The sequence below is a fragment of the Bradyrhizobium sp. 170 genome (assembly GCF_023101085.1).
Lineage (GTDB): Bacteria > Pseudomonadota > Alphaproteobacteria > Rhizobiales > Xanthobacteraceae > Bradyrhizobium.
This window is the reverse complement of the sequence record NZ_CP064703.1, coordinates 3,135,164-3,365,104: the sequence shown is the minus strand read 5'-3', so window position 1 is coordinate 3,365,104 and position 229,941 is coordinate 3,135,164. Positions and strand designations below refer to the sequence as shown.

Annotated in this window: 203 protein-coding genes and 2 pseudogenes (2 of these 205 only partly in view); 85 read left to right on the top strand and 120 right to left on the bottom strand. The window is 63.3% G+C overall.

What is annotated here, in order from left to right:
* The 3 genes in view from IVB05_RS15615 to IVB05_RS15605 are tightly spaced (at most 1 nt apart) and all read right to left on the bottom strand, a layout consistent with a single transcriptional unit that may run on beyond the window.
* Positions 1 to 243, bottom strand: the 5' portion of a protein-coding gene (locus tag IVB05_RS15615; RefSeq protein WP_247785233.1) for a DUF6285 domain-containing protein. The gene continues 132 nt to the left of window position 1, outside the view; only the first 243 of its 375 coding nucleotides appear in the window; its start codon is at positions 241 to 243; the stop codon falls past the left edge of the window.
* Position 244: 1 nt separating this feature from the next.
* The gene (locus tag IVB05_RS15610; protein WP_247785232.1) at positions 245 to 1,231 is read right to left on the bottom strand and encodes a phosphotransferase family protein; all 987 of its coding nucleotides are present in this window, start codon (positions 1,229 to 1,231) and stop codon (positions 245 to 247) included.
* The gene (locus tag IVB05_RS15605; protein WP_247785231.1) at positions 1,228 to 2,019 is read right to left on the bottom strand and encodes an enoyl-CoA hydratase/isomerase; all 792 of its coding nucleotides are present in this window, start codon (positions 2,017 to 2,019) and stop codon (positions 1,228 to 1,230) included. Before IVB05_RS15605 ends, IVB05_RS15610 begins: the two co-directional genes overlap by 4 nt.
* 252 nt (positions 2,020 to 2,271) lie before the next feature.
* On the opposite strand from IVB05_RS15605, the gene IVB05_RS15600 reads away from it, so the two are divergent.
* The gene (locus IVB05_RS15600; protein WP_247785230.1) at positions 2,272 to 3,051 is read left to right on the top strand and encodes an SDR family oxidoreductase; all 780 of its coding nucleotides are present in this window, start codon (positions 2,272 to 2,274) and stop codon (positions 3,049 to 3,051) included.
* 180 nt (positions 3,052 to 3,231) lie between these two features.
* Here the strand turns inward: IVB05_RS15600 and htpX are convergent, their stop codons facing one another.
* Positions 3,232 to 4,173: a zinc metalloprotease HtpX gene (gene htpX / locus IVB05_RS15595; protein ID WP_247785229.1), complete on the bottom strand. Its 942-nt coding sequence runs from the start codon at positions 4,171 to 4,173 to the stop codon at positions 3,232 to 3,234.
* Positions 4,174 to 4,494: 321 nt separating this feature from the next.
* On the opposite strand from htpX, the gene IVB05_RS15590 reads away from it, so the two are divergent.
* From IVB05_RS15590 to IVB05_RS15575, 4 genes are all read left to right on the top strand, one after another.
* Positions 4,495 to 4,875 (top strand): VOC family protein, encoded by a 381-nt coding sequence (locus IVB05_RS15590; RefSeq protein WP_247785228.1) that lies wholly within the window; start codon positions 4,495 to 4,497, stop codon positions 4,873 to 4,875.
* 118 nt (positions 4,876 to 4,993) lie between these two features.
* On the top strand, positions 4,994 to 6,331 hold the full coding sequence (locus tag IVB05_RS15585) for an amidohydrolase (protein WP_247785227.1): 1,338 nt from the start codon (positions 4,994 to 4,996) through the stop codon (positions 6,329 to 6,331).
* 224 nt (positions 6,332 to 6,555) lie between these two features.
* On the top strand, positions 6,556 to 7,830 hold the full coding sequence (locus IVB05_RS15580; protein WP_247785226.1) for an acyl-CoA dehydrogenase family protein: 1,275 nt from the start codon (positions 6,556 to 6,558) through the stop codon (positions 7,828 to 7,830).
* Between the two features lie 115 nt (positions 7,831 to 7,945).
* Positions 7,946 to 8,563: a flavin reductase family protein gene (locus IVB05_RS15575; RefSeq protein ID WP_247785225.1), complete on the top strand. Its 618-nt coding sequence runs from the start codon at positions 7,946 to 7,948 to the stop codon at positions 8,561 to 8,563.
* A gap of 111 nt (positions 8,564 to 8,674) precedes the next feature.
* On the opposite strand, the gene IVB05_RS15570 is transcribed toward IVB05_RS15575, so the two are convergent.
* Both IVB05_RS15570 and yghU read right to left on the bottom strand, forming a co-directional pair.
* The gene (locus tag IVB05_RS15570; protein ID WP_247785224.1) at positions 8,675 to 9,433 is read right to left on the bottom strand and encodes an alpha/beta fold hydrolase; all 759 of its coding nucleotides are present in this window, start codon (positions 9,431 to 9,433) and stop codon (positions 8,675 to 8,677) included.
* A 24-nt stretch (positions 9,434 to 9,457) separates the two neighbouring features.
* Positions 9,458 to 10,351, bottom strand: a complete 894-nt coding sequence (gene yghU, locus IVB05_RS15565) for a glutathione-dependent disulfide-bond oxidoreductase (protein ID WP_247785223.1) — start codon at positions 10,349 to 10,351, stop codon at positions 9,458 to 9,460.
* Between the two features lie 257 nt (positions 10,352 to 10,608).
* Between yghU and IVB05_RS15560 the strand changes: the two genes are divergently transcribed.
* On the top strand, positions 10,609 to 11,763 hold the full coding sequence (locus IVB05_RS15560; protein ID WP_247785222.1) for an aminotransferase class V-fold PLP-dependent enzyme: 1,155 nt from the start codon (positions 10,609 to 10,611) through the stop codon (positions 11,761 to 11,763).
* Positions 11,764 to 11,858: 95 nt separating this feature from the next.
* Here the strand turns inward: IVB05_RS15560 and IVB05_RS15555 are convergent, their stop codons facing one another.
* A complete protein-coding gene (locus IVB05_RS15555; protein WP_247785221.1) occupies positions 11,859 to 13,517 on the bottom strand; it encodes an NAD(P)/FAD-dependent oxidoreductase in 1,659 nt (552 codons plus the stop codon).
* 236 nt (positions 13,518 to 13,753) lie between these two features.
* Here IVB05_RS15555 and IVB05_RS15550 point away from each other — a divergent pair, with 236 nt between their 5' ends.
* Both IVB05_RS15550 and IVB05_RS15545 read left to right on the top strand, forming a co-directional pair.
* Positions 13,754 to 14,887, top strand: a complete 1,134-nt coding sequence (locus tag IVB05_RS15550) for a nitronate monooxygenase (protein WP_247785220.1) — start codon at positions 13,754 to 13,756, stop codon at positions 14,885 to 14,887.
* Between the two features lie 134 nt (positions 14,888 to 15,021).
* Positions 15,022 to 16,536 (top strand): acetyl-CoA acetyltransferase, encoded by a 1,515-nt coding sequence (locus tag IVB05_RS15545; protein WP_247785219.1) that lies wholly within the window; start codon positions 15,022 to 15,024, stop codon positions 16,534 to 16,536.
* A 70-nt stretch (positions 16,537 to 16,606) separates the two neighbouring features.
* Here IVB05_RS15545 and IVB05_RS15540 read toward each other — a convergent pair whose 3' ends face one another.
* The 9 genes from IVB05_RS15540 to ltnD form a co-directional block, all read right to left on the bottom strand.
* Positions 16,607 to 18,358 (bottom strand): methyl-accepting chemotaxis protein, encoded by a 1,752-nt coding sequence (locus tag IVB05_RS15540; RefSeq protein ID WP_247785218.1) that lies wholly within the window; start codon positions 18,356 to 18,358, stop codon positions 16,607 to 16,609.
* 258 nt (positions 18,359 to 18,616) lie between these two features.
* On the bottom strand, positions 18,617 to 19,744 hold the full coding sequence (locus IVB05_RS15535; RefSeq protein ID WP_247785217.1) for a helix-turn-helix domain-containing protein: 1,128 nt from the start codon (positions 19,742 to 19,744) through the stop codon (positions 18,617 to 18,619).
* A 355-nt stretch (positions 19,745 to 20,099) separates the two neighbouring features.
* The gene (locus IVB05_RS15530; protein ID WP_247785216.1) at positions 20,100 to 21,800 is read right to left on the bottom strand and encodes a cache domain-containing protein; all 1,701 of its coding nucleotides are present in this window, start codon (positions 21,798 to 21,800) and stop codon (positions 20,100 to 20,102) included.
* Positions 21,801 to 21,938: 138 nt separating this feature from the next.
* Entirely contained in the window at positions 21,939 to 23,639 is a 1,701-nt protein-coding gene (locus IVB05_RS15525) for a HAMP domain-containing methyl-accepting chemotaxis protein (protein WP_247785215.1), read from the bottom strand.
* A 284-nt stretch (positions 23,640 to 23,923) separates the two neighbouring features.
* A complete protein-coding gene (locus IVB05_RS15520; RefSeq protein ID WP_247785214.1) occupies positions 23,924 to 25,954 on the bottom strand; it encodes a methyl-accepting chemotaxis protein in 2,031 nt (676 codons plus the stop codon).
* A gap of 246 nt (positions 25,955 to 26,200) precedes the next feature.
* Positions 26,201 to 27,892 carry a methyl-accepting chemotaxis protein gene (locus IVB05_RS15515; protein WP_247785213.1) on the bottom strand — a complete coding sequence of 564 codons (1,692 nt, stop codon included), beginning with the start codon at positions 27,890 to 27,892 and terminating at the stop codon, positions 26,201 to 26,203.
* Between the two features lie 179 nt (positions 27,893 to 28,071).
* The gene (gene otnK / locus IVB05_RS15510) at positions 28,072 to 29,349 is read right to left on the bottom strand and encodes a 3-oxo-tetronate kinase (protein WP_247785212.1); all 1,278 of its coding nucleotides are present in this window, start codon (positions 29,347 to 29,349) and stop codon (positions 28,072 to 28,074) included.
* On the bottom strand, positions 29,346 to 30,128 hold the full coding sequence (otnI, locus tag IVB05_RS15505; protein WP_247785211.1) for a 2-oxo-tetronate isomerase: 783 nt from the start codon (positions 30,126 to 30,128) through the stop codon (positions 29,346 to 29,348). Before otnI ends, otnK begins: the two co-directional genes overlap by 4 nt.
* A 26-nt stretch (positions 30,129 to 30,154) precedes the next feature.
* Positions 30,155 to 31,069, bottom strand: coding sequence for an L-threonate dehydrogenase (gene ltnD, locus IVB05_RS15500; RefSeq protein WP_247785210.1), 915 nt, complete (start codon positions 31,067 to 31,069; stop codon positions 30,155 to 30,157).
* 120 nt (positions 31,070 to 31,189) lie between these two features.
* Here ltnD and IVB05_RS15495 point away from each other — a divergent pair, with 120 nt between their 5' ends.
* Together IVB05_RS15495 and IVB05_RS15490 are read left to right on the top strand one after the other, a co-directional pair.
* Positions 31,190 to 31,852 (top strand): aldolase, encoded by a 663-nt coding sequence (locus IVB05_RS15495; RefSeq protein WP_247785209.1) that lies wholly within the window; start codon positions 31,190 to 31,192, stop codon positions 31,850 to 31,852.
* A gap of 100 nt (positions 31,853 to 31,952) precedes the next feature.
* Positions 31,953 to 32,462, top strand: a complete 510-nt coding sequence (locus IVB05_RS15490; RefSeq protein WP_247785208.1) for a hypothetical protein — start codon at positions 31,953 to 31,955, stop codon at positions 32,460 to 32,462.
* A 95-nt stretch (positions 32,463 to 32,557) separates the two neighbouring features.
* On the opposite strand, the gene IVB05_RS15485 is transcribed toward IVB05_RS15490, so the two are convergent.
* From IVB05_RS15485 to IVB05_RS15460, 6 genes are all read right to left on the bottom strand, one after another.
* Positions 32,558 to 33,262, bottom strand: a complete 705-nt coding sequence (locus IVB05_RS15485; RefSeq protein WP_247785207.1) for an ABC transporter ATP-binding protein — start codon at positions 33,260 to 33,262, stop codon at positions 32,558 to 32,560.
* Positions 33,246 to 33,983, bottom strand: coding sequence for an ABC transporter ATP-binding protein (locus tag IVB05_RS15480; protein ID WP_247785206.1), 738 nt, complete (start codon positions 33,981 to 33,983; stop codon positions 33,246 to 33,248). Before IVB05_RS15480 ends, IVB05_RS15485 begins: the two co-directional genes overlap by 17 nt.
* The gene (locus tag IVB05_RS15475) at positions 33,980 to 34,960 is read right to left on the bottom strand and encodes a branched-chain amino acid ABC transporter permease (protein ID WP_247785205.1); all 981 of its coding nucleotides are present in this window, start codon (positions 34,958 to 34,960) and stop codon (positions 33,980 to 33,982) included. Before IVB05_RS15475 ends, IVB05_RS15480 begins: the two co-directional genes overlap by 4 nt.
* Positions 34,960 to 35,838 (bottom strand): branched-chain amino acid ABC transporter permease, encoded by an 879-nt coding sequence (locus tag IVB05_RS15470; RefSeq protein WP_256473327.1) that lies wholly within the window; start codon positions 35,836 to 35,838, stop codon positions 34,960 to 34,962. Before IVB05_RS15470 ends, IVB05_RS15475 begins: the two co-directional genes overlap by 1 nt.
* A gap of 167 nt (positions 35,839 to 36,005) precedes the next feature.
* Positions 36,006 to 37,250 (bottom strand): ABC transporter substrate-binding protein, encoded by a 1,245-nt coding sequence (locus IVB05_RS15465; RefSeq protein WP_247785204.1) that lies wholly within the window; start codon positions 37,248 to 37,250, stop codon positions 36,006 to 36,008.
* 82 nt (positions 37,251 to 37,332) lie between these two features.
* Entirely contained in the window at positions 37,333 to 38,154 is an 822-nt protein-coding gene (locus IVB05_RS15460; protein ID WP_247785203.1) for a putative hydro-lyase, read from the bottom strand.
* A gap of 120 nt (positions 38,155 to 38,274) precedes the next feature.
* Between IVB05_RS15460 and IVB05_RS15455 the strand changes: the two genes are divergently transcribed.
* The 3 genes from IVB05_RS15455 to IVB05_RS15445 are packed head-to-tail and all read left to right on the top strand — an operon-like array spanning position 38,275 to position 41,436.
* Entirely contained in the window at positions 38,275 to 39,192 is a 918-nt protein-coding gene (locus IVB05_RS15455; RefSeq protein WP_247785202.1) for a LysR family transcriptional regulator, read from the top strand.
* Between the two features lie 41 nt (positions 39,193 to 39,233).
* Entirely contained in the window at positions 39,234 to 40,484 is a 1,251-nt protein-coding gene (locus tag IVB05_RS15450) for a Zn-dependent hydrolase (protein ID WP_247785201.1), read from the top strand.
* A 37-nt stretch (positions 40,485 to 40,521) separates the two neighbouring features.
* Positions 40,522 to 41,436, top strand: coding sequence for an NAD(P)-dependent oxidoreductase (locus IVB05_RS15445; protein ID WP_247785200.1), 915 nt, complete (start codon positions 40,522 to 40,524; stop codon positions 41,434 to 41,436).
* 197 nt (positions 41,437 to 41,633) lie between these two features.
* Here the strand turns inward: IVB05_RS15445 and IVB05_RS15440 are convergent, their stop codons facing one another.
* A complete protein-coding gene (locus IVB05_RS15440; protein ID WP_247785199.1) occupies positions 41,634 to 42,713 on the bottom strand; it encodes a tartrate dehydrogenase in 1,080 nt (359 codons plus the stop codon).
* A gap of 176 nt (positions 42,714 to 42,889) precedes the next feature.
* Here IVB05_RS15440 and IVB05_RS15435 point away from each other — a divergent pair, with 176 nt between their 5' ends.
* On the top strand, positions 42,890 to 43,666 hold the full coding sequence (locus tag IVB05_RS15435) for an SDR family oxidoreductase (protein ID WP_247785198.1): 777 nt from the start codon (positions 42,890 to 42,892) through the stop codon (positions 43,664 to 43,666).
* A 157-nt stretch (positions 43,667 to 43,823) separates the two neighbouring features.
* Here the strand turns inward: IVB05_RS15435 and IVB05_RS15430 are convergent, their stop codons facing one another.
* Positions 43,824 to 44,675: an alpha/beta hydrolase gene (locus IVB05_RS15430; protein ID WP_247785197.1), complete on the bottom strand. Its 852-nt coding sequence runs from the start codon at positions 44,673 to 44,675 to the stop codon at positions 43,824 to 43,826.
* Positions 44,676 to 44,780: 105 nt separating this feature from the next.
* On the opposite strand from IVB05_RS15430, the gene IVB05_RS15425 reads away from it, so the two are divergent.
* From IVB05_RS15425 to IVB05_RS15410, 4 genes are all read left to right on the top strand, one after another.
* Positions 44,781 to 46,202: an amidase family protein gene (locus tag IVB05_RS15425; protein ID WP_247785196.1), complete on the top strand. Its 1,422-nt coding sequence runs from the start codon at positions 44,781 to 44,783 to the stop codon at positions 46,200 to 46,202.
* Positions 46,203 to 46,360: 158 nt separating this feature from the next.
* Positions 46,361 to 47,683, top strand: coding sequence for an MFS transporter (locus tag IVB05_RS15420; protein ID WP_247785195.1), 1,323 nt, complete (start codon positions 46,361 to 46,363; stop codon positions 47,681 to 47,683).
* A gap of 11 nt (positions 47,684 to 47,694) precedes the next feature.
* Positions 47,695 to 48,360 carry a sulfite oxidase-like oxidoreductase gene (locus IVB05_RS15415; protein WP_247786703.1) on the top strand — a complete coding sequence of 222 codons (666 nt, stop codon included), beginning with the start codon at positions 47,695 to 47,697 and terminating at the stop codon, positions 48,358 to 48,360.
* A 29-nt stretch (positions 48,361 to 48,389) separates the two neighbouring features.
* The gene (locus tag IVB05_RS15410) at positions 48,390 to 49,613 is read left to right on the top strand and encodes a bifunctional alpha/beta hydrolase/OsmC family protein (RefSeq protein WP_247785194.1); all 1,224 of its coding nucleotides are present in this window, start codon (positions 48,390 to 48,392) and stop codon (positions 49,611 to 49,613) included.
* Here the strand turns inward: IVB05_RS15410 and IVB05_RS15405 are convergent.
* From IVB05_RS15405 to IVB05_RS15330, 16 genes are all read right to left on the bottom strand, one after another.
* Positions 49,610 to 50,668 carry a YeeE/YedE family protein gene (locus IVB05_RS15405; protein ID WP_247785193.1) on the bottom strand — a complete coding sequence of 353 codons (1,059 nt, stop codon included), beginning with the start codon at positions 50,666 to 50,668 and terminating at the stop codon, positions 49,610 to 49,612. The two genes, IVB05_RS15410 and IVB05_RS15405, sit on opposite strands and share 4 nt — an antisense overlap.
* 232 nt (positions 50,669 to 50,900) lie before the next feature.
* A complete protein-coding gene (locus tag IVB05_RS15400) occupies positions 50,901 to 51,920 on the bottom strand; it encodes a zinc-binding alcohol dehydrogenase family protein (protein ID WP_247785192.1) in 1,020 nt (339 codons plus the stop codon).
* 33 nt (positions 51,921 to 51,953) lie between these two features.
* Complete coding sequence (gene paaK, locus IVB05_RS15395) at positions 51,954 to 53,285, bottom strand: phenylacetate--CoA ligase PaaK (RefSeq protein ID WP_247785191.1); 1,332 nt, start codon at positions 53,283 to 53,285, stop codon at positions 51,954 to 51,956.
* 16 nt (positions 53,286 to 53,301) lie between these two features.
* Positions 53,302 to 53,760 carry a hydroxyphenylacetyl-CoA thioesterase PaaI gene (gene paaI / locus IVB05_RS15390; protein WP_247785190.1) on the bottom strand — a complete coding sequence of 153 codons (459 nt, stop codon included), beginning with the start codon at positions 53,758 to 53,760 and terminating at the stop codon, positions 53,302 to 53,304.
* Between the two features lie 135 nt (positions 53,761 to 53,895).
* The gene (gene paaE, locus IVB05_RS15385; protein ID WP_247785189.1) at positions 53,896 to 54,975 is read right to left on the bottom strand and encodes a 1,2-phenylacetyl-CoA epoxidase subunit PaaE; all 1,080 of its coding nucleotides are present in this window, start codon (positions 54,973 to 54,975) and stop codon (positions 53,896 to 53,898) included.
* Between the two features lie 136 nt (positions 54,976 to 55,111).
* Complete coding sequence (paaD, locus tag IVB05_RS15380) at positions 55,112 to 55,615, bottom strand: 1,2-phenylacetyl-CoA epoxidase subunit PaaD (protein WP_247785188.1); 504 nt, start codon at positions 55,613 to 55,615, stop codon at positions 55,112 to 55,114.
* On the bottom strand, positions 55,609 to 56,385 hold the full coding sequence (gene paaC, locus IVB05_RS15375; RefSeq protein WP_247785187.1) for a 1,2-phenylacetyl-CoA epoxidase subunit PaaC: 777 nt from the start codon (positions 56,383 to 56,385) through the stop codon (positions 55,609 to 55,611). Before paaC ends, paaD begins: the two co-directional genes overlap by 7 nt.
* A 130-nt stretch (positions 56,386 to 56,515) precedes the next feature.
* Positions 56,516 to 56,803, bottom strand: a complete 288-nt coding sequence (paaB, locus tag IVB05_RS15370; protein WP_027539035.1) for a 1,2-phenylacetyl-CoA epoxidase subunit PaaB — start codon at positions 56,801 to 56,803, stop codon at positions 56,516 to 56,518.
* Between the two features lie 11 nt (positions 56,804 to 56,814).
* A complete protein-coding gene (gene paaA / locus IVB05_RS15365; RefSeq protein WP_247785186.1) occupies positions 56,815 to 57,807 on the bottom strand; it encodes a 1,2-phenylacetyl-CoA epoxidase subunit PaaA in 993 nt (330 codons plus the stop codon).
* Positions 57,808 to 57,882: 75 nt separating this feature from the next.
* The gene (gene paaX, locus IVB05_RS15360) at positions 57,883 to 58,752 is read right to left on the bottom strand and encodes a phenylacetic acid degradation operon negative regulatory protein PaaX (RefSeq protein WP_247785185.1); all 870 of its coding nucleotides are present in this window, start codon (positions 58,750 to 58,752) and stop codon (positions 57,883 to 57,885) included.
* A 232-nt stretch (positions 58,753 to 58,984) separates the two neighbouring features.
* Positions 58,985 to 59,755: an alpha/beta hydrolase gene (locus tag IVB05_RS15355; RefSeq protein WP_247785184.1), complete on the bottom strand. Its 771-nt coding sequence runs from the start codon at positions 59,753 to 59,755 to the stop codon at positions 58,985 to 58,987.
* 184 nt (positions 59,756 to 59,939) lie between these two features.
* Positions 59,940 to 61,226 (bottom strand): DUF445 family protein, encoded by a 1,287-nt coding sequence (locus tag IVB05_RS15350; RefSeq protein ID WP_247785183.1) that lies wholly within the window; start codon positions 61,224 to 61,226, stop codon positions 59,940 to 59,942.
* 219 nt (positions 61,227 to 61,445) lie between these two features.
* A complete protein-coding gene (locus tag IVB05_RS15345; protein ID WP_247785182.1) occupies positions 61,446 to 61,922 on the bottom strand; it encodes a phasin in 477 nt (158 codons plus the stop codon).
* A 247-nt stretch (positions 61,923 to 62,169) separates the two neighbouring features.
* Positions 62,170 to 62,763, bottom strand: a complete 594-nt coding sequence (locus IVB05_RS15340) for a GNAT family N-acetyltransferase (protein WP_247785181.1) — start codon at positions 62,761 to 62,763, stop codon at positions 62,170 to 62,172.
* On the bottom strand, positions 62,760 to 63,842 hold the full coding sequence (locus IVB05_RS15335) for an alpha/beta fold hydrolase (RefSeq protein WP_247785180.1): 1,083 nt from the start codon (positions 63,840 to 63,842) through the stop codon (positions 62,760 to 62,762). Before IVB05_RS15335 ends, IVB05_RS15340 begins: the two co-directional genes overlap by 4 nt.
* Positions 63,839 to 64,219, bottom strand: a complete 381-nt coding sequence (locus tag IVB05_RS15330; protein ID WP_247785179.1) for a hypothetical protein — start codon at positions 64,217 to 64,219, stop codon at positions 63,839 to 63,841. The genes IVB05_RS15335 and IVB05_RS15330 overlap by 4 nt, the downstream gene beginning before the upstream one ends.
* 165 nt (positions 64,220 to 64,384) lie before the next feature.
* Here IVB05_RS15330 and IVB05_RS15325 point away from each other — a divergent pair, with 165 nt between their 5' ends.
* Positions 64,385 to 65,299, top strand: a complete 915-nt coding sequence (locus tag IVB05_RS15325; RefSeq protein ID WP_247785178.1) for an alpha/beta hydrolase — start codon at positions 64,385 to 64,387, stop codon at positions 65,297 to 65,299.
* 147 nt (positions 65,300 to 65,446) lie between these two features.
* Here the strand turns inward: IVB05_RS15325 and IVB05_RS15320 are convergent, their stop codons facing one another.
* From IVB05_RS15320 to IVB05_RS15290, 7 genes are all read right to left on the bottom strand, one after another.
* A complete protein-coding gene (locus IVB05_RS15320) occupies positions 65,447 to 66,121 on the bottom strand; it encodes a spermidine synthase (protein WP_247785177.1) in 675 nt (224 codons plus the stop codon).
* A gap of 141 nt (positions 66,122 to 66,262) precedes the next feature.
* The gene (locus IVB05_RS15315; RefSeq protein ID WP_247785176.1) at positions 66,263 to 69,499 is read right to left on the bottom strand and encodes a cytochrome P450; all 3,237 of its coding nucleotides are present in this window, start codon (positions 69,497 to 69,499) and stop codon (positions 66,263 to 66,265) included.
* Positions 69,500 to 69,662: 163 nt separating this feature from the next.
* Complete coding sequence (locus IVB05_RS15310) at positions 69,663 to 70,658, bottom strand: alpha/beta hydrolase (RefSeq protein ID WP_247785175.1); 996 nt, start codon at positions 70,656 to 70,658, stop codon at positions 69,663 to 69,665.
* Between the two features lie 9 nt (positions 70,659 to 70,667).
* On the bottom strand, positions 70,668 to 72,215 hold the full coding sequence (locus IVB05_RS15305; RefSeq protein ID WP_247785174.1) for a wax ester/triacylglycerol synthase family O-acyltransferase: 1,548 nt from the start codon (positions 72,213 to 72,215) through the stop codon (positions 70,668 to 70,670).
* A 155-nt stretch (positions 72,216 to 72,370) separates the two neighbouring features.
* A complete protein-coding gene (locus IVB05_RS15300; RefSeq protein WP_247786702.1) occupies positions 72,371 to 73,105 on the bottom strand; it encodes an alpha/beta hydrolase in 735 nt (244 codons plus the stop codon).
* A gap of 66 nt (positions 73,106 to 73,171) precedes the next feature.
* Positions 73,172 to 73,426: a DUF6489 family protein gene (locus IVB05_RS15295; RefSeq protein ID WP_247785173.1), complete on the bottom strand. Its 255-nt coding sequence runs from the start codon at positions 73,424 to 73,426 to the stop codon at positions 73,172 to 73,174.
* Between the two features lie 96 nt (positions 73,427 to 73,522).
* Entirely contained in the window at positions 73,523 to 74,776 is a 1,254-nt protein-coding gene (locus IVB05_RS15290) for an FAD-dependent oxidoreductase (RefSeq protein ID WP_247785172.1), read from the bottom strand.
* 197 nt (positions 74,777 to 74,973) lie between these two features.
* Between IVB05_RS15290 and IVB05_RS15285 the strand changes: the two genes are divergently transcribed.
* The 12 genes and pseudogenes from IVB05_RS15285 (at position 74,974) to IVB05_RS15230 (ending at position 88,965) form a co-directional block, all read left to right on the top strand.
* Complete coding sequence (locus IVB05_RS15285; protein ID WP_247785171.1) at positions 74,974 to 76,569, top strand: ABC transporter substrate-binding protein; 1,596 nt, start codon at positions 74,974 to 74,976, stop codon at positions 76,567 to 76,569.
* Between the two features lie 205 nt (positions 76,570 to 76,774).
* On the top strand, positions 76,775 to 77,755 hold the full coding sequence (locus IVB05_RS15280; protein WP_214485906.1) for an ABC transporter permease: 981 nt from the start codon (positions 76,775 to 76,777) through the stop codon (positions 77,753 to 77,755).
* 12 nt (positions 77,756 to 77,767) lie between these two features.
* Positions 77,768 to 78,739: an ABC transporter permease gene (locus tag IVB05_RS15275; protein WP_247785170.1), complete on the top strand. Its 972-nt coding sequence runs from the start codon at positions 77,768 to 77,770 to the stop codon at positions 78,737 to 78,739.
* On the top strand, positions 78,736 to 79,734 hold the full coding sequence (locus IVB05_RS15270) for an ABC transporter ATP-binding protein (RefSeq protein ID WP_247785169.1): 999 nt from the start codon (positions 78,736 to 78,738) through the stop codon (positions 79,732 to 79,734). The genes IVB05_RS15275 and IVB05_RS15270 overlap by 4 nt, the downstream gene beginning before the upstream one ends.
* Positions 79,731 to 80,729 (top strand): oligopeptide/dipeptide ABC transporter ATP-binding protein, encoded by a 999-nt coding sequence (locus IVB05_RS15265; protein ID WP_247785168.1) that lies wholly within the window; start codon positions 79,731 to 79,733, stop codon positions 80,727 to 80,729. Before IVB05_RS15270 ends, IVB05_RS15265 begins: the two co-directional genes overlap by 4 nt.
* A 103-nt stretch (positions 80,730 to 80,832) precedes the next feature.
* Positions 80,833 to 82,638 (top strand): gamma-glutamyltransferase family protein, encoded by a 1,806-nt coding sequence (locus IVB05_RS15260; protein ID WP_247785167.1) that lies wholly within the window; start codon positions 80,833 to 80,835, stop codon positions 82,636 to 82,638.
* A gap of 12 nt (positions 82,639 to 82,650) precedes the next feature.
* Positions 82,651 to 83,361, top strand: coding sequence for a DUF1028 domain-containing protein (locus IVB05_RS15255; protein WP_247785166.1), 711 nt, complete (start codon positions 82,651 to 82,653; stop codon positions 83,359 to 83,361).
* Positions 83,358 to 84,347: an ABC transporter ATP-binding protein gene (locus IVB05_RS15250; protein WP_247785165.1), complete on the top strand. Its 990-nt coding sequence runs from the start codon at positions 83,358 to 83,360 to the stop codon at positions 84,345 to 84,347. Before IVB05_RS15255 ends, IVB05_RS15250 begins: the two co-directional genes overlap by 4 nt.
* Positions 84,344 to 85,450, top strand: a complete 1,107-nt coding sequence (locus tag IVB05_RS15245; RefSeq protein ID WP_247785164.1) for a dipeptide ABC transporter ATP-binding protein — start codon at positions 84,344 to 84,346, stop codon at positions 85,448 to 85,450. Before IVB05_RS15250 ends, IVB05_RS15245 begins: the two co-directional genes overlap by 4 nt.
* 22 nt (positions 85,451 to 85,472) lie before the next feature.
* Positions 85,473 to 86,985: pseudogene (locus IVB05_RS15240) on the top strand (ABC transporter substrate-binding protein).
* Positions 86,986 to 87,132: 147 nt separating this feature from the next.
* Positions 87,133 to 88,074 carry an ABC transporter permease gene (locus tag IVB05_RS15235; protein ID WP_247785163.1) on the top strand — a complete coding sequence of 314 codons (942 nt, stop codon included), beginning with the start codon at positions 87,133 to 87,135 and terminating at the stop codon, positions 88,072 to 88,074.
* A 3-nt stretch (positions 88,075 to 88,077) separates the two neighbouring features.
* The gene (locus IVB05_RS15230) at positions 88,078 to 88,965 is read left to right on the top strand and encodes an ABC transporter permease (protein WP_247785162.1); all 888 of its coding nucleotides are present in this window, start codon (positions 88,078 to 88,080) and stop codon (positions 88,963 to 88,965) included.
* Between the two features lie 165 nt (positions 88,966 to 89,130).
* On the opposite strand, the gene IVB05_RS15225 is transcribed toward IVB05_RS15230, so the two are convergent.
* The 4 genes from IVB05_RS15225 to IVB05_RS15210 form a co-directional block, all read right to left on the bottom strand.
* Positions 89,131 to 89,874, bottom strand: a complete 744-nt coding sequence (locus IVB05_RS15225; protein WP_247786701.1) for a hypothetical protein — start codon at positions 89,872 to 89,874, stop codon at positions 89,131 to 89,133.
* 136 nt (positions 89,875 to 90,010) lie between these two features.
* Positions 90,011 to 93,106 (bottom strand): MexW/MexI family multidrug efflux RND transporter permease subunit, encoded by a 3,096-nt coding sequence (locus tag IVB05_RS15220; RefSeq protein WP_247785161.1) that lies wholly within the window; start codon positions 93,104 to 93,106, stop codon positions 90,011 to 90,013.
* A 115-nt stretch (positions 93,107 to 93,221) separates the two neighbouring features.
* Entirely contained in the window at positions 93,222 to 94,415 is a 1,194-nt protein-coding gene (locus IVB05_RS15215; protein WP_247785160.1) for an efflux RND transporter periplasmic adaptor subunit, read from the bottom strand.
* 1 nt (position 94,416) lies between these two features.
* The gene (locus IVB05_RS15210; protein WP_247785159.1) at positions 94,417 to 95,118 is read right to left on the bottom strand and encodes a TetR/AcrR family transcriptional regulator; all 702 of its coding nucleotides are present in this window, start codon (positions 95,116 to 95,118) and stop codon (positions 94,417 to 94,419) included.
* A gap of 306 nt (positions 95,119 to 95,424) precedes the next feature.
* Between IVB05_RS15210 and IVB05_RS15205 the strand changes: the two genes are divergently transcribed.
* The 3 genes from IVB05_RS15205 (at position 95,425) to IVB05_RS15195 (ending at position 99,093) form a co-directional block, all read left to right on the top strand.
* Positions 95,425 to 96,645: a cytochrome P450 gene (locus IVB05_RS15205; protein WP_247785158.1), complete on the top strand. Its 1,221-nt coding sequence runs from the start codon at positions 95,425 to 95,427 to the stop codon at positions 96,643 to 96,645.
* Positions 96,646 to 96,770: 125 nt separating this feature from the next.
* Positions 96,771 to 98,582 (top strand): Spy/CpxP family protein refolding chaperone, encoded by a 1,812-nt coding sequence (locus IVB05_RS15200; RefSeq protein WP_247785157.1) that lies wholly within the window; start codon positions 96,771 to 96,773, stop codon positions 98,580 to 98,582.
* Positions 98,583 to 98,625: 43 nt separating this feature from the next.
* The gene (locus tag IVB05_RS15195; protein WP_346771858.1) at positions 98,626 to 99,093 is read left to right on the top strand and encodes a c-type cytochrome; all 468 of its coding nucleotides are present in this window, start codon (positions 98,626 to 98,628) and stop codon (positions 99,091 to 99,093) included.
* 76 nt (positions 99,094 to 99,169) lie between these two features.
* Here the strand turns inward: IVB05_RS15195 and IVB05_RS15190 are convergent, their stop codons facing one another.
* The 12 genes from IVB05_RS15190 to IVB05_RS15135 all read right to left on the bottom strand — a co-directional run bounded on the left by IVB05_RS15190 (position 99,170) and on the right by IVB05_RS15135 (position 111,046).
* Positions 99,170 to 99,550, bottom strand: coding sequence for a hypothetical protein (locus tag IVB05_RS15190; protein WP_247785156.1), 381 nt, complete (start codon positions 99,548 to 99,550; stop codon positions 99,170 to 99,172).
* Positions 99,551 to 99,748: 198 nt separating this feature from the next.
* Positions 99,749 to 100,039 (bottom strand): hypothetical protein, encoded by a 291-nt coding sequence (locus IVB05_RS15185; RefSeq protein WP_247785155.1) that lies wholly within the window; start codon positions 100,037 to 100,039, stop codon positions 99,749 to 99,751.
* A 234-nt stretch (positions 100,040 to 100,273) separates the two neighbouring features.
* A complete protein-coding gene (locus IVB05_RS15180) occupies positions 100,274 to 101,137 on the bottom strand; it encodes a sugar phosphate isomerase/epimerase family protein (RefSeq protein WP_247785154.1) in 864 nt (287 codons plus the stop codon).
* Positions 101,137 to 102,330 (bottom strand): dihydrodipicolinate synthase family protein, encoded by a 1,194-nt coding sequence (locus IVB05_RS15175; RefSeq protein WP_247785153.1) that lies wholly within the window; start codon positions 102,328 to 102,330, stop codon positions 101,137 to 101,139. The genes IVB05_RS15180 and IVB05_RS15175 overlap by 1 nt, the downstream gene beginning before the upstream one ends.
* A gap of 12 nt (positions 102,331 to 102,342) precedes the next feature.
* On the bottom strand, positions 102,343 to 103,494 hold the full coding sequence (locus IVB05_RS15170; RefSeq protein ID WP_247785152.1) for a Gfo/Idh/MocA family oxidoreductase: 1,152 nt from the start codon (positions 103,492 to 103,494) through the stop codon (positions 102,343 to 102,345).
* The gene (locus IVB05_RS15165; RefSeq protein ID WP_247785151.1) at positions 103,491 to 104,894 is read right to left on the bottom strand and encodes a hypothetical protein; all 1,404 of its coding nucleotides are present in this window, start codon (positions 104,892 to 104,894) and stop codon (positions 103,491 to 103,493) included. The genes IVB05_RS15170 and IVB05_RS15165 overlap by 4 nt, the downstream gene beginning before the upstream one ends.
* Before the next feature lie 11 nt (positions 104,895 to 104,905).
* Entirely contained in the window at positions 104,906 to 105,754 is an 849-nt protein-coding gene (locus IVB05_RS15160) for an ABC transporter ATP-binding protein (protein WP_247785150.1), read from the bottom strand.
* A 175-nt stretch (positions 105,755 to 105,929) separates the two neighbouring features.
* Positions 105,930 to 106,928, bottom strand: a complete 999-nt coding sequence (locus tag IVB05_RS15155; protein WP_247785149.1) for an ABC transporter substrate-binding protein — start codon at positions 106,926 to 106,928, stop codon at positions 105,930 to 105,932.
* A 158-nt stretch (positions 106,929 to 107,086) separates the two neighbouring features.
* Positions 107,087 to 107,896 (bottom strand): ABC transporter permease, encoded by an 810-nt coding sequence (locus IVB05_RS15150; RefSeq protein WP_247785148.1) that lies wholly within the window; start codon positions 107,894 to 107,896, stop codon positions 107,087 to 107,089.
* A 236-nt stretch (positions 107,897 to 108,132) separates the two neighbouring features.
* Positions 108,133 to 108,840: a TetR/AcrR family transcriptional regulator gene (locus tag IVB05_RS15145; protein WP_247785147.1), complete on the bottom strand. Its 708-nt coding sequence runs from the start codon at positions 108,838 to 108,840 to the stop codon at positions 108,133 to 108,135.
* 107 nt (positions 108,841 to 108,947) lie between these two features.
* Complete coding sequence (locus tag IVB05_RS15140; RefSeq protein WP_247785146.1) at positions 108,948 to 109,790, bottom strand: VOC family protein; 843 nt, start codon at positions 109,788 to 109,790, stop codon at positions 108,948 to 108,950.
* Entirely contained in the window at positions 109,787 to 111,046 is a 1,260-nt protein-coding gene (locus tag IVB05_RS15135; RefSeq protein WP_247785145.1) for a Glu/Leu/Phe/Val dehydrogenase, read from the bottom strand. Before IVB05_RS15135 ends, IVB05_RS15140 begins: the two co-directional genes overlap by 4 nt.
* A 223-nt stretch (positions 111,047 to 111,269) precedes the next feature.
* Between IVB05_RS15135 and IVB05_RS15130 the strand changes: the two genes are divergently transcribed.
* Both IVB05_RS15130 and IVB05_RS15125 read left to right on the top strand, forming a co-directional pair.
* Positions 111,270 to 112,181 carry a sugar kinase gene (locus IVB05_RS15130; RefSeq protein ID WP_247785144.1) on the top strand — a complete coding sequence of 304 codons (912 nt, stop codon included), beginning with the start codon at positions 111,270 to 111,272 and terminating at the stop codon, positions 112,179 to 112,181.
* 2 nt (positions 112,182 to 112,183) lie between these two features.
* Positions 112,184 to 113,095: a ribokinase gene (locus tag IVB05_RS15125; protein ID WP_247785143.1), complete on the top strand. Its 912-nt coding sequence runs from the start codon at positions 112,184 to 112,186 to the stop codon at positions 113,093 to 113,095.
* Here the strand turns inward: IVB05_RS15125 and IVB05_RS15120 are convergent, their stop codons facing one another.
* Together IVB05_RS15120 and IVB05_RS15115 are read right to left on the bottom strand one after the other, a co-directional pair.
* Positions 113,096 to 114,082: a sialic acid TRAP transporter substrate-binding protein SiaP gene (locus IVB05_RS15120; RefSeq protein ID WP_247785142.1), complete on the bottom strand. Its 987-nt coding sequence runs from the start codon at positions 114,080 to 114,082 to the stop codon at positions 113,096 to 113,098.
* 120 nt (positions 114,083 to 114,202) lie between these two features.
* Positions 114,203 to 115,423, bottom strand: a complete 1,221-nt coding sequence (locus IVB05_RS15115) for an FAD-dependent oxidoreductase (protein WP_247785141.1) — start codon at positions 115,421 to 115,423, stop codon at positions 114,203 to 114,205.
* Between the two features lie 261 nt (positions 115,424 to 115,684).
* Between IVB05_RS15115 and IVB05_RS15110 the strand changes: the two genes are divergently transcribed.
* Positions 115,685 to 116,482: an enoyl-CoA hydratase-related protein gene (locus tag IVB05_RS15110; protein WP_247785140.1), complete on the top strand. Its 798-nt coding sequence runs from the start codon at positions 115,685 to 115,687 to the stop codon at positions 116,480 to 116,482.
* Entirely contained in the window at positions 116,479 to 117,060 is a 582-nt protein-coding gene (locus IVB05_RS15105; protein ID WP_247785139.1) for a histidine phosphatase family protein, read from the top strand. Before IVB05_RS15110 ends, IVB05_RS15105 begins: the two co-directional genes overlap by 4 nt.
* A gap of 153 nt (positions 117,061 to 117,213) precedes the next feature.
* On the opposite strand, the gene IVB05_RS15100 is transcribed toward IVB05_RS15105, so the two are convergent.
* The gene (locus IVB05_RS15100; protein WP_247785138.1) at positions 117,214 to 118,920 is read right to left on the bottom strand and encodes an IlvD/Edd family dehydratase; all 1,707 of its coding nucleotides are present in this window, start codon (positions 118,918 to 118,920) and stop codon (positions 117,214 to 117,216) included.
* A gap of 165 nt (positions 118,921 to 119,085) precedes the next feature.
* On the opposite strand from IVB05_RS15100, the gene IVB05_RS15095 reads away from it, so the two are divergent.
* Positions 119,086 to 120,090: a Gfo/Idh/MocA family oxidoreductase gene (locus IVB05_RS15095; RefSeq protein WP_247785137.1), complete on the top strand. Its 1,005-nt coding sequence runs from the start codon at positions 119,086 to 119,088 to the stop codon at positions 120,088 to 120,090.
* Positions 120,087 to 120,779: a GntR family transcriptional regulator gene (locus IVB05_RS15090; RefSeq protein ID WP_247785136.1), complete on the top strand. Its 693-nt coding sequence runs from the start codon at positions 120,087 to 120,089 to the stop codon at positions 120,777 to 120,779. The genes IVB05_RS15095 and IVB05_RS15090 overlap by 4 nt, the downstream gene beginning before the upstream one ends.
* Here IVB05_RS15090 and IVB05_RS15085 read toward each other — a convergent pair.
* Entirely contained in the window at positions 120,776 to 121,600 is an 825-nt protein-coding gene (locus IVB05_RS15085) for an NAD(P)-dependent oxidoreductase (RefSeq protein ID WP_247785135.1), read from the bottom strand. The genes IVB05_RS15090 and IVB05_RS15085 overlap by 4 nt on opposite strands.
* Before the next feature lie 94 nt (positions 121,601 to 121,694).
* Here IVB05_RS15085 and IVB05_RS15080 point away from each other — a divergent pair, with 94 nt between their 5' ends.
* Entirely contained in the window at positions 121,695 to 122,663 is a 969-nt protein-coding gene (locus IVB05_RS15080; RefSeq protein WP_247785134.1) for an SMP-30/gluconolactonase/LRE family protein, read from the top strand.
* Positions 122,664 to 122,695: 32 nt separating this feature from the next.
* On the opposite strand, the gene bla is transcribed toward IVB05_RS15080, so the two are convergent.
* The 3 genes from bla to IVB05_RS15065 all read right to left on the bottom strand — a co-directional run bounded on the left by bla (position 122,696) and on the right by IVB05_RS15065 (position 127,845).
* On the bottom strand, positions 122,696 to 123,586 hold the full coding sequence (bla, locus tag IVB05_RS15075) for a subclass B3 metallo-beta-lactamase (RefSeq protein WP_247785133.1): 891 nt from the start codon (positions 123,584 to 123,586) through the stop codon (positions 122,696 to 122,698).
* A gap of 148 nt (positions 123,587 to 123,734) precedes the next feature.
* The gene (locus IVB05_RS15070; protein ID WP_247785132.1) at positions 123,735 to 125,165 is read right to left on the bottom strand and encodes an aldehyde dehydrogenase family protein; all 1,431 of its coding nucleotides are present in this window, start codon (positions 125,163 to 125,165) and stop codon (positions 123,735 to 123,737) included.
* 313 nt (positions 125,166 to 125,478) lie between these two features.
* Positions 125,479 to 127,845: a transketolase gene (locus tag IVB05_RS15065; protein WP_247785131.1), complete on the bottom strand. Its 2,367-nt coding sequence runs from the start codon at positions 127,843 to 127,845 to the stop codon at positions 125,479 to 125,481.
* A gap of 137 nt (positions 127,846 to 127,982) precedes the next feature.
* Here IVB05_RS15065 and IVB05_RS15060 point away from each other — a divergent pair, with 137 nt between their 5' ends.
* Together IVB05_RS15060 and IVB05_RS15055 are read left to right on the top strand one after the other, a co-directional pair.
* Positions 127,983 to 128,444, top strand: a complete 462-nt coding sequence (locus IVB05_RS15060; protein ID WP_247785130.1) for an Lrp/AsnC family transcriptional regulator — start codon at positions 127,983 to 127,985, stop codon at positions 128,442 to 128,444.
* Positions 128,445 to 129,256: 812 nt separating this feature from the next.
* Positions 129,257 to 130,141, top strand: a complete 885-nt coding sequence (locus tag IVB05_RS15055; RefSeq protein WP_247785129.1) for a LysR family transcriptional regulator — start codon at positions 129,257 to 129,259, stop codon at positions 130,139 to 130,141.
* A 22-nt stretch (positions 130,142 to 130,163) separates the two neighbouring features.
* Here IVB05_RS15055 and IVB05_RS15050 read toward each other — a convergent pair whose 3' ends face one another.
* Positions 130,164 to 131,603 carry an FAD-binding protein gene (locus IVB05_RS15050; RefSeq protein ID WP_247785128.1) on the bottom strand — a complete coding sequence of 480 codons (1,440 nt, stop codon included), beginning with the start codon at positions 131,601 to 131,603 and terminating at the stop codon, positions 130,164 to 130,166.
* 303 nt (positions 131,604 to 131,906) lie between these two features.
* Here IVB05_RS15050 and IVB05_RS15045 point away from each other — a divergent pair, with 303 nt between their 5' ends.
* On the top strand, positions 131,907 to 133,058 hold the full coding sequence (locus tag IVB05_RS15045) for a DJ-1/PfpI family protein (RefSeq protein ID WP_247785127.1): 1,152 nt from the start codon (positions 131,907 to 131,909) through the stop codon (positions 133,056 to 133,058).
* Between the two features lie 105 nt (positions 133,059 to 133,163).
* Here IVB05_RS15045 and IVB05_RS15040 read toward each other — a convergent pair whose 3' ends face one another.
* The 5 genes from IVB05_RS15040 to IVB05_RS15020 all read right to left on the bottom strand — a co-directional run bounded on the left by IVB05_RS15040 (position 133,164) and on the right by IVB05_RS15020 (position 139,890).
* Positions 133,164 to 134,246 carry a zinc-binding dehydrogenase gene (locus IVB05_RS15040; RefSeq protein ID WP_247785126.1) on the bottom strand — a complete coding sequence of 361 codons (1,083 nt, stop codon included), beginning with the start codon at positions 134,244 to 134,246 and terminating at the stop codon, positions 133,164 to 133,166.
* Between the two features lie 43 nt (positions 134,247 to 134,289).
* The gene (locus IVB05_RS15035) at positions 134,290 to 137,028 is read right to left on the bottom strand and encodes an autotransporter domain-containing protein (RefSeq protein ID WP_247785125.1); all 2,739 of its coding nucleotides are present in this window, start codon (positions 137,026 to 137,028) and stop codon (positions 134,290 to 134,292) included.
* 254 nt (positions 137,029 to 137,282) lie between these two features.
* Entirely contained in the window at positions 137,283 to 138,272 is a 990-nt protein-coding gene (locus IVB05_RS15030) for a DMT family transporter (RefSeq protein WP_247785124.1), read from the bottom strand.
* A gap of 141 nt (positions 138,273 to 138,413) precedes the next feature.
* A complete protein-coding gene (locus IVB05_RS15025; protein ID WP_247785123.1) occupies positions 138,414 to 139,256 on the bottom strand; it encodes an aldo/keto reductase in 843 nt (280 codons plus the stop codon).
* A 7-nt stretch (positions 139,257 to 139,263) separates the two neighbouring features.
* Positions 139,264 to 139,890, bottom strand: a complete 627-nt coding sequence (locus IVB05_RS15020; RefSeq protein WP_247785122.1) for a LysR family transcriptional regulator — start codon at positions 139,888 to 139,890, stop codon at positions 139,264 to 139,266.
* A 69-nt stretch (positions 139,891 to 139,959) separates the two neighbouring features.
* Here IVB05_RS15020 and IVB05_RS15015 point away from each other — a divergent pair, with 69 nt between their 5' ends.
* Genes IVB05_RS15015 through IVB05_RS15005 form a run of 3 tightly spaced genes read left to right on the top strand, consistent with a single transcriptional unit; the run spans position 139,960 to position 141,996 of the window.
* The gene (locus tag IVB05_RS15015; RefSeq protein ID WP_346771857.1) at positions 139,960 to 140,886 is read left to right on the top strand and encodes a VOC family protein; all 927 of its coding nucleotides are present in this window, start codon (positions 139,960 to 139,962) and stop codon (positions 140,884 to 140,886) included.
* Positions 140,846 to 141,274 (top strand): RidA family protein, encoded by a 429-nt coding sequence (locus IVB05_RS15010; protein ID WP_247785120.1) that lies wholly within the window; start codon positions 140,846 to 140,848, stop codon positions 141,272 to 141,274. The genes IVB05_RS15015 and IVB05_RS15010 overlap by 41 nt, the downstream gene beginning before the upstream one ends.
* A gap of 26 nt (positions 141,275 to 141,300) precedes the next feature.
* The gene (locus tag IVB05_RS15005) at positions 141,301 to 141,996 is read left to right on the top strand and encodes an L-2-amino-thiazoline-4-carboxylic acid hydrolase (RefSeq protein WP_247785119.1); all 696 of its coding nucleotides are present in this window, start codon (positions 141,301 to 141,303) and stop codon (positions 141,994 to 141,996) included.
* Positions 141,997 to 142,021: 25 nt separating this feature from the next.
* Here IVB05_RS15005 and IVB05_RS15000 read toward each other — a convergent pair whose 3' ends face one another.
* The 8 genes from IVB05_RS15000 to IVB05_RS14965 form a co-directional block, all read right to left on the bottom strand.
* Positions 142,022 to 142,900 carry a hypothetical protein gene (locus IVB05_RS15000; protein WP_247785118.1) on the bottom strand — a complete coding sequence of 293 codons (879 nt, stop codon included), beginning with the start codon at positions 142,898 to 142,900 and terminating at the stop codon, positions 142,022 to 142,024.
* A 116-nt stretch (positions 142,901 to 143,016) separates the two neighbouring features.
* A complete protein-coding gene (locus IVB05_RS14995) occupies positions 143,017 to 145,719 on the bottom strand; it encodes a nitrate reductase (protein WP_247785117.1) in 2,703 nt (900 codons plus the stop codon).
* A gap of 13 nt (positions 145,720 to 145,732) precedes the next feature.
* Entirely contained in the window at positions 145,733 to 146,950 is a 1,218-nt protein-coding gene (locus IVB05_RS14990; RefSeq protein WP_247785116.1) for an FAD-dependent oxidoreductase, read from the bottom strand.
* Between the two features lie 9 nt (positions 146,951 to 146,959).
* Positions 146,960 to 147,385: a globin family protein gene (locus IVB05_RS14985; RefSeq protein WP_247785115.1), complete on the bottom strand. Its 426-nt coding sequence runs from the start codon at positions 147,383 to 147,385 to the stop codon at positions 146,960 to 146,962.
* Positions 147,386 to 147,437: 52 nt separating this feature from the next.
* Positions 147,438 to 148,232, bottom strand: a complete 795-nt coding sequence (locus IVB05_RS14980) for an ABC transporter ATP-binding protein (RefSeq protein ID WP_247785114.1) — start codon at positions 148,230 to 148,232, stop codon at positions 147,438 to 147,440.
* 12 nt (positions 148,233 to 148,244) lie between these two features.
* Entirely contained in the window at positions 148,245 to 149,153 is a 909-nt protein-coding gene (gene ntrB / locus IVB05_RS14975) for a nitrate ABC transporter permease (protein WP_247785113.1), read from the bottom strand.
* 63 nt (positions 149,154 to 149,216) lie between these two features.
* Entirely contained in the window at positions 149,217 to 150,536 is a 1,320-nt protein-coding gene (locus tag IVB05_RS14970; protein ID WP_247785112.1) for a CmpA/NrtA family ABC transporter substrate-binding protein, read from the bottom strand.
* Positions 150,537 to 150,874: 338 nt separating this feature from the next.
* The gene (locus tag IVB05_RS14965) at positions 150,875 to 151,789 is read right to left on the bottom strand and encodes an intradiol ring-cleavage dioxygenase (RefSeq protein WP_247785111.1); all 915 of its coding nucleotides are present in this window, start codon (positions 151,787 to 151,789) and stop codon (positions 150,875 to 150,877) included.
* Between the two features lie 134 nt (positions 151,790 to 151,923).
* Here IVB05_RS14965 and IVB05_RS14960 point away from each other — a divergent pair, with 134 nt between their 5' ends.
* Positions 151,924 to 153,198, top strand: coding sequence for a serine hydrolase domain-containing protein (locus IVB05_RS14960; RefSeq protein WP_247785110.1), 1,275 nt, complete (start codon positions 151,924 to 151,926; stop codon positions 153,196 to 153,198).
* Between the two features lie 160 nt (positions 153,199 to 153,358).
* Positions 153,359 to 154,867, top strand: coding sequence for an HWE histidine kinase domain-containing protein (locus IVB05_RS14955; RefSeq protein ID WP_247786698.1), 1,509 nt, complete (start codon positions 153,359 to 153,361; stop codon positions 154,865 to 154,867).
* Here IVB05_RS14955 and IVB05_RS14950 read toward each other — a convergent pair whose 3' ends face one another.
* The 3 genes from IVB05_RS14950 to IVB05_RS14940 all read right to left on the bottom strand — a co-directional run bounded on the left by IVB05_RS14950 (position 154,868) and on the right by IVB05_RS14940 (position 157,782).
* Complete coding sequence (locus tag IVB05_RS14950; RefSeq protein ID WP_247785109.1) at positions 154,868 to 156,187, bottom strand: TRAP transporter large permease; 1,320 nt, start codon at positions 156,185 to 156,187, stop codon at positions 154,868 to 154,870.
* On the bottom strand, positions 156,184 to 156,699 hold the full coding sequence (locus IVB05_RS14945) for a TRAP transporter small permease (protein ID WP_247785108.1): 516 nt from the start codon (positions 156,697 to 156,699) through the stop codon (positions 156,184 to 156,186). The genes IVB05_RS14950 and IVB05_RS14945 overlap by 4 nt, the downstream gene beginning before the upstream one ends.
* An 84-nt stretch (positions 156,700 to 156,783) precedes the next feature.
* Positions 156,784 to 157,782 (bottom strand): TRAP transporter substrate-binding protein, encoded by a 999-nt coding sequence (locus IVB05_RS14940; RefSeq protein WP_247785107.1) that lies wholly within the window; start codon positions 157,780 to 157,782, stop codon positions 156,784 to 156,786.
* 291 nt (positions 157,783 to 158,073) lie between these two features.
* Between IVB05_RS14940 and IVB05_RS14935 the strand changes: the two genes are divergently transcribed.
* From IVB05_RS14935 to IVB05_RS14920, 4 genes are all read left to right on the top strand, one after another.
* Positions 158,074 to 158,313, top strand: a complete 240-nt coding sequence (locus IVB05_RS14935) for a hypothetical protein (protein WP_247785106.1) — start codon at positions 158,074 to 158,076, stop codon at positions 158,311 to 158,313.
* A 390-nt stretch (positions 158,314 to 158,703) separates the two neighbouring features.
* Positions 158,704 to 159,099, top strand: a complete 396-nt coding sequence (locus tag IVB05_RS14930; RefSeq protein WP_212418902.1) for a helix-turn-helix transcriptional regulator — start codon at positions 158,704 to 158,706, stop codon at positions 159,097 to 159,099.
* A 411-nt stretch (positions 159,100 to 159,510) separates the two neighbouring features.
* Complete coding sequence (locus tag IVB05_RS14925) at positions 159,511 to 160,332, top strand: enoyl-CoA hydratase (protein ID WP_247785105.1); 822 nt, start codon at positions 159,511 to 159,513, stop codon at positions 160,330 to 160,332.
* A gap of 86 nt (positions 160,333 to 160,418) precedes the next feature.
* Positions 160,419 to 161,189 (top strand): carbon-nitrogen hydrolase family protein, encoded by a 771-nt coding sequence (locus IVB05_RS14920; RefSeq protein WP_247785104.1) that lies wholly within the window; start codon positions 160,419 to 160,421, stop codon positions 161,187 to 161,189.
* Positions 161,190 to 161,280: 91 nt separating this feature from the next.
* Here IVB05_RS14920 and IVB05_RS14915 read toward each other — a convergent pair whose 3' ends face one another.
* The 8 genes from IVB05_RS14915 to IVB05_RS14880 form a co-directional block, all read right to left on the bottom strand.
* Entirely contained in the window at positions 161,281 to 162,363 is a 1,083-nt protein-coding gene (locus IVB05_RS14915; protein ID WP_247785103.1) for an isocitrate/isopropylmalate dehydrogenase family protein, read from the bottom strand.
* A 166-nt stretch (positions 162,364 to 162,529) separates the two neighbouring features.
* Positions 162,530 to 163,600: an alcohol dehydrogenase gene (locus IVB05_RS14910; RefSeq protein WP_247785102.1), complete on the bottom strand. Its 1,071-nt coding sequence runs from the start codon at positions 163,598 to 163,600 to the stop codon at positions 162,530 to 162,532.
* A 106-nt stretch (positions 163,601 to 163,706) separates the two neighbouring features.
* Positions 163,707 to 164,684: an oligopeptide/dipeptide ABC transporter ATP-binding protein gene (locus tag IVB05_RS14905; RefSeq protein WP_247786697.1), complete on the bottom strand. Its 978-nt coding sequence runs from the start codon at positions 164,682 to 164,684 to the stop codon at positions 163,707 to 163,709.
* Positions 164,684 to 165,679: an ABC transporter ATP-binding protein gene (locus IVB05_RS14900; RefSeq protein ID WP_247785101.1), complete on the bottom strand. Its 996-nt coding sequence runs from the start codon at positions 165,677 to 165,679 to the stop codon at positions 164,684 to 164,686. Before IVB05_RS14900 ends, IVB05_RS14905 begins: the two co-directional genes overlap by 1 nt.
* Positions 165,676 to 166,548 carry an ABC transporter permease gene (locus IVB05_RS14895; RefSeq protein WP_247785100.1) on the bottom strand — a complete coding sequence of 291 codons (873 nt, stop codon included), beginning with the start codon at positions 166,546 to 166,548 and terminating at the stop codon, positions 165,676 to 165,678. Before IVB05_RS14895 ends, IVB05_RS14900 begins: the two co-directional genes overlap by 4 nt.
* Positions 166,535 to 167,485 carry an ABC transporter permease gene (locus IVB05_RS14890; protein ID WP_247785099.1) on the bottom strand — a complete coding sequence of 317 codons (951 nt, stop codon included), beginning with the start codon at positions 167,483 to 167,485 and terminating at the stop codon, positions 166,535 to 166,537. Before IVB05_RS14890 ends, IVB05_RS14895 begins: the two co-directional genes overlap by 14 nt.
* Before the next feature lie 6 nt (positions 167,486 to 167,491).
* Positions 167,492 to 169,033: an ABC transporter substrate-binding protein gene (locus IVB05_RS14885; RefSeq protein WP_247785098.1), complete on the bottom strand. Its 1,542-nt coding sequence runs from the start codon at positions 169,031 to 169,033 to the stop codon at positions 167,492 to 167,494.
* Positions 169,034 to 169,181: 148 nt separating this feature from the next.
* On the bottom strand, positions 169,182 to 170,387 hold the full coding sequence (locus IVB05_RS14880; RefSeq protein ID WP_247785097.1) for a CoA transferase: 1,206 nt from the start codon (positions 170,385 to 170,387) through the stop codon (positions 169,182 to 169,184).
* 186 nt (positions 170,388 to 170,573) lie between these two features.
* Between IVB05_RS14880 and glgA the strand changes: the two genes are divergently transcribed.
* Positions 170,574 to 172,001 (top strand): glycogen synthase GlgA, encoded by a 1,428-nt coding sequence (gene glgA, locus IVB05_RS14875; protein WP_247785096.1) that lies wholly within the window; start codon positions 170,574 to 170,576, stop codon positions 171,999 to 172,001.
* Positions 172,002 to 172,008: 7 nt separating this feature from the next.
* Here glgA and IVB05_RS14870 read toward each other — a convergent pair whose 3' ends face one another.
* Both IVB05_RS14870 and IVB05_RS14865 read right to left on the bottom strand, forming a co-directional pair.
* The gene (locus tag IVB05_RS14870; protein ID WP_247785095.1) at positions 172,009 to 173,172 is read right to left on the bottom strand and encodes a patatin-like phospholipase family protein; all 1,164 of its coding nucleotides are present in this window, start codon (positions 173,170 to 173,172) and stop codon (positions 172,009 to 172,011) included.
* A gap of 27 nt (positions 173,173 to 173,199) precedes the next feature.
* Positions 173,200 to 174,024: a 3-hydroxybutyrate dehydrogenase gene (locus tag IVB05_RS14865; protein ID WP_247785094.1), complete on the bottom strand. Its 825-nt coding sequence runs from the start codon at positions 174,022 to 174,024 to the stop codon at positions 173,200 to 173,202.
* A 185-nt stretch (positions 174,025 to 174,209) separates the two neighbouring features.
* Between IVB05_RS14865 and IVB05_RS14860 the strand changes: the two genes are divergently transcribed.
* Both IVB05_RS14860 and IVB05_RS14855 read left to right on the top strand, forming a co-directional pair.
* Positions 174,210 to 175,112, top strand: coding sequence for a LysR family transcriptional regulator (locus tag IVB05_RS14860; protein ID WP_247785093.1), 903 nt, complete (start codon positions 174,210 to 174,212; stop codon positions 175,110 to 175,112).
* 102 nt (positions 175,113 to 175,214) lie between these two features.
* Positions 175,215 to 175,934, top strand: a pseudogene (locus IVB05_RS14855) (DUF899 family protein).
* 39 nt (positions 175,935 to 175,973) lie between these two features.
* On the opposite strand, the gene IVB05_RS14850 reads toward IVB05_RS14855, so the two are convergent.
* Together IVB05_RS14850 and IVB05_RS14845 are read right to left on the bottom strand one after the other, a co-directional pair.
* Positions 175,974 to 176,693 carry a peroxiredoxin-like family protein gene (locus IVB05_RS14850; RefSeq protein ID WP_247785092.1) on the bottom strand — a complete coding sequence of 240 codons (720 nt, stop codon included), beginning with the start codon at positions 176,691 to 176,693 and terminating at the stop codon, positions 175,974 to 175,976.
* 81 nt (positions 176,694 to 176,774) lie between these two features.
* A complete protein-coding gene (locus tag IVB05_RS14845; RefSeq protein WP_247785091.1) occupies positions 176,775 to 177,059 on the bottom strand; it encodes a hypothetical protein in 285 nt (94 codons plus the stop codon).
* A 358-nt stretch (positions 177,060 to 177,417) separates the two neighbouring features.
* Between IVB05_RS14845 and IVB05_RS14840 the strand changes: the two genes are divergently transcribed.
* Positions 177,418 to 177,852, top strand: a complete 435-nt coding sequence (locus tag IVB05_RS14840; RefSeq protein WP_247786696.1) for a cupin domain-containing protein — start codon at positions 177,418 to 177,420, stop codon at positions 177,850 to 177,852.
* Positions 177,853 to 177,974: 122 nt separating this feature from the next.
* Entirely contained in the window at positions 177,975 to 179,201 is a 1,227-nt protein-coding gene (locus tag IVB05_RS14835) for an MFS transporter (protein WP_247785090.1), read from the top strand.
* Here the strand turns inward: IVB05_RS14835 and IVB05_RS14830 are convergent.
* From IVB05_RS14830 to IVB05_RS14815, 4 genes are all read right to left on the bottom strand, one after another.
* Positions 179,173 to 180,402: an MFS transporter gene (locus IVB05_RS14830; protein WP_247785089.1), complete on the bottom strand. Its 1,230-nt coding sequence runs from the start codon at positions 180,400 to 180,402 to the stop codon at positions 179,173 to 179,175. The two genes, IVB05_RS14835 and IVB05_RS14830, sit on opposite strands and share 29 nt — an antisense overlap.
* Before the next feature lie 147 nt (positions 180,403 to 180,549).
* On the bottom strand, positions 180,550 to 181,053 hold the full coding sequence (locus tag IVB05_RS14825; RefSeq protein WP_247785088.1) for a PRC-barrel domain-containing protein: 504 nt from the start codon (positions 181,051 to 181,053) through the stop codon (positions 180,550 to 180,552).
* A 38-nt stretch (positions 181,054 to 181,091) separates the two neighbouring features.
* Positions 181,092 to 183,290 carry an amylo-alpha-1,6-glucosidase gene (locus tag IVB05_RS14820; RefSeq protein ID WP_247785087.1) on the bottom strand — a complete coding sequence of 733 codons (2,199 nt, stop codon included), beginning with the start codon at positions 183,288 to 183,290 and terminating at the stop codon, positions 181,092 to 181,094.
* A gap of 66 nt (positions 183,291 to 183,356) precedes the next feature.
* Complete coding sequence (locus IVB05_RS14815) at positions 183,357 to 185,120, bottom strand: ABC transporter ATP-binding protein (RefSeq protein ID WP_247785086.1); 1,764 nt, start codon at positions 185,118 to 185,120, stop codon at positions 183,357 to 183,359.
* A gap of 303 nt (positions 185,121 to 185,423) precedes the next feature.
* On the opposite strand from IVB05_RS14815, the gene IVB05_RS14810 reads away from it, so the two are divergent.
* Positions 185,424 to 186,494, top strand: a complete 1,071-nt coding sequence (locus IVB05_RS14810) for a glycosyltransferase family 4 protein (protein ID WP_247785085.1) — start codon at positions 185,424 to 185,426, stop codon at positions 186,492 to 186,494.
* 96 nt (positions 186,495 to 186,590) lie between these two features.
* On the opposite strand, the gene IVB05_RS14805 is transcribed toward IVB05_RS14810, so the two are convergent.
* From IVB05_RS14805 to IVB05_RS14795, 3 genes are read right to left on the bottom strand one after another with little or no spacing between them, the layout of a single operon-like run.
* Entirely contained in the window at positions 186,591 to 188,537 is a 1,947-nt protein-coding gene (locus IVB05_RS14805; protein WP_247785084.1) for an alkyl sulfatase dimerization domain-containing protein, read from the bottom strand.
* Between the two features lie 40 nt (positions 188,538 to 188,577).
* Entirely contained in the window at positions 188,578 to 190,398 is a 1,821-nt protein-coding gene (locus IVB05_RS14800) for an NAD(P)/FAD-dependent oxidoreductase (protein ID WP_247785083.1), read from the bottom strand.
* Between the two features lie 47 nt (positions 190,399 to 190,445).
* On the bottom strand, positions 190,446 to 191,687 hold the full coding sequence (locus IVB05_RS14795; RefSeq protein WP_247785082.1) for an acyl-CoA dehydrogenase family protein: 1,242 nt from the start codon (positions 191,685 to 191,687) through the stop codon (positions 190,446 to 190,448).
* Between the two features lie 102 nt (positions 191,688 to 191,789).
* On the opposite strand from IVB05_RS14795, the gene IVB05_RS14790 reads away from it, so the two are divergent.
* Entirely contained in the window at positions 191,790 to 192,602 is an 813-nt protein-coding gene (locus IVB05_RS14790) for an IclR family transcriptional regulator (protein ID WP_247785081.1), read from the top strand.
* 64 nt (positions 192,603 to 192,666) lie between these two features.
* Positions 192,667 to 193,653 (top strand): tripartite tricarboxylate transporter substrate-binding protein, encoded by a 987-nt coding sequence (locus IVB05_RS14785; protein ID WP_247785080.1) that lies wholly within the window; start codon positions 192,667 to 192,669, stop codon positions 193,651 to 193,653.
* 31 nt (positions 193,654 to 193,684) lie between these two features.
* Here the strand turns inward: IVB05_RS14785 and IVB05_RS14780 are convergent, their stop codons facing one another.
* Positions 193,685 to 194,113, bottom strand: a complete 429-nt coding sequence (locus IVB05_RS14780; protein WP_247785079.1) for a DUF1772 domain-containing protein — start codon at positions 194,111 to 194,113, stop codon at positions 193,685 to 193,687.
* 149 nt (positions 194,114 to 194,262) lie between these two features.
* Entirely contained in the window at positions 194,263 to 195,267 is a 1,005-nt protein-coding gene (locus IVB05_RS14775; protein ID WP_247785078.1) for an ABC transporter substrate-binding protein, read from the bottom strand.
* Between the two features lie 99 nt (positions 195,268 to 195,366).
* Here IVB05_RS14775 and IVB05_RS14770 point away from each other — a divergent pair, with 99 nt between their 5' ends.
* From IVB05_RS14770 to IVB05_RS14745, 6 genes are all read left to right on the top strand, one after another.
* Positions 195,367 to 196,014, top strand: a complete 648-nt coding sequence (locus tag IVB05_RS14770; RefSeq protein ID WP_247785077.1) for a TetR/AcrR family transcriptional regulator — start codon at positions 195,367 to 195,369, stop codon at positions 196,012 to 196,014.
* A gap of 89 nt (positions 196,015 to 196,103) precedes the next feature.
* Entirely contained in the window at positions 196,104 to 196,874 is a 771-nt protein-coding gene (locus IVB05_RS14765; RefSeq protein ID WP_247785076.1) for an ABC transporter permease, read from the top strand.
* Between the two features lie 13 nt (positions 196,875 to 196,887).
* Positions 196,888 to 197,925, top strand: coding sequence for an NAD(P)-dependent oxidoreductase (locus IVB05_RS14760; protein WP_247785075.1), 1,038 nt, complete (start codon positions 196,888 to 196,890; stop codon positions 197,923 to 197,925).
* Positions 197,912 to 198,736, top strand: coding sequence for a GNAT family N-acetyltransferase (locus tag IVB05_RS14755; RefSeq protein ID WP_247785074.1), 825 nt, complete (start codon positions 197,912 to 197,914; stop codon positions 198,734 to 198,736). Before IVB05_RS14760 ends, IVB05_RS14755 begins: the two co-directional genes overlap by 14 nt.
* Before the next feature lie 11 nt (positions 198,737 to 198,747).
* Entirely contained in the window at positions 198,748 to 199,803 is a 1,056-nt protein-coding gene (locus IVB05_RS14750; protein ID WP_247785073.1) for a dihydrodipicolinate synthase family protein, read from the top strand.
* On the top strand, positions 199,791 to 200,579 hold the full coding sequence (locus IVB05_RS14745; protein WP_247785072.1) for an ABC transporter ATP-binding protein: 789 nt from the start codon (positions 199,791 to 199,793) through the stop codon (positions 200,577 to 200,579). The genes IVB05_RS14750 and IVB05_RS14745 overlap by 13 nt, the downstream gene beginning before the upstream one ends.
* A gap of 5 nt (positions 200,580 to 200,584) precedes the next feature.
* On the opposite strand, the gene IVB05_RS14740 is transcribed toward IVB05_RS14745, so the two are convergent.
* From IVB05_RS14740 to IVB05_RS14730, 3 genes are read right to left on the bottom strand one after another with little or no spacing between them, the layout of a single operon-like run.
* Positions 200,585 to 201,688: an ABC transporter ATP-binding protein gene (locus tag IVB05_RS14740; RefSeq protein WP_247785071.1), complete on the bottom strand. Its 1,104-nt coding sequence runs from the start codon at positions 201,686 to 201,688 to the stop codon at positions 200,585 to 200,587.
* 25 nt (positions 201,689 to 201,713) lie between these two features.
* Positions 201,714 to 202,748, bottom strand: a complete 1,035-nt coding sequence (locus tag IVB05_RS14735; protein ID WP_247785070.1) for an extracellular solute-binding protein — start codon at positions 202,746 to 202,748, stop codon at positions 201,714 to 201,716.
* A 23-nt stretch (positions 202,749 to 202,771) separates the two neighbouring features.
* Complete coding sequence (locus IVB05_RS14730; RefSeq protein WP_247785069.1) at positions 202,772 to 204,502, bottom strand: iron ABC transporter permease; 1,731 nt, start codon at positions 204,500 to 204,502, stop codon at positions 202,772 to 202,774.
* Positions 204,503 to 204,785: 283 nt separating this feature from the next.
* Between IVB05_RS14730 and IVB05_RS14725 the strand changes: the two genes are divergently transcribed.
* The 9 genes from IVB05_RS14725 (at position 204,786) to soxA (ending at position 212,661) form a co-directional block, all read left to right on the top strand.
* Positions 204,786 to 206,180, top strand: a complete 1,395-nt coding sequence (locus IVB05_RS14725; protein ID WP_247785068.1) for an MFS transporter — start codon at positions 204,786 to 204,788, stop codon at positions 206,178 to 206,180.
* Between the two features lie 153 nt (positions 206,181 to 206,333).
* A complete protein-coding gene (locus tag IVB05_RS14720) occupies positions 206,334 to 206,783 on the top strand; it encodes a (2Fe-2S)-binding protein (RefSeq protein ID WP_247785067.1) in 450 nt (149 codons plus the stop codon).
* A 10-nt stretch (positions 206,784 to 206,793) separates the two neighbouring features.
* Complete coding sequence (locus IVB05_RS14715) at positions 206,794 to 208,980, top strand: molybdopterin cofactor-binding domain-containing protein (protein ID WP_247785066.1); 2,187 nt, start codon at positions 206,794 to 206,796, stop codon at positions 208,978 to 208,980.
* 59 nt (positions 208,981 to 209,039) lie between these two features.
* On the top strand, positions 209,040 to 209,336 hold the full coding sequence (locus IVB05_RS14710; RefSeq protein ID WP_247785065.1) for a cytochrome C: 297 nt from the start codon (positions 209,040 to 209,042) through the stop codon (positions 209,334 to 209,336).
* Positions 209,337 to 209,350: 14 nt separating this feature from the next.
* Positions 209,351 to 210,631, top strand: coding sequence for an NAD(P)/FAD-dependent oxidoreductase (locus IVB05_RS14705; protein WP_247785064.1), 1,281 nt, complete (start codon positions 209,351 to 209,353; stop codon positions 210,629 to 210,631).
* A 13-nt stretch (positions 210,632 to 210,644) separates the two neighbouring features.
* Complete coding sequence (gene soxX, locus IVB05_RS14700) at positions 210,645 to 211,082, top strand: sulfur oxidation c-type cytochrome SoxX (protein ID WP_247785063.1); 438 nt, start codon at positions 210,645 to 210,647, stop codon at positions 211,080 to 211,082.
* A 9-nt stretch (positions 211,083 to 211,091) separates the two neighbouring features.
* On the top strand, positions 211,092 to 211,571 hold the full coding sequence (locus tag IVB05_RS14695) for a SoxY-related AACIE arm protein (RefSeq protein WP_247785062.1): 480 nt from the start codon (positions 211,092 to 211,094) through the stop codon (positions 211,569 to 211,571).
* Complete coding sequence (soxZ, locus tag IVB05_RS14690) at positions 211,571 to 211,891, top strand: thiosulfate oxidation carrier complex protein SoxZ (RefSeq protein WP_247785061.1); 321 nt, start codon at positions 211,571 to 211,573, stop codon at positions 211,889 to 211,891. Before IVB05_RS14695 ends, soxZ begins: the two co-directional genes overlap by 1 nt.
* Positions 211,888 to 212,661, top strand: coding sequence for a sulfur oxidation c-type cytochrome SoxA (gene soxA, locus IVB05_RS14685; RefSeq protein WP_247785060.1), 774 nt, complete (start codon positions 211,888 to 211,890; stop codon positions 212,659 to 212,661). The genes soxZ and soxA overlap by 4 nt, the downstream gene beginning before the upstream one ends.
* A gap of 11 nt (positions 212,662 to 212,672) precedes the next feature.
* Here soxA and IVB05_RS14680 read toward each other — a convergent pair whose 3' ends face one another.
* Positions 212,673 to 213,446 (bottom strand): ferredoxin--NADP reductase, encoded by a 774-nt coding sequence (locus tag IVB05_RS14680; RefSeq protein ID WP_247785059.1) that lies wholly within the window; start codon positions 213,444 to 213,446, stop codon positions 212,673 to 212,675.
* Positions 213,447 to 213,591: 145 nt separating this feature from the next.
* Between IVB05_RS14680 and IVB05_RS14675 the strand changes: the two genes are divergently transcribed.
* From IVB05_RS14675 to IVB05_RS14645, 7 genes are all read left to right on the top strand, one after another.
* Positions 213,592 to 214,791 carry an amidohydrolase family protein gene (locus tag IVB05_RS14675; RefSeq protein ID WP_247785058.1) on the top strand — a complete coding sequence of 400 codons (1,200 nt, stop codon included), beginning with the start codon at positions 213,592 to 213,594 and terminating at the stop codon, positions 214,789 to 214,791.
* Positions 214,792 to 214,934: 143 nt separating this feature from the next.
* Complete coding sequence (locus tag IVB05_RS14670) at positions 214,935 to 215,624, top strand: hypothetical protein (RefSeq protein WP_247785057.1); 690 nt, start codon at positions 214,935 to 214,937, stop codon at positions 215,622 to 215,624.
* Positions 215,625 to 215,968: 344 nt separating this feature from the next.
* Complete coding sequence (locus IVB05_RS14665; RefSeq protein WP_247785056.1) at positions 215,969 to 217,567, top strand: SUMF1/EgtB/PvdO family nonheme iron enzyme; 1,599 nt, start codon at positions 215,969 to 215,971, stop codon at positions 217,565 to 217,567.
* Between the two features lie 119 nt (positions 217,568 to 217,686).
* Positions 217,687 to 218,112 (top strand): DUF4399 domain-containing protein, encoded by a 426-nt coding sequence (locus IVB05_RS14660; protein WP_247785055.1) that lies wholly within the window; start codon positions 217,687 to 217,689, stop codon positions 218,110 to 218,112.
* 221 nt (positions 218,113 to 218,333) lie between these two features.
* On the top strand, positions 218,334 to 218,543 hold the full coding sequence (locus IVB05_RS14655; RefSeq protein ID WP_247785054.1) for a hypothetical protein: 210 nt from the start codon (positions 218,334 to 218,336) through the stop codon (positions 218,541 to 218,543).
* A 211-nt stretch (positions 218,544 to 218,754) separates the two neighbouring features.
* Positions 218,755 to 220,155 carry a selenium-binding family protein gene (locus tag IVB05_RS14650; RefSeq protein WP_247785053.1) on the top strand — a complete coding sequence of 467 codons (1,401 nt, stop codon included), beginning with the start codon at positions 218,755 to 218,757 and terminating at the stop codon, positions 220,153 to 220,155.
* A gap of 2 nt (positions 220,156 to 220,157) precedes the next feature.
* Positions 220,158 to 220,823 carry a hypothetical protein gene (locus IVB05_RS14645; RefSeq protein WP_247785052.1) on the top strand — a complete coding sequence of 222 codons (666 nt, stop codon included), beginning with the start codon at positions 220,158 to 220,160 and terminating at the stop codon, positions 220,821 to 220,823.
* Positions 220,824 to 220,844: 21 nt separating this feature from the next.
* On the opposite strand, the gene IVB05_RS14640 is transcribed toward IVB05_RS14645, so the two are convergent.
* The 8 genes from IVB05_RS14640 to IVB05_RS14605 form a co-directional block, all read right to left on the bottom strand.
* Positions 220,845 to 221,300, bottom strand: a complete 456-nt coding sequence (locus tag IVB05_RS14640) for a MarR family winged helix-turn-helix transcriptional regulator (protein ID WP_247785051.1) — start codon at positions 221,298 to 221,300, stop codon at positions 220,845 to 220,847.
* Between the two features lie 32 nt (positions 221,301 to 221,332).
* Positions 221,333 to 222,037: an ABC transporter ATP-binding protein gene (locus IVB05_RS14635; RefSeq protein WP_212418956.1), complete on the bottom strand. Its 705-nt coding sequence runs from the start codon at positions 222,035 to 222,037 to the stop codon at positions 221,333 to 221,335.
* Complete coding sequence (locus tag IVB05_RS14630; RefSeq protein ID WP_247785050.1) at positions 222,034 to 222,825, bottom strand: ABC transporter ATP-binding protein; 792 nt, start codon at positions 222,823 to 222,825, stop codon at positions 222,034 to 222,036. The genes IVB05_RS14635 and IVB05_RS14630 overlap by 4 nt, the downstream gene beginning before the upstream one ends.
* Positions 222,822 to 224,708, bottom strand: a complete 1,887-nt coding sequence (locus IVB05_RS14625; RefSeq protein ID WP_247785049.1) for an ABC transporter permease — start codon at positions 224,706 to 224,708, stop codon at positions 222,822 to 222,824. Before IVB05_RS14625 ends, IVB05_RS14630 begins: the two co-directional genes overlap by 4 nt.
* Positions 224,709 to 224,943: 235 nt before the next feature.
* On the bottom strand, positions 224,944 to 226,146 hold the full coding sequence (locus tag IVB05_RS14620; protein WP_247785048.1) for an ABC transporter substrate-binding protein: 1,203 nt from the start codon (positions 226,144 to 226,146) through the stop codon (positions 224,944 to 224,946).
* A gap of 24 nt (positions 226,147 to 226,170) precedes the next feature.
* The gene (locus IVB05_RS14615; RefSeq protein ID WP_247785047.1) at positions 226,171 to 226,755 is read right to left on the bottom strand and encodes an amino acid synthesis family protein; all 585 of its coding nucleotides are present in this window, start codon (positions 226,753 to 226,755) and stop codon (positions 226,171 to 226,173) included.
* A gap of 18 nt (positions 226,756 to 226,773) precedes the next feature.
* Positions 226,774 to 227,682, bottom strand: a complete 909-nt coding sequence (locus tag IVB05_RS14610) for a UPF0280 family protein (RefSeq protein WP_247785046.1) — start codon at positions 227,680 to 227,682, stop codon at positions 226,774 to 226,776.
* A complete protein-coding gene (locus IVB05_RS14605; protein ID WP_247785045.1) occupies positions 227,679 to 229,127 on the bottom strand; it encodes a 6-hydroxynicotinate reductase in 1,449 nt (482 codons plus the stop codon). Before IVB05_RS14605 ends, IVB05_RS14610 begins: the two co-directional genes overlap by 4 nt.
* 286 nt (positions 229,128 to 229,413) lie before the next feature.
* Here IVB05_RS14605 and IVB05_RS14600 point away from each other — a divergent pair, with 286 nt between their 5' ends.
* Both IVB05_RS14600 and IVB05_RS14595 read left to right on the top strand, forming a co-directional pair.
* Positions 229,414 to 229,896 (top strand): (2Fe-2S)-binding protein, encoded by a 483-nt coding sequence (locus IVB05_RS14600; protein WP_247785044.1) that lies wholly within the window; start codon positions 229,414 to 229,416, stop codon positions 229,894 to 229,896.
* On the top strand, positions 229,896 to 229,941 hold the beginning of the coding sequence (locus tag IVB05_RS14595) for a molybdopterin cofactor-binding domain-containing protein (protein ID WP_247785043.1). Its footprint extends 3,509 nt past the window's final position; the window shows 46 of its 3,555 coding nt (coding positions 1–46); its start codon is at positions 229,896 to 229,898; its stop codon lies beyond the right edge, outside the window. Before IVB05_RS14600 ends, IVB05_RS14595 begins: the two co-directional genes overlap by 1 nt.

The following is a 229,941-nucleotide window of genomic DNA, read 5'->3' as shown; positions in this document are numbered from 1 at the left end:
GTCCGACAGCGCGCGATTCAATTCGATCAACGAACCATCCGAGCCGAGCAACTGCTTCAGCCGCGCGGACTCCGCGGCATCGTTCCCCTGCTCCAACGCCAATTGTCGCGTGACAAGATCCAGCGCATTGATGCCGACGCGAAGCTTGAAGGCGTTGTGGCCCGTGATGACGGGCGCGATCTCGTTGCGGAGGAACTCCGCGACCGCCTTGATCAGTTCGGTGGGTGTCGGTTCGTCCTGCATCTTACCCTCCTCTCGGAGCAAGCAATCTCAGCAAATCGATTTCGGTCTCCGACGAGCGCCGCCCGATCATCGCACGCTCCATCGAATGATCCGGCCCGGAGCGGAAGCGCTGCATCATGCCGCAGCACATGATGCCCCAGCGCAGCGTGCCCATCACCTCCCAGAACATCACGCGGTCGGGGTCGACCTTGCGGCCGGCTTCTTCATAGCCGGCGAACAAATCTTCGCGGGAGCCGAAGCCGCCGACCGGCTTGTCGATCTCCCCGAACCGCCAGGAGTTGACGCAGATCCACCCGAGATCTTCCATCGGATCGCCCAAATGCGCCAGCTCCCAATCCAGCACCGCGCGCACGCCATCAGGCCCGATGATGAGGTTGCCGTGGCGGAAATCACCGTGCACCAGCGTCACCTCTTTCGACGGCCCGGGATCGTGCTCGCGCAGCCAGCGCAGCGCCAATTCGAACACCGGACGCGGCCAGTTGAAACTGCGGTATTCTCGTTCGAGATCGGCGATTTCCTTTGTCGCGCTCATCTCGCGCAGTTTTGGCAGCCTCAAAGCCGGCAGGCCGTGAATGCCGGCGATCACGCGGCCAAGCTGCCGCGCGAGAATCGGCCGCGCTTTTGCAAATTGCTCATCGCGAAGAATCTTGCGCGCGATGGTCTCGCCCTCGATACGCTGCATGATGAAGCCGGTGCCGAGTTCGTCCTCCGGCTTCAGCACATGCATCACCCGCGGCGATGGCAGGCCGGCGTCGTGCGCGAGCTGCATCAGCGTCGCCTCGGCATCGAGCCCGGCGGCCCGTCCTGGCGACGCGCCATAGCCCGGCGGCGCCCGGCGCAGGATCGCGCCGACATTGCCGTCCGCATGCACGATGTCGAACGTCCAGGTTTCCTGGCTGGCGCCGCCGGAAAGCTTGGCGGCCCCGGTAACGCCGGTCGCGCCCTCATACCAGGAGGCGACGCAGCGTCCGAGTTGCTGCTCGATCATTTGCCCCTGAACTTGGCGGGGCGCTTTTCGAGGAACGCGGTGACGCCTTCCTTGAAATCTTCCGCCGCGCCCGCGATGCGTTGCGATTCGAATTCGAGATTGAGCTGTTCCTCAAAGGAATTTTCCGGGCTGTCCCAATAGAGCTTTCGGATCAAGGACAGCGCGATCGTCGGTCCGTTGGCGAGGTCATGCGCGAGCTTCATCGCCTCTTCCATCAAGACAGCATCGTCATAGACGCGGTTGACGAGGCCCCATTCCAGCGCCTTCTCCGCCGGCAGCCGCTCGCCCATCAAGGACAATTCGACCGAGCGCGCCTTGCCGATCATGCGCGGCAACAGCCAGGTCGAGCCGCAATCCGGCACCAGGCCGATGCGGCGGAACGCCTGCAGGAAATAGGATGAGCGCGCGCACACGATCATGTCGCCCATCAATGCAAAGCTCATCCCGGCGCCGGCGGCGGGGCCATTGACCGCCGACACGATCGGGCAATGCAGCCGGCGCAGCCGCCGCAGGAACGGATGAAAGCCGATTTCCAGCGATTGCCCGGCATTGCTCTTGCCGGCCTTCTGGTTGTTGCGGCCCTGCAAATTGGCGCCGGTGCAGAATGCGCGTCCGGCACCGGTCAGCACGAGGCAGCGCACCTCATCCCGCTTGTCCTCGATCGCATCGAGCGCCTCGCCGAGACCGCCCAGCATGTCCATCGAGACCGCGTTCATGACCTCCTGATGGTCGAGCTTGAGAATGGCGACCGGGCCATCGAAATCGAGCGTGACGTGCTTGAACTGCATTGCTTCCTCATGACTTGTGTTTACGCGCTATTTCGCTGCGCGGAAGATCGGATGATGTCTCGCCCATATTTGATTTTCCGGACGCGCTTGTCCATGCTTGCAACAGAACATCTGCCCGCCACCGGGCGCAAACCTGTTATTGTTTGAGCATGATCTCCGCGCAAACCCGTTCCGGGTTTGTCGCGAGGGAAAACCGGTACCCACTTTTCCGGATCATGCTCTAGCTAGCCCCAAACAAAATGGAAACACCCAATGAGCATCTTTGACCTCACCGGCCGCACGGCGGTCATCACTGGTGGCAATGGCGGCATCGGCCTTGGCATCGCGCAGGCGTTGAACGCGCAAGGCTGCAACGTCTCGATCTGGGGACGCAACGCCGAGAAGAACAGGAGTGCGGCGGCAACCATGTCGGCCGGTCCCGGCAAGGTGCATACCCAAATCTGCGACGTCTCCGATCCCGCTTCTGTCAAGGCCGCGATGCAGGCAACCCTCGATACGTTCGGCCGGGTCGACGGCTGTTTTGCGAATGCCGGCATCGGCGGCGGCGGACGGCGGGCCTTCATCGACCGCACCGAGGAGGAATGGCGACGCATGTTTGCGACCAATCTCGACGGCGTCTTCCACGTGTTTCAGGTTGCCGCCCGCCACATGACCGAACGCGCCGAGGCCGGCGACAAGTTCGGCCGGCTGGTTGCAACCTCGAGCCTCGCGTCGCTGTTCGGCACCGCCCGCAACGAGCATTACGCCGGCACCAAAGCGGCGCTGAACGCGCTGTGCCGCGCGCTTGCGGTCGAACTGGCGCGCCACGGTGTCACCGCGAACGCGATCTTGCCTGGCTGGATCAAGAGCGACATGACCGTCGGCCTCATGGGCAACGACAAATTCGTCGCCAACGTGATGCCGCGCATCCCGGTGCGCCGCTTCGGCGAGCCTACGGATTTTGGCGGCATCGCCGTGTACATCATGAGCAAGGCGTCGTCGTATCATACGGCGGATTGTTTTGTGATCGATGGCGGGTACACGGCGTTTTGACGGTTCGTGGTTGGACGCAGAACGTCATCACGCAGAAGGTCGTCGTGCCTCGCGAAGGCAGGGCATCAAGTGCGCCGCAAGTGGAGACGTGGATTGCTTCGCTGTGCTCGCAATGACGTCAGGTGTAATGAATTCCGGGCCGAGCTTGCGCACGGCCCGGAATGACGACGGGCTTATTCTTTATCCCCACGGTCCGCGTGAGGCGGAAGTCCGGCCCCACGGGCCGCGGCGCGGATAGCTGCCGCGGGTGTTGACGGAAAGTGTTCCGCCGCTCGCGCCCATCTCCGCCGCGAGCTGCTGCAGCGCGGCGATGCGGTTCTCCGTGGACGGGTGCGTCGTGAACAGATTGTCCATGCCGTGACCCGATAGCGGGTTGATGATGAACATGTGCGCGGTCGCCGGATTGCGCTCGGCTTCCGGGTTCGGCACCACATGCGCGGCATTCGCGATCTTGGACAGCGCCGACGCCAGCCACATCGGCTGGCCGCAGATGCGCGCGCCGAGATCGTCGGCGGCGTATTCGCGGGTACGGCTGATCGCCATCTGCACCAGCATGGCGCCGAGCGGGGCCAGGATCATCATCGCGATCGAGCCGATGATGCCGGGTCCGTGATTGTTGTCGCGGTTGCCGCCGAAGAACATGCCGAACTGCGCAACCATCGAAATCGCACCGGCGATCGTCGCGGTGATGGTCATCAGCAGCGTGTCGTGGTTCTTGATATGCGCAAGCTCGTGCGCGATGACGCCGGCGAGCTCCTCGCGGCTTAGCGACTGCATCAGGCCCGTGGTCACGGCGACCGCGGCGTTCTGCGGATTGCGGCCGGTAGCAAATGCATTCGGCTGCGCCTCGTCCATCACGAACACGCGCGGCATCGGCAGGCCGGCGCGGCCGGCCAGCTCGGCCACGAGATTGAAGAGGTCGGGCGCGCTGTTCCGGTCGACCTCATGGGCGCCGTACATCGACAGCACCATGCGGTCCGAATTCCAGTAGGCGAACAGGTTGGTCGCAGCCGCGACCACGAGCGCGATCAGGGCACCGCCGGCGCCGCCGATCAGATAGCCGACACCCATGAAGAGGCCGGTGAGACCGGCCAGAAGAATGGCAGTCTTCAGATAGCTCATTGTCGTCTCCTTGCCGCCTGCGGCTGGACGCCGGGACTGGCATCCCAGAGGTAAGAATTCCCCCAGCCGCGCTTCAAGATGCCCGGGTGCGTCGAGGCGCCGCGTTTGCCGGTGGAAACCACCCTCTCGGACGGGATTACCGAACTGTAATCTGCCGCCAACGGGGGCTCCCGGACCTCCCGCCGGTAGCCCGCCTGCTTGTGCAACGCCGAGGGCGCCGTCTACATTGGCCGGCAACGGGCAGCACGCGGGGTTGTTCCTTGCGAAAGCGCAGCAGCAATTGCGGCTGTTCGTCAGAAAAACTGGGGAGGAATTGAAGAAATGTTTTCGCACGTAATGATCGGCACCAACGACCTCGAAAAGGCCAAGGCGTTCTACGACGCGTTGCTCGGCACGCTCGGGGTGCGGCCGGCCAAGGTCGATGGCCACCGTATTTTCTACTTCACCAAGACCGGTGTGTTCTCGGTGTCGAAGCCGATCAACGGCCAGGCGGCGACGCCGGCGAATGGCGGCACCATCGGCTTTGCGGCAGAATCTCCCGAGCAGGCCGATGCATGGCACGCGGCGGGCCTCGCCAATGGCGGCAAGACCTGCGAGAATCCGCCGGGCATTCGCGAAGGCTCTGCGGGCAAAATGTACCTCGCCTATTTGCGCGATCTCGACGGCAACAAGATCTGCGCGATGCATCGGATGCCGACGTAGTTCGTAGGATGGGTGGAGCGAAGCGATACCCATCAGCCGCGACCAGTGGCTGTAATGATGGGTTTCGCTTCGCTCTACCCATCCTACATACTGCGACACAATCAAAGGGAGCCGCGTCATGAATCCATGTGCCAGATCCCTGGCGGTATCAGCCGCATTGTTTGCAGCCAGCCTGCTGCCGGCCCACGCAGAGCTCGATGTTATCAATCTCAAGAAAGCGATCGAGACGTCGATCGCAAGCGATTACCCAAAGCTCGACGCGCTCTACAAAGAACTCCACGCCCATCCGGAGCTGGCCTTTCAGGAAGTGAAGACCGCAGCCAGGCTCGCAGCCGAGATGCGCGCGCTCGGCTTCGAGGTCACCGAGAATGTCGGCAAGACCGGGCTGGTTGCCATCTACAAGAACGGCGACGGGCCCACCATCATGGTGCGCACCGAACTCGACGGGCTGCCGATGGAAGAGAAGACCGGCCTCGATTATGCGAGCCGCGACAAGACCACCTGGAACGGGCGGGAGGTATTCGTCGCCCATAGCTGCGGCCACGACATCCACATGGCGAGCTGGGTCGGAACGGCGAAGACGCTGCTGGGCCTGAAGGACCAATGGCGCGGCACGCTGATGTTCATCGCCCAGCCGGCGGAGGAGATTGTGGCCGGCGCCCGTGCCATGATTGCGCATGGCCTGTTCACGCGCTTTCCCAAGCCCGACATCGCGCTTGCCCTGCATGACGGCCCATTCCCTCATGGCACGGTCTTCTATCGTACCGGGGTTGGCTCGTCCGCCGCCGACGGTCTCGAGGTGACATTCCATGGCCGCGGCGGTCACGGTTCGGCGCCGCACACGACCGTCGATCCCGTCGCGATTGCGGCGCGGTTCATCGTCGACGTACAAGGCGTGATCAGCCGCGAAAAGGATCCAACTGAATTCGGCGTCGTGACCATCGGCGCCATTCACGGAGGCACCGCTGGAAACATCATTCCCGACTCCGTGCAACTCTCCGGCACCATTCGCTCCTTCAAGCCCGAGGTTCGCGCCAAACTGCATGCCGGGATCGAACGAACGGCAAAGGCCGCTGCCGCCATGTCAGGCGCACCTGCGCCCGATATCCGGATCGCCGAGGGCGCCAAGCCCGTCATGAACGATCCCGATGTGGTCGCGGCCGTCGCCGATGTATTGAAGGCGGCACTCGGCGACAAGTTCAGGGTTTCGCCGCCGGGGACCGCCAGCGAGGATTTCTCCGAATTCGCCGGCGCAGGTGTGCCGTCGATGATGTTCAACATCGGCGTCTATGACCAGGAACGTATCGACGCAGCACGCAATGGCACTGGCCCGCCAATCCCGTCCAATCATTCGCCGCTGTTCGCGCCGGTGCCGAAGCCGACCATCGAAACCGGCATCACCGCGATGACGCTCGCCGTGCTCGGCGTCTTCGAGCAGAAGGCCCGGCGCAAATGAATTGTAGGATGGGTAGAGCGCAGCGAAACCCATCACGTCGCGCGAGAGAGGATCGAGGGGTATCGCTTCGCTCCACCCATCCTACGCACTTACCACGCGGCGGAAAATCGCGCCCATTCGCCCGCGCTTGTGCAAGCCCCTCCCCGCCGTCTACATTGCCGGCCAACGAGCCGAGTGCGCGCCCGCAAGATCAACGTTCTTGCGCAATTGGGAGGAAATAATCCATGAAACACGCCTATATCCCGCGAACGACGACCTACAACCTCAATCCGGGCGAAGAACTCAACGATCTGCGCATGTCGGACGAGGTCCGTCCGCTGTACGAGCACGTTAAGAAGTTCATTCGCGAAACCGTCGATCCGATGTCGGTCGAGTTCGTGCGGCTTGGCGAGGCCAAGAAGGACCGCTGGAGCTTTACGCCGGAGCAGCTCGCGGTGCTGCAGAAGGCCAAGGACAAGGCCAAGGAAGAGGGGCTGTGGAACTTCTTCCTGCCTGACGACGAGACCGGCCAGGGCCTGAAGAACCTCGATTACGCCTATATCGCGGTGGAGCTCGCGAAGAATCCGCTGGCCTCGGAAACCATGAACTGCTCGGCGCCCGACACCGGCAACATGGAGGTGCTTGAGCGCGTCGGCACCAAGGCGCAGAAGGAGAAGTGGCTGAAGCCGCTGCTCGCCGGCGAAATCCGTTCGGCCTACGCGATGACCGAACCGAACGTCGCCTCGTCGGACGCCAAGAACATCTCGACCACGGCAAAACTGGTCGGCGACGAATGGGTGATCAACGGCGAGAAATACTACATCTCCGGCGCCGGCGATCCGCGCTGCAAGATCATGATCGTGATGGTGAAGACCAATCCCGACGCGCCGCCGAGCAAGCAGCAGTCGCAGATCCTGGTGCCGATCGACACCCCCGGCGTCGAGATTTTGGGCCCGATGCACGTGTTCGGCCATGACCACGCGCCGCGCGGCCATATGCATTTGCGCTTCAACAATTGCCGGGTGCCGAAGGAAAACATGCTGCTTGGCGAAGGCCGCGGCTTTGAAATCTCGCAGGTCCGGCTCGGACCGGGCCGCATCCATCACTGCATGCGCACGATCGGAAAGGCCGAAAAGGCGCTCGACCTGATGGTGTCGCGCGGCCTGACCCGCGAAGCCTTCGGCAAGAAGATCGCCCATCTCGGCGGCAACCTGCAGATCATTGCCCAGGCGCGCTGCGAGATCGAGGCGATGCGGCTGATGGTGCTGAAGGCGGCCAAGGCGATGGACGTGCTCGGCAACAAGGAAGCGCGGATTTGGGTCAGCATGGTGAAGGCCATGGTGCCGGAGCGCACCTGCAAGATCATCGACCAGGCAATCCAGATGCACGGCGCCACCGGCATTTCGCAATGGAGCTCGCTCGGCGAAATGTACCAGGATGTGCGCCATCTGCGCTTCGCCGACGGTCCCGATGAAGTGCACTGGATGGTGGTCGGAAGGCATGAGCTAAGCATGCCGTAGGCTGCACTGCCGTAGGGTGGGCAAAGGCGCGCAAGCGCCGTGCCCACCACACCTTGCACCGGCGCTGAATGGTGGGCACGCTGCGCTTTGCCCACCCTACGCGGAGCCCTCTTGCATGCAATACGACCCCAGCGATCTCAAACCCCGCGAGCGCTACAAGGTGCTGACGTCGTTCGTGCTGCCGCGGCCGATCGCGTGGGTGACGTCGATCGGGCCTGCCGGCGTGGTCAACGCGGCGCCGTTCAGTTTCTTCAATGTGTTCTGCGAGGATCCGCCGCTCTGCATGTTCGCCGCCAATCTGCGTCCCGACGGCCGCGTCAAGGACACGGTGATCAACATCCGCGCAACGAACGAATTCGTGGTCAACATGACCGACGAGGCGCTGGCGCTCGCGATGCACGAGAGCAGCGGCGACTTTCCGCCCGAGATCGGCGAGCCGGATTACCTCAATCTCAAACTGGCGCCCTCGACCAAAATCGCCGTGCCGCGGCTGGCGGATGCACCGTTTGCGATGGAATGCAGGATCTGGAAGGAAATCGACGTCAACGGCGACCGGCTGCTGATCATGGGCGAAGGCATCCATTTCCACATCCGCGACGAATTGTGGGACCACGCCGCGATGCGCGTGCACATGGAGCGCTATCACCCGATCGGCCGCATGTTCGCGGATCGCTATTGCCGCACCGACGACCGCGTGGTGTTTCCGCCGGCCGAGGGGGCGAAGACGGGCTAGCCAGTTTCGTAGGGTGGGCAAAGGCGCACTTGCGCCGTGCCCACCATCTCCATCCGTGAACGTCGTTAGATGGTGGGCACGCTTCGCTTTGCCCACCCTACGCAGTCGCGGTTAACTCGCCACCGGCCGGTGCGCGCGCAGGAAAGAGCGGATCTGGCGCACCGCGAGCGGCACACGCTCCTTCGGCTCCTTCCACGGAAACAAACTCACTTCCGCGTTCGGCGCCAGCATCGCGCTTTCCATGGCGACCGCGTAAGGGTGCGCCGGGATGTCGTCGGGCAGGATCAAGACCGGCGTCTGGCATTGACGCACGAAATCACGCGTGACCGTGAAGACGAAATCCGGGTTGGTGCGGTACATCCGCGTCAGGAATTTTTTGGCCATCTCCATCGTGATGTCGGGCCGGCGTTTTGTCAGTTCCGGCGCCCAGCCCTTCATGTTGTTGTCGTAGAACCAGTCGCGCATCTCGGGGCGCGAACCCGAAGGCATCGCCAGCACGCCGGCGACGATGCGATCCGGTGCGCGCTTCAAGAGATTCCAGATCAGGGGACCGCCGATGCAAAAACCCAGCACCATGAATTTTTCGATGCCGAGATGATCCATCAGCGCGAGCTGGTCGTCGGTGTGGGAATCCCAGGGGCGATCGATCTCGAGCGGACCTGAGGACTGGCCGGGCGGGGCATTGCGCAGGTCGAAGGTGATGCAGCGGTACTCGTCGCCGAACTCCTTGATGGCGTTGAAGGGTGGATAGTCGCCGGTGATACCTGAGATGTTCGAATTCAATCCGCCGCCGGCGATCAGCAGCAGCGGGAAGCCGGAGCCGGCTTCCTCATAATGGATACGAACGGCGCCCTTTTCGAAAAAGCTCATGACGGTTTTCCCCTGCCCCGCACCTCACGTCTTGGCGGGCTCGCCGATCTTGTCCTGCGTTTTTGTGTCGAAATCGCTGGCTTCATGCCGCTCGTGCAACTGGCTCGCCGGATCGCCCGAGATACGGTTGACCATGCGCCCGCGCTTCACCGCGGGGCGCTTTGCAATCGCGTCGGTCCAGCGCTGCACGTTTTTGTATTCGTGCACCGACAGGAACTCGCCGGCGCCGTAGACCAGGCCCTTTGCCAGCGCGCCGTACCACGGCCAGGTGGCCATGTCGGCGATCGTGTACTCACTGCCTGCGAGATATTCGTTGTCGGCGAGGCGGCGGTCGAGCACGTCGAGCTGGCGCTTCACCTCCATGGCGTAGCGGTCGATGGCGTATTCGATCTTGGTCGGCGCGTAGGCGTAGAAATGTCCAAAGCCGCCGCCGAGAAACGGCGCGCTGCCCATCTGCCAGAACAGCCACGACAGGCATTCGGCCCGCGCCTCGCCGCCGGCCGGCAGAAACGCCCCGAACTTTTCGGCAAGATGCATCAGGATCGCGCCGGACTCGAACAGCCGGATCGGTGTTGGCCCGCTGCGGTCCATCAGCGCCGGAATTTTCGAGTTCGGATTAACAGCGACAAAGCCGCTGCCGAACTGGTTGCCGTCGATCCTGATCAGCCACGCATCGTATTCGGCGCCGCTGTGACCGGCGGCCAGCAGCTCCTCGAACATCACCGTAACCTTGACGCCGTTCGGCGTCGCCAGCGAATAGAGCTGGAACGGATGGCGGCCGACCGGCAACTCGGCCTCATGCGTCGGGCCTGCGACCGGGCGATTGATGCTGGCGAAGCGGCCGCCGCTCTCCTTGTTCCAGGTCCAGACCTTTGGAGGCTCGTAAGCGGTGGGATCGGTGACGGGGGCATCGGTCATTCGGGTTGGCTCCAGGCTTCTGCGGTCGTCTCGCGGTTACGTGATCAGTCGCGCGGCGGCCGGCGCAATCCATGTAAGGCTTCGTATCAGCACTGCAACCAGACACAAAGCGCGCAAAAATCAGGGGAGGAATGCGCCATGCTGCGACCCCTGCCGAGACCGCATGGAGTGGCAGGTGTACTCGGAGCAATGCTCCTGTAGCTGGCGTAGTCGAGATCGGCCATAATGGATGTGTCGCTACAAAAGAGACCGTCCAAATGCTCCCATCACAGCGCGCCCTGTTCGAGATACCGCGCCAGATTTGCTACCTGAATGCCGCCTCTTACAGCCCACTGCCGCTTCGAACGCTGGAGGCTGGCCGCGCCGCGGTTCTCCGCAAGGGCACGCCGTGGACGCTCGAGGCCTCCTTCGCCAACCAGCAGCATGAACGCGCGCGCCTTGCTGCCGCTCGCCTTATCAATGCCGAAGCCTCCGATGTCGCGCTGATTCCCTCGATCAGTTACGGCGTTGCGACCGCCGCGAAGATGCTGCCGATCGCCCGCGGCACACGCGTGATCGTGCTGGAGAACGATCATTCCTCGCCGGTGCTCGAATGGCGGACGCGGGCCGAGGCGGAAGGGTTCACCGTCGAGACGGTTCGCCAACCGGACGACGGCGACTGGACATCGGCGGTTCTCGAAAGCATCGAGCGATCCCGCGCCCAGCCGCTCAGCCTGGCCTCGATCTCATCGGTGCACTGGTCGGACGGCGGATCGATCGATCTCGACAAGGTCGGCGCGGCACTGAGACAGCGGGGTGCGGCTTTCCTGATCGACGCGACGCAAGGCGCCGGCGTGCTGGCGACGGACGTGAAGCGTCTCGACCCGGATTTCTTGATTTTCCCGACCTACAAATGGCTGCTCGGCCCTTACGGCCGCGCCTTTCTCTATGTTGCAAAACGCCATCAAGGCGGTGTCCCGCTCGAGCAGACCGCGTCCGGCCGCCGCAATGTGCGCGCCGAGAACGCGGTCTATTTCACAGATGTCAGTTACGTTCCCGATGCGCGGCGCTTCGACATGGGCGAGCGCGATCATTTCATCTCGATGGAGATGGCCTCGATCGGCATGGAGATGATGGCTGACTGGGGCTCACCGGCCATTGTGCAACGTCTCGCGATGCTGACGGAGCGGATCGCGGCGGGTGTGCGCGACATCGGCGTCCACGTTCCCGAACCTCGTCTGCGGGCGCCGCATATATTGAGCCTCGCCTTCAAGGGCGGAATGCCGGCGGGATTGGTCGAGGGACTGGCAAGCGAAGGCGTCTATGTCGCACCACGTTTGGGACGGATGCGTGTGTCGCCGCACGTCTATAATGACGAAGCTGATGTCGATCGGTTTGTTGAAGTTTTGACCCGGCGGCTGCGAGACATGTAGGGTGGGCAAAGGCGCACTTGCGCCGTGCCCACCATTCGAATGATCGCGTTCGATATGGTGGGCACGCTTCGCTTTGCCCACCCTACGGAAGCGGATTACGACGCCGCTACCTTCCGTGGCTGCTCCGCCTTCTCCATCACAAACCCCTCATACCCCTTGGCCGCGACGTCGTTGCAGATTTGCCGGTAGGGACCGACGCCGCCGATATAGGGCATGAAGATGCGCGGCTTGCCGGGGACGTTGGCGCCCATGTACCAGGAATTGGCCTGCGGATAGAGCGTGGTGTAGGCGACCTCGTTGACATGGGCGACCCATTTGTCTTCGGCATCGACAGCCGCTTCCATGGTGTCGAGGCCGCGGTCGCGCATACGGGCCATGCAGTCGGTGATCCAGTCGACATGCTGCTCGATCGAGACGATCATGTTCGACAGCACCGAGGGGCTGCCCGGACCGGTGATGACGAAGAGGTTGGGAAAACCTGCGCTCATCAGGCCGAGATAGGTGCGCGGGCCCGCCGACCATTTCTGGTTCAGCGTCTGGCCGTTGCGGCCGCGAATATCGATCTTGGCGACAGAGCCCGTCATGGCGTCGAAGCCGGTCGCCAGCACCAGCGCGCCGACTTCGTAGTCTTTGCCGGCCACGCGTACGGCATTCTCCGTGATCTCTTCGATCGGATTAGACTTGATGTCAACCAGCGTCACGTTGGGACGGTTGAAGGTCGCGAAGTAGTCGGTATCGATGCAGATGCGTTTTGAACCGATCGGATGATTGTTCGGCTGCAGCAGTTTTGCGGTGCCGGGATCGCTGACGATCTCGGCGATCTTCTCGCGGACGAAGTTGGCGGCGGTGTCGTTGGCCGCCTGATCCAGCCCGAGGTTGTTGTAGACCGACATGAAGGTGAGCCCGCCGCGATTCCAGCGTGCCTCGTATTTCGAGCGACGCTCGTTGTCGCCGTCATCGAGCGCGCCGCGATCGGGCATCTCGGTATAGATGCCGTTCTTCGCCACCTCGCGCGCAAAGCGCCTGATCTCGGGATAATTGTCGCGGAATTTTTGCCGCTCCTGCTCGCTGAGCGCGGCGTTGCGGGCGGGAATGGAGAAGTTTGCGGTGCGCTGGAACACCGTGAGCTGGCTCGCCTGTTCGGCAATGACCGGCACCGACTGGATCGCCGAAGATCCCGTGCCGATGACGCCGACGCGCAGGCCGGTGAAATCGACTTCTTCGTGCGGCCAGTGGCCGGTGTGGTAGACCTTGCCCTTGAACTTATCGAGACCCTTGATGTCGGGCATCCGCGCGTTCGACAGACAGCCGGTGGCGAGCACGACGAATTTAGCCGTCGCTGTATTGCCGTCGGATGTCGAGACCGACCACACGCCGGTCGCTTCGTCGAAGGCGGAGCTGTCGACGCGGGTGTTGAACTGGATGTCAGGGCGCAGGTTAAATCGATCGGCGACGTGGTTGGCGTACTTCAAAATCTCCGGCTGCGGCGCGTAGCGCTCGCTCCAGTCCCATTCCTGCTGCAGCTCTTCCGAGAACGAATAGGAATATTGCATGCTCTCGACGTCGCAGCGCGCGCCGGGATAGCGGTTCCAGTACCAGGTGCCGCCGGCGCCCGAGCCCTGCTCATAGACCCGCGCCGTCATCCCCTGCCCGCGCAACCGGTGCAGCATGTACATACCGGCGAAGCCCGCGCCGACCACGATGACATCGTAGGTCTCAGCGGATTTGGCGGCGGCAGATGGCATTGCGGACATGAATACGGGCTCCCTGATATTCTCTTTGATTTGGCAAGCAGCATTCCTTCCGTAGCGCCAAAGCGCAAGACGCAAATCCGCGGCATCGCCTTGCATATTTTGCGAGGTGGAATGCGTGCTCCTCGGGACGGCCGCCCCGCTTGGCACGCCTACCCCCGATGGGCTAGCGTTCAACACCGCAATCAAAACCAACAATGAGCGGCTGGCCCGCGGCCGCCACAGGGAGTGACACCGCCATGAAATCGCCGATCTGCGACATGCTGGGTATCGAGTTTCCGCTGCTCGCCTTCAGCCATTGCCGCGACGTGGTCGCGGCCGTCAGTCGCGCCGGCGGCTTTGGCGTGCTGGGCGCGACTGCGCACTCGCCGGAGACGATCGAGCAGGAACTGAAATGGATCGACGATCACACCGACGGCAAGCCCTACGGGCTCGACGTGCTGATCCCGGAAAACATCTCGACCGCGGGCGAAAAGGACGTCACCTGGAAAAGCCTGGAAGCGCGGATCTCGCCGCAGCATCGCGACTTCACCCGCAACCTCCTGAAGAAACACGGCGTCGAACTGACGACGACCAATGTCGCCGACAACCAGCCGCAGCCGTTCGACGCGCAGCGCGCGCTTGAGGTGCTCGATGTTTCGTTCCGCCATCCAATCAAGCTGATTGCGAACGCGCTCGGCGTGCCGCCGAAGGCGATGATCGACATGGGCAAGAAGCACAATGTCCCGGTCGCCGCGCTGGTTGGCGCCAAGGAACATGCGCTGCGACAGGTCGCAGCCGGCGTCGACATTCTGGTGGTGCAAGGCACCGAGGCCGGCGGCCATTGCGGCGAGGTCTCGACCATGGTGCTGGTGCCCGAGGTGATCAAGGCGATCAAGCCGATCCGCGACGTGCCGGTGCTGGCCGCGGGCGGCATCATGACCGGGCGGCAGATGGCGGCGTGCATGGCGATGGGCGCCGCCGGCGCCTGGACCGGCTCGGTGTGGCTCGCGACGGTGGAATCCGAGACGACCGAAATCTTCCGCGAAAAGATGATCGCGGCGTCCTCGCGCGACGCGGTGCGCTCCAGGGGCCGCACCGGAAAGCCGGCGCGGCAATTGCGTTCGGTGTGGACCGACGCATGGGACCGCGGGCCGGACAGCCCCGGCGCACTGCCGATGCCGCTGCAGAGCATCATCAGCCGCGATGCCTTCAACTCGATCGACCGCGCCGCCGCCGCCGGCAATGCGCAGGCGCGCGACCTCGTGACGTATTTTGTCGGCCAGGGTGTCGGCCTGATCGACAGCGTCAAGTCCGCCGGCGCGGTGGTGCAGGAATTCAAGGAGGATTTTGCCGATGCGGTGGAGCATATGAATGCGTTGATGGAGGAGTGACTGCGAGAATCTCGTAGGGTGGGCAAAGCGAAGCGTGCCCACCATTTTCGAGCAAGACGTTAGATGGTGGGCACGGCGCTGGCGCGCCTTTGCCCACCCTACGAGTCTGAATTTTCAGAAGAGAACAAGAAAAAATGTCGAACACCCCCCTCCCCGAAGACCGCATTCCCGTCATTGTCGGCGTCGGCGAGATCGTCGACCGGCCCAAGGACATCGCCGCCGGCCTCGAGCCGCTGGCGCTGCTCGAACAAGCCGTGCGGCGTGCGGAGGCTGACAGTGGGGCAAAACTGCTCGGCGAACTCGGCTCGCTCGACGTCGTCAATTTCCTGAGCTGGCGCTACCGCGATCCCGAGAAGCAGCTTGCGGCGCGGCTCGGTGCCGATCCGGCGCATTGCTATTACGGCCCTGTCGGCGGCGAGAGCCCGATCCGCTACATCCATGAAGCGGCAAAGCGCATCGCGCGCGGCGAATGCAGCGTGGCCGCCGTCTGCGGGGCAGAAGCGCAATCGACCGCAACCAAGGCCGAACGCGGCGGCATCTCGCTGCCGTGGACGCCATTCGCCCATGACGTCGAGGAGCCGAAGCGCGGCGCAGCGTTCCAGAAACCGATGGCGGTGAAGCTCGGTGTGTTCCGCCCGATCACCGTCTATCCGCTGTATGAATCCGCCACGTCAGCGCATTGGGGACAGACCCCGCGCGAGGCGCTGGCGGAATCCGGCGCGCTGTGGTCGACCTATTCGGAGGTCGCGTCCGAGAATCCGAATTCGTGGCTGAAGAAGCGTTTTGCGCCCGAGGAAATCACCACGCCGACACCTGAGAACCGGCTGATCGCCTGGCCCTATACAAAGCTGATGGTAGCCAATCCGACCGTGAACATGGGTGGCGCGGTGCTGCTGACGTCGCTCGCAAAAGCCCGCGCGGCCGGCGTGCCCGAAGATCGCCTGATCTATCCGATCGGCGGCGCGTCGGCGGAAGAGCCGCGCGACTATCTTGTTCGCGACCAGTTCTTTGAAAGCCACCCGCAGAACGCAGTTCTGAAGGCCGTGATGGATCTCGCGGAGGGCGACGGCAAAAAATTCGACGCCATCGAGTTGTATAGCTGCTTTCCCTGCGTGCCCAAGATGGCGCGGCGGACGCTTGGCCTCGGCCCCGACGTGCAGCCGACCGTAACCGGCGGCCTCACCTTCTTCGGCGCGCCGCTCAACACCTATATGACGCATGCAGCGGTCGCGATGGTACGAGCCTTGCGTGAACGCGGCAAGCTCGGCCTGCTCTACGGCCAGGGCGGCTTTGTCACCAAGCATCACGGGCTGGTGCTGTCGCGCGAGACGCCGAAGCAGGCGCTCGCGCAGGAAACCAGCGTGCAGGCCGAAGCCGACCGCAACCGCCGCAAGGTGCCGGACTTCGTCACCGAAGCTTCAGGCAAGGGCAAGGTCGAGAGTTTTACCGTGATCTACAAGGCCAAGGGCGAGGTCGAGCACGGCGTGGTGATGCTGCGCACCGAGGGCGACGCGCGGGCGCTCGCCCGCATCCCTGCCAATGACTCGGCAACGCTGAAGCATTTGCTGAACCTGGATCAGACGCCGGTGGGATCGGTCGGCGATATCGTTACGGTGGACGATGACGTACTGGAGTGGCGAGTGGGGTAGCGCCTTCCCTTCTCTCCTTGTGGGAGAGGGGAAGAGAATTCTGCTTCTTCTTCCTCGCCTCGACCGGCGCTCACGCCGCCCGCACCGTATCCAAAAACTTGCCGACCTCCAGCTTGAGGCGGTTGGAGTCGCTCGACAGCGACTGCGCCGCCGAAAGCACCTGTGCGGAGGCGGAGCCGGTTTCGCTGGCGCCGCGCTGCACGTCGGTGATGTTGGCGGAGACCTGCTGGGTGCCCTGGGCGGCCTGCTGCACGTTGCGGGAGATCTCCTGCGTCGCCGCGCCCTGCTCCTCCACCGCCGCCGCTATCGTCGATGAGATCTCCGACAGCCTTTCGATGGTCCCGCTGATTGCCTGGATCGCGTTCACCGACTCCTGGGTCGCGCCCTGGATACTGGTAATCTGCTGGCCGATCTCGCCGGTGGCCTTTGCGGTCTGCTCGGCGAGCGCCTTCACTTCGGAGGCCACGACGGCAAAACCGCGGCCGGCCTCGCCGGCGCGCGCGGCCTCGATGGTGGCATTGAGCGCCAGGAGATTGGTCTGGCCGGCGATGGTGTTGATGAGTTCGACCACGTCTCCGATGCGGGCAGCCGCCTTCGACAATTCGCTGACGCGGTCATTGGTGTGACGAGCCTGATCGACGGCCTCATTGGCCATCCGCGCCGATTCCTGCACCTGGCGGCTGATCTCGTTGACGGAAGAAGTCAGCTCTTCTGTCGCCGAAGCAACCGACTGCACGTTGGTGGAAGCCTCTTCCGAAGCCGCGGCCACCATGGTCGTCACTTCCTGCGCGCGCTCGGCGGTCGCCGTCAGCGTGCCGGCGGAAGCTTCGAGTTCGGTAGACGCCGACGACACGGTTTCGACGATCTCGCCGACAGCGGCCTCGAAGGAATCCGCCAGCCGGACCATATCGGCCTTGCGCTGCTGGGCTGCGATCTGGTCCTGCTTGATCTTGGCTTCCGCCTCGTCGCGGGACTTTTGCTCCGAAACGACCTTGAATTTCTCGACGGCGCCGGCGACCGCGCCGAGTTCGTCCCTGCGCCCGAGGCCGGGCAATACCACGCCGAAATTGCCGCCGGCGAGTTCGTCCATCGACACGCTCAACGCGCGCATCGGACGCGCGATCGAGAAGTAGGAGAATATGCTGGTTCCGATCAGCAACAGGATCGTGCCGATACCCAGCGCCATGGATTCCCATTCTGCCGTAGCCATCTCCCGGGCGGCCTGGGCGGCCTGCTCTTCCACGCCGCGCTTGGCGAACTCGGCGATCTGGTTGGCAAGCGGCTCAAGTTCGGCGGCGATCGGCAGTGTGACCTCGCGGGCGATGCGACCGGCGTCTTCGTTCAGTTTCGTAATCCGCGCTGCGGCGTCGGCGCCGCCGCCTGCCGCTGATATCGCTTCGGCGCGAACAGCCGCGATCTGCTGAGCCCCCTTCGAATAATCGCTCGCCTTCGCCTTCAGCTTCTCGATGCGTGCACGGTTTTCGGCGGACTTGGACAATCTCAACATCTCGTCTGCAAAATGGTTCACCGACTTCAGTCGGGCCGCGAGATAGTCGCTGGCCTTTTGCAGGTCTGCCGGATTGTTGACGAGACGAAGATCGCGGACGCCAATCTGCATGCCACGAATCGACGCTTTCGCGTCTACTGCGTCTCGCGCAATCGTTTGCTGCGCGGACTTACGCATATCCGCTTCGCGCAGCGCAGCGTTGGCACGGATCTGGACAGTCACCATGGTGGCGACGAGCAGAACGCCGAGGCCTGAGGCGATGCCGAGCTTGGCGCCGATGGATAGATTCAGAACGAAGCGGGTGATGCTCGACATGATGGGCGTCCTTGAAAGCAGTAGTGTCAGTGAAATCGCAGCGACGCCGTTGTTTCCCGCGCAGCGGGATCACGGTTGAAAAGCGTCGGGCCGGATAATCGGACGAGCCGGTTCGTTGCGAACGAAGGGCTCCTGCGGCGGCTTCGCCACAGAGCGACACTCATGCCGCCAAGGTTTCATACGTTGGTTAATCAGGGGCTAAGCGGAGATACCTGGGGAAATCGTAGAACTACGGTATCGCCGTTCGCTTCGCCGGTATCACGACTGACTGTCCGTATTCTTACGTGCCGCCGACAATGTCTGCTGCGGCGTTTCGCCAAACAACTCGCGATAGAGCGAGGTGAACTCGCCCATGTGCCAGAAACCGTTCACGAGTGCGACCGCCTTGATCGATTGCACCGACGCGCCCCGCAGCAGTTGCTGGCGCACGTTCCACAGCCGCCGCAGGCGCGTGTAGCGATGCACGCTCATGCCGCGAATCGCAACCACGGCGTTATGCAGCGTCCGTACCGAGACCCCAAGCTGTCGGGCCACGTCGGCGCTGTACAGCGTCTTGCCGACGTTGGCAGCAACAAACTCGTCGAACTTTCGGACGAGCGCCAGATAGTGGCTCAGGCTCAGGCGCTTGCCTTCGGACGCCGGCGATGCCGCAGCCATCGCCAGATCGACCGCCTGCAGGATCGATTCCTCAACACTCTCGATCACATCAGGCTGAGCGAGTGTATCGGGCGAATGCGACGCGAGCATCAGGACGTCGCGCAAGGTTACCCGAAGCGCTTCGAACTTGGCGGGTTCGGTCGCGATCAGCTGAGCGCGGTCGAGCTCGCCCGGCCAGCCGCGATCGTCGACGGAATCGAAATTCACCAGGGCGACCAGATTGGCCTGCTGCTCCACGATCTCACACTGCGCGCTGCCTTTGACCAGCAGGACCGCCGGCACGCGGGCCTCTATACCGTTCAGGATCAGCGAACCCGCATCGTCCATCATCAGACCGACGATCGCCCCGGTCGTGGAATACTGTATCTGGAGAATGCGCGGAAATGTCTGCTGCAGATAGACCGTGCAGGACTTCAGCTTCAGCGACGCGAACGATGCGGCGAAGTCCCGATGATCGAGCGGAATGCTGCTTGCCTCGCCCAAGCCTTCGATGCTCCGGAAATGATCGATATCCGGAGACCGGCTGATCTTCACGAAGTCAGATTCAACTAGTTCATCAAGCAACGACACGCGGCGGTCATCCGAGCCGTCGGTAGCGATCGTCGCGACAACGAAAGAAACGCTAGCCGGTAGTGAGAGGGATCGTATGCGCAACTTGACCGTGGCGGATGGGTGCGTCGGTGCGCCCTGCCATCGGATGAAGCGTCTTGAGTCCTGGCGCGTCTTCATTGACGCAGAACACATGGCATCAGATCCGGCATCCAACCTTCACGATGCCTTTGTACATTACCAGTTTTTCCCGATTTCGGAAATTCGTTGGACGCATTCGCCTTCAGTTTCACTCAGGGCGATTGGTCGATCCATGCCGCAATCGTAATTTTACGATCTAGGGATGTTTCCCGCTCCTCGTGCAGCCGAACAACAAGCTGCCTGAAGGCAGCTTGCGCTTCTGATTCGCAATCATCGGCGGTCACGAAGCCGGCATGAGGAGCCGGCTTCGGACCGAATAAGTCAGTACTAGATTCTTGTTTTGACGCGTTTTCTTCACGCGAACCGGCATCCACTTCGCTCGAAAACGCTATAATCAGGCCGCCCGCACCGAGTCGAGGAACCTGCCGACCTCGAGCTTGAGGCGGCTGGAGTCGCCCGACAGCGATTGCGCTGCCGCAAGCACCTGCGAGGACGCCGATCCGGTTTCGCTGGCGCCGCGCTGCACGTCGCCGATATTGGAGGACACCTGCTGGGTACCCGCCGACGCCTGCTGCACGTTGCGGGAGATTTCCTGCGTCGCGGCGCCCTGCTCTTCCACGGCGGCTGCGATGGTCGACGAAATCTCCGACAGTTTTTCAATCGTGCCGCTGATGGCCTGGATCGCGTTCACTGACTCCTGCGTTGCCGCCTGGATGCCGGTAATCTGTTGCCCGATCTCGCCGGTTGCCTTCGCGGTCTGCTCCGCCAGCGCCTTCACTTCGGAAGCCACGACCGCAAAACCGCGGCCTGCTTCGCCGGCGCGCGCCGCCTCGATGGTGGCGTTGAGCGCAAGCAGGTTGGTCTGGCCCGCGATGGTATTGATCAGTTCGACGACGTCGCCGATGCGGGTTGCCGCCTTCGACAATTCGCTGACGCGGTCATTGGTGACACGCGCCTGATCGACGGCGTCATTGGCCATCCGCGCCGATTCCTGCACCTGGCGGCTGATCTCGGTGACGGACGAGGCCATCTCCTCGGTGGCGGAGGCCACCGATTGTACGTTGGTGGAAGCTTCCTCGGAGGCTGCCGCGACAGCGGTCGTGAGTTCCTGCGCGCGCTCCGCGGTCGCGGTCAGCGTGCCCGCGGATACTTCGAGCTGGCTCGATGCCGACGATACCGCTTCGACAATCTGGCCGACGGCGGCTTCGAAATCGTTGGCCATCTTGTGCATGTCCGCCTTGCGGCCGCTCGTCGCGCGGATCTCCGCCTCGCGCTGCTCGGTCTCCAGCGCCTGACGGGCGACGGCATTGCTCTTGAAGATCTCGACTGCCTTGGCCATCTCGCCGACCTCGTCACCGCGTCCGACGCCGGGCACCTCGACGGCAAGGTTGCCGCTGGCGAGATCGTTCATCGCGACCGTCATCCGCTGCAGCGGGCCGGTGACGCTACGCGCCACGAAGATCGACACCACGAGCATAAACAGCAGGATCACGCCGGCAGCGATCAGGGAGCGCTGGGTCGAAGCCCAGGTCTGCGCCTTCAGGTCGTCGATGTAGACGCCGGTGCCGATAACCCAGTTCCACGGCGCGAAGCCGACCACATAGGACAATTTCGGCTGCGGCTTGTCGAAGCCCGGCTTGGGCCACTCATAGGGAACGAAGCCTGAGCCGCTCTTTTTGACCGTATTGACGAAGTCGACGAACAGCAGCTTGCCGTTCGGATCCTTGTAGCTCGACAGATCGTTGCCGTTCATTTCCGGCTTGATCGGATGCATCACCATCTTCGGATGCATGTCGTTGATCCAGTAATAATCGTTGCTGCCGTAGCAGAGCGCCCCGATCCGCGCCATCGCGCGCTTCTGGGCGTCGGCATCCGAAACGCCGCCCTTCTGCACCGCGGCATGCTCTTCCTTGATGATGCCGAGCGCGAGGTCGCCGAGGTGCCGCAGCTCGATCTGTTTCTGCTGGTCGAGGCTCGATGCGAGTTCGCGCGATTCGAGAAATGTCACGCCCAGGAGCCCGATGAAGCTGAGGCAGATGAGGGCATAAATCTTTCGGCCAACCGTCATCCTGGCCCGGCGTATCGTTCCAAACATGTCTGATCTCCACGCGACGACGGAGGTCGTCCGCCCCATTGCGCGGAATCGTATATGTCGGCCGCTTTCTTCCCGTTAATTTTGCAGTCAGTAGATATACGGGGTCCTGTTAACCGGAGCCGTGTGCGGCCGGCGGCCTCAGGCCGCCCGCACCGAATTCAGGAACTTGCCGACTTCGAGCTTCAGGCGGTTGCTGTCCGACGACAACGACTGGGCTGCCGACAGCACCTGCGAAGAAGCCGAGCCGGTCTCGCTGGCGCCGCGCTGAACGTCGGTGATGTTAGAGGATACCTGCTGGGTGCCTTGCGCCGCCTGCTGCACGTTGCGGGAGATTTCCTGCGTCGCCGCGCCCTGCTCTTCCACCGCCGCCGCAATGGTCGAGGAAATCTCGGAAAGCCTTTCGATAGTACCGCTGATTTCCCTGATCGCTCCCACGGACTCCTGGGTCGCAGCCTGAATACCCGTAATCTGCTGCCCGATCTCGCCGGTGGCTTTCGCGGTCTGTTCGGCCAGCGCCTTCACTTCCGAGGCCACAACGGCGAAGCCGCGGCCCGCCTCGCCGGCGCGCGCCGCCTCGATGGTCGCATTGAGCGCCAGCAAATTGGTCTGGCCAGCGATGGTGTTGATGAGTTCGACGACGTCGCCGATGCGGGCTGCCGCCTTCGACAATTCACCGACGCGGGCGTTCGTCGTGCGCGCCTGATCGACGGCCTCGCTCGCCATCCGCGCCGATTCCTGGACCTGACGGCTGATCTCGTTGACCGAGGAGGACAGTTCTTCCGTCGCCGAAGCAACCGATTGCACATTGGTGGAAGCTTCTTCCGAAGCCGACGCCACCACGGTGGCGAGTTGCTGCGCGCGCTCCGCGCTGGAGGTGAGCGTACTGGCCGACGCCTCGAGCTCGGTCGAAGCGGACGATACGGTCTCGATGATCTCGCCGACGGCGCCCTCAAAGTCGGCGGCCATCCTGATCATGTCCGCCTTGCGCTGCTGGGAAGTGCGGAGTTCGGTGGCCTGCTGCTCAACCCTCATACGCTCGACTTCAAGCCCGTTCTTCTTGAACACTTCCACGGTGCGGGCCATTTCGCCCAGCTCGTCGCGACGTTCGAGACCGGGCACATCGGCCTTCAGATCGTTTCGCGCAAAGGCCTCCATCACGGTCTTCAATTGTCCGATCGGCCCGGACAACCCCTTGATGCCGATCCAAAGGGCCGCAGCAAGACCCGCAAGCAGGCCAATGCCTGCCGACACCCAAACCATGTGGATCGCGGAATTGGCTTCCTTCGTCAGATCATCCGAGACCTTGGCGGCGCCGGCGACAAGCTCGTCGACCATCTTCGCGTGCGCCTGGATCGCCGTTTCGATCGGTCCGGCGCATTCAGTCTTGAGCCGCGTAGCAGCTTTCAGGTTTTCATCAGGCGTGTTTGTTGTCGCCGCATACTTGATGCCGGGGTCGCACGCCGCGAAGGCTTTCTCAAAATTGCCGATCGTTGGCTGAATGAGAGCCGTTCTTTCCGGCAAATTTTTCAGGACTGTCGCCATAAGGGCTTCATAAGCCTTCCGGCTATCGGCGGCTTGCGCGAGGTACCTGGCGTTGCCTGCATCGGTCGTTTCCGCCGCCAACTGAAACGCGGAGGACAGATAGTTTTCCGCCACGCGGCCCGCGCGCGTCGCCATGGTGGTTGACTTGTTCACGCGCGTGACGACATCGGTGCTGGCGTCGTCCGCGGCCCTCATCTTGCTGGTGGCAAAGACCACAGTCCCGATCGTAACAAAGGCCATCAGCACGACAATCAAGCTGACCTTGAATGCGATCTTGAAGTTGTTGAGCCAAGACATGGTCGGTCCCCGCGATGATTGCCGGCGCAAGCATCCAGCGAGTCAGGGTCCGCAAAGCGAATCGCCACCACCGGATTTGCGCCTGTCTTGAGGAACGCGGACGCGTTCGTCACCGCGACAGTACCGCCGGTGTCTGTTTATGTTGGTTAATTTGACGCCCCGTACTAACACGGAACGTTAAGCATGCGCCGCACGCCTGGTGAAAACCCGGAAGGCGAATGGTGCTCAGCGCGTCAACTTGAAGCTGCCGCCAGGCGCGGCCCGAATTTCGTCGCGTCGCTTTGTCAGGCCGCCCGCACCGAGTTGAGGAACTTGCCGACTTCAAGCTTCAGGCGGCCCGAGTCCGACGACAGCGACTGGGCCGACGAAAGCACCTGCGAAGAGGCCGTGCCGGTCTCGCCGGCGCCGCGCTGCACGTCGGTGATGTTGGCGGAGACCTGCTGGGTGCCGCGGGCGGCCTGCTGCACGTTGCGGGAGATTTCCTGGGTCGCGGCACCCTGCTCTTCCACGGCGGCCGCAATCGTCGAGGAGATCTCCGACAGCCTCTCGATCGTGCTGCTGATCGCCTGGATCGCCCCGACCGACTCCTCGGTCGCGGCCTGGATGCCGGTGATCTGCTGGCCGATCTCGCCGGTCGCCTTCGAGGTTTGTTCCGCCAGCGCCTTTACCTCGGACGCCACGACGGCGAAACCTCGGCCGGCGTCGCCCGCGCGCGCCGCCTCGATGGTGGCGTTGAGCGCCAGCAGATTGGTCTGCTCGGCGATGGTGTTGATGAGTTCGACCACCGCGCCGATGCGGGCCGCCGCCTTCGCCAATTCGCTGACCCGGCCATTGGTGGTGCGGGCCTGATCGACGGCCTCATTGGCCATCCGCGCCGATTCCTGAACCTGACGGCCGATCTCGGTGATGGACGAGGCCATTTCCTCGGTGGAGGAGGCTACCGACTGCACGTTGGTGGAGGCTTCCTCGGAAGCCGCGGCCACCACCGTGGTCAGTTCCTGGGCGCGTTCGGCGGTCGCCGTCAGCGTGCCGGCGGCGGATTCGAGTTCGGTAGACGCCGACGACACGGTCTCCACGATCTTGCCGACCGCGCCTTCGAAATCGTCGGCGAGCTTGATCATTTCTTGCTTGCGGCGCTGCGCCGCGACCTGATCCTGGTTGACCTTGGCCTCGGCTTCCTCACGCGCCTTCTGCTCGGCGTTTTCGCGAATGACGGTCACCGTCTTGGCGAGGTCGCCGATTTCGTCGCCGCGGCCGGCGCCGGGAATCTCGACGTCGAGATCGCCGCCGGCCATCCTGCTCAGCGCACCGTTCAGGCGCGTCATCGGACGCGCGACCCCGAGGAAGGAAAACACGACCGAGGCAATCAGCGAGACGACGACGATGATCGCCATGATCAGGTTGATCTGGTTGGCACGCTCGGTATCGGCCATGACCTCGTCCTTGGAGGTCTTCGCATCCTTTTGCGCGCCAGCGACCGTGACTTCCATCAGGTCGGCGACATCCGCGGCGGCCTTGACGGTGCGATTGGCGATGATGTCGTTCTTTACCTGCTCGGTTTTTACAGCGTCCTCGTTGGCGGCCAGGAAACGCTTGACGATCGAAGACAGGTTGCTGACCACCACCAACAACTCGCGGTCGTCGGCCTCACCGCGCAGCTTGTTGAAAACATCCTTCAGCGAGGCCTCGGTCTTGCTCATCTCGGTGACCAGGGTGGCATCGCCGGTGGCGCCGAGCTTCCAGGCGGCTGCCCGCAGCGCGTTCACCTTTCCGTCGGCCTGAAACACCAATCGTTCGATCTCGAGGCGGTTGTCCAGCTTCGCCATGGCCGGCGAACCCAACTGGGCCGCGACGGACTTGGTCCATTCGTCCGAGACGACCGAGCGCTTGTCGATCTGCGCCAGCAGCGTGGTCTGCGCCTTGGCGAGATCTTCCACGGCGGCGGCAAAACCGTCCATCAAGGCCTTGATCTTCTGGAGCCTTTCCCTGGCGTCCGGCTGCTGGGCGGTGGCGAGCGCTGCCTCCAGTTCCTTCGCTGCGCTCGCCTTGTGGCGCTGCAAATCGGCAATGGTCTTTTCGACCTCGGCGGCACTTCTCGCCAGCCTGACGGCGCTGGCGGCAAGCTGAATCTTGCGCAGGTCGATATGCGCGGAGAGCGAATTGTCGGCCACCTGCTGCGATCGGGCGGCGCGCGCGCTGCCTTCCTCGATTCTCGATTCGGTGACCATCTGGTTGGCCACCATGCCGATCGCCAGCAAGACGCCGACCGCCCCGGCCAAGCCCAGTTTGTTTCCGATACGGTTGAGCTTGATCATGTCGACGACCCCAAATTCTTCTGAAGCAGTTTTCCGGAGGCGAAATTTGCGGCAAAGGAACCAGCAACCTTCACGCGCGAATCCCGGAGATGCGCGGGCAGCGTAGCGGGGACCGGTTAATTTCCGCTTGCGTGAAACTACGGAATATCCAGCCGGGTTGTAGTTCCACCGACTTCGCGCAAGACACGAAAAGGCCCAGCTCCCCCTTGCCGGGAGCCGGGCCCATTGTCTGCCGCTGGCCGGTTGTCAGGCTGCCCGAACCGATTCCAGGAACTTGGCGACCTCGAGCCTGAGACGCTTGCTGTCGCCCGACAGCATCTGCGCCGCCGAAAGCACCTGCGAGGAGGCCGCGCCGGTCTCGCTGGCGCCGCGCTGCACATCGGTGATGTTGGTAGAGACCTGCTGGGTGCCCCTGGCCGCCTGCTGCACGTTGCGGGAGATTTCCTGCGTTGCCGCGCCCTGCTCTTCCACGGCAGCCGCGATTGCCGAGGCGATCTCCGCCAGCCTTTCGATGGTGCCGCTGATTTCCTTGATCGCGCTCACGGACTCCTGGGTCGCGCCCTGGATGCCGGTAATCTGCTGGCTGATTTCGCCGGTGGCCTTTGCCGTCTGTTCGGCCAGCGCCTTGACTTCCGACGCCACGACCGCAAAGCCACGGCCGGCATCGCCGGCGCGCGCCGCCTCGATGGTGGCGTTGAGCGCGAGCAGGTTGGTCTGACCGGCGATGGTGTTGATGAGTTCGACCACGTCGCCGATCCGGCCCGCCGCCTTGGACAATTCGCTGACCCGGTCGTTGGTGACGCGGGCCTGACCGACCGCGTCCGTCGCCATCCGCGCCGATTCCTGCACCTGACGGCCGATCTCGGTCACCGACGAAGAAAGCTCTTCGGTCGCCGACGCCACTGACTGCACGTTGGCGGAGGCTTCCCCGGAAGCCGAGGCCACGGTTGATGTCAGCGTCTGCGAGCGTTCGGCGGTCGCCGACAGCGTGCCGGCGGAGGCTTCGAGCTGTGTCGAAGCCGACGACACCGTCTGCACGATCTCGCCGATCACGCTTTCGAAACTACGGGTGATGCCGTCGACCCGCCGGCCACGCTCGATCTTGGCTTCGGCGTCGGTAGCTGCGGCCTCGTCGGCGGCCTTCTTGGCAATCAGCGCCTGCTTGAATACCTGCAAGGTGTCCGCCATCGCGCCGATTTCGGTCTTCTCGCCCTGATGCGGCACATCCGCGCTCAGATCGCCTTGGCCCAGCGCCTGCATCGGGATCACGATGGAGGCGATGCCATCAGATACGTCGCGAACCAGATAATAGCTGACGGCGATACCGGTGATGACGGCCACACCCAGAATGGTCGCAAGCATCATGAAAGCGAATGCATAATTGTCGGCGGCCTCCTGCGCCGCCTTGTCGCCGCCCGCGTTGTTGAGGTCGATATCCTTCTTCAGGACTGCGTCGGCCTCGAGCCCGATCTTGTTCACGGTGGTCGTGTTCAGGTCGTGCGCTTCCGTGGGCATCTGGCCGGCCGCCTTGCGCGACAGCGCCATGATCTCCTCGGCGCCCTTCTTGTAGCGCTCCCACAACCTGACCCATTCGTTGTACAGCGCGCGCTCTTCCGGCGACGTAATCATCGGCTCATAGGCCGCACGGATCTTGGTGTTGGACTCGACAACGCTCGCCAGCGTCTTTTCCATCGCCAGCTTTTCTTCCAGCGTCTCGGACAGCATGTGCTCGCGGATCACGTTGCGATAGGTGATGACGCCGGCGCGCAAGTCACCCAGCACGCGTACGCTCGGCATCCAGCTCGTCGCGATGTCCACCGTGTTGGCGTTGATGGCGCGCATGTTCCTGACCGCGAGCAGACCCATGCCCGTCATCGCGACGAGCAGGAAGGCAACCACGGCGATGATCTTGGTGCGGATCGAATAGCGGGCGAGCATGGGACGGAATCTCTAGTTTTTGGGCGCGTGGGACGCGCCGGGTGGTGAAAAGGCAGAGAGGTTGGAAAAGTGGATGGATGCCGTATCAAACCCGACACGTCCTCAGGTTGAGTTAACGCGCGTCGGTACAAATACCTACGCGACAGTTCTCTCCGGGAAATGAATGGTGGGCGAGGCGATCAGCGCATCAGCTTCAGAGCATCGGAAAAAAACTCAGGCCCGCCGAAATTGCCCGATTTCAGGGCAAGCAACATCTCGCCTCTGTCGGCACCCACTGCGCTTAAAACCGGCACTCCTGCAGCGATTTCTGCGCCGACGAGGAATCCCGGAATGCGCAGGCGATCGACGACGGCGCCCGAAGTTTCACCACCCGCGACGACCAATCGCCGCACGCCCGACCGCACCAGGCCTTCCGCAATATCGGCCATCGCCTGCTCAATGGCATGCCCGGCTGCATCGCGGCCATGACGAGATTGCAGAGCTGCGACCTGATCCGGCGTCGAGCTGCTGGCGATCAGGATCGGCCCGCCGTTGATTCGGTCGTTCGCCCAGCCGAGCGCCCGCCGTACCTCGGCAGGCCCCGCGATGATCTGTTCGGGATCGAGATGCAGGACAGCCATGGTCTTTTCGGCGTTGGCGATCTGCGCCAACGTCGCCTGCGAACAGCTCCCCGCCAGGCACGCCGCCGGTCCGCCGACCGGCGCTCCCGACACCGCGCCGGCGGAATCCGATTTGACCTTGCCGGAGGCGACCAGCGCCCGGGCGAGACCGAGACCGATGCCGGACGCGCCGACTGAAAGGCGATGATCCAGCGCAACGCCGCCGATGGTTTCGAGATCGCGGTCGAACACGGCGTCGATGATAGCAGCGCCGATGCCCTTGCCCGCAAGATCGGCGAGACGCCCGCGAACCGCGTCCGCGCCGCGCGAAAGCGTTGCGAGATCCACCAGCCCGACCTTGGTCTGGCTCTGGCGCGCCAGCACCCGCACCAGATTGGAATCGTGCATCGGATTGAGCGGATGATCCTTCAACGGACTTTCGTTCAGCGGCACGCTGCCTACGAACAGGTTGCCCTGGTAGACGGTGCGGCCGGTTTCCGGAAAGGCCGGCGTCACCAGCACGATGGCATCGCCGGAATCGGCGCGCAGCGCATCCATGACGGGGCCGATATTGCCGGCGTCGGTGGAATCGAAGGTCGAGCAGATCTTGAACAGCACATGGCCGGCGCCGCGGCCGCGCAGCCATTTCTCCGCCGCGCGCGAACGATCGACCGCAACACCCGCCTCGATCGAACGGCTCTTGAGCGACACCACCACCGCGTCGACCTCAGGCAGCGCGAGGTCGTCCGACGGTACGCCGATGGTCTGCACCGTGCGCAGACCCTGACGGGTCAGCGTGTTGGCGAGATCGGAGGCGCCGGTATAGTCGTCGGCAATGCAGCCCAAGGACAATTTCACGGCTTTACTCCGGCATAGGGCTTGAACCAGGCAAGGCCGTCGGTGGTCTTGGCCCGCGGGTTGTATTCGCAGCCGACGAAGCCGTCATAGCCGAGCCGGTCGAGTTCAGCGAACAGGAACGGATAGTTCAGCTCCTCGCCATCGGGTTCGTTGCGCGAGGGAATGCTGGCGATCTGGACGTGGCCCGTGATCGGCATCATCTCGCGCAGCCGCATGGTGACGTCGCCATGAATGATCTGGCAGTGATAGATGTCGAACTGCAGTTTCAGGTTCGGGATTTTCAGTTCGGCGATCAGGTCACGCGCGAAGCCAAAATCGTTGAGAAAGTAGCCCGGCACGTTGCGCGCATTGATCGGCTCGATCACGACGTCGAGGCCATGAGGCGCAAAGAATTCCGCGGTCCACGTCACCGACTTATAAAACTGCTCGACCGCTTTCGGTTCGCTTCGGTTGGCGATGCCGGCCATCAGATGCAGCCGCTTGACGCCGGTCGCCTTCGCGTAAGGAAGCGCCGTCTCGAGGCTTCGCTTCAGATCGTCAAAGCGCTCCGGCAGCGCCGCAAAGCCTTTTTCGCCGGCGTCCCAATTGCCCGGCGGCAGGTTGAACAGCGCCTGCGTCAGGCCGTTTTTCTGCAACCGTTCGCCGACGGCCTCCGCCGGATGATCATAGGGAAACAGGAATTCAACCGCGGTGAAGCCGGCCTTCGCCGCAGCATCGAAGCGGTCGAGGAACGGCACATCGGTGAACATCATGGAGAGATTGGCGGCAAAACGCGGCATCGAGCGTCCCCTTCTTGATCTTGCTGCTATTTCGGCTCGCCGGGCAGATGCGTGCCGGTCACCCTGGCATACATCCGCGCCACCGAGGCGTCGTCATCGCGGCCCATGCCGGATGCGGCCGTCATCAAGAACATCTGCAGCGCGGCAGCCGCAACCGGCACCGGGAATTTCTGCGAGCGCGCCATGTCCTGGATGATGCCGAGGTCTTTCACGAAAATTTCGACCGCACTGCGCGGCGTATAATCGCCGTCGAGCACATGCGGCATGCGGTTCTCGAACATCCAGGAATTGCCGGCGGATGCCGTGATCACCTCGTAGACCTTTCGGATGTCGAGGCCCTGCTTGGCAGCGAATGCGATGGCTTCCGAGGCGGCGGCGATGTGCACGCCGGCCAGCAGCTGGTTGATCATCTTGAACGCGGCGCCCTGGCCGGCGTCATCGCCGAGTTCGTAAAGTTTTGCGGCCATCGCATCGAGCGCCGGACGGGCTTTGGCAAAGGCGGCCGGACTGCCTGACGCCAAAACGGTGAGTTCGCCCTGCGCCGCGCGCTGCGCGCCGCCTGAGATCGGCGCGTCGAGGTAGTGCCGCCCGGTTGTTTCCAACTGTTTGGCGAGCCGCCGCGCGATGTCGGGGTCCATGGTGGCCGAGGAGATGAACACCGCGCCCTTCCCCAGCGTTTCGGCGACGCCATTGGGGCCGAACAGGATGGTCTCGGTCTGGGCGGCGTTGACGACCACGCTGACGACGATGTCGGCCGCCTTGGCAGCTTCCGCCGGCGTCCCGGCGCCCTTACCGCCGTCGACCACGAACCTCGCCACGGAGTCCGCCCAGACGTCGCAGCCGGTCACTTCAAGCCCGGCGCGGCGCAGCGAGGTCGCCATGCCATAGCCCATCGAGCCCAGCCCGATGACGGCAACGCGCGGTTTGGCGGATTCTGGCATGCGGCGGTCCCCTCAAATGGTTTCATTCTAGCCGCCATTGGCCGGCAGCCTTGCATCTGGGTATCACGGCTTGGCCGCGCTGCCAAAGCGTGAGACAAGGCTTCAAAACGGGGTCAGTTCATGAGCGAAACAAGGATCCGCGAGGAAATCTGTCGCCTCGGCCGCTCGCTGTTCGAGCGCGGGCTGACGCCGGGCTCCTCGGGCAACATCAGCGTGAAACTCGACGACGGCGGCTGGCTGGTGACGCCGACCAACGCCTCGCTGGGCTCGCTCGACCCGGCGCGGATGTCGCGGCTCGGTCCCGACGGCCGGCTGGTATCCGGCGACGCACCGACCAAGGAAGTTCCGCTCCACACCGCGCTGTACCAGACGCGCGGCGCCGCCCGCGCGGTGGTGCATCTGCATTCGACTCACTCGGTGGCGCTGTCGATGCTGCCCGAGATCGACCCCCGCGCCGCGCTGCCGCCGATGACGCCGTATTATCTGATGAAGTGCGGGCAGACCGCGCTCGTGCCCTATTACCGCCCCGGCGATCCGGCGGTCGCGGATGCGATCAAGGGGCTGGCCGGGAAATACTCGTCCGTGCTGTTGGCCAATCACGGGCCGGTGGTTTCAGGCGATACGCTGGAGGCCGCGGTCTATGCAATCGAGGAACTGGAAGAGACGGCGAAGCTGTATCTGCTGCTGCGCGGGCTGAACCCGCGGTATCTGTCGCCGGCGCAGGTGGAGGATTTGATTGACGTGTTCGGACTGACATTGCCGCAGACTCACGATCACACATAGTCACTCGATGCAAACCAACCTCAAAGCCTTCAAGTCCGACAGAAAATTCTCCGTGTTCAGCTATGGCGTAAGCCATGGTCCCCTCTTGCTTCGAAGCGGAATGACTGACGAACACCCTACCCGCATCGACGTGCTAATTCTCGACGTACGTGCGATGGAAATCAGATCCTGGTTTGACGGAGTTGAGATCGCACTGGTTGATCAGGACTATCTGCGAGATTTCCGCAGCCGCCCGGCCGAAATGATGCAACCGGGACTCGATGTGTACGCCATCTCCGGCAAAGGATGGCAAGGATTCATCGTTGGCGGAAAGCTTTGCGTCCATGAGGATGAGGCCGATTTCACGGCGCCCAGTGCGTTCGCTTCTGCAGAAATGGGTTGGAGGGAGAACGACGTGGCCGAAGCGGCAAGGCCAACGGACGCCGAGGTCGAAGCGGCGGCTCGTGTCCTTGATAAGGCGGGGCGCCACCATCATTGGTGGCCCAAAACCATTAAACCGTATGATGAGCTTGCCAAGACGGACCCGATCGCCAAGAGCGAGTTCGAAGGGCTCGTGGAACAGATGTTGATGGCCGCATCCGAGGCAAAGCGAAATACGGAAACACCATAACGCTCTGCAGCCGTAGCCCGGATGGAGCGCAGCGCAATCCGGGGCCACCGTTCGTTGTTTCCCCGGATTTCGCTACGCTCCATCCGGGCTACGAGTCACAATCCCAAATACGCCTTCCGCACATCCGGATTGACACTGATTTCCGCCGCGCTGCCCTGCATCAACACACGGCCCGTCTGCAGGATGTAGGCACGGTCGGCGATTTCCAGGCATTCCGACATGCGCTGCTCGACGATCAGCACGGTCATGCCGGCGTCGCGGATGCGCTTGACCGCCTGGAAGATTTCATCGACCAGTTTTGGCATGATGCCCTGCGAGGGCTCGTCCAGCATCAGCAACCGCGGCCGCGTCATCAGCGCGCGGCTGATCGCCAGCATCTGCTGTTCGCCGCCAGACAGCGTTTCGGCGCGCTGCTCCAGCCGTTCCTGCAGGCGCGGAAACAATTGGAACACGAGATCCAGTGGCTCCTCGCGGTTGCTCTGGCCGCGAAAAAGATAACTGCCGAGCCGCAGATTGTCGCGCACCGACAATCGCGGAAACAGCCGGCGGTTTTCCGGCACATAGGCAATGCCGCGCGAGGTGATGACGTGCTGCGCCATGCCGTCGATCCTGGTGCCGTCGAACGACACGGTGCCGGAGCGCGGCCGTTCCGCGCCGGCGATCGATTTCAGCAATGTGGACTTGCCAGCGCCATTGGCGCCGGCAACGCAGACGATCTCGCCCTTTGCCACTTCGATCGAGACCGCCGAGATTGCGACCAGGCCCTGATAGGCGGTGGTGACTTCATGCACCGACAGCATGACGATCCCCCAGATAGGCGCTGATGACTTTCGGATCGCGAACGACGTCGGTGGGCTTGCCTTCGACCAGCACCTTGCCGAGATCGAGCACGATGGCGCGGTCGACCAGCGGCATCACGATTTCCATGACATGCTCGACCATCAGCACGGTGACGCCGGTATCGCGCACCTTGCGCACCAGTTCGACGCCGGTTTTGGCTTCGACCGGCGTCAGCCCGGTGAGCACCTCGTCCAGCAACAGCAATTTCGGCTCGGTCGCCAGCGCGCGGGCGACTTCGAGCCGGCGCTTTTCGGAAGGCACCAGATCGCTGGCGAGCACGTTGGCCCGCGCGGCCAGGCCGCAGAACTCCAGCACCTGATGCGCCTTGCGGCGGGCATCGCGCATCACGGTGGTGCGGACTAGCGCGCCGACGATGACATTGTCGATCACGGTCATGGTCTCGAAGCTTTTCACGACCTGGAAGGTACGGCCGACCCCGCGCTGGCAGCGTTCGGCCGCCGGCAACGCGGTGACGTCCTCACCGTCGAAGATGATCGAGCCTTGCGTCGGCGGCAGCACGCCCGCGATCAGGTTGAACAGCGTCGACTTGCCGGCGCCGTTCGGGCCGATCAGGCCGACGATTTCGCCGCGTCCGACCGAGATCGAGACGTCGCTGTTGGCAATCAGGCCGCCGAAGCGCTGCCAGACGCCGCGGGTTTCGAGGAGTGGCGTCGTCGTCATCGTACCGCCTCCTTGCGCCTGGAGGAGAACAGACCGACCAGCCCCTGCGGCCGCGCCAGCGAGATCGCGATGATCAGGCCGCCGTAGACGATCAGGTCGACACCACGGCCGGAGCCGCCGGCGTAGGACCGCGTCAATTCCGTGAGCGGGATCAGGATGACGGCGCCCAGCATCGGCCCCCACAGCGTGCCGATGCCTCCCAACACCGCGGGCAACGCCATCAGCAGCGAGATGTGAAAGCCCATGATGCTCTCGGGATCGATATAAGAGACGAACTGCGCATAGAAGCTGCCGCCGACCGCAACCAGAAACGCGGATACCGCCGCTGCGCCCATCTTGGAATTGAACACCACGACACCGAGGCTTTCGGCGGCGTCCGGATTGTCCTTCACCGCGCGCCACCAATAGCCCCATTTGGAATCTTCCAGCCACCAGGTGACGAACCAGGCGACGCAGGCCAGCGCCAGCGCGAAGTAGAAATACGGCAGCTTGCTGCGCGGGAACTGGAATTTCAGCCAACTGTCACCGCGCACGGGAATCTCGATGCCCATTGCAGCACCTGCCCAATCCCAGTTGTGGAACAGCAAGAGCCCGATCTCGGCGATGACGATGGTGGCGATGACGAAATAATGCCCGCGCAGGCGGAAGCAGGGATAGCCGAGCGCCATGGCAATGACCGCGGAGATCGCGCCGCCGCCGAGCATGCCGAACCACGGCAGGACACCGAACTTGGTGAACAGCAGCGTCGTGGTATAGGCGCCAATCCCGAAATAGAGCGCGTGACCGAGCGAGATCTGCCCGCAATAGCCGGAGAGGATATTCCAGCTCTGCGACAGCGCCCCCCACATCAACGTCAGCACCATGATGTTCTGGACGTAGGAATCCTTGACGAACAGCGGCACCACGGCTGCGATCGCGGCAAGAGAGAATGCGACGATGAGGTCGCGGCGGCGGCTTCTGGCGAAATTCGTGTCCATCACATCGATCCGAACAGGCCGCGCGGCCGGATGAAGACGACAAGGAGATAGACCGCGTAGATGCCGACCGCCTTGAGCGAAGGCGGCAGCAGCATGGCGGTCGTGGCCTCGACCAGGCCGACGATGATGCCGCCGGCGAAGGCGCCGAACACGCTGCCGAAGCCGCCCAGCGCCACCGTCACATAGGCGATCAGCGCGAACGAAGCGCCGACGTCAGGATAGATGTAGAAGAACATCGCCATCACGGCGCCGGCCAGACCCACCAGCGCCGCACCAAGGCCCCAGCCCAGCGCGAACACCTTGTTCTTGTCGATACCGACCAGCGCCACCGCGCCGGCGTCCTCGCGGGTCGCTTCCAGCGCGCGGCCGAAGTCGGTGCGGTTGATGAAGAGGTAGAGCGCGCCGAATGCGGCGATCGCGACCAGGGCGCCCACCAGTTGCGGCACCGGCAGGAAGATGCCGAAAACCGAAACCGTTTTGCCGCCGAGCCATGAATGCGTAACGCTGCGGTAGTCCGGCGTGAAGAAGAACTGCGCCACGCCGCGCATGACGATGGCGAGGCCGAAGGTCGAGAAGATCTGCACCATACCGGCGTTGGCCTTGGCGCGGACCGCAAACCGCACGATCAGCAGATAGGCTAGGGCTCCGAACACGAACAGCGCCGCGGCGACCAGCGGCGCCGCCAGCAAGGGATCGATCGCGAAGAACACGAACAGGAAGAACGTCGCGTACATCGCGATCATCAGGAATTCGCCGTGGGCGAAGTTTACGACGTCCATCAGGCCGAAGATGAGCGCGAGGCCTACGGCAATCAGCCCATAGAGCAGCCCCATCAACAGGCCGCTCGCCAGGCTTTGGATAATCGTCTCGGCTGTCACCGGGATACCCCCATCGCACGTCGTCCCTGCGAACGCAGGGACCCATAACCACCGGAGCCGCATTTGAACAAAGGACGTGAGGCCACGATGAAACCGATACTCTTCGGCGTATGGGTCCCTGCTTTCGCAGGGACGACGCCGCGTTAGTCTCTCCAAAAAGCGACGGCTTATTTCATCGGCCAGACGGCTTCGGCAATCGCGGCCTGCGGCGGGAAGATGGTGACGAACTTGCCGCCGATATATTGCAGCAGCACCGGATCGGCGTCGTTGTTCTGGCCCAGCTCGTCGAACTTGACGCGCTTCCACGGCATGATGGTCTGCTCGCCCGGAATGTCGGTCGCCACCAGCGCCTCGCGGATCTTTTCGCCGTCGGTGGATTTGGCGCGGTTGATGGCGTCCGCCATCACCAGCAGGCCCATGAACTGCCGCGAGGTGAGGTCGTTGAAGTCCTTGCCCGACTTCTCCTTGAACATGGCGTTGATCTTGCCGACCATCGGCCGCTTGGCGGCGAGATCGAGCGAGAAGCTGCCGCGCGAGATCACGCCTTCGAGCTTGTCTCCGACCGCATCATACAGCGCCTTCTCGGAGAAGCCGGCGTTCTGGGCGACGATCGCATTCGGCTTGTAGCCGAGCTCGGCCATGGTCTTGACCAGCAGGATGCCGTCGGTGGTGTAGCTCGATGGCATCAGCACGTCGGCGTTCGCCGTCTTGAGCTGCTGCACTTCCGCCGACAGTGACGGCGAATTGGAGCGATACTTGATGTCCGTGGCGATCTTGTAGCCGCGATCGGCAGCCAGTTTGAGCTGGGTGTTGGCGGAATCGGTGCCGAAGATGGTGTCCTCGTGGAACAGCGACAGCGTGTCGATCTTGGCGCCTTTCTTCTTCATGGCGTCGAAGAAATTGAACATCGCGGCCGAGAACATTTCGTCATGCGGCGCGGCGCGGAAATAGAACTTGAGACCGCGCTTGTGCAGGCTCGGCGAGGAATTGTCGGCCGAGATGAACGGGATCTGGTAGCGCTCGCAGACCTGGCTGACGGTCACCGCGACCGAGCTCTGATAGGTGCCGATGACAGCGCAGACCTTTTCCTGGGTGATCAGGCGTTCGGTCTCGGCGCGGCCCTTCTGCGGATCGGCCTGGTGGTCGGCGAACACGAGACGAATCCTGGCGCCGCCGAGGCCGGGCAAGCCTTCGCCCTTTGCCAGCGGCAGATCGAAATCGTGATTCTTGTTGATGATGTCGAGCGCGGTCTCGTACGACTTCTGGGCATCGACACCCATCTGGGCGCTGGCGCCGGAGAACGGATAGATCACGCCGATCACCACTTCGGAAGTTTGGGCGCGGGCGGCGATCGGGCCGAGCGCTGCGGCAGCAGTGGCTCCAAGCAATACGTTTCGGCGCGTGATGTTCATGGCGATATCCTTTGTTGGATGGCGACTATCGATGAAACGGGCGAAGGTTACGGTAAAGCCTCAATGATCAGCAGGAACTGCATCAAAGCACGGCAAGCGCTTTGTTCCTGAGATCGGTCACAAGCATCAATCCGGGCGCATGCGTAATCGCAAACGGCACCTTCGCGGCCTGGATGACCGATTGCGGGGTCACGCCGCACGCCCAGAACACCGGAATTTCATCCGCCTCGACCGGCACCGGATCGCCATAGTCCGGCTTGGCGAGGTCAGCGATACCGATCGACTCGGGAAGACCGATATGAACCGGCGCACCGTGCACGGAGGGGAAACGTGAAGTGATCTGCACCGCGCGGATCGCGTCCGCCGGCTTGAACGGCCGCATCGTCACCACCATCGGACCGGCGAACGGGCCCGCGGGGCTGCAGGCGATGCTGGTGCGGAACATCGGCACGCGCACATCGCGCTCGATATGACGGATCGGCAGCCCCTCCTCCAGCAGCGCCTCCTCGAAGGAGAATGAGCAGCCGAGCACGAAGGCGACGAGATCGTCGCGCCAGTGCGCCATGATGTCGGTCGGCTCCTCCACGATTTCGCCGTCGCGCCAGACGCGATAGCCCGGCAGATCGGTGCGGATGTCGAGGTCGATGCCGAGGGCGGGAATGCGGGGATCGCCGACATCGGACATGCCGATGATCGGGCACGGTTTGGGATTGAGCTGGCAGAAGCGGTGAAAAGCGCCCGCGAGTTTTTCCGGCAGGATCGCGAGATTGCCCTGGACGAAGCCGTTGGCGACGCCCGCCGTGTGATGGGCCATCCCGGTCCGGCAGGCATGCCGGGCCGCCACGCTCGGCGATAAATCTGCCGTATCGTGACCGCGTGTTTCCGTCCTCGCCAAGCCGGTCATCGTTGTCCCCGCTTCCATTCTTGTCGACATCTACTCCGGCATAGGACTATGATAATGTCTAATCGTCTTTTTTAATCAAGTTCGATAAATCTGAATTATCAATCTGCGGGCAGAGGGTGCATGGCTGATTTCAAGGCAATTGAGACCTTCATGTGGGTGGTGACGCTGGGCAGCTTCCGCGGCGCGGCGCAGAAGCTCAACACCACCCAGCCCGCGATCTCGCAACGGATCGCCCAGCTCGAACGCGAGGTGGGCGTGAAACTCCTGCAGCGCGACCGCCGCATGGTGCTGCCGACGCCGAGCGGGCGCCAATTGATGGTCTATGCCGAGAAGCTGATCGGGCTGCGCTCGGAAATGCTGGCGGTTGTCGGCGACCGCTCGGCGATGCGCGGCGTGCTGCGGCTCGGCGTCGCCGAAACCATCGTCCACACCTGGCTGCCGCAACTGATCAAGAGCGTCAACCACGCCTACCCGAACCTGTCGCTCGAAATCGAGGTCGACATCACCTCGAACTTGCGCACCCGGCTGCTCGCACAGGAAATCGAACTCGCCTTCGTGCTCGGGCCGCTGACGGCGCCGATGGTCAATAACCGGACGCTGTGCGATTATCCCATAGGCTTTACGGCCAGTCCCTCGCTCGGGCTCGGCAAGCAGGAACTGACCCTGCACGATCTGGCGAAATTCCCGATCATCACCTTTTCGCGCCGGACCCAGCCTTATGAAATTGTGCGTTCCCTGTTCAACCGCCCTGACCTGCCGCCGATACGGCTGCATGCCAGCGCTTCGCTCGCAACCGTCATCCACATGGCGATCGAGGGTCTCGGCATCGCCTTGATACCGACCGCAATCGTCGAGGACGACATGGCAAACGGGCGGCTGCAATTGCTATCGACCAATCTACAGCTGGCGCCGCTGACGTTTTCGGCAAGCTGGCTCGCCTCCCCCGATACGGTCGCGGTGGAGCGCGTGGTCGAACTCGCCGCCAGCCTGGCGCGAGGCGGCGTCATTGTTGACGCGCCGCGCGAGGCGCGTCATTGAAAAAGCGCGCTTCGCGTATCGTCTGAACTTCGGAACGGCCAATGACAAAAATCGCCTCCAACCTGCAAATCGACTCCGCCCGGCTGTGGGACACCATTCACGAAACCGCCAAATTCGGCGCCACGCCCAAAGGCGGCGTGCGGCGGCTGACGCTCGGGCCTGAAGACAAGCAGGTGCGCGACTGGTTCCGGAACGCCTGCGAGGCCGCAGGGCTGGAAGTGCATGTCGATGCGCTGGGCTCGATGTTCGGCCTGCGCAGGGGCCGCGACATGTCGAAAGCTCCGATCGGCCTCGGCTCTCACCTCGACACGCAACCGACCGGCGGCAAATATGATGGCGTGCTCGGCACGCTGGCGGCACTCGAAGTGGTCCGCACGCTCAACGATGCCGGAATCGAAACCGAGACGCCGATCTGCATCTGCAACTGGACCAACGAGGAGGGCTCGCGGTTTGCGCCGGCGATGATGGCGTCCGCGGCTTACGTCGGCGATTTCACCACCGACGACATTTTGTCGCGTCGGGATGCCGAGGGCGTCACCGTGGCGCAGGCGCTCGACAGCATCGGTTACCGCGGCGCGACCCCGGTGGGGACGCAGAAGTTCTCGGGCTTCGTCGAACTGCACATCGAACAGGGGCCGATTCTCGAGGCCGAAAACAAGACCATCGGCGTGGTCGATTCCGGCCAGGGCGTGCTCTGGTATGACGGCAAGATCACCGGTTTCGAAAGCCATGCCGGCTCGACGCCGATGCCGCTGCGGCGCGACGCGCTGGCGACGCTGTCGGAAATCGTGCTGGCGATGGAGGCAATTGCCAGCAAGCACGGGCCGAAGGCCGTCGGTACCGTCGGCGAGGCTGTCATCGCCAAACCCTCGCGCAATGTCATTCCCGGCGAGATCGCCTTCACGGTCGACTGCCGCAGCGCGGATGCCGCCATCATGGACGCGCTCGACAAGGATTTGCGCAGCGCAATTGCCGAGATCGCGGCACGGCGCAAGGTCGACGTCCAGTTCGATCTGATCTGGCGGAAACCGCCGACGCATTTCGATCCCAAACTCGTGGACGCTGTCGAGAATGCCGCGAAGATGCTCGGGCTTTCCCATCGCCGCATCACCTCCGGCGCCGGCCACGATGCCTGCAACCTCAACACCGTGATGCCGGCGGCGATGGTGTTCGTGCCCTGCAAGGACGGCATCAGCCACAACGAACTGGAAGACGCCACGCAGGCCGATTGCGCGGCGGGCGCCAATGTGCTGATGCATACCGCGCTGGCGCTGGCCGGCGTCGCGTCCTGATAAATAGAACTTGATAAACAGAACTTGGGGAAATGCCATGCGTGGAGTTTTCGTCGACGCCAATGAATCGCTGGCCGTGATCTTCGAGCATCTGGAGAGGCCCGGCGATCCCGAGGTACGGATCAATCGGGACCCGGACATCAGCCCGGAGCAATATCCCGAAATCCTCGACGGCGCCGAAATCGCCATTGTCGATCACACTGCGCTGCCAACCGACATTGCGAAGAAGTGCGCTGGGCTCAGGCACGTCGTGTTTCTCGGCACCGGCGCGCGCAGCTACATGAACCCGGACGAACTCGCCGAAACCGGCATCCACGTGCACCTGATCAAGGGCTATGGCGACACGGCGGTCGCAGAGTGCGCTATCGCGCTGATGTGGGAAGGCGCGCGCGGCTTGGCCAAGATGGATCGCGGGATCCGCGCCGGCAACTGGCTGCGCGACGATGGCATGCAGCTCACGGGCAAGACGCTGGGCCTGATCGGCTTCGGTGGCATCGCCGCCGAGGTCGCGCGGATTGCGATCGGCTCAGGCATGCGCGTCATTGCCTGGAACCGGACGCCGAAGAAACATCCGAAGGTCGAATTCGTCGATCTCGACGAATTGCTCACCGAGAGCGACGTCGTTTCGATCCATCTGCTGTTGAACGACGAGACGCGCGGCCTGATCTCGCGCGCCTGCATCGAGGCAATGAAGCCCGGCGTCATCCTCGTCAACACCGCACGCGGCGCGATCGTCGACGAGGAAGCCATGATCGACGCGTTGAAATCGGGCCAGATCCGCCATGCCGGCCTCGACGTCTTCAACATCGAGCCGCTGCCGGCGGATCATCCCCTGACGAAACTGGAAAACGTCACGCTGTCGGCGCATTCCGCCTTCCGCACGCCGGAAGCGAGCGAGAATTTGCTTGCGGCGGCGTGGGAGCATTGCCGGCGGATCGTGAAGGGGAAATGAAATCGTAGGGTGGGCAAAGGAGCGCAAGCGCCGTGCCCACCGTCTATCCGAGATCGCAGCGCTCGATGGTGGGCACGCTTCGCTTTGCCCACCCTACGATTCCTTCCGTCATTGCGAGCGAAGCGAAGCAATCCAGCGCGCCGCAAAGCAAGAATGGATTGCTTCGTCGCTTCGCTCCTCGCAATGACGGAGAAAGCCTAATCCACCATCTCCGCGACTGCCTTGCCGCACGCCACAGTATCGGCGTTACCGCCGAGGTCCCGCGTGCGCAGCGTGCGTTCGCCGAGCGTGCGCTCGATGGCGCCGACGATGGACTCTGCCGCGGCCTTCTCACCCAGATGCTCCAGCATCATCGCGCCGGACCAGATCATGCCGATCGGGTTGGCGATGCCCTGCCCTGCGATATCAGGCGCGGAGCCGTGCACCGGCTCGAACACCGACGGAAAATTGCCTTCCGGATTGATGTTGCCCGACGGCGCGATGCCGATGGTGCCGGTGCAGGCCGGGCCGAGATCCGACAGGATGTCGCCGAACAGATTGGAACCGACCACGACGTCGAACCAGTCCGGATGCAGCACGAAGTTCGCGGTGAGGATGTCGATGTGGTACTTGTCCCACTTCACACCCGGATAGTTCTTCGCCATCGCCTCCACGCGCTCGTCCCAATAGGGCATCGTGATCGAGATGCCGTTGGACTTGGTCGCCGAGGTCAGGTGCTTCTTCGGGCGTGACTGCGCGAGATCGAACGCGAATTTCAGGATGCGGTCGACGCCAACGCGCGTCATCACGGTCTGTTGCGTCACGAATTCGCGGTCGGTGTCCGGGAACATCCGCCCGCCGACGGAGGAATATTCGCCCTCGGTATTTTCGCGCACCACCCAGAAATCGATATCGCCGGGCTTGCGGTTGGCGAGCGGCGACGGCACGCCGGGCATCAGCCGCACCGGACGCAGATTGACGTATTGATCGAACTCGCGCCGAAATTTTATGAGCGAGCCCCACAGGGAGACGTGATCGGGGATTTTGGCGGGCCAGCCGACTGCGCCGAAATAGATCGCGTCGTGCTTGCCGATTTTCGCCTTCCAGTCCTCCGGCATCATCTCGCCGTGCTTTTCGTAATAGTCCCAGGACGCGAAGTCGAAGTGATCGAAATGCACTGATACCCCGTGCTTTTTCGCCGCCGCCTCCAGCACGCGCAGGCCCTCCGGGACCACTTCCTTGCCGATGCCGTCCCCGGGAATGACCGCGATCCGATACTGCTTTTTGGCGCTGCTCATCGAGAGTTTCCCTAGCTGTTTTGTCAGTCGGCTAATGCCGGTTATTTGATTGCCTTGCAATGGACCAAACCTGCCGCCTGCGCAACGCTGCACTGCAATGTTGACCGCCATGGCGCCGCAAGCCTAACAATTTGTGGCCCCCTCTTCCTGCCTCCCTCACCCAAGCGAGAAATTCCATGGATCTGCATCTGCGCGGCAAACGCGTCCTGATCACCGGCGCATCCAAGGGCATTGGCGCGGCCGCGGCCGAAGCCTTCGCCGAGGAAGGCTGCGACGTCATGCTGGCCGCCCGCAGCGGCGATGCCTTGAAAGCACTTGCCGAGCGGCTGCGCTCGGCGCACCAAATCGGCGCGACGACCCATGTCGTGGACCTGCGCAAGCCGGACGACATCGCCAGGCTCGCAAAGGACGCCGCCGATATCGACATCCTTGTCAACAATGCCGGCGATATCCCGGGCGGCTCGATCAACAAGATCGACGAGGCGGCCTGGCGTCACGCCTGGGAGCTGAAGGTGTTCGGCTACATCAACCTGACCCGCGCGATCTATGCGCAGATGAAGGCGCGCGGCGGCGGCGTCATCGTCAACGACATCGGTGCTGCCGGTGAAAAATTCGACGCCAACTACATCTGCGGCAGCGCCGGCAACGCTGCGCTGATGGCTTTTACCCGCGCGCTCGGCGGCAAAAGCCTCGCCGACAATATTCGCGTGGTCGGCATCAATCCCGGGCCGGTCGGCACCGACCGCCACGTCACGCTGCTGAAGACCCGCGCCAAGAACCAGTTCGGCGACGAGAACCGCTACAAGGAATTCCAGAAAGGCATGCCGCTCGGCCGTCCCGCGCATGCGCGCGAGATCGGCGATCTCATGGCGTTTCTGGCGTCGGATCGCTCGGGGTATACGTCGGGGGTGATCTTTACCGTGGATGGCGGGCATACTTCGGGTTGGGGTTAGGTAAACGCCCTCGACGTCATTGCCGGCGACAAACGCGAAGCGTTTGCGCAAGGGAGCGAAGCGACGAAGCAATCCACGCTTCCCCCGCGGCGCGATTGCTTCGCGGAGCCTGTCATCGGGCGCGCATTCGCGCGACCCGTTGGCTCGCAATGACGGCTCAACCTGTCGTCCGCTCGAACAACTGCCGGATCAGCGTCGTGATCCTCCCCTTCGGCGACATCATCTCGTACATGATGGTGAAGTGGTTCGCATCGGGAATTTCCTCATACGTCACCGGCAATCCGTACTTGGCGCGGTGGCCAGCGAAGTCCGCGGTCTGCTTGCGCAATAGCGGCAGTTCGGCGCTGCCGACCACCAGCGACAGTGGTTTTGGCGGACCGCCTTCCTGCATCATCGGCGAGTTGCGGCGAGAGGTTGCTTCATCGGCCTTCAGCTTCTCGTTCAGGTAAGACTGGCGGATAGGTTCAAGATCGTAGATGCCTGATATGGCCATACCCGCCCTCACCTTCGGATGCGACAGCGCCATCGAGGTCAGGTGCCCGCCGGCGGACCAGCCGGAAACCACGATGCCCCCGGCCGCAGCACCAAGCGCAGGCAATTGCGCGGTGAGGAAATCAATGCCGGCGTGGATTTCGGCGACGATTTCGTCCAGCGCAGCCTCCGGCGCCAGCGTGTAGCCGACCAGCGCCACATTGATGCCATGCGCCATCGGACCTTCGGCAACGACGGTGAAGACTTCCTTGGCCCGCGCCTGCCAGTAGCCGCCGTGAATAAACAGCAGCGTCGGCGCGTTGTCGGCGGCCTTCAGGAAATCGATCCGGTTGCGCTCGCGCGGGCCATATCGCAGGTCGAGATGCCCGGGGAAACGCTTGCGCATCTCGGCGGAGCGCTGCTCCCAGCCTGCAACCATCTCGACGCTGCCGGGCACGGCGACGCCGTTATTGAGGCCGAGGTCCCGCGCCTCCTGGCTCATCGCGCGCCAGTCCAGCTCAGAAAACAGAGTCGTCATGCAATATCTCCGGTCGGCCACAACTTTGGTGCGTTTCCACTTTGCCGGAAAATGTTCTACAGCACCATCTGCGATCAAGAAACGGAAACAAACGGAGATAGCGAAGTGGCTGATCAGGGGCTGGTGCATGAGACAGCGTGTGCCATCGTCGGCAAGCTGAAATCGGGCGAAGTCACCCCGCTCGACCTGCTTGACGTGCTGGAAAAACGCATCGCCGAGGTCGACGGCAAGGTCAACGCGCTGCCGACGCTGTGCTTCGACCGCGCCCGAAAGCACGCCACCGTGCTGATGAAGAAGCCGGCCAGCGAGCGCGGGTTGCTCGCCGGCCTTCCGATCCCGATCAAGGACCTCACCAATGTCGCGGGCGTCCTGACCACGCAGGGCTCACCGATCTACAAGGATAACATCCCGGCGAAGTCGGATATCCTGGTCGAGCATCTCGAAAACAATGGCGGGGTAATCTACGCCAAGTCGAACACGCCGGAATTCGGCGCCGGCGCCAACACCTTCAACGAAGTGTTCGGCCCGACACGCAATCCCTGGGATACGTCCCGCTCCGCCGCCGGCTCGTCGGGTGGCGCAGCAGTGGCGCTCGCCACCGGCACGGCGTGGCTGGCGCATGGTTCCGACATGGGCGGTAGCTTACGCAACCCCGCGAGCTTTTGCGGCATCGTCGGATTGCGGCCGAGCATCGGCCGCGTCGCGCATACGGTAGCCGCGGCGGTCGATCGCAATCTCGGCGTCCAGGGTCCGATGGCGCGCAACGTGGAGGACCTGGCCCTGCTGCTCGATGCCATGAGCGGCGAGCATCCAGCCGATCCGCTGTCGCTGCCTGTGCTGCCGAACTCGTTTCTTTCCGCCGCGCGTTCCGGCAGCAAGCCGAGGCGCATCGCCTATTCGCCTGATCTTGGCATCACGCCGGTCGATCCTGAAGTCGCGGCCATCACCCGCAAGGCCGCGCAGCGTTTTGCGGAGGCTGGTGCGATCGTCGAGGAAGCCCATCCCGACCTGCGCGAGGCCCACGAATGTTTCCACGTGCTGCGCGCCTTCGACTTTGCTCTATCCAAGGCGGCGCTGTTGCGTTCGAAGCGCGACCTGCTGAAGCCCGAAGTGATCTGGAACATCGAGGAAGGCCTCAAGCTGACGGTCGAGCAGCTCGAACGCGCCGAAGCACAGCGCGTCGCCATGACCGCGCGCACGCTGGAATTCTTCGACAAATACGACCTGTTGCTGGCGCCGGCCACGATCGTACCGCCGTTCCCGGTCGAGAACCGCTACGTCGCCGAATGCGACGGCAAGAAGTTCGACAATTATGTCGAATGGCTCGGCATCGTCTACGCGATCACGCTGGTGTGTTGTCCCGCGCTGTCGTTGCCGTGCGGATTTACCGCCTCGGGCCTGCCGGTCGGGCTGCAGGTGGTGGCGCCGCCGCGCGGCGAGGCGCAGTTGCTCGCAGGCAGCAGGGTGCTTGAGGATATTCTGGGCGTGCGCGGGACGACGCCGATCGATCCACGGGCGCCGAAATAAAGATTATTTGAAGGGTCCGTGATCCCGGCCTCGCACAGGCATCCAACTCCTCGTGTCCATCGGAGGGAACCGGGCGCGGCCTGCGGCCGTTAGCAGTGCTGGTCAAAGAGGCGAACTGATCCGGAATAAAGGGATCGCAATCGCCCGTGGAGATCGGCATGACGGATCAAGTCATCAAGCCCGCCGACGATCATGTAGACATCAAGGACGTGAAACGGCGGATCAAGGCGATCTTCATCGGCTCGGTCGGCAATCTCGTCGAATGGTATGATTTCTACGCCTACACCGCGTTCGCGCTGTATTTCGCGCCGGCGTTCTTTCCGAACAGCGACCCGGTGGTGCAGCAGCTCGACGTCGCGGTGCTGTTCGCGGCGACCTTCCTGATGCGTCCGCTCGGCGGCTGGCTGTTCGGCTTCATCGCCGACCGCTACGGCCGGCGGCTGTCGTTGACGCTTTCCGTCGTCTGCATGTGCTTCGGCTCGCTGATCATCGCGGTGACGCCGACCTATGCCACGATCGGGATCGCCGCCCCCGCCATTCTGGCGCTGGCGCGTATCATCGAGGGATTGAGCCTTGGCGGCGAGTACGGCGCCAGCGCGACCTACCTGACCGAAGTCGCCGACCCCAGGCATCGCGGATTCTATTCAAGCTTTCAGTATGTCACCCTGATCGGCGGCCAGCTCACCGCGATCATGGTGTTGCTCCTGCTGCAGAAGGTGTTTCTCACGCCAGAACAGCTCAAGGATTGGGGCTGGCGGATTCCCTTCGTGATCGGCGCCCTGCTCGCGGTCTTCGCCGCCGTCATGCGGCGCAACCTGCATGAGACGGAGGCGTTCGAGGAAGCCAAGAAGCTGACAAAACCGACCGGCTCGATCCGCGGGCTTCTGAAATATCCGCGCGAGCTGCTGCTCGTGGTCGGCCTCACCGCCGGAGGCACCGCAGCGTTCTATACGTTCACCACCTACATGCAGACCTTCGTCAAGCTCTCGGTCGGATTGACCGAGGACCAGACCACCTTCGTGATCTTCAGCTCGCTGATCTTCGCGACCCTGTTGCAGCCGATCTATGGCGGCCTTTCCGACCGCATCGGCCGCAAGCCGCTGCTGATCTTCTTCGGCGTCATGGGCACGCTGGCGACGGTCCCGATCCTGACTACGCTGAAAGAGACAAAATCGCCGTTCACGGCCTTCCTGCTGATCTGCGCCGCCTGGATCTTCGTCGCCGGCTACACCTCGATCAACGCCGTCGTGAAGGCCGAATTATTCCCGACCAACGTCCGCGCGCTCGGCGTCGGCCTGCCCTATGCCATCACGGTATCGGTGTTCGGCGGCACCGCGCCGGCGGTCGCGCTCTATTTTAAGACGTTGGGACACGAGGACTGGTTCTATTATTATCTCAGCGGCATGATCTTCCTCTCGCTCATCATCTATGCGACGATGCGCGACACCAAACATGCGTCCGCTATGCATCGCCACGAGTGACTGGTCCCGATATGGCCGACGAGAACGATCCGCCGCCGGAGAGCAAGCTGACGCGCAGCAAGGCGCGCTGGGCGCGTGAGGGAAAGTTTCTCACCGGAAAGGTTTCGCGGCCTGACGAAGCGCGCCTGCCGCCGGGCCAGCATCTCACCAGAGATTGGCCGACACTCGATCTCGGATTGACGCCGAACATTTCGCGCGAGCGCTGGCGGCTCGATGTTTATGGCGCGGTGGAAAATCCGCTGTTCTGGGATTTCGCGCAGTTTTCCGCGCAGCCGCAGAGCAAGTTCGTATCCGACATTCACTGCGTCACCACATGGTCGCGTTACGACAATCAGTGGGAGGGACTCTCGACCCGCGATCTGCTCGATGCCTGCCGGCCGCGCGAGGAGGCGCGGTTCGTGGTGCTGCATTCCCATGACGGCTACACCACCAATCTGGCGCTGGAGGATTTCGCCGCCGAGGACGCAATCCTCGTCCATAGCTGGTCGGGCGCGCCGCTCGAGCAGGAGCATGGCGGCCCGGTACGGCTCGTCGTGCCGCATCTCTATTTCTGGAAAAGCGCGAAATGGCTGCAGAGCGTCGAATTTCTTGCAGAGGATGCGCCTGGCTATTGGGAAGTCCGCGGCTATCACAACCGCGGTGACCCGTGGCAGGAACAGAGGTATTCCGGCGAATAAAGCCGCAACAATGATTGGGGAGAACGCCCGTGCCGCATGAACGCTTCCAATTCACCGGCGAAGGCGGCCATCAGCTTGCCGCCGCGCTGGATACGCCGGATGGACCGGTGCAGGCCTACGCGCTGTTTGCGCATTGCTTCACCTGCGGCAAGGACGTGCTGGCCGCGAAACGCATCGCTACCGCGCTGGCCGCCAAGGGGATTGCGGTATTGCGTTTCGACTTTACCGGCCTCGGCTCCAGCGAAGGCGAATTTGCAAATTCGACCTTCTCCTCAAACGTCGCCGATCTCGTCCGCGCTGCCGATCATCTGCGCGAAACCCGCGGAGCCCCCACTCTCCTCATCGGGCACAGCCTCGGCGGCGCGGCGATCCTCGCTGCCGCCGGAAAAATCCCGGATGCCAAGGCGGTCGTGACCATCGCGGCGCCCTCCGATCCCGTCCATGTCACCCATCTGTTCAGGGATCGCATCGAGGACATCCGCAAGCATGGTGAGGTCGAGGTCCAGCTCGCCGGACGGCCGTTCCACATCAAGCGCGAATTCCTCGACGACATTGCCGAGCACAGCCTGATGTCGCACGTCGCAAAGCTGCACAAGGCGCTGTTGATCATGCATGCGCCGACCGACGACACGGTCGGGATCGACAATGCCACGAACATCTTCGTCGCGGCCAAGCATCCCAAGAGCTTTGTGTCGCTGGCGGGCGCCGATCATCTGTTGTCCGGCAAGCGCGACGCGGCCTATGTCGCCGGCGTCATCGCCGCCTGGGCCGAACGCTATATCGAGCCGGTCGCAGCGCAGCCCGCCGCTGCCGCGAGCGATGCGCCGCGCAACGTCGTGGTGCGCGAAACCCGCAACGGCAAGTTCCAGCAGATCGTCACCTCGGGTCCGCATGAAATGGTGGCGGATGAACCCTTGGCCGTCGGCGGCCAGGACAGCGGACCCGGGCCGTATGATTTTGTTCTTGCCGGCCTCGGCGCCTGCACGTCGATGACGATGCGGATGTACGCCGACCGTAAATCGCTGCCCGTCGAGCGCATTACGGTGACGCTGAAGCACAGCAAGATTCACGCAAGAGATTGCGAGGAATGCGAAACGCGGGAGGGCATGCTGGATCAGATCGACCGCGTCATCTCAATCGAGGGCGTGCTCGATGCTGATCAGCGCAAGCGGTTGATGGAGATTGCCGACAAGTGTCCGGTCCACCGGACACTCACCTCGGAAATCCGGATCGTGACGAAGGCGGCTGATTAAGCGGCCGCCAGCGGGCGCACGCGCAGTGCGCCGCGCAGGCCGGCGGCGGTGCCGACGAGAATACCGGCAAATGCAATCAACGACGCCAGCGCCAGCGTGGAAAATCCCGTCAAGCCCTGCCCGATCGAGCAGCCGAACGCCATCACGCCGCCTGCGCCCATCAGCGCCGCGCCGCCGCCCGAGCGCAGCATGTGGCGCGGCGATTGAAAGCCCTCGAGCTGGAAGCGTCCGGTCAGGAGCGCAGTCGCAAGGCTGCCGGCGAACACGCCGAACACGGTGACGATGCCGAAATTCAGCGTCGATCCCGTCGACAGCATGACATATTGAAGTGCGTCGGCGATCGGCGCGATGAAGGTGAGCGAGGTGACCGGCGTCGGATTGAAATCGTCGGCGCCAAGATAGCCGGTGGCAAGCCAGCCGGCCGCGACCAGCAAGCCGATCACAACGCCGGCTGCGGCCTGGCCCGGCGAGCGCCGGAACGCCGGATGCGCAAAGGCGAAGATGATCAGCGCCGCTGCGATGATCGAGGCCGCCAGCATGCGTGCAACCGTCGCCGTCAGGCCTGCTCCCGCGAGCAGCGCCGGCACCGAGTTTGCTGTTGCCGTAGTCTGGGACGCGGCGACCAACGCAATGCGCGGCGGCGCGATCAGGCCCTTCAGCGTCATCTGCGCGACGATGGCGAGCACGACGACGACGACGAAGGAACGGAGATTACCGCGCCCGAGCAGCACCAGCGCGCGGGAGCCGCAGCCGTTCGACAGCACCATGCCGTAGCCGAACAAGAGGCCACCGAAGAACATCACCGGCGCCGAAAACGAGGGCTGCAGGTAAATCGACTTGCCGATATCGACCAAACCGGCGGCCGCCAGCAATTGCGTCGCAGCGACGGCCACGCCGATCGCCAGCGCGTAGGTGCGGACCAGCCGGCCGTCGCCATCGGCCCACCAGCCGCGCAAGCCAGAGAGCAGGCAAAAGCCGCTCAGCAACCCGACCGAGCCGTAGACAAGGCCGATCAGCAATCCGCTCACGACGATAATCTGGCCACCATCAAGCACTGGCGTTTTCCTGCTCTCTAGGCGCCGCGGACACGGCTGTCATTGCTCAAATAGGATGCAATTTCCGTGCTGCTATTACGTTGGAAGCATAGGCTCGTCCACGGTCTGCCGGCGCAGAGAATGAATCTCTCGCAAGACCTAACAATCGGGGAATAAAAACGTTGCCACCAATCAAGACGGGAGATTTGTTTTCCGCGAGGCAGTCGAAAATAGCGGCCCGCGAAGCCTAAGCCTAAGGCCGCAGGATGACGCGATCGCGCGACGAGCCCGCCACGGCGATAAAGGCCGCCTTGGCCTGCTCCAACGGATAGATCGCATTCGGCTTGATCGGAAACGGCTTGAGATGTCCGCCAGCGAAGCCGGGGCCGAGTTCCCGAAGCACCGCGCCGGTCGCGACTGACGACAGGCCGAGCGTATCGATGCCCACGTAAGTGTGCTGGCCGCGATAGAACTCGAGGATATTGAACTGCACGATGCGGTCGACCGCGGCGATCAGGATCTGGCGTCCGCGCAAGGCGAGCGATGTGTGTGCCGCCTCGAAATAGGGATCGCCGACGGTGTTAAAGACAATGTCGGCGCTCTTGCCATCCGTGAGTTCGCGCACGCGCGAAGCGACGTCGGTCGCGGAGGCGTCGATAACCTCGACTTGCGAATTGGAATGACCTTCATAGGACTCGCTCTTGCGAACGACGCCGATCACCCGCGCGCCGTACCAGGTCGCGATCTGCGTCGCCGCCTGCCCGACCTTGCCGTTGACGCCCATGACAAGCACGGTCTCGCCCGCTTTCGGAATGCCGGCGCGGCGCAGACCTTCCATTGCGGTGACGAAGGGCACGCCGATGCCGGCGGCCGCCTCCCAGGAAATGCTGCCCGGCTTCTCAACTACCGCGTCCGCCTCGACCACGAGGTGCGTGGCATGCGTGCCGTCGCGGCGGATGCCGAGATCGCCGGACGAGCCGAACACTTCGCGCCCGATCCAGCCCTGCGGACCGTCGATCACGACGCCCGCATAGTCGCGGCCCGGCGTGCGCGGGAATACGGCATAAGGCATCAGCCCGGTCGCGGCCTTGACGTCGGATGGATTGACGGCGGCGGCCTTGACCTCGATCAGCAGATCGTTTTCGCCGCGCGACAGCGCGTGCGTCTCGATGACCGGTGAGATCGATGCGGCATCGGCTGCCTTCGCCGGCAGGCGGACACAGCGCGCCTGGACCGTGGCAGATCGAACATCGGGCTTCTCGGCAAATGACATCAGGCATTCCTGCTGGCTTCTGAGCAGCAGGAGTTACCCTTTCGGCCGCTTGTCGTAAACACGTTTTGCCTTGCCGAGCGAGCGTTCGAGCGTATCCGGGGCGACGGCCTTGATGCGGGCGGTGATGCCGATGGTGTTCTTGATGAAGACCGCGACCTTTTCGGCATGCGCGTGCAGTCCGCTGCCGTCCCAGCTTTCGGGGCGGGCTTCGGCGAGCACGGTCATCTCGTCCATCCGCCCTTCCCGCGTCAGCTCGATGATGAAATGGCCGCCGCACCAATCGGTCGCGAGCAGCGCTTCCTCGATCTGCGTCGGGAACACGTTGACGCCGCGCAGGATGATCATGTCGTCGGAACGCCCCGTAACCTTCTCCATGCGCCGCATGCCCGGCCGCGCCGTGCCCGGCAGCAGCCGCGTCAGATCGCGGGTGCGGTAGCGGATGATCGGAAAGCCTTGCTTGGTCAGCGAGGTGAAGACCAGTTCGCCCTTTTCGCCGTCGGGCAGCACCGCGCCGGTCTCGGGATCAATCACCTCGGGATAGAAGTGATCCTCCCAGATATGCAGGCCATCCTTGGTCTCCACGCATTCCTGCGCCACCCCGGGCCCGATCACCTCCGACAGGCCGTAAATATCGGTGGCCTCCATATCAAAGGTCTGCTCGATCTCGGCGCGCATCGCGTTGGTCCAGGGTTCGGCGCCGAAGATGCCGAATTTCAATGACGATTTGCGCGGATCGAGGCCCTGCTTCTTGAACTCATCAGATATCGCCAGCATGTAGCTCGGCGTCACCGTGATGATGTCGGGCTTGAAGTCGTTGATCAGTTGCACCTGCCGCTCGGTCATGCCGCCGGAGACCGGCACCACCGTACAGCCGAGCCGTTCGGCGCCGTAATGCGCGCCGAGGCCGCCGGTGAACAGGCCGTAGCCATAGGCGTTGTGCATCAGCATGCCGGTGCGGCCGCCGGCGGCGCGGATCGAGCGCGCCATCACCTCCGACCAGATATCGATGTCGCCTTGCGTATAGCCGACCACGATCGGCTTGCCTGTCGTGCCCGAGGACGCATGGACGCGCACCAGCTTTTCGCGCGGCACCGCGAACATGCCAAAGGGGTAATTGTCGCGCAGGTCGGTCTTCACCGTGAACGGGAATTTGGCGAGATCGGAGAGTTGCCTGAAGTCGGAGGGATGCACGCTGGCCGCATCGAAGGCCTTCCGGTAATGCGTGACATTGTCGTAGGCGTGCTTGAGCGACCAGGCGAGACGCTTGGTCTGCAGCGCCATGATCTCGTCACGCGAGGCCCGCTCGGCCTCATCCAATTCAGCGCTGTAACCGCTTCCGCTGGATTTCAATCTGGCCATGGCCATGGCGTTTCCCTTCTCGCTATCTTTGCGTCGCACCGTTGTCCGCAACCGGCAGCCACGTTCCGGCGATGGTGCGGGAATGACCGCGAAACTCCGCAATCACGACCTCGCTCGCGGTGACGCGGACGTCGTAAATCCCGGACCGTCCATTGCGCGAAACTTCCCGCGCCGTCGCGATCAGCACATCGCCGAGCTTGCCCGGCCGGATGAAGGTGATGTCGCATTGCGCGGCAACCGCGCGCTCGTTGCGCGAGTTGCAGGCAAAAGCGAAGGTGGAATCGGCCAGCAGGAAGATGAAGCCGCCATGGGCGATGCGCTGGCCGTTGACCATGTGCGGCTGCACCGTCATCGTCAGCGTGGCCTGCCCGGGCTTGATCTCGACAATGTTCATGCCGAGGCCCTTGCTGGCGTCGTCTTCTTTCCACATCGCATCCGCGCAGGCGCGTGCGATCTCGTCAGGCGAGAGCGCGACGTTCATAGCGGTAAGCCCGGTCGTTGAGACGGATCCACGACGTTCTCTCCCTGTGTCGCACGGGCCTGTTGAGCAGACCTCTTTGCGTAGTGTGTCAGTCTTGGGACGAAGCACCCGAAGTGTCGACGATCCTGCGAAATCCTAAACATGGTCGTAGTCCACGACCACCTTGTCCGAACATGGCCGCGCCTGGCAGGTCAGGATAAAACCCGCCTTCAGCTCCCACGGCTCGAGCGAATAATTGACTTCCATCTGCGCGTCGCCCTCGACCAGCTTGGCGCGGCAGGTCGAGCACATGCCGCCCTTGCAGGCGAACGGCAAGTCCATTCCGGCGCGCAACGCGGCATCGAGGATGGATTCCTCCTCGGCGACCGGCACCTCGCGGCGCTTGCCGTCGATGATCAGCGACGCCATCGCCCTGGGCGGCGCCGACGCTTCGATGGCTTTCTTCGGGCGCGGCTTGCCGCCGAACTCCGAGACGAAACGCTCAACATGGATGCGATCCTCGATGATGCCGATCTCGCGGCAGGTCGCCTCGATGTCCTCACTCATCCCGATGGGGCCGCAGATGAAGACGTGATCGACGCTCGCCGCCGGCACCAGCGAGCGCAGCAGCACGCGCACCTTCTCGCCGTCGAGCCGGCCATGCAGGATCGGAATGTCCTGCTCTTCCCCCGAAATGACGTGGAACAGCGAAAGCCGCTGCATGAAGCGATCCTTCAATTCCTCCAGCTCTTCGAGGAACAGCATGCCTGCTGTCGCGCGGTTGCCGTAAAACAGGAAGAAGCGGCTGTTGGGCTCGCGCGCCAGCACGCCCTTGACGATCGACAGGATCGGCGTGATGCCGCTTCCTGCGGCAAAGCCGACATAGATCCGCGCCTCATCAGGCGCATGGGCGACACCAAAACGGCCGGTCGGCGTCATCACGTCGAGTTCGTCGCCGGCCTTCAGTTCGTCCGCGGCCCAGTTCGAGAACGCGCCGCCATCGACCTTCTTGACGGCAATACGCAGCTCGCCGTCGTCAGGACCGGAGCAGATCGAATAGGAACGGCGCACTTCCTCGCCATCCATCGTGGTGCGCAGGGTGAGGTATTGGCCGGGGGTAAAACTGTAGTCGTCTTCCAGTTCCTTCGGGATGGCAAACGTCATCGACACCGCATCCACCGCCTCGCGGCGGAGGTCGTTGACGGCCAGGCGGTGAAAACGCGGCGTGAGCGACATCAGTATTTCCCCATCGTCATTGCCTGCGACAAACGCGAAGCGTTTGCGCAAGGGAGCGCAGTGACGACGCAATCCACACTTGTGTTGCGGCTCCATGGATTGCTTCGCTTCGCTCGCAATGACGGCATAGAGGGCCTCAATGACACTTGAAATAATCGAAGGGTTCGCGACAACTCTTGCAGCGCCACAGCGCCTTGCAGGAGGTCGAGCCGAATTCGGACAGCAGCTCGGTATTTGGCGAGCCGCATTGCGGGCACGCCACCTGCTGCTCCCCGAACAGCGCGCGGCGAGAACTTGACGCCTGTGGCGGCGCGATGCCGTATTCACGAAGCTTGTTGCGGCCGTCCTCGCTCATCCAGTCGGTGGTCCAGGCCGGTGACAGCACGGTGCGGACGGTCGGCCGCGCGATGCCGGCGCGTTCCAGCGCCAGTTCGATCTCGAGCGCGATCATGTTCATCGCCGGGCAACCGGAATAGGTCGGCGTGATCGCGACCTCGACGCGGCCGTCATGGATCTGGACATCGCGGAGCACGCCGAGGTCGGCAATGGTCAGCACGGGTATCTCGGGATCGACCACCTGCGCGGCCGCCTCCCAGGCGCGCCGGCGCAGATCGGCATCATTGAGGATTGCGGCTACCATGTCGTCCCCGGAAACGTGCGCGGCATCGACTGCAGTTCGCTGAGGAGATGGCCGAGATGCTCGCTGTGCCGGCCGCTGCGGCCGCCCTGCTGCATCCAGTCATTCTTGGGCAGAACAAGCGTCGCCTCGCCGACGACGCCGCTGACCGTCTTGAGCCATTGCGAATGCAACGACGCGGGATCGATCGCGATGCCGGCATCGATCAGGCCGCGCTCGCTGTCGTCGACGATGAACATCTCACCGGTAAAGGCCCAGAGTTCGTCGATCGCGGCTTGCGCGCGGGCGTGGCTTTCCTCGGTGCCGTCGCCGAGGCGGACGACCCATTCGGAAGTGTGCCTGACGTGATAAGCGCTTTCCTTTTCCGATTTCGCCGCGATCGCCGCCAGCGTCGGATCGCCGGAGCGCATCATCGCGCGCCAGTAGAGATCGGCGAATGTCGCATAGAAGAATTGCCGCACCATGGTGCGGGCAAAGTCGCCGTTCGGCTGTTCCAGCAGCAGGAGATTGCGGTACTGCCTGACGTCGCGCAGGTAAGCGAACTTGTCCTCATCGTTGCCCCTGCCTTCGGTCTTCGCCGCGTAGGAATAGAGCTCGCGCGCCTGGCCGAGCAGGTCGAGGCCCATATTGGCGAGCGCCATGTCCTCTTCCAGCATCGGCGCGTGGCCGCACCATTCCGACAGCCGATGCCCCAGGATCAGCGCATCGTCAGCGCGGCGCAGGGTGTAGAGCACCAGCGGCGTTTCGGAGACGGAGATGTTGGCGACGGTCATTTTCAATCACCTGCTAATCGAGGAGCGAAGCTACGACTTGTCCGCCGTAGCTCGAAGAGCGAAGGCGGAAGCAATCCAGACTTGCTTTGCGGCGCGATGGATTTGCTTAGCTGCGCTCGCAATGACGGCGTCACATGTGTCCGACTTCATCCGGCACGTCGTAAAACGTCGGGTGCCGATAGATCTTGGATTCCGCCGGCTCGAACATCATGCCCTTCTCGGACGGATCGGACGCGGTGATCGCGTTCGACGGCACGACCCAGATCGAGAGGCCCTCGCCGCGGCGGGTGTAGATGTCGCGCGCGGCCTGCAGCGCCAGCGTCGCGTCGGTGGCATGCAGCGAGCCGACATGCTTGTGCGCCAGCCCGTTGCGGCTGCGAATGAAAACTTCCCAGAGCGGAATGTTCGGCGTTGCCATCGCTTGTCTCCCTACTCTGCGGCCTGCAGGGCCGACCGCTGCCGGCGCTTCTCGGCATAGGCCATCGCCGCCTCGCGCACCCAGGCGCCGTCGTCATGCGCCTTGCGGCGCGCGGCGAGACGGTCGCGGTTGCAAGGGCCATTGCCTGATAGCACCTGCTTGAACTCGTCCCAGTCGATCGCGCTGTATTCCCAGTTGCCCGCTTCGTTTTGTTTCATGCCGGGATCGGGAATCGAAAGCCCGAGGAACTGCGCCTGCGGCACGGTGGCGTCGACGAATTTTTGGCGCAGTTCGTCGTTCGAAAAACGCTTGATCTTCCATTTGGTCGAGGTGTCGCTGTGCTGGCTGGCCTGGTCGGGCGGACCGAACATCATCAAGACCGGCCACCACCAGCGGTTCAGCGCGTCCTGCGCCATCGCCTTCTGCTCCTCGGTGCCGCGGCACAACATCAGCATGATTTCAAAACCCTGGCGCTGATGGAACGACTCTTCCTTGCAGACACGGATCATCGCCCGCGCGTAAGGCCCGTAAGAACAACGGCACAACGGGATCTGGTTCATGATCGCGGCGCCATCGACCAGCCAGCCGATCGTGCCGATGTCGGCCCAGGTCAGCGTCGGATAGTTGAAGATCGAGGAATACTTCGCCTTCCCCGCCAGCATCAGGTCGACGAGTTCCTCGCGCGAGGTGCCGAGCGTCTCGGCGGCGGCGTAGAGATAGAGGCCGTGGCCGCATTCGTCCTGCACTTTCGCCAGCAGCGCGGCCTTGCGGCGCAGCGATGGCGCGCGCGTGATCCAGTTGCCTTCGGGAAGCATGCCGACGATTTCGGAATGCGCGTGCTGGGAGATCTGCCGCGTCAGCGTCTTGCGGTAGGCTGCCGGCATCCAGTCGTTGGGCTCGATGCGTTCGTCAGCGTCGATACGGGCCTGGAACTGCGCAGCCCGCGCGGCGTCCTCAACGTTGCGGTCTTCGCCCTCGGACGAATTGAGCGCCTGCGTATACATGGCGGACCTCCCTGAATTTGTTGGGAGGAAATATATAACATAAATTTAGATATGCAATATATTTCTGTAACATATTTACGGATCGCCGAAACGCTTCGAAAGTTCCGCGCCGGACTTTGGCAACGGCCCACTTTCGTTGGTCGCATGGCGGTCAAGCCATTGTTCGGACGCGGGAAGTAGCGCGCGGTAAATGTCGCCGCACAACGTTCGGGCGGCCCTGCCCGGCCAGTCCGAGGGCAGAAGCGCTGTCGGCAATAGCGGGTCCCGCAGCACGACGCGGCGGTAATGGTGGATCAGGAGAATCCTCGCAGTGAAGGCGTCGGCATCCGTGAGCCGTTCGCCGCGACCGAGCCAACCGTGCAGCGGCTCGAAGGTTTTCATGAACTTCTGATAGGCGTCGGCGGTGCGGTGCAGCGGCCAGCTTTCGCTGAGCAGGCGCCGGCCGCTATCGTCTTCGGCAGAGACTTCGAGACGAATGGCGCCGGCGGCTTCCGTTGGCACCGGCACGCCCGACGGCGCGACCCACACACCCGGCAACGGACTGCCGAAGCCGGCGTTCTTCAGCGCTTCGCGCGAGGCGTCGCGGTCTTCGCCATTGCCGATCAGCAGCAGCTCGAACCGGCCGGTCCAGTCGGAAGCCGGCGGGCCATAGATGTGTTTCGTTGCGATATCAAAAGTTTGCCGCCCGCTCTGCACCAAACGATAGAAGCTGTTGCGGCCGACTTTATTGCGCTCGAACCAGCCGTCCGCGGTGAGCCGCGACATCGCGGTGCGCACGACGCTGGCGTCGATGTCGAGCTGTTCGAAGAACTCGAGCAGTGTGCCGAGCCAGACCGAGCCGCCGCGCGGCACGATGGCATCGCCGAATACGGTGATGACGATCGAGCCGGTGCGCGACGGTTCGCGCTTCAATTGCTGGACGATGCGGGCAAGCGGCGGCGACATGCGTCAAGGCATAGCGCGTTTTTCGGGTTTGCAACAACGGTGGCCGCTTCTCCTTCTCCCCGTTCTTCACGGGGTCGAGACGAGCGAAGCTCGCTCTTAGAAGGTCGGGATGAGGGGCTGCTTCCGCAAGTTCGATGGACGTGAGTGCGCGGAAAGCCCCCTCACCCGAAATTCGAGCTTCGCTCAAATTTCGACCTCTCCCCGCAAGCGGGGCGAGGTATAAGCGCAATCATCACCGATGCGGGTTCGGATAAACCAGACCGCGCCAGCCGCTTCGATCGAACGGCGACCATTCGCCCTCCGCCTGCGCCAGACGATCGGCGACCGCATAGACGACGGCGGGGTGATGGCCCATGCCGCAATGGCTGCTCTCGACTTCGATGCTCTCTGATGTCGCCGACGTCTTTTCCATGCAGCCCTGCCAGGCGCAGATGCCGTCAGTGCGGCTGAAAATCGCGGTGGTCGGCACCGGCGGCGTCCCCGACAGCGCTCCGCCGAAACGCGAATCCTCTTCGTCGGCACGTCGGCCGCTTGCCATCTCATAAACGCGCCAGGCGTTGGTCGCCTTCGGTCCCGCGGCGAACGGGCTGCCGAGCGTGATCACGGAGCGTACGCGCTCCGGCATCATCTTGGCGAGCTGGCGTGCATAGAGACCGCCGAGGCTCCAGCCGACCAGCGAGACCTTGCGACCATGCGTGTCGTTCAACTCGTGCACGAGATCGACCATCGCGTTCTGCACGCCGTGGCGCAGCCCGAGATTGCGGCCCTGGCGCCAGCCGCTGACCGCGTAGCCGCGGCTCTTCAGGAAGCTGCGCAGCGGACGCGTCGAAGTGTCGGACGCAACAAGCCCGGGCAACACCAGCACTGGATGACCATCGCCACGCGGCGCGAGACTCAGGAGCGGCAATGCACCAAGGAACGCACCCAGTTCGGAAATGGCTCGCCCCTCCAGAAACATCAGCGTTCTGGACGGCGGCGAAAGCGTCTGTGTAGCAACGGACATTATGTCTCCTCTCGGGCGGGCCCCTTACGTCTCGGCAGCCACACCACTGGTTCAGTTAGACGCAGCGCAGTAGAATCGTTCGCAACGCAACATTGTTCTATAAAAAGCTAAGGAACCGGTTTTGCCGTTGCAAGCGGGGCAGATCACAGTCGGAACAACTAAAAGCGTTGACGTGATTAATTAGTCACAGCAGCCGCAGCAGATATTCGAGGGTGTAGAGCGCAAGCCCTGCAAGCCCGCCGATCAGCGAGCCGTTGAAGCGGATGTATTGCAGGTCGCGGCCGATGTTGATTTCGATCAGCGAGATCAACTGCCCCATGTCCCAGGATTTGACCTGGTCGGCGATGAAGCCCGAGACTCCGCTCTTCTGCTCGGCGACGACCGTTCGGAGCACGGCAACGAGGCCCTGATTGATTTCAGCGCGCAGCTCGGCGTCGCCGGCCAGCGCCTCGCCCGCCGTCACGAACATGCGCACCAGATACTGCTCCAGCACCTGCGTTTCACCGGAAGCGCTCCGCTCGAAGAACGAGCGCGCGTTCGCCCAGATATGACGCGCGAGGCCGGACAGTTCGGGGCGAGCCAAGAGATCGCGCTTCAGGCCCTGGATGCGTTCGGCGTAGGCCGGATCGGTGCCGAGCCGGTCGACGAAGGTCAGCACCATGCGGTCGAACTCGCCGCGAAACGGATGCACGGGATCGTTGCGGACTTCCTCGAAGAAGGCGCTTGCCGACGCCACGATCTTGTTCACCAGAAATTTGTCGGCGCGATACAGCTTCAAAAGCGTCGGCAACTCGGCGCGGATCTTCTCGCGAATCATCGCCATGGTCTCGGCCTGCGTCATGGTCTGATGCACGCCGCGCAGGAGATCGTCGAGCAGGCCTTGATGGCGGCCTTCCTTCACAAATGCGCGCAGCGTTCCGGCGGCGAGCGGCGCCAGATCGATCGCCATCAGTTGCGCGGTGATGCGGCGGCTGACGAAGGTCATCAGCCCGGAATTCTCGGTCGCCGCGACCGCTTCCGGCAACAGCCGCAGCGCAAAGCGCGCAAGATCCTCGCTGCGCTTGCGGTCGCGCAGCCAGTCGGCGATGAACGAGCCGAAATCGATCTGCCGCAGTTTTGCTTCGACGGGGGCGGACTCGAGGAAATGCACCTCGATGAATTCACCGAGCTTGTCGGCGATGCGCTGCTGGTTGCTCTGGATGATCGCGGTGTGCGGGATCGGCAGGCCCAGCGGCCTTTTGAACAGCGCCACCACGGCGTACCAGTCGGCGAGACCGCCGATGGTCGCGGCCTCGGCAAAGGCTGCGATGAAGCCGAACACGGGGTGCACAGGCACCAACGCCTTCGCGCCAAGGAAGATGGCAAACGTCACCGCCAGCACCGACGTTGCCAGCAATTTTACGCGCCGCAGCTCGGCGGCGCGGGCGGCGTCGCCGGGAGTGTCGATGACGAAGGTGGCGGGAAGCGTCATGACGGCTTTCGAAGAGGATTCGCGCCTGGGTCAGCGTACTCCGTCTTTGCGAGCGCAGCGAAGCAATCCATCTCACCGCGAGCGGAGAGATGGATTGCTTCGTCGCTTACGCTCCTCGCAATGACGGAGGAGATGCAGAGTTGATCTATGGTGATACCCGACAAAAAGAAGGCCCGCCTAAGCGGGCCTTCGAAAATGCAGTTGTCAGGCGGATCGCGATCAGGCGGTCTTGGAGTAGACCTTGGTGAAGTTGTCCTGCGCGGTCTTGGCACCATCGGCGACGAGCTTGCCGAGATATTCGGTGGTGGCCTTCGCCCGCGAGACGAGCACTTCGCCGCGCGCACGGACCATGTCCGACTGGATCTGGGCGGCTTCGCTCAGCGACTTGGCCGAAGCGAGCTTGTCGATGCCGGCAAAGAACGCTTCCGCGTCCTGATAGAACGCCTGCTGGATGTTGCGGCTGATCTTGGCGGCCTCGGAAACCGAACCGGCAACGGCGGTCTCGATGGCAGCGGTGACCTTCTCGGAACCGGCATGCATGTCGGCGGCACGAACCTTGGCGGTCTCGGCCTGCTTCTTCACGAACTCACGGGCAGCTTCCGGAACTTCCAGGTTCTGAAGCTTGGTGAACGCCTCGGTGACGGGCGCGAAGGCTTCCTTGACGGTGTTCAGCACGGAATTGGTTTCGTTGGTCATGGGGGTCTCTCCATCCTCAGGTTTGAGCTATGGGCTCACCCCGTCCGGATTGGCCCGGGGCGAGATCGTTGTGCCATAGTTAATGGTGCGGCGCAACATCAATGTTGCAGCGCGATATCACGAATTCGTGATAAGCCTGATGGATGAGCGGTTTGCCCAGAGAACCGGCAAAAGTTCCACTTTAGGCTAATGCCAAAGCTGGCCCCATCTACTTTGCATGGGGTTGTTTTCGCGATTTTGTGTCTGGCTAGTGCTGGACGGCCCCCGGCAACCCGTAGGCTTCCATCTGTGCCCGAACCTGCGCCACATTGTGCCCGAGCACGACGATATCGTGCTTCTTGCCGTCGACGTCCCGGACGTGGTCCCGCAGCAGGGCTTCGGCCTTGAAGCCCAGGCTTTCGAACAGGGTGATCGCCGCCTGCTGGTCGACCGTCATCTGCACCGACAGCTTTTCCAGGCCGGCGCCCAGGGCCAGCGCAAAGGTCTCCTGGGACAGCGCCCGGCCAACCCCCTGCCCGCGGACATCAAGCGACACCACCATCCGGATTTCACCGACATGGGGTGACCAGGAATGCGGGTCGCGCACCAGCGTGCCGCAGCCGACCACCGCCCCGCCCTTCACCGCCAGCAGGCTGGCGATGGCGCCGCGTTCGATCTCATTGACCCAGGCCGACAGCACTTTTGGCTGACTGATATTGCGCGGCAGGAACAGCAAATCATGCGTCGGAAGCTTTTGCGCGAACGCCAGCACCGCGGGCTCGTCGGCGCGCGCCATCATGCGGAATTCGATGTCGCCGGCGTCGGTCTTGACGTGGCGCGGATAGGGACGTGTTTCGCTCATGTTGATCTCTTACCTAACCAGGAGTCCAGTTTCGGCCACAGCCGCTTGATCGCGTTGGCGCCGGCGACGACGCTGACGTGACCACCCTTCAGCATCACCTCTTCCTTGTCCGTCGAGCCGACCTTGGTGATCAGGTGTTTTGCCGCGTCATAGGGCACGATGTGGTCGTGCTCGGCGACCGCATGCAGGATCGGCACCTTGATTTTGGAGATATCCGCCGCGCGTCCGCCAACCGACATGGTGTCGTTGTAGAGCTTGTTGTCCCACATCAGGTCCTTGGTAATGGCGCGGAAGTACTCGCCGGCCAACGGCAAGGTGTCCGTGCCCCAGCGATCCATCATCCGGTAAGCTTTGACGTATTCGTCGTTCCAGATGTTTTCCCACAATTGCACCTGGCTGACGGTGCGCGAGGCCGGCCGCAGCATCTCGAACGAGGACAGGATCATTTCCGGCGGAACGTTGCCGATGCTGTCGACAAGCTTGTCGACATCGAAATAGCGCCGGTCCGAGAAATTGGAGAACAGCTTCATCTCGCGGAAATCGATCGGCGTGGTGAAGCAGATCAGGTTCTTCATCGGCCCGTCGTTGAAGATCGAGCCGTAGAGCAGCGACAGCACGCCGCCGAAGCAGTAGCCGATCACGGTGACGTCGTGCTCGCCGGAATCCTGCTGCACGCGGCGGATGCAATCCGGGATGAAGTCGAGGACGTAGTCCTCCATCCGCAAGGATTTTTCTTCCGGCTTCGGCGCGGTCCAGTCCAGCATGTAGACGTCGTAGCCGCGCTTCAAGAGAAATTCGATAAAGCTCTGGCCCGGCACCATGTCGAGGATGTAGCCACGGTTGGTGGTGGCCATCACGATCAGGATCGGAATGCGGTAGATTTCATCCGCGATCGGCCGATAGTGATAGAGGTTCATGGTGCCGCGGACGGCCAGGATATCCTTCGGCGTCGAGCCGAGCGATGGGCCGGACGAGGAAAAATATTCGACGCCCTTGATGCTGCGCTGGATCGCGCGCTGCACCTCGGACTGGATCCGTTCCGGGATGTCAGCCAGATCGAGGCCCGCGGGGGCGTTCATTTCTGCTCTCCCTCCGTTGGCGGACGTTTGGTGCGCGGCGGCCGCGGCGTGCCAAGGCCGCCGTCCTGCGCCAGCGAATTATGATGCACCTGGTGCAGCATCGCCTTGATCTCGTTGAGCTGGCCTTCGATCGACTGCAGCCGCTCGGCCATGCCGACCATCTGCGCCCGGCTCGGCAGGTTCATCGCCAGCAGGTATTTCTCCATCAGCTCGCCAAGCTGCTTTTGGGCGCCCGCCGACACGCCGCCGACCTGATTCATCACCTTGGAAAATTCAGGCGACGTCATCGCCTGATTGGCGAAGGAGTTGAACCCCTTCTCCATTTCGCCGAGCATGGTCTGCCAGATCGCGGCAGGGTCGTTGCCTTTGTCGGCCATAGGCGCCCTCTCCCTCACGGTTACGAGCGCTTGCCACGCTTCGCTTACTTTGCCCCATACCACACCGTTGCGGCGGGCCGGTCAACCACTGCCAAGCCTTCTGCGGTGCGGGAAACCGTGCCATAGTTACTCAAAGCTCAGGTCACCCAAGGGAAGACAAACGCGATGCTCGCCCATCAGCCGCCACAGATCGCTCGCGCCAACGGCATCGACATCTGCTACGAAATTTTCGGCGATCCGGCCGCGGAACCGCTGTTGCTGATCATGGGGCTCGGCGCCCAGATGATCCACTGGGATGACGATTTCTGCCGCCAGCTTGCCGCGCGCGGGTTTCGCGTCATCCGCTTCGACAACCGCGACATCGGCAAATCCTCGCATCTTTCCGGCGGCAAGCGCCTGACCCCGTTCGAGCTGCTCAAGCTGCGGTTCCTGAAGATCCCGGTCGCCGCCCCTTACCGGCTGATCGACATGGCCAAGGACACGGTCGGCCTGATGGATGTGCTCGGCATCAAGTCGGCGCATCTGGTCGGCGCGTCGATGGGCGGCATGATCGCCCAGGAAATCGCGATCTCGTTCCCGGAGCGGGTGCGTTCGCTGACCTCGATCATGTCGACGACGGGCAATCCGAAAATTCCGCCGCCGACGCGCGAGGCCGCCGCCATGCTGATGGCGCCGCCGCCCACCACCAAGGAAGAGTATTTCGTGCGGTTTGCCAAAACCTGGAAAGTGCTGCGCGTTGGCTCCTTCCCCGAGGACGAGGCGCTCGACCCTGCCCGCGCCGCGCGCACCTATGAACGCGGCCTCAACCCGAACGGCGTCGGCAGGCAGTTGCGGGCGGTGCTGGCCTCCGGCAGCCGCAAGGAACGGTTGGCTCAGGTAAAGGTGCCGACGCTCGTCATTCACGGCACCGTCGATCCGCTGGTCCGTCCCGAGGGCGGCAAGGACACCGCGGCGTCGATATCAGGCGCAAAGCTGCTGATGATCGAAGGCATGGGCCACGCCTTGCCGATCCCGATGTGGCCGCAGATCATCGGCGCGATCGACGAGCACGCGCATGGCGCTGCGGCGAAGGCGGCGTAGACTCTTTCGTCGTTCCTGCGAACGCAGGAACCCATAACCACAGGGCGTCGTGAGTTAAGCAAGGCGTCAACCAGCGCATTTCATGAGCCGGGCCGCGGCGTATGGGTCCCTGCGTTCGCAGGGACGACAGTGAGAGTTGATCACGCACTAATTCTTGGTCGCGATCCAGATGACGTGACGCGCACCGCCGCCCCTTCCGGTGGCGCGGACATTGACCTCGTTGACGTCGAAGCCTGCGCCGCGAAGCCGCTTGGTGAACGGCGCATTGGGCCCGGAAGACCAGACCGCCAGCACGCCGCCCGGCCGCAACGCCGCGCGCGCCGCATCCAATCCGGACGGACTATAGAGCGCGTCATTGGCCTTGCGGGTCAGCCCCTCCGGGCCGTTGTCGACGTCGAGCAGAATGGCGTCGAACTTCAAACGGTGCGCGCGGATGATTTCGGTGACGTCGGATTCGCGAATGCTCACGCGCGCATCATTCAGGCTGTCGCCAAAAATTTCCGCCATCGGACCCCGCGCCCAGGCGACGACCGCGGGCACCAGTTCGGCCACCACGATCTGCGCTTTGTTTCCAAGCACGGCGAGCGCGGCACGCAACGTAAAGCCCATTCCGAGGCCGCCGATGAGCAAATGAGGTTCTGCAACCTTTTCGATCTTCTTCGCCGCGAGCGTTGCCAGCGCAGCCTCCGAGCCCGAGAGGCGGCTGTTCATCAGCTCGTTGGTGCCGAGCATGATGGAAAACTCCTTGCCGCGCCGCTTCAGGCGGAGTTCGTCATCAGTGCCGGGAATGCGGGCGGTGTCGATTTTTTCCCAGGGAATCATGCCAAGGCTTGTAGCATGCTTGCGCGATATCGCGGCTAGCGAAGGGCCGTAGGGTGGGCAAAGCGCAGCGTGCCCACCATTGACGCCAACGATTTCGGAGAGATGGTGGGCACGCTGCGCTTTGCCCACCCTACGAAGAAGCTACCCGCCGGCCCACACATCCAGCACGTAACGATTCCTGGTGCCGAGGTCGTCGATCCAGCGCAGGCCGGCGTCGGCGTCGGCGCCTGACTTTTCGCGATAGATCGCAACCAGCGCGGCCTTGACGTCGGGTTCCATCTTGCTGCCGTCGCCGCAGACGTAGACGATCGCGCCCTGCTCGATCAGGCTCCAGAGGCGCTCCTTCTGCGCCGCCACCTGATGCTGCACATAGGTCTTCGGCCCGTCGGCGCGCGAGAACGCGGTGTGCAGCTCTGCAATGCCATCAGTGGCAAAGGCCTTCAATTCATCCGCATAGAGAAAATCCTGTTCGGGATGGCGGCAGCCGAAGAACAGCATCGCGGGGCCGAGCTTCGCGCCCTGCGCCTTGCGATGCGCGCGCTCCTGCAGGAAGCCGCGGAATGGCGCCAGCCCCGTGCCGGGGCCGATCATGATCACGGGCTGGGCCGGATCGTCGGGCAGGCGGAAGCCGGCCTTGGTCTCGCGCACGGTGGCATGAACGTTATCGCCGACGCGGCGACCGGAGAGATAGTTCGAGCACACGCCCTTGTAGACGCCGCGTCCCGAACTGGCGGGCGCTTCGACGACGCCGACGGTGACGCTGCAGCGCGCCGGATCGCCCGACGGCGACGACGAGATCGAATAATAGCGCGGCGCCAGCAGCGACAGCATTTCCAGATAGGCGTGGAACGGCAATTCGCAGGCCGGGTGCTCCTCCAGCAAATCGAACACCGATTTGCGTTTTGTCAGCACGTCCGAGCGGTAACACTCCGCAGAAGCACCATCGTCGCCGACATAGGCGAGCAGCTTCGGCTTGGTGACGGGACAGCGCGTGTGTTCCGTCATGATCTGGATCTGCTTGCGGGTCGCGATCTGCTGCAGCTCGACGAATTCGGTCAGCAATCGCCCGACCGAGACGACATCGCCGACCGGCAACTGCGCGCGGCGGCCTTCGGCGACCTGCAGCCGAATCTGATCACCGGGCAGGAAGCCGAAGCGTCGCGCGACGGAATCCACCAGCGCCGGATCGTTGCGCGGGACGACGCTGAGATGGTCGCCGACGCGATAGGTGATGCCGGGCGGCAATTGCACCTCGATATGCCGCGTCGAGCGGTCGGAAGGATTGGCGCCGCTCCTGTTCTGCAGCTCGGAATTGACCGACACTTTCATCGGCGCAACGCCGCCCTGCGCAACGAGCGCGTTGACGGCCGAGGGCGCTACCGGTTCGATCGAATAGAGCGGCGCGTCGTCAGCGCTGCGGGCGAAGCTGGAATCGACGCCCAGTTCCTTCATCGCCGCGGGCGCGGCCTTCGCGAACCATTTCTCGAACTGGCCGTCGAGATCGCTGCGGGCATCGCCCTCGCCGCGAGCATAAAGGCTGCGCGCGCCATACGCCGCCAACTGCTCGTCGATCATCCGCGGCACGGATTGATAGGTCGCCGCCCAGTCGCTGTTGCCGCAGCCGAACACGGCGTAGCGCACCTTGGCGAGCGCATCCTTCGGCAGGCCGCCGTCCAGCCATTTGACGAACTGCGTCGCGTTATCAGGGGCGGCGCCGTTGTAGGAAGCACAGAAGACCAGCAGTCCGCCCTCCTCGGGCAGCTTGCCGACGTAATCGTCCAGCGCGCCGAGCTTGGTCGCAAAGCCGTTGACCTCGGCGAGGTCAGCCATCCGCGTCGCCAGCTCTTCGGCGGTGCCGAGGTTGGAGCCGTAGAGTACCAATAGCGGCGTGTTGTGCCCCGGACGAGTCCGCGCCTGCGGCGCCGCCGCGTTCGAGGCGGCGGCGGCCACTGCAGCCCGCCCAGCGAAGGCGCCGCGATCCTTGTCGGCGCGCGGCCGCACCTTGATCTTGAAGCCGTCGGGCTTGATCGTCAGCGTTTCCTTCAGGTGCATCTGGTAGCGGTGCGTGTCGATCAGCTTGAAGCGCTGCAGGACCAGGCCGATCGCAAGCGCCGCCTCGTGCATCGCAAAGCCACGCCCGATGCAGGCGCGCTGGCCGTTGCCGAACGGCTTCCAGGCGTTGACCGGACGCTTGGCCTCGGCCTCGCGGCTGAAATTCTCGGGGTCGAACGCGTCCGGGTTCGGACCCCAGACGCTGGGATCGCGATGCAGCGCCATCACGAGCACCGTGACGAAAGTATTCTTCTTCAGTCTGTACTTGCCGCCGATGGTTTCGTCCTGAAGCGGCGCGATGCCATAGGCCGGCGCCGGCGGCCACAGCCGCAGCGCCTCCTTCAAAATCTGCGTGATGTAGGTGAGCTGCGTAACCTGCTGATAGGTCGGCCGCGTATTGACGTCAGGCCCGAGCACGCGGTCGACCTCTTCATAGGCCTTCTTGAGCACTTCCGGATGCTTGAGCAGCGCATAGATGGTGCACGACAAAAGCCCGCTGGTGGTCTCATGGCCCGCGATCAAAAAGGTGTTGATCTGGTAGCGGATGTTGACGTCGTCGAGCTGCTCGCCGGTGGCGCGGTCGACGCCGGTCATCATGGCGCCGAGCATGTCCTTCTTGCCCTCGGCGGATTCCGCATTGCTGCGGCGCTCGGCGATGATCTCGTCGACCATCTTGTTCATGAACATGACGTCCTCGGCGAGCGTCTTGCGGCGCTTCTGCAGCCACAGGCCTTCCAGCGGCAGGCCGCGGGTCATCATGATGGTCTCGAGCGAGCGCACCAGCGATTCCACGAACGGGTGATAGTCGCGGCGATAGAATGAATTGAAGCGGTAGTCGAAGCCGCAGAGGCCGATGGTGTCGAGCGTCAGCGCCGTCATGTCGTGCACGACGTCGATTTCCTCGTCGGCGTTGAGCCGCTCCCATTTCTTCACGAGCTGCTCGGCGATGTCGACCATGCTCGGATGGTAGGACGTCATCGCGCGGTTGCCGAACGGCTGCAGCAGGATGTTGTGCGCCTTGCTCCAGTTCGGCTCACTGGTATCGGCGGTGAACAGCCCGTCACCGCCGACAGCTCGGACGCGGCGCAGCGAACCGCGCACCGCCTTGTCGAAGCGCTTCTCATCCGAGAGCTCGTCGATCAGATCGTGGCCGCCAACAATGACGAGCGGCGCACCCATCATGTCCAGCCAGAAGATCGGCCCCAGCTCCTTGGTGAGCCGCACCAGATGCTGCACCGGCGCGTTGGGGTCCAGCGACAGCATGTTGCCGACGACAGGCTTTTTCGGCGGATGCGGTATCGGGTTCAGTTTATTGCTGGACGCCATTGTCGAAGTGTCTCCTGCCTGCCTTAGCCTTATTGCCACGAAGCGACTTGTCCGCCGTAGCTCGAAGAGCGAAGGCGGAAGCAATCCATCGCTCAGCGGAAAGAAAGAATGGATTGCTTCGTCGCTGCGCTCCTCGCAATGACGGCTTGCTACTCGCGTATCCTCACCCAAACCGCTTCTTACGCCATTCGATCAGCTTGGCGCTGACCTCGTCAGGCTTTTCCTGCTGCGTCCAATGGCCGCTGTCGCGCACCAGATATTTCTCCAGATCGGGGACGAGCTTCTCCATGCCGTCGGCGGCCGATGGCGGCAGTACGTGATCGTTTTCGGCCATGATCATCAGCGACGGTACCCGCACGGTGTGGTCAAGCCACTCCGAACGCTGCCAGTTGCGCGACATATTGCGGTACCAATTGATGCCGCCGGTGAAGCCGGTTTTGGTGAAGGTATCGACGAACACCTTCTTTTCCTCCGGGCTCAGGATCGGCGTGCGCGGATCATGTTTGGCGTCGTAGCCGGCGATCATTTGCGGAAACGCCAGGTTGAGCCTAGGCGAGGCGCCGACACCGGCGACCGGCTGGTCTGCGGGCGCGGTGTCGCTGCGTGGCACCGGCTTGCGCATGAAGGCATCAAAGGTCTGCTCGACCCGGCTGCCGAATATTCGATCGGGTTCGCGCGCCGGGTCCTGAAACTGCACGATATACATCTGGTCGCCGAAGCGCATGCGGAACAGTTCGATGGGATCCGCCGGCGCGCGGTCCATGTGAGGGGTATTGACACCGACGACGCCCGCGGTGCGATCGAGATGCCGCAGCGGCATCTGCCAGACGATGAAGCCGCCCCAGTCGTGACCGACGAAGATCGCCTTGTGGATTTCGAGATGGTCGAGCAGCCCGACGAGATCGCCGGTCAGATGCTCGATGTCGTAGGCCTCGACCGGCTCGGGCCGGTCGGTCGCGCCATAGCCGCGCTGATCCGGCGCGATCACCCGGATACCGGCCTCGCTCAAGGCCTTGATCTGGTGACGCCAGGAGAACGCGATTTCCGGCCAGCCGTGGCACAGGATGACCGGCGGCGTGTCGGAGGTCGGGCCCGCCTCGTAATAGCCCATGCGAATACCGTTCACCTGGGCGAACTGCAGTGGCGGCATTTCAATCATCACCAGCCCCTATTCAGCCGCGCTGGTCATGCTCGGCGGCGGCGCGAACGCTGCCTCCAGCGCTTCAAATTCGCGAGGGAGCATGTCGCACATAACCTGGACATGCGGAATGATGTTGGCGCCGGCGATGAAGCCGAAATCGAGCTGGTCGCGGTAGCTCTGCACGGTGATGTTGAGCGCAATCCCGTGGGTGGAGATCGACACCGGGAAGATGTGCAGCAACTCCGCACCTGCTGCATAAAGCGTCTGCCGCGGCCCCGGCACGTTGGACACCGTGATGTTGGCGGACGGCGGCAACACGTTCGACAAGTCGGAGCGGCTGTAGAGCAGCGCCATGATCTGCACCAGGATCGGCGCGCCGAGCATCGAGACGTTCGAGACCTGCGGCATGAAGGCCCGCAGCGGATGCGACATCTCCTTTGATTTGGTGGATTGCGCGATGATTGCCTCCAGCCGCTCCTTCGGGTTCTCGATATTGGTGGCGATCGAGCAGATCATGCCGAACACCTGGTTGTTGGCCTCGGTGTTGCCCTCCTCGCGCAGCGAGATCGGCACCGCTGCCGTCATCGACTTGGCGGGCAAGGCGCCCCGTTCCAGGAGATAGCGCCGGACCACACCTGAAGAGAGCGCCAGCACCACGTCGTTGAGCTTGCCGCCGGATGCCTTGGCGACCGCCTTCGCCCTCGACAGCGAGATCGAAGTACCGGCAAAGCTGCGCTCGGATGAAATCGCCTTGTTCAAAATCGTCGGCGGAGAGACCATGCTGGCGATGCTGTCACGCGACTTCGGATCGGAGATCTTGCCGACCACGTCGGAGACGCTCTTGAGCATCGCCGGAATGCTGCCGGCGAATTTCACCGCGCTCTCGATCTGGAACATCGCGTTATCAAACAGGATCGATCCGAGATCGCTCTTGCCCGAACGCGGCAGGTCGAGGGTCTTCGGCGTCGAGGAGCCATCGAAGGGCTGGCGCCAGAGTTGCTGGTAGGAATCGATCAGGTTGGCGGCGATGTCGCGCGGCTCGTTGCCGCCCTTGGCCTGCGGAACCGGTTGCTCGACCACGCGCGGCACCGGGGTGACGTCATAGATCATGTTGGTCAGCGCCGCGCCTGCGCCGCCGTCGATGCAGGCATGGTGCATCTTGGAATAGAGCCCGATCTCGTTGTTCTTCATGCCCTCGAAGACGTAGAACTCCCACAGCGGCCGGGCGCGATTTAGGAGTTTTGCGTGCATCCAGCCGACGAGGCGTTCCAGCGTGGCGCGGTCATACGGCGCCGGAAGGCTGCCGCGGAAGATATGACGGTCGATGTCGAACTGGTCGTCCTCGACCCAGGACGGATGATCGATGTCGAGCGGGGCCTTTTCCAGACGGGCTTTGAGGATCGGCGCGATGTGCAGCCGCGAGGCGATCATCGCCTTGAAGTCCTCGAAGAAGTTGCCGTTATAGTTCTCGGGCAGGCGGAAGATCGCCATGCTGCCGACATGCATCGGCATCTCCGGCGTTTCCAGATACAGAAACGACGCGTCCATCGAAGACAGTTTCTTGGCGTCCGCCATATTTTCCTCCCGCAGTAGAAAACGCGGCGCCTTAGCGGCGCTTCTGGCGTCTAGAATGTCTTTATTATTGGAGCATATCCGAAAACCCCTAGCCATCCCGCATCAATTGCCGGGCCGGATCTTCCGAATTCTTGCCCTTTGCTCAGGGCGTTGGCTCAGGATTGTGCATTTTCAGGGGGGCCATAGGCAATGGCAAATGGTCCTGATCGGTCAAAATGCTTAAATTCCCCCTCGGGCTGCGCCAGACGGTCGGCCACCGCCCATAATGCTGCGGGGTTGACGCCGAGCCCAATATGGCTGGCGAGATGCACTTCGATGTTCTCGGCAGTTTCGGAAGGACGCAACAGGCTGGTGTGCCAGTTCACGATCCCATCGGTACGGGAATAGATCGAGGTCGCCGGCACCGGCAGGTCACCGGCGATCGCCGCCAGGATTTCCGGATTGTCGTCGACCGTCTCCCCCGACAGCGCCTCATAGAGCCGCGTGGCGTTGGTCGCGCGGATGTCGTTGGCAAATGGACTGCCGAGCGTGATCACGGAGCGCACCATGTCCGGCCTCTGCAGGGCGAGATCGCGCGCATAGACGCCGCCGAGACTCCAGCCGATCAGGCTGACCTTGCGGCCGGTCGATTCATGAATGCGCCGCAGGAGATCACGCAACGCTCCGCGCTTGGAAGCGACGCCGCCGAAATTGCGGCCCATGTTCCACGCATAAGTATCGTAGCCGAGTTCTTTCAGGTAGCGCCGCATCGGCGCCATCGACAGATCGCTGGCGAGAAAGCCCGGCAGCGCCAGCACCGGATGCCCGTCGCCCTTCGGCGCGCGCAACAATAGCGGCGACAGCAAGAGGCTCGAGTTCAGCTCGAACAAGGCCCTCGTTTCGGCCAGCATCAGGAACAGGCTCGGCGGCCGGAGCCTTTGCTCGTCCGTCACTGCCCCGCCCTCCGCGATGGCCACTTACTTCTTGTCCTTCTGACCCATGCCGCCAAGACCAGACATGGTCACGAACATGTCCTGGAACCGCTCGGCGATCTTGGGATCGAACGTGAACCAGCTCTGGATCAGCGATTCCGGAGAAACCTTTTCGATATTGGCCATCACCTGCTGCTGCATCTTGTCCATCACGGCGGTCTGCATCGGCGAGACGTCAGGCAATCCGAAAAACTGCCTGGCCTCCAGCGGTGTACAATCGATTTCGACGTTAACTTTCATGACCGCTCCTCTTGCTGGCTTGCTGCAGTATCGCCACGATCGCCCTGATCGCGCAAGGACAAGCGCCCGCCCCCGGCCCTCTCAATCCCCATATGGTCAACCAAAGCGTTCGACGGCAAAGGGCCTGGCGTCGGCAAACGGGGTCTCGCCGGCCATCATTTCAGCCAGCAGGCGGCCGGTTGCGGGTCCGAGCGTCAGGCCGTGGTGCTGGTGGCCGAAATTGAACCAAAGCCCGCCATGGCGAGGGGCCTTGCCGATGACCGGCAACATATCGGGCAGACAGGGCCGCGCGCCCATCCAGGGCTTGGTGTCGGCCGGCTCGCCCAGCGGAAACAGTCGGTGCGCCCGCGGCAGGGCCTGCTCGACCTGGACCGGGGTCGGCGGCGCATCGCGGTGGGCAAACTCAGCACCGGTCGTCAGGCGAATTCCGCGGTTCATCGGCGCCAGCAGATAGCCGAGATCGGTGTCCAGCACGGGATGGTTCAAGATCGCGTTGCCGCGCGGTTTGACGTGTAAATGGTAACCACGCTTGACCTGAAGCGGGATCGAATAGCCGAGCGGCGCAAAAATCTGATCGGACCACGGCCCCATCGCCACCACGACGTCGCGCGCCGTAATGGTGCCTTCCAGCGTCGCCACCCGCCACCGCCCGCCGGATTGTTCGAGCGTTCGTGCGTCACCGACAAGATATCGCCCGCCCTTGCGGCCGAACAGCGCCGAATAGGCTTTGGCCAGGCCGCCGGGATCCGGCACGAAGCCCGGTGCCGGAAAATGGATTGCGCCGCTGAAATCGCCGGTCAGATGCGGCTCGCGCGCAATTATCGCCGGGGCGTCGAGAACCTCGCCCGCGACGTCATATTGCCGGGCGCGCTCCAGATCCTGCACGGCGCCCGCAAGCGTCGCCTCGGAGCGAAACAGCTTGATCCAACCGGTCCGCCGCAACAGCTCCGGCACGTTGGCTTCCGCGATCAACGCCTCATGCTCGATCAGGCTGCGCTGGATCAACGGCAATTCGGCCATCGCGCTGTGCAGTGCACGCTCCGGTGATGAGGCGAGGAAATACCGTGTCAGCCACGGCAGGAAGGCCGGCAAATCCCTGAAATGGTAACGCACCTGGGGCGCGCGAAGGAACGCGTAACGCAGGATCTGGCCCAGGTCGCGCGGAAACATGTAGGGAAAGACCGAGGCGCATTCGATCAGTCCGCCATTGCCATGACTGGTTTCCTCGCCGGCAACCTCATGCCGGTCGATCAGAACCACGTTCCTGCCGCGTTTCTGCAGGTGCAAAGCGGCGCTCACGCCGACCATGCCCGCACCCAGAACGAGAACGTCGGCCTTCAGTTCCGCCATCCGGCACTCCGAAAGTTTAATGTAACGTGCTTGCACGCACGGCTTATGGTGAAGCTAATCAATACCGCACCGCCGCGCAAACCGGCACGCGGTGCGGGATAATGAAGCTTGCGCGGCGGCTGGACTTTGGCAACATGGCTCGGCAATATCCGCCGTTAGGCGCGGAAATTGCTGATCAAAGCGGGGAAATCGAACAAATGTCGGTACGTCGGAGTTTGCTTGCAGCGGCCACTGCTTCAATCATCGCGCTCGCGATGGTCCCGGCATCGGCCCAGACCCTGCGCTACGCCAACCAGGGCGACCTCAAATCGCTCGACCCCTACACGCTGAACGAGAGCACCACCCACGCCCATCTCGGACATGTCTTCGAAGGCCTGGTGGCCCGCGACAGGGACCTGAAGATCATCCCGGCGCTGGCGGAGAGCTGGGAAACGCCGGAGCCGACCCGCTGGCGGTTCCATTTGCGCAAGGGCGTGAAATTCCAGAACGGCGATCCCTTCACCGCCGACGACGTGGTATTCTCGGCGGATCGCGTTCGCAAAAAAGGCTCGAACCTGCAGACCCGCATTCCCACCGACGCCAAGGTCGTCAAGGTCGACGACTACACGGTGGACTTCGTCCTGACCTCGCCAAATCCCATTCTCAATTCGCAATGGGATACCTGGTACATCATGAGCAAGAAGTGGGCCGAGGCGAATAATTCCGTCGACCCGACGCCCGCAGCAGCTACGACACCGAGCTTTGCCTCGCTCAACGCCAACGGCACCGGCGCCTTCTCGATCGAAAGCCATCAGCCGGGCGTCAAGACCGTGTTCAAGGCCAATCCGAACTGGTGGCGCAAGCCCGAGCATAACCTCAAGGAAATCATCTTCACGCCGATCGGCTCGGACGCCACGCGCGTCGCCGCCCTGCTCTCGGGCGAAGTCGACGTCATCGAGCCGGTTCCGATCCAGGATATTTCGCGGGTGGATTCCACTCCGAACGCCCAGGTGCTGAAGGGACCGGAACTTCGCACCATCTTCCTCGGCATGGATCAGGTGCGCGACGAACTGCTCTATTCCAACATCAAGGGCAAGAACCCGTTCAAGGACGTCAAGGTGCGCGAGGCCTTCTTCAAGGCCGTTGACATCGAACTGATCAAGACCCGCGTCATGCGCGGTCTGTCGACGCCCTCGCCGCTGATGATCGCGCCGCAACTGTTCAAGCTGTCCGGTGACTTCACGCGGCCGAAGTTAGATCCCGACGGCGCCAAGAAGCTTCTGACCGAAGCCGGTTATCCCGATGGCTTCGAAGTCACGATGGACTGCCCCAACGACCGTTATGTCAACGACGCCGCGATCTGTCAGGCGGTCGTCGGCATGCTGGCCAGGATCGGCGTCAAGGTAACGCTGCTGGCCCAGCCCAAGGCGCAATATTTCGCCAAGGTGCTGAAGCCCGGCGGCTACCAGACCTCATTCTACCTGCTCGGCTGGACTCCCGGCACGCTCGACTCCCACAACGTCCTGTACGACATCATGGGCTGCCGCGACGATCCGAAGTCAAGCCGCGGCGAGGGCAATCTCGGCGGCTACTGCAACAAGAACCTCGACGCCCTCACCGACAAGGTCCTGCAGGAATCCGACATGGCCAAGCGCGAACTCCTGATCAAGCAAGCGTACGAAATCGGCGCCAAGGACTTTGGATATATCCCGCTGCACCAGCAGGCGCTGGCGTGGGGCGTGTCGAAGAAAGTGAAGCTGAGCCAGCGCGCCGACAATCAGGTCCTGCTGTACTGGGCGACCAAACAGGACTAGCCAGGCGTCAACACAGGTCCCGGCGGCTTAGCGGCTTCCGGGACTTTTCCTTTCGAGGCGACAGCGACGTCCGCCGCCGCATCTAGAGCATGATCCGGAAAAGTGGGTACCGGTTTTCCGAAAGATCATGCTCAAACAATAAGATGACCGACGAGCATGATTCAACTCAGTTGAAGCATGCTCTAGAGAGCAGTGAAAGGAATCCATGCTCGCTTTCACTCTTCGCCGCGCTATCCAGGCCATCGGCGTCATGATCGCGGTCGGCGTCATCGCGTTCTCGATGTTCCGCTTCGCCGGCGACCCCGTCAACCAGATCGTCTCATTGGATACGCCGGCCGCTGAACGCGAGGCGGTGCGCAAATCTCTCGGCCTCGACGATCCCGTGCCGGTGCAGTTCGCCCGCTACTTCGCCAATGCCGCGCAATTCAAGTTCGGCGTCTCCTACCAATTCCGCCAGCCGGTTTCGAACCTGTTGATGGAGCGGATGCCGGCGACGCTGGAACTCGCCGCCTGCGCCACCGTTTTCGCCATGGTGTTCGGCATCCTGATGGGGGTCTATTCGGCGCTGCGACGCGACACGTTCTTGACCAAGATATTCCAGGCGGTGTCGCTGATCGGAATCTCGTTGCCGACGTTCCTGATCGGCATTCTCCTGATCTATCTGTTCTCGGTCACGCTGGGCTGGCTGCCCTCGTTCGGGCGCGGCGACGTGGTGCGGATCGGCTGGTGGACGACTGGTCTGCTCACGCTTTCCGGCCTCAAGGCGCTGATCATGCCCTCGATCACGCTGGGGCTGTTCCAGATGACCCTGATCATGCGGCTGGTGCGCGCTGAAATGCTTGAAGTGCTCCGTACCGATTACATTCGCTTCGCCCGCGCCCGCGGCCTCACGACACGCGCAATCCATTTCGGCCATGCGCTGAAGAACACACTGGTTCCGGTCATCACTGTGGCAGGGCTGCAGTTTGGCTCGGTAATTGCATTTGCCATCATCACTGAAACCGTCTTCCAGTGGCCGGGTATGGGATTGTTGTTCGTGCAGGCGGTGCAAAATGTCGATATCCCGATCATGGCGGCCTACCTGCTGATGGTCTCGCTGATCTTCGTCACCATCAATCTGGTGGTCGATATCCTGTACACCATCGTCGATCCGCGCCTGCGCTCGACCATCAGCCGTCCGGCCTAAACGAGACGCCCAATGTCCGACGCCGTCGTCCCACACCGAGTAGAGCCCAGCGCGCCGCGAGCGCGCTCCGGCACGGGCTGGTTGAAGCGCGCGCTCGACAGCGACATCTTCTATTCGTTCCGCCGCTCCCGAATGACCATGGTCGCGGCGGCCGTGACGCTCCTGTTCTTCCTGCTGGCGGTCTTTGCTTCCCAGCTCGCGGTGCAGAACCCGTTCGATCCGGCGCAGCTGCAATTGATGAATTCGCGGATCTCGCCGCTGTGGACCGCCGACGGCCAGAGCCCGTTCCTGCTCGGCACCGACGAACAGGGCCGCGACGTGTTTTCCGCCATTCTTTACGGTTTGCGGATCTCGCTCGTGGTCGGCGTGCTCGGCGTCATCTTTGCCGGCACGCTCGGCATCACGCTCGGGCTGGTCGCCGGCTATGTCGGTGGTGCGGTCGACGGACTGATCATGCGCATCGCCGACGTGCAGCTCACCTTCCCCGCGATCCTGATCGCGCTATTGGTCAACGGCGTCGCCAAGTCCGTGTTCGGCAACCGGCTGGATGCCATGAGTACGCTGGCGGTGCTGGTGGTCGCGATCGGCCTGAGTTTCTGGGTGCAGTATGCCCGCACCGTGCGCGGCTCCGTCATGGTCGAGAAGAACAAGGACTATGTCGCGGCAGCGCAGTTGATCGGCCTTCCCGCGCCTAAGATCATTTTCCGGCACGTGCTGCCGAACACGATGGGACCGATCCTGGTGATCGCGACCATCAACCTCGCGCTCGCCGTCATTACCGAGGCGACGCTGTCGTTCCTGGGCGCCGGCATGCCCGACACCATGCCCTCGCTCGGCACCCTGATCCGGATCGGAAACAATTATCTGTTCGCCGGCGAATGGTGGATCGTGGCCTTCCCCGGCATTGCGCTGGCGGGACTGATCCTCGCCATCAACCTGCTCGGCGACTGGCTGCGCGACGCGCTCAATCCAAAGCTCCGATGACCATTCCTGTCCTCTCCGTGCGTAACCTCGAGGTGGAATTCCTCACCCGCCGCAGCACGCTGCGCGCGATCAACGGCGTCTCCTTCGACATCGCCAAGGGCGAAGTGCTCGGGGTGGTCGGCGAGTCCGGCGCCGGCAAATCCGTTACGGGGCTAGCCGTGATCGGGCTGATCGATCCTCCCGGCCGCATCGCAGGCGGCGAGATCTATCTGTCGGGAACACGGATCGACCATCTTCCGCCGGAAGAAATCCGCCGCATCCGCGGAAAGCGGATCGGGATGATCTTCCAGGATCCGCTGACCAGCCTCAATCCGCTCTATCGAATCGGCGACCAGATCGTGGAGACGATCCGGACCCACATGAATCTTTCCGAGACCGCGGCGCGCAAGCGCGCCATCGATCTCTTGGCCGAGGTCGGAATTCCTGCGCCGGAAAAGCGCATCGACGCCTATCCGCACGAATTCTCCGGCGGCATGCGCCAGCGCGTCGTGATTGCGCTGGCGATCTGCGCCGAACCGGAACTGATCATCGCCGACGAGCCGACCACCGCGCTCGACGTCTCCGTGCAGGCGCAGATCATCTCGCTGATCAAGCGCCTGGGACGCGATCACGGCACCGCCGTCATGCTGGTCACCCACGACATGGGCGTGATCGCCGAGACCTCCGACCGGGTTGCTGTGATGTATTCGGGACGGATCGCCGAGATCGGCCCCGTGCAGGACGTTGTGCAGAACCCGCTCCATCCCTACGCGAAGGGACTGATGGGCGCGATTCCGACGCTGGCCGGCGAAGACAAGCGGCTGGTGCAGATTCCGGGCTCGATGCCGCGGCTGTCGGCAATCCCGCCGGGCTGCTCGTTCAATCCGCGCTGCGCCTTCGCGTTCGATCGTTGCCGCGTCGAACGGCCGGAGCCGCTCAAGCACGGCTCGCATGCCGTGGCCTGCCATCTCTTCGATACCGCGCCAAACGAAACCGCGAAGGAGACCGCGGCATGACGGCCTCCTTTGTCGATGTAAGAAATTTGCGCCGCGTGTTCGACGTCTCAAAACCGTGGCTCAACCGCGTGCTGGAAGGTGGCCACCTGGAATACCTGAAAGCCGTCGACGGTGTGACCTTCGACATCAGGAAGGGCGAAACATTCGCGCTTGTCGGCGAGTCCGGCTCGGGCAAGACCACCGTGGCGCGGATGGTGGTGGGATTGCTGCCGCCGACCTCGGGCGAAGTGGTCATCGATGGCGTGTCGATGACGAATGCGAGGCAGGCCCAGGCGCGGCAGCGGCTGCGGCGCCGCATTCAGATGATCTTCCAGGATCCTTACGCTAGCCTCAATCCGCGTTTTCGGGTCGACGCCATCGTCTCCGAGCCGATCCGCGCCTTCGACCTGATCGAGGGCGAGCGCGACATTCGCATGCGCGTCGGTGAATTGTTGAGCGTCGTCGGCCTGCATCCCGACGACGGCCTGAAATATCCGCATGAATTCTCCGGCGGCCAGCGCCAGCGCATCGCGATCGCACGCGCGCTGGCATCGGAAGCCGAGTTCATCGTCTGCGACGAGCCCACTTCGGCGCTGGATGTTTCCGTGCAGGCGCAGATCCTCAACCTGATGCGCGACCTGCAGGACAAGTTCGGGCTGACCTACCTCTTGATCAGCCACAACCTCGCCGTGGTCCGCCACATGGCAACCCGGATCGGCGTGATGTATCTCGGCCGCATCGTCGAGATCGCCGAAGGCCGCGAGCTGTTCGCCAATCCCCGAATGCCCTACACCAAGATGCTGCTGGGCGCAGTTCCGGATCTCGCAATGTCCGGCCGTCAGCGGATTCCGGTCAAGGGCGAAATCCCCAATCCGATCCATCCGCCGCCCGGCTGCGCCTTCAACCCGCGCTGCCCGCTGGCGTTCGATCTCTGCCGGAAGGAAGCGCCCGTCCTGATCGACGGCGTTGCCTGCCATGCTGTCAACCATCCGGTTGAGGCCACAGCCTTGGTATGATCACGGAGATGGGTGCAATGCGTGGCATCCCAGCGGTTGGCATCCAGCCTCGGCTGTGGTCAAGTGTTTCAGCACCACGATACCAGCACCGCATCGGACTCCCATGAGCAACATCAATCCCGATCCGTTCACCACCCGGCCGGAAATCGAAGGCACCTTTGGTGTCGTGACCTCGACGCACTGGATCGCCACTGCGGTCGGCATGGGCATCCTGGAGAAAGGCGGCAACGCCTTCGACGCCGGCGTGGCCACCGCCTTTACGCTGCAGGTGGTCGAGCCGCATCTGAACGGACCCGGCGGCGATGTGCCGATCATTGTGCATGACACCAAGCGCGGACGTACCGAGGTGATCTGCGGCCAGGGTCCCGCGCCGGCGAAGGCGACCATTGCACACTACAAGAGCGAAGGCCTGGAAATGGTGCCCGGCACCGGGCTTTTGGCTGCCTGCGTACCCGGCACGTTCGAATCCTGGATGCTGCTGCTCCGTGACTACGGCACGATGCGGCTGCGCGACGTGCTGGAGCCCGCGATTGCCTATGCGCGCGACGGCTATCCGCTGGTCGAGCGAGCGGCGGCCACCATCCAGATCGTCGAGAAATTGTTCCGTAATCACTGGACGACATCGGCGGCCGTCTACCTGCCGAACAATGAAGTGCCGAGGCCCGGCACGCTGTTCACCAACAAAAAACTCTCGGAAACCTATGCCCGTATCCTCGAGGAAGCCGAGAGCGCGGGCGGGGACCGTGTCGCGCAAATCGAGCGTGCGCGAAAATCCTGGTCGCAGGGTTTTGTGGCGGAAGCGATCGACAAATTCTGCCGCACGCAGGAAGTCATGGACGTCTCCGGCTCGCCGCACCGTGGCGTGCTCTCTGCCGACGACATGGCGCGCTGGCAGCCGACCGTCGAGGCGCCGCTGACCTACGACTATGGCCGCTACACCGTCTGCAAGCCCGGCGTCTGGAGCCAGGGGCCCGTGATGCTGCAGCAGCTCGCGCTGCTGAAGGGATTTGAGCTCGACGGGCTCGACCCCGCCGGTCCCGAATTCATCCATCTGCAGATCGAGTGCGCCAAACTCGCCTTCGCCGATCGCGAGAAATTTTATGGCGACCCTGACTTCACCGACATCCCGATCGCGACCTTGCTGTCGGACGCCTACAATGACGAACGCCGCAAGCTGATCTCGAGGGACAAGGCCTCGCTCGATTTCTTACCCGGCTCGGTGGAAGGTTTTGGCTCTGTCGTAAAACTGCGCCGCGCCGAAGGCCATCGCGAGGCAGTCGGCGCCATGGGCGCGGGCGAGCCGACCGTCGGCCGCTTCGGCGAGGTGCGCGGCGATACCGTGCATTTCGACATCATCGACCAGGCCGGCAACATGGTTTCGGCGACGCCGTCCGGCGGCTGGCTGCAATCCTCGCCGGTCATTCCCGAACTCGGCTTCTGCCTCGGCAGTCGCGCGCAGATGTTCTGGCTGGAGGAAGATCACCCTGCAGCGCTGGCACCGGGCAAGCGCCCGCGCACCACGCTCTCACCGACCATGTGCTATCGCGATGGCGAGCCGTACATGGCCTGGGGATCGCCGGGCGGCGATCAGCAGGATCAATGGACCACGCAGTTCTTCCTGCGGCACGTCCACGCAAAACTGAACCTGCAGGAAGCGATCGACGCGCCGGCGTGGCACTCCGAGCACTTCCCGATCTCGTTCTGGCCGCGCACCGCGCGCCCCGGCGTGCTCGTGGTTGAGAACCGCGTGCCGAAGGCGACGATTGATACGCTGAAAAACCGCGGTCATGTCGTCGAGATTGGCCCCGACTGGTCGGAAGGCCGCCTGACTGCAGCCTCCAAAGTTGGCCGTCGCCGTCGCGCCGCCGCCAATCCGCGGGGCATGCAAGGCTACGCGGCCGGACGATAGAGACGATTTGAGATGACCTGGTCGATCATCGCCCGCGATCCCTCAACCGGCCAAATCGGCATCGCCGTTGCGACCAGGTTTTTCGCGGTCGGCGCACGCGTGCCGCATGTCGCACCCGGCGTCGGAGGCGTCGCGACGCAGGCGCTGGTCAATCCGTATTACGGCATCGACGGCGTGAAGTTGTTGCGCGAAGGGCGCGAGCCGCGCGAGGTGGTGGACACCCTGATCGCCGCGGACGCTGGCCGCCAGGCCCGGCAGCTCCATATCATGGATATCAAGGGCCGGATCGCCGCGCATACCGGCACCGAATGCGTCGACTGGTGCGGGCATATTCAGGGCGACGGCTTCTCCATTGCCGGTAATATGCTGGCGGGCGCCGCCGTGCTCGAAGATACCGCGCAAGCCTTTATTGCCAACGCGACTCTGCCCTTTGCGCAGCGGCTGATTGCGGCCATGAAGGCCGGCGAAGCTGCCGGCGGCGACAAGCGCGGCAAGCAATCGGCCGCGCTTGTGATCCAGGGCGAGGAGGAATGGTCCGATCTCGACCTGCGCGTCGATGACCACACTGATCCACTTGCCGAACTCGAGCGGCTCGAACAGGTCAGCCGCGAGCGCTGGGTGCATTTCCGCCCCTTCCTGCCGACGCGGAAGAACCCGGCCGGGATCACCGACCGCGCGGTCATCGATGCAACGATTGAAGCCGCGACGGCGAGTAAGGCATGACCGCGAGCCCGCTGATCGAAATCGAGGGCCTGCGCGTGGTCTTCCACGGCGATGATGGCCGCATCACGCACGCGGTCGACAGCGTCGACCTCAGCGTGGCCAACGGCGCGACGCTGGGCCTCGTCGGTGAATCCGGCTGCGGCAAGAGCGTGACTTCGCTTGCGATCATGGGGCTGCTGTCGAAGCATTCCGCCGAGGTCTCCGGCTCGATCCGCTTCGACGGCTTCGACCTGCTGGATGTGCCTGACGAAACCCTGCGCGACCTGCGCGGCAACCGGCTCGCGATGATCTTCCAGGAGCCGATGACCTCACTCAATCCGAGCTTTACCATCGGCGACCAGATCGTCGAGACGATCTTGCGCCATCGCGGCGGCTCACGGCGGCAGGCGCGCGAGCGCGCCATCGAACTGCTGCGCCTTGTCCACATCCCTTCGCCCGAAAAGCGGATCGACGAATATCCGCACAAGCTTTCCGGCGGCATGCGCCAGCGCGTGATGATCGCGATGGCGCTGGCCTGCGACCCGCGCCTGTTGATCGCGGACGAGCCGACCACCGCGCTCGACGTCACCCTGCAGGCGCAGATCCTCGATCTGATGCGCGAACTCAAAGCCGCCAGCGGCGCCGCGATCATCTTGATCACCCATGATCTCGGCGTGGTCGCCGAGGTCTGCGACGAGGTCGCGGTGATGTATGCCGGCGAGATCGTCGAGCGCGCGCCGGTCGACGAACTCTTTGCCAATCCGCAGCATCCCTACACCGTCGGCCTGCTCGGCTCGATCCCGCGGCTCGGCCGCCGCGCTTCGCATCTGGCGACGATCGAGGGCATGGTGCCGAACATGGCAAACCCTCCGCCCGGTTGCCGTTTTGCTGCGCGCTGTCCGTTCGTGGTTGAGACCTGCATCGCCGCGCCGCCACCGCTGGCAATAGTGAGTCCGGGCCACGCCTCGCGCTGCATTCGCGCGCCGCTGGAGCGGCTGGTGTCATGACCGCCCTGCTCGAAGTCGAAGGCCTGGTGAAGCATTTCGTCGCCGCGCGTTCGGTGTTCGGCACGCCCACCGCCTATGTCAAAGCGGTCGATGGCGTCAGCTTCACCGTCGAGGCCGGCAAGACGCTGGCGCTGGTCGGTGAATCCGGCTGCGGCAAATCCACCGTGAGCCGGCTGGTGCTGCGGCTGATCGAGCCAGATGCCGGAACCGTGCGCTTCGAAGGCCGCGACCTCGGCTCGCTCAACGCCCATAAGTTGCGCGCTTTCCGCCGCGACGCGCAGATCATTTTCCAGGACCCCTATGCGTCGCTTAACCCGCGCATGACCGTCAGCCAGATCCTCACCGAGCCGCTGGCGCTGCACGATCTGGTGCCGGCTCTGCGCCGGCGCGAGCGGGTCGAGGAGCTGCTGCGGCTGGTCGGGCTGGAGCCGCGCTTCGCCCGCCGCTATCCGCACGAGTTTTCCGGCGGCCAGCGCCAGCGCATTGCCATTGCGCGGGCGCTGGCGGTGCAGCCGAAACTCATCATCTGCGATGAGCCGGTATCCGCGCTCGACGTCTCGATCCGTTCGCAAATCCTCAACTTGCTGCGCGACCTGCAGGACCGGCTCGGCCTCGCCTACATCTTCGTCTCACACGATCTCGCGGTCGTAAAACACATCGCCGACCGCGTCGCCGTGATGAATCTCGGCGGCATCGTCGAGACCGCGGCCGCCGACGCGCTGTTTGCCGCCCCCCGGCATCCCTATAGCCGCGCGCTGCTGTCGGCCATCCCCGTACCCAAGCCGCAGGCCAAACGCAGCCGCATCGTGCTGGAGGGCGAGATGCCGAGCGCGCTCAATCCGCCTTCCGGCTGCCGCTTCCATACCCGCTGCCCCTACGTCATCGCGCGCTGTCGCACCGAAATTCCGCCGCTGCTCGCCGACCGCACAGGACACGCCACCGCCTGTCACCGCACCGCGGAATTGCCGGCGCCCGAGAATATCGTGCCGGCCGATGGCGGCTTTTCGCCGGTGCTGGAAAAATTGGTCGCCGCCTTCAGCGGTGGCACGGAAGGTGCAAGCCGCGTCGGGGTTGATATATCAGGGACACGGCCAACGGCGTAATCGTGGATAAGGGGATGGCAGCATGAAAATCTTTCGTTTGGCAGTCACCGCGGCGGCGCTGCTGCTGTCGCTTCCGGCAACCGTTCAGGCCCAAACGACGCTGCGGATCGGGCTCGCCGAGGACCCCGATATCCTCGACCCGACCATGGCGCGCACCTATGTGGGCCGTATCGTGTTCGCATCGTTCTGCGACAAGCTGTTCGACATCGACGAAAAGCTCAACATCGTGCCGCAGCTCGCATTGAGCCACGAGACGTCGGCCGACGGCAAGGAAGTCACCATCAAGCTCCGGCCCGGCGTCAAGTTTCATGACGGTGAGCCCTTCAATGCGGAGGCCGCAAAGTTTTCGCTGGAGCGGCATCTGACATTCCCGGGCTCGTTCCGAAAGCCGGAACTGGCGACCGTCGATCATATCGATGTCGTCGATCCCCTCACCATCAAGCTGGCATTGAAGGCGCCCTATTCGCCGCTGGTCGCGCAGCTCACCGATCGCGCGGGGATGATGGTGTCGCCCAAGGCGGCAAATGAGGCCGGCGACAAGTTCGGGCTGCGCCCGGTCTGCGCCGGTCCCTACAAATTCGTCGAACGCGTGCAGCAGGACCGCATGGTGTTCGAAAAATTCGCCGACTACTGGAACAAGGATAACATCCATATCGACCGCATCGTCTATCTGCCGCTGGTGGATGCGACGGTCCGCCTTGCCAATTTGAAATCCGGCGGCCTCGACCTGATCGAGCGGGTGCTTGCGACGGGACCTCAAGGAGGTGCAGTCGGATCCGAAGCTCAAACTGTCCAGCGCGATCGAGCTCGGCTATCAGGGCGTGACGCTGAACGTCGGCAAGGACAAGGCCAAGGGGCCGCTCGGCCAGTCCGCCAAGGTGCGGCAGGCGCTCGACCTCTCGCTCGACCGCGACGCGATCAGCCAGGTGGTGTCCAACGGCGAGTTCAAACCCGGAAACCAGTGGGTCAATCCCGATCATCCCTATTACCAGAAGGCCTTTCCGGTGCCGAAGCGCGACGTTGCCAAGGCCAAGGCGCTGTTGAAGGAAGCCGGCGTCACGCCGCCGATCGGCGTCGACTTCATGGTTTCGAAAGGCGCGGAAACCGAAGCGGCATCCCAGGTGATCCAGTCGATGGCGGCCGAGGCCGGTTTCGACATGAAGCTGCGGGTCACCGAGTTCGCAACGTCGCTGAAACAGGCCGAAGCCGGAGAGTATCAGGCCTATCTGTTGGCCTGGAGCGGGCGGATCGATCCGGACGGCAACTCCTACGTCTTCCAGAAGACCGACGCGCCGCAGAACTACAGTGCCTGGTCCAACAAGGAAGCCGACAAGGCGCTCGATGACGGCCGCCTCGTCACAGATCCGGCGCAGCGCAAGGCGATCTATGAAAAGCTGACGAAGGTCGTGCTCGAAGAGAAGCCGCTGCTCTACATCTATCACCGCCGCATCCTGATCGCGCACACCACCAAGCTCGAAGGCTACAAGCAGATGCCGGACGGGTTGGTGCGCGTGGTCGGGCTGAAGCTGAAGTGAGCGTGGCGAATATGCTTTCGTGTCCCGGACGCGTTGCAGCGCGAAGCGGTGCAACGCTGAGCCGGGACCTGTTGCACACGGGGCGTGGGTCCCGGTTCTGCAGCGCACCGTTGCACGCTGCGCTGCGCCCGGGACACGGATGAAACCATGCTGAATTTCCTCGTACGGCGCGTGGTCCAACTCATCCCGACGCTGTTCTTCGTCTCGATCCTGATCTTCTCGCTGCAGCAATTGCTGCCCGGCGATCCGGCGCTGGTGATGGCGGGCGAGGAACGCGACCCTGACGTCATCGCGCAGATCCGCCAGCAGTACCGGCTCGATCAGCCGGTGCCGGTGCAATATGTCTACTGGGTCAAGGGCGTGCTGTCGGGCGATTTCGGCGAGTCGCTGCGCAACAAGGTATCGGTGCGCGAGTTGATCGCGCAGAAACTGCCGGTGACGATGCAACTGGCGTCGATGGCGATCATCATTGCCTTCCTGGTCGGCATCCCCGCAGGGATAGTATCGGCAGTCAAGAAGGGTACGGCCTGGGATTATGGCGCGAATTTCTTTGCGCTGTGGGGTATCTCGACGCCGAATTTCTGGCTCGGCATCATGCTGATCTTCCTGTTCTCCATCAAGCTCGGCTGGCTGCCCGCGTCGGGCTATGTGCCGCTGACCGAGAACTGGCGCGCCAGCATCGCCTCCACCATCATGCCGGCTTTCGTGCTGGGCAATGCGATCGCCGCCATCCTGATGCGGCATACTCGCAGCGCCATGCTGCAGGTGCTCGAAAGCGACTATGTCCGCACCGCCCGCGCCAAGGGCCTTTCCGAGCGTTCCGTCATTCTCAAGCACGCCATGCGCAACGCGCTGACGCCGATCATTACGCTGGGCGCGCTCGAACTGGGCACGCTGCTGTCGGGCGCGGTGCTGACCGAGCAGATTTTTTCGATTCCAGGCTTTGGCAAGCTGATCGTCGATGCCGTGTTCAACCGCGATTATGCGGTTGTGCAGGGCGTCGTGCTGACGACGGCGACGATCTACATCACGCTCAATCTCATCGCCGACATTGCCTATGTCCTCGTCAATCCGCGGCTGAGGACGTAGGCCATGGCCGACACCACGCTCAGCGCGCTACCGATTGCCGTCTCCGACGAACTGGAGAGCCCGGCACGGCGCGCGCTGCGCCGGCTGTTCAAGCGCAAGGGTGCGGTAACAGGCCTTGTCGTGATCGCAACCTTTGTTCTGCTCGCGCTGTTTGCGCCGCTGATCTCGCCTTATGAGCCGATCGCGACAAGCTGGTCGCTGGTACGCAAGCCGCCTTCTGCGCTGCACTGGTTCGGGACCGACGAGCTCGGCCGCGACATTCTCGCGCGCGTGATCTACGGCGCGCGGGCCTCGCTGCTGGCCGGCGCGATCTCGGTCGGAATCGCGCTTTCGATCGGCGTACCGCTCGGCCTGTTGTCGGGTTATCGCGGCGGCTTCATCGATGCCCTGATCAGCCGCATGACGGACGCGATGCTGGCCTGTCCGTTCCTGATCCTCGCGATTGCGCTGGCGGCGTTTCTCGGGCCGAGCCTCGGCAATGCCATGATCGCGATCGGCATATCGGCGACGCCGGTCTTCGTGCGGCTCACGCGAGGCCAAGTGATGAGCGTCAAGGTCGAGGATTATGTCGAGGCCGCGCGCGCCATGGGCAATCCGCGCTGGCGCATCGCGCTGTTTCACATCCTGCCCAACATCATGCCGGCGCTCCTGGTGCAAGCGACGCTGTCGATCGCCGCCGCAATCATCGCGGAAGCCGCGCTATCGTTCCTTGGTCTCGGCCAGCAACCGCCTGCGCCATCCTGGGGCAGCATGCTGAACGCTGCGCAACGCTTCCTCACCAACGCGCCCTGGATGGCGGTCTGGCCGGGGCTGGCGATCTTCCTCGTGGTGCTGTCGTTCAATCTGGTCGGCGACGGCCTGCGCGACGCGCTGGATCCGAGGGAGAGGTGATGGTGCTTCCTTAACCTCGCCCCGCTTGCGGGGAGAGGTCGGATCGCCCTTCGCGATCCGGGTGAGGGGGTACAGGTCCATCGATTGGCCGCAGTGCTCGCGGAGAGAGCCCCTCACCCCGACCCTCTCCCCGCGAAGAGCGGGGCGAGGGAGCGCCGCCGAATTCTAAATCACGGTCTCCCGCATCACCCGGCGACAATCCATCTCATACTCCAGATCGATCACCGGCGGCCGCGCGAAATGCCAGGTCAAGCCGGAACGCGCGGCGCCACGACGAACCAGCGCATCGGCAAAGACGTGGTGGAAATCGTGGATGGTGTAGGTCTGCACCTCAGTCGCATCTTTCCAACTGAGCCCGAACGCGCCCATACGCCGCTCCATCACGCCCGCGACATAACGGACTTTCTCCGCAATGCCCTCGGGACTGATGTCCCGGTAGCGTACCGTACGTTCGGCATAGCTCGCATTGCCTTCCTGCGATTCGCCACTGCCCGCGATCACGAAGCTCGACGTGGCGCTCTGGCTCGGCCGGGTAAATGAAAACGCATAAAACGTAGGCTCAGCCGGCGGATCGATCTCCGGACAGACATTGCTGCGCGCGACCGGGTTGGTTTTGCCGTCATAGACGCCCCATTCCGCCAGCGTCTTGACGTAGTGCAGGTTGAAATTGCGAAATCCTTCGTCGGTGAAGGCGGCCGGTGAACGCAGCTCGCAGGCACAGAACGACGTCAGCGGCCTGCCCGCCGCCTGAATGTATTTTGCGATTTGCGCAAAGCCTTCGGCCAACGGCACCCCTTTGTCGAACCGCGCCCGCTCGATCTCATAGCCGGGATTGGCGGCCACCCCGCCGGAATACTGAAACACGGCCGGGATGAAACGGTAGTTGCCGGCGGGAAAGTCGCTCGTCATGTTGGCTCCCTGTTTTTCTTCATCTTTAGCATGGCGAGCCGGCAGCGTCGCCGGGCCGCTCGACCCACCGACACAAAAAAGCGACGGCAGCGATGTCCGCGGCCGTCGCCCGCAACTTTCTACCCGTAGGAAACGCTCAGGTCGGCTTGAGCGCCGTCCTCCCGAGATCGAAATCGGCAATCTCCCTGTTCCGCTGCGAGTCGGACTTGGCTTGGTGATCGGTGGCCAGCCAGACATAGACCGCCGGCAGCACGAACAGCGTGAACAGCGTGCCGATCGACATGCCGGAGACCACGACGAGACCGATCGAGAAGCGGCTGGCCGCGCCCGCGCCGGTTGCCGTCAGCAGCGGGATCAGGCCGGTGACCATCGCCGCCGTCGTCATCAGGATCGGACGCAGCCGGATGCGGGCCGCCATCTCGATCGCCGAACGCTTGTCGAGACCTTCCTTGAGCTGCAGCTCGTTGGCGAACTCGACCATCAGGATGCCGTGCTTGGTGATGAGGCCGACCAGCGTCAGCAATCCGACCTGGGTGTAGATGTTGATGGTCGCCACGCCGAAGAACAGCGGGATCAGCGCGCCGACGATCGCCATGGGAACGCTGATCATGATCACCAGCGGATCCCAGAGGCTTTCGAACTGCGCCGCCAGCACCAGGAAGATGATGATCAGTGCGAAGCCGAAGGTGATCGCGAGCTGGTTGCCTTCCTGCACATATTGGCGGGAGTCGGCCAGATAGTCGTGACCGAAGCCGGCGGGCAACTTTTTCGCTTCGCTCTCCAGGAAGTCCACTGCCTGCCCGACCGTCACGCCCGGCATCGGCACCGCCTGGAAGGTCGCGGAATTGAGCTGGTTGTAATGCGTCAGCGCATTCGGATCAGTGCCGGTCTCGATCGACACGATGGTCGACAGCGGCACAAGTTGCCCGGTGCTGGTCGGGACATAGTAACCGCCAAGCGATTCCGGCGACAGCCGCATGCCGCGGGGCACCTGCGGGATCACCTGATAGGACCGTCCCTCGAGGTTGAAGCGGTTGACGTAATTGCCGCCCAGGAGCGTCTGCAGCGTGGCGCCGACCTGCGCCATGTTGATGCCGAGATCGCTGGCCTTGGAACGGTCAATGGAGACGCGCACCACCGGCTGATTGAAATCGAGGTCAGAGTCGGACACGATGAACAAGCCGCTCTTGCGTGCGGCATCTTTCAGCTTGTTCATCTCCTCATAGACAGCCTGGAAGCCGGAGGTCGAATTGATCACCATCTGTATCGGCAGACCGCCCGGTCCGCCCGGAAGCGGCGGCAGGTTGAACGCAAACGCCTGAACACCTTCGATCTTGCTCAGCTCGGCCTGTACCAGCGGCTTCAACTGGATCGAGGAACGCTTACGCTCGTCCCATGGCTTGAGCAGCATGCCGGCGATGCCGCCCTGCGGGCCGGTGATGCCGTTGAGGACGAAGCGGAGATCGGTCTCGGGGAACTTCTCAAACGCCTTATCGAGCTTTTCGCCGTAAAAATCGACATAGTCGATGTTGGCGTATTTCGGCGCCTTGGTCACCGAGAACACGATACCCTGATCCTCTTCGGGCGCCAGCTCCTTGGAGGTGTTCATGTAGAGGAATCCCACCAGACCGAGGATCGTCAGTGCGAACACACCGGTGATCGGACGATAGTCGAGCGAGCGGTCGAGCTGGCGGCCGTACCAGCGCGTCATCGCACCGAACACCCGGTTGACCAGCCTGGCGAACCGCCCCTCGTCCGCGCTCTTCAAAAGAACCGAGCACATCATCGGCGACAGCGTCAGCGCGATCACGCCGGATACGATCACCGAGCCCGCGAGCGTGAAGGCGAATTCGCGGAACAGCGAACCGGTCAGGCCGCCGAGGAAACCGATCGGCGCGTACACGGCCGCCAGCGTGATCGTCATCGAAATCACGGGACCGACGATTTCGCGCGCGCCCTGCAGCGACGCCTGCACCGGGGTTTTTCCTTCCTCCAGATGTCGATGGATGTTCTCGACCACCACGATGGCGTCGTCGACCACGAGCCCGATCGCCAGCACCATCGCCAGCAGCGTCAACAGGTTGAAGCTGAAGCCCATCGCCAGCATCAGGCTGCAGACGCCGATCAGCGACAGCGGAATCGTAACCACGGGAATGATGACCGAGCGGAACGAGGCCAGGAACAGGAAGATCACGACCACGACGATCAGCACCGCCTCGATCAGCGTATTCTTCACCTCGTCGATCGATGACTGAATGAACTTGGTGGAATCATAAGCCACCTTCATCTTCATCGACGGCGGCAGGTTGCGTTCGAGCTCCGGAAACAGCGCACGCACCCCCTTGACCAGCGTCAGCGGGTTGCCTTGCGGGGTCGCCTGCACGCCGATGAAGATCGCGCGCTCGCCGCTGAACGCGACGCTGGCGTCCGAGCTTTGGGCGGCAAGTTCGACGGTGGCGATATCCTCGATCCGCACGAAGCCGCCGTCCTTGGACTTGACGATCATCTTCTTGAATTGATCGAGGTTGCGCAGATCGGTGTTGGTCTGAACGTTCGAGACGATGAAGTAGCCCTTGGCCTGACCGGCCGCAGCCTGGAAGTTGTTGGCGGCAATCGCCGCCGAGACGTCGCTTGGCGACACGCCGCGCCCCGCCATCCGCACCGGATCGAGCCACAATCGCATCGCAAATGTTTGCCCGCCGAGAATATCGGCCGACGCCACGCCGTCGACCGTCGACAGCACCGGCTGCACCACGCGCGTCAGGTAATCCGAAATCGCCGACCCCGAGAGTTCATCGCTCGAGAACCCGAGATACATCACCGCCGTGGTCTGACCGGTCGTCTTAACCACGATCGGGTCGTTCGATTCCTTCGGGATCAGATATTTGACCGAATTCACCTTGGCGAGAACTTCGGTCAGCGCCTGGTTCGGATCGAAATTCAGCTTGACGTAAACCTGGATCGTGCTGGTGCCCTGCACCGACGACGAGGTGATGTAGTCGACACCCTCGGCGGAGGCGACCGCTTGCTCGATCGGCGTGGTGATGAAGCCCTGGATCAAATTGGCCGACGCGCCCGGGTAGACGGTGGTGATCGTGACCACCGTGTTCGACAGCTTCGGATATTGCCGGATCGGCAATACGCTCGCGGCTCTGAGACCAATCAGCAGGATCAGCAGGCTGACGACGACCGACAGGATCGGACGCTTGATGAAAATATCGGTTAAGGCCATCGCAGATTTATCCCGCTGAGTTCAGCATTTCGGGCGCGGTCTCATCGCAGTACCGCCGCCCGCCTTTTCGCCAGCGCGGCCCGCGGGCCGCGCGATCGTCAGTTGTTAGCGCGCGCTAGTAGCGCGGCGGCTTCGCCGGAATCGGCGGCACCGGATCGTTCGAGACCGTCACCGCCGCCCCCGATTGCAGCTTGAGCTGCCCCACGGACACCACGCGGTCGCCGTCCTTCAAACCCTTCAGGATTTCGGCGCGTCCCTCGAGGCGCTTGCCGGTCTGCACGAAGGTCCGCGTCACCGTGAGGCTGGTCTTGCCGTCCTCTTCCTTCTTCTCGCTGAGGAGGTAGACCGAGTCGCCATAGAGCGTGTAGTCGACCGCGGTTTCGGGCACGGTGACGACCGGCGGCTTGTCCGGCAGCACCACGGTGGTGGTGGTGAACATGCCCGGCTTGAGGATGCGATCCGGATTCTGGATCGTCGCCTGCACACGGATGTTGCGCGTCTCGGTCGCGATCTGCGGCTCGATGGTGGTGATCTTGCCCTCGAAGGTGCGGCCCGGATAGGCATCGACCGCGATACGAACGATCTGGCCGACCTTGAGCTGGCCGGAATCCTTTTCCGTCACGGTGAAGTTGGCAAACAGCACCGACAGGTCGGTCAGCGAGACGATCTGCGTGCCGGCGGTGAGATACTGTCCGACCTCGACCCTGCGAACGCCGAGTTCGCCATCGAACGGCGCACGCACCAGCTTCTGCGAGATGATGGCTTCCGTCTTGGCGATGCTGGCGCTGGCCTGATCGAACGCGGCCTGCGCGGTATCCACGGTCGCCTGCGGTCCGACCTGCCGCTCCGCCAGTTGCTTGGCGCGATCCAGCGAGATCTGCGCCACCCGCTGCTGAGCCTTGAAGTTGGCGAGGTCGCCCTGCTCAGGGCCGTCGAACATTTGCAGCAGCGGCGTACCCGCCTTCACGCTGGCGCCAGCGGTGAACTGGATGTCGGTGATGCGGCCGTTGACATCCGAGGTCACGTTGACCTGATGCACAGCAGCGAGATCGCCGACTGCCGTCAGGAGATTCGGAATGGTTTCGGACTTCGCCGTGGCAATGTTCACGCTGGTCGGCGGCGGCTTGTTGTTCGCGAAGAACTGCGCGATCATCTTGCCGCGGAAGTAGTTGAACCAGACGAGACCGCCAACCAGCAAGGCCAGCAGCAACCCCACGACGATGAACCAGCGCACCAGCCGGACCGGCCGCTTGTGCGGCTTGTCGGTAATCGGCTTGCCCGAAATTTTGGGTTCAGTCACGATATTCATGTCATGCACTTTCTGCAGTTACCGATTGTCCCGAATTCGGTGACAGCTCGCCGTCCAGATGTGAAGCAATTGCGGCTTCGGTAAGTCCGATGCCGCGCAGGACGAATTGAGAGAGCTGCCGCTCCAGATCGGCGGCGTTGCCGTAGGAAAGACAGGGTACGGCGGGAAGCCGCGAGAGCGCCGCCATCAGCACGGTGTGGTGGGCGAACCAGAACAGGTTGAGCGGATCGCTGCCGATCCGCACCGCGTCGCCGGCCGCTACAGCGCTTTCGATCGATGCGGAGAACACCGGCCCGATCAGGCCGCCGATCTTGTCGTAGAGCAGACGCGCGAACTCGCCATCGTCGAGATGGCTCGTCGTCATCAGCCGCAGCCGCTGCGCTTCCTCCTGATCCGACCCGTCGGATACTTCCATGAAATGGCCAACCATGCCCTTGACCAGTTCGACCAGTGTGGCAGTTGAAGGCTCCTGACCGAGCAGGTGCGCGAAATCCGGATCGGCCTCGCACTCCTCCGCGAGGATCTCGGCATAGAGCGCGGCCTTGGAGGGGAAGTGTTTGAACAACAGCCCTTCCGAAATAGCCGCGGCCGCCGCCACGCTCTTGGTCGTGGTGCCGGCAAAGCCGTTGCGGGCGAAGCATCGCTTCGCGGCGCTCAAGATCAATTGCCGCCGCAAGTCACTGGTCATGCGCAGGGTAGACATGGGGGCGTGAGTAATCACTCACCTTAACGAAGTCAAGGATCTATTGCAGCGCACCAAACGAATTCTGTCGCGGGGTGACGTCAAAGACACAGCTTCATCGCCTTGTTAGAGCACCATTTTTCCGGAAATCGGGCCGCTCGCCTTGCCGGCTTATCCCGGATCGGCCGCAACCCGAACGCGCCGCCGATGGCGCAGGCCTGGACGCTGCGCGCCGGCTTGACGCCTTGGATACGGCATTTAAGATAGTTGCAAGTGCGACTAATTAGATGGTCGCTTACTTAATCTTCCCAGAGAGTATGGCGGGCCATGAATTTGGATGCGCGCGAACTGGCGGCCACCTTCGACCTCGAAAAGCTGACGCCGGAGTTCTATGCCAACCCCTACCCGACCTATCGCGCGCTGCGCGAGACCGATCCGGTCAAGCGGCTGCCGAACGGCTCGTATTTCCTGACCCGCTACGACGACCTGGTCGCAGCCTACAAGAACACCAAGGCCTTCTCTTCGGACAAGAAGAAGGAGTTCTCACCGAAGTACGGTGCTTCCCTGCTCTACGAGCACCACACCACGAGCCTCGTCTTCAACGATCCTCCCGCCCATACCCGCGTCCGCCGCCTGATCATGGGTGCGCTCTCGCCGCGCGCAATCGCCGGCATGGAGCCCGACCTGATCCGGCTGGTCGAGCGCCTCCTCGACGCCATCGCCGTCAAGGGCAAGGTGGACCTGATCGACGATTTCGCCGCCGCGATCCCGATCGAGGTGATCGGCAACCTGCTCGACGTTCCCGAGGACGAGCGCGAGCCCTTGCGCGACTGGTCGCTGGCCATCCTTGGCGCGCTGGAGCCGGTGATCGGCCCGGACGTCTTTGCCCGCGGCAACAAGGCGGTGCAGGACTTCCTGTCGTACCTCGAAGGGCTGGTGGCCCGGCGGCGGGCGAAGCCCGGCAATCCCGACCGAGACGTGCTGACGCGGCTCATTCAGGGCGAAGACAATGGCGAGCGGCTGACCGAAAAGGAGCTGCTGCACAACTGCATCTTCCTGCTCAATGCCGGCCACGAGACCACCACCAACCTGATCGGCAACGGGCTGGTGGCGCTGTCGAACCATGCAAGCGAGAAACGGCGATTGATCGAAGACCCTTCGCTGATCAAGACTGCGGTCGAGGAAATGCTGCGGTTCGAGAGCTCCAACCAGCTCGGCAACCGCATGACCGTCGAGCCGTTTGAGCTCGGCGGCGTCGCGTTGCCCGCAGGCACGCCGGTGACGTTGTGCATCGGCGCCGCCAACCGCGACCCCGCGCAGTTCGCCGATCCCGAACGTTTCGATATCGGCCGTACGCCAAACCGGCATCTGGCCTTCGGCACCGGCGCGCATCAATGCGCCGGCATGGCGCTGGCGCGGCTCGAGGGCGCGATAGCGATCTCGCATTTCCTCGCGCGCTTTCCGGATTATGCGCTCGCCGGCGCGCCGGTTCGCGGCGGCCGCGTGCGCTTCCGCGGATTTTTGCACGTGCCCTGCAAGATCAGTTAGGGCTGTGACGAATTGCAGCAGTCCGCATCGCAAAATACGAAAACGCAAGTCATAGAGCCAAGCGAACGATTTTGGCGTTTGCGCGTTGATACTTCCGGGCGGCGAAGCACGAGGGAGTTGAGATCATGCTTCCGCGCCCGGTTCGCGTTGCCGCGTTTTTTCTTGGTGTGTCCGCGATCGCGGTGAGCACCGGCTCTTTCGCCCAAGACCGAGGCCGCCCAGGGGGCGGGGCCGCGCCAGCAGCCCCAGCAGCACCACCTGCCATGGCCCGCCCAGCAGCACCACCTGCAATGGCCCGTCCAGCGGCGCCTCCGGCCATGGCGCGACCCGCCGCACCGGCGTTCCGTGCAGCTCCCCCACCGCAGCGTCCAGCCATGGCCCCGCAGGCGCCGCCGCGTATCGCCGCTCCGCCGCGACCGGCCGCACCGCACGTTGCAGGGCCGCGACCCGAGATGCATCGTGCCGCGCCGCCGCAACGACCGGCGATGACAAGACACCCCGAGCCGCGCATCGCCGCACCATCGCGGCCGGGCCCGTCGCCCGCTGTGGGCGCGGGAACGTCGCGAAAGGAGCAGATCGAAACGCGTGCGCAGCAGCGTGAGCAGCGCGTCCAGCAGCGGCAGCAAATGGTGCAGGAGCGACAGCGCGATATGCTGTCGCGCCAAAGCACCGAGCGGCAGAGCCGCATCGACCGCATGCAGCAGCGCGTGCAGCAATTGCAGACGCAAAAGCCGGAAGGTCTCCGGGCGCAACGCGCGCAGGAAAGAGTGTTGCAAACACAGAACCGCCTGCTCCAGCGCGAGCAGCGCTTGCAGCAAAGCGATCAGGCGCGCCTGCAGCGGCTAGCACCCACGCCTTCGGCTGAACGAACTGCCGCTATGCAGGCTGCGACTCGCGGGCGGTTTGCCGCGCAGTTCCGCAGCAATGATTCCCTGCAAGCCCGAACCGCGCTCACGGCCCGGGAGAACGGCTGGGCTCCCCGCCATGCCTGGCGGCGCGGCCATCGCGCAGCGTTTGTGGCCTGGCTCGGCCCGGTCTTCTGGCCCTATGCCTATTCCGACATCTTCAACTACACCTTCTGGCCCTACGCCTACGACCCCGGCTATTGGGCCTACGCTTACGACGACTTCGTCGACACGGTATTTTGGGGGACGGACAGCCCGTATTCCGCTTACGCTAGATATCCGGAACCTGGCGCTGCGATCACCGATTATCGAGCGCGCGGACGCGCAAGCGTCAGCCCACAGACTCTCCGGCAATTGTGCCAAGGCCCGGATAAGGGCGTGACCGCCTGGCCGATCGAGGAGATCGCGCGGGCAGTACAGCCGAGGCCCGAGCAGCGCGCCCTGCTTGATGAATTGAAGGCCGCCGCGGCAAAGGCGGCCGACCTGTTCAGCTGCGCCGATTCCTATGCGATGACGCCACCCGGTCGCTTGCGGGCGATGACGAACCGCGTCAGCGCAACGCTCGACGCGGTAAGGATCGTGCGTCCGGCACTTGAGCAGTTTTATAATTCGCTGAACGACGAGCAAAAAGCGCGTTTCAACGCGCTCGGCCCGAACGTCGGCGAGCGTGCGCAACAGCCGCCGCAGCAGGAAGCGAGTGCCCAGGCCGAGGCTTGCGGCGAGCCGAAGTCCAGCCTCACGCAACTACCGATCGATCGGATCGAGGCCGTGATACATCCGGCGGGCAAGCAAAAGGAAGCGCTCGACCGCTTGAGCCAGGCGACGAAGAATGCGGTTGAACGGTTACAGGCCGCCTGCCCCGACGACGTACCGCTCACACCGCTAGGACGGCTGGAGGCCATGGAAAAGCGGCTCGAGGCCATGCTGCAGGCAGCCGCGCTGGTGCAGCCGGCATTGGATGAGTTCTATGCCGCGCTGAGCAACGAGCAGAAGGCGCGCTTCAATACGCTGCCACAGACCGCAAGCCCCTGACCGAAACTCTGGCCCCAATCCTTTATCTTGACGAGGTGATCGAATGAGCCAATGGCACTTCAGCACGCTTTTCGCTTGGCCAACGTCCAGCCGGCGAGACACACATTTGCGGTACCGTAGCCGGATGTTCTTGATAAGCGCGTTGAGCGCAATAGCGTTCATGCTTCCATCGCCTTCCGCCCTGCCTCAGGCGTCGCAAGGCGCGGGGGACGCCTCAGGGCAACAGGCGTTCAACAATGCCTGTCGAACATGTCACATGGTGAAAGAGGGCGACAATCGGCTGGGCCCGAACCTCCACAAGATAGTGGGACGGAAAGCAGGGTCGCTGCCGGACTACGGGTTTTCCAGCGCGATGAAGGAGGCAGGCTTCGTCTGGGATGAGGAGAAGCTCGATCGCTTCATTGCAAACCCCGATGAAGTCGTGCCCGGCAACAGCATGAAGCCGTATGGCGGCCTCTCATCGAGCGACGATCGAAAAAAGATCATCGCCTTCCTAGCTCAACCGCGATAACGCAGCCTCAGCCAGTCCGCCCGGCGGTCGTGTTCGCTTCATGCGAGGTCGGTGAGTTTCGACCCACGCAGCAGCGCTAATTGCCGGCGGTGTTGAAGCGAGAGAGATCGCAATCCCGTTCGGCATATCTCACGCGGCGCAGGCCCTCGCGGTCTTCGACCACGGTCGGCCGGCAGCGTTCGTTCCAGGCGGCTTGGGCGGCTTCATCGGCCTTCAGCTCTTCTGCCGTGCGGGGCGCGATCTTCACTGTGCCGCGACTGCCCACGAAGAAATTGGTTTGCTGGCTGGGAAGCAGCGGCGCGCCGGAGGCGATGGCCGCGGCCTTGGCATCCGCAGCAGCCCGCGCCGCGCGAGCGGCCTGGGCGGCGTCCGCGGCGTGGCCGTGGTCCATCGCAAATTGCGCGGACGCGGACGATACCGAAGCGACGACAATCGAGATTGCGATGAAGACGCGCATTGATACTGCCTCTTGAAATGAATGCCGAACGTCAGGAATGCCCGACAAGCATTGAGGCGGCGTAAAGCGGCGTGACTAACCGGGCCGCAATTTGGTCGATAAAGATTTAGCGGTCTTTCCGGCGCGACAAGGCGCCAGAATTCATCGAGCCGGCAGGCCCGGAAATGCGCCTCGCTGGTCGCGAGGAGCGAAAGCGCGTTATTCGCTGCGGCCGAACTCGCAGCCCTTGCGGGCGTAAACCAGGCGGACGACGCCTTCGTCGTCGTAGGTGCGCTTCGGCTTGCAGAACGCTTCCCACTTTTCGATGCTGGCGCGCTTTGCCTTTTCGTCTTCCTGATCCTGCGCCGCGTTGCGCGGCGGATCGTCCAGGTAGGACGTCGTGCACATCTGGCCATAGAACTTGCTGTAGGTGCAGCGTTCCACGACCTGCCAGGCCTGCGCCGATGTCGACAGCAGGGTGAGGGTAGCAATTGCGTAAAGGATTTTCATGTTGTCGCTCATCGCTCGCGGAGACGTTCTCCGTGCGGCGTAGCTAGCGCCGGAGTTCGCGGGGGCGCAACGGTAACCCTTTGTTAATCTAAATAGCCGCGCAAAAGGTTAAATCTGGAACCGTGCGCTGTCTCCTGGCGCTACGCTATCAGAAAAGAGAACGCGCGGCAGTTCACATATGAGACAACACCGTCCGCCATTGAGACAGCGAACAGCCGGTTCGATTGAGTGTTGCTAAACGACCGTCCGATGCCGTTTGATGCAAATCTTCAGAACCTCGTCCATCGGCTTTCCCCACCAGTCGTCGGAGAAGATTTCGATCTCGGAATAGCCGGCAAAGCCCTGCGCCTCGACCGCCGATCGCACAGATGGGATGTCGATGACGCCGTCGCCCATCATGCCGCGGTCGTTGAGGAGATCTTTGGTCGGCACCAGCCAGTCGCAGACGTGAAACGCGAGCAGGCGATCTTTTCCCGCGCGCGCGATCTGCGGCATCAATTCCGGATCCCACCAGATGTGATAGACGTCGAGCGCGACACCGAGCGCGCCGGTGCGCTGCGGATCGAGCTGGTCGCAAATGTCCAGCGCCTGCTTCGTCATATTCACGCAGGCACGGTCGGCTGCATAGGCCGGATGCAAGGGCTCGATCGCCAGCGGCATGTTGGCCTGCTTTGCGTATTCCAGCATTTCGGCGATGGCGTCGCGGACCTGCGTCCGCGCGCCCGCAATGTCCTTCGAGGCCGCGCTTCCCGGACGCGAATATTGCGGCAGGCCGCCGACGACCAGCACGATGCAGGGCGCGCCCAGCGCCTTGGCTTCGTCGACGGCGCGTCGATTGTCGTCACGCGCCTCGATGCGGTGCGCCGCATCGGAGGTGAACATGCCGCCGCGGCAATAGCCTGACAATTCAAGCCCGGCGTCGCGTACCGCCCGTACCGCGCGATCGAGGCCGACGGCCGCGACCTGGTCGCGCCAGGGATCGATGGCGCGGATGCCGTGCCGCGCGCAGGCCTCGATGATGGCGACGAGATCGCCCTGCTTGCGGACCGTCGCCGTGTTCAGCGACAGCCAGCGATGATCGGAAGAAAAATCGCGCATCAGGGCTCGATGCCGCGGGTTGCCAGCACCGTCTTCATGCGCCGTGTCGCCATTTCGGGGTTGGAGAGCAGCCCGGCCTTGTCGGCCAAACGGAACTGCTCGGCCAGATGCAGCGTCGAGCGCGTGCTTTCCTGCCCACCCACCATGGTGAAATGATCCTGATGGCCGTTGAGGTAGGCCATGAACACGATGCCGGTCTTGTAGAACCGCGTCGGCGCCCGGAAGATGTGGCGCGACAGCGGCACGGTCGGCCCCAGCACATCGTGGAAGCCGGCCTCATCGCCGGCAGCCAGCCGCGACAGCGCATAGGACGCCGCCGGCGCGATGGCATCGAAGATGCCGAGCAGCGCGTGCGAAAAGCCTTGGTCGTCGCCGGCGATCAGTTCGGCGTAGTTGAAGTCGTCGCCGGTATACATCTTGACGTTCTTGTCCAGCCGCCGGCGCATGTCGATCTCGCGCTGCTTGTCGAGCAGCGAGACTTTTACTCCATCAACCCTGGCCGCGTTGGCGTTGATGATGGCGACCGCCGTATCCATCGCCTTGTCGAGATTTGCCGTGCCCCAGTAGCCCGCGAGCGCCGGATCGAACATGTCGCCGAGCCAATGAATGATCACAGGTTCGCGGACCTGGCCGAGCACGCGGTTATAGACCTTTGCGTAGTCGTCAGCGCTACGGCCAAGTTTTGCAAGTGCGCGCGACGCCATCAGGATGATGCGGCCGCCGGCCTTCTCCACCGCCGCGATCTGTTCCTCATAGGCGCGGATCACGTCGTCGATGGATTTTGCGTCTTCGACCGCAAGGTGGTCGGTGCCGGCTCCGGAAAACACCAGCGCATTGCCGCGCGCCTTGGCCGCCTTCACCGAGCGCTGGATCAGTTCCAGCGAGGTCGGCCAATCCAGGCCCATGCCGCGCTGCGCGGTGTCCATCGCTTCGGCGACGCCGAGGCCGAGATCCCAGACGTGCTCTCGGAACGCTATGGTGCGGTCCCAGTCGATCGCAGCGTTAAGCCAGGGATCGTTATCGGCAAGCGGATCGGCCACCACATGGGCAGCCGAGAAGGCCACGCGGTTGAGCGTACCTTCGAGTTTCGCCGGAAACGTACGCGACGCTGCAAGGCGATAGGTTTCGACCGAACGATCCGCCGTCGGCAGCTTTAGCGACAGCGATGACATCGGCAGGACAGGCTTGTTCATGGTTGGGCCTCCTCACACCTTGATCGGGGCGACGTCGATCCAGCGCCGCTCGCGCCAGCTCTGCAGCGCGCATTCGGCAAGCTGCACGCCCTTGGCGCCTTCCAGCAGCGTGTATTTATAGGGCGCGTCCTCGCAGACGTGGCGGATGAACATCTCCCACTGCTCCTTGAAGCCGTTGTCGTAGACGACGTTTTCCGGAACCCTTTGCCAGTCGGCGTAGAAATCGTGGGTGCGCTTTTCGTCCGGATTCCAGACCGGACGCGGCGTCGCCTGCCGGGCCTGGATCACGCAATCGGTCAGGCCTGCCACCGCGGAGCCGTGGGTGCCGTCGACTTGGAAGGTGACGAGATCGTCGCGGTAGACCCGCGTCACCCAGCTCATGTTGATGTGCGCGATCACACCGCCCTTGAGGCGGAAGGTGGCATAGGCAGAGTCATCGGCGGTCGCCGTGTACTTCTTGCCCTTCTCGTCGAAGCGTTCGGGAATATCCGTCGTGCCGAGGCAAGAGATGCTCTCAACCTCGCCGAAGAGATTATCGAGCACGTAGCGCCAGTGGCAGACCATGTCGAGAATGATGCCGCCGCCATCCTCGCTGCGGTAGTTCCACGACGGCCGCTGCGCTTCCTGCCAGCCGCCCTCGAACACCCAGTAGCCGAACTCGCCGCGCACCGAGAGCATGCGGCCGAAGAAGCCGGAATCGCGCAAGAAAGCGAGCTTCTTCAGGCCCGGCAAAAACAGCTTGTCCTGCACCGTACCGTGCTTGACGCCCCTGGCGTTGGCGAGCTTGAGGACCGCGACCGCCTCTTCCAGGTTGGTCGCGATCGGCTTCTCGCAATAGACGTGCTTGCCGGCATTGATCGCCTTGGTCAGCAGTGACGGTCGCGCCTGCGTGGTGGCGGCGTCGAAGAAGATCGTATCGTTCTTGTCGGCCAGCGCCTTGTCGAGATCGGTCGACCAGCGCTCGACGTTGAAGCGCTTGGCGAGCCGCTCCACCTTGTCCGCGTCGCGGCCGATCAGGATCGGGTCGGGCAGCATGCGGTCGCCGTTCGCAAGCACCACGCCGCCCTGGTCGCGGATCGCGATGATGGAGCGGATCAGATGCTGGTTGAGCCCCATGCGGCCGGTCACGCCGTTCATGATCAGGCCGAGGCGTTTGGTCGTCATACTGCTTTCTCCAGGGGAATTCGTGTTGCCGGCTGCGCCAGCGGCTGCATCGTGGACCAATCCGGATGAACGGATGTGGCGAAACCGGGTGCCGTCAGCGATCCCGTCAGCAGATCGCCGTCGTGGATCGCGAGGCGGATCTTGTCTCCGTCGCGGACATAGAGATCGGGATGCGCCGCAAGGAACGCCTCCGCCTCGGCGGCCGGCGTGTCGCCAAAGCCGTCGACGTAATGATGGCCGTTGCGCTCGGCATGGGTGACCCCGATCAGCGCGCCGAGCGCGAGATCCTGCTGCACCGCCAGTCCCGCCTGACAGGTCAGGTCTTCGCCGGCGATGAAGGATTTTTCACCGTTCGCGCTCCATTTCACCGCGCGCGCCGCGTTGATGACCGACTTGTAGATACCTTTACAGGACTTCGAGGAGATGCCGCGGTAGCCGAGCGCTCGTGCAATCGGGAATGCATCGTAGGAGTCATCGGCCTCGTCGACGATGAAATCGCGCCGCGCCAGCGCGCCGAGCGGCGACTGCCGCGTGATGTCGCGCGGCATCGGCTGCTCGATGTAGAGCAGTTTTGCCGCGATCGGCCGTAGCGCAGCGTCGCGGTCGAGGCGCTCGACGAGTGCGCCCAGGGCAACCAGATCGGCATATTGTTCATTGGCGTCGAGCGTGACGCGGTAGTCATACGGCAGCGTGGCGAGTTCCCTGCCGATCCGGATCAAGCGATCCGCATCATGCGCGGGGTCTCCGTTGAGCTTGAGCTTGAAATAGCGAGCGCTGGCGTTTTCCTTCTGGTCGGCAACGCCGCCGTCGCCTTCGATTCCATCATCCATGCCGACGGTGTGCCGGATCGCGACGCGCTCCAGCCGCTTTCGGCTCGCGAGAAACCGCGCGACATCTTCATCGCCAAGATCGCGCGACAGCCGCGCATCAACGCCCGCGATATTATCGGACATGCCAGCGAAGAAGTTGACCCCGGCGCTGCGCAGCAGTGCATCGAGGATCGCCTTGTCGATTTCGGCCGGTCCGTAAGTCGCAGCGAGCGGTGGAATGTCTTCGCGGGCGCAAGCCTCGATCTGCGCGCCGATACAGGCTGCGTGGAGGCCAAACGCTGTGTCGAAGGTTGAATGGGAAAGATAAATGTCTCGCGCGATCAGCAGCGAGCGCCGCAGTTCCGTCACTGTCTCTTCCGGCGACAGAGGCGGCCGCTTGTCGAACCACTTCGGCACCAGAAATTCGGCGCTGGCCCCTGTCGCCCTGCCCTCGCCTTCCACCTCGATCTCGACGCGCACAAAAGCTTGCGGCGTCGCGTTGATGACGACCGCACCGAACCGGAACGGCCGGGCGAAAGTGACCGGGCGCTCAAGGAACGATATATCGCGTACGGCCAAGCGATACGGCATCGAGCCAGCTTTCAGTCCAGCGCGCTTTGGGTGAAAAAATGCTTGCGGATGCGCTGCACCAGTTCGGTGAAGGCGGGATCGGCCATCGCATCCAGCGAGCGCGGGCGCGGCAGCGGCACGTCGTAGATCGCCGCGATCGCCCCGGGCCGTTCGGTCATGACCAGCACACGGTCGGCGAGGAATACCGCTTCCGGAATCGAATGCGTGATCAGGAGCACGGTCTTGCCGGTCTCGCGCTGGATCCGCATCAGTTCGACATTCATCTTCTCGCGCGTCATGGCGTCGAGCGCGCCGAACGGCTCGTCCATCAGCATGATCTTGGGATCGTGCACCAGCGCCCGGCAGATCGAGGCGCGTTGCTGCATGCCGCCGGAGAGCTGCCAGGGCAGTTTCTTCTCGAAACCTTCGAGGCCAACCAGTTTCAGCAGCGCTTTCGCCCGCGGCAGATATTCGTTGCGCGGCAATTTCTTCATATCGATCGGCAACATCACGTTGGAAAGGATGTTGCGCCAGGGCAGCAGCAGCGCGTTCTGGAACACGATGCCGACATTGCCATGTGGTTTCGTCACCTGCTCGCCTTCGACCAGGATTTCCCCGGTCGACGGCGCCAGCAGCCCGGAGATCATTTTCAGGAGCGTGGACTTGCCGCAACCGGACGGGCCGACCACGACGAAGAACTCGCCCTCATTGATGTGAAAATCCAGCGGCCGCAGCGACGGCACGTCGCCGTCGCGCGAACGATAGGTTTTCGAGACGCCTGATAGCGTGATGCCCGGCGCAGCGCCGCCGGCGCGATCCGACACCAGGCGCAGATGCGCGCCTGGCTGATCGGCGTTGGTTTGTTTGGTCGCGGGATTCATTCAGCTGATTCCATTTGGGAAAGTCTCCCACAGCCCGTCGTCCCTGCGAACGCAGGGACCCATACGCCGTGTCCTTTCGTTCGGACACGGCGGTAGAGACCTTCTGCAACAACTCAGGCCGGTGGCTATGGGTCCCCGCGTGCGCGGGGACGACGATAGAATCTTCAAAGGCCCCTCACGAACCGCCCTGCGGCAGGTAGTCGTTGGTATAAAACGCCTTCGGATTATCCTTGGCCTTGGCATCCAACCCGCCATATTCGACCATCAGATTGACCGTGTCGGTCATGTTCTGGTCGGTCACCTGGAACGGCCGTTTGCCCTTGGTTTCCGCCGTACGATAGAGCGGGATCGTCAGCTCAAAGCCCTGCGTCAGCGTTTCGATCTTGCCGCCCTTCGGGTTGGCGTCGAGGATCGACTGCGCGGCGCCCTTGGCATCCTTCTCGGCGGCTTCGACCGCCTTTGTCGTCGCCGACATGAAGCGCTTGACCAGATCGGCGTTGGCCTTGACGAACTCGGTGTTGGCGACGACGCCCGAGCAGACCATGTTGATGCCGTAGTCGGCGAACTTGATCGCGTTGACGTCCTTGCCGGTGGCGTCCTTGATCTTCATCGACTGATCCATGACGTAGCCGAGCAAGAGGTCAGCCTGGCCGTTGATGACGGCGTTCAGCTTGGTCTGGCCGTCGCCGGCCACCGTCTGGAAGTCGCTTTCCTTCAGGCCGGTCTTCTTCAGGAACAGCGGCCAGATCTGCGTCATGGAATCGGCCGGCGTGATCGCCACCGTCTTGCCCTTGATGTCCTCGGGCTTCTTGATGTTCTTTTCGACAAAGCCCATCGCCGACATCGGGCTGGTCTGCAGCAATACGCCGGTGGCGACGATCGGCGCGCCCTTCACGGCCGCGCGCATCATGGTCGGCACGTCAACGTATCCGAAATTGGCGGTCTTGGCTGCAACAGCCTGCGTGGTCGCCGCCGAACCGCGGCCTTCCTGGATTTCGAGGTCGATGCCCTCGGCGGCATAGATGCCCTTGGCCTTGCCGTAATAGAACGGCGCGTGCTCGCCATAGACGTACCAGTTCAGCATCAGCACGACCTTGTCGGCGGCCGATGCGGGAAGCACTGAAAGCGCGGTCCAGATCAGGGCGGCGGAGATCGCCGCTAACACTCGTATCATGGTCATCCTCCCGTTTTGCTTCGTCATTGCCTGCGACAAACGCGAAGCGTTTGTGCAAGAGAGCGAAGCGAAGCAATCCATTCCTCCACCTGCGGCGCTATGGATTGCTTCGCTGCGCTCGCAATGACGTCCTGTTTGTTGTTTTCGTTCAGCGGTCCTTACGCAGCAAAAATGATGTCCTCGCGCTGGCTGACATGCCAGGGGATCACGAGGCTTTCGATCCGATCGACAATCCAGAACAGGACCACGCCGAGCAGCGCAAGAATCACGAGTGCCGCGAACATCGTCGGCAGATCGAAGGTGCCGATCGAGCGCTGCAGCACATAGCCGATACCGGAATTGGAGCCGACGAACTCGCCGACCACGGCGCCGACCACAGCGAGCGTGATGGAGACCTTCAGCCCGGAGAAGATCGCGGGCATCGCATGCGGCAGGTTGACGGCGCAAAATACGCGGAAGCGGCTGCCCTGCATCGCGCGCGCGAGATCGACCATGTCAGGATCGACCGACTTGAAGCCCTGCACGGCGGACACCACCACCGGGAAGAACCCGAGCAGGAACGCCGAGATCACTTTCGGGATAATGCCGAAGCCGAACCAGACTACGAACAGCGGCGCGATCGCGATCTTCGGCACCGACTGCGAGAACACCAGCAGCGGATAGACATAGCTTTCCACCGTCTTCGATCCCGCGATCAGCATCGCGACGGGAATGCCGAACAGCGCCGACAGCAGGAAGCCGCATATGGTGGCGTAGGTGGTGGGCCAGGCCTGCCGCAGCAGCTCTGGCCAATCGGTCCACAGCACAGCCACGACATCGCCGGGCGCGGGGATCTGGTAGGCCGGAATCTGGAACAGGCGGATGGTGAGGTCCCACATCACCACGATGAAGAGCAGGAATAGAAACGGCCGCACCCACGCCGCGTTCAGCGCTTTCGACAAGCCGCTCTCGCGCTTCAGCTCCGCCACGTCCCGCTCCCTGATGATCGTCTTTTCGGGGAAGAAATTAACCCGTTGGATAAATACTGGCAAGCGGGTTTTCGTGCGGTATTTTGTCGTTCCTGCGGAAGCAGGAACCCATAGCCACCGGCGTCAATTGTGACAGCAGGATCAACGACTAACGTCTAAACCGAGAGGCCGCGGCGTATGGGTCCCTGCGTTCGCAGGGACGACACAGGAGCAGGGACGACACGGGAGAGAGCTAGTCAAACCGGCTGATGTGCCGGTGCGCGCACGCCCTGCCCCACGGCCTTACCAAAATCCGCCGTCGACTTGCCCGTCAGCGCCGCCAGCACCAGCGCCACCATGTGGGCGAGACGTTCGTCCCTCGCCTCCTTCTTCAGGAGGTCGCGGCCGAAGATCACCGAGAGCGTGGCGCTGTTGGAGAGATAGAAGAAGCACAGCGCTGCGATCGAAATGTAGAGCTGGACCGGGTCGACCGCGACGCGAAAATCGCCGCTTACGACGCCACGCGTCACCACGGTGCGGATCATCTCGACGAACGGCGAATGCATCGATTTGACCTTGGTCGAGCGCTTCAGATGGCGCGCCTTGGCGAGATTTTCGGTATTGAGCAGCGCCAGGAATTCCGGGTTGCGGAGGAAATAGTTCCAGGTGAAGTCGATCAGCCGTTCGATCGCCTCGGGCGGATCGAGATGTTCGAGGTCGAGCCCGCGCTCCTCGGAACGGATCTTCTCATAGGCGCCTTCCAGCACCGCAAGGTAGAGATCTTCCTTGTTGCCGACGTGGTAATACAGCATGCGCTTGTTGGCGCCGGCATTGGCCGCGATGCGATCGACGCGGGCGCCGGCCAGGCCATGGGCGGCGAATTCCTGCTTGGCGGCCTCGAGAATGCGGAGCCGCATCCCCTCGGGGTCGCGCTGCCATTTCTGAACGCGTTTTGCCTTTGCCAAATCAGTTGCTCGATAGTTGCACGAAGCAAGCTGTAGCACGCGCGGAAAGCTTTGAGAACGAGCAGGCGCCGCTCTTCCCCTTCTCCCCTTGTGGGAGAAGGGAAAGATCATGGCCCAGCCGACGGCTGCACCAGCAGCGTCGGGACGCCGCACGTGCCACCCCGCACCGTCATGACCCGCGTTCCCGGCTTGCGGCCGGTGCGGACTTCCGAGACGTCGACACTGGCGTCAACCAGCCGCGCATGGGTGGCGTCGATGTCGGAGACGCGCCAGCACAGGCCGCGAAGCCGGTCCTGCGTCGTGTCGGCCTGCTTGCCTGGCCGGTGTGTGACCTCGACAATCAAGTCGCCGCAGCGGAAGAACATCAGCCGACCCCAATCGGGATGCGAGCGGTCGAGTGCCATGTCGAGGCCGAGCCGCGCGCCATAGAGCGCGGCGGCCCGCTCGGGGTCTGACGTCGAGACCACGACATGGTCCATCGCCGTGATCGATCCGGCCGTGGTTCGCACCGACAGCGGCCGCTCCTTGTCGCGTTCGAGGAAGAACATGCGGACGCCGCGCGTGGCTTCGGTCGCGGCGCGGGTCCGCTTCCATGCCAGCGTCGCACCTGAGATCGCGTCGTGGCTTTCGACCTCGGCAATGGCATCAGGCTTCAGCGTCAGCCGATCCAGCCTGCGATGCGTCCTGGCGATGTCGCTGGTCCGGAAGCAGATGCTTGCCAGCCCCTCGCCCTGTGCGGCCAGCACCGCGCGAATGCGGTCCGCGTTGGCGTCATCGCCATTCGGCGCAACCAGTTCCAGTGTCGTGTTGTCGAGCGTGAACAGGACGCGGTCGGCGCCCCCGCCGCCGTACTGCCAGGCCGGCGCGCGGGCAAACAAGGTCTGGTAAGCGGCGGAGGCCGCGTTGATGTCGCCGGTGAGAACAACGACGTGGTCGAGGCCGGTGATCACGGGAAGAGTCCCCGCGTGTTCTTGGCGGCGCGAACCTTCTCCACGCCGATCGCCATCGCCGCGGTGCGATGCGGAATCTTGTCGGCATTGGCACGCTGCACCATGTTGTCAAAGGCGCGATCGAGGATGGCGTATTCGCGCCGCGTCACCTCCTCTTCTTCCCAGAACAATTGCTGCAGGTCCTGCACCCATTCGAAGTAGCTGACCACCACGCCGCCGGAATTGCAGAGAATGTCGGGGATCAAAAACACTTCGCCCTGGCGCTTTTCCAGCACCAGATCGGCATCCGGCGTGGTCGGGCCATTGGCGCCTTCGGCCAGCACCCGGCATTTCAGATTTTCCGCGACCTTGGCGTCGATCACCCGCTCCATCGCCGCCGGCACCAGCACGTCGCAGCGCAGCGTCAGGATTTGCTCGGAATCGAAGGCCAACTGGTTCGAGAAACCGGCGATACTGCCATGCGCGCCCGCGTGCTTCATCAGCGCGGGAATATCGAGCCCGGCCGGATCGTGCAGCGCGCCGGTGTGATCGCTGACGGCGATGATCTTCAAGCCATATTGATGCAGCTCCAGCGCGGCATAGGAGCCGACATTGCCAAAGCCCTGAATGACGGCAGTCGCGGTGCCTAGATTGATCGAGAGCTCCTTCAGCACGCGCCTGGCGAGATAGGCGACGCCGCGCCCGGTGGCCTCGCGCCGGCCGAGCGTGCCGCCCGACGATACCGGCTTGCCGGTCACGATCTCGGTCACGGTGCGGCCCTGGTACATCGAATAGGTGTCCATGAACCAGGCCATCACCTGCTCATTGGTGCCCATGTCGGGCGCCATCACGTCGGTATGCGGACCGACGAACGGAATCATCTCCTGCATGTAGCGCCGCGACAGCGCTTCCAGCTCGCGCTTGGAGATGGTGGAGAGAGCGACATTGACGCCGCCCTTGGCGCCGCCATAGGGCAGCCCGACCAGCGCGCATTTCCAGCTCATCCAGATCGCAAGGGCCGCGACCTCGCCGATGTCGACAGAAGGCGCGAATCGCGTGCCGCCCTTGGTCGGGCCGAGGGTGAGATGATGCTGCACCCGGTAGCCTTCGAATACGGCGACCGTGCCGTCGTCGCGATGGATCGGACAGGAAACAGTGATGGCCCGCTTCGGCATCAGAATTCGGTCGCGCTCGTCCATCGGGATTTCGAGATGGTTGGCGATGACGCCAAATTGGTTAACCGCCATGTCGAACACCGGACCGGAATAAACGGTCATCTTCCCTCCACTTTTGTGGTGCCGCCGGGAAACCCGGGCGGCCGTCAGCCGTTATACGGCAGTATGCCCAAGCCCGTAAGGACGGTCGTATTCTCCTCATACTCCCATCTCAAGCTGCAAAGACGGCACGGTTGCGAATAATTTCAGCGAATGCATCCGATAACCGGTGCTAATGTATCTGCGCCGGGCCGGGACCACCCCTAAAGCTCATGACGGAAAACGAATGCAGGCTCTCTTCATCGGACAGACCTATATCGACGTTACCTTCATCACGGACCACATGCCGACCGGCGACGAAAAACATGTGGCGTCCGCCTATGCGGTGTCGTTTGGCGGCAACGCCGTCACCGCGGCGTTCTGCTGCGCCAAGCTCGGCGTCGTGCCCGACCTGATCGCAACGGTGGCGAACGACTGGCTCGGCCGCATGTTTCAGGACATGAGCGCGAAATACGGAATCTCGATCCATCCGCGCAAGGTCAACTCCTCGTCACTATCGTTCATCATGCCGAAGGACGGCAAACGCGCCATCGTGCGCTGCCGCGACGACGAACACATCCATCCCTTCCCGATGCTGAATTTGAAGGGCTGCCGCGCGCTGCATATCGACGGCCACCAGCCGGACGCCGCGATTCATTATGCCAAACTTTGCCGCGAGGACGGCATTCTGACATCGCTCGACGGCGGCGGCCTGCGCACCAACACCCACGAGCTGTTGGAGTTCATAGATGTCGCCATCGTAGCCGAGCGGCTGTGCGAGCAGATGGACAAGACGCCGGACGCCATGCTCGACTATCTCAAGAGCCGCGGCTGCAGGGTCGGCGGCGTCACCATGGGAGAGCAAGGCCTGCTCTGGTATGACGAGACCGGCGCGGTCCGCAAGCTGCCGGCGCTGCCAATCCCGCGCGAGCGCGTGATCGATACCAACGGCGCCGGTGACGTATTTCATGGCGCTTACGTGTTTTCGTATCTCAACAATCCCGCGAAAGGCTGGCACGACCATTTCGAGTTTGCGCGCGCGGCCTCGACCTATAAGATCCAGCGCCTCGGCAACGAGGCTGGATTGCCGAGGCTTGCCGATATCGATGCCGTCAAGCAGGAGTTCCAGATCGGGCGTAAGAAGGAATTTTGGGACTAAGCATGGGGCGCGTATTCATCGCCGGCAGCATCAATATGGATGTGGTGGCGACAGCCAGCCGGCATCCCAGGGTCGGCGAAACCGTCGCAGGTCAGGCCGTGCATTATTTTCCGGGTGGCAAGGGCGCAAACCAGGCGGTGGCTGCCGCGAAGCTCGGTGCGCCAGCCACGCTGATCGGCCGGCTCGGCATGGATGCGTTTGGGCAGCAGTTGCGCACGTTTCTCGCAGCCCAAGGCGTCGACCTCGTCCTGGTCAAGGACACCGCGGATATTCACACCGGAACGGCCATCATCACTATCGCCGATGCCGACAACACCATCGTGGTCGTTCCCGGCGCCAATGCGCGTGTCAGCGCCGAGGATGTCGCGCTTCCCGTCCTTACAAAGGGTGACATCGCCGTCAGCCAGTTCGAAATCCCCTTACCCTCGATCGGCGCCTTCTTCAGACAGGCGCGCGCGGCAGGTGCGACCACGATCCTCAACCCGGCGCCGGCCATCGCCTGTGGGCCGGAGTTGCTCGACCTCGTTGACATCCTGATCCTCAACGAGACCGAGTTGGGGTTTCTCGCGAACACCGAGCTTCACGATACCGACGAGCCCGCCCGCTTCGTCGAAGCAGCACGGTGCCTGCCAACCGGTTCCGATAAAATCATCTGCGTTACGCTGGGCAAGCGCGGCGTGCTCGCGCTTGTGGGCGGCGAGCCCTCGCTGATTGCGGGACGTGCCGTGAAGGCAGTGGATACCACCGGTGCCGGCGATTGCTTCGTCGGCGCCCTCGCAGCCCAGCTTGCCAATGGAAAGGCGATCCGCGACGCGCTTGAATACGCCAATGCCGCCGCATCGATCTGCGTACAGCGGATGGGCGCCGCACCGTCGATGCCGACAGCGGCCGAGGTCGCGGCGTTGCGCGGCTAGCTACTTCAACGCCTGCAACTCGTCGTATTGCGCCCTGGTCCAGCCGGCCCCGACGGATTCATCATTGTGCAGCGGGATCGCCGCCTTTCGGAACGCCTCGCGATCGGGCTCGACCACGGTCTTGCCGAGCTTCCTGAACTCCCCGGCCAAAATCCTCTCGGACGCCTCGATCGCCTCCGTCGCCCTCGACGCGGCTTCCTTCAGCGTATCCGCAAACAGCTTTTGCTCGTCCGGCGTCAGCTTGTTCCAGACGTGGCTGCCGACCACCGTAACCATCGATTCCGTGATGTGGCCGGTCAGCACGATATGGCTCTGCACCTCGTAGAATTTTTTGGCCATGATCGTCGGCAGCGGATTCTCCTGGCCGTCGACCAAACCCTGCTGGAGCGCATTATAGACGTCGGAAAAGGCGATCGGGGTCGCGTCGGCGCCGACGGATTTGGTGAACATCAGAAACAGCGGCGCCGGCGGCACGCGCAGCTTCATGCCCTTCATGTCCTCGGGCTTGCGGATGGGCCTGCTGGCGGTGACGTGGCGCTGACCGTAATAGGTGAGCGCGGCGATCTTGTTTCGGGTCTGCTCGTCGTAGCCCTGGACCAGATCGGAAAACAGCTTGCTGTCGCGATAGGCCTTCCAGTGATTGAGATCGCGCAGCATGAACGGCGCGCCCGTGATGCCGAGCGGCTTGTAGGTAGCCGCGACGAAGTTGATCCCGACGTAGACGATATCAACGGCGCCGAGCCCGAGACCTTCATTGAGCTGGTTCTCGTTGCCGAGCTGGGAAGCCGGAAACACCGTGATGTCGAATTTGCCGTTGGTGCGCTTCCTGATCTCGCTGGCGGCCCACAGTGCCTCGGTGTGATAGGGTTCTGTGACCTCGTAAACATGCGCCCATTTCAGCTTGGTCTGCGCCGAAGCCGGGCCACTAATAACCAGTGCGATGATGGCGGCGCCTATCAACCTGAGATAGCACGTCCTAACGGACATATACCCTCCGAAACCGACCGCCGGAGACCTCTTGGATTTCCGGCGCCAACGTTGCCGAAATGATCGGCAGACGCAAGCAGGCTGGCGCCGCGGTAAGTCCAATTTAAGTCAGGGTGCGTTCTAAGTCAGGGCACTCTTCAGGTCGAAGCCCGCATCGGCCGCCTGCTCGGGCGTGATCGACCCGTGAGCGGCAAGCAGGCGCCGTCCGAACATGTGGTCGCCGGCGCGATTGACCGACTCGATGCCGACGAGTTGCCCGGCCTTGTAGCAAAAGGCGGAGAATGCGCCCGCGGCACGATCGCCGCGCACGACCACGCGGTCATAGCCGGTGGTCAGTCCCACCATCTGCAGCTTGTCGGGGCCCTGATCGCTCCAGAACCAGGGCAAGCCGTCGTAGGGCTTGGCATCGCCGGTCAGCCGGGCCGCGACGCAGCGCGCGTGGTCGGTGGCGTTCTGCACCGACTCCAGCCGCAGCGAGCCGCCGAACCGTGGGCTCGCATACAGCGCACAATCGCCTATCGCCGAGATGTTCGGATCGGAGGTCAGCAAATGCTCGTCGACCACGATGCCGGCCGCGACCTTCAGCCCTGCCTCCGCCGCCAGTTCGACATTGGGCAGGACGCCGACACCCACCACAATCAGATCGGCTTTGATATGCCGCCCGTCGCTGAGGCTCACACCGGTGACCTTGCTGCCGTCGCTCTCGATGCTCGTGACCTGTACGCCGAGATGAATCCGGATACCGGCCGCGGTATGCCGCGATTGAAAGAACTCCGAGATTTCCGCGGTCACCGCACGTGCCATCACCCGCGGCGCGAGCTCGATGACGTCGACTTCGAGGCCCTTGGCCCGCGCGGTCGCAGCGAATTCCAGGCCGATGAATCCGGCGCCGATCACGACGACGCGCTGGCCCGGAGTGATGTAGTCCCGCAAGGACTGGCTTTCGTCGAGCGTCCGCAGATAGCGAACGCTGTCCAGATTGGCGTTGGGAATGTCGAGCAGGCGGTTGCGCGCACCGGTCGCCAGTACCAGATGGCCGTAATCGAGCGAAGCGCCGGAACCGAGCAACACCGTGCGCGCGGCGCGGTCGATCGACACCGCACGGTCGGTGATCAAATCGACCTTCTGGTCGTGGTAGAATTTTTCCGGGCGGAACATCAGGCTGTCGGGTCCGCCGGTCCCCTTCAGGTAGGCCTTGGACAGCGGCGGCCGCTGGTACGGCAGATGGCCTTCATCGTTCAACAGCGCGACGCGTTCCGAAAAGCCGTGCTGGCGCAGCGACATCGCAAGCTGAAAGCCTGCATGGCCCGCGCCAATGATGACAACCGGTCCTGCCGTCATGGGAACATCCTACGTTCGAGCGCACGGGAATGACCCATGTCGTTTCCTCTCCACTGATTTTGGCTTGCCTGTCTCGTCCCTTGGAAGCGGCGCTCGTGTCCGTTCCGAACGATGACAGGCCCTATCTGACCTCATGGCGCGAAGAGACGCAAGAGCGCCGTGGCCCGGGATTGCGTGGTATTTTGCGGACCTTGCCGGGGATTGTCACGTCCTGCCTTCTGTTATTTAAATGCTGCCCCCGTTCCGAGCCGAGGCCCAGCCATGCCGACCTCCGATGATACCGCTGCCAGCGACCCTGCCCTGCTCCGGATCGAGGGTCCGATTGCCACCATCACCCTGAACCGGCCCGCGGCCTTCAATTCGATCAATCTGTCGATCGCGCAAAAGCTCGAGCAGCTCGGCGCGGAGGTCGAGGGCAACGACGATATCCGCGTGCTGGTAATCGAGGGCGAAGGCCGCGCCTTCTCGGCCGGCGGCGATCTGCAGACCATCGGAGCTGCCGCCGCCAACGACACCGTTGCGCCCGTGGTCGGCGAGTTGCTGAAGCACTACCACGCCTTTATCGAGACGGTGCGGCGGATGCCGAAGATCGTTCTCTCCAGCGTCCACGGCTCGGCCGCCGGCGCTGGCATGGGCCTGGCCTTCGTCACCGACCTCTGCATTGCCGCCGACGATGCCCGCTTCACGCCGGCCTATGCCAAGATCGGCGTCTCGCCGGATGGCGGCAGCACGGTCGGCATGGTCGGCACCGTCGGCACCCGCCGCGCGCTGCAGATATTTTTGGCCGAAGACAGTTTTACCGCGCAGCAGGCCTATCAATGGGGCCTGGTCGCCCGGATCGTTCCGGCGGCAGAGTTGAAGGCAGAGACGCGCAAATTCGCCGAGCGGCTCGCGCAGAACCCGCCAGCAGCGATCGCAGGCACCAAGTCGCTGATCTATCAGGCTGCGGTTACGCCGATCAGGCAGCAACTCGATGCCGAGGAAGCGAAGATCATCGACGCCATGCAGACCGACGACTTCCGCGTCGCGGTGAAGAAGTTCACCAGCAAGTCGAAATGATGGGGTTGCCGACTCCGTCGCGCTCCTTTCTCTGTCTCCGCCACGGCGTCACCGACTGGAACCGGCAGGGCCGGTTTCAGGGCCGAACTGATATCCCCCTGAACGATGAAGGCATTTCGCAAGCAGATGCCGCTGCCTTGCGACTGCGGAATCTGCGGATCGATCATATCGTCGCGAGCCCGCTTATTCGCGCGGTGAGGACGGCTGAAATCGTCGCGTCGTCATTGGCGGCGCCGCTTGCCATCGACGACGGCCTCATCGAATGCGATTTCGGCAGTCTTGAGGGACAGTCGATCGCCGAGGCGATGAAAGTGCATGGCCTAACCGCCAGAGAGCAACTCGCTACGATCCTGCCAGGGGATGGCGAGGCTTGGCCTACCGTCTCCGCACGTGCGCTCCGTTGCGTCGGCCAATGGCTCGACAGTCATCCGCAAGCGAATGTCCTGTTCGTCTGCCACGACGGGGTGATGCAGGCGATGTCGGAAGTGCTGTGCGGCCATTGGTTCGACAACCGCCACGGCACGCCGTTCAAGTTTGAGCGGACGGGCGATGCGTGGAGCGTTGATGAGGTAGGTTAGTGGCGCCCTACTCTCAGTGTCGTCCCTGCGAAAGCAGGGACCCATACCGCGTTGTCCTATCGATAAAAGCGAGATGTCTGGCGTCTTCCAAACAATTGGTGGCGCGGCGTATGGGTCCCTGCTTTCACAAGGGACGACAGCGGTTCCGATTCCCTACCCTTTGCCCTGCCCGCGCATGAAATCGAAGTCGCAGCCTTCGTCGGCCTGGAGAATCGTCTCGTTGAACAGATGCGCGTAGCCGCGTTTGGCCCATTCGGGGGTGACGGCCGGCGCAAGCGCCGCGCGGCGCTTCTCCAGTTCCGCCTCGTCGACCAGAAGATCGATGCTGCGTTTCGCGACATCGAGGCGGATCATGTCGCCATTCCTGACCAGCGCCAGCGGACCGCCCACGGCGGCTTCCGGCGTGATGTGCAGCACGATGGTGCCGAACGCGGTTCCGCTCATGCGCGCGTCCGATATCCGCACCATGTCCTTGGTGCCGCCGCGCGCGAGCTTCTTCGGGATCGGCAGATAGCCGGCCTCCGGCATCCCGGGCGCGCCCTTGGGGCCGGCATTACGCAGCACCAGCACGTCATCGGCGTTAACGTCGAGATCGGGATCGTCGACCCGCAGCGTCATGTCCTCGACGGATTCGAACACCACGGCACGCCCCGTATGCTGCAGCAGTTTCGGGCTTGCCGCCGATTGCTTGATGACGGCTCCGCGCGGCGCAAGGTTGCCGTGCAGCACCGCCATCGCGCCCTCGCTCTTGATCGGATTGTCGCGCGGACGGATGGCGTCTTGTCCCGGCACCTCCTCGGCGTCGGCGACGACATCGCGCAGCGTTTGCCCTGTGATGGTTTTGGCGTCGAGGTCGATAAGATCACCGAGCTGCGCCATCAGTTTGGGCACGCCGCCGGCATGATGGAAATGCTCCATGTAATGCTCGCCTGACGGTTTCAGGTCGATCAGCACCGGCACCTCGCGGCCGAGCTTGTCGAACGCTTCGAGATCGACGCGGTGTTTCGTGCGGTTGGCGATCGCCGTCAGATGAATGAGGCCGTTGGTCGAGCCGCCGATCGCCTGCAGCACCACCTGCGCGTTCTGGAATGAGGCCGAGGTCAACAATTCGCTGGGCTTTGGCCCCTTTGTCCTGGCCATCGCAGCCGCCACCCTGCCGCTCGCCTCCGCCGAGCGAAAGCGCTCGGCATGCGGCGCCGGGATCGTCGCGCTCATCGGCAGCGACAGACCGAGCGCCTCGGTGATGCACGCCATGGTGCTGGCGGTCCCCATCACCATGCAGGTGCCGACTGAGGGCGCAAGCCGGCCGTTGACGGCTTCGATTTCAATGTCGTCAATTTCGCCAGCGCGATATTTTCCCCACAGCCGCCGGCAATCCGTGCAGGCCCCCAGCACCTCGCCCTTGTGATGCCCGACCACCATCGGCCCTACAGGGATGACGACAGTCGGCAAATCGGCGCTGACCGCGGCCATGATCTGCGCCGGCAGGGTCTTGTCACACCCGCCGATCACGACCACGGCGTCCATCGGCTGCGCGCGGATCATCTCCTCGGTATCCATCGCCATCAGATTGCGAAGATACATCGAGGTCGGAAACGCAAAGCTCTCGGCGATGGAAATCGTCGGGAACACCATCGGCATCGCGCCCGACAGCATCACGCCGCGCTTCACCGCTTCGATGATCTGCGGAACGTTGCCATGACAGGGATTGTAGTCGCTGTAGGTATTGGTGATGCCGACGATCGGCCTGTTCAGCGCATCGTCCGAATAACCCATCGCCTTGATGAAGGCCTTGCGCAGGAACAGCGAGAAGCCAGCGTCGCCATAACTCGTCAGTCCCTTGCGAAGTCCGTCGGCCATTTTTTCTTCCTGTCGTTGCGGGTGGCACTTAAGGAGTCCGCCGAATTATTGTCAATGCTTGATTATCTGGCGCATATTCGGCTCATTTTGCTGCACTCAATGCGATATTATTGACAATAATACGAGTGCGTGCTGACTTCCGGCCATGATCGGAACCGTCTGTCCATGAACCCATTGCGAATTGGCCTGATCGGCGCCGGCATGGTGAGCCGTCATCATCTCATCGCCTGGGCGAGCATATCAGATCAAGCCCGCGTCGTTGCGGTAGCCGATCCCTCCAGCGAAAACGCCGCGCGACGCGCGAGCGAGTTCGAAATCCCGCAGACCTGGGCCAGCGCCGAGGCGATGCTGGCGGAATGCGAACTCGACGCCATCGATATCGCTGCGCCCCGGGAAATGCACGCGCCATTGGTGCGCCTCGCCGCCAAACACCGGCTGCCGGTGCTTTGCCAGAAGCCGCTCGCGCCCAACCTGCAGGAGGCCGTCGAGCTCGCTGCCGAGGTCGAGGGTTCGACGCGCCTGATGGTGCATGAGAACTGGCGCTTTCGCGGCTATTACCGGGATGCCGCGGCATGGCTGCGCGAGGGTCGCATCGGCAACGTCAAGCAGGCGCAGCTGACGCTGCTGACGTCGGGCGTATTGCCCGGGCCGGACGGGCTCTGCCCGGCGCTGGAGCGGCAGCCCTTCATGCGGCGTGAACGGCGCATGCTCGTCGCGGAAGTCTTGATCCATCATCTCGATACGCTGCGCATGCTGCTCGGGCCGCTCCGCGTGACGGCGGCGCAACTCTCCCGTTCGAGTGAGCAACTCGTCGGCGAGGACGGCGCGGCGATCCAGCTTCGCTGCGGAAACGGCGCCGCAGTTTCGGTCTTTGCAAGCTTCGCCGCCCACGGCCATCCGGCGGTGCAAGTCGACCGGCTGGAAATTCTCGGCGATAAGGGTGCGATCAGACTCGACGGACCGTCGCTGACATGCTCGGGCGCATCGCCCGGCGAGCGCATCTACGATCTCGCCACCGAGTATCAAGGTTCCTATAACCGGACGATCGCGCATTTCGTGAAATCGCTCCGCGACGTCTCGCCCTTCGAGACGGCACCGCAGGACAATCTCGAGACCTTGCGCCTGGTCGAGGATTGCTATCGGGTGTCGGGCTGGGAGGCTTTGCGATGAAGCCGCAGGAATCATCGACCGAGACTTCCGCGCTGACGCGCGAGGAGGAACAGGCGGAGGTCATCCGCCGACTGGAAGAGGACATCATCTTCGGCCGCTTCGCACCGGGTTCGCGGCTGGTCGAGGATACGCTGATGCAGCGCTATGGCGCCAGCCGGCACTTCGTGCGGCAGGCGCTGTTCCAGCTCGAACGCCAGGGCATCGTGCTGCGCGAGAAAAACATCGGCGCCACGGTGCGGTTCTATTCGGCCGAGGAGGTCCGCCAGATCTACGAGGTCCGGGAAATGCTGACGCGGCAGGCGGCGTTGATGATCGCACTCCCCGCTCCCGCCGGCCTGATCGAGCAGTTGAACGAATTGCAGCGGCAATACTGCGCCAGGGCCGATGCGCAGGATTTGCGCGGCATCCACGAGGCCAACGACGCCTTCCACGTCGCGCTTTTTTCCGCCTGCGGCAACCCGTATCTGGTCCGCTCGCTGCAGGACTATATGAACCTGACGCTGCCGGTGCGCGCCAAGAATCTCGCCGACAAGGAGGGGCTCGCGCTATCCCGCCGCCAGCACGAACTTATGATCGAGCTGTTGAAGGGCCGCGACAGCTGGGCACTGGCGCAGCTCTGCGTCGATCACATGCAGTACAGCAAGTCGGATTATCTCGGGCGCATTGCCGGGGACGAGGGCAAGCGCTAGCGCTTGCTCCAATCCACGATCCCATCCTTGTCGCCGTCGAACTCCATGCTGCAGAACGTGCCGCCCTGGTAGAAGTCTCCGACCGGGTCCGGCTTGAGCTTGGCCTGCTCGGCCATCGCGTGTTCGCGGAAATCTTCTCCGCGGCCGGTCGGCCGGTATCCGAGTTCGTAGGCGCGATGGTTGTCCCACCAGGCGCGTTCGTTATAGGAGGCGCCATAGAAGATCTCGAAGTGAATATCGGGATGATCGAGCCCGATGCGACAGAGCTGCACCAGATCCTCCGGCTTCAGCCAGATCGACAGGCGGCGATGGTCCAGCGGCATCTCGCCGAAATTGCCGATTCTGAGACAGGTGACGCCGAGCCCGTGCTTGTCTGCATAGAGCGCGCCGACCGCCTCGCCGAACACCTTGCTGACGCCGTAGCGGCTGTCGGGGCGCGCGGTGACGTCGGTGCCGATCCGGTGATGCTGCGGATAGAAGCCGACGGCATGGTTCGACGAGGCGAACACCACGCGCTTGACGCCCTTCTTCCGCGCCGCCTCGAACAGATTGTAGCCGCCGATGATGTTGGCCTGCAGGATCTGGTCCCAGGGTCCTTCGACCGAATAGCCGCCGAAATGCAGGATGCCGTCGACGCCTTCGCAGATCGCCTCGACCTGGGCGAGATCGGCGAGATCGGCCGCCTTGAACTTCTCGTCCTTGCCGAGATCGGCCGGCGCCTTCAGGTCGCTCAGCAGCAGGTCCGGATAGATCGGCGGCAACAGCTTACGCAGGCTCGTGCCGATTCCGCCGGCGGCGCCGGTCATCAATATGCGTGGCATTTCGTTCCTCTTAATCTCACGACCGATTTGCGGTCATTAGCCGGGAATGATAGCAAACTCAAACGCTCAGGGAACGCAACAACGAGAACAGCAAATGTCCGATGCAGCATCGCATTCAGCCGGCTGGCGCCCGGCGACGTATTACCCCGATCCGGCCATTCAAGCCCTCGATCCGCGCTTTGAAAAATATTGGCTCAAGCTGTCGGCGGTGGAACGGCTGACCACCGGGTTGCGCTGGGCCGAAGGCCCGGTGTGGTTCGGCGACGGGCGGTATCTCCTGTGCAGCGACATTCCGAACCAGCGCATCCTCAAATGGGAAGGGGAGACCGGCGCGGTCAGCATCTTCCGCAAGCCGTCGAATTTCGCCAACGGCAACACCCGCGACCGTCAGGGACGGCTGGTCACCTGCGAACACGGCGGCCGCCGCATCACCCGCACCGAATATGACGGATCGATCACGGTGCTGATGGACTCCTTCGATGGCAAGCGGCTGAACTCACCGAACGACGTTGTCGTGAAGTCCGACGGTTCGATCTGGTTCACCGATCCGGTGTTCGGCCTGCTCGGCAATTACGAGGGCTACAAGGCCGAGCCCGAGATCGACATGAACGTCTACCGGATCGATGGTGCGACCGGCAAGGCGACCATTGTCGCCGAAGGCATTCTCGGGCCCAACGGGTTGTGCTTCGCGCCGGATGAGAAGATTCTCTACATCATCGAATCCCGCGGCGTGCCGAACCGCAAGATCCTCGCCTACGACGTCGCGGCCAGCGGCGACAAGCTCTCCAACAAGCGTGTCCTCGTCGACGCCGGCCCCGGCACGCCGGACGGCATGCGCTGCGACATCGATGGCAATCTGTGGTGCGGATGGGGCATGGGCGATCCCGAACTCGACGGCGTCGTGGTGTTCGCCCCCGATGGCGTGATGATCGGCCGTATCGCGCTACCCGAGCGCTGCGCCAACCTCTGCTTCGGCGGCCTGAAGCGCAACCGCCTGTTCATGGCCGCAAGCCAGTCGATCTACGCGCTCTATGTGAATACGCAAGGCGCGCCGGGCGGATAGGTCAGCGCCTGCCAGCGCCTGCCAGCGCCACTTCACCCCTTCTTCTCCTGCGCGGCGGCGGTCTGCTTGACGAGCGCGTCTTCGAACGCCTTCTCAAGCGTCGCGGCATAGGCGTTGAACTCACCGGGATTGACGAACGGATTGGGCGCACCATCCGAGAGCATGGCGCGCTTGTCCTGCATCCTGTACATTTCCGGGTGCGGCGCGAGCAGCACATCCACCTTCATGTCCCTAGCCCGCGCGAACGTCTTCCGGTAATCGGTAACGATGCCGGAATAGGTCGGGTTGGTCACAAGCCGGTTCAGCGCCACGGTGCCGCTGCAGAAGATGAGCACTGAGCGCGTTGCATCGCCATCCTTCACGGAGAATTCCCAACTCGTGCAGCCCGGCGAATGACCGGGCGTTTCGCGGGCGGTCAGCGTGACATCACCCACAGTGACCTTATCGCCCTCGCGCACCGTGCGATCGACCTTCACCGGCGGAAACGCGAGCGCGGTGTCTTCCTTCGCGCCCGGATAATAGCCGCCTTCGAGCAGCGGCTTGTCGGCTTCGCCGGCAACGAGTTGGCCACCGCTGGCCTGCTTCAATTCGGCAAGGCCGCCGGTGTGATCGATGTGCGCGTGGGTGTTGAGGAGATATTTGATATCGGTGACCTTGAAGCCCAGTTTCTCGATGTTCGCCTTGATCTGCGAGGTTGCCTCCGGCATCACCGTGTCAACCAGGATATGGCCCTGCGGCGACGTGATCAGGTAGGACGCCAGGCCGTCGGTTCCGACATAATAGACGTTGCCGATCATCTTGAACGGCTCGGTTGGCGTGTTCCACTTTGCCTTGAGGGTCTCAAGCAGATCCTTGACGGTCTGGGCCTGCACTGTCCCTGCAAGCGGCAGCAGCGCGACGAGCGCAACGACGATTTTCTTCATGGGCGTCCTCTATCTTTTCTTGTTGCATCGTCGCCGCGTCGGCTTCGGCATCGATGAGTCTTAGCCTGACGATGATTCTGGTCAAAAAAATGCCGGCCGCTTTTCGGCGGCCGGCATCTTTCACGATCGGCGCGAGCGCCGCATCAATTTACGCCGCGTTGTAGCCGGCGACCGCCTTCACCTCGAGATATTCCTCGAGGCCGTATTTGCCCCACTCGCGGCCGTTGCCGGACTGCTTGTAGCCGCCGAACGGCGCGGTGCGATCGTTCGGCACGCCCTGCAGGTTGATGTTGCCGGCGCGGATCTGTTTGGCTACGCGACGCGCGCTTTCAACGGTGTCGCCGCTGACGTAACCGGCCAGACCATAGGGCGTGTCGTTGGCGATCTTCACCGCATCGGCTTCATCCTTGGCGCCGAGGATGGTCAGCACCGGTCCGAAGATTTCCTCGCGGGCGATCGTCATGTCGTTGGTGACGTCGGCGAAGATGGTCGGGCGGACATAGAAGCCCTTGTTGACGCCTTCCGGCAGGCCGGGACCACCGGTGACCAAGGTTGCACCTTCATCGATGCCCTTCTTGATCAGCGCCTGGATCTTGTCCCACTGGATGCGCGACACGACCGGACCGATGGTGGTGCCTTCGGCGCGGGGATCGCCCGCCTTGGTCTTGTCGGCGACGCCCTTGGCGATCGCGGCCACTTCCTTCATCTTCGACAACGGCACGATCATACGCGACGGCGCGTTGCACGACTGGCCGGAGTTGTTGAACATGTGCATCACGCCACCGGTGACGGCCTTGGTGAGGTCGGCGCCTTCGAGGATGACGTTCGGCGACTTGCCGCCCAGTTCCTGGCTGACGCGCTTCACGGTCGGGGCCGCGCGCTTGGCGACGTCGACGCCGGCGCGGGTCGAGCCGGTGAACGAGATCATGTCGATGTCGGGATGCTCGGCCATCGCGGCGCCGACTTCAGGGCCGAGGCCGTTGACGAGGTTGAACACGCCCTTCGGCACGCCCGCTTCATGCAGGATTTCAGCGAAGATCAACGCCGAGGTCGGCGTGAATTCCGAGGGCTTGAGGATCATGGTGCAGCCGGCGGCGAGCGCGGGTGCGACCTTGCAGGCGATCTGGTTGAGCGGCCAGTTCCAGGGCGTGATCATGCCGATGACGCCGACCGGCTCACGCACCACGACGGCAGTGCCGACGTTTTCCTCGAAATGATAGTTCTTGAGCACTTCCAGCGTGGAAGCGATGTGGCCAAGGCCAGCGCCGGCCTGCAGGCGTTCGGCCATCGGCAGCGGCGCGCCCATCTCGTCGGAGACGGCGGCGCCGATCTCCTTCATGCGGCCCTTGTAGACCTCGATGATCTTTTCCAGCAGCGCGATGCGCTCTTCGCGGCTGGTCTGCGAGTAGGTCACGAAGGCGCGCTTGGCGGCGGCAACGGCCTTGTCGAGGTCGGCCTTCGAGCCGAGCGCAACTTCGTACATCGCTTCTTCGGTCGCCGGATTGACGACGGGGGTGGATTTCTTGACGGCGGGATCGACCCAGGCGCCATCGATGTAGAATTGCATGCGATTGACCATCGGAAACCTCTTTATCTCGGAGCAATGGAGGGGGAACGGGTAGCGTTCGGCAGCATCCTTGCACGAAAGCCAGGGCAGTTGAACCCGCCATATGCGGGGTGCCGCGATGCGGCAGGCGCTGGATATAAGGGCGGGGGCGTGGGTGTGGCAAGGTGCCTCCCTCACGGGACCGAACACGAACGCAGGGGCCCATACGCTGCGGCCTATCTGGGGGCACGCGGGCAGACTTCCTTTAACAACTACTCCCTGTGGTTATGGGTCCCTGCGTTCGCAGGGACGACACATACTGTTACACCTCCCTTTACCGCTACACCTACACCGCCGTCTTCCGGTGCCGCACCGGCGCCCCGACGGTCAGGCTTTCCGCGGCATCGATGATGGCGTTGGCGTCGATGCCATAGTGGCGGTAGAGGTCGCCGATTGTACCGGTCTGGCCGAACTGCTCGACGCCGAGCGCCTCGAGGCGGTGGCCGCGCACGCTGCCGAGCCAGCCCAGCGCCGCCGGATGGCCGTCGATCACGGTCACGATGCCGCAGTCGCGCGGCAACGGCGCCAGCAGCTTTTCGACATGGCTGAGATACTGGATGCCACGGCGGTCGCGCCGCAAATTCCGCGCGGCGGACCATCCACCATGCAGCCGGTCGGCCGAGGTTACCGCCAGTAAACCGACATCGCGGTGGCTTTCTCCGATGAAGCCCACCGCCTCGATCGCCTCCGGTGCGACCGCGCCGGTATAAGCGATCACGATGTCGCAATTCGGCCCCGGCTCGCGCAGCCAGTAGGCGCCCTCGGTGATGCCGCTTTGCAGGTCCGGCGCCATGATGCGCTGCGGCTGGTCGAGCGTTCGGGTCGAAAGCCGCAAATAGACCGAACCGCCCTCGCCGCCTTCGCGCTGCATGTGGCGAAAACCCCATCCCATGATCACGGCGAGTTCATCGACGAAGGCCGGCTCGAACGAGGCCAGGCCGTCCTGCGCCATGCCGATCAAAGGCGTCGCGATCGATTGATGCGCGCCGCCTTCCGGCGCCAGCGTGATGCCCGACGGCGTCGCCACCACCATGAAACGCGCATCCTGGTAGCAGGCATAGTTCAGCGCATCGAGGCCGCGCTCGATGAAGGGATCGTACAGCGTGCCAACCGGAAGCAGCCGTTCGCCATTGATCGCATGTGACAGCCCGAGCGCCGAGAGCATGATGAACAGGTTCATCTCGGCAATGCCGAGTTCCAGATGCTGACCCTTGGGCGAATAATCCCAGTTGAAGGTCGAGGGGATTTTCTCCTGCCGGAACAGATCGTGGTTCTCGGCCTTGGCAAACAAGCCGCGGCGGTTGACCCAGGCGCCGAGATTGGTTGATACGGTGACATCGGGCGACGCGGTGACGATCCGCGCGGCCAGTTCGCTGTCGCCGCGCGCGAGTTCGTTCAGCACCAGCCCAAATCCCTGTTGGGTAGACATCTGCGCCGCGGGCTTGAAGGCGAGCTGTTGCGGAACGTCGATCACGGGCGCGGTGAGACGGCGGCGGCCATCCTGATTGAACGGCGCTGCCGCCAAAAATGCTTCGAGCTCGGCCGGCGCCAGGGACAGGCCTTCGAACTTGTCCCATTCATGGCCGGGTCGGATATTCTGCGCGGTACGCCACTTCTCCATCTGCGCAACCGTCATCAGGCCCGCGTGGTTGTCCTTGTGGCCCTGCATCGGCAGGCCGACACCCTTGATGGTGTAGGCGATGAAGCAGACCGGGCGATCATGATCGATCGCCTCGAAGGCCTCGATCATGCTGGCCATGTCGTGGCCGCCGAGATTGGACATCAGCGCCAGCAGTTCGTCGTCGCTGCGCCGCTCGATCAGTTGCGACACCTGTCCCTGATCGCCGATGTCGTCCTGCAAATGCTTGCGGAAGGCAGCGCCACCCTGGAAGCACAGCGCCGCATACATCTGGTTCGGGCAATTATCGATCCAGCGCTTCAGCGCCTCGCCGCCGGGCTCGGCGAACGCCGCCTGCATCAGGCGGCCGTATTTCACGATCACGACCTCCCAGCCGAAATTGCGGAACATGGATTCGAACTTCGCCCACAGTCCTTCGCGCACGACGGCATCGAGGCTCTGGCGGTTGTAATCCACCACCCACCAGGTGTTGCGCAGCCCGTGCTTCCAGCCCTCCAGCAGCGCCTCGAAGATGTTGCCCTCGTCCATCTCGGCATCGCCGACGAGCGCGATCATCCGCCCCTCGGGCCGGTCCTTCATCCAGCCATGCGCGGTGACGTAGTCCTGCACCAGCGAGGAGAACAGGGTTTGCGCGACGCCGAGACCGACCGAGCCCGTGGAGAAATCGACGTCGTCGGCATCCTTGGTGCGCGAGGGATAGGACTGCGCGCCCTTGTAGCCGCGGAAATTCTCAAGCTTCTCGCGGGCCTGGTGCCCGAACAGATACTGGATAGCGTGAAACACCGGGCTCGCATGCGGCTTCACCGCGACGCGGTCCTGCGGACGGAGCACTGAGAAGTACAGCGCCGACATGATGTTGGCGAGCGAGGCCGATGACGCCTGATGGCCGCCGACCTTCAGCCCGTCGGCATTGGGCCTGATATGGTTGGCGTGATGGATCGTCCACGACGACAGCCAGAGAACCTTGGCCGCCAGCGCGGACAGCAATTCAAGGCGTGCGGGTTCGATGGGCATGGCCATGCTCCGGACAGGGTCAGTATGCGCCGATTTTAACGGGCGTGCCGGTACCAAATTTCTCAAATCCTCGCGACATACCGTCCAATATTGGGATAAAATACCACGATTACCATCCAAACCATGAGTTCATCCCAATGCCGGCTCTCGACGCCATCGACCGCAAGATCCTCGCCCTGCTGCAGGCCGACAGCCGCATGACCATGCAGGAACTCTCCGACAAGGTCGGGCTCTCGGTGTCGCCCTGCCATCGCCGTGTGAAGCTGCTGGAAGAGCGCGGCGTCATCACGCGCTACATCGCGACCGTCGACCAGAAATCGTTGGGGCTCCATGTCAGCGTCTTCATCTCGATCAAGCTGGCGCGGCAGAAGGAGGAGGATCTGAATCGTTTCGCGAAAGCGATTTCGAAATGGGACGAGGTGCTGGAATGCTATCTGATGACAGGCAACCGCGACTATCTCTTGCGCGTCGTCGCCGCTGACCTTTCCTCCTACGAAGCGTTCCTGAAGAACAAGCTGACGCGGCTCGACGGCATCGCCTCGATCGAGTCGAGCTTTGCGCTGAGCCAGGTGAAGTACTCGATCGCGCTGCCGGTGTGAATTGCCGTCGTCCCTGCGAAAGCAGGGACCCATACTCCGCGGCCGTTGTTGCTGGAAAAGACAAGACAACTACGACCTCACAAAACAACTTCGGCCGGTGGTTATGGGTCCCTGCTTTCGCAGGGACGACGAAATGATTTCGGATTCGATTCAGGTAGGTGACGCACCTTCGCGATCTCGCGACGCATTGCGCCCGAGGTTTGCATCTTCGTTTGCCCTCTTCGAAAACAGAGGGCGCAGGGAAGACCGGGTGCTTGCTGCACCCGCGGTCTCGCGTGCGATCTGCGCTAAAGAAAATGCACACGAGCATACAGGGCAGCGGGAACACTCCGGCCTTCCCTGCGCAATGGCTTTACGGCTTACTTCGTGCTCTTCCCGGAGAACGGCTTTATTGCCTCCGTCGCCACGAGAGAAGTTTCGCCTCTCCCGGACTTAGCGCCAGCACCGCGGCGCCCGAACCACACGACTTCGCCGTACACTTCCGGCGCGTACGTCTATCGCGCCCTCAGCGTCCACCGCATCTCACAGCGCGTTCGTGACGTTCGCGAGCGCCCCTCATCCGCCGTGAGACAAGCGGAGTTATGCGACTGATTTGCGTGAGAACGAAAGCAGAATGTTTTTGCGCGAGGGGCTGGACAGGTTTTGAGTGATTTGCCCGTCGTGCCATCATGTCGCAGGCTGCTATGTGAAGTTGCGCTTGCGCGCGCAGCAAATCAGTTCGCACCAAGGCTCGCGCGCCTTGTAATTGCGCAACGTACGACACACCTTGCCGAAGGGCGGTATATCAGAAGCGGTATATCGAATTGGAACGGTTGGACGATCTCGAAGCTTTTCTGGCTGTCATCGAGAAGGGCAGCCAGGCGGCGGCCTCGCGTCACCTTCGGCGCCCGTTGCAGTCGCTCAACCGATCGCTGATGGCGCTGGAGCGCGCCCTCGGCGTCGAACTCGTCAAACGCACCACGCGGCGATCGGAACCGACCGAAGCCGGGCGTGTGTTCTATGAGCGCATCAAGCCGGCGGTTGCGGAGATCATCGAAGCGCGGGCCGAGGCAGCCAATCTACGCGGCGAAACTTCCGGGTCGTTGAAAGTCGGGGCGCCGATTCTGTTTGCCTCATCCTACGTGGCGCCGATTGCGAGCCGCTTTTTAAAGCTCTATCCCAACGTGGAGATCGAACTTCGGGCTTCCGACGAACAGGTGGATCTCGTGGCGGACGGCCTCGACATTGCTGTGCGGATCGGCGACTCCACCGATGAGACCTTGATTGCTCGGCGGTTGCATACGCTGCGCGTCGTCGTCGTTGGCGCGCCATCCTATTTCGCCGAACATGGCCGGCCGAAACATCCAGACGATCTCGAACAGCGTGCCTGCATCCTGCGGGCCGGCACTGATGTGATCGACAAATGGCCGTTTCGCATCGACGGCCGCGTCCAGTCGGTCAAGGTGCACGGCCGCCTCCGTTCGAACAGCGCCGCTTCAATCCGCGCTGCCGCGAGCGAAGGCACAGGCCTTGCCCGGCTGCCGCTATGGCAGGTCGGCGATCTCGTCGCACAGGGCGCGCTTGCGATCGTGCTGCCGGAATTTGAAACCGAGGGAATGCCGATCCAGCTCGTCTGGCCGCCGACACGGGCGCCGCTGGAACGCGTCCGGCGGTTCGTGGATTTTCTGGCGAGCAGCCTGAAGACCGATCTGCTTTAGCACCTCGCAAAACACTGGCGCATCAGAACACGTTGTAGCCGGGCGCCAGCAGATGGCCGGGATCATGGCGCTGCTTGGCCTCCCGAAGCTGCGGCCAGCCTGAGCCGAAGTGAATCTCCCAGTCGAAAGGCGACATGGCGAAGGCGCCGACCGGATACTGAACGCCGCCGGCTTCTCGAATGCGATCGTACAGCGTGCGATTTTCCGCGACCATCCGCTCCGCCGCCGCCGCATCGTTCGATGCCGGGATGCGAATGAGATTGAAGACAAAGACCATGTCTTCCTCCGGCAGGCGAACCAGCGGCGTGCGAAACGCTTTTTTGAGCAGAGGATAGAAGGTTATCCGCCCGAACGGGCCGACAGCATCGCCCCTCAGTCCGGCCAGTATGGCGCTGGCGAGCCGTTCGGCGTTGCTGCCGCGCAGGAACGTCAAGAGCCAGGGCTGCGGGTTGGACCACTGGCCTTTCGACCGCAGCAGACTTTCGAACTTTCCGAACGCCAGGGCATCCTCGCGATAGGTCAGGTCGGCGATGACCGCAGCGCCGCGCTCATCCGACAATCCGGAAAGCACGGCCTTGTCGTCGGGTGCCGAACCGCTCGCGTGATATACTGCACCGTCGAGCTGATACCGCCAACCGCCGCTTCCATCGGGAAGAACAGCGCCTTGCAACTGGTCGAAGCGCCCTTCCCTCAGCACGCGCCGCTGGTCCGCCGTCAGTGACGGCAAATCGCGGTAGAAGAGCTGAAAGCGCCTGACACGCTCGGGCGCGCGCACCAGGCGCAGCGTCGCCCGCGTGACGATGCCGCATTGGCCGAGGCCGGCGCGGACGGCGTTAAAGAGATCCGGATTCTCAGTCGCCGAGCAACTCAGCTCATGCCCCTCGCCCGTCACTACGTCCAGCGCGATGACGTTGTCGGTTTGCATGCCATGGCGGGATGACGCGGCTCCAATGCCGCCCACCGCGACCGTTCCGCCGACCGAGAGGCCGAGATAGTTGGTCAACACCGGCGGTGTAAGTCCCTGCGCCAATGTCGCCTCAAACAGATCTCTCCACGACGCTCCGGCGTCGACCACGACACAATCCGGCTTGACATCGTGGATCGAGCCCATTGCGCCCATATCGACCACGATGCCGTTCTCGACCAGGGCGCGGCCATAGATCGAATGACCCAGCCCGCGTGCCGCCACCTTGACGCCCTCGCCCTTGGCCCAGCGCAACAGGCTCGCAATGTCGGCACCCGATGCGGGCCTGAGTACGCCGCGCGGTTGCCTGTGAATGAGACGGCCAAAATCATGGGCCGTTGCGGCACGAGCGTCCGCATCAAGGCTGACATTGCCAGGAAGCGGCGGGCTTTCGAGTGAGACCGCTGGCGCCGATGTCGCGAGCCCACTCGCGCGCGAAGCGAGCGCGGCGGTGACGCCGAGGCCTGCGCTCAAAAACATACGTCTGTCCGATGGCATGAAGCCCTCCTTGTCCAGAGGCCGTGATGCTTGCCTGCAAAGCTGCGGCGTCGCCCGGCATCAGACAATGGCCGCCGCACCGGATGGACATTCCCGCAAACCGGGAGGATCCGGCCTGCATCGATTGCTGTTGATGGTGTGTGAGCGTGAACAGGGCTGGCGTGGCGGAACCAGCCGCCGCGGTTCCATGACGCGTAGCCGTTTTCGATGGCCGTTTTCGCCGGATTTACGTCATTTCAGACAGATCATCGCGGCAGTAGAACGGGAGTCGATTGAAATGAGTGAGACGCGAGCCAGCAAACCATGAATTCGCGACGCGTATTGTGGAGCGCGATAGGCGCAGTCGCACTTCTCGCCGCGATCGGCGGAGCCTGGATTTTCTCGCTGCCTCCGGCGCCTTCAGTCGCTGCTCCACCCGCGATCGCGCAGGACGAGCGCGATGCGACGGTCGCGGCGCTGAAGCCGCCGAAGCGGCAGCGCCCGCTGATCGCCATCATCGGCATTAACAATGCGACCGAAACCACCGACTACCTGATGCCCTACGGCATCCTCACGCGCGCCGATGTCGCCGATGTCGTGACGCTGGCGACGGCGCCCGGCCCCATGACGCTGTTTCCGACGCTCAAGGTCGAGCCGCAGACGACCATCGCCGAGTTCGACGCGCAACATCCCGATGGCGCCGACTATGTCATCGTCCCCGCCATGAGCCGCGACGACGATCCGGCGGCGCTGCAATGGATCAGGAGCCAGTCGGCCAAGAAGGCGATCATCATCGGCGTCTGCGCCGGCGCCAAGGTGGTCGGCGACGCCGGACTGCTGCATGGCAAGCGGGCGACCACGCACTGGTATTCCGTCAAGGAGATGCGCGGCAAGCATCCCACGATGCGCTACGTCGAGAACCGGCGGCTGGTGGTCGATGACGGCGTTGCGACGACCACCGGCATCACGGCGTCGATGCCGATGTCGCTGACGCTGATCGAGGCGATCGCCGGACGCGACAAGGCCAAGACGGTTGGCCGGGATCTCGGCCTGGCCGATTGGGACGCGCGCCACGAGAGCGATGAGTTCAAGTTCACGCGGCCGTTTGCGCTGACGGCGATCGGCAATACGGCGGCGTTCTGGGCGCACGAGCGGCTCGGCATCGAGCTCAAGGAAGGCGTCGACGAGGTGTCGCTGGCGCTGGTCACTGATGCGTGGTCGCGGACCTATCGGTCACAGGCGGTGACGTTCGCGCGCACCCCCGGCGCCCAGCAAAGCCGCAACGGCATTCGTATCCTGCCCGATGAGGTCGCGACGAATTGGCCCGCGGAACGTCTGCTGCCGTCTGTTGAGAACAGGAAACCAGCGGAAGCGCTGGACAACGCGCTGAAGGGAATTACGGCCCGCTATGGGACGCGCACGACCGACTTCGTCGCGATGCAGCTTGAATATCCAAGGCATCGGGCGGCGCAGTGACGGTCCGTAGGGTGGGCAAAGCGAAGCGTGCCCACCATTACAACGAGAATGCGGATAGATGGTGGGCACGGCGCTCACGCGCCTTTGCCCACCCTACGCTGCTGTTCACCGCCACGGCTCGACGATGATCTTGGTGTGCGCTTCCGGATTGGCGAGATCGGCGAACGCTTTTGCGACGCCGTCGATGCCGACGCTGGCGGTCACCATCGAGGCCGCATCGACCTGCCCTTCCGCGATCAGGCGCAAGGAATACGCGAATTCCTCCGGCGTGTAGCCCAGCACGTACTGAACGTTGAGCTCTTTCAAGATGCCGAGCATCGGTTCGGAGCGGTCGGTTTCCATGCAGACGCCGACCACGACGATGCGGGCATCGCGCGGCGCGCCCTCGAACACCTGCTGGATCAGGCCGGGTACGCCGACGCATTCGAAAATCAGCGCAGGCTTCAGCGCCGGCAGCAGCGCCTGCAGCGGCGGGCGCGCGGCTTTTTCCTCCGGCGACATCTGGGCGTGCTCGGCCCACGTCGCATAAGGTTGCGTACGCGCTGGGTCGACGACCACATCGGCGCCGAGCTTTTCGGCGAGCGCGCGGCGCGCCGGCGAATAGTCGGCGGCAACGATCGGGTGCAATCCCCTGATCTTCAGCGCCGCGACGACGGCGAGCCCGACCGGCCCGCAGCCGATCACCAGCGGCACCTCGCCGCCTTTGATATTGGCTTTTGCTACCGCGTGCACACCGACCGCCAGCGGCTCGGTCAGCGCGGCGTGCTCGGCCGCGAGGCCGTTCGGAACTTCCAGCAGCAAGGCTTCGCTGAGCAGCATGCGCTCGGCATAGGCGCCGACATTGTCGTTGGAATAACCGATGCCCTGCGGGCCTTCGGCAGTCAAAAGCGCCGGCAGCGAACAGACTTTGGTGCCGGGCTTCAACTTCTGCGTCGTGCCCGGACCATAGTCGAGCACCTCGCAGCAGAATTCATGGCCGAACACGACGTCGCGCGAAAGGTCCATCGGCTTGCGGCCGGGAAAATGTTTTGCCAGTTCCACCATACGGTGCGCGTGCTTGCGCGCGTGCAGGTCGGAACCGCAGATGCCGCAAGCCAGCGACTTCACCAGCACCATGCCGGGCCCCGGTTTGGGCTCAGGCATCTCGTCGACGACAATTTCCCCGTTGCGGAAAATGGCAGCGCGCACGAAAGATCCTCCCGGTGATTTTTCATCACCTTAGCACGGAGGTTCACCACGCATAGCGCACAATACCCTTGCCAGCGTAGGAATTGGTAACGCTGGAGAACTGGCCTTCGAAGATAGCGGCGGCTGACCAGCCGTTTAGCCATTTCATCTCGGCCGCGCCTGTCACCAGCGACGAGTCGTGCGCCTGCGCCGCGCCGTTGACGACGAAGGCCGCGCCCGGCAGCGTCTGGAACAAGGCCGTGACGTTGCGGTCGGTGTTGAAATCATGCGCCCAGGCGGCGCGGCCGCGTAGCGTCAGGATGCCGCTCGACACGGCAAAGGATTTGTCGGTGCGCACGCCGAGTTCGGTGCGCGAGGCCGTGACGTCCTTGGCGGCATAGTTCAGCGCAAAGGTGCCGGCGCCCGCCAGCACTTGCTCGGCATAGGCCGGCAGGCTGTAAGTGGTAAATTGCCCGGCGGCATAGGGCGTGATGCCCATCCACGGCGTCAGATAACGGTAGCCGCCCTCGATGCGGCCGGAATACGCATTGGCATTGAACTGGGCGCGCAGGCGCTCGAAGCCAGCAACCGTGACCGTGCGCTCGGTCGTCACATCCTGCCAGCCATAAGCCGCCGCGGCGGTGATGTAAGCCGCGCCGATGTTGTGGCGAACGAAGGCGCCGGCCTGGAACAGGTCCGAACGCCCCGAGCCGAAGCCCGAGACGCTGAAATTGGTGCCGCCGCCGGCGAGTGCAAATCCGGCCAGCGTATCGCGCGAGAGACGATAGTCGGCGCCAACAGCAAAACCGAACGCGCGCGCGGTCGCGTCGTTCGATCCGAGCGCGGCATTGCCTGAGGTGTTGCTGCCGCCGCCGAAGGCTGCGCCCCAGACGCTCCAGCGCTGATCGAACAGGTCGTTGCGCGCGATATCGGCTTTGGTCGGGAATTTGGCAAAGGCGTCGCGGGTCACGCGGGGCTTCTTCGCGGCATAGCCAAGCGCGCTCTCCTCGGCGAACGGGATCGCACCGGCATTGCCGCCGAAGCCGCCATTGCGGCCCGCCACGAACGGATCTGACATGAGCGACAGGAACAGGTTCATGGCGTCAAAGGTCGCCTGCTGCGATCCCGTAGCCAGTTCGCCGGAGACCTGCGTCAGGCCGGCCGGCGAGAGCGAGGCGAAGCCGACCGGAAGGCCGCCGGTGGTGCTGAAGAAATTGGTCAGCGTGTTGGCGACATTCTGCTGGTTGACATTGAGGCCGCCGCCGTAATTCAGCGCGAAGTTCAGGTAAACGTTGTTGGTGTCGTAGCTGAGAGTCGGGACCAAGCTGCTAGCAAGACCCGTGGTGTCGACGCCGGTGAAGCTGCCGGTCACGCCGGTTCCGGCCGTTAGTATGGTGTATTGCTTCTGCACGTTGGTGCCCGGCGCCACCGACGCGCCGACACGGCCGTTCAGCGCGGCAACGCCCGCCACGCTGACGTAAGACGACGACGTGGAATTGAGCTGCACCAGATACAGGGCACCGGACTGGAATGCGAGACTGCCGGAGATCGTCAGAGATGAACCTGCCGCGCCATTGCCGGGCTGCAAGACACCGCCGCTGTTGATCCAGGTATCGCTAACAATGCCGGTGCCGGCGAGTGTGCCTCCGGCATTGACCATCACCTGGCTGATGACGCCGTTGACCGTGAGCGTGCCGCCAAGAACGTTCCAGTTCAGGTTGTTACCGAAACCGATGACCATCCAGTTAGAGCTGTCGACCTTGTTGAAAGTCGAGAATCCGTCAAACTGACTAGCCAAACCGATATTGCTGAGATTGAAGGTGTCTTTGCCCGTGCCGCCAAGCTGAAACGTGTCGATGCCGGTGCCGAGCACGAAGCCGTTGATGACGCTGCCGGGGCCGAGAGTCAGCACATTGGCCACGCCGCAGCCGCAGAATTGGATCGCCGCGAAACCGGTCGCGGCGTTGATCGTGCCCGAATTGAAGACGCTGCCGGTGCCGCTGAGAAGAATGCCAGTTGCGTTCGCGCCGATGTTGATCGTTCCGGTGTTGATAATGGAATTGCTGCCGCCAAAACTGCTGACGTCGATGCCGACGGCGAAGCCGGCTCCGACGGTGATGGTGCCGCTGTTGGTGATGGTGTTGGAATCGCCGACCACGACGATGCCGAAGGCATCGTCGCCGAGAAGGATGCGGCCGCTGTTGTTGACCGTTCCGGACGAGCCGTTAAAGGCGACGCCGGCGCTTCCGATGCCGCCATTGATGGTGCCGGAATGGGTGATCAGGGCGCGGTCGCCCTGCGTGGAGATTCCGGCCGTGATGTCGCCAACGTTGATCACGCCGCTGCTTGTTATCTTTGCGTCGTTGCCAAACACGTCGATGCCAGCACCAAAATCGCCCACCGTGATGGTGCCGATGTTGCTGATCGTCCCGCGCTCTCCATTCAGGGAGATGCCCACGGAATTATTGCCAACGGTGATGATTCCGCTCGCGAGATTGTTGATGGTGTGGTCGTCACTCAATGCGAAGACGCCGTTGTTGAATGCCACTGCCGTCAACGTGCCGCTATTGGCAATCGTGCTGCCGAAATCCAAGACGCTGATCGCAGCGCCGCCGCCGCCGTCGCCAACGGTCGCCCCGGGTAGCACGTTGATGGTCAAATTACTGACGCCGCCGCCGGCCTGAAAGCCGCCCGGGGTGTTGCCGCTGCAGGTGACGGTCTGGCCACTCGATGCCGGATCGGGCGCACACGCTGCATTCGCCGGGGTAGTCGACAAGCATAGACCAACGACAAACGCCGACATGGCGACTGCGCACGCAGCCGCATCCCGGCGGCGTCGGCCCTGCGCCGACGATGGCAACTGAAAATGCAACGCCCGAACCCCATTCCCCGGCGCTCTGCGGCGCCATCGGGACTTACTAGCATGGGTTCCGCCGTAGAATTACGGATGCGGGTTGAATCCGTCAGATTTGCGCCACAACCGAGCGTTTTGCGGCGCCGCTGTGGCACTCGCGCCACGTTTTGGGCGGCCTGGCTATGACTGCCTGGCCGGCAGGATCAGGCGTTCGGCGACGGCTCGCCCGAGACAGCCAGAAGCTGCGAACGGCGGACCCGCTCGCGATGGGCGGTGTAGAGTCCGCTAGCGACGATGAAGGCGGCGCCGGTGATGGTGTAGGCGTCCGGGACTTCGCCGAAGACCAGGAAGCCGAGCACGCTGACCCACAGCAATTGCGTGTAGGAGAACGGCGCCAGCACGGACGCATCCGCATAGCGGAACGCCAGCACCACGATCCACTGCCCCGCGGTCGAGGCGACGCCGATCAGGATGCCGAAGGCAATGTCGTGCCAGGTCGGCGTCACCCAGACGAACGGCACCAGCGCGGAGAGAATGAAGAGGCCCGCGATCGACGAATAGGTCATGGTGGTGATGGCGCGCTCGGTGCCGCTCATCATTCGCGTCATGATCAGCGTGCAGGCCCAGGCCAGCGCCGAGACCAGCGGAAAGAACGCCGCGGGGTGAAACGCGCCGGTGCCCGGGCGCAGGATGATGAGCACGCCGATCAGGCCCACTGCCGTGGCGATCCAGCGGCGCAGGCCGACTTTCTCACTGAGGAAAATAATCGACAGCGCCGTGACGAACAGCGGCGCGACGAAGCCGGTGGCGGAAGCTTCGGCAATCGGGAGGAACCGCAGGCCGGAGATGAAGAACAGCGACGAACCGAGTAGCGCCGCGCCGCGCATCAGATGCAGGCCGAGCCGGTTGGTCTGCAGCGCATAGAGCGGCGAACCCGGCATCATCGCCGGCGTCATGATCAGCGCGAACACCAGGAAGCGGATCCAGGCGATCTCGATCGAGGGCAGCGTCGCCGAGAGATACTTTGCCGTCACGTCGGAGGTGCCGAGAAAGATCGTCGAGGCCAGCACCAGCGCGATGCCCTTGAACGGCCGGTCGGCGCGCGCGGGCGCAGCGGGAGCGGCGGACTTCTTCTCGGGCAAAGGTATTGGAGCGCTGTCCAGCCTCGCGGCTGCGGCGGGGGGCGGTGTCACGGCAATCTCGAAAGGCAGTAATGATCGACTCGGGCGAGGCTTTAAAAAACACCAGATGGCCCGCCGCGACTAGGTCCGAAAACAGGATGCGGATATGCGCTGAGGGAGCAATTGCAACACTTTGTTAAGGACGGTGTTCCGTCAGAGCATCGGCAGGCCGCGCGGCTTGGGTCCGCGCGGAAAGGCCCTGTCGAGTGCGACGATCTCGGCGTCGCTCAGTTTCAGATTGCCGGCGGCGGCGTTCTCCGCCGCATGCTCCGCGCTCGACGCCTTTGGAATCGCAAGCACCGAAGCTGCCCGCGTGAGAAACGCCAGTGCGACCTGGCGCGCGGTTGCCTTGTGCGCGTCGGCGATGGCCTGCAGCACCTCGCCGCCCTTGCTGCGTGCGGACGGAAAATCATCATGACCGAACGGCGAATAGGCGACGACGGCGACACCGTGTTGCTCGCACCACGGGATCACCGCGTGCTCGATCGCGCGCTCCTGCAGATGGTAGAGCACCTGGTTGCAGGCGATCTTCCCCTCGCCTGCGACATCCAGCAGTTCGTCGAGATCGTCGCTATCGAAATTGCTGACGCCCCAGGAACGGATCTTTCCGGCATCCACCAGTTCGTCGAACGCCGCCACCGTCTCCTCGAATGGATAGGAGCCGCGCCAGTGCAGGAGATAGCAATCGAGATGATCGGTCTTCAGCCGCTTCAGCGAGCGCTCGCAGGCGGTGATGGTGCCGCGCCGCGAGGCGTTGCTCGGCAGCACCTTTGAGACCAGGAAGAGCTTTTCACGCGGCAGCCCCGCCATCGCATCCGCGATCACGAGCTCGGCGTCGCCATACATCTCGGCGGTGTCGATGTGGGTCATGCCGGTTTCGATGCCCCGGCACAGCGCTGCCACCGCCGTCTTGCGGTCGCCGCGGTCGAGATACCAGGTGCCCTGCCCGATCACGGAAACATCGGGGCCGCCCGTGCCGAATTTTTTCTGTTTCAAGATCACCTCAACTTCTGACGATGCCGACCAAACGACGACGATGCAGCGCGAGCGCGTTGTCCGCCGGCAGACCGCGCAGCCAATCGCGAAAGCTAGCGATCTCGGGACAATCCGCCGTGCCGGCCGGCGCAATCAGCCAATCGCCGACGCCGGCCCCCTCCGTCACGCGGTCGCAGCGGTAGCCCGGATGGTGGCCGAGCCCGCGGGCGATCAGCACATCGACCTTGCCCTCGATCAATTCATGCAAGCCGGCGGGCTGCAGCACCCGCAAGCCGATTTCCGCGTGGTTTGCGCGAAACTGCTCCAGCTCCAGACGGCGCAGATCGAAGCTGCCGTGCACGCCGAGCTGCAGCAGCACCGCACCCACCGGCTTCAATTGCACGGTCGCATCGGCAATGCGACGAAAGCCGTCGGATATTTCCGGCAGATAAGCCTGGCCGGCCGCGGTCAGGATGAGTTGCTTATGCAGCCGCTCGAACAGGCGCACGCCCAGACGCGCTTCCAGCGCCTTCACCTGCTGCCCCACGGCGGCCGGCGTCACATGCAGCTCATGCGCGGCCAGCTTGAAGCTGAGATGCCGGGCTGCTGCTTCGAACGCGCGGAGCGCATTGAGCGGTGGAAGGATGTAGGTCATTACCGCCCAGTTTGTCACTGATAGGCGCCGGCCTTGCAATAGATTTTCTTGCGCTGGACCGCAGCAACAATGCTTTGCGCCGCCGTGACGCCGCCGGTTACGGTCGGCCCGCAATCCGGAGATCCCATGCCCCGCCGAATCCATCATCTCGTCATTTGTGTCCATGATCTGGCGCAGGCTGCGCTGGATTGGCAAACGCTCGGTTTTAACCTCACGCCGACCGGCGTGCATCCGTTCGGAACCAGCAACCGCTTGGCGATGTTCGGGAACAATTTTCTGGAGCTGCTGGCCGTCACCGATGCTGCGGCGGTGCCGCCGGCCGCGCCTGATAGATTCAGCTTCGCCGCCCACAACCGGGATTTTCTTGCCGCCACTGAGGGAATGTCGATGCTGGCCTTGCACAGCGCCGATGCCCATGCCGATGCGGCGCGCTTCAAGGCCCATCACATCGGCGCCTATGCGCCGTTTGATTTTGGCCGTGACGCGGTGCTTCCCGGCGGAGGCACGGCGCGCGTCGAGTTCTCACTGGCCTTCGCCACCGATCCCGCCATGCCCGGGATCGCCTTCTTCACCTGCCAGGAGCGTCACCCGCCGGAGCTGTTCTGGAAGCCCGACTATCAGCGTCACCCCAACGGCGCCTTGCGCGTGATCGAGGTGGTGATGTCGGCGCCGGAGCCGGCGGAGTACCGCGGTTTCCTCGAGCACTTAACGGAAAGCACCGCCGAGCTTGCGCCCGGGCGGCTGACGGTCGGCGAGCGCGGCGACCGGACCAGCGTGCTCGGCCCGGCCGAGATAGCGCGCCGACTGCCGGGCTTAGCCGGCGAAGCTTCGCCGCGCTTTTGCGCCGCGCGTCTGGCGGTCGTCGATCTGGATGCGACCAAGCGGGCATTGAAAAACAACGGCGTCGACTTCGAGGTTACCGGCGCCGTGCTGCTCGTTCCGCCCGCGGCGTCGCATGGTCTGGCGCTGGAATTCATCCAACAGGAGACAATCTGACATGGCTCAAATTACCCGTCATAATCCCGCAAGCGTCCACGCGCCTTCCAGCGGCTACAGCATGGGGCTGGAACTTGGCCAGCATCGCAGGCTGCTGTTCGTCAGCGGCCAGGTGCCGGAACAGCCTGACGGCAGCGTGCCCGAAGGGTTCGAGGCGCAATGCGAGCAAGCCTGGCGCAACGTCATCGCGGTGCTCGCCGCCGCCGACCTCGGCGTCGAACATCTGGTCAAGATCAATACGTTCCTGACCGACCGAAGCCAGGTCATGGCCAACCGCGCCGTTCGCCGCAAGATGCTCGGGGGAAACGAACCCGCGTCCACGGTGATGATCGCTGAAACCGTCGACGGAAAATGGTTGCTTGAAATCGAGGCGATCGCCGCGGAATAGGCTGATTGCGCCGGAGAGGATGCCCTATGGCTGAAATTCATCCCTTCTACGAGACGCATCGCAGTGCAATGGAGGCCGTCATGCGCCAACGCCTCGACCTTGCCGAAGCGACGCTGCGCGAGCAGACGCAGCTACCCAACATTGACGGGATCAGACAGGAGGTGATGGACGAATTCGAAATCGTGCTCATCCAGATGCCTTATGTCGGTGGCGCGGCAAGTCGCATGAGCGATTTCTTCATGCGTTTAATGGGCTTTATGGCCATCGGCCGGGTGCTCCGGCGACACGGAGTGCCGCTGCCCGTGATCGGCAATATCGAGCGAGAAACCTACAAGGCGCAATTGCTCACCGTGCCCGAGGCCGAACGGCTCGCCTCGGGGCGTCAGTTCATGTCGCCAGAGAACCAGACCTTGCTGCGCGAGCAGGCTGCAAAAAGCCATCAGGAAGAATATGCGGAAGATTTCGTCTACGATTTCGTCGCGCCGGCCTCGGGCGACAACTTTGAATTCGGCATCGACTACAAGGCTTGCGGCTTCTGCAAATTCGCGGCTGGCCACGGAGATAAAGAAATCCTGCCGCACATTTGCGGGCTTGATTTCGAAGCCTATGCAACGCGCGGCATCCGCCTGGAAAGGACACAAACGTTGGCTGGTGGCGCGAGCCACTGCAATTTTCGATTCTCGCGGCTCCCGTCGGAGCAGGACGAAGCGGGCGCACCATAGAGACTGTCCTCGGCGTCGATGGTGGCTAGGCGCGGGGTACCACTGTTGCCCCCTTTGCCTTGAGCGCCGCGAGAATACCCGATGCACCGGTGAGAACACCGAGAGGAAACAGAATGAAGCGTTGCTCATCGGCCTGCTTCGTCATCAAATCGAACGCACGTTCAAATGCAAGGTTTCGCAGCCGGTCGCTCTGGTGAAACTGCGACGACGAGATAACACCGTGGCGCTTCATGTCGAATGTGAACCGCTCGATCTCCTGCGCTCTGCGCTGGCGATAAAGCTGCTCCAGATAACCTCCAATCGGGCCGAAGCGGTCGCGAAGGTCGAGGAGATAAGAGATGCCCTCATCACCGATGCCGCCATTCAACGTCGCCAGGTCCGGCGGCTGCCAGGCTGATTGTACATCCGGTTCCGACAACAGTTGATCGATCGGCTTCTGCTTCGCCCGGGCGTGATCGACGATGGTGCCGCCAGCTGTGATGTCGGCATTGTGGCGCCCTTCTCCCGCAAGTAATATCATCGCTTCGATACCGGAGAGTTTGTCGGCGAGGGAAGCCACCGCCGAGGCCGCCAGCAGTTTTCGGAGTCGCTCGGCGGTTCGAGGTGCGACGACCTGCAGAATCGGCTTGATCCGGTCGCGGTCGAGATCGACGGTCGGAAATTTGATGTTCCCCGGCATGTCGAGAACAACGCGTTGACAGCCGTCAACCAACGAGATTCCGTCGTTGATGATCTCCGGCGTGACCGCCGCCGCAACTCGATCGTAGCCAAATAGCACCGCGCTCTGGCGACCGGGCGGGCTCACCGTCCAGTACAAGGCAATCTGGTCATCCGACGCGCGCACCTGACGCGAGACCAACAAGCATCCCGTAGCGATTAACAGACCTCTGCGACCGATGATCATGGCGATCTCCGGAATTAGGCAACCTGTTGTCGCAACGCCTGACGATTTTTCGCGTTCCCTCAAATCAAATGTGACAGCTCGAAGACGAGGTTCCAACTGCGAATCGGCTGAAGCGATTATTGAGCTGTGGCGAGTTGGCGCGGCTCGGGTGCGGTGGCCGCCTGCGCGATCAGCCGCTTCATTTCCGGAATGCAGGAACCGCAATTGGTGCCCGCCTTCAGTTTCGCGCCGATATCGGCGGCGGAACGCGCACCGGCGGCGATGGCGTTGCAGATGGTGTTGCGGCCGACACCGAAGCAGGCGCAGACGATCGGGCCGGCATTCGCAAGGCCATCCATCGATTTGCCTGACAGCAGCATGCGGCGCTGGTCGTTGCCGAGCGTATCGGCGGCAAACAACCCCTTCACCACATTCCAGTCGCCGGCGTCGCGCGCGGGCCCGATGAACAGGCAGGCCTCGATGCGGTCGCCGCTAAAGCACGCCGCGCGATAGACGCCGCCACCGAAATCCTTGTATTCGGCAAGATCGTCCGTCGCGAATGATTTCAGCCAGGATTGCCAGCCCGCCAGATCGGCGTTGTCGGCGAACAGATAGCCGTAGCCGCCATTGACGGCGACGCGGGCGCTCCAGGCGTGCTCCGGCAAAGCCAGCGGCTTGCGCGACAGCGCGAAGCCACGGAATACATGTTCGTAAGGCGTGATCGATACCGGCGTCGCCTTGTTCTCGGGCTGGCCGGAGAACGGATCGGTGATGGGAGCCACCAGCGAACCGACGCGCGCGCCGGTCGCGTTGGCCTCGCTCCAGTGGATCGGCGCGAACAGCATGCCCCGCTGCTGGCGTTCGCTGACGACAACCCGAAGCGTGCACTGCCCGTGGTCGGTCGTGACCCGCGCGAAGTCGCCGTGGGCCACGCCGTAACGCGCGGCGTCGTCGGGATGGACCTCGACGAACGGCTCCGGCAAATGCTGGCCGAGCCGCGGGCTCATTCCCGTGCGGGTCATGGTGTGCCACTGGTCGCGGATGCGGCCGGTGTTCAGCCGCAGCGGCCGCGCCGCCGTGGTCTCGGATCGCAGTGCCGGTATTTCCGGCGCAATGAAACGGGCCTTGAAATCGCTGGCGAAGAATCCGCCTTCGGCGAAGAAGCGCGCCTGCGGCTCCGCACCCTGCCGCACCGGCCATTGCACCGGCGCCATCGCGTCGAAATCGCTGTCCGACAGCGAGGTCAGCGCCCCGATATCGAAATCGCGCGCGCCCTCGTTCTCGAAGGCCGAGAGTGCTGCATGTTCTCGAAAAATATCCGCCGCCGAGGTGAAGCCGAAGGCCGCGCCGAAGCCGAGGCGCCTGGCAACCTCGCTCATGATCCACCAATCGGGCTTGGCCTCGCCGGGTGAGGAAAGAAACACCCGCTGCCGCGAGATGCGCCGTTCCGAATTGGTCACGGTGCCCGATTTCTCGCCCCACGCCTGCGCCGGAAGCAGCACATGCGCGCCGGCGTCCACCGTGTCGTTGGAAATCACGTTCTCGGAAACGACGAACAGTTCGAGCTTCTTCAACGCGTCGCGAACGCCATCGGCATTCGGCAGCGACACCGCCGGATTGGTGCCCATCACCCACAACGCCTTGATCTCGCCGCGCGCGATGGCCTCGAACATCTGGACCGCCTTCAGGCCCTCATGGGTGGCGATGCGCGGCGCCTTCCAGAACCGGCGTACGCGATCGATGTCGGGCGGCGTAAAGCCCATATGGGCGGCGAGCTGGTTGGCGAGCCCGCCGACTTCGCGCCCGCCCATCGCATTGGGCTGCCCGGTCAGCGAAAACGGCGACGCGCCCGGCAGGCCGATCCGCCCCGTCGCGAGGTGGCAGTTGAGGATGGCGTTGACCTTGTCGGTGCCCTGGGCCGACTGGTTGACGCCCTGCGAGTAGAGCGTCACCACGCGCGGCGTATTGGCAAACATCTGGAAGAACGCCGCGACGTCCTGCTCGGCGAGGCCGGTCGACAGCGCGGTGGCCCCGACGCTGCCCGCGATGTTGCGCGCGCGGGCGATGGCGTCATCGAAGCCCGTGGTATGGAGTGCCATGTAGTCGCGGTCGAGCGCACCGTTATCGGCAAGATGCACCAGCAACCCGCTGAACAGCGCCGTATCGGTGCCCGGCTTCAACCCCAGAAACAAATCGTCGTCGCCGACGGTATCGGTCCGGCGCGGATCGATCACGATCATCCGCGCGCCGCGCTTCTGCTTGTTGGCGAGCATGCGCTGGTACAGCACCGGATGGCACCAGGCCGCGTTGGCGCCGACCAGCACCAGAAGATCCGCCTCGTCGAGATCTTCATAGCAGCCCGGCACCGTGTCGGCGCCGAAGGCGCGGCGGTGGCCCGCAACCGAAGAGGCCATGCAGAGCCGCGAATTGGTATCGACATTGGCGCTGCCGATGAAACCCTTCATCAGCTTGTTGGCGACGTAATAGTCCTCCGTCAGCAATTGGCCGGAGAGATAGAATGCGACCGCGCCCGGGCCGTCACGCGCGATGATGTGCTGGAAGCGGTGCGCGACATGGTCGAGCGCGTCGCTCCACGCCACCCGCTCCATGGTCCCCTTGCCGCAGCGGATCATCGGATAGAGCAGCCGGTCGGTCAGGCCGAGCGTCTCGCCGAGCGCCGATCCCTTCGAGCACAGCCGGCCGAAATTGGCGGGATGCTCGGGATCGCCCGATATCGCGGCCCCGCCCCGCCCATCCGGCGTCGCCAGAATGCCGCAGCCGACGCCGCAATAGGCGCAGGTGGTGCTGATGGCGCGCAGGTCGGGATCGATGGCAGTCATGGTGGCAACCGGATCATGCAGCTTCCGAACGGATGGCGAGCGAGCGGCCGAACATCATGTCGGCGCGAATTCTTTGCGTCGGCTGCCGCGTGCGGATCAGTTCGAGATACCAGAGCGCGTCGCCGACATCGCCGATCAGGACCGCACCGATCAATCGCCCGTCCGCGACCACCAGCTTCTTGTAGGTGCCGTGATTGAGATCGGAGAGCACGATGGTCTCGCTGCCGTCACCGCCGATGAAATCACCAGCGGAGAACACGCTGACGCCCGAGACTTTCAAATTGGTCGCGACGGTGCTGCCGGCATAGGAGGCTTCCCCACCGGCGAGATGCCGCGCCAGCACCCTCGCCTGCTCATAGGCCGGCTCGACCAGCCCGTAGCAGATGCCGCGATGCTCGGCGCATTCGCCGACCGCAAATACGCCGGGCGAGCCGGTCTGCAGGTGGTCGTCGACCACGACGCCGCGGTTGACGGCAATGCCGGCTTGCTTTGCCAGCGCGATATTCGGCCGAATACCTGCTGCAAAAATCACGGCATCGGCGTCGATCCGCCGGCCGTCGACCAGCTCGACGCCTTCGACGCGCGTCACGCCATGGATGCACGCGGTGTTGGCGTTGAGCAGAATTTCGATCCCCTTGCGCTCGACGAGGGATTTCAAGAGTTCGGCCGCGGGCGCGTCCAGCTGGCGCTCCATCAGGCGGTCCATCAGATGCACCAGCGTCACCGGCGCGCCGGCCTTGGCGAGGCCATAAGCCGCTTCGAGGCCCAGCAATCCGCCGCCGACCACCACCACGCGCTTCTTCTGCGCAGCCAGCGTCAGCAACAAATCAACATCCCGGCTATCGCGAAACGTATGCACTCCAGCGAGGTCTGCGCCCGGCACGTTGAGCCGCAGCGGCGACGAGCCCGTGGTCAGCACCAGTTTCGAAAACGGAACGCTCTCGTCATTCTCGATCTTGAGTTCGCGGCGGCCGACATCGATCTCGGTGGCGACACAGCCATATTTCAGGGTGACGCCGCGGTCGCGCCACCAGGACGCCGGTCGCAGCTCGATGTCCTGCGATGTGGTCTCGCCGGCCAGCACCGACGACAACAGCACGCGATTATAGGCGAGCCGCGGTTCGTCGCCGATCACGGCGATGGCGTAGCGGCCCAATGCCACCTTGGCCAATTCGTCGACCAGACGAGCGGCGGCCATGCCGTTGCCGACGATGACAAGCGGTTCGCTCATGACGCATCCTCACTCAGCGGCTTGGGCGCCACCGTAGGCTTCCGAGATCATGTAACCGGACAGCGTGCCGTAGGCCGCGGTCCAGGCGTCGGCGACGTCAGGCGTCCAAGCCTCGCCCAATCCTTTTTCGAGCGTCCACAACAGCGTCCCGCCGACCACGGGATAGTGTTCGGGCTTGGCACCATAGGAGACGTGACGCTTTGCCAATGCACTTGCGGCCGGCAACACCGACCCGAGATCGCCGAGGCCGTTGACCACGACGGCGAGTGTTCCCATCAGCTTCTTGCGCTGCTCGGTCATGTCGGCGGGGAACATCGCCTTCACCGAGGGGGCGACTTCGAACAGGCGGTCGTAGAACAAGACGGCGGCCTGTTCGGAGATCGGAGCTACCTTGGCGAAACTTTGCTGCACGAGATTGACTTGCTCTGGGGTCATCTTTCTTCTCCTGCCTCTTCCAAGCCCCGCCCCGCACAGGACCAAGCAAAATTCAGGCCGCCTCGACGAAGCGATGCCGCTCGTAGAGGAACTCAAGCACGCGCTGCCGGCACTTGAGGTAGCCGGGGTTGGTCGCGAGCTCGAGCCGCTTGCGCGGCCGCGCCAGCGGCACTTCCAGCACTTCGCCGATCCGTGCGCTCGGGCCGTTGGTCATCATCACGATGCGATCCGACAGCAGCACGGCCTCGTCGACGTCGTGGGTGATCATCAGGATGGTGTTGCCGAGCTTCTGGTGCAGCGCCATCACCGAATCCTGCAGATGCGCGCGGGTCAGCGCGTCGAGTGCGCCGAAGGGCTCATCGAGCAGTAAAACCTTCGGCTCCATCGCGAGCGCGCGGGCGATGCCGACGCGCTGCTTCATGCCGCCGGACACTTCGGATGGGCGCTTGTCCTTGGCGTGGGCCATCTGCACCAGGTTGAGATTGTGCATCACCCAGGCGTCGCGCTCAGCCCGCGTCTTGCTCGACGAGAACACCTTGTCGACGCCGAGCCGGACGTTCTCATAGACCGTCAGCCACGGCAGCAGGCTGTGGTTCTGGAACACCACCGCGCGGTCCGGTCCCGGCGAATTGACCTCGCGGTTCTCCAGCAGCACGCAGCCCTGGGTGGTGTCGGTGAGGCCGGCGACGATGTTGAGCAGCGTGGACTTGCCGCAGCCGGAATGGCCGATGATCGAGACGTATTCGCCCTTCCCGATCGTCAGGTTGATGTCCTTCAGCACCTCGGTGGTGGCGTTGCCGCGGGTGAAGGTCTTGTCGATGTGGTCGAGCTTCAGATAGGCCTGCATGACATGTTTCCTTCAGTTCAGTGCGGTGCCGCGGGTCACGATCCTCGCCATTCCCGCGATCAGGCGGTCGAGCACGAATCCGATGATGCCGACATAGAACAGCGCCAGGATGATTTCGCTGATGTGCGAGGAGTTCCAGGCGTCCCAGATGAAGAAGCCGATACCGACGCCGCCGATCAGCATCTCCGCCGCGACGATCGCGAGCCAGGACAGGCCGATGCCGATGCGCAGGCCCGTAAAGATGTAGGGCGCCGCCGCCGGGATCATGATCTTCCAGAAAAATTCCAGCGGGTTGAGCTGAACAACCGCGGCAACGTTGCGATAGTCCTGCGGGATGTTGCGGATGCCGACCGCGGTATTGATGATGATCGGCCAGACCGAGGTGATGAAGATCACGAAGATCGCCGACGGCTGACCGTCACGGAATGCGGCGAGCGACAGCGGCAACCATGCCAGCGGCGGGATGGTGCGAAGCACCTGGAACAGCGGATCGAGCCCGCGCATCGCCCACACTGACTGCCCGACCAGCGTGCCGAGCGCGATGCCGACGATGGCGGCAATCGAGTAACCATACGCGACGCGCTGAAGCGAGGCGGACAAATGCCAGAACAGGCCCTTGTCGATGCCGCCATTATCGAAGAACGGATCGAGGATCAGTTCCTTGGTGTCCTTGAAGACTTTCGATGGCGGCGGGAGCGTCGAGCCGGTACGGCGGCAGACCAGCTCCCAGAACAGCATCAGGAGCGCGAGCACGACCAGCGGCGGCACGACACGCACCGCGGTCTCCCTCGCCATCTTGATGTATTTCTCGGCACGAGGCGCCTGCTTCGGCGTCATCATGACCACTGGCGCCGCCGCAGTCGGCGACGCGGTCGGAATGGCCACCGCGGTGGCTTCGGCTTTGATCGCAGGCATCGACATTGAAATCATATCTCCGTGTTCAATGGGCGGGCCGCTCGCATCCAGCGCGCGGCCCGGTTTGGATCAGACATCAACACGCTTGATCGACAGGGACTTCAGATACGCAGACGGATTCTCCGGATCGAACACCTTGCCGTCGAAGAAGGTCTCCTTGCCGCGCGAGGTCGAGGCCGGAATGTCCGCAGCAGCGACTCCCATCGTCTTAGCGGCCTCTTTCCAGAGATCCTGGCGGTTGACCTTGGCGATCAGCGCCTTGGTGTCGAAGCCCGCGTCATACTTGCCCCAGCGAATGTCTTCGGTGAGGAACCAGAGATCGTGGCTCTGGAACGGATAGGACGCATGATCGCGCCAGTATTTCATGATGTGCGGCGAGTTCTCGACGACCTTGCCGGGAATGCCGTAGTCGAACTTGCCCGCCGAACGGTCGTAAACGTCTTCGACCGGGCAATTCATCCATTGCCGCTTGCCCATGATGGTGGCGAGCTCTTTCTTGTTCTCGGCCTTGTCGGCCCATTGCTGCGCCTCCATCACCGCCATCAGGATCGCCTGGGCCGCCTTCGGATATTTGTCGACCCAGGCAGCGCGCATGCCCAATGATTTCTCGGGATGCTTGGCCCAGATTTCCCCGGTGTTGACGGCGGTGTAGCCGATCTTCTGATTGATCAACTGCAGGTTCCACGGCTCGCCAACGCAGAAGCAATCCATGGTGCCGACTTTCATGTTGGCAACCATTTGCGGCGGCGGCACCACGATGGTTTCGATATCCTTGTCGGGATCGATGCCGCCGGCGGCGAGCCAATAGCGGATCCACAGATCGTGGGTGCCGCCCGGGAATGTCATCGCGGCCTTGATCGCCTTGCCGGAGGCCTTCTTCTTTTCAAGCGCGACCTTGAACGGCGCGGTGTCGACGCCGAGCTTGAGATCGGCATATTCGTTGGAAACGGAAATGCACTGGCTGTCGAGATTGAGCCGCGCCAGGATGTACATCGGCGTCGGCTGATTGTTCTGCGTCACTTTGCCGGCCGAGATCAGGTACGGCATCGGCGTCAGAATGTGCGCACCGTCGATGCCGTTGCCTTCCGAGCCGAGCACGAGGTTGTCGCGGGTGGTACCCCACGAGGCCTGCTTGGCGACTTCGACGTCGGGCATGCCGTACTTGGCGAACAGCCCCTTGTCCTTGGCGACGAACAGCGGACCGGCGTCGCTCAGCGCGATGAACCCGAGCGTCGCCTTGGTGACTTCCGGACCCGCGCCTTGCGCGAACGCGCCGGCGGGGAAGTTCAGCTTGGCGGCGGCGAGCAATGCCGCCGTGCCGCCGGTCGCCTTCAGGAGCTGGCGGCGGCTGAAACCGCGGCGTGAGGTTGGATTGGTAGGCTTCGTCATGGGCGTCATTGTCCTTTTGCGTCAGTGCGTGAAACGGGGCCGTCCGATTGGGTCACCGCGCTAGGCGCACAAAGGCGTGTTCCAGGGAGGCCCCGGAATGGCGGCGTCACAATTCGGATGAGTGGTCTCAAGGGACGGCATCGATGGCGTCAGCACTAGCTATTCAAGCTCCGTGCCAAGCCTCGTGCATCGCAAAAAACTTATTGATATCAGTATATTGCTAGATAGCTGCTGAAAAAAGAAGCGGCGGTCAGGAACCAGTCACAGCTTTCCAAATTTGCGATTCGCTCAATTCTTGTGCGGCGCACAAGAATTGAGCAAGTCGCAGAGCGCCGGTTTTAAGCGTCCGCGGTGGCCTTCGCCATCATCGGTTTCGGCGCGCTTCCCCCGCCCGGTTTCATCCGGAATTCGTAGGTCATGAGGTGCCACGGGGCGGCCGCTGGCTTGCCGTCCGGCATCGTCGGATCGGTGCGCTTTTCGATTTTGGCGACCAGTTCGTCCTTGACCCCGAACACCACGTCGGAATCGAGATATTTGTCGCCGTCCATGAAGACATGCGTGATCAGCGGCTGATAGCCCGGTGCGTCAACCAGGAAATGCACATGCGCCGGCCGCATCGGATGGCGGCGGGTCTGCAGGATCATCTCGCCGACCGGGCCGTCGGTGGGGATCGGATAGCTGCACGGCAGGATGGTGCGGAAGAAGAACCTGCCATCGGCATCTGTGATGAACCGCGCCCGCGACGACGGGCCCTGCGTCGCGTAGGACGCCTTCTGGGAATCATAGAAGCCGTCATCATCGGCGTGCCAGACGTCCACCGGCACGTCAGCCAGCGGCTTGCCCGTGAGGTCGGTGACGCGGCTCTGCACGAACATCCGCTCGCCGGCCAGATTGGCCGAGATATCGGTGCCGTGCGGCGTCACCTTGTGCTCGCCGACATAGAACGGGCCGAGCACCGTGGTCTCGGTCGCGCCCTCGCGCTCCCTGTGGTTCACGGCGTCGACCAGCATCGACACGCCAAGCACATCGGAAAGCAGGATGAACTCCTGCCGGATCGGGGTGCACTTCTGACCGGTCCGGGTCAGGAAATCGATCGCATATTCCCATTCCTCGAAGGTGAGATCGGTCCTGCGGACGTAGTCGTGCAGCGATTTCACCAGTTCCTGCAGCAGGAATTTGGCTCGCGGATCCGGCGTATCGTCGAAACTGCTGATTACGGCGGCGGTCAGTTCGGTTTCGCTGAATTGGCGCATTTTTCTGTCCTGCGGGAATAGACCAAGGCTGGCGGCAGCCTATACCAGCGTCCCACGCCGGGTAAGCGCGGCTGGTTGGAACGGGGCACACTTTTCGGCTATCAAGGCAGCATCCCAGCCGGAGATCAGTGCCGATGTTAGCCCCTACCCCCGCCTCGCCCGAGCAAGCCGGAATGTCCAAGGCGGCGCTCGATCGTCTCGAAAATCACCTGAAGCAACGCTATGTCGACGGCGGGCGCTTCCCGGGGACGCAGCTCCTGATCTATCGCCGCGGCAAGGTCGTCCATTCGACCGTGCAGGGCTTTGCCGACGTCGAGCGCAAGGCACCGGTGAAGGACGACACGATCTTCCGCATCTATTCGATGACCAAGCCGCTCACGAGCGTAGCCTTCATGATGCTGGTCGAGGAAGGCCGCGTCGCGCTGGATGAGCCGGTGCACAAATATATTCCGGAATGGAAGAACCTCGGCGTGTTCGTGGCCGGCACGCACCCGGCCTTCCTGACCCGTCCGCCGACCCGGCCGATGCTGATCGTGGACCTGCTGCGCCACACCTCGGGCCTTACATATGGCTTCCAGCAGCGCGGCAATGTCGATGCCGCCTATCGCGAGACCAAGATCGGCGAAGTGATCAAGGCCGGCACGCTGCAAACCATGATCGACGACCTCGCGAAAATTCCCCTGGAGTTTTCACCGGGCGAGGCCTGGAACTACTCCGTCTCCACCGACGTGATCGGCTATCTCATCGGCAAAATCAGCGGCAAGCCGTTCGAGCAGTTCCTTAAAGAACGTATCCTCGATCCGCTCGGCATGAACGACACCGATTTCTTCGTGCCAAAGGACAAGGCGCATCGTTTCGCGGCGTGCTATTCGGCCGACCCGCAAGGCGGCTTCAACCCGCTCGCCACCGAGCGCAAGGGCACGCTGACGCTGCAGGACGATCCGGCGACGAGTTCGTTCCTATCGCCGCCTTCGTTCATCTCTGGCGGCGGCGGCCTGTGCTCGACTGTGGCCGACTACCTCACCTTCTGCCGGGCGCTGCTCAATGGCGGCGAACTCGGCGGGGTCCGCCTGCTGGGTCCGAAAACCCTGAAGCTGATGACGTCGAACCACCTGCCCGGCGGGGCCGACCTGCCGGCGATGTCGCGCTCGCTGTTCTCGGAGGCCGCCTATAACGGCATCGGATTCGGGCTCGGCTTTGCCGTCACCATGAACCCGGCGCAGACGCTGATCGCCGGCAGCCCGGGCGAATTCAACTGGGGAGGTGCTGCGACGACCTCGTTCTTCATCGATCCGGCGGAAGAGCTGATCGCGATCTTCATGACGCAGGTGCTGCCGTCGAGCGCCTATCCGTTGCGGCGCGAGCTGCGCACCATGGTGTATGCCGCGATCACCGACAGTAACCTTTGAGGAAGGTAATCCGGGTTCCGCGGCGCACTCAGCGACCGCGGAGCCCGGCGCATCTGCCAAAAAGCCGGGTCAATTCCTCTCGATATCCCTCTAATCTCCTTGGCGAAATTCGGCAGCTTCTCCTATGCTTCGACCGATTGGCGTCGACCCGGGGCTTGCGTTGCCGAAACCTTCATTGCCAGTGCGTCTCGCCCTGCTGGTCGCGGGAACCACGCTGCCGCTGATTATTTTCGCGGCCGGCCTCGTCTACAACAATTACAAGCAGGACCGGCTGAATGCGACCCAGCGGGTGCTCGAAAACGTGCGCAGCATTCGCCTCGTGCTCGACGCCGAGATGCAGCGGATCACCGGCGCGCTCCAGGTGCTGTCGCTGACAAACGCCCTGCGCGACGGGGACTTCGAGGGATTCCGCCGCATCTGCCAGGGTTTCCTCGACCAGTACGGCGAAGGCGGCGTCGTGCTGGTGGCGAACCGCGAAGGCCGCCAGGTGTTCTCCTCGCTCACATCGGACACGGCAAACCTGCCGTTACGCAACAACCTCGCCATGATCGACAAGGTGTTCGCGGAAAAGAGGCCGGTTTACTCCAACCTGTTCTTCGGGTCGGTCAAGAAACGGCTGATCCTGACGGTCGAAGTACCCGTCATCCAGGACGACCAGGTACTTTACGACATCTCCTTCAGTCCGCCGATCGAGATTTTTCAGGCCATGATCGAGCAGCAGCGGCCGGGCAAGGACTGGACGATCTCGATCTTCGACAGCGAAGGCACCAATTTCGCGCGCGTGCCGAACCCGCAGGAGACCGTCGGCAAGCGGGCATCGCCCTCGTTCCAGGCGGAGATGGCCCACAATCCCGAAGCCACCGTGCCGACGGTATCGCTCGAGGGCGTGCCGCTGATTACGAGCTTTGCCCGCTCCTCGCTCACCGGCTGGACGGTTGCCGCAGGCGTCGCCGAACGTTCGCTGGTCGCGCCGCTCTGGCGCAACCTGGCGATAGCAAGCGTGATGGGCGCCGTCCTGCTGATGGTCGGCCTCGCCTTTGCGGTGCGGATGGCAACCCAGATCGCCCGCGGCGAGATGCTGCACAATCTCCTGATCGAGGAGCTCAACCACCGCGTCAAGAATACGCTCGCGGTGCTGCAGTCGATCGCTACCCAGACGTTCCGCAGCGCGAGCCGGGCGGAGCGCGAGAAGTTCGAGGGAAGGCTCGGCGCGCTGGCGGAGGCGCACAATCTGCTGAGCCAGGAAAAATGGCAGGGCGCGGAGTTGCGAGAAGTGATTGCGCGGGTGCTGCAGCCCTATCTGCTCAACAATCCGGAGCGGATGCGGATGTTCGGACCGCAGATTCCGCTGTCGCCGCGGCTCGCCGTGGTGCTGTCGATGATCGTGCACGAGATCGCGACCAACGCCGCCAAATACGGCGCGCTGTCGAACGACACCGGGACCGTCGCGGTGGACTGGGAGATCCTCCAGGAAAGCGACGGGCGCAAGCTGCGGCTGATCTGGACCGAGGCCGGCGGCCCGCCCGTCACGGCGCCGGTGCAGCGCGGCTTCGGCTCGCGGCTGATCGAGCGCAGCGCGCGCGACCAGCTCGGCGGCGAAGCGACCGTCGACTTCCTGCCGCGCGGCGTCGTCTACACGGTAAGCTGCGCGCTCGATAAGGAAGAATAGCTACTTAAGCATCTCTGGCACGATCAACCGCGGCAGGAACAGCGAAACGCTGGGCCAGATGATCAGCGCGGCCAGCACCAGCAGCATCGGGATCAGCATGATGACCGTGTCCTTTAGCGCATAGCGCAGCCGCACGCCCGCGATCGAGCAGGCGATCATCAGGCACAGGCCATAGGGCGGTGTCACCAGCCCGAACGCCAGCGAGACGATCGAGATGATCGCAAACTGCACCGGATGGAGGTCGACCGATTTCGCCAGCGGTTCGAGAACGGTACCGACAATGATGATCGCCGGAATGGCGTCGAGAAAACACCCCACCACCAGAAAGCAGAAGGAGATGAAGAAGCCCGCCCCGATCGCGCCCATGCCCCAGGTCGAGACGTTGGCCAGCAGTTCCTGCGGAATCCTGTAGTAAGCCAATAGCCAGCCGAAGGCGCTCGCGGTGCCGATGCAGAACAGCGCAACGCCGGCGAGACGTCCGGTGTCCAGCAACGCCTTGTAGAGTTGGCGCGCGCCGGTTTCACGGTAGAAGAACGTCGATAGCGCAATGGAATAGAGCACCGCGACGCAGGCGGATTCGGTCGCGGTAAACCATCCCAGCAAAATGCCGCCGACGATGATGAACGGCGTCGTCATCGCCGGTATCGACCGCAAGATCGCCCACCACATGTCCCGCCAGCTATCCTTCGGATAGGTCGGATAGCCGCGACGCGTCGCATAGACATGCACGGTCGCCATCTGCGCGCCCGCAATCAGCAGTCCCGGCACGATGCCGGCGAGGTACATCGCCGCGATCGAGGTCGAGATCAGCCCGCCCCACACGATCATCAGGATCGAGGGCGGGATGATGACGGCGAGCACGGCCGAGACCGCGGTGATGGCGATGGAGAACGAGAGGTCGTAGCCCTCCTTGGTCTGGGCGTCGATGAAGATCTTGGATTGGCTCGCCGCATCCGCGGTGGAGGAGCCGGAGATGCCGGCAAAGAACACCGACAGCACGACGTTGATTTGCGCCAGCGATCCCGGCCAATGCCCGACCATCGAGCGCGACAACGCGACCAGGCGGTCGGTGATGCCGCCAATGCTCATCAGGTTGGCCGTCAGCAGGAAGAACGGCACCGCCAGCAGGATGAACGAATTGTAGGCGTTGAAGGTCTCCTGCGCGAGCGTCATGATCGACAGGCGGGGCTCGGTCAAGAGGATCGGGACACAGGCGAGGCCGAGCGCAAAGGCGACCGGCACGCGAATGATGAGCAGGCCGATAAATGTCCCGAACAGGACCAGTGCGGCCTCTCCGGCAGAAAGAACATTACCGCTCATCGTTTTGCCCCAAGCAGAATCCGCAGCTCATCAAGGATCTGTTCGCCGCCAAACACGATCCACGTCACCCCGGCCACCGGCCATGCGACGTGGATCATCCAGAGCGGCAGATCCGCCAGTTCCGACGTTCGGTTCCAGGCGAACCGCGTGAATTCGAGCCCGGCCCACACAAACACCAACGCCATCGCCAGCACACCCAGGCGCGCGAGAATCCGCACCGCGGCTTCGCTTCGCCGCGCCAGTTCGGGCCAGACATCGACCTCGAAATGCTGCGACTCCCTGATGCCGACCATGGCGCCGATCATGATCGTCCAGACGAACATGAAGCGCGCCATCTCCTCGGTCCAGATGTAGGACGGGATAAACGGCGTGTAGCGCGAGATGATCTGCAGCGTGACCGGAATGACCAGAATGCCGACGCAGGCGGCGAGCAGGACTTCCAGCAGTTTGGCATAGGCCGCCGTCGCTCGGCGCCATAGCGACGGGTGCGGCGGCATTGATATTTCAGTCATCATGGCTCCGGAGGATCACAATCATGGAATGGGGCAAGCCGTCTGGCTTGCCCCGACTTCCTGCCGCGCAGGCAGCGACAATTCTCAGGCGACGTTGATCTTCTCGAAGATGCCCTCGGCGCCGATTTCCTTGGCGTAGGTGGCCATCACGGGATCGGCGAGCTTCTTCATCGCGTCGCGCTCCTCGAACGGAACGCGCTTGAGCTTGCCCGCCTTCTCCAGCGTGTCGAGCTTGACGACTTCCTCGCTCGACTCCAGTTGACGGCCGTAGTCGCCGGCCTCCTTGCCGGCCTTCATGATCGCGTCCTGCAAGTCCTTCGGCAACGTCTTCAGCGTTTTCACCGAGAAGCAGATCGGCCGGATCGATACCGCGTGCTGCGTCAGGTTGAGGTGCGGTGCTACTTCATAGAACTTCATCGCCTCGACACCGGCCGCCTCGTTCTCGCCGGCCGATATCACGCCGTTCTGGATGGCGTTGTAGACTTCATTGTAGGCGATCACGGTCGGGCTCATGCCGACGGCTGCGAACGTCTTCGACCAGATCGGAGCGCCCTGCACGCGCACCTTGAGACCCCTAAGATCGGCGAGGTTCTTGAGCGGCTTGTTGGCGAAGATGTTGCGGATCCCGCCACCCGCATAGCCGATCAGAACGACCTCGGCCTTGGTAGCGATTTCATCGGCGACCGGCGCCAGGATATTCTGTTCGACGACCTTGTTCATGTGCTCGATGCCCTTGAACACAAACGGCGCATCGATGAACGGCGCCGCCTTGGCGAAGGTCGACATGTGGGCCGGCGAGACGATGCCGTAATCGACCGCCTTGCCCTGCGACATATACTCGAAATACTGCTTCTCGAGACCAAGCGACGAATTCTTGTGCAGCGTGAAGTTGACGGGCTTGCCGTAATACTTCTTCACCAGTTCTTCAAACCGGGTCAGCGCCTTGGTGAAGGCGTGGTCGTCGTTGAACTGTACGGCTCCGTTGAGCGTGACAAGCGCCTGCGCCCTCAGGATCGATGGCATGCCCAGCGCGCCGGCAGCCGCCGTCGCACCAAGGCCCGCAAGTACGGTTCTTCGCTTCATGGCGTTCCTCCCCTGTATGCCCGTCCCTTGTAAGCGGGACTTTGGCCTGGCCGACGATGCGGCCACTACCGCAAATCGTATGCAAAACGCAGCGGCTGTGGAAGCCAATTTAAGTAGTATCCCGGGCCAATAGGCCGCAGACGGCTGGGCCGATGATCGCAATCATTTCGGCAAACCCGGCCGGAGGCGCGGGCCGAACCGGTGTCCCCGTCCGCAAATTGCCATAAGCTCTCGTCACGGCTTGCCCGGCCCATCAGTTGCCGAGGCAACTGAGTTGCCGAAGGCAACGTCTTGCGATTCCTGACGCCGGCGGCGATGTTCATTGCGCAGGCAACCGACACGCCGCAAATGTTGTGCGATGTCGGTCTGGTCCGCTCCGTCAAAGGCGCGCATGACGTGCGAGCACGTTGCTTGCCGCAATTTCCCGTCACGCTTGATCTGAAAAATGATCTGAAAAACGGAACTGAACGTTGCTGCATTTTGTCAGGCATCACTGCCCGCGGGCATTTCACGCGATGCACGCCGATGTAGAGCCGGCACGCGCTGCGAGCGATCGCATTATCGGCCGGAAAACCCCGTAGAAATCCGGTGCTTAAGCGCGACACGGTAATCATGCGGGCCAAAATCTGTGGCCTTTGAACTCGCGGTGGTTGTGGTTTGTCGAATATTTTGTCAAATGTAGTGGGCGGGGTTCTTTGCCAAATACGCCCCGGGTGCCGACAGCTTTAGGTGGTTGGCGGCGCCGGTATCAGGATGCTTCCATACGCGCATGCGTTTGGCTACCATCCCGTAATATCTCAGGATTCCTGTGGTTCTCTATACAACCTCACGGTTCGGACTGACTTTAAACAACGGCAAATGCGGATGAACCTCTGACCTACTTTTGCCAGGGTTTCCCGATTGAAGGACGGTAAAACCAGAATGAACAGATCAGCAGCGAAAAAGATGAAACAGCGCAGCGCCGGCAAACCCGATATCGAATTGGGCAAGCGGATTCGCCTGCGGCGCGTGGAACAGAAAATCTCGCAAGCGGAGCTCGGCGACAAACTCGGCGTCAGCTTCCAGCAGGTCCAGAAGTACGAGAAGGGCGTCAACCGTGTCGGCGCAGCTCGTCTTCAGGCAATCGCTACCGCGCTCGACGTGCCGGTGACGTTCTTCTACGACGGCGACGGCAAGGCGCGCGAGGTCGAGAGCCTGCTCTTCCTGGACAGCGCGTTCAGCCTGAGGCTGTTGCGTGCCTACAGCAAGATCAAGGACCAAACCGTACAGCGTCAGCTGGTGTCCTTGATGGAATCGATCGCCGCCAACGAGGGCTAGGCAGTATCGCGCCTGGATCGCAGCACCGCGGACCCGATCAATCGACGCGAGAAATCGCCGGGTAGCCTGTTGCTGCGCTAGGCCTGATCTTGATCTGGCCGGGACAAGATCGGTTTGTTGCCATCGCGAAATGGCGGAATCCGGCCGCATAGCAGCATGAAGGCTGCGCGGCACGTTCCGGCGAATAGTCGCGGGCGCCAGCGTCCGCAAAATCTCCACCACCGTCATGGCTATGCCCGCCACGCCGCCACACGCGTGAGCCAGGGCCCGCCAGCGATCTCGCATTCCCTCGCCGCACCTGCTGCTGGTCTCGATGCAACGGAAGATGCAACGATTGACCTCGTCAACGATTGCCTCGGCGCGAAGCTTGTCCGACAATGGACCAACCTTCCCGACTGAAAGCAGCAACCGATGCTCGACTTCCCCAAAAGCGCCGAAACATCCCATGCCGACGGCAAGATCCTGCAAAGCGTCAGCGACGGCGTCGGCGTCATCACCTTCAACAATCCCGACAAGCGCAACGCCATGTCGCTCGAAATGTGGGAGGGCCTGGGCCATGCGCTGGTCGGGCTGCGCGACAATCCCGACGTTCGCGTGGTCATCCTGGTCGGTGCCGGTGACAAGGCCTTCGTCTCGGGTGCCGATATCAGCCAGTTCGAAAAGACCCGCCACAACGCGGCGGCTTCGGAAGAATATTCGAAACGGAGCGAGGCGCAGCGTGCGCTGCTGGCGAGCTACCCGAAGCCGACGATCGCCTGCATCCGCGGCTTCTGCCTCGGCGGTGGCATGCAGGTCGCGATGCTCACGGACATCCGTATCGCCTCCGACAACAGCCAGTTCGGCATTCCCGCCGCCAGGCTCGGCATCGCCTACGGCTATGACGGCCTCAAGCATCTGGTCTCGCTGGTCGGGCCGTCTTGGGCGCGGCTCATCATGTATACGGGCATGCGGATCGAGGCCACGGAAGCGTTGCGGATCGGGCTGGTCGAGCGCGTATTGCCTGACGCCGAGCTGTGGGACGCGACCATGGAAATCGCGCGCACCGTTTCCGGCAACGCGCCGCTGGCGATCAAGGCCGCCAAGATCACCATCGCCGAAGTGCTGAAAGACGAAAGCCGGCGCGACATGGACGCAATCAAGAAGATCGGCACCGCCTGCATGGACTCGGAGGATTTCCGCGAAGGCCGCACCGCCTTCATGGAAAAGCGCAAGCCGCAGTTCAAGGGGAAGTAGCGCTGAGGATACACGGTGCCTTTTTTTCCTGGCGACCATTTTGCATCTCATGTAACTCAGAGGGCCCAAATCGAAGAGGATAAGCCATGCGCGTGGGGTTTGTAGAATGGTCAGAAGGTTTGATTGCCAACAGCGAACAGTGGTTCAAGTTGGTAGGCGACCTCTCCGACGCAAAACTCGATATATTAGTAACGAATGAGTTGCCCTTCGGTCCCTGGATTGCATCAGCTTCGGATTTCGACCCTAAAGTCGCAGAACACAGTATTGAATGTCATCGGGCAGGCCTGGAGGCACTCAATAGGCTAAAGATCCCGGCGGTCATTTCTTCCCGGCCTGTTTGGGAGGGATCTCGGCTTGCAAATGAGGCATTCTGCCTTGAAGGTGGAGCCATAAAGCATCTCCACACAAAGCAATATTTTCCCGCAGAGGCTGGCTGGTTTGAATCGAATTGGTACGCAACGCAATCGCGTGATTTCGAGCCAGTCGTTGTTTGCGGTGTAAGTGTCGGGGTACTCCTTTGCACGGAAGTGATGTTCAACGAGCATGCTCGCCATTACCGCAATCAAGGCGCTGAGTTGATCGTTGTTCCCAGAGCCACGGGAAGAACGGTGGATGTTTTCCGCACTGCAGGCGCAATGGCCGCGATTGTTTCAGGCTGCTATGTCGTGAGTTCGAACCGTGTGGGACAAGGACCAAACGGGCCAACTTTTGGGGGGAAAGGGTTCGCCTGCGCACCCAATGGAGAATTAATCGACATGACGTCCCAGGAAAACCCGCTCGCCGTCATCGAGCTTGATCTCGCCGCCGTTAAAGAGAGACAGAAAAGCTATCCCTGTTATGTGGAAGAACGCTTTTGATCATGAGCGGAGTGCGCGTGAGTTTTCAGACACTCTGCGGGACTCTTGCAACACCGGCCCCGGATTTCGCTTCGCTCATCCGGGCTACAAGCTAGAGCGCAGCGATCACCGCCTTCGTAATGTCCGCGGTGCCGTTGCTGCCGCCGAATTCCATCGGCTTGATTCCTCCCGCATAGGCCTTGTCGACCGCGCGCTCGATGCGCTCGCCGGCCTCGGCGGCGCTTTCGAGGCCGTGCTTGTCGGCGAGCCAGTCCAGCATCATCGCGGCCGACAGGATCATTGCCGTCGGGTTGGCCTTGCCCTGCCCCATGATGTCAGGGGCGGTGCCGTGGCACGGCTGGAACACGGCGTAGCGGTCGCCGATATCGGCCGAGGGGGCCAAGCCCAGCCCTCCGATCAGGCCGGCGGCGAGGTCGGAGAGGATGTCGCCGAACATGTTCTCCGTCACCATGACGTCGAAGTCCCAGGGACGCTTCACCATCATCAGCGAACAGGCATCGACATAGAGCCGGTCGGCCTTGACGTCGGGATGGCGTTTGGCGGCCTCATCGAACATCTCGCGAAAGAACGCGAACGCCCTGAAAACGTTGGCCTTGTCGACGCAGGTAAGGCCGCCATTCGTCTTGCCCCGCGCCTTGCGTCGTTCGGCGAGGCGGAACGAAAACTCGAACAAACGCTCCGAGGTTTTACGGGTGATGACCAGCGTCTCGCGCGCCTCGGTGTCCGTCACCACGCCCTTGCCCATCGAGGCGAACAGGCCTTCGGTGGATTCCCGGATCAGCACGAGGTCGATCCCGCGCTGGTCGGCGCCGACGATCGGGCTCGGCACGCCCGGAATCAGCCGCGCCGGGCGCACGCCGGCATAGAGGTCGAAATGGAAGCGCAGTTCGATCTGCGGAGCGATCTCGGTGTTATCAGGGTAGCGCACCGACGGCAGGCCGCAAGCGCCGAGCAGGATGGCATCCGCCTCCTCGCATAACCGGATCGTCGAGTCCGGCATCGATTTGCCGGTCGCGAGATAATTGTTGGCGCCGGCCGGGGCATCGGTGAAGCGGAACTTGAGGTCCGATGTCGCCTCGATCTTGCGCAGGACTTCGATCGCCGGCGCCATCACCTCAGGGCCGATGCCATCGCCGCCGAGCACGGCGATGTGGAGGGCGTTGTTTGCGGACATGGGGGTTCCTTGGGAGACTAAAAAAGATAGTAGCCGTCATTGCGAGTGAAGCGAAGCAATCCATGTCACGGCAGAACGGATGGATGGATTGCTTCCGCCTTCGCTCTTCGAGCTACGGCGGACAAGTCGTCGCTAGCGCTCGCAATGACGGTGGCGACGGCGGGACCTACGGCGTCAGCACGGCGCGGCCGACCAGCTTGCCTTTCTGCAAATCGGTCAGCGCTTCGTTCGCTTTCGCGAGCGGCATCGTCGTGACCGGAATCGGTGCGATCATCTTGTTGCGAACGAGATCGAGCAGTTCCTCGGTCTCGCGCAAATTGCCGACATAGCTGCCCTGGATCGTGATCGCCTTGATCGGAATCAGCGGCAAAGCAAAGGTCGCGCCGCCGCCGAACAGGCCGACGATGACGAGCTTGCCGCCCTTGGTCAGGCAATCGAAGCCGAGCTGCGTGGTCTGCGCATTGCCGACGAGATCGATGACGGCGCGAATGGGTCCGCCAGCCGCCTTCGCCAGTTGCTCCAGAGCATCCGGCGCCTTGCCGTCGACGGTGGCGAGCGCACCGGCCGCTTCAGCGGCTTCGCGCTTGCGGGCGTCGATGTCGACGACGATGGCGCCCTTGCCGCCCATCGCCTTCAACAGCGACAGCGCCATCAGGCCGAGCCCGCCCGCCCCGAAGATGACGATCGGCGAGTTGAAGGCGAACTCGACCTTCTTCAGTGCGCTATAGGTGGTGACGCCGGAACAGGCATAGGGCGCCGCGGTGACGGGATCGAGCCCTTTCAGGTTCAACAGGTACTTCGGATTCGGCACCGTCATGTAATCGGCATAGCCGCCATCGCAATAGACGCCGAGCGAATTTGGTTTCACGACGCACATGTTCTCGTCGCCGCCCACGCAGGTCGCGCATTTGCCGCAGCCAAGCCAGGGATAGACCAGAGCGACATCGCCCACCTTGAGATCACCCTTGTCGGCGGCGCTAACATCGGGCCCAAACGCCACCACCTCGCCGACCGTCTCGTGCCCCATCGTGCGCGGCAGCGACACGCCGCGATCCTTCAGCGACAGCGGTTTGCGGCCATGGCCGAGATCATAGCCGCCTTCCCAGATGTGAAGGTCGCTGTGGCAAACGCCGGCAGCCTTGACCTTGATCAGCACCTGCGTGCCCGTGGGCTGCGGCGTCTCCTGATCCACCTCTTTCAGGGGGGCGTTGAACTCGGCGACCTGAAAACTCTTCATCGCTTCTCTCCCGTCGTTCTTGTTCTTGGCACAGGCATTTCTTTCGGGGGCGGACATTGCCACGTCCCACCAAGCGAGACAAACGCAGGCAACCGCCTCCCGGTAGTCAGATCAGCGGGTGATGGCAAGCCGCGAACTGACCCGGTGCCACGGCGCGCAGTTCCGGCATCTCGTCGCTGCATCGCTGATCCGCGCGGGGGCAGCGGGTGCGGAACCGGCAGCCGGACGGCGGCGCGATCGGCGATGGCGGCTCGCCAACCGGCACGGTCTCGGTGGGGCGGACGTCCGGATCAGGCACCGGGATCGCCTCGATCAGCAGCGCGGTATAGGGATGCGCCGGCCGGGCAAAGAGCTGTTCGGAGGGGCCGACCTCGCAGAGCCGGCCGAGATACATCACCGCCACACGGTCGCTCACCGCCTTCACCACGGCGAGGTCGTGCGCGATAAACAATAGCGTCAAGCCGAACCGGCCCTTCATCTCTTCCAGCAAATTGAGGATCTGGGCGCGGATGGAAACATCGAGCGCGGAGACCGGCTCGTCACAGACGATGAACTCCGGATTGAGAATGAGCGCGCGCGCGATGCAGATGCGCTGGCACTGCCCGCCGGAGAATTCATGCGGCAGCCGTCCCACGACCAGGGTCGGGTCGAGCCCGACCGCGGTGAGCACCTCATGGACGAGCCGCTCGCGCTTCTCCGGATCCTTGACGCCTGCAATCACCAGCGGCTCGGCGACGATGTCGCCGATCTTGCGGCGCGGGTTGAGCGAAGCGATCGGGTCCTGGAAGATCAACTGAACGCGCCGGCGCATCAGCCGCAAGGCATCGCCCTGCATCGTCGTGAGATCGTGACCGTCGAACAGCACCCGCCCCGAGGTCGGCCGGCGCAACTGCAACACCGCCCGGCCCAGCGTCGATTTCCCGCAGCCGGATTCGCCGACCAGACCCAGCGTTTCGCCGCGGGCGATCTGCAAGGACACGCCGGACACGGCATGAACGATCTTGGCACCGACGGGATATTCCACGACCAGATCGTCGACGGCGAGCAGCGGTTCGTTTGGAGTGGCTTGCACAGTTTGCAGCATCATGCGCCGGCCTCCGCATGGATCTCGATCGGGTGGAAGCAGGCGTATTGATGTGCGCTCGTCTCTGCCGCCTCGAGCGCGGGTTTCTCGTTCTGGCAGCGGGCCACCGCATAACGGCAGCGCGGCGAGAACGAGCACCCCTGCAGCGGCCGGGTCGGATCGGGCGGACGCCCCGAGATGGCCGGCAACGGTGTATGGGGCGCGGCATCGAGCTTAGGCAACGCCGCCAGCAGCGCCTCGGTGTAGGGCATCCGCATCTTCTTGAACAAGGCGGGCGTCGGCGCGCGCTCGACCACGCGGCCGGCATACATGACGGCGACTTCGTCGGTGCGGCCGGCGACGACGCCGAGGTCGTGGGTGATGATGATCATCGCCATGTGGCGACGGCGCTGCTCACGCGCCAGGAGATCGAGGATCTGCGCCTGGATCGTCACGTCGAGCGCGGTGGTCGGCTCGTCGGCGATCAAGAGCTTTGGCTCGCAGGACAGCGCAATCGCAATCGCCACCCGCTGGCGCATGCCGCCCGAGAGCTGGTGGGGATACTGCGCCAGCCGCTGCTCGGGCGCGGGAATGCCGACCGCCGCGAGCAACTCGATGCTGCGCCTGGTGGCCGTGGCGTCGTCCAGTTCGAGATGCTCCTGCAGCGTCTCGATCAACTGGGTGCCGATCGTGAGCACCGGGTTGAGCGAGGTCATCGGATCCTGGAACACGACCGCCAGCGAGCGCCCGCGCAGCTTGCGCAGTTTCTCCGGTGAGAGCCGCAGCAGGTCCTGCCCGTCGAACATCACGCGGCCGGAGAGCTTTGCCTTCTTCGGCAGCAATTGCAGGATCGCCCGCGACAGCATGGTCTTGCCGCAGCCGGATTCGCCGACGACGCCGAGCGTCTGGCCCGCGCCGACGGTGAGATCGACATGATCCACCGCGCGCAGATTGCCGCGCGGGGTCGGCAGGTCGACCAGGATGTCCTCGACCGAAAGCAACACGTTGTCAGTCACAGCGCGCCCTGCCGTGGATCGGTCAGCGCACGCAAGGTGTCGCCGACCAGATTGAAGGAAAGCACGGTGAAGAACATCGCCGCGGCCGGCAGGAAGGCGAGCCGCGGCGCCACATCGAGACTCTCGCGCCCCTCCCCGATCATGCTGCCCCAGCTCGAAATCGGCGGCGGCACGCCGAGGCCGAGGAAGGACAGCGCGCCTTCGACCACGATGATGACGGCGACGCCGAGCAGGAAGAAGGCAAACAGCGGCAGGATCACGTTCGGCAGCAGCTCGCGCAGCAGGATGCGCGCATGCGAGGCGCCCAGCGCCTGTGCCGCGATGACGAATTCGCGCCGCGACAGCGTCAGCGTCGCCGCCCGCGCCACCCGCATGGAGGCGGGAATGCTCAGCGCGCCCAGGATCAAGGTAAGATTGAAGATCGATTGCCCGACAAAGGCAATCACAGCCAGCACGAGAATGAGCGGCGGAAAGGCCAGCAGCACGTCCATGCTGCCGACGACGATCGTCTCGAACCGGCCGCCGAAGTAACCGGCGAGCATGCCGAGCGCGCCCCCGATGGTGAGGCCGATCACCGGCGCACAGAGGCCGACCACCAGCGATATGCGCGCGCCATGGATCAGCCGCGAGAGTTCGTCGCGGCCGAGCCCGTCGGTTCCAAGCCAATGCGCGGCGGAGAACGCTGCGCGCCGTTCCAGCATGTCCATATCGGTCGGGCTCGGTAGCGGAAGGAAATCGGCGAAGATCGCAACCGCAAACACAAGCACCATCCAGCCGATCGCCGCCCAGAACAGCGGCCCCAGCCTGCGTCCGCGCTTTAGCGGTCGTGCCTGCAGCTCCTCGTCCAGTGTGAGTTCAAGCGTGGCCATGACGAATCCTGGGGTCGAGGACGGCGTAGAGCAGATCGACGATAAAGTTCATGATGACGAAGCCGGCGGCGACCAGAAGCACCACGCCCTGCAGGATGATGAGGTCGCGGGTGCCGATCGCGCTGACCAGAAGCCGGCCGATTCCAGGCAGCGCGAACACCGTCTCGACAATGACGGCGCCACCGATCAGCCGGCCGATGTTGATGCCGGTGATCGTCACCAGCGTCAGCGACGATGGCTTCAGCGCATGCACGAACAGGATGCGCGCCGGCGTCAGGCCTTTGGCTTTTGCAAGCGCGATATAGTCTTCCTGCAAGGTCGCGATCATGTCGGATCGCAGAATGCGCATGATCCCCGGCCATTCGGCCAGCGCGAGCGTCAGGGACGGCAGCACGAAGAAGCGGAGGTTGCCGATCGGGTCCTCGGCGAACGGCACATAGCCGGTCGCCGGCAGCCAGCGCAGCTCGACCGCGAACAGATAGATCAGCAGGATCGCCGAGAGAAAGGTCGGCACCGACAGCATGCCAAAGGCCGTGCCGGTCATGAAGCGGTCGAACGGTCCACCGCTGCGCGCCGCGCAGATGATCGCCAGGGGTACGCCGATCGCGAGAGCGCCGACCTGCGCCAATAGCATCAGTTCGATCGAGACCGGCAGCCGCTCGGCGACCGCCTGCAGCACCGTCTGGCCGGTCCGGAACGAACGGCCGAAATCACCCTGCATCACATTGCCGAGCCAGCTTAGATAACGCCACCAGATCGGCTGATCCAGTCCCATGTCAGCCCGCAGCGCCGCCACGTTCTCCGGCGTCGCCTGGTCACCAAGGATCGTATAGGCGAGATCGCCCGGCAGCAGCGACGCGATGGAGAACGTCAGCAGCGAAACTGCAATCAGCACCGGCACCAGATACAAGAGCCGGCGTGCAACGAAGAACGCCATAAGCGGCTATTCCTTCCAGGCGCGCGATACGTCGATCACCCCGCTATACATTTTGGGCAGTCCCTTCACCTTCGCGCTCGATATCGCGTAGTAGGTGTTCTGGAAGGTCCAGAACCAGATCGCCTCCTTGTTGATCAGCCGGCTGATCGCGCAATAGTCGTCGATGCGCTTATTGGTATCTGCCGTGACACGGGCGTGATCGAGCAGCTTGTCGAGCTCCGGATTGGAGTAGTTGGCAAGCGCCACCGGACTTCCGGTCTTGAAGTTGGAGTACATCTGTATGTCAGGATCAGCCAGATCGACAATTCGCCACGGCGTCAACTGGAACTGGCGCATGAAGGCGCGCGGCGGGATGGTGGCCTGGTCGACCTGCTCAATCTCCATATTGGCGCCGGCCCGCTTCCAGAACTGCTGCAGCACCTGGCCAACCATGCGTCCGCGCGGCGTCGCCGTAACGAGCATCTTGAAATCGACAGGCTTGCCGTAGTCCTTGATCAGCGCCTTGGCCTTCTCAAGGTCTTCGGGAAGAGCACCGTCGTCCTTGCATTTGACCCAGGAGCCGTCGCCATAGGGATTGCTGGCAGGACGGGACAGACCGTTGGTGATCGCCTGCGACATCCTCTTGCGGTCAAGCGCCATTACCAGCGCCTGGCGCACGCGCAGGTCGTCGAATGGCGCGACCTTGGTGTTGAAGGCGTAGACCTGCGCACCGGACCCCTCGTATGTGTGCACCGTCAGCTTGGAATCTTTTTGCGCCTTCTGGATATTGTCGGCGCTGTATTCGTCATCCCAGACCAGGTCGACCTCGCCCGATTGCAGGCTGGCGAAGCGCGATTGCGCATCGGGCAGCGGCTTCAGCGTGATGCGGTCGAAATAGACCTTGTCCTTGTCCCAGTAATCCGGGTTTTTCTCCAGGATCATGCGATCGCCGGCCGTCCAGGATTTCAGAATATAGGGACCGCTGCCGACGGGGTTGCGGTTGTATTCATCGCCCTTGGCCTTCCAGGCCGTCGGGGAGTGAACCGCGCTGTTCTGGCTCGCATAAGAAACCAGCGAAGGCCAGTTCACCTGGGGGTCGTTGAGATGATAGACCAACGTCAGTTCGTCCGGCGCCTGAACGTTGTTGACGTTGGAGATATAGAAGGCGCAGCGGCACTTGTTCGCAGGATCCTTCTGCCGGTCGAAATTGGCCTTGTAGGCTTCGGCATTGAGCGGCGTGCCGTCATGGAACTTGACGCCAGGACGAAGCTTGAAGGTCCACATCTTGAAGTCCTCGGAGGGCTCCCAGGACAGTGCGAGCTTGGGCTGCGGCTTGCCGTTGGCGTCGAGATAGGTGAGCGTATCGAATATCGCGGATGACGCGGTCAGTGCCGCCGTGTCGTACACGCCGACCTTCAGCGGATCGAAACCGGGGATATCGAGTTCGAGGCCGACCGTGATGCTGCCGCCCGGCTTCTGCGCGTTGGCGGGCATTGCCGACAACGCCACACCAAATCCCGCCACAAGAAATATTCGCGCAAGCGCGCCCGAACGGATCGCCGCATTCATGGATATTCCCTCCGATGTGTCATCCGTCCGGTATTCCGGATCGTGATCGCTGCGGTAAGATTGTCTGGAATTTCCGTCGCGGGCAAGGCCGTTCGCAACCCGCGGATGAAACGCCGCAGGTTCATGTTTCGCTATGCGGACCGTGCTGTCAGGCGCGCGCGGTCGCCTGCGCCTTGCCGGCAAAGGCTGCGATTTCATCCTCCGACAAGCCGGTCTCTTTCAGGTAGGCACGTGTGTGCTCGCCGAGCGTCGACATGCGCCTGGCCGCCGACACTTTGGCGCCCGACATGCGGAACGGCAGGTTGAGCACCTTGAACGTGCCGCCGCCGTCCTCGACCTCGGCCAATGCGCCGCGGTGGGCGATCTGCGGATCGCGCAGCGCCTCGGCGACGGTGCGATAGGCCGATGACGGAACGCCGTGCGTATTGAGGGCTACGAGACACTGTTCGGTCGTGACAGTGCGCGACCACGCCTCGACGCCTTCGATCAGGCTCGTCCAGTTTTCCCGCCGATCGGAATATCTCGCAAAGCGCGGATCGCTCACCCATTCGGGGTTACCGATCACCTGCATCAGGCTCTGAAAGGTTTTCTCGCTGGCGATCGCCATCATCACGTAGCCGTCCGTCGTCTCGATCGGGCCGAACATCGGCCGCTGCGTCGGCTTCACTTCGAATTGCGACCATTGCAGTTCGTTCAGCGTCAGGCTCAGCATGGATTCCAGCATCGAGACGTCGATATGCTGGCCCTGCCCAGTTGTCTTGCGCTGATACAGCGCCGCCGAGATCGCGCCGAACGCGTAGACGCCGGTGAGCACGTCGGCGTGGTAGATGCCGCAATAGTCCGGCCGGCTGCGTCCCGGCTGGTAGGCCAGATGCGCCATCTCATAGCCCGAGGCCGCGTGAATCACCGGCGCATAGGCCGGCAGCTCCGCCGACGGCCCGGTCTGGCCGTATCCCGAGATCGAGCAGTATACCAGTTTCGGGTTGAGCTCATGCAGCGCGGCGTAGTCGAGCTTCAATCGCCGCATCACGCCCGGACGGAAATTTTCCACCAGCACGTCCGCGGTCGCGACCAGGCGGCGGACGGCCTCCGCTCCCTCAGGTGACTTCAAATCCAGCACCAGGCTGTTCTTGTCTACGTTGAGCTGGCCGAAGGCGGTCGAGCAATTATTCCGCACCGGCGGGCGGGTCCGCATCGTCTCGCCTTCCTCAGTCTCGATCTTGATAACCTCCGCTCCCATATCGGCGAGCATGCGTGTACAATGGGGGCCGGCAATCGTAGTGGAGAAATCGAGGACCCGCAGGCCTGCGAAGCTGCCTGTCAAATTCCTCTGATCATTGCCGGCTATGGTCATTGCGTGAAACTCCCCGGCCTTTTGCGGCCATTCGTTTTGGTCAGCGGCCGTGACCCTAAATTGTGCAGCGTCGACAGGAAAGTAGTTCGCTCAGGAACGACCGCCCCGAGCGCGCGTTGTAACACGTAAGGAAGTTGGACCCATTCTTGCATCAATAATATTGCGGCAGGTACAAGGACACTTGTCTTGAAGGTCTTGTTCGTCACCACTGAAATGGATGACTTCGTCCGGGTGGGCGGTCTCGCCGCCGTATCCGCCGCCCTACCCCGGGCGCTACGCCGCTGGAGTGACGTCCGGATCATGCTGCCCGGCTATCGGGACATCATCGAACAGTTCACCCACATTGAAATCGTTGGGGAATGCCCCTCTCTGGCGGAGATGCCGGCCTGCTCGCTCGGGCGGGCAGCGACCAAGGATGGTCTGCCGGTTTACGTCCTGCTCTGCCCGCAACTTTACGACCGGCCGGGCAACCCCTATGGCGACGAATCCGGGCGCGACTGGCCGGACAACGACGTCAGATTCGGTCGGTTCGCATCCGCCGCCGCCGAACTTGCCGCGGGCAGCCTGGACAAGAATTGGGCAGCAGACCTGATCCATGCCAACGACTGGCAGGCCGCGCTGGCGCCGGCCTATCTGGCATGGCGAGGTTCAAAGGTTCCCTCGATCCTGACCATTCACAACCTCGCCTATCAGGGGCTGTTCCCGCCGGACTCGCTGCGCCGGATCGGGGCGCCTGAAAGCTCCTTCCACATCGACGGGCTCGAATTCTACGACCATGTCTCGTTCCTCAAGGGCGGCCTCGTCTACGCTTCGCACCTGACCACCGTCAGCGCCACCTATGCGAAGGAAATCACGACGCGCGAGCTCGGCTGCGGGCTTGAAGGCCTGCTGCAGCGTCGCTCGAACGCGGCGCAACTGACCGGCATCCTGAACGGCATCGACGAAAGCTGGGATCCCAGCGCCTGCGCGCATCTGGCGCAGACCTTCGCCCCCGGCGATTGGGAGGGCAAGCAGGCGAATGCCGATTACGTCCGCAAGCAGTTCGGCCTGGCGCTGTCGCGCGGTCCGCTGTTCGGCCTTGTCGCCCGCCTGGTGCACCAGAAGGGCGTCGACCTCGTCCTGTCCGCCGCCGACGAAATCATCGAGGCGGGCGGGCAGATCGTGGTGACCGGCAGCGGCGAGGCTCAGATCGAACAGGCGCTGGTCAACGCGCATCGCCGCAGGCCGGATGCGATCGGCGTCGTCATCGGCTTCAACGACGCCCAGGCGCGCCGAATTTTTGCCGGCAGCGATTTCACGCTGATGCCGTCGCGGTTCGAACCGTGCGGCTTGAGCCAGATGTATGCGCAGCGGTTCGGATCGCTGCCGATCGGCCACCAGACCGGCGGGCTGGCGGAAACCATCAAGGACGGCGAGACTGGTTTCCTGTTTCCGAAGCCGTCGGCGGAGTCCTTCCTCGGCGGTGTCAGGCGCGCGTTCGATGCGTTCCGCGCCAAGGACCGCCTCGACGCGATGCGGCGCAGCGCGATGGCGCGGTCATTTAGCTGGGATCTCTCGGCCGCCTGCTACAGCGCGCTGTATCGCAAGACGATCGCGCCTTCCATCCTCGCGTGACTTGCGACTATTCCGCCGCCTCCGGCATGACTTCCATCTCCGCGTGCAGGATGACGCCGGAGAGCGGATCGAACTCGCCGACCCAGGGCTTCTTTTCGAGCACCGACCTGGTGTGGCGGTAACCGGCATCCCACCGCTGCATGATTCCGGACGGGCTGAAATCGATGTCCTTGGTGTGGTCCTCGCGGCGGAGCTGCGGGGCGAGCAGCCGCACGACATGCATCCGGGTCGGGCAGCCATAACCGGTGAGCTCTCTCACCGCCGCGCTGTTACGCTCGGCCTCCGGTAGGCGCGCGGCAAGCTGGTTGATGACATGGCGCAGGCGATGCGCCTGCTGCTGCCGCGCAATGTGGCTGGCGATGCGGCTCGAATACTGCACGTCCTTGTGGCGATTGAGCACCTCCGCCATCGTGGTCGGCTCGGCACCGGAGGGATTCCACAGATGCACCGCGAAGATCAGCGAATTCTTGCGCGGATTGTCGTCGAACACGGCCTCTGTCGGCGTGTTCGATAATATGCCGCCGTCCCAATAGAGCTCGCCGTCGATACGGATCGCCGGAAAGGCCGGCGGCAGCGCGCCTGACGCCATGATGTGCCTAACGCCAAGTTCGCCATCGCGGCTGTCGAAATAGCGCATCTGGCTGGTGCGGACATGGGCGGCACCGACCGTCAGGCGCGGCGTGCATTGATTGACCAGATTGAAATCAACCAGTTCCGTCAGCGTCCGCTCCAGCGGCGAGGTCGAGTAGTAGCCGGCGTTGTCGGCGCCGAGCGGGTAGCTGTCGCCGGCATGGGCCAGCGGGTTGGGCCGGAAGAAACCGGGAATGCCGTTGGTCACCGTCGACCAGTAAGAGAGCTTTTCGTTGAAGCCCGGAAAGACGTCGCGAAAACTCCAGATCGGATTCTGCTCCATCTTCTTCCAGAATTCGCGCAGGCGCGACAGCCGGTTCTGCGGCGCATTGCCGGCGATCAGGCTGGCGTTGATGGCGCCGATCGAGGTGCCGATGATCCAATCCGGTTCGATGCCGGCTTCATGCAGCGCCTGATAGACACCGGCCTGATAAGAGCCGAGCGCGCCGCCGCCCTGCAGCACCAGCACGACCTGGCCCGGCTCGGACTTGGCCAGCGATCTCAAGTTCGGCGAAGAACCGGCGTCCTGAACATCTTTCATAATACGCTCCCTGGGGTGTTCGTGGCGCTAGTGTGCAGTCCAGCCGCCATCGACCGGCAAAGCCGTGCCGGTGATCGATGCTGCCGCGTCGCTGGCGAGAAAAACCGTCAGCGCGCCCAATTCCTCGACGCTCGCAAAATGCTTGTTGGGCTGCTGCGCCAGCAGAACGTCGTGGATGACCTTTTCGCGGGAAATGCCGTGCGCCCTGGCCTGGCTGTCGATCTGCGCCTCGACCAGCGGCGTATAGACGTAGCCCGGGCAGATCGCATTGCAGGTGATGCCGTCCTCGGCGGTCTCCAGCGCGGTTACCTTGGTCAGGCCGACGATGCCGTGCTTGGCCGCGACATAGGCCGCCTTGAAAGGCGAGCCGACCAATCCATGCGCGGAGGCAATGTTGATGATCCGCCCGAATTTGTTCTGACGCATCGCCGGCAACGCCAGCCGCGTGGTGTGAAACGCCGACGACAGGTTGATCGACAGGATCGCATTCCATTTCTCGACCGGAAACTGATCGAGCGGCGCGACATGCTGGATACCGGCATTGTTGACCAGAATATCCAGCCGCCCGTGACTGGCGACGGTCGCCGCGATCATCTCGGCGATCGCATCACTGCTGGTCATGTCGGCCGCGGAATAGCTGACCTCGACACCGAAATCGGCGGCGATCTGATCCCGGATTTTGGCGATTTCGGCCGCGGCGCCAAGGCCGTTCAGCACCACCGCCGAGCCGGCTTCCGCCAGCGTGCGGGCAATCCCGAGGCCGATGCCGCTGGTCGAACCCGTGACAAGCGAGACCTTGCCGGCCAGCGGCCGCACAGCCGCAGCACCTTGTGTTTTGAGCTGGATATTCATGGCCGTCCTTTCGGGTGGGGATTTCGCGCCTTACGCTGACCATCTCCGCCCCACCCTGCCCGGCCGCCCTCACTCAAGGAAATGCCGTCTGGCTTCCGAAACCATACGCTGGCGCTATTGCGGTTATGGTGTCATCGGACGCCGCGATCGGGTACGTTTTGCGCACCACAGACCAGGGCACGACCATGGAGATGCATCAGGTTCGCTACTTCCTCGCGGTTGCGCGTGTGCTCAACTTCACGCGCGCCGCCGACGAGTGCAACGTCACGCAACCGTCGCTGACGCGAGCCATCAAGCAACTGGAAGCCGAACTCGGCGGCGACCTGTTTCGCCGCGAGCGACCCGCGGCGCAGTTGACCGAACTCGGCCAGCGCATGCATCCGCTGCTCAAGCAGTGCTACGAGGCGGCGACAGGCGCGCGCGAACTTGCCTCATCCTTCAAGAGTGGCGAAGTCGGCGCGCTCCGGATCGCGCTGACCCATTCCGTCGACCTGTCGCTCTTGATTCCGCATCTCGACCAGATCAAGCGAATGTTCAACCGCCTGGAGTTCCGCTTTCTGCGCGGCAACGCCCGCGAAGTCGCGGAATTTCTGAAGAAGGGCGAAGCCGAGCTCGGCATTGCCGCCGAGATCAGCGAGGAGTGGGAGCGGCTCGACACCTGGCCGCTGTTCACGGAAAACTTCCAGCTCGTCGTCAACAAGAACCACCCGCTGGCAGGCCGCGATAAGATCGATTTCGTCGATCTTCGCGCCGAGCAATTGCTGTCGCGAAACTATTGCGAGCATGGCGCGCGGGTGAACTCTTCGCTTCGCGAGCACGGTCTCGATGTGGATCGCTGCCACGAGATCGCTTCTGAACGCGATTTGATCGAACTGCTGGAAGCCGATATCGGCGTCGCCGTGGTGCCCGATACCGCGTCGATTCCGCCGACGCTGACGCGTGCCGTCGTCGAAGGGCTGGACGCGCGGCGAACCGTGAACCTTTACGGCGTCGCCGGGCGCGAACGGACCGCCGTGGCATCTGCCGTGATGCGAATGCTGCGCGGCGCCGACTGGCAGCAATTCATCGGCAAGACCGCAAGCGCCTGAGGATCAACCCGCTAACCGACCTCATCATAATGTGGGGGGAACTCTGGTTTCCGGGGCGAGTTTAGTCTCGAACAGGTTCCTAAAGCGTCTGAGAGGACAGCCATGGAACATATCCAATACCCCAATGAAAGCGCCGAATACCGCGCCGCCCGGAACGCGCTTCTGGATGACGAGATTGCGCTGCGGGCACAGATTGAGGCCGTTGCAGCGAAGCGTCGCGCGCTGCCGCTCGGCGGTGAGGTACCCGAGGATTATGTCTTCGAGCGGATCGGCAAGACCAGCATGCCGGAGAAAGTGAAGATGTCCGACCTGTTCGGTCCACACGACACGCTCATTCTGTACAGCTTCATGTACGGCCCCGAACGCGAATTGCCGTGTCCAGGCTGTACCCATTTGCTCGATGGGATAGACGGCGCCGCGAGACATACAGGCGAACGCGCTGCGCTCCACATCGTCGCCAAATCACCAATCGCGCGTCTCGCCGCCTGGGCACACGAACGTGGCTGGGAACACCTCTCGCTACTTTCGACCGCAGGCAATAGCTACGACGCGGACTACTTTGGTGACACGTCTAAATTTTCCAAGGGAATGCGCACGCAACATCGCGTTCCGGACGGCGACAACTGGGACGAAACAATATTCAACGTCTTCAGAAAGTAGAACGGGGCGGTCAGGCACTTCTGGGGTTCAGAGATGAGCTTTGCCCCACCCGCTCCCAACCAGCATCATCGCGCTGGTGATCTCGCCGACCCGCTCTGGGGTCTTCTCGACATGACACCTGAAGGCCGGGGCGAATTCTTTCCAAAGGTGAACTACGATTAAACCACGCTCGACGGCGCGCCACAGAGCCACGTCGCCGCGCTATCGCTCTTCGCTGGCGCTTTTCAGCGCAGCGATCAGGTCGTCGATCTCCATGCGCTTCCGAAAATCGGGATCGACGAAGCGGGCCTTCACCAATCCGTCGCGGCCGACCACGAAGGTCGCCGGGATCGGCAGCACCCAGCCGTCATTGCCCTGGAAGCTCGCCATGTCCTGGTATGACAGCAGCCGCTGGATCTCGCTGCCGAGCCAGATTGCAAGATTGAGCGACAGCGCGTAGCCATTATCGAGGTCGGTCAGCACCGGAAATGGCGCCTCCGCCTCGGACTTGAATTTCTCGGCATAAGCCTGCGTCTCCGGCATGATCGCAACCGTTTGCGCGCCGAGGGCCTTGATCCGGTCCTGGGCCTGGATCACCGCCCGCACATTCAGCCGGCAATAAGGGCACCAGTGGCCGCGATAGAACATCACCGCTACCGGGCCGCGGTCGGTCAGCGATTTCAGGCTGACCAGCCGGCCGGTCTCATCCGGCAGCAGGAACGACGGCATCACTTCGCCCGGCCGCGGCGCATTTTCGCCGCCGCCGTTCTCATTGAGCCGCGCCACCAGCCGGTCGACCGCCTCGCCATAGGCCGGAAAGAACTCCCGGCCCGCCGCGGCGTAGGCCTCGAGCTGCTCGCGCAAGGTACCTTCCATGTCACGGCATTGCTGGAACGCCTGCTTGAGGCACTCGGCATTGGCTGATGATAGCGTTGTCGTCATGGCGGGCTCCGGCATCTCAGTATTATTTTCCGGTCCGGGCCGCCCCGCAAGGGCGGCCCGATCACTTCAGCACCAAAAGGCTCAGGGCAGATAGAAGTTGCCGGTCGGGTCGAGCATGCCCGAGGTCGAATAGAGCTGGCCCTTGTCCATGAAGAAGACGGTATTGCTCGGCACCTTCTTGGCGTTCTTCATCATCGCATCGTGGTTCTTGGGCGTCGCCGCCATGGCCATCGCCGACATTTTGCCGGGGCCGGCATACATGTAGGCCATGCCCGGATTGAATTCCCAGGGAACTTGCGAGAAGGCGGACGTCGCAACAGCCGCGAAGGCCGCGGCGGCAATCAAGGTCTTGGAAAAGGCGGTCATGAGAGATTCCTCTGGCTCGATGGTCACGCCCGCCAATCGGGCGCTGGCCTATCAGAGGATGGGTCGGCCCGCCTGAGAAATGCCGTTGCACAATCGGTTCGATAGCCGGGACGTATTGAGCGCCAGCCGATGGCCGACGAAGCACATGCTCGGCCCCAGCTGAGCCGCACATAGCGCCGCGCTATGGAGTCGAGAGCCAACCGGCATTTCCTCCGATGCGCGATTTCAATAATTGTTCTGATGTAGCCGGCCAAATTATTCCGGGGCCAAGGCATAAGACAGAAACAGAGGAGACTACGACATGGTCATATCAAGCATTAAGTCATGCACAATCTGGCAAGGCCTCGCACTCGCCGGAATGATCGCAGGTTCAGTTGCAACCACTACGACCGCCATCGCCGGCGAATGCCCGGCCGGCAAGATGCAGCCCAACGTCCGCCCAATGGTCGACACCAAGCCGGTCGGCGTCACCGACGTCACGCTTGGCGCGATTAACCTCGAGAAACAGCCGGCCAATATCAGGGATCGCGAACTGCGCTTTCGCAAGCTGACGATCGAGCCCGGCGGCATCGTGCCCTGGCACAGCCATGACGACCGTCCCGCGCTGATCTACATCCAGCAAGGCGAGATCGTCGAATACGCCAGCAACTGCGCGGAGCCGATCGTGCACAAGGCCGGCGAGATCAGGCCGGAGGTCGCCGGCACCTCGCACTGGTGGAAGAACCTCGGCAAGGAGACCGTCATTCTCTATGTCGGCGATATCCGCAAGGATCCGCACGACAACCACATGTAAGGAGCTGTAACGAGCGCCACCCGACGTCTCGTTTCCGGATGTGACGGCCTGGGATCCCGCGTGTCGCCCCACACGCCCAGGCGTCACATCCTTCTTTCTCATGAGTAACATTGAGAAGCACCATGACCGGCATCTCCACGCAAATGAAATCGGAAGCGATGGAAATGCATGGTCATTCACCCGGCGTGGTGTTGCGGTCCCTCGTCATCGGCCTTACGGCGTACCTGACCGTGGTCGATCTGTTTGCCACGCAGGCGATCCTTCCCTCGCTGACCCGGTATTACAATGTAACCCCCGCCGCGATGGGCTTTGCAGTCAATGCCAGCACCATGGGCATGGCGGTCGCGGGGCTCGTGGTCGGCTTCCTGAGCCCGCATATCGACCGCCGGTTCGGCATCCTCCTGAGCCTGGTTCTGCTCGCGATCCCTACCGCGCTGCTAGCCAGCGCCCCCGACCTAACCGTATTCACGATCCTGCGCATCGCGCAGGGCCTCTGCATGGCCTCGGCGTTCGCGCTGACGCTGGCCTATCTCGGCGAGCAATGCAATCAGATGGACGCGGGCGGCGCGTTCGCGGCCTATATCACCGGCAACGTCGCCAGCAATCTGATCGGACGGCTGGTGTCGGCCGCCGTCGTCGATACGCTCGGGCTGGCCTCGAACTTCTACTTCTTCGCGCTGCTCAATCTTGCCGGCGCGGTGCTGGTCTACTTCACCATCCAGCGCGTCAAGCCGATGCATGCGATGCCGACGGTGCAATCGCCGTTCGCTGCGACGCTCGATCATTGGCGCAATCCGGCGCTGCGCTCGGCCTTTGCCATCGGCTTCTGCATTCTGTTCGCCTTTATCGGCACCTTCACCTTCGTGAATTTCGTGCTGGTGCGCGCGCCGCTGTCGCTCGGGCGGATGGATCTCGGCTTTGTCTATTTCGTGTTCGCGCCATCCGTGGTCACCACACTGTTCGCCGGCAAGGCGGTGGCGCGCTTCGGCACGCGGCCTGCGATCTGGGGCGCGCTCGCGGTCGCCGCTTTGGGCCTGCCGCTGCTGCTGTCTTCGCATCTGCCCGAGGTTCTGACCGGCATGGTGCTGGTCGGCGTTGGCACGTTCTTCGCGCAGGCCTGCGCCACCGGCTTCGTAGGCCAAGCCGCCAGCGACAACCGCGGCATTGCCAGCGGAACCTATCTTGCCTGCTATTTCCTCGGTGGCCTCGTCGGCAGCGCCGTGCTGGGCCAGTTGTTCGACCGCCTCGGATGGACCGCCTGCGTCGCCGGCGTCGGCGTGTCACTGGCCATCGCAGCGCTACTGACCGCGCGCCTCGCGCTCACTCGGTCCGCCGGGTCTCCGGCATGAACAGCCAGATCACCGTCAGGCCAAGGGTTGCGATCCCCGCGAGCCCGATGAAGGCGATGCTGCTGCCGAAGGTGTCGCTGACATAGCCCGCCAGCACCGTGCTGAGCGACGCGCCGACGCCGGTCGCGGTCCCGACGACGCCTTGCGCCAGATTGAAGTGGCCGCTTCCGAAGGCGACATCGGCCACGATCAGCGGCACCATCACGCTGAGCACCGCCGCGGTGATGCCGTCGAAGATCTGCACCGCGACCAGAAGGTAGGGATCGCTGACCACCGAAAACAGCAGGCCGCGGACCGCCAATGCACCGAACGCAAGCAGCAGCAGCGGCCGCCTGCCCCAAGCTTGCGCCTTGCGACCGACCGACGGCGAGGTCAATGCGACGATGGCTTGCGGTACGATGATGCAAGCCGCGATCAGCACCGGCGCCCATTGGCTCGACCGCGTGGTGACCACGCCGGCCATCAGCGGCAGCATCGCCGCATTGGCGACATGAAACAGCAGCACGCCACCCGCAAAAATCAGCAGCGGGCGCTGGCGCAGCAGATGGAAAACGCTGGTGGCCTCTTTATCAGGAACCTCGCGCACGACGGCGCCGTGGCTTTGAGCTACGTCGATCTCCTGCCCGCGAATCCGGGCAAGCGCCATCAATGTCGGGATAGCGAGAAGCGCGGTGACAAAAAACACCGCCTGGTTTGACAACAGGTAACCGGTCGCGCCCATCAGCGCCGCCGCCGAGCCGTTGCCCAGCGATGCGAAGCGGGCGTTGCGCCCAAGCCGCTCCCCGATCGCGTACGGCCCGACCAGACCGAGACTGATCGCCGCAATCGCCGGACCCAGCACGCAACTCGCCAGCGCATGCAGCGTCGCCGCGGCAGTTACCACTGGAAAAATCGGCCATAACGCATAGGCCAGCGCGGCACAGCCTATGGTGGCGACCGCCAGCCCCGCCGTCAGCCGCTCGGAACGCGCGGCATCGACGATAGCGCCGCCCGGCATCTGGCCAAGCAGGCCGATGATACCGCCGATCGACAGCACGAATCCGATCTCGACCTGCGTCCATTTCTGCGTGGTCAGATAGACCGCAATGAACGGACCGAAGCCGGTCTGGACGTCGGCGAGAAAGAAGATGAACCAGTCGAGGCCGCGCTGGCTTTCGCGCGACGGCTTTGGCCTGCCGCCGGGCGCAGACGGCAGCGGCACAACATTGCCTCCACCGGCGGATCGCCCATGGCGATCGTCGTCAATCCGCTCAATCGATTGGGATGGACGTGCGACCAGGGCCACGTCTCCTTCTCATTTGCGCATGATCTTCCCGGAAAACCGGTATCCACTTTTCCGGATCATGCGCTAGTGATCGAAATCCCACGGCTGCAAACGGCCGGCCGCACCGAGAACGATGACCGGCGCGTCCTCCTTGTATTCTGGCGCCGCCGCCACCTGGGCCTTGGTCAGCTCGAGCGTGATGCTGTCACGCTTGTTGGCAACGCGCCAAAAACCCAGCGCGCCCCAGTCGACGACGATCTTCCGGCTGCCGACGCCGAGAAAACCACCGAAATCGATCACCGCGGCGCGCACGTTGCCCTCGCGATCCACGATCACATCGACGATGCGCCCCATGTCTTCGTTCGCCGCGCTGCGAACATCGCGGCCGAGGATGCCGTGGGCATCCCTGGCGCCGATCACGGTCACCGACGGCGGAGGCGCAGGCTCTTTCGCGGTGTCCTGCGGCTTTACGGCGTCCTGCGGCGCGGTGCGGCTGCCCTGCGTCGCGCCGGGGTCCTCCGCCGCAGACGCCGGCGGGCCGCCGGCCAATCCAGCGAGCAGAACCAGAATGAGAATACCGATGCGCATGTGGCCCTCCTGAGTGTTGCACGAGCCGCGCATGGCTCCTAATGCGTCAATACGATCGACACCTGAATCTGGCCGCGAGTTCGCACCACCTCTAGCGATACTTCATCGCCGTGGCGGCGAACCCTCAAATCGACGCTGGAAGGTCCGAGCCGCAGATCGCGCAACAGCACCTCGTTGAGGAATTCCGGCAGGCGCGGATCGCGAAGACGGATCTCGCCGCGCGCGGCATCGAATTCGAGACCGAGCGCCGCTTCCAGCAGGCTGAACGGCGTCGCGCTGGCCCAGGCCTGCGGCGCGCAGGCGACGGGATAGAGCACCGGCCCGCGCCGCCGCTCGCGCTGGAATCCGCAGAACAGTTCCGGCAGCCGCCGCAGGTCCATGTAGCTCGCGGCATCGAACAGTCCCTTGAACAAATGCGCCACCGAATGCTTCAGGCCGTAGCGGGCGAAGCCGAGCGCGATCAGCGCATTGTCGTGCGGCCAGATCGATCCGTCGTGATAGGACATCGGGTTGTAACGGGCTTCGCCGCGCGCAACGGTGCGGATGCCCCATCCCGAAAAGAATTTCTGGCTCATCAGATCGGCCGCGACCCGTCGCGCACGATCGGTCCGGACGATGCCGGTGAAGAGAAGCTGGCCGGCATTCGACGTTCGCACCTTGCACGACCGCTTGGCGCCGTCGAGCGCTACGGCGTAGGTGCCGAGTTCCTCGCACCAGAACGCCGCCTCGAAGCGCTCAGCAAGGAGCAGCGCCGCGGATTCGAGCTGCGCCGCCCGATCGATCAATCCCAGGCGCCGGGCGCACCGCGCCGCCAGCCGCTTGCCGGCAAAGACATATCCCTGAACCTCCGCCAGCGCGATATAGCCTTCGGCGAGTTGCCCATCGGCATGAAAGATCGCGTCGAAGGAATCCTTCCAGCCCTGGTTGGCAAGCCCCTGTTCGGTCGCGCGCTGGTACTCGACGAATCCGTCCTTGTCGGGATCGCCGGGGCCGTCGATCCATTGCAACGCCGCCTCGATCGCCGGCCACAGCTCGGTGAGCGTTTCGTCGTCGCCGGTGCGTTCGACATAAAGGCCGGCCAGCAGGACGAACAGCGAGGTCGAATCGACGCTGCCGTAATACTGCGCGAACGGCACCTCGCGCAGCGCCGCCATCTCGCCGCCGCGCATCTCGTGCAGGATCTTGCCGGGCTCGGCGTCGGCGAGCGGATCTGTGGTCTTGGCCTGGAAGAACGCGAGCCGCCGCAGCACGCCCTGGGCAATGCGCGGATCGATCCACAGCATCTGCAGCGCGGTGATCAATCCGTCGCGGCCGAACGTGGTCGAATACCAGGGAATCCCCGCATAGGGGTACCGCCCCTGCGGCGTTTCGGTCATCAGCATGTTGAGGTCGGCCATCGCCTGGCACAGCACCTCGTTGAAAATATCGTTCGACGTCTCGATGCTGGACGCGCCGCTCGTCAGGCGCCGCATCTCGCGACGATGCGCCAACAGGCCGCGGAAGAATGGCACCGGCTTCTGCATGATCGGCTTGTTGCAGGATACCGCGACGAACAATGCGGTCACTTCCTTCGGCTCCAGCTCGAAATGAAAGGTCGCCGAGTGGGTAGCGAGCCGGGTCGGCCGCGGCTCGAAATGCAGGGCGGTAATGCGGACCTGACCGTCGAGCCCGCTATATTCCAGCACGACGTCGGCGGGGCCGAGCAACCGGCTGGAACCTATTCCCCGGCGCGGCCGGCGCTCGCCGCGCACCTCGAACAAATCGGCGAAATCATTGTCGAACAGCAGCGTCAGGTCGAAGCTCGCCGGCAGGTCGCCGTGATTTTGCAGGGCGATGCGCTGGTAGGCCGTGCCGCGCCACAGGAAAATCGAGCGTACGATATGCAGCGTGTCCTTCTGCAGCACCAGCCTGCCGTTGCGGTAAACGTCGGAATTGGTGAGGTCGACGGTCAGCGCCGAATTGTCGTCGCGCAGATTGGAGCCGAGCAACAGCGGCTGGACCTCGTCGAGCACCATCTCCAGCCGGGCGAGATAGCGCGTATCGGCATTGAACAGGCCGTCGGGCCCGCCGGCAGAGGCGCCGATATCGCCATGGCTGTCCAGGACGATGAAGGTGTCGTCGTGCTTGAGCGAGCGGCGCTGCCGCGTCGCCGGGCCCGTCATCGGGATGTAGAACGGCGATTCCGCGACGTGCTCGGCAGCCTCGATGGTGATCAATTGCGTGACTTCGGCTGTCATCTGGACCTCAAGCGATTTCCTTGCGCGGTGATGGACGCATCGGGACGCAAACGCTACTGCCGCAGATCAGGCCGCATGGGTCGCGAGACGGCCCAGTTCGCGCGCGACCAGTTCGCGATAGGGGCCCCTTCCCTGCACGAGAATATCCGGCGGTCCGTCCTCGATGATCCGCCCGCCCTGCAGCACCACGACGCGGTCGAAATTGCGCAAGGTGGCGAGGCGATGGGCGATGGCAATTACGGTGCGTCCGCGCATCAGCCGCGACAACGCCTCGCGGATCGCCTCTTCGGATTCGCTGTCGAGCGCAGCGGTCGCTTCATCCAGCAACAGGATCGGCGCATCCTTCAGGAAGGCGCGCGCGATGGCGATGCGCTGCCGTTGGCCGCCGGAGACCTTGATACCGCGATCGCCGACCATGGTCGCCATGCCCTCGGGAAGATTCTCGATGAAATCGCAACGCGCCGCGATCGCCGCGCGAAGGACCTCGTCGTCGGTCGCGTTCGGCCGTCCGTAGCGGATGTTTTCCATGATCGAGCGGTGGAACAGCGAGATGTCCTGCGGCACCACCGAGATCGCCTCGCGCAGGCTCTGCTGCGTCACCCGCGAAATGTCCTGGCCGTCGATGGTGACGCTGCCGCGCTGGATGTCGTAGAACCGCTGCAGCAGCGCGAACAGGCTGGATTTTCCACCGCCGGAATGACCGACCAGTCCGACCCGCTGGCCCGGTTGAATGCGCAGGTTGAACTTTTCGAACACCTGAACGCCGCCGGGATAGTGGAACGCGACGTTGTTGAAGGCTACGGCGGCGCCACTGCGGACCAGCGGCTCGGCCTCGGGGTGATCCTTCAACTCGTGCGGCAGCAACAAGGTCGCGATCGCTTCGGTCAGGCGGGCGACATGCTGGGTCACATCAACCAGCGCCACCGCAAGGTCGCGTGTCGCGCTCAGGATCGAAAGCCCGAGCGTGCAGACCAGCACGACGTCGCCGGTAGTCGCCCCGCCCTGCTGCCAGAGCGTGATAACCCACGCCAGCAGCGCGATCGTCAGCAGGATTGTCACGACGGCGTGAAGCAGCCGCAGCTTCTCGAGATAGCGCAGGCTGCGTCCACGGGCGTCGAGTTCACGCTCGACGGTGGCGTCGAAGCGGTCATGTTCGTAGCTGAGGCCGCAGAAGGCGCGGACCAGCGGCAGGTTGCTGATGACGTCGACCATCTCGCCGTCCACCGCAGCCGCCTTGTCGGCAAAATCGTCATGCAGCGGCTTGCCGGCCGCGGCGAGGTGGAACATCGCCATCAGCATGATACCTGCAATGATGATCAACCCCGCGGACATCGCCAGGCTGACGGTTCCGATCAGGAGTATCGCCGAAACGGTCGCGATGCACGGCGGCAACACGTTCCAGACGAACATGTTTTCAACGGTGAACACCGCGTTGGATGTCGCGGTGATGCGACTGGTCAGCATGCCCGGTAGCCGGTCGGAGAAATAGCTGGGGGCGTGACCGGTCAGATGGCGGAACATGTCGCGGCGGAGATCGCCGGTCACGCCGACGAAGGTGAAGCTCGCCGTCCAGCTTGCGACCCGCCACAGCAAATTATCTGCCGCGATCAGCGACATGAGAAAACCGAATGCCAGCCATACGCTGTTCGCGTGCGACGAACCGGCCGTCAGGCTGTCGACCAGATTCTTCACGCCGTATTGCGTGCCCACCGAGCAGGCAACCGCTGCAACGACGGCAGACACGATGACCACATGGGCCGCGCGACGCCGGCGCAGATAGCGCAGCACGAATGGAAACGGCCGTCGCACATATCCTGAAAGATTGTCCATGAGTTCCGCAAACCTGTTGAGAGTGAACGAGAATCCCTAACGCGTGTCGCACACGACGACGTGAAGAATGCCGCTTCGGGTTTCCGTGCGCATGGCCATCACTGCGCAACAATTCTGCAGCATCGAGACAGCTGTAACTGTGTTTGTGTCAAATGGCATCAGCAAGACAGTCGTGTGGAGGAAGCAAGATGTGCTGATCAAAGGAACTTCGCAGATGCGGGAACGTTCCCGCTACTGGCACGCCGGTGTCGATCGTGGGCTGAGGGCTTCGTTCAACCACCATTCAAAACAGGAGACGCAAATATGCGCATCGCGCAGGTCGCCCCGCTGACGGAGGCTGTACCCCCCAAATTGTACGGCGGCACCGAGCGGGTGGTGCACTGGCTGACCGAGGAACTTGTGGCATTGGGACACGAGGTCACATTGTTTGCCAGCGGAGATTCCCGCACCTCGGCGAAACTCGACGCAACATGGCCGAAAGCACTGCGTCTCGACGGCTCGGTGCGGGATCCCAACGCGCTGCATATGGTGATGCTGGAGCGCGTGCGGCGGAAATGCGACGATGAAGAGTTCGATTTTCTCCACTTTCATCTCGACTATTATCCATTCTCGCTGTTCTACCGGCAGCCGACGCCGTTCCTGACCACCCTGCATGGCAGGCTCGACCTGCCGGAGCATCAGCCGGTGTTCAGCACCTTCTCCAAGGTTCCGGTGATCTCGATCTCCAATGCGCAGCGGCGCCCGGTGCCGCAGGCCAACTGGGTGCGCACCATTCACCATGGGCTGCCGGAGAATTTGCTGACGCCGCAGCCGGTGCAGCCGTCCTATCTGGCGGTGCTCGGACGGATCGCACCGGAAAAGGGCGTGGATCGCGCCATCAGGATTGCCACACGATGCGGCATCCCGCTCAAGATCGCGGCCAAGGTCGACCGCGCCGACCAGGACTATTACGATGAGTTGATCTCACCGCTCATCAAGGCCAATCCGCTGGTCGAATATATCGGCGAGATCTCAGACCGCGAGAAATCCGATTTCCTCAGCGGCGCGATCGGTCTTCTGGTACCGATCGACTGGCCGGAGCCGTTCGGCCTCGTGATGATCGAAGCCATGGCCTGCGGCACGCCCGTGATTGCCTATAACCGCGGTTCGGTGCCGGAGATCATCGACCCCGGTCTCACCGGCTTCGTCGTGGAAGACGAGACCAGCGCGGTTGCCGTGGTCGACCGTCTTGCCGGACTGGACCGCGCCGCCATCCGCAAGCAATTCGAGGTCCGCTTCACCGCGCGTCGCATGGCGCTGGATTATCTCGCCGCCTATCGCGGCCTGATGGAGGAAGCGGAGCCGCGCATCAAGCTGGTGAGCAGCGCGGAGTAGAACCGCCGCGACCGTCATTGCGAGGAGCGAAGCGACGAAGCAATCCATGCCTCGGCAAGTGGAGGGATGGATTGCTTTGCTGCGCTCGCAATGACGTTAGGAGACCGCCGTCCGCTTCGGCTCGACGATCTCGAACATCCGCGGAAACTCGTCCATCAGCGCCATCAACTCGGCGAGCCGCATCGGATCGCCGCTGACCTTGATCTTGCCGGAGCCGACCGCTTCCGGAAACGTCGTCAGTTTGGCGATCACCTCGTCGAGCACGCCGCGCGGCAGCGTGAAGCTGGCGTCGGCGTCGGCCGCCTGCGCGCCAGCGGCATAAGTCAGCGCGCAATTTTCCAGATTGAGGATGAAGGTCTCATCGGTGTCGGTGAAATTCCAGTTCAGCACAATACGCTTGCCTTCGGCCTTGGGGCCGTTGAGGCGAACGCCGAGCACGTCCCATAGCTGTTCGGTGCGGAGCGCCGCCAGCGTTTCGCGCGGCATCGTCGAGCGTGGCGGCACCTTCGGCATGCCCTGCCGCAGCTCCTGCGCGCCGAACAGATAGGCGTTGCGCCACGTCGAGCTCTCCGAGGCGTAGCCGAGCTGCTCGAAGGTATCGGCCAGCATCGCGCGCGCCGCCTGGTTGTCGGGGTCGGCGAATACCAGATGGCTCACGGCTTGCGCGACGAAGCGGAATTCGCCCTTGGCAAAATCCTTCGTCGCCCGCGCGAGGATCGCATCCGCGCCACCCATATACTCGACATACTTCTTGCCTGATTCCACCGGCGGCAGCGGATCAAGATTGACCGGATTGGCGTCGTACCAGCCGAGATACTTTTGGTAGATCGCCTTCACATTGTGCCTGATATGCCCGTAGTAGCCGCGGCCGTGCCAGGCGCCCTCGAGGCTCGCCGGCAAGCGGATGGTTTCCGCGATTTCGGTCGCGGTGAGCCCGTGGTTCATCAGGCGGATGGTCTGGTCATGCGCGAATTTGTAGAGATCGCGCTGCTGGCGGATCATGGTGTCGATCCGCTCGTGGCCCCACACCGGCCAATGATGCTGACCGCACATCGCATCCGCCTTGCCGCCCCACATCTGCAGCGCCTCGCCGAGATATTTTGACCAGGCCAGCGCGTCGCGCACGTCGGCGCCGCGGAACGGCAGCAGGTTGTGGAAATTGTGCGTGCAGTTTTCCGCCAGGTTCAAAAGCTTGTAGCGCGGGATGAAGAAATGCATTTCCGCCGGCGCTTCGCTGTTCGGCGCCATCTGGAATTCGAATTCCACGCCGTCGATGGTTCGCTTGTCACCGGTCGCGATGATGAGATCGGTCGGACGCAGCAGCGCGACCGCCCCTGCCGCCATGGTCTTGCCGAGCCCGCAATCGACCTGCCCGCGTACGCCCTTCGCCAGCAACGGCCCGAACTGATACATCGCGCGGCGCAGCATCGCCGGACCCGCGATGATGTTTTCGGAGACCGCGTGCTCCATGAACAGATTGGGCGCGATGATCGGCACCTTGCCGCCGGCGAGCCTCTCGTCGTCGAGCACGCCGCGCGCGCCGCCCCAATGGTCGGTGTGAGTATGGGTGAAGATGACGGCACTGACCTGCCGCTTGCCGCGGTGCTGGAAGTAAAGCTCCATCGCGGCCCGCGCGCCCTCGATCGAGGTCAGCGTATCCACCACGATCACGCCGCTGTCACCCTCGATCAGCGTCATGTTGGCGATGTCGAGGCCCCGCACCTGGTAGACACCGGGCACCACCTCGAACAGGCCGTGGTGCATGTTGAGCCGCGACTGCCGCCACAGGCTGGGGTCAACCGTTGGCGGCGCTTGTTCCGCGGAGAGAAAGCCGTAGGGCTCCAGGCTCCAGACCACCCTGCCCTGTGGCGACGTGATTTTGGCGTTCTCCACGGTGCCGAGGAAGCCGCGCGCCGCGTCGTCGAAATCTCGGACGTCAGAGAATGGCAGCGCCTTCAGCGTCGCCGTGTGCTGCGCGATGACGGGCGCAGAAGCGTCCTTTGGAAATTCCTTAGGCGTTTCCGTCGTGGCTGGTTGGCTCATTGTTGTGTACTCCCTTGCGCAAACAAAATCGAAAACGACGTCAGCGAAACTGCAGCCCCTCGAACTGGCCGCTGCTGCGCCATCCGTCGATATACTTGAAGTAGGCCATCGCGCCTGCGGGATAGCCGACATTGAGCTTGGCCGCCGGACCCGGCTCGCGTCCTTCATTGTTGTAATAGCCGGGCGTGCAGTCGGGCGAGCCGATCATGAGGCCGGCGCCGGTCAACAGGAGTTCGACCCAGCGGTCCTCGGCTTCCCTGGTGACCTCGATCTCCTTGAAACCGTTCGCCTGCGCATGCCGGATCATCAGCGCAATCGTCTTCGCAGCCTCGGTCAGATTATGCGGGACGTTGGAGATGAGATTGGCGCCCTGCGTCGGCTGCACGAAGAACGCGTTCGGAAAGCCGTGGACGTGGATGCCGTGCTTGGTGCGCATGCCGGCGGCCCAGTGCTCCGATAGTTTGATGCCGCCACGGCCAGTCAGATCGAAGCCGGCGCGCCGCTTGTATTCGGTGCCGACCTCGAATCCCGAGGCGTAGATGATGCAGTCGAGCTTGTATTCCTTGCCCGCGACGACGACGCCGTTCTCGGTGATACGCTCGACGCCCTTACCGTCGGTATCGACGAGATGCGTGCCCGGCGTGTTGAAGGCTTGAAGATACGAGTCGTGGAAGCACGGCCGCTTGCAGAGCTGGCGATACCAGGCCTTGAGTTTTGCCGCCGTTTCGCGGTCGCTGACGATCGCATCGACCCGCGACCGGATTTCCTCCATCTTCTCGAAATCGGAATCCTCGAACGCCGCCAGCATGTTTCGCGGGATTCGCTGCTCGCGCGGCAGGTCCATGATCCTGGCGCGAATTCGCCGCGACAGATCGGTCCAGCCGTCCTGCACCAGATCTTCTTCCGCGGAGCCGCCGGCCTGGTTCGCGGTAAAATTCTCCAGCCAGCGCTGTTGCCAGCCTGATGTCGCGATCCCCTCAAACCATTTCGGATCGATCGGCGCGTTGGCTCTGACGTCGACAGAGGACGGCGTGCGCTGGAAGACATAGAGTTCCTTGCAGGCGCGCGCGAGATGCGGCACGCACTGCACGGATGTGGCGCCCGTGCCGATGATGCCGACGCGCTTGTCGGCCAGCTTCTCCATCGGCGCGCCCTTGGGATCGCCACCCGTGTAATCGTAATCCCAACGGCTGGTGTGGAACGAGTGCCCCTTGAAGGACTCGATACCTTCGATGCCGGGAAGTTTCGGCACATGCAGCGGTCCCGTGCCCATGCCGACGAACTGCGCGGTGAAGGCATCACCACGGTTGGTGCGGATGGTCCAGCGCGATTTTGCCTCGTCCCAGTCGAGGCTCACGACCTCGGTGTGGAAGAGCGCGTGTTCGTAGAGGCCATATTGCTTGCCGATGCGCTGGCAGTGCGCGAGAATCTCCGGCGCATGCGCATACTTCTCCGACGGCATGTGGCCGGTTTCTTCGAGCAGCGGCATGTAGACCATCGACGCGGTATCGCATTGCGCGCCCGGATACCTGTTCCAGTACCAGGTCCCGCCGAAGTCGCCGCCCTTCTCGATGATGCAGACATCCCTGATGCCGGCTTCGGACAAGCGCGCGGCGGTGGCGAGCCCGGCAAAGCCGCCGCCGATGAAGGCGAAGCTGACGTGGTCGGTCTTCTGATCGCGCGCGGTGACGGGCGTATAGGGATCGTCGAGATAATGCGCGAGCTGTCCTGCGACGCGGAGATACTGGTCATTGCCATCAGGGCGTAGCCGCTTGTTGCGCTCCTCGAGATATTTCTGGCGCAGCCGCTCCTTGTCGATCGCGGCGGCCTGCGAGGCCCGAGGTTGATCAGTGATCGTCATCCGAAGACGCCTTTCAAAAATTACGGACGTTTCTGTCTTACCACCGCTCAGGACGGATGTGCGGACAGGTACGGCGAGTTTGCGATCGACCAGGACGGCATCGGCTCCATGCGAAAGATCTGCCGCAGATGGACTTCATCGGGGCCGTCGCCGATGCGCAGCAGGCGCCCCCAGGCCAGCGCCTGATGGATCGGCGTATCGTCGGAGCCGCCCATCGCGCCGAACACCTGCATGGCACGGTCGGCGATCCGCTGCAGCATCGCGGGCACCGCCACCTTGATCAGCGAGACGTCGCGCCAGGCGTCCTGGTGGCCGGCCTGATCGAGCCGCCACGCACAGCGATAGGCCAACAACCGCGCCTGTTCGAGTTCGACGCGGGATTCCGCGATCCAGCGTTGCACGGTGTCGTACTGGATCACGGCGCGCCCGAAGGCGGAGCGCTCCGACGATCGGACCATCATCAGTTCGATCAAAAGCTCGCAGAGCCCGATCGAGCGCATGCAATGATGGATGCGGGCCGGCCCCAGCCGAATCTGCGCGACCTTGAAACCTTCGCCCTCGGCGCCGAGCAGGTTGGCCCGGGGTACGCGCACATTATCGAAAGCGAGTTCTCCGATCGGGGCGACGTGATCCTCACATCCCATCCAGCGCAGCCGCCGCACCAGGCGAACGCCCGGCGTATCCATCGGCACGATGATGCAGGAATGACGGCCGGTGCGGTCCGCGCCGGAATCGGTCACGCCCATCACGATCAGGAAGCTGCATCGCGGATGCGCCGCGCCGGTGATGAACCATTTCCGTCCGTTGATGATGTAGTCGTCGCCGTCGCGAACCATGCGCGTGGCGATGTTGGTGGCATCGGATGAAGCCACATCAGGTTCGGTCATGCCGAAGGCCGAGCGGGTTTTGGCCTCCAGCAGCGGCTGCAGCCAGCGCGCCTTCTGTTCAGAAGTGGCGCAATTCTGCAGCGCGATCATGTTGGGCACGTCGGGCGCCTGACAGTTGAAGACCTCAGGCGCCCAGAACAGCCGGCCCATGATTTCCGCCAGCGGCGCATATTCGAGATTGGAAAGGCGGGTGCCGGGCTCGTCGTCGGACAGTTCGGGAAGGCCGAGATTCCACAGCCCTGCTGCCCGTGCCTTGCGCTGCAAGTCCCCCATGAAGGGCGCAGCCTCGCCTTTGGCCGCATGATCGAGCCAGGCGCGATGGCGCGGCAACACTTCGGCGTCGAAGAACGCCTGAAGTTTCTCCCGCCACGCTTCCGATCGCCTGGAAAGATCGAAATCCATGCCGCCTCCCGCTTTTTCGGGAACCTAAGCGTATATCGACACGATATGCAAATTCATTTCGATATATTGACAGAACTGGGGAACCATGGCCAAATTTCGGTCATGGCAGCGATTTCCAGTATCGATCCTCCGAGGTCTCGGACGGCGGAGGATCAGGCCGATCCCTCCTTCGCGACCACGCTAGCGCATGGGCTCGACGTGCTGGCCGCGTTCCGCAACCGCAGCGGCTCGCTGTCGAACGCCGACCTCGCGCTGCATACCGGCCTGTCGCGGCCGACGGTGTCGCGGCTGACCTACACGCTGGCGCAGCTCGGCTATCTCAAGCGTGACGCCAAAGGACGCTTCCAGCTCGGGCTTGGTATTCTGGCCGCCGCCTATCCCGTGCTGTCGGCGCTGAAGGTGCGGCAACTCGCGCGGCCCCTGATGCGCGATTTCGCCGCCTACACCGGGGGCACGGTTTCCATCGCGATGCCGTTCGGCCTCGACTTCATCTACGTCGAGACGCTGCGCACCACCGACGCCGTGACGCATTTGCCGGATGTGGGCTTTGCCAGTTCGCTGGCGCCGACCGCCGTCGGCCGCGCGCTGCTGTCGCTGTTCACCAAAGAAGAGCTCGACGCCTATGTGGCTGATGTGAAGGCCGAGCGCCCGGAAGAAGCCGACTATGTGCAGGCACGGACGCTGCCGGATGTCGAGCTTTGCAAAGAACGCGGCTTTGCGATCTCGCTCGGCGAATGGCGGCGCGAAATCTTCGGCGTCGCCGCGCCGCTGTACCGCACGCCCTCGGGCGACTGCCTTTCCGTCAATTGCGGCATTCCCTCGTTTCGTTTCAACGCCGAACAGATCGAGCGCGAATGCGGACCGCGCATGCTGGGCCTGGCGCGCAGCATCCGCTCGCTGGTGGCCAACGACTGAATACCCCCGCTAGAGGGGCAGGCGCATCGCTCGAACGATGCGTAAAATATATGGGGAGGGACGAATGAGCCGGATCAAAACCGTACTGGGCTTCGCCGTGGGTTCTGCTTTGGGCGTGGCCATGCTGCTCGCCAATGCCGCACAGGCGCAGAGCAATTATCCGAACCGCCCGATCCGCATCATCGTGCCCTACCCCGCCGGCGGCATCGTCGACATCGTCGCGCGCGCCGTGACCGAACAGGTCGGCCGCGACTGGAAACAGACTGTCGTCGTCGAGGCAAGGCCGGGCGGCAACAGCAATATCGGCACGGCTTCAGTGGCGCGCAGCGAACCTGATGGTTACACCTGGCTCGTCACCGGCCCGGCCGCGCTGGTCAACCCGACGCTCTACAAGGACGCCGGCTGGGACGCGCTGAAGGACCTCAAATGCGTCGGCCTCGCCGTCTGGAATCAAAGCGTCGCGCTGGTTCACCCTTCGATGCCGGCCGGCACCATCAAGGAATTCGTCGAGATCGCGCGCAAGAAGCCGGGCGAACTCAATTTCGGCAATCCCGGAACTGGTTCCTCCATCGATCTGAGCGCGCAAAAGCTGTTTCAGGCCGCGAACATCAAGCTCACCAATGTCGGCTACAAGGGCCAGCCGCAGGCCCTGATCGACCTGATGACGAACCTGATGCATTTCGAGATCGTGTCGCTCGAACTGGCATTGCCGCACATCAAGGCAGGCAGCGTGAAGCCGCTGGCTGTCATGACGGACAAGCGTGTCGCCGACCTGCCTGATGTGCCGACGATTGCGGAAGCGGGATTTCCGGAAGCCACCTATGTACCGTGGTACGGCATTTATGTTCAGGTGGGAACGCCCGATGCCATCGTTGGCAAGATCAACGACGGCATCAACAAGGCGCTGCAGAATCCGGAGGTGCAGCGTCAGCTCGCGGTCGCCAACATCCCGGGCAAGCCGATGCCGCTTGCCGATCTGGCCACGCTGATGAAGGCGGATCACGAGAAGCTGACGAAGGTGATCGCGACCTCGGGCATGGCGCTGCAGTGACGCGGCCTGCAAGGCACGGTCGTCCCTGTCGCTAATTGAGTGCCCACAGGTAGGCCAGCGTCGCCGCGATCCCGAGCGCAGTTCTGACTGCGTGCAGGCCTCCCCACTTCACGATCAGCGCGCGTGATTGGGAGCCGGCGTCCTCCTCGGCAATCGCCTTCAACGCGCGGTTGGTCGGCATGATGCCAAATAGCGTATAGGGCCAGTTTGCGAGAATGAGCACCGCGCCGACGATCCATCGCCAATCGCGAGTCATCCAGGCGGCGATCAGGCCAAGCACGCCCGAAATGACCGCGCCACTCGCCTGCATCATAAGGCCGCGGTCGTAGCTTGGTTTCCACTGCTTCAGGAGGGCTCGGTCATCGAGGCCGAGACGCGCCGGCTGCTCGGCGAAATTGACGTAGAACGCGGCTCCGGCGAACGCGGCGGCGACAATCGTCGCAAGCTGTCCTGCAAGCATGACTCACTCCATACCGACTGTCATTGCGAGGAGCGAAGCGACGAAGCAATCCATGTCTCAGCAAGCGGAGAAATGGATTGCTTCGCGGAGCCTGTCATCCGGCGGCGCTACGCGCCGACCGGGTGGCTCGCAATGCCGGCTGTGCCTCCCTACTTCTTCACCTTGCTGGCATCCATCTTGATCGACGTATCGAGCATCTTGACCGAGAACGCGGTGTTCACATCGAACGGCTTTTCCATGCCGAGATAGGTTTGCACCAGCTCGTAGTCTTTCTTCATCCGCTCGGCGTCGATCCAGCCCAGCGCCTTGGTCGTTGTAAATTCGTCCGTCATCAGGAACTTGATGCGCTCCCATTGGCGCTGCTGGTTTTCCTTGTCGAGGCCGGAGGCCGCATCGAGCAGCGCCTTGAGACAGGGCGCGACGTCGGCGACGCAGGCGGCGTAGGCCTTCTGGCTGACTTTGACGAATTCCTCGACCAGTTTCGGGTTCTTCGCCAGATACGCGCCGTTGACGATCAGCGAGTTGCCGTAAGGGTTGAGCCCGATGTCCTTCCAGTTGACGTAGCCGAGATCGGCGCCGAACTCGATCACCTTGAGATCGTGCTCATTGTAGAAGTCGCTGATGATATCGACGGTGTGGCTCTTCAGCGCCGCGATCTTGGCGGTCGGGCCGACGTTGACGAAATTCACGGAGTCAGGCGCGATGCCGGCGGCCTTGGCAAAGGCCGGCCACATCACCCGCGAGGCGTCGCCCGGCGGATTGCCGATCTTGTGGTTCGGAAAGTCCTTCGGCCCGTTCACGCCGTAGCTCTTCAGCCAGTAGAAGGTCTGCCCGGTATTGGCGTAGATGCTCATCAGCGCCACCACGTCGGCGCCCTTGCTCTTGGCCACCAGCATGGTCGCGAGATCGGCGATGCCGAACGGCGAACCGCCGGAGCCGACCTTCAGCGAGGAGACGCCGGAGCCCTTGCCGACCTCGATCGTCAGGTCGATGCCGGCCTTCTCGAACCAGCCTTGCGCCTTGGCGTAATAGAACGGCGAATGATCCGCCGTCGGCGTCCAGTTCAGGATCAGGTTGACGGCCTCGGCGGCCCCGCAGGGCACAGCCGGTAGGGCTAGCGCAAGCGCCAATCCCGCAATTCTGAAAACCTTCATTGCACCCTCCTCGTTCTGCAACCCGATCTTGTCGCCGCGTTCCTGTGACGCTACCAATGCAACAAGGGACCAGACGACTTGTCAACTATTTGGTTGGAAATGCCCAAAAAACGCATCGACGATACCAAGCCGCAGCGGCGCGATCCGGCCGCAACCCGCAAGAAACTGCTGACGGCGGCGCGGCGGGAATTCGCCAGCAGCGGCCTTGCCGGGGCCCGGGTCGACGAGATCGCCGCGCGCGCGGGCGTCAACAAGCAGCTCGTCTATCACTATTTCGGCGACAAGGACGCGCTGTATCTGGCGGTACTTGAATGGGTCTACGAGGAGATCCGCGCCCAGGAGCGCAAGCTCAATCTCGAGGGATTGCCGCCCGAACAGGCGATCAAGAAGCTGATCGAGAGTTCCTTCGACCACCTCGCCGCGCATCCCGACTTCATCGTGCTGCTGAACGACGAGAACCGTGGCGGCGCCCGGCACGTGCGCGGCTCGCGCAAACTCGAGGCCATGCATTCACCGCTGGTCAGCCTGGTCTCGACCATTCTCGGCGAGGGCGTCAAGGCAGGCATATTCCGCAAGGGTATCAACCCCGTACACCTCTATATCTCGATTGCCGGCCTCAGCTATTTCTACTTTTCGAATACGCCGACCCTATCGGCGATCTTCGGCAAGGACCTGTCGAGCCGGGCCGCCCGGCAGGCCCGCCGCAGGCACGTGGTCGATCTGGTGATGCATTCGCTGCGCCCCTAATCAACCAGATGGTTGATTACCGGGAGAGGCCGCGATAGGATTGTCGCCACCCGGCCGGGAGCCGGACGCGGGGCCCAAGGGAGTGTGCGGTGTTCAGCGGTGACGGCGGATCGGCACGGTCTTTCGCGATCATCCTGATCGTGCATCTGGCCGTGATCGTACTGTGGCAGGTATTGGTCGACGCCTTCCAGGTGCCGAAATTCATCCTGCCCTCGCCGCTCGCGACCGTCGCGACGCTCGGCACGCCCGGCTATGCATGGCTTTCCAATCTCGCGGTGACGGCCGTCGAAATTCTCGGCGGGTTCTGCCTTGGCGCGCTGGTCGGCATCATGCTGGCGGTGATGTTCACCTGGTCGCCGCTGATAAGCCTGTTGCTGCTGCCGCTGTTCGTGACGCTGAACATGATTCCGAAGGTGGCGCTGGGTCCGCTGTTCATCGTCTGGTTCTCCTACGGCATCTTTCCGAATATCCTGATCGCGTTTTCCATCTGCTTCTTTCCGATCCTGCTCACGACTGCACGCGGGCTGAGCGAGGTGGAACCCGATTTGCTGGATCTCGTGAAATCGCTGCGCGGCTCGCGGTGGACGCTGTTCCGGAAAATCCAGTTGCCGGGCGCGCTACCTTATGTGTTTTCCGGAATGAAGGTCGGCGCGATCCTGGCGGTGGCCGGCGCGATCGTCGGCGAGTTCATCGCCTCCGAGCGAGGGCTCGGTTATCTCATGATCCAGGTGCAGTCCTCGCTCGATACGCCGGCGATGGTAATGGCCGTGGTGCTTCTGACGCTGCTGGGCGTGGCGTTGTATGGGCTCGTGCTCGGCCTGGAGCGGATGTTTGTCGTTCGCGACATCCGGTTGCAGTAACAAGGGAAGAAACATGCTGCTGACCCGCGACACCCTGCCGGCAACGATTGCCGATATCGCAGCCCTCGACGACTTGCTGTGCCGCCCGAGCCAGGCGCTGATCGACGATCTCCGCAGGGTCGACGGCGACATCATGATTTTAGGTGTTGCCGGCAAAATGGGCCCGACGCTGGCGGGCCTTGCCAAGGCCGCCGCGCCGGATCGCCGCGTCATCGGCGTCGCCCGATTCAGCGAGCCCGCCGTCAAGGACTGGCTTCAGGCCCGCGGTGTCGAGACCATCAGCTGCGACCTGCTCGACGAAGCCGCCATCAAGGCGTTGCCGAAGATTCCGAATATCGTCTTCATGGCCGGACGCAAGTTCGGCGCCGAGGGCGACCTTTCGCTGACCTGGGCGATGAACTCGCACGTCCCTGCGCTGGTCGCGCAGGCGTTTGCGAGTTCGCGCATCGTCGCATTCTCGACCGGCTGCGTCTATCCGTTCGTACCTGTTAGCGGCAAGGGCTCGGATGAGGACATGGCGCCCAATCCGCCCGGCGAGTACGCGCAATCCTGTGTCGGGCGCGAGCGCATATTCGAATATTTCTCGAAAAAGTATTCGACGCCCGGACGGCTGTTCCGGCTCAACTACGCGATCGACATGCGATACGGCGTGCTGCACGACATCGCCAGCAAGGTGCTGCAGGGCAAGCCGATCGACGTCAGCCTCGGCCATGTCAATTTCATCTGGCAGGGTGACGCTTCCGCGCAGGCGCTGCGCTGTCTGGCGCATTGCGATACGCCGACCTCGCCGATCAATGTCAGCGGCCACGAGATTCTTGCCGTGCGCGATCTTGCCGCGAAATTCGGCCAGCGTTTTGGCCGCGCGCCCGTGATCACCGGCAAGGAAGAACCGACGGCGTGGCTGACCGATACCTCGCAGGCGGTGAAACTGTTCGGCCTGCCGATTGTCGATACCGATCAGCTCATCAGTTGGACCGCCGACTGGGTGTCGCGATCGATGCCGAGCCTCGGCAAGCCCACCAAATACGAGGTGCGCGATGGCCGCTACTGAGCCTATCGACATCATCGAGCTCGGCGTTGACGACGCGCAGGCCGGGCTGGCGCTGTCCACTGAGGCAGGCTGGAACCAGAACGAGGCCGACTGGCGATTCTTCCTGAGCAAGGGAGCCGTGTTCGGCTTGCGTGATGGCGACCGGTTGGTCGCAAGCGCGGCACTGCTGCCCTACTCCGCGGGCAATGCCTGGATCAGCATGGTGCTGGTAACCACGGACTTTCGCCGCCGCGGCATTGCGACGAAGCTCGTTGATGCCTGCCTCGATCTGGCGACACGGCGCGGCCTGACGAGCTGGCTGGACGCGACCCCGGCCGGGGCCGCCGTCTACGGTCCGCTCGGCTTCACCCCCACGCTGCAATTGCGGCGGCTGCGGCTGCAAAAGCCGCAGGGCCCCACGGTCACACGGCCACTATCGGCCGGCAACCTCGACGCCTTGGCCGCACGCGATGGCAGCGCCATGGGATTCGACCGCAGCACTTTGCTGTCGGAATTCTCCGCGCGTCCGGGCTCTCGCATCGTGTCTGACGATCGAGCCATGGCCCTCGTCCGCAATGGACGCACCGCACGTCATATCGGTCCGCTGCTGGCCGATCGCGCCGATCAGGCGCTCGCGCTAGCGGATGCCATCGTCAACTCCGAGACCGGGCCCTGGCTGATCGACGCCGTTCATTCTCAGGAAGAGTTTCTGAACGGGCTTGTTCAGTTAGGTTGGAACATCGAGCGGCCGTTTCAGCGCATGCGCTTTGGCCGTCCCACCGCGCCGCCCGCGCAACTGCCGTTCGCCGTCGCCGGCCCGGAATTTGGATAGGAAGCGCCGTCATGCATCATAGCGAGATCAAAGCCGACGTTCGGAAGCTGATCGCCGACGGCACCGTGCTCCCGGCGCATCCGCTCGCGCTCGACGCCAACCGCAAGCTCGATATCAGGCATCAGCGGGCGCTAACGCGCTATTACCTCGACGCCGGCGCCGGCGGATTGGCCGTCGGCGTCCACACCACGCAATTCGCGATCCGTGACGTCGGCCTGTACCGGCCGGTGCTGGAGCTGGCGGCGGAGACCGCGGCTTCATGGACCAAGCGACCGGTCGCGATGGTCGCCGGGCTCGCCGGTCCGACCCGGCAAGCCATCGCGGAGGCGCAAACTGCACACGGCATCGGCTACCACGCCGGCCTGCTCAGCCTTGCTGCGATGAAATCGGCATCCGAGGACGAGATCATCGCGCATTGCGAGGCGGTGGCGCGCCAGATTCCGCTGGTCGGCTTCTACCTGCAGCCGGCGGTCGGCGGCGTCATCCTCAGCGCCGATTTCTGGCGCCGCTTCGCTTCCATCGACAACGTCATCGCCATCAAGATTGCGCCGTTCAACCGCTACCGGACGCTCGACGTGCTGCGCGGCGTAGCGGCGGCCGGCGCGCTCGACCGCGTCGCACTCTATACCGGCAATGACGATCACATCCTGCTCGATCTCATGTTGCCGTTCGACCTGCGCGACAACGGCGTTACCACCCGCGCCTACTTCAAGGGCGGCCTGCTCGGCCACTGGTCGGTATGGACCGCAAGCGCGATCAAGCAGTTCGAGATGTGCAAGGCCGCGCGCGGCAAGGACAGCGTGCCGGCTGAACTCCTGGCGCTCGACGCGCGCGTCACCGATTGCAACAGCGCGTTCTTCGATGTCGCCAACAACTTTCACGGCTGCATCGCCGGCTGTCATGAAATCCTGCGGCGGCAGGGGCTGATGCAGGGGCTCTGGTGTCTCGATCCCGCGGAGGGGCTCAGCCCCGGCCAGATGCAACAGATCGACCGCGTCTGCCGCGAGCACGCCGATCTCTCCGACGACGCCTTCGTAAAGGCCAATCTTCAGAAATGGCTGACATGAGCGTCGACGAGCCCTTCATCAGCCTGCAGAACGTCCGCAAGATCTATCGCTCCAAGGGCGCGGAATTCCTTGCCGTCTCCGACGTCACCATGGACGTGCAGGAAGGCGAGCTGGTTTCACTGGTCGGCCCCTCCGGCTGCGGCAAGACTACGGTGCTGAAGATCCTGGCCGGGCTGCATGACGCCGATGGCGGCACCATCAGAATCGGCAATGCGAAAACGCCGTTCGATCCCGCCCGCGATATCGGCATGGTGTTCCAGCAGGCGCTGCTGCTGAAATGGCGAACGATTCTCGATAACGTGCTGCTGCCGGCCGAAATCGTCGGCCTGCCGATGAAGGCCGCGCGAGCCCGCGCCCGTGACCTGCTCAACCTGGTCGGCCTCGCGGGCTACGAAGACAAATATCCGCAGCAATTATCCGGCGGCATGCAGCAGCGCACCGCGATCGCCCGCGCCTTCATCCATGACCCAAAACTGATCCTGATGGACGAGCCATTCGGCGCGCTCGACGCGCTCACCCGCGAACAGATGAACCTCGAAATGCTGCGGATCTGGCGCGAGAGCGGCAAGACCATCCTGTTCGTGACCCACTCGATCCAGGAAGCGGTGTTCCTCGCCTCGCATTGCGCCGTGCTGACAGCAGGACCAGCGCGGATGGCTGAATATTTCCCGATTGAACTGCCGTTCCCGCGAGACTTGCCGATCAAGACCACGGATGAATTCGGCGCCTATGCGCGGCGGATTTATGCGAGCCTGGGATTGAGCCCAAGCGCTTGAGCCCACTACTCATACGCCACAGGTCCGGTATCGCGATAGGCCCAGCAACTCTCCTTCGGCAGTGAAACCTTGGTCTCGACGCCCACCTGATGCCGGGCCGCGGTACCGAGCTCGACCACCTCCAGCCGCCGGCCGAACAGTTCGATACCGTAGGCCGTCTGCGTGCCCTGATAGCGGCGGTCGAGGACGCGGGCGGGAAAGATGTTGGCGCCGTTATGCTGGCCGATGGTGATGTTTTCCGGCCTGAGCGCGATGCGCACCTTTTCGTCCGGACCGAGCGGGTGGAGCAAGGCCACCTCGCCCCGTCGTCCCTCGCCAAAATCGACCGTGCCGAATTGGCCGTTGCGCGACACCAGCGTGCCGGCGAGCTCGTTGGTCGCGCCGGTGAAATTGGCGACGAAGAGATCCGCCGGACGGTTATAGATCGCGTCCGGCGTATCCATCTGCAACAGCTTACCGTCGCGCATCACGCCGATGCGGTCGCCGAGCACGACGGCTTCAGCCTGGTCGTGCGTGACATACAGCGCCGTCATCCCGGTCTGCTTGAGGATCACGCGAAGATCGTCGCGCAGCCGCAGGCGCAGCTTGGCGTCGAGGTTCGACAAGGGCTCGTCGAGCAGCAGCAACTGCGGCCGGTAGACGATGCTGCGCGCCAGCGCCACGCGCTGCATCTGGCCGCCTGACAATGCGACCACCGGCCGTTCGGCATATTCCGACAGCCCGACCAGTTCGAGCGCCTCGTCGACCTTGCGACGGGCGTCGGCGCGCGAAAGCTTTCGGTGCTTGAGCGGATAGACCACGTTCTGCCGCACCGTCATATGCGGCCACACCGCATAGGACTGAAACACCATGCCGAGGTCGCGCAACCGCGGCGGCACCAGAATGCCGCGCTCGGGCGACGAGACCACCCTGCCGGCGATGCTGATCTCGCCCGATGTCGGATGCTCCAGTCCGGCAACGCAGCGCAGCGTCGTGGTCTTGCCGCAGCCGGAGGGGCCGAGCAGGACCACGATCTCGCCGGCCGGCACGCCAAAACTGACGCCGTCGATCGCCGGCCGGCCGATCGCAAACTGCTTGCGCAGGTCGGTGACGTCGAGGGTTGCCGTCATCGGTTCCATGGTTTCCTTGTGACGATCATTGCGCGTAGCCGTAGGTCTTGTTCCAGTCGGCCACCCAGGCCGCGTGGAGCTTCACATACTCGTCGAATTTGGGAAACCACACCTTGACGACTTTGGGATCAAAGCCTTCCGGATAGGCCGGCGGCACCTTCAGTGATGTGAGGTTGCCTAGCTCCTTGATCATGAAGGTCTGCCCCTCTTTCGACAGGCACCAGTTCAAAAACAGTTTTGCAGCATTGGGGTGTGCCGCAGTCTTCGGAATGCCTGTGGCATAGGGATTGACCGGCGCACCTTCCGGCGGGAAGAAGATCTCGATCGGCGCACCATCCTTCTGCTTCGGATAAATCGCGTTATAGAGCAAAGGCCCCATGGCGATTTCGCCGCGCACCAGCGAATCCGACATCGGCGCGCCCGATGGATACAGCACCGGACGGGTCGCAGCCTGCTTGGCCCAATAATCCTCGCCGAGCACTTGCCGTTCGAACATCACCCGGGTCCATGTGGTGCCGCCCGATGGTGCGATTACCTGCCCCGTCAATTTGTTGTATTCGGGCTTGGTGAGGTCCATCCAGGTCTTGGGCGGGTTCTTCACCAGCTCGGTGTTGTAGGCGATCGACCATACCAGCGTGGCGCGCGGCCAGAGCTGGGGCGCGATCTGCGCGTCGGGATTGTAGTCGGCGGCGTTCGGCGGCGCGTAATCCTGGAACATGTCCGCCATCGGTTGCATCAGCGCACGGTCCGAGTGATCGACCACGTCGGCGATCAATTTGCCGGCCGCGGCCTCGGTCTTCACGCGCGTGATGAGCTGGCCGCCCGGCGCGCGCACCATCTCGACCTTGATCTCGGGGAAGCGCTTGTTGAAGGCCTTGATGACCTGCTGTTCCACTTCGGCGAAATTCGCGGTGTAGAACACCAGCTTGCCTTCGGCCTTCGCCGCCGCAATCAATTCGGGCGAGCCGAACTCCTGCGCCTGCGCCGCTGCGCTCCATGTCAGCGCAAGACCGGCGATGCCGGCGATTGCGGCAATGTTGGTGAAGAACCTTCCAGTCATAGCCAATCCTCCCCTTCGTTTTGTTATCCGGTTCGGGCGACACTGCCCTGCGCCGCACCGCGCGACAGCCAGTTGGCGCCGCCGATGAGAACGCCGAGCAGAACGGTTTGCACCAGGCTGAACGCGGCAGTCTTTCCGAGGTTTCCGCCTTCGTAATAGTCGAGCAGCAGCACCGACATCACCATGGTGTTGCTGGTGTAGAGGAACAGCGAGGAGCCGAGTTCGCGGATCGCCAGCACGAACAACAGCGTCATCGAGGCGACGACGCCCGGCCGCGCCAAGGGCAGCACGATCGTCCTGATGGTGCCGAGCACGCCCTTGCCGCAGACCCAGGCCGCTTCCTCGAGCTCGCGATGAATCTGCAGGAACGAGGTCGACAGCGACTTGACCGTATCCGGCATGAAGCGCGCGATGAACGCCAGCGCCAGGATCCAGATCGTGCCGTAGAGGCCGCCGGGAATGCCGATCCATGCCCAGAGATAGGCGACGCCGACCACGAGGCCGGGGATCGCGACCGGCAGGGTCGAGATCACGTCGATCCAGCGCCGGCCCGTTACCTGGGTGCGGTGAATGGTGTAGCCGATGGCGAAGGCGAGCGCGCCGCCGACCACCGCGGTGATGATGCCGACCTCGACCGAGTTATAGATCGAGCGCATGGTCAGCGGATTGTCGAAGATGCTGTGAAAATGCATCAGGGAATACTGCCTGGCGTCGAACAGGCTGCTGACGTCGCGGATGAACATGAACTTTCGAAATGCCGCGACGATAAGCGCGAGCGACGGCAGCACCACCACGACCAGGAGATAGACGATGCCAAGGCCGAAGGTGAACCAGCGCCAGCGCCCGAGATCGAGGCTGCGCGGACGGAATGCCTTGCCGGCGACGGTGGTGTAGCTGCGGCCGCTCAGCACCTTGTGCTGCAGGAACACGAGCAGGCCGGTGACGACCATCAGAATGATCGCGACCGCTGCAGCCGTATTGTAAAGCGGCGGCGACCAGTTGGTGAGCTTGAAAATATAGGTAGTCAGCACCGCAAGGTTGGTCGGCGCGCCCAGCACCGCCGGAATGCCGTAGATCCCGAGCATGACGATGAACGACAGCAGCATGCCCGAGACGATCGCCGGCATGATCAGCGGAAACGTCACCGTGAACAGTGTCGCGAACGCACTGGCGCCCGAAATCTCGGCGGCCTCTTCCAGGCTGGGGTCCATGTTACGCAGGGCCGATGCGGTAAACATGTAGACATACGGCGCATAGTAGATGCCGAACACGAACACCAGGCCCCACATCGAATAGAAATCGACGCGCCAGTCCAGCCCGATCCATTTGAACATGGTGTTGATCAGGCCCGTTTTAGGCGAGCCGAGGATCGCCCATGCGACGCCCGCGACCAGCGGCGGCGCGAACAGCGGCAGAATACTGGCTGCCGCGATAACCCCCTTGAACGGCGTATTGGTGCGGACCACGATCCAGGAAAACAACAAGCCGATCACAACCGCGATCAGGGTGCCGCCGCCACAGGCGATCAACGTATTCGCCAGCGCCTCGGCGACATTCGGGTTCGCCAGCACGGTGAGGAAGTTCGTGACCGAGAGGTGACTGAGCGAGATGCCCTCGACCACCGGATTGGTGTCGGTGAGCGCGCCAAGCAGCAGCATCAGGATCGGATAGATGACCAGAAAGCCGAGGATCGCCAGCAGGAGCGTGACCCACAAGCCGGCCCACGCGCGCTGCCCCTCATTGACGCTACGCATGACCTCGCTGCGCCGGCTCACCTGTCCGTTCAACGCGCTTTCCCTCGCCGGTGACCGTCTTTTTATGGAATTGCGGTCGCGATGCGTGGGAAGCCTAGTCGATTGCGCGGCGCGCGGAAAGGTATCCGAAAGTCGGCGCGCGGATATGGCGCGGAAGGCGCTTCTTTCGACACCGACTGTTGCTTCGCATACGCATCATGCAGCGGTGTGCCTGTGGCCCGTGCCGCGTCCGTAGTACATGCCGCGGAGGGCACAACCGCCCCGGCGCGGAGAGCCCGAGAGAATGTCACTGGATACAACCGCAAAGCCGCCCGCCCACGCCCCCATCGACGGCCTGCCCCCGGAACTCCGGCGCTGGGCGGTCGCGGCGATCTTTACCGCGCTGGCGCTGGCTTCGCTGGATACGGCGATCGCCAACGTTGCGCTACCCGCCATCGCCGCCGATCTCCACGTCAGCCCGGCCGACGTGGTCTGGGTGGTCAACATCTATCAGATCGCGCTGGTTGCGACGCTGCTGCCGCTCGGCGCGCTCGGCGAAATCGTCGGCCATCAGCGAATCTATATCGGCGGCCTCGTGCTGTTCACGCTGGCCTCGCTCGGCTGCGCTTTGGCATGGTCGCTGCCCAGCCTGACGGCAGCCCGAGCGCTGCAGGGACTAGGCGCTAGCGGCATCATGAGCGTGAACGCGGCGCTGGTCCGTTTCGTCTACCCGACCCATATGCTCGGCCGTGGCTTCGGCCACAACGCACTGGTGGTCGGAACGGCGTTCACGTTCGGGCCGACGATTGCCTCCGCGATCCTTGCGATCGGAACATGGCCGTGGCTGTTTGCGATCAATATCCCATTCGGCGTGATTGCAATCTGGATCGGCCTGAAGACCTTGCCGAAAACGCCGCGCGCAAAGCACGCGTTCGATTTTGCGAGCGCGGCGCTGACCGCAAGCTGCCTCGGGCTCTTTATTATCGGCATCGGCAGCGCGGCGCATCAGGCGCCTCCCGCCCTGGTCGGACTGGAGCTTGGCGCTGCATTGCTGCTCGGCTGGATGATGACCCGCAGAGATGCGGACCACCCCGCACCGATGTTGCCGATCGATTTGTTCCGGCGGCCTATGTTCGCGCTGTCGGCGGCCACTTCGGTCTGTACGTTCGCGGTGCAGGGATTGGCCTTCGTCTCGCTGCCCTTCTACTTCGAGGACGTGCTGCACCGGTCCCAGGTTGAGACCGGCTTCTTCATGACGCCCTGGCCGCTGGTGGTGGCGATCATGGCGCCGATCGGAGGCCGGCTGTCGGACCGCTATCCCGTCGGCATCCTCGGCGGCATCGGTCTGGTGCTGCTCGGCATTGGCATGGCGCTGCTCGCGACGCTGCCACCGGATCCCGGCATTGCCAACATCGTCTGGCGCACCGTGATTTGCGGGATCGGATTCGGATTCTTTCAGACGCCCAATTTGCGGGCGCTGATGTCGAGCGCACCGCCGCACCGCAGTGGAAGCGCGAGCGGCATCGTCGCGACCGCACGCCTGACCGGACAGACGCTCGGCGCGGCGCTCGCGGCCCTGTGCTTTGCCCTCGCCGGTCATGACGGCGCGACGGTTGCGCTGATGCTCGGCGCCGGGTTTGCCGCGCTCGGAAGCCTGATGAGTTTCCTGCGCCTGACCGTGGGCGCGGAGCCGACATGACAGCCATGCGACGGCACCTGCCCACGCAACACCGGCGGATTAACTTTCATCCGGCTTGTAAACACGCATTTTCTTGATTTGAACTATTCCAAGTTGCAGGCCATCTTCCCGCGCGCAGCTCACTCGGTGGATTGAGCGAACAGGGGATACGCGATGGCAAATCTCACAATCAACGGCAAATCAATCAGCGTGGACGTCGAAGACGACACGCCGCTTCTTTGGGCAATCCGGGAGAACGTCGGGCTGACCGGCACCAAATACGGATGCGGCATTGCACAATGCGGCGCCTGCACCGTGCATGTCGACGGGGTCGCGATGCGCTCCTGCGGCGTAACGGTCAGCGAAGCGGCCGGCAAGCAGATCACCACGATCGAAGGTCTCGCCAGCAATGGCGCGCTGCACAAGGTGCAGCAGGCCTGGGTCGCCAACGATGTGCCGCAATGCGGTTACTGCCAAGCCGGCATGATCATGGCGGTCGCAGCGCTTCTCAAGGAAAAGCCGAAGCCGACCGATCAGGACATCAACGAAGCCATCACCAATATCTGCCGATGCGGGACCTTCCAGCAGGTCCGCGAGGCGATCCACGCCGCCGCGAACGCTTGAGGGGGACGCCATGAACAAACACGTCACGCCCAAACTCACTCGCCGCGGCTTCGTGATCGGCACGGCTGCCGCCGGCGCCGGCCTCGCCATAGGCCTCGATATCCCCTTCGGCGGACCGACCGTGGTTCGCGCCGCCGATGGCTCGCCCGAAGTCAATGTCTGGGTGGTGATCCGCCCCGACAACACGACCGTGGTTCGCATTGCCCGCTCGGAGATGGGCCAGGGCACCCTCACCGGCCTTGCCCAACTCGTCGCCGAAGAGCTGGAATGCGACTGGTCGAAGGTCGTCACCGAATATCCGACGCCGGGTCAAAGTGTCGCACGCAAGCGCGCCTGGGGCGATTTCTCGACCGGGGGCAGTCGCGGCATTCGCACCAGCCAGGAATATGTCCGCAAGGGTGGCGCCACTGCGCGGGTGATGCTGATCCAGGCGGCCGCGAACGAATGGAAGGTGCCGGCCTCGGAATGCACCGCGGCCAACAGCATCATCACCCACACGCCGACGGGCAAGACCACGACCTACGGCAAGGTGGTGGAAGCCGCCGCGAAGCTCGAGCCGCCTGCCGACGTGAAGCTGAAGGATCCCAAGGACTGGAAGATCGTCGGCAAGGGTGTGAAGCGGCTCGATACGGTGGACAAGACCACCGGCGCGATGATCTACGGCGCCGACGTCAAGCTGCCCGGCATGCTCAATGCCGCGATCAAGGATTGCCCCGTGTTCGGCGGCAAGCTGAAGAGCTACGACGAAGCCAAAGTCATGGGCATGAAGGGCGTCAAGAAGGTCGTGCGCGTCAGCGACAGCAGTGTCGCCGTCGTCGCCGATACCTGGTGGCACGCCAAGACCGCGCTCGATGCGCTGCCGATCGTCTGGGACGAAGGCGAGAACGCAAAAGTCTCCAGCGAGTCGATCGCAAAGTGGCTGGCCGAAGGTCTCGACAACGCACAGCCCGCTTACATCGGCAACCAGAATGGCGACGCCAAGGCCGCGATTGCCGGCGCCGTCAAGAAGGTCGAAGCGGTCTACAACTATCCCTACCAGAACCATGCGCCCATGGAGCCGATGAACGCCACGGCGCTCTATACACCGGATAAATGCGAGGTCTGGTGCGGCACGCAGAACGGCGAAGCGGCGTTCGCCGCCACCATGGAAGCCTCAGGCCTGCCGGCGGAAAAATGCGAGGTGCACAAGCTTATCCTCGGTGGCGGCTTTGGCCGCCGCGGCATGACTGACTACGTCCGGCAGGCGGTTCTGATCGCCAAGGAGATGCCGGGCACGCCGGTCAAGCTGCTGTGGTCGCGCGAAGAGGACATGGCGCAAGGCAAGTTTCATCCGGTCACGCAATGCAAGCTGACCGGGGCCTTCGATGCCGACAATAATTTGACGGCGTTGCATGTACGGATATCTGGTCAATCGATCCTGTTCACGGTGGGTCCGGCGGCGCTCGTGAACGGCATGGATACGGCTGCGTTCCAGGGCCTCGCCCCCTCCGGCGACGCGGCAATCGGCTACTCCGTGCCTAACCTGCTGGTCGAGCATTCCATGCGCAATCCCCACGTTCCACCCGGCTTCTGGCGCGGCGTCAACGTGAACCAGAACGCAATCTATATGGAATGCTTCATGGATGAGCTGGCGCTTTCGGTGGGCCAGGATCCGGTGGAATTCCGCCGCAAGCTGATGAGCAAGCATCCGAAACATCTCGCCGTGCTCAACGCCGTGGCCGAGAAAATCGGATGGGGCACGCCCGCGCCGCAAGGCGTCTATCGCGGGGTCGCGCAGGTGATGGGCTACGGCAGTTATGTCGCGGGCGCCGCGGAAATCTCCGTCTCCGAAGGCAGCAAGATCAAGGTGCATCGCATCGTCGCCTCGACCGACCCCGGCTACGTCGTCAACCCGGCGCAGGTCGAGCGGCAGATCGCGGGCTCCTTTGTCTATGGCCTGTCCGCGCTGTTCTATGGCGGCTGCACGGTGAAGGACGGCAAGATCGAGCAGACCAACTTCGACACCTACAACTCGATGCGGATTGCCGAGATGCCGAAGGTGGAATGCGTGATGGTGCCAAGCGGCGGCTTCTGGGGCGGCGTCGGAGAGCCGACCATCGGTGTCGCCGCGCCCGCGGTGCTCAATGCCTATTTCGCGGCAACCGGAAAACGCATACGCTCAGTGCCGCTGAAGGACCAGAACATCACGTTTGCCTGACGACAAGCGGGCGGCGGCCTCAGTCGAGAGCCGCCGCTCCACCATCGGGAGATTCGCTGATGAAAACGTGGCCTGTCATCCTCGGGATCGCAACGGTAGCGGCATCGAGCGTGCCGGCGCTGGCGGCCTCCCTGCCCCCGCCCGGCGCGGCGTCCTGCTCCGGCTGCCACACCTCCGGGGCGCCGGCAGCCTTCTCTGTGTCGCGGCTGTACGGCCGCGACCCGGGCGAAATCATGACCGCAATGACTGGATTTCGCGACGGCACGCTTCCCGCCACGGTCATGAACCGCATCGCCAAGGGCTTCTCCGACGACGAGTTGCGCGCGATTGCTGCGTGGCTCGCGGCACAGAAGTAAAAGGGGGCGCCATCATGGGTACCAGCCATCGCATGAGCCGCCGGGAATTCGTGGGCGCCAGCGCAGCCACCGTAACGGCGCTGACGTTTCCGCTACCCGCGTTCGCGCAAGCCGCGCCACGTGTCGTCGTGATCGGCGGCGGCTTTGGCGGCGCGAGTTGCGCCCGCGCGCTGAAACAGATCGACCCGAAACTGCAGGTCACGCTGGTCGAGCCGAACAAGAGCTTCACCGCCTGCCCGTTCAGCAACAATGTCATTGCCGGACTGCGCTCCATCGAGGAGCAACAATTCGGCTATGACAAGATCGCGGCCGGCGGCGTGACCGTGGTGGCGCAGGCGGCAACGGCCGTCAATGCAGCGGCGCGGACCGTCGGGCTCGCCGACGGCACCTCGCTCGGCTACGACCGGCTGGTGCTGTCGCCTGGCATCGATCTGCGTTTCGACGCGCTACAGGGCTACGACGAAGCTGGCGCCGCGAAGATGCCGCATGCCTGGAAAGCCGGCGAGCAGACGCTGTTGCTGCGCAAGCAACTGGAGGCCATGGACGATGGCGGTCTGGTGGTGATCGCAGCCCCCGCCAATCCGTTCCGCTGCCCGCCGGGACCTTATGAACGCGCCTGCCTGATTGCGCATTATCTGAAAACCAAAAAGCCGCGCTCGAAGCTGATCATCCTCGACGCAAAGGACACCTTCTCCAAGCAGCGCCTGTTCCAGAACGCCTGGAAGGAGCTCTATCCGGGAATGATAGAATGGGTATCGCTGTCGCAGGGCGGCAAGGTGAACGCCGTGGACCCTGCGACCAACACGCTGATCACCGATTTCGGTAACCACACCGCCCAGGTAGCCAACGTCATTCCGCCGCAGCGGGCCGGCCGCATCGCCACGATCGCAGGCGCGACTGACAACACCGGCTGGTGCGCGATCGATCCTGTCACGTTCGAGTCCAAGTCGGCGCCGAACATCCATGTCATCGGCGATGCCTGTCTCGCCGGCGCCATGCCCAAATCCGCATTCTCGGCCAATGCGCAGGCCAAGGTTTGCGCGGCCGCAATTGCCACGCTGATATCAGGCGGAACGCCCGTCACGCCGAAGCTGATCAATACCTGCTACAGTCTGGCGGCCCCGGGCTATGGCATCTCCGTTGCCGGCGTGTACCAACCGAAGAACGGACTGCTCGCCGATGTCGAGGGCGCCGGCGGCGTCAGCCCGGCGGATGTGCCACGTGAGTTCCGCGCGCGTGAGGCCGATTACGGGCAGTCCTGGTTCGCGACGATTACGGCGGAAGTCTTTGGCTAGACTCGGATTTCGCATGTCGGTTCCGATCCTTGCTGGCGCGCTCCTTGCCCTGCCCGGCGGTGCCGCAGCGCAGGAACTTCGAAGCTACACCATCATCGGCGATGGCATTCCGCAGTCGCTGACGGACACGGCCGGCGATGCGACGCGCGGGCGGGCCCTCGTCATCGAACGCTCCAGCACTTGCATCCTCTGCCACAGCGGCCCATTTCCCGAACAGAAATTTCAGGGCGACCTGGCGCCTGATCTTTCCGGTTCCGGCAGCCGCGCGTCCGAGGGCCAGCTTCGGCTCCGGCTGGTGGACGCGTCCCGTCTCAATGCCGCGACCATCATGCCGTCCTTTTACCGCGTGGACGGCCTCGATCGCGTCGTGACGCCGTGGCGCGGCAAGCCGATCCTGTCGGCCGAACAGATCGAGGATATCGTGGCGTATCTCGTAAGCTTGCGCGAATAGGAAGCAATGATGCAGCAACTGTCAAATTCATCACGTCGCCAGTTCCTCGGCCTCGCCGGTGGCACGGCCGTGCTCGGCGCGCTCCCGGTCGTTATTGTCCGTCCCGCGGAGGCGACGCCTGCGATGCTTGCGTCAGCGATCCAGAATGTCACCGGCGGCGCCGCGGTGCGTACCGGCAAGGTCAAGCTCGACATCCCGCCGCTGGTCGAGAACGGCAACACGGTACCGATGACGGTTAGCGTCGCGCACCCGATGGCGGCGGAGGATCACGTCCGGAGCATCCACATCTTCAACGAAAAGAATCCGCAGCCCAACTTCGCCAATTTCCATCTCGGTCCGCATAACGGCCGCGCGCAGGTTTCGACCCGCGTCCGTCTCGCCGACAGCCAGAAGATCGTCGCGATCGCAAAGCTTTCGGACGGGTCGTTCTGGTCGGCCAGTGTCGATGTCGTGGTGACGCTGGCGGCCTGCACGGAGGATGTGATCTGATGGCCTCGGCACTGATCAACGTTCCAGCGAAAGCCAAACGCGGCGACATTATCGAGATCAAGACGCTGATGTCGCACATCATGGAAACCGGCTATCGCCATAAAGCGTCAGGCGAAGTCGTTCCGCGCGACATCATCACGAGCTTTACATGCCGCTTCAACGGCAACGAGATTTTCCGCGCCGACCTGTTTCCGGCGATCTCTGCCAACCCCTTCATCACCTTCTTCACCACCGCTACCGAGAGCGGCAAGTTCGAATTCGAATGGACCGGCGATCGGGGATTTTCCGAAACCGCATCCGCTTCGATAACGGTCGAATGAGATTTGCCGGCGCCATAGCCGCTGTGCTGCTGATCGCGAACACTGGTTTCGCCGCCGAAATCCCGCAAGCCGACCGCCGCTCCGGCTACGACTTCATGAAGCCCGACACCAAGGCGATGCAGGACGAGGATACCGCCAATCCCGGCATGCTCTGGGTGCTCGACGGCGAGGCGCTTTGGAAGCGCAAGGCTGGCACTGCCAACAAGGCCTGCGCCGATTGCCACGACGATGCCCGCACCAGCATGAAGGGCGTGGCTATCAGCTACCCCGCCTTCGACAAGGCAACCGCCCGTCCCGTCGATCTGGAGCAGCGCATCAATTCGTGCCGCAGCAACCACCAGCAGGCGACGCCGCTGCCTTTCGAGAGCCGCGAGTTGCTGGCGCTCACAGCCTTTGTCGCGCGGCAGTCGCAAGGCGTACGAATCGAAGCCGGCGCCGATCCGCAGCTCGCGCCGTTCATCGCCAAGGGACGCGAGCTTTACATGCAGCGGCAGGGCCAGCTCAATCTCGGCTGCGCCAATTGCCATGACGATAATTGGGATAAGCGGCTCGCCGGCTCCGCGATCACGCAAGCGCACCCGACCGGCTACCCGCTCTACCGGCTGGAATGGCAGTCGCTGGGATCGTTACAGCGGCGCCTGCGCGCCTGCATCACGGGCATCCGGGCGCAGCCCTATGACTACGGCGCATCGGAACTGGTCGAACTGGAGTTGTACTTGATGTCCCGGGCGCGCGGCATGGCGATGGAAGCGCCAGCGGTGCGGCCCTAGGCCGTCGACGTTCAGCGCTCCGCGAACGCTTTCTCGACCACGAACTGCGCGGCCTCGCCGTGATTGCCTTCGACGAAGCCCCTGCCCGTCAACAGCGCCCGCGTGTCCGTCACCAGCGCCGGGCTGCCGCAGATCATGACGCGGTCATGGGCGGGATCGAGCGAGGCGAGGCCAATATCAGCGAACAGCTTGCCGGTATTGATCAGGTCGGTGATGCGGCCGCGGTTGCGGAAGGGATCGCGCGTCACGGTCGGATAATAGACCAGCTGGTTGCGGATATATTCGCCGATCAATTCGTCGTTCGGCAGCTTCTCGGTGATCATCTCGCCATAGGCGAGTTCTTTCACGCGGCGGCAGCCGTGCAGCAGCACCACCTTCTCGAACCGCTCATAGGTCTCCGGATCCTTGATCACGGAAAGGAACGGCGCGAGCCCAGTACCGGTGCCGATCAGATAGAGGTTGCGGCCGTCTTCGAGGTTGTCGATGACAAGCGTGCCGGTAGCCTTGCGGCTGACGATGATCTCGTCGCCCTGCTTCAGGTGCTGGAGGCGCGAGGTCAGCGGCCCGTCCGGCACCTTGATCGAGAAGAATTCGAGCCGGTCCTCGTAATTGGCGCTGGCGACCGAGTAGGCGCGGAGCAGCGGCTTCTCGCCGACCTTCAGCCCGATCATGGTGAACTCGCCGTTGCGGAAACGGAACGAGGGATCGCGCGTGGTGGTGAAGCTGAACAGCGTGTCGGTCCAGTGATGGACGCTCAAAACGCTTTCCTGGTTGAAATTGCTCATCGCACCGTTCCCTGACCTGCACGCCGGATTGACCGGTTCAATCATTCGTATACGATCGTTCGTATACAAATGAATAATCCAGCTTGATCCGATCGTCAAGCCGGGCAGAATGTCCGGCGAAGGCATTGAACCAAAAGGAAAAACCATGGCCCACGATGCACCCCAGGCGACCGGCCCGAACAAGCTGGTGATCCGCAACATCGGGCTGCTGCTGTCGGGGGCGCTGGAAAAGCCGATCCTGGACGGCGATACGATCGTGGCCGAGAATGGCAAGATCACTGCCATCGGACGCTTCAAGGACGTCGACACCGAGGGCGCCACCACCGTTGTCGATGCCAACGGCACCACCGTCGCGCCGGGCCTGATCGACAGCCATGTCCATCCCGTCGCCGGCGACTGGACGCCGCGGCAGAACCAGTTCAACTGGATCGACAGCTATCTCCACGGCGGCGTCACCACCATGATTTCCGCTGGTGAAGTGCATATGCCCGGCCGCCCCCGCGACGTCGTCGGCCTGAAGGCGATGGCGATCTTCGCGCAGCGCGCATTCTGGACGCTCCGCCCCGGCGGCGTGAAGGTGCATGCCGGCGCGCCAGTGATCGAATGCGAGATGGTCGAGGACGATTTCAAGGAATTGGCCGCGGCCGGCGTCAAGCTGCTCGGCGAAGTGGGCTTAGGCGGCGTCAAGGATGGCCCGACCGCGCGGAAAATGGTCGGATGGGCGCGCAAGTATGGCATCCAGAGCACGATCCACACCGGCGGTCCCTCGATCCCCGGCTCCGGCCTGATCGACAAGGACGTGGTGCTGGAAGCCGACACCGACGTAGTCGGCCATATCAATGGTGGCCACACCGCCCTGCCCGACGACCAGATCCGCTGCATCTGCGAGGGCTGCAAGCGCGGGCTGGAACTGGTTCACAACGGCAACGAACGCTCGGCGCTGTTCACGCTGCGCATCGCGCGCGAGATGGGCGACCTCAACCGCGTCATCCTCGGCACCGATGCGCCGGCCGGCTCCGGCGTGCAGCCGCTCGGCATCTTGCGCATGGTCTCGATGCTGTCCTCGCTCGGCGACCTGCCGGCCGAACTCGCCTTCTGCCTTGCGACCGGCAACACCGCCCGCATGCGCGAGCTGGATTGCGGCATCATCGAAGTCGGCCGCTCCGCCGATTTCGTCCTGATGGACAAGGCGCAGCATTCACCCGGCAAGAACATCCTTGAAAGCGTGCAGCTCGGCGACCTGCCCGGCATCGGCATGACCATCATCGACGGCATCGTCCGCACCCAGCGTAGCCGCAACACGCCGCCGGCCGGGAAAGTGCCGGAGATCATCATCGGGCATTGATGCCGGCAGACCTGGCGCAATCGCGCCAGACGCATTGAAAAATTGCGTTAAGCCTCGAAAGCATTGAACGAATTGCCGGTCAGCACCGTCAAATGCGGGCTGCCTTGCTGGCAGCCTGCTTTGCTCTGGTCATCGAGGGATACGTGAAAAATTCGCTGCAAGTCGCCGGCGGCGTAGTTGGTGCGGTCGTGGGCTTTATCGCCACACTGCTGATGCTGGAGCTGCTCGGCTTCGGAAACCGGGCCGACCCCATCATGTCCGGTATTCTGGCGCTGCTGGTGTTTGCGCCGTGCGGCGCGATCGGCGGCCTCGTGCTCGGCACGGCTCTGGCGAGGCGGCTGCGCGGCGGAGAAAACACCGGCACACTTTTGCGTAACAGCCTGAAGGCACTTGCCGTTGTCGTCGCACTCTGCGTGGCGGCCGGCGTCTCCTATTATGTCTACGCGGTCACATCAGCCACGCCCTGGCTCAACCCGAATGCCGCCACCCCACTTCTCGTCTTTGAAGTTCGTCTGCCCGCAGGAGCGGCACTGCCGAATTCTGTCCGTGACATAGCGATCGAACTGCAGACCGACATCAACCGCATGCCGGGTGAGCCACGCTTCAACCGGTTCCGTAGCGACGGCGACAGGCCGGTAATCGCGGGCGACGTCGAACTGGCGTTCCGCACCGCGCATCGGCAGCTGGAGATCAAGGTCAAAGGCCAGCCCGACAGGCTCTACAGTATCGGACTGTCAGCCAAGGCGCCGCATACATCCGAACTTGGACCGTGGCAGCCGAATATCGACGGCAGCGAAATTCGCTATCGCGCCAAATGGCCGGGGCCGGATTGAGCTACGCGAATTAGCGTTGAATTTTACCGTCGCAACGCTCGTCTGCACCGCCAGCGCGGGAACTCACCCGAGAAGAGCATCAAGGCCAAGTCCTGTTGCAATATCGCCATCATTCCAAGCGCCCGATGAAACCCGCTCGTTCGATGCGGGTAAGCGTGCCACAGTATCGGAAGATCCATACCGGTGGTTGGTCGCGATCCGTCCGACCGCTATCGGTGACGGTTCCACGCATTCGTGGCCGTCGCGCGCTCGCTTGCGACATACCCTCAATATGCTACCCTATTGGCGCTGGAAAGATTGTTTGCCTCACGCTGTCATTTACAGCTCTTGGAACAATCCGAGCCATGGCCCAGATTCGTGACATCAAGTCAGGCAAATTTGGCGCGCCACCACGCGAACCAACGCCGCGCCGCCTTGCGGCCATCGTGGCAGGCGATATCTCCGGTTACAGCCGCCTGATGCAAATCGATGAAGAGGGCACGCACAACCGTGTCAAGCGCATCGAGCGCGATCTCATCGAACCCAGCATCGTAGAGCATCACGGCAGGCTTGTTAAAACCACCGGCGACGGGTTCATTGCGATTTTCGATAGTCCTGTCGAAGCTGTCCGCTGCAGCATCGTAATTCAGCAAAATCTGGTGGGACGCAATGCGGCACTGCCGAAGCATCATTGGATCGAGTATCGAATTGGCGTCAATCTCGGCGATGTCATCATTGAGACCGACGACGTTTACGGCGACGGCGTCAATATCGCCACGCGGCTTGAAGGCATAGCCCATCCCGGCGAAGTCTATATCTCCGGCGGCATCTACGAACAGATAAAGCACAAGCTGGTTTGCGGATACGAGTCGCTCGGTGATCGCCATGTCAAGAACATCACCGACCCGGTGCGGGTCTATCGCGTGCTTTCCGATCCGAATGCGCTTCTGCAAAACCGGAAGCGGCGCGAAGGCATTCTGGTCTCCTTGCTGATCCTTGCGCTGCTGCTCCTTGCGGGCGGCGTTCTCTGGTACACGTTCTCGCCAACCGGCAAGTTGCCAGGTCTGGTTTCGGCTCCCGTTTCGCCTCCGGCTGAAGTGCAGAAGGCGCCCGCCGCAAAACCACCAGCGCCGCCCGCCCAGCCTGCGCCGACGGTGGCCCCAACGCAGCAGCAGGCGGCGCCTCAGCCTGCGCCTTCTCCGGAACCCAAACAGGCCGCGCCGCTACCGTCGTCCGCTTCACCCGACGCGCCTGCGGGTCAACCAGCCACGCAGGCGGCTGCGTCGATTCGAGAACCCGAAATGGTCACGCTTCGGGGTGGCAGCTTCGCGATGGGCAGCAACGAAGATGTTTCGGAAAAACCGGTCCGTCAGGTAACGGTCAAGCCGTTTGCGATGGGGAAATTTCCCGTCTCCGTGCGGGAATGGAATGCATGCGCCGCCGCAAAGGCATGTGGGTTTACGGCGAGCGGAAAGGACGATGCGCCTGTTGGAAACGTAAGCTGGAGCGACGCAAAGCAGTACGCTGCCTGGCTCGCCGAAACCACCCGCAAGCCGTATCGGCTGCCGAGCGAAGCCGAATGGGAATATGCGGCGCGTGGCGGCACGCAGACCAGATTTTGGTGGGGCGATCAGCTTCAGCCCGGCATGGTCAATTGCAAGAACTGCAGTGACATTCCAGCCATCGATCAGCCGGTGAAGGTCGGCAGCCTGAAGCCAAACCCGTTTGGCCTATTCGATATGGGCGGCGCCGTCGATCAATGGGTCGAAGACTGCTGGCACAGAAATTATCAAGGCGCTCCGGCGGACGGATCAGCGTGGGTCGAGAATGCATGTCCCTCGCACGTCATCCGTTCCGGCTCCTGGAGGAAAGACTCAGACTATGCCCGGACGTCAAGCCGCGGCAGCTACGACACCAACGTGCGATATCCCACACACGGGTTCCGCGTCGCACTATCCCCCTAGAGCGGGATGACTTTTCTTCGAATCGTCATCCCGCTCTATCTCGTTGATTTGAGCATGATCTTTTCGGAAAACCGGTACCACTTTTCCGGATCATGCTCTAGGGAGCGTGAGAGGCAGTCATGAAGGTGATGCAGTGGATCGCCCTGTCAGCAGCGCTCACTTGCCTGCCGTTCGACGCGTGCGCTCAGGGAAAGCCCGCAGCGAAGGATGCCCTTCTCTATTTCGTGTGGCCGCAGAACGGCGCCTCCATCAAAGGTGGATTTTGGTGCCGCTTTGGTCTGCGCAACATGGGCGTTACGCACGCCGGCGATAATTATCCAAACAGCGGCCATCATCATCTTCTGGTCAATGTGAACGAGCCGCTCAATCCGAACGAACCGATCCCGCAAGACAAGTCACATCTTCATTTTGGGGCGGGTCAGACCGAAGCCCGGATCGAGCTTCCACCCGGCAAGTACACGCTTCAGCTCGTGCTCGGCGACGCCGAACACTTCCCGCACAATCCTCCAGTGGTCTCGCAGAAAATTACCATCACGGTCAGATAGAGCGGAACTCTCCGCCGACTTGCATCGCTGCGCTTCGAATTACGTGTTTTGCGTGATCGGCTGATTGGTCGTCCAGTCGAAGGTACCCTGATCGCGCTCGTCGACCGCACGTTTCCAGCCCATCTCCTCCGACCGCCGCTTGAAGTTCAGCCCCGGCCGCTCAGGCGCTGGAATGGAAATTCGTCGAGCAGGTGACGCCGGGCGCACAACTGGACAATGCGGTGCAAGCCTATGTCCGTCAGGCGCTGAGTTGCGCACCGGCAGCGGTGCGCCTGCAGAAATCGTTGATCCGTTCCTGGGAAGACCTGCCCCTGCGCGCTGCGATCGCCGCCGGGATCGACGCGTTCGCCAGCGCCGACAACACCGACGAGCCGCAATTGAGGATGCGCGGGTTCCTCGACGCGCAGACGGAGCGCAAGGCGCGCGCGTGATGCCTCTGTGACCTTGGCCGGCTCGGGCAGGCACCGCACCCGGATTGGTCGCACCATCGTTATTTTCGCCTGCCGTATAGGGGTGTATGGTCGATTGCGCAAACCCCGGCCGGCGGCACTCGCAAGAGGAACTCAACGCCGGGTGATTTCTTGCTGCTGCATGCCGCTGAGCCGTGTTGCTATCCATCGAGGCAAACAGGGAGGCAGTACGATGAACATTCGGCCCGACCCCACGTTTCACGCTTCGCCAAAGCTTGCCATGGAAGCTCCGCCGGAGAGCTTCGCCTACACCGTGCTGCTCAGCCCGGATTCTTCAAAACCGGACGCGCTTGCTGTCATCGACGTCAAGCCAGGCTCCTCGAGCTACGGCCAGGTCGTTCACACCGTGACGATGCCGAACAAGGGCGACGAGTTTCACCATTTCGGCTGGAACGCCTGCTCGTCGTCGCTATCGCCGCTGACCGGCCATGCGTTCCTCGAGCGCCGCTATCTCATCATCCCCGGCATGCGGTCTTCCCGCATCTACATCGTCGATACCAAGCCGGATCCCACCAAGGCGGCGATACACAAGATCATCGAGCCCGAGGAAATCTTCAGGAAGACGGGATACTCGCGGCCCCACACGGTTCATTGCGGGCCGGAAGGCATTTATGTCTCTACGCTCGGCGGCGGCGGCAAGAACGGCACGGACGGACCGCCCGGCGTCTTCATCATGGATTGCGAGACGTTCGAGGTGCTCGGACGGTGGGAGCTCGATCGCGGTCCGCAAACACTGCATTATGACTTCTGGTGGAACCTGCCGCGCGACTACATGGTGACGAGCGAGTGGGCATTGCCGCCGCAGTTCGAGAACGGCATCGTGCCGGAAGATCTGCTCTCCAACAAATACGGCCACCGGATCCACTTCTGGGATCTGCGCGCCCGGCGCAATGTCCAGACCATCGACCTCGGCGCCAACCATCAGATGGCGCTGGAAGTGCGGCCCGCACACGATCCGGTTCGCGAGTACGGCTTCCTGGGCGTCGTGGTCGACACCACCAACCTCGAAGGCTCAATCTGGACCTGGTGGCGCGAGGGCGGCAAGTTTCACATCGAGAAGACGGCGACGATCCCGCCCGAGCCCGCGCCGAAGGAGCAACTGCCGCCGCTGCTGCAGGGGTTCGGCGCCGTGCCGCCGCTGGTCTCGGACATCGACCTGTCGATGGACGACAAATTCCTCTACGTCGCCTGCTGGGGCACCGGCGAGATGCGTCAGTACAACGTCAGAGATCCGCGAAAGCCGAAGCTTGCCGGTTCGGTACGCATCGGCGGCATCACGCGCCGCACACCGCACCCGAACGGCAAGGCCTTTGGAGGCGGTCCGCAGATGGTCGAGATCAGCCGCGACGGCAAGCGGGTGTACTGGACCAACTCGCTGTATTCGACGTGGGACGACCAGTTCTATCCCGAGGGTGTGCCGGGCGCCATGGTGATGGCCAATGCGAAGCCGGACGGTGGTCTCGAACTGGCAAGAGACTACTGGGTCAATTTCCCCGACGGTTACCGCGCGCATCAAGTCCGGCTCGACGGCGGTGACTGTTCGACGGATTCATTCTGCTATCCGTCGGTCTGAATTTGAGCGCAGCCGACTGGACACCTGCCTGGCTCTGGCTGGCTGTTATCGCGAGCGGCCTCTACCATGGCGTCAACCCGGGCATGGGGTGGCCGCTCGCTGTTTCCGCTGGATTGATGGAGAAGAGCCCGCGCGCGCTGGTGGCCGCGCTTGGGCCGCTCACGGTCGGCCATCTGCTCGCGATGCTGCTCGTTATCCTGCCCTTCGCGCTGCTCGTTGCCGTCGTCGAATGGCAGCGCACGATACAGATCAGCGCCAGCCTTCTCGTCATCGCCTTCGGTCTCTTCCGACTTGCCAACCGGCGCCATCCAAGGGTGCTGGCGCGTATATCACCAGCGCAATTGGGGCTTTGGTCGTTTGCCGTCGCGCTCGCGCATGGCGCGGCGTTGATGCTGGTGCCGATCTATCTCGGGCTCTGCCGGGAAGTCGAACTCGACCGCGGCCACGCTGCCGCCGGCACCCTCATCAACGCCAATCTCGGCGTGGCCGTGCTGGTTGCCAGCGTTCACGCCGCCGCGATGATCGCCGCCGGCGGGTGCTGCGCGTGGCTCGCCTACCGCTATCTCGGTCTCAAATTCATATCGCAAAGCTGGTTCAATCTGGATACGATCTGGGCCGTCAGCCTGATTCTGGTGGGGGCCATTGCACTCGTGCTCAACCTGGTCTAGCGCGGCAGTCGCAGCCGGCATTCAACGCAACTTGTCGAGCAACGCGATCAGTATCTCGCGCTCCTTGGCATCGAGTGGCGCCAGCGTCTCGCGCGAGATCGCAAGCGCGTTCGGTGCGGCCTTCTCGGCCAGTTGCTGGCCGGCGCGCGTCAGACTTACGAGCAAGCGGCGGCCGTCCTCGGGGTCCGGGCTGGTCTCGGTCAACCCGCGCGCGGTAAGGCGGTCGATCACGCCCTTGATGGTCGCGACGTCCATCGCCGTCAAACGGCCCAGCAGGTTTTGCGAACACGGCCCGGTCTCGGTCAGTTTCGCCAGCGCCGCCCATTGCGCCGACGTCAGATTGATACCGATCTCGCGGGCGAAGATGGTAGCATGGCGCTGCCACACCTGGCGCAGGATGAAGCCGATCTGCTCGTCGAGTATGTAAGACGGCCGCGCAGGCTTGACCGCTCGTTTCGGCGAAACACTCCTTGCCATCTGCGCCCCCGCCCTTATCCCTTGCCAGCCGCTTACAGCGACAGATGCGCGTCCCGGATATCCGGCCGCGCGTCTAGTTCCGCCATCGTGCCGCCGAAGCAGATCTTGCCGCGCTCGATGATGTAGGCGCGGTCCGAAATCAGCCGTGCGAAATGCAGGTTCTGCTCCGAGACCACGATGCTGACGCCTTCGCGCTTCATCGCGAGGATGGCTTCGACCATCTGTTCGACGATCTTCGGCGATAGCCCTTCGGACGGCTCGTCAAGCAGCACCAGCGACGGATTGCCCATCAACGTTCGCGCGATGGTCAGCATCTGCTGTTCGCCGCCGCTCATGCGCCCGCCCGGGCGGTTGCGCATTTCGCCGAGGTTCGGAAACAGCGTGAACAGCTTTTCGCGCGTCCACTGCGGTGCGTTTGGCCGTTTCGGCTGGCGTCCGACTTCGAGATTTTCCTCGACCGTCAGGTCGGTAAAGATGCGCCGCTCTTCCGGCACGTAGCCGAGCCCGCCGCGCACGATCGCGTGTGTCGGCTCGCGCGAGACATCCTTGCCTTCGAAGACAATCCGTCCCGAGCGGTTCTCGACGAGACCTACGATGGAGCGGAACGTGGTCGACTTGCCGGCGCCGTTGCGCCCGAGCAGCGCCACCACTTCGCCCTCGCCGACTTCCAGCGCGATATCGAACAGGATATGCGCCGGACCGTAAAAGCTGTTGAGATCGGCGACCTGCAGCTTCATGCGCCGGCTCCCTCGCGGTGACGTGCGTCGTACACAAGGCCTTCGCCGAGATAGATCGCACGCACCTGCGGATTACCGCGGACTTGCTCGGGCGAGCCTTCGGCGATCAGGCTGCCGCGGTTCAGCACCAGGATGCGGTCGGCGTGTTCGAACACCACGTCCATGTCGTGCTCGGTGAAGAGCACGCCGATCGATTTTTCGCGGGCGATGCGCGCGGTGAGCCGCATCAGTTCGATCCGCTCGCGCGGCGCCATGCCCGCCGTCGGCTCGTCCATCAGCAGCAATTTAGGCTGGTTGGCGAGCGCGATCGCAAGCTCGAGCCGCTTGAGATCGCCATAGGCGAGCTCGCCGCACGGACGCCCGGCATAGGCGCCCATGCCAACGAGATCGAGCAGCCGGCCCGCCTCCTCGCGCGCGTAACCTGCGGTCGAGCCCCAGAGATTGAACAATTGCCTGCCATAAGACACCAGCGCGACCTGCACGTTCTCGCGCACGGTCATGGTCGGGAACGTGGCGGTGATCTGGAATGTGCGCCCGACGCCGAGCCGCCAGATCGCGCGCGGCTTTCGGCCGACCGTATCCTCGCCGAGCAGATTGATCCGGCCGCTGTCCGGGATGTTCTGGCCGTTGAGCATGTCGAAGCATGTGCTCTTGCCGGCACCGTTGGGCCCGATCAGGGCCAGGATTTCGCCCGCGCGCAGTTCGAACGACACGCTGCGCACGGCATGGACGCCACCATAGGATTTGCTTAAGCCCTCGACCGACAGCAATGTGGGGACCATGCTCATTCGGCAACCTCGACGCGGGAGGTAGCAAGCGCGGATTTTTTCTCGGGGGATCGCCAGCGATTCCTGATCGTCTCCAGCGTGCCGACGATTCCCTTGGGGAAGGCCACCACCATCAGCACGATGAAGCCGCCCAGAACCAGCTTGGACAAATCAGTTTGGCTGACCAGCCAGATATTGGCCGCCTTGAATACGATGGCGCCGATAACGGCACCGGAAACCGTCTCGACGCCGCCGAGCAGCACCATGACCAGCGCATCGACCGACAGCGAGATGCCGAGGCTGTCAGGGAAGACGCTTCCCTTCAGATAGGCGAACAGCGCGCCGCCAATCCCTGCCACCGTGCCTGATATGACGAAGGCCGTCCATTGCACGCGCTTGCCGTTGATGCCGATCGCCTCGCTGCGCAGCGGCGAGTCCCGCGTCGCGCGCAACGCGAAGCCGAATGGCGAGAACACGATCACCCGCAGCACGGTGACCGCGAGCGCGGCGATGCCGAGCGACAGCCAGTAGAACGCGGCCGGGCCCGCGGCCCACTTCTCCGGCCAGACGCCCAGAACGCCGTTGTCGCCGCCGGTCACCGCTACCCACTGGAACGCGATCGACCAGACGATCTGCGCAAAGGCGAGCGTTAGCATCGCAAAATAGACGCCGGAGAGTTGCACGGCGAAGAAGCCGAACACGGCGGCGCCGAGCAGGCCCAGCACCGGACCCAGCAGAAGCGAGACGATCATCGGTAGCCCCGCCGCCTTGGCGAGGAACGCGACGCCATAGGCGCCAAGCCCGAAATAAGCGGCGTGGCCGAACGAGGCGAGCCCGCCGACCGACATCAGGAAGTGCAGGCTGGCGGCAAAGATCACGAAGATTGCGATCTCCGAGCCGACTGTGAGCGCGTAATTTCCAGCGAACAGCGGCAGCATCGCCGCAAGGACCAGCGCGCCGAGTGAGATCCAGCGTTCACCGGAGGTGAGCGGTCGCCAGGGCGTGACGGTCAGGCCCGGCGTGCGGCGCGCGGCCGCTTCCGGTTTGCCGAACAGGCCCCACGGCCGCACGATCAGCACCACCGCCATCACCAGGAACACCAGGATGATGGATATCTTCGGGAAAATGAGAATGCCGAACGCGTTGAGCTCGGACACCAGCACAGCGGCAACGAAAGCGCCGATGATGCTGCCGAGGCCGCCGATCACCACCACCACGAACACTTCGACGATGATGCGAAGATCCAGCGCGTGATGCACGGCATCGCGCGGGATCTGCAGCGCGCCGCCGAGCGCCGCGAGAAACACGCCGAGCGCAAACACGCTGGTGAACAGCCATTTCTGATTGACGCCGAGCGCCGCCACCATGTCGCGGTCCTGCGTCGCCGCGCGCACCAGCACGCCCCAGCGCGTGCGCTGGAACAGCAGCCACAGAACGCCGAGCACGATCGGACTGAGCGCGATCAGGAACAAATCATAGCTCGGAATATTCTGTCCGAAGAAGTCGACCGCACCCTTGAAGCCGGGCGCGCGGCGGCCGAGCAGATCGTCCGGCCCCCAGATCAGCACCACGATATCCTGGACCATCAAGGTCAGGCCGAAGGTTGCGAGCAACTGGAACAGTTCCGGCGCATGGTAGATCCGCCGCAGCAGCACCATCTCGACCAGTACGCCGACAACCGCCACCACCAGCGCCGCGACGACGATGCCGCCCCAGAAGCCAAGCGCGCCGGAAAAGCGTTCGGTCAACGTGAACGCGACATAGGCGCCGAGCATGTAGAACGCGCCATGGGCGAAGTTCACGATCCGCGTCACGCCGAAGATGATCGACAGCCCCGACGCGACCAGAAACAGCGACGCCGCGCTGGCGAGACCGGTCAGGAACTGAACGAAGTAAAAGGCCATGGGCGGTCCGGGTTGGTGCGTGATCGCGTCGTATTAGATCGGCGTTGCTGGGCTCGACTCAACCTCGCCCCGCTTGCGGGGAGAGGTCGAAATTCAAGCGCCAGCTTGAATTTCGGGTGAGGGGGTACAGGTCTATCAGCTGGTATACGGCTCGTGGAGAGAGCCCCTCACCCCGACCCTCTCCCCGCAAGAGCGGGGAGAGGGAGCAGTTCAGCGCCCCTCCCCGCGAAGTGCCTCAATCCTTCGGACGCAGCTTGGCAACTTCCGCGTCACTCGGGAGATAATCCGTGCCCTTGCGATAGACCGAGTTCACCATTACGCCCTTGCCGTCCTTCAGCGCGGTCTTGCCGACATAGGCGCCAAGCGTCGATTGGTGATCGATCTTGCGGAAGGTGATCTCGCCGAATGGCGACGGCATCGACAGGCCTTCGGTGGCGGCAATCAGCTTCTCCGGATCGGTCGAATTGGCTTTCGCAAGGATTGCCGCAGCGGCCTTGATGGTCTGATAGCCGACGATCGAACCAAGACGTGGATAGTCATTGTACTTGGCCTGATAGGCCTTCAGGAACTTGTCATGGTCCGGCGTCTTGATGTCGTACCAGGGGTAACCGGTGACGATCCAGCCCTCGGGCGTCTCGTCCTTCAGTGGGTCGAGATATTCCGGCTCGCCGGTGAGGAACGATACCACCGAGCGCCCCTTGAACAGGCCGCGGGTGTTGCCCTCGCGCACGAGTTTTACCAGATCGGCGCCGAAGGTGACGTTGAGGATCGCCTCGGGATTGGCGGCGGCAACCGCCTGCACTACCGGACCGGCGTCGATCTTGCCCTGCGGCGGCCACTGCTCGTCGACCCACTGGATATCGGGCCGCTTCTCCGACATCAGCTTCTTGAACACCGCGACCGCCGACTGGCCGTATTCATAGTTCGGCGCAATCGTCGCCCAGCGCTTGGCCGGGAGCTTCGCGGCTTCTTCCACCAGCATCGCCGCCTGCATGTAGTTGGAAGGACGCAGGCGGAAGGTGTAGCGGTTGCCCTTGGACCAGGTGATGGCGTCTGTCAAAGGTTCTGCCGCCAGAAAGAATACTTTCTTCTGGTTGGCGAAATCGCTGACGGCCAGACCGATGTTGGACAGGAATGTCCCGGTCAGCATCGCCACGTTCTCGCTCGACACCAGTTCGTTGGCCGCCGTCTGCGCATCCGCCGGCTTGCCGCCATCGTCCTTGGAGATGACGACGAGCTTCTTGCCGTTGATGCCGCCCGCCGCGTTGACTTCCTCGACCGCAAGCTGCCAGCCCTTGCGATACGGTTCGGTGAAGGCGGGCAACAGCGAGTAGCTGTTGATCTCGCCGATCTTGATCTCGCCCTGCGCCATGGCGTTGCCCGCCATGCCCGCAACCGCAATCGCCAGTCCCGCGCCCAGTAAGTGTCTCCGTCGCATCCCTACCTCCAATATCCCTGTGAATTATCTCAAACCGTCTTCGCCTTTGACTTCCGAAACCGTTAGTCCGCCGACCCGCGGCAATGGCCTGCCGCTGTCGGTAACCGCAACCGCGACCATGATCTCGTTGGCGCGCGGCGCGTCATTGATCTGCACTTCCATCCCGTCGAAATGACTGCGCACGAAGGCCGCGTCCTTGTGGCCGAGCGGAATATCCAGCGTCGTTCCCGGCCCGCTGCGCTTCTTCGACGAGGGAATCAGCGCCGCGCCCTTGCTCAGGACTTTGCGCACCGGCGCGCCCATCTTCGGATGCAGGATCGCGGCCGCGTGCTCCAGTTCGCCGTTTTCGCCGACGGCTGCGGCCTTGCCGTAGCTGTGCGCCTTGGCGCCGTCGATGCCGAGCGCCGCGACTGCCTTCTTCGAAAGCAGCTCGCCGAGCTCCTCACCGATTTCGATCAGCGGCGAGAGATCCTCGACGTACCGGCCTGCAAAAGGATTCTCGATCACGGCGATCGCCGCGGCGCGCCGCGTCGGCGGCGCAACCTTCTGCCCCATCTCCAGATGAGTCTCCTCGACCACCGTGACGATCTTGCGAATGATCGCGCTCATTGTCAGCCTCGCTCCCGGTCAAACATGCGCTATTCTTTCAAGTGACCTTTCATGAAACGCCGGCAACGCGCCTGCCTTGATCCCAGTTGCACCCACCACGGCCGTCTCGCCTAGTAGACGCAAGGCCGCACCTTCGATCAATCCCGCCACGAGCAATTGTTGTGCCCGGCTGACCCCTGCCCTCAACGCATCGTCGATTTCGCCTTCCCCGAGTGCGCCGACGCCGCGGGTGACGAGGCGTGCGCCGAGGTCGCTGTCGGGCTGCAATTCATTCGCCGGACAGCGGACGATGGCGGGATGGCCGGGCAAGTCGACGGCATTGGCGATGACGGTGGCCGCGGCATCCGCCTGCGATGCCGTTTTCGCCAGCACGGTGACGGCATCCGCGATACCGAGCGAAAAGCTGCGGCCGTGCCGCCCGCTGGTCGCAACGCCCCGCACCGGATCGTCGGCGTCAATCACCGTCGTGCGCATCAAGCCATGCCGGTCCGGCCGATCCATCAGCCCGACGGTGAATTGCTCGCCACCGGTGAGATGCAGCGCTATGTCACCGCCATTGTTGACGTAAGCACGGTCGAGCCGCGCCGCGGCAAGCATCGAGCCGAGAATTTCTTCCGCGACGCTACCCGCCACTGCCGCCATCGGCGTGATGAAGGCAGCCGTTGCAAACGGCGCGACGGCCGCATGCATGCGGCGCGCGACGATACCTTTCAACGTGCACCGAACGGGATCGACGGCCGTTCGCAGTTCCACCAGTTCCTCGCAGAGTTCATCGAGCAGGCCGGTGAAGCGCCGCGCCGCAGTCTCGTAAGCAGCGCGTACGTCGATTTCACTTCCCTTCGCCTCGATGATCAGATCGATCGGACCGTCCTGCAAATGCAGCCGCTTGCCGTCAGGAAGAAGTGCGATTTGCGGGAGCCGTTTCATGCGCGCCGTCCCGGCATATAAGGCATCGGGCGGAGCTCGGTATTGTCCCGCAGCGACGCCAGCGGACGCACATGATCCATGTGGCCGCCGAGCGCGGCGTAATCCGAGAGCCGCAGCGTGAACTCGATCGGCGCCACCAGCGCCGGCGTCGGCACATAGCCGAACGCACCCGCTGGCATCTGCGTGACGTCGACCATGAAGGTGATCCCGCCGCCCGGCCAGACATAGACCGGCGCACCGCCGCTGGTGACCCGCGTCAACGCATCCTTGACCGAGCGCGTCAGCCGCACCGGATTGTCGGTAACGCCGGCACGCAGCGAGCCGCCGGCGCCGCCCATGAACAGCACCGTGCACAGCGCAGGCTCGCAATTCTCCTGGATGCGCTCGACCGAGAAACGGAGATCGGGCGGCATCTGCTTTTCGATCGGCCGCAGCGCCTCATCGAGTTCGTAGTAGGCCGCGTGCTCGCCCGTGGTCGAGACCATCAGCATGGTCAGGCCGGGCCGCGCCTCCTTCGGATTGAACGGCCCGAGCACTGACAGCGGATCGGAAATATTCGTGCCGCCCCAGCCGGTGCCGGGCTCGGCGACCTGGAAATAACGGCCCGGCGTCGAGCGCCGCCCCTTCATCTTGATCCCGGTATCGGGAATATCCAGCAGCTTGCCGGCCTGGTGTTCCGAGAGAACGCCGGTGATGTGATCGTCCACGACCACGACTTCATCGACCTTGCCATGCCATTGCTTGGCGAACATGCCGATGGTTGCGGAGCCGCAGCCCACCCGCATACGCTCTTCGGCAACGCCATTGACGATAGGGGGATGGCCGGCCTGCACCACGACGATAGCGCCACCGTCGATCGTCAGTTCCACCGGCTTGCAATTGGAGAGATCCATCAGCGCGTCGCAGGTGACGCGGCCCTCCTTCTTGGAACCGCCGGTCAGATGATGCACGCCGCCAAGCGACAGCATCTGCGATCCATACTCGCTGGTCGTCACATGGCCGATCGCCTCGCCTTCCGCACGGACCGTCGCCGTCTCGGGGCCGAGGTAGCGGTCGGTGTCGATCTTCACCTTGACGCCGCAATAGCTGAAAATGCCCTCGGTCACGACCGTGACCATGTCGACGCCGTCGACTTCCGAGGACACGATGAAGGGTGCCGGCTTGTAATCGGGATAGGTGGTGCCGGCACCGATGGCGGTGACGAACACGTTCGGCTCGTGGACGATCTTGCCGTCCCAATCACCGCCGCCGGCCTGGAACGGCACCAGCCGTCCGCCATGCGATACCGTCTGCTCCAGCACGATGTGCGGATCGACGCGCACCAGCTCGCCGTTGTGATTGGCATAACGATCGCACGCGCCGCCCGCGCCCGGCTTGATGTAGCACATCACCGGACAGGCATCGCAGCGGATCTTGTCGCCACCGGCGACGGTCGCATCGGTCATGAACAAGCCTGCAGTCGAGAAGGCGCCGATCGGAGCCGTTTCCTCACGGCCCGATCACTTTGTTCGTATACGAATGATGTTGCGCGCGGACTTGAACGCTGTCAAGCGGGCCTGGAAGCCAAATGTCTCGCTTGCCGCATAATACCTCACTTGCCTCGCATCTCTGTTCATAAAGCGAGCAACGCGCTGCAGCGCGGCATGGCGCGCTTGCACGTTTGTACACAAACGGTATCTTCGCGGGGCGTCCAACGCAGAGTTTTGCAACGCAGCTAGGGCTTGAGGGAGCATGACGCAGAGCATGATGCGCCTGACCGTCAACGGCAAGACTCACAACGTCGACGCCGCGCCCGACACCGCATTGCTTTATGTCCTGCGCAACGACCTCGCCTTGAACGGGCCGAAATATGGTTGCGGTCTCGGCGAATGCGGCGCCTGCGCCGTGCTGATCGACGGCGTCGCCGCGCGCTCCTGCGTGATCCCTATCGAAGGCTGCACCGGGCGCGACATCGTGACGCTCGAAGGTCTCGGCACGCGCGAGCATCCCGATCCGGTGCAGCAGGCCTTCATCCGCGAGCAGGCCGCGCAATGCGGCTATTGCCTCAACGGCATGATCATCGCGACCAAGGCCTTGTTGTTGCGTTCCCCTCACCCGTCGGACGATGAAGTGCTGGAAGCGCTGCGCCATCATCTGTGTCGTTGCGGCGCGCATATCGAGATCATGCGTGCGGCGATGCGGGCCGCAGGCCGTGCCGTTGAGGCCCAGACGTGATGACGGCTCCCGACACGACCGAGGATCACAACCGGCTGCAAGGCA

Bases quoted from the DNA above. Each gene is read 5' to 3' on its own strand.
- IVB05_RS14990 (WP_247785116.1), bottom strand. From the start codon at position 146,950: ATGAGCGAACCGCTTGTCATCGTCGGCAACGGCATGGCCGCCGCTCGT.
- IVB05_RS14980 (WP_247785114.1), bottom strand. From the start codon at position 148,232: ATGCAGGCCTATCTGAAGCTCGACCACATCGACAAGACCTTCACCCGC.
- IVB05_RS15295 (WP_247785173.1), bottom strand. From the start codon at position 73,426: ATGAAAGTTAACGTCGAAATCGATTGTACACCGCTGGAGGCCAGGCAG.
- IVB05_RS14780 (WP_247785079.1), bottom strand. From the start codon at position 194,113: ATGCTTGCAGGACAGCTTGCGACGATTGTCGCCGCCGCGTTCGCCGGA.
- IVB05_RS15280 (WP_214485906.1), top strand. From the start codon at position 76,775: ATGCTCGCTTTCACTCTTCGCCGCGCTATCCAGGCCATCGGCGTCATG.
- IVB05_RS15275 (WP_247785170.1), top strand. From the start codon at position 77,768: ATGTCCGACGCCGTCGTCCCACACCGAGTAGAGCCCAGCGCGCCGCGA.
- IVB05_RS15105 (WP_247785139.1), top strand. From the start codon at position 116,479: ATGATGGGGTTGCCGACTCCGTCGCGCTCCTTTCTCTGTCTCCGCCAC.
- IVB05_RS14890 (WP_247785099.1), bottom strand. From the start codon at position 167,485: ATGGCGTTCTTCGTTGCACGCCGGCTCTTGTATCTGGTGCCGGTGCTG.
- IVB05_RS14870 (WP_247785095.1), bottom strand. From the start codon at position 173,172: ATGAAAGATGTTCAGGACGCCGGTTCTTCGCCGAACTTGAGATCGCTG.
- IVB05_RS14600 (WP_247785044.1), top strand. From the start codon at position 229,414: ATGACGCAGAGCATGATGCGCCTGACCGTCAACGGCAAGACTCACAAC.
- IVB05_RS14790 (WP_247785081.1), top strand. From the start codon at position 191,790: ATGGCAGCGATTTCCAGTATCGATCCTCCGAGGTCTCGGACGGCGGAG.
- IVB05_RS15175 (WP_247785153.1), bottom strand. From the start codon at position 102,330: ATGAACAAGCCTGTCCTGCCGATGTCATCGCTGTCGCTAAAGCTGCCG.
- yghU (WP_247785223.1), bottom strand. From the start codon at position 10,351: ATGACCGATGCCCCCGTCACCGATCCCACCGCTTACGAGCCTCCAAAG.
- IVB05_RS15480 (WP_247785206.1), bottom strand. From the start codon at position 33,983: ATGACGACGACGCCACTCCTCGAAACCCGCGGCGTCTGGCAGCGCTTC.
- IVB05_RS15070 (WP_247785132.1), bottom strand. From the start codon at position 125,165: ATGGTCAATCGCATGCAATTCTACATCGATGGCGCCTGGGTCGATCCC.
- IVB05_RS14775 (WP_247785078.1), bottom strand. From the start codon at position 195,267: ATGAAGGTTTTCAGAATTGCGGGATTGGCGCTTGCGCTAGCCCTACCG.
- IVB05_RS15285 (WP_247785171.1), top strand. From the start codon at position 74,974: ATGTCGGTACGTCGGAGTTTGCTTGCAGCGGCCACTGCTTCAATCATC.
- IVB05_RS15605 (WP_247785231.1), bottom strand. From the start codon at position 2,019: ATGCAGTTCAAGCACGTCACGCTCGATTTCGATGGCCCGGTCGCCATT.
- IVB05_RS15060 (WP_247785130.1), top strand. From the start codon at position 127,983: ATGCCGGCTCTCGACGCCATCGACCGCAAGATCCTCGCCCTGCTGCAG.
- bla (WP_247785133.1), bottom strand. From the start codon at position 123,586: ATGAAGAAAATCGTCGTTGCGCTCGTCGCGCTGCTGCCGCTTGCAGGG.
- IVB05_RS15430 (WP_247785197.1), bottom strand. From the start codon at position 44,675: ATGACGACTCTGTTTTCTGAGCTGGACTGGCGCGCGATGAGCCAGGAG.
- IVB05_RS15000 (WP_247785118.1), bottom strand. From the start codon at position 142,900: ATGATCATCGGTCGCAGAGGTCTGTTAATCGCTACGGGATGCTTGTTG.
- IVB05_RS14640 (WP_247785051.1), bottom strand. From the start codon at position 221,300: ATGGCAAGGAGTGTTTCGCCGAAACGAGCGGTCAAGCCTGCGCGGCCG.
- IVB05_RS15200 (WP_247785157.1), top strand. From the start codon at position 96,771: ATGCTTCCGCGCCCGGTTCGCGTTGCCGCGTTTTTTCTTGGTGTGTCC.
- IVB05_RS14785 (WP_247785080.1), top strand. From the start codon at position 192,667: ATGAGCCGGATCAAAACCGTACTGGGCTTCGCCGTGGGTTCTGCTTTG.
- otnI (WP_247785211.1), bottom strand. From the start codon at position 30,128: ATGCCGCGTTTTGCCGCCAATCTCTCCATGATGTTCACCGATGTGCCG.
- IVB05_RS15420 (WP_247785195.1), top strand. From the start codon at position 46,361: ATGACGGATCAAGTCATCAAGCCCGCCGACGATCATGTAGACATCAAG.
- IVB05_RS14615 (WP_247785047.1), bottom strand. From the start codon at position 226,755: ATGAGCGCGATCATTCGCAAGATCGTCACGGTGGTCGAGGAGACTCAT.
- IVB05_RS15195 (WP_346771858.1), top strand. From the start codon at position 98,626: ATGAGCCAATGGCACTTCAGCACGCTTTTCGCTTGGCCAACGTCCAGC.
- IVB05_RS14995 (WP_247785117.1), bottom strand. From the start codon at position 145,719: ATGACTGCCATCGATCCCGACCTGCGCGCCATCAGCACCACCTGCGCC.
- IVB05_RS15135 (WP_247785145.1), bottom strand. From the start codon at position 111,046: ATGACCGTTTATTCCGGTCCGGTGTTCGACATGGCGGTTAACCAATTT.
- IVB05_RS14800 (WP_247785083.1), bottom strand. From the start codon at position 190,398: ATGACGATCACTGATCAACCTCGGGCCTCGCAGGCCGCCGCGATCGAC.
- IVB05_RS14815 (WP_247785086.1), bottom strand. From the start codon at position 185,120: ATGGACAATCTTTCAGGATATGTGCGACGGCCGTTTCCATTCGTGCTG.
- IVB05_RS14895 (WP_247785100.1), bottom strand. From the start codon at position 166,548: ATGGCCACGCTTGAACTCACACTGGACGAGGAGCTGCAGGCACGACCG.
- IVB05_RS15020 (WP_247785122.1), bottom strand. From the start codon at position 139,890: ATGACCTACATCCTTCCACCGCTCAATGCGCTCCGCGCGTTCGAAGCA.
- IVB05_RS14885 (WP_247785098.1), bottom strand. From the start codon at position 169,033: ATGAATGCGGCGATCCGTTCGGGCGCGCTTGCGCGAATATTTCTTGTG.
- IVB05_RS14605 (WP_247785045.1), bottom strand. From the start codon at position 229,127: ATGACCGATGCGACCGTCGCCGGTGGCGACAAGATCCGCTGCGATGCC.
- IVB05_RS15270 (WP_247785169.1), top strand. From the start codon at position 78,736: ATGACCATTCCTGTCCTCTCCGTGCGTAACCTCGAGGTGGAATTCCTC.
- IVB05_RS14795 (WP_247785082.1), bottom strand. From the start codon at position 191,687: ATGGATTTCGATCTTTCCAGGCGATCGGAAGCGTGGCGGGAGAAACTT.
- soxZ (WP_247785061.1), top strand. From the start codon at position 211,571: ATGGCCTCGGCACTGATCAACGTTCCAGCGAAAGCCAAACGCGGCGAC.
- IVB05_RS14735 (WP_247785070.1), bottom strand. From the start codon at position 202,748: ATGACTGGAAGGTTCTTCACCAACATTGCCGCAATCGCCGGCATCGCC.
- paaK (WP_247785191.1), bottom strand. From the start codon at position 53,285: ATGGCCATGGCCAGATTGAAATCCAGCGGAAGCGGTTACAGCGCTGAA.
- IVB05_RS14630 (WP_247785050.1), bottom strand. From the start codon at position 222,825: ATGAGCATGGTCCCCACATTGCTGTCGGTCGAGGGCTTAAGCAAATCC.
- soxX (WP_247785063.1), top strand. From the start codon at position 210,645: ATGTCGGTTCCGATCCTTGCTGGCGCGCTCCTTGCCCTGCCCGGCGGT.
- IVB05_RS15220 (WP_247785161.1), bottom strand. From the start codon at position 93,106: ATGGCCTTAACCGATATTTTCATCAAGCGTCCGATCCTGTCGGTCGTC.
- IVB05_RS15080 (WP_247785134.1), top strand. From the start codon at position 121,695: ATGTCCGATGCAGCATCGCATTCAGCCGGCTGGCGCCCGGCGACGTAT.
- IVB05_RS15465 (WP_247785204.1), bottom strand. From the start codon at position 37,250: ATGAACATCACGCGCCGAAACGTATTGCTTGGAGCCACTGCTGCCGCA.
- IVB05_RS15580 (WP_247785226.1), top strand. From the start codon at position 6,556: ATGAAACACGCCTATATCCCGCGAACGACGACCTACAACCTCAATCCG.
- IVB05_RS14680 (WP_247785059.1), bottom strand. From the start codon at position 213,446: ATGAGCAATTTCAACCAGGAAAGCGTTTTGAGCGTCCATCACTGGACC.
- IVB05_RS15600 (WP_247785230.1), top strand. From the start codon at position 2,272: ATGAGCATCTTTGACCTCACCGGCCGCACGGCGGTCATCACTGGTGGC.
- IVB05_RS14820 (WP_247785087.1), bottom strand. From the start codon at position 183,290: ATGACAGCCGAAGTCACGCAATTGATCACCATCGAGGCTGCCGAGCAC.
- IVB05_RS15490 (WP_247785208.1), top strand. From the start codon at position 31,953: ATGACTGACGAACACCCTACCCGCATCGACGTGCTAATTCTCGACGTA.
- IVB05_RS15340 (WP_247785181.1), bottom strand. From the start codon at position 62,763: ATGAGCGAAACACGTCCCTATCCGCGCCACGTCAAGACCGACGCCGGC.
- IVB05_RS14755 (WP_247785074.1), top strand. From the start codon at position 197,912: ATGGCCGCTACTGAGCCTATCGACATCATCGAGCTCGGCGTTGACGAC.
- IVB05_RS15515 (WP_247785213.1), bottom strand. From the start codon at position 27,892: ATGCTCGCCCGCTATTCGATCCGCACCAAGATCATCGCCGTGGTTGCC.
- IVB05_RS15460 (WP_247785203.1), bottom strand. From the start codon at position 38,154: ATGACCGGCTTGGCGAGGACGGAAACACGCGGTCACGATACGGCAGAT.
- IVB05_RS15415 (WP_247786703.1), top strand. From the start codon at position 47,695: ATGGCCGACGAGAACGATCCGCCGCCGGAGAGCAAGCTGACGCGCAGC.
- IVB05_RS15335 (WP_247785180.1), bottom strand. From the start codon at position 63,842: ATGAACGCCCCCGCGGGCCTCGATCTGGCTGACATCCCGGAACGGATC.
- IVB05_RS14625 (WP_247785049.1), bottom strand. From the start codon at position 224,708: ATGGCCTTTTACTTCGTTCAGTTCCTGACCGGTCTCGCCAGCGCGGCG.
- IVB05_RS14840 (WP_247786696.1), top strand. From the start codon at position 177,418: ATGATCGCAGGTTCAGTTGCAACCACTACGACCGCCATCGCCGGCGAA.
- IVB05_RS15305 (WP_247785174.1), bottom strand. From the start codon at position 72,215: ATGGCGGACGCCAAGAAACTGTCTTCGATGGACGCGTCGTTTCTGTAT.
- IVB05_RS15225 (WP_247786701.1), bottom strand. From the start codon at position 89,874: ATGACGAGCGACTTTCCCGCCGGCAACTACCGTTTCATCCCGGCCGTG.
- IVB05_RS15245 (WP_247785164.1), top strand. From the start codon at position 84,344: ATGACCGCCCTGCTCGAAGTCGAAGGCCTGGTGAAGCATTTCGTCGCC.
- IVB05_RS15045 (WP_247785127.1), top strand. From the start codon at position 131,907: ATGAATTCGCGACGCGTATTGTGGAGCGCGATAGGCGCAGTCGCACTT.
- IVB05_RS15560 (WP_247785222.1), top strand. From the start codon at position 10,609: ATGCTCCCATCACAGCGCGCCCTGTTCGAGATACCGCGCCAGATTTGC.
- IVB05_RS15185 (WP_247785155.1), bottom strand. From the start codon at position 100,039: ATGAAAATCCTTTACGCAATTGCTACCCTCACCCTGCTGTCGACATCG.
- IVB05_RS14915 (WP_247785103.1), bottom strand. From the start codon at position 162,363: ATGTCCGCAAACAACGCCCTCCACATCGCCGTGCTCGGCGGCGATGGC.
- IVB05_RS15290 (WP_247785172.1), bottom strand. From the start codon at position 74,776: ATGGCGGAACTGAAGGCCGACGTTCTCGTTCTGGGTGCGGGCATGGTC.
- IVB05_RS15160 (WP_247785150.1), bottom strand. From the start codon at position 105,754: ATGAATCCCGCGACCAAACAAACCAACGCCGATCAGCCAGGCGCGCAT.
- IVB05_RS15485 (WP_247785207.1), bottom strand. From the start codon at position 33,262: ATGCTGTCGGTGCATGAAGTCACCACCGCCTATCAGGGCCTGGTCGCA.
- IVB05_RS14745 (WP_247785072.1), top strand. From the start codon at position 199,791: ATGGCTGACATGAGCGTCGACGAGCCCTTCATCAGCCTGCAGAACGTC.
- IVB05_RS15250 (WP_247785165.1), top strand. From the start codon at position 83,358: ATGACCGCGAGCCCGCTGATCGAAATCGAGGGCCTGCGCGTGGTCTTC.
- IVB05_RS15190 (WP_247785156.1), bottom strand. From the start codon at position 99,550: ATGCGCGTCTTCATCGCAATCTCGATTGTCGTCGCTTCGGTATCGTCC.
- IVB05_RS14720 (WP_247785067.1), top strand. From the start codon at position 206,334: ATGGCAAATCTCACAATCAACGGCAAATCAATCAGCGTGGACGTCGAA.
- paaA (WP_247785186.1), bottom strand. From the start codon at position 57,807: ATGTATACGCAGGCGCTCAATTCGTCCGAGGGCGAAGACCGCAACGTT.
- IVB05_RS15010 (WP_247785120.1), top strand. From the start codon at position 140,846: ATGGTCTGGCGCTGGAATTCATCCAACAGGAGACAATCTGACATGGCT.
- IVB05_RS15315 (WP_247785176.1), bottom strand. From the start codon at position 69,499: ATGGCGTCCAGCAATAAACTGAACCCGATACCGCATCCGCCGAAAAAG.
- IVB05_RS15400 (WP_247785192.1), bottom strand. From the start codon at position 51,920: ATGTCATTTGCCGAGAAGCCCGATGTTCGATCTGCCACGGTCCAGGCG.
- IVB05_RS15090 (WP_247785136.1), top strand. From the start codon at position 120,087: ATGAAGCCGCAGGAATCATCGACCGAGACTTCCGCGCTGACGCGCGAG.
- IVB05_RS15525 (WP_247785215.1), bottom strand. From the start codon at position 23,639: ATGTCTTGGCTCAACAACTTCAAGATCGCATTCAAGGTCAGCTTGATT.
- IVB05_RS14925 (WP_247785105.1), top strand. From the start codon at position 159,511: ATGCTCGACTTCCCCAAAAGCGCCGAAACATCCCATGCCGACGGCAAG.
- IVB05_RS15345 (WP_247785182.1), bottom strand. From the start codon at position 61,922: ATGACCAACGAAACCAATTCCGTGCTGAACACCGTCAAGGAAGCCTTC.
- soxA (WP_247785060.1), top strand. From the start codon at position 211,888: ATGAGATTTGCCGGCGCCATAGCCGCTGTGCTGCTGATCGCGAACACT.
- IVB05_RS14725 (WP_247785068.1), top strand. From the start codon at position 204,786: ATGTCACTGGATACAACCGCAAAGCCGCCCGCCCACGCCCCCATCGAC.
- IVB05_RS15545 (WP_247785219.1), top strand. From the start codon at position 15,022: ATGTCGAACACCCCCCTCCCCGAAGACCGCATTCCCGTCATTGTCGGC.
- IVB05_RS14760 (WP_247785075.1), top strand. From the start codon at position 196,888: ATGCTGCTGACCCGCGACACCCTGCCGGCAACGATTGCCGATATCGCA.
- IVB05_RS15165 (WP_247785151.1), bottom strand. From the start codon at position 104,894: ATGCCGTATCGCTTGGCCGTACGCGATATATCGTTCCTTGAGCGCCCG.
- IVB05_RS15120 (WP_247785142.1), bottom strand. From the start codon at position 114,082: ATGTCCGTTAGGACGTGCTATCTCAGGTTGATAGGCGCCGCCATCATC.
- IVB05_RS14920 (WP_247785104.1), top strand. From the start codon at position 160,419: ATGCGCGTGGGGTTTGTAGAATGGTCAGAAGGTTTGATTGCCAACAGC.
- IVB05_RS14860 (WP_247785093.1), top strand. From the start codon at position 174,210: ATGGAGATGCATCAGGTTCGCTACTTCCTCGCGGTTGCGCGTGTGCTC.
- paaD (WP_247785188.1), bottom strand. From the start codon at position 55,615: ATGGTAGCCGCAATCCTCAATGATGCCGATCTGCGCCGGCGCGCCTGG.
- IVB05_RS14930 (WP_212418902.1), top strand. From the start codon at position 158,704: ATGAACAGATCAGCAGCGAAAAAGATGAAACAGCGCAGCGCCGGCAAA.
- IVB05_RS14770 (WP_247785077.1), top strand. From the start codon at position 195,367: ATGCCCAAAAAACGCATCGACGATACCAAGCCGCAGCGGCGCGATCCG.
- IVB05_RS14635 (WP_212418956.1), bottom strand. From the start codon at position 222,037: ATGAAGCTGCAGGTCGCCGATCTCAACAGCTTTTACGGTCCGGCGCAT.
- IVB05_RS14905 (WP_247786697.1), bottom strand. From the start codon at position 164,684: ATGCTGCAAACTGTGCAAGCCACTCCAAACGAACCGCTGCTCGCCGTC.
- IVB05_RS15035 (WP_247785125.1), bottom strand. From the start codon at position 137,028: ATGTCGGCGTTTGTCGTTGGTCTATGCTTGTCGACTACCCCGGCGAAT.
- IVB05_RS15210 (WP_247785159.1), bottom strand. From the start codon at position 95,118: ATGTCTACCCTGCGCATGACCAGTGACTTGCGGCGGCAATTGATCTTG.
- ntrB (WP_247785113.1), bottom strand. From the start codon at position 149,153: ATGTCGATGCCTGCGATCAAAGCCGAAGCCACCGCGGTGGCCATTCCG.
- IVB05_RS14965 (WP_247785111.1), bottom strand. From the start codon at position 151,789: ATGCGCCAATTCAGCGAAACCGAACTGACCGCCGCCGTAATCAGCAGT.
- paaI (WP_247785190.1), bottom strand. From the start codon at position 53,760: ATGAACGTCGCGCTCTCGCCTGACGAGATCGCACGCGCCTGCGCGGAT.
- IVB05_RS14970 (WP_247785112.1), bottom strand. From the start codon at position 150,536: ATGACGAAGCCTACCAATCCAACCTCACGCCGCGGTTTCAGCCGCCGC.
- IVB05_RS15610 (WP_247785232.1), bottom strand. From the start codon at position 1,231: ATGATCGAGCAGCAACTCGGACGCTGCGTCGCCTCCTGGTATGAGGGC.
- IVB05_RS15455 (WP_247785202.1), top strand. From the start codon at position 38,275: ATGGCTGATTTCAAGGCAATTGAGACCTTCATGTGGGTGGTGACGCTG.
- IVB05_RS15440 (WP_247785199.1), bottom strand. From the start codon at position 42,713: ATGAGCAGCGCCAAAAAGCAGTATCGGATCGCGGTCATTCCCGGGGAC.
- IVB05_RS15310 (WP_247785175.1), bottom strand. From the start codon at position 70,658: ATGATTGAAATGCCGCCACTGCAGTTCGCCCAGGTGAACGGTATTCGC.
- IVB05_RS14825 (WP_247785088.1), bottom strand. From the start codon at position 181,053: ATGCGCATCGGTATTCTCATTCTGGTTCTGCTCGCTGGATTGGCCGGC.
- htpX (WP_247785229.1), bottom strand. From the start codon at position 4,173: ATGAGCTATCTGAAGACTGCCATTCTTCTGGCCGGTCTCACCGGCCTC.
- IVB05_RS14740 (WP_247785071.1), bottom strand. From the start codon at position 201,688: ATGACGGCAACCCTCGACGTCACCGACCTGCGCAAGCAGTTTGCGATC.
- IVB05_RS14910 (WP_247785102.1), bottom strand. From the start codon at position 163,600: ATGAAGAGTTTTCAGGTCGCCGAGTTCAACGCCCCCCTGAAAGAGGTG.
- IVB05_RS14610 (WP_247785046.1), bottom strand. From the start codon at position 227,682: ATGAAACGGCTCCCGCAAATCGCACTTCTTCCTGACGGCAAGCGGCTG.
- IVB05_RS15180 (WP_247785154.1), bottom strand. From the start codon at position 101,137: ATGCGCGATTTTTCTTCCGATCATCGCTGGCTGTCGCTGAACACGGCG.
- IVB05_RS15130 (WP_247785144.1), top strand. From the start codon at position 111,270: ATGCAGGCTCTCTTCATCGGACAGACCTATATCGACGTTACCTTCATC.
- IVB05_RS15355 (WP_247785184.1), bottom strand. From the start codon at position 59,755: ATGTCCGTTGCTACACAGACGCTTTCGCCGCCGTCCAGAACGCTGATG.
- IVB05_RS14950 (WP_247785109.1), bottom strand. From the start codon at position 156,187: ATGAGCGGTAATGTTCTTTCTGCCGGAGAGGCCGCACTGGTCCTGTTC.
- IVB05_RS14985 (WP_247785115.1), bottom strand. From the start codon at position 147,385: ATGACCCCAGAGCAAGTCAATCTCGTGCAGCAAAGTTTCGCCAAGGTA.
- IVB05_RS15575 (WP_247785225.1), top strand. From the start codon at position 7,946: ATGCAATACGACCCCAGCGATCTCAAACCCCGCGAGCGCTACAAGGTG.
- IVB05_RS15320 (WP_247785177.1), bottom strand. From the start codon at position 66,121: ATGATTCCCTGGGAAAAAATCGACACCGCCCGCATTCCCGGCACTGAT.
- IVB05_RS14660 (WP_247785055.1), top strand. From the start codon at position 217,687: ATGAAGGTGATGCAGTGGATCGCCCTGTCAGCAGCGCTCACTTGCCTG.
- IVB05_RS15325 (WP_247785178.1), top strand. From the start codon at position 64,385: ATGCTCGCCCATCAGCCGCCACAGATCGCTCGCGCCAACGGCATCGAC.
- IVB05_RS15205 (WP_247785158.1), top strand. From the start codon at position 95,425: ATGAATTTGGATGCGCGCGAACTGGCGGCCACCTTCGACCTCGAAAAG.
- IVB05_RS15065 (WP_247785131.1), bottom strand. From the start codon at position 127,845: ATGCCCATCGAACCCGCACGCCTTGAATTGCTGTCCGCGCTGGCGGCC.
- IVB05_RS15095 (WP_247785137.1), top strand. From the start codon at position 119,086: ATGAACCCATTGCGAATTGGCCTGATCGGCGCCGGCATGGTGAGCCGT.
- paaB (WP_027539035.1), bottom strand. From the start codon at position 56,803: ATGGCAACGCCGAACATTCCGCTCTGGGAAGTTTTCATTCGCAGCCGC.
- IVB05_RS15300 (WP_247786702.1), bottom strand. From the start codon at position 73,105: ATGCTGGCCGAAACGAGGGCCTTGTTCGAGCTGAACTCGAGCCTCTTG.
- IVB05_RS15155 (WP_247785149.1), bottom strand. From the start codon at position 106,928: ATGATACGAGTGTTAGCGGCGATCTCCGCCGCCCTGATCTGGACCGCG.
- IVB05_RS14665 (WP_247785056.1), top strand. From the start codon at position 215,969: ATGGCCCAGATTCGTGACATCAAGTCAGGCAAATTTGGCGCGCCACCA.
- IVB05_RS14865 (WP_247785094.1), bottom strand. From the start codon at position 174,024: ATGAATATCCAGCTCAAAACACAAGGTGCTGCGGCTGTGCGGCCGCTG.
- IVB05_RS15585 (WP_247785227.1), top strand. From the start codon at position 4,994: ATGAATCCATGTGCCAGATCCCTGGCGGTATCAGCCGCATTGTTTGCA.
- IVB05_RS14845 (WP_247785091.1), bottom strand. From the start codon at position 177,059: ATGACCGCCTTTTCCAAGACCTTGATTGCCGCCGCGGCCTTCGCGGCT.
- IVB05_RS14805 (WP_247785084.1), bottom strand. From the start codon at position 188,537: ATGAGCCAACCAGCCACGACGGAAACGCCTAAGGAATTTCCAAAGGAC.
- IVB05_RS15125 (WP_247785143.1), top strand. From the start codon at position 112,184: ATGGGGCGCGTATTCATCGCCGGCAGCATCAATATGGATGTGGTGGCG.
- IVB05_RS15260 (WP_247785167.1), top strand. From the start codon at position 80,833: ATGAGCAACATCAATCCCGATCCGTTCACCACCCGGCCGGAAATCGAA.
- paaE (WP_247785189.1), bottom strand. From the start codon at position 54,975: ATGTCGCTCACGCCGCGTTTTCACCGCCTGGCCGTCAACGACCTCCGC.
- IVB05_RS15050 (WP_247785128.1), bottom strand. From the start codon at position 131,603: ATGCCATCGGACAGACGTATGTTTTTGAGCGCAGGCCTCGGCGTCACC.
- IVB05_RS14940 (WP_247785107.1), bottom strand. From the start codon at position 157,782: ATGAAGCGAAGAACCGTACTTGCGGGCCTTGGTGCGACGGCGGCTGCC.
- IVB05_RS14705 (WP_247785064.1), top strand. From the start codon at position 209,351: ATGGGTACCAGCCATCGCATGAGCCGCCGGGAATTCGTGGGCGCCAGC.
- IVB05_RS14750 (WP_247785073.1), top strand. From the start codon at position 198,748: ATGCATCATAGCGAGATCAAAGCCGACGTTCGGAAGCTGATCGCCGAC.
- IVB05_RS15540 (WP_247785218.1), bottom strand. From the start codon at position 18,358: ATGTCGAGCATCACCCGCTTCGTTCTGAATCTATCCATCGGCGCCAAG.
- IVB05_RS15085 (WP_247785135.1), bottom strand. From the start codon at position 121,600: ATGCCACGCATATTGATGACCGGCGCCGCCGGCGGAATCGGCACGAGC.
- IVB05_RS15350 (WP_247785183.1), bottom strand. From the start codon at position 61,226: ATGACGCTTCCCGCCACCTTCGTCATCGACACTCCCGGCGACGCCGCC.
- IVB05_RS14945 (WP_247785108.1), bottom strand. From the start codon at position 156,699: ATGACTGAAATATCAATGCCGCCGCACCCGTCGCTATGGCGCCGAGCG.
- IVB05_RS14810 (WP_247785085.1), top strand. From the start codon at position 185,424: ATGCGCATCGCGCAGGTCGCCCCGCTGACGGAGGCTGTACCCCCCAAA.
- IVB05_RS15110 (WP_247785140.1), top strand. From the start codon at position 115,685: ATGCCGACCTCCGATGATACCGCTGCCAGCGACCCTGCCCTGCTCCGG.
- paaC (WP_247785187.1), bottom strand. From the start codon at position 56,385: ATGACCGTCGCCAACATCTCCGTCTCCGAAACGCCGCTGGTGCTCTAC.
- IVB05_RS15445 (WP_247785200.1), top strand. From the start codon at position 40,522: ATGCGTGGAGTTTTCGTCGACGCCAATGAATCGCTGGCCGTGATCTTC.
- IVB05_RS15475 (WP_247785205.1), bottom strand. From the start codon at position 34,960: ATGGACACGAATTTCGCCAGAAGCCGCCGCCGCGACCTCATCGTCGCA.
- IVB05_RS15530 (WP_247785216.1), bottom strand. From the start codon at position 21,800: ATGTTTGGAACGATACGCCGGGCCAGGATGACGGTTGGCCGAAAGATT.
- IVB05_RS15235 (WP_247785163.1), top strand. From the start codon at position 87,133: ATGCTGAATTTCCTCGTACGGCGCGTGGTCCAACTCATCCCGACGCTG.
- IVB05_RS15495 (WP_247785209.1), top strand. From the start codon at position 31,190: ATGAGCGAAACAAGGATCCGCGAGGAAATCTGTCGCCTCGGCCGCTCG.
- IVB05_RS15215 (WP_247785160.1), bottom strand. From the start codon at position 94,415: ATGAATATCGTGACTGAACCCAAAATTTCGGGCAAGCCGATTACCGAC.
- paaX (WP_247785185.1), bottom strand. From the start codon at position 58,752: ATGTCGCCGCCGCTTGCCCGCATCGTCCAGCAATTGAAGCGCGAACCG.
- IVB05_RS15005 (WP_247785119.1), top strand. From the start codon at position 141,301: ATGGCTGAAATTCATCCCTTCTACGAGACGCATCGCAGTGCAATGGAG.
- IVB05_RS15265 (WP_247785168.1), top strand. From the start codon at position 79,731: ATGACGGCCTCCTTTGTCGATGTAAGAAATTTGCGCCGCGTGTTCGAC.
- IVB05_RS14880 (WP_247785097.1), bottom strand. From the start codon at position 170,387: ATGACCATAGCCGGCAATGATCAGAGGAATTTGACAGGCAGCTTCGCA.
- IVB05_RS15330 (WP_247785179.1), bottom strand. From the start codon at position 64,219: ATGGCCGACAAAGGCAACGACCCTGCCGCGATCTGGCAGACCATGCTC.
- IVB05_RS14675 (WP_247785058.1), top strand. From the start codon at position 213,592: ATGGCCCACGATGCACCCCAGGCGACCGGCCCGAACAAGCTGGTGATC.
- IVB05_RS14835 (WP_247785090.1), top strand. From the start codon at position 177,975: ATGACCGGCATCTCCACGCAAATGAAATCGGAAGCGATGGAAATGCAT.
- IVB05_RS15435 (WP_247785198.1), top strand. From the start codon at position 42,890: ATGGATCTGCATCTGCGCGGCAAACGCGTCCTGATCACCGGCGCATCC.
- IVB05_RS15535 (WP_247785217.1), bottom strand. From the start codon at position 19,744: ATGAAGACGCGCCAGGACTCAAGACGCTTCATCCGATGGCAGGGCGCA.
- IVB05_RS14715 (WP_247785066.1), top strand. From the start codon at position 206,794: ATGAACAAACACGTCACGCCCAAACTCACTCGCCGCGGCTTCGTGATC.
- IVB05_RS15170 (WP_247785152.1), bottom strand. From the start codon at position 103,494: ATGACGACCAAACGCCTCGGCCTGATCATGAACGGCGTGACCGGCCGC.
- IVB05_RS14960 (WP_247785110.1), top strand. From the start codon at position 151,924: ATGTTAGCCCCTACCCCCGCCTCGCCCGAGCAAGCCGGAATGTCCAAG.
- IVB05_RS15550 (WP_247785220.1), top strand. From the start codon at position 13,754: ATGAAATCGCCGATCTGCGACATGCTGGGTATCGAGTTTCCGCTGCTC.
- IVB05_RS14710 (WP_247785065.1), top strand. From the start codon at position 209,040: ATGAAAACGTGGCCTGTCATCCTCGGGATCGCAACGGTAGCGGCATCG.
- IVB05_RS15255 (WP_247785166.1), top strand. From the start codon at position 82,651: ATGACCTGGTCGATCATCGCCCGCGATCCCTCAACCGGCCAAATCGGC.
- IVB05_RS15100 (WP_247785138.1), bottom strand. From the start codon at position 118,920: ATGGCCGACGGACTTCGCAAGGGACTGACGAGTTATGGCGACGCTGGC.
- IVB05_RS15570 (WP_247785224.1), bottom strand. From the start codon at position 9,433: ATGAGCTTTTTCGAAAAGGGCGCCGTTCGTATCCATTATGAGGAAGCC.
- IVB05_RS14850 (WP_247785092.1), bottom strand. From the start codon at position 176,693: ATGACGACAACGCTATCATCAGCCAATGCCGAGTGCCTCAAGCAGGCG.
- IVB05_RS15590 (WP_247785228.1), top strand. From the start codon at position 4,495: ATGTTTTCGCACGTAATGATCGGCACCAACGACCTCGAAAAGGCCAAG.
- IVB05_RS15450 (WP_247785201.1), top strand. From the start codon at position 39,234: ATGACAAAAATCGCCTCCAACCTGCAAATCGACTCCGCCCGGCTGTGG.
- IVB05_RS14695 (WP_247785062.1), top strand. From the start codon at position 211,092: ATGCAGCAACTGTCAAATTCATCACGTCGCCAGTTCCTCGGCCTCGCC.
- IVB05_RS14620 (WP_247785048.1), bottom strand. From the start codon at position 226,146: ATGCGACGGAGACACTTACTGGGCGCGGGACTGGCGATTGCGGTTGCG.
- IVB05_RS15230 (WP_247785162.1), top strand. From the start codon at position 88,078: ATGGCCGACACCACGCTCAGCGCGCTACCGATTGCCGTCTCCGACGAA.
- IVB05_RS14730 (WP_247785069.1), bottom strand. From the start codon at position 204,502: ATGCGTAGCGTCAATGAGGGGCAGCGCGCGTGGGCCGGCTTGTGGGTC.
- IVB05_RS14650 (WP_247785053.1), top strand. From the start codon at position 218,755: ATGAACATTCGGCCCGACCCCACGTTTCACGCTTCGCCAAAGCTTGCC.
- ltnD (WP_247785210.1), bottom strand. From the start codon at position 31,069: ATGCCAGAATCCGCCAAACCGCGCGTTGCCGTCATCGGGCTGGGCTCG.
- IVB05_RS15520 (WP_247785214.1), bottom strand. From the start codon at position 25,954: ATGATCAAGCTCAACCGTATCGGAAACAAACTGGGCTTGGCCGGGGCG.
- IVB05_RS15555 (WP_247785221.1), bottom strand. From the start codon at position 13,517: ATGTCCGCAATGCCATCTGCCGCCGCCAAATCCGCTGAGACCTACGAT.
- IVB05_RS15115 (WP_247785141.1), bottom strand. From the start codon at position 115,423: ATGACGGCAGGACCGGTTGTCATCATTGGCGCGGGCCATGCAGGCTTT.
- IVB05_RS15015 (WP_346771857.1), top strand. From the start codon at position 139,960: ATGCTTTGCGCCGCCGTGACGCCGCCGGTTACGGTCGGCCCGCAATCC.